General features: G+C 28.2%; 283 protein-coding genes, 7 tRNA genes and 2 pseudogenes. 241 read left to right on the top strand and 51 right to left on the bottom strand.

Features of this window, described 5'->3' with window-relative positions; genetic code table 11:
* Positions 1-1,109: 1,109 nt before the first annotated feature.
* The 8 genes from ACZJV1_RS18800 to ACZJV1_RS18835 all read right to left on the bottom strand — a co-directional run bounded on the left by ACZJV1_RS18800 (position 1,110) and on the right by ACZJV1_RS18835 (position 8,062).
* Positions 1,110-1,433, bottom strand: a complete 324-nt coding sequence (locus ACZJV1_RS18800) for a hypothetical protein (protein ID WP_463652291.1) — start codon at positions 1,431-1,433, stop codon at positions 1,110-1,112.
* Between the two features lie 34 nt (positions 1,434-1,467).
* A complete protein-coding gene (locus tag ACZJV1_RS18805) occupies positions 1,468-1,806 on the bottom strand; it encodes a hypothetical protein (RefSeq protein WP_463652292.1) in 339 nt (112 codons plus the stop codon).
* A gap of 205 nt (positions 1,807-2,011) precedes the next feature.
* Positions 2,012-2,749: a hypothetical protein gene (locus tag ACZJV1_RS18810; RefSeq protein ID WP_463652293.1), complete on the bottom strand. Its 738-nt coding sequence runs from the start codon at positions 2,747-2,749 to the stop codon at positions 2,012-2,014.
* The gene (locus ACZJV1_RS18815) at positions 2,737-5,463 is read right to left on the bottom strand and encodes an RNA dependent RNA polymerase (RefSeq protein WP_463652294.1); all 2,727 of its coding nucleotides are present in this window, start codon (positions 5,461-5,463) and stop codon (positions 2,737-2,739) included. The genes ACZJV1_RS18810 and ACZJV1_RS18815 overlap by 13 nt, the downstream gene beginning before the upstream one ends.
* Before the next feature lie 65 nt (positions 5,464-5,528).
* On the bottom strand, positions 5,529-5,720 hold the full coding sequence (locus ACZJV1_RS18820) for a hypothetical protein (protein ID WP_463652295.1): 192 nt from the start codon (positions 5,718-5,720) through the stop codon (positions 5,529-5,531).
* Between the two features lie 64 nt (positions 5,721-5,784).
* Positions 5,785-5,979: a hypothetical protein gene (locus ACZJV1_RS18825; RefSeq protein ID WP_463652296.1), complete on the bottom strand. Its 195-nt coding sequence runs from the start codon at positions 5,977-5,979 to the stop codon at positions 5,785-5,787.
* 247 nt (positions 5,980-6,226) lie between these two features.
* A complete protein-coding gene (locus tag ACZJV1_RS18830; RefSeq protein ID WP_463652297.1) occupies positions 6,227-6,964 on the bottom strand; it encodes a hypothetical protein in 738 nt (245 codons plus the stop codon).
* A 420-nt stretch (positions 6,965-7,384) separates the two neighbouring features.
* Positions 7,385-8,062 (bottom strand): MerR family transcriptional regulator, encoded by a 678-nt coding sequence (locus ACZJV1_RS18835; protein WP_463652298.1) that lies wholly within the window; start codon positions 8,060-8,062, stop codon positions 7,385-7,387.
* A 302-nt stretch (positions 8,063-8,364) separates the two neighbouring features.
* On the opposite strand from ACZJV1_RS18835, the gene ACZJV1_RS18840 reads away from it, so the two are divergent.
* On the top strand, positions 8,365-8,667 hold the full coding sequence (locus ACZJV1_RS18840) for a hypothetical protein (protein ID WP_463652299.1): 303 nt from the start codon (positions 8,365-8,367) through the stop codon (positions 8,665-8,667).
* A 4-nt stretch (positions 8,668-8,671) separates the two neighbouring features.
* Positions 8,672-9,748 carry a tubulin-like doman-containing protein gene (locus ACZJV1_RS18845; protein WP_463652300.1) on the top strand — a complete coding sequence of 359 codons (1,077 nt, stop codon included), beginning with the start codon at positions 8,672-8,674 and terminating at the stop codon, positions 9,746-9,748.
* 53 nt (positions 9,749-9,801) lie between these two features.
* On the opposite strand, the gene ACZJV1_RS18850 is transcribed toward ACZJV1_RS18845, so the two are convergent.
* Positions 9,802-10,410 (bottom strand): restriction endonuclease, encoded by a 609-nt coding sequence (locus tag ACZJV1_RS18850; RefSeq protein ID WP_463652301.1) that lies wholly within the window; start codon positions 10,408-10,410, stop codon positions 9,802-9,804.
* Positions 10,411-10,530: 120 nt separating this feature from the next.
* Here ACZJV1_RS18850 and ACZJV1_RS18855 point away from each other — a divergent pair, with 120 nt between their 5' ends.
* The 238 genes and pseudogenes from ACZJV1_RS18855 (at position 10,531) to ACZJV1_RS20040 (ending at position 124,419) form a co-directional block, all read left to right on the top strand.
* A complete protein-coding gene (locus tag ACZJV1_RS18855) occupies positions 10,531-10,755 on the top strand; it encodes a hypothetical protein (RefSeq protein ID WP_463652302.1) in 225 nt (74 codons plus the stop codon).
* On the top strand, positions 10,752-12,254 hold the full coding sequence (locus ACZJV1_RS18860; RefSeq protein ID WP_463652303.1) for an FtsK/SpoIIIE domain-containing protein: 1,503 nt from the start codon (positions 10,752-10,754) through the stop codon (positions 12,252-12,254). Before ACZJV1_RS18855 ends, ACZJV1_RS18860 begins: the two co-directional genes overlap by 4 nt.
* 7 nt (positions 12,255-12,261) lie before the next feature.
* The gene (locus ACZJV1_RS18865; RefSeq protein ID WP_463652304.1) at positions 12,262-12,921 is read left to right on the top strand and encodes a hypothetical protein; all 660 of its coding nucleotides are present in this window, start codon (positions 12,262-12,264) and stop codon (positions 12,919-12,921) included.
* A gap of 535 nt (positions 12,922-13,456) precedes the next feature.
* Complete coding sequence (locus ACZJV1_RS18870) at positions 13,457-13,714, top strand: hypothetical protein (protein ID WP_463652305.1); 258 nt, start codon at positions 13,457-13,459, stop codon at positions 13,712-13,714.
* An 86-nt stretch (positions 13,715-13,800) separates the two neighbouring features.
* Positions 13,801-13,992 (top strand): hypothetical protein, encoded by a 192-nt coding sequence (locus ACZJV1_RS18875; protein WP_323731963.1) that lies wholly within the window; start codon positions 13,801-13,803, stop codon positions 13,990-13,992.
* 6 nt (positions 13,993-13,998) lie between these two features.
* Positions 13,999-14,304 carry a hypothetical protein gene (locus ACZJV1_RS18880; RefSeq protein ID WP_463652306.1) on the top strand — a complete coding sequence of 102 codons (306 nt, stop codon included), beginning with the start codon at positions 13,999-14,001 and terminating at the stop codon, positions 14,302-14,304.
* Positions 14,305-14,316: 12 nt separating this feature from the next.
* Positions 14,317-14,547, top strand: a complete 231-nt coding sequence (locus ACZJV1_RS18885) for a hypothetical protein (RefSeq protein ID WP_463652307.1) — start codon at positions 14,317-14,319, stop codon at positions 14,545-14,547.
* Between the two features lie 1,586 nt (positions 14,548-16,133).
* A complete protein-coding gene (locus tag ACZJV1_RS18890) occupies positions 16,134-16,514 on the top strand; it encodes a hypothetical protein (RefSeq protein ID WP_463652308.1) in 381 nt (126 codons plus the stop codon).
* 20 nt (positions 16,515-16,534) lie between these two features.
* Positions 16,535-16,978 (top strand): hypothetical protein, encoded by a 444-nt coding sequence (locus ACZJV1_RS18895; RefSeq protein WP_463652309.1) that lies wholly within the window; start codon positions 16,535-16,537, stop codon positions 16,976-16,978.
* Between the two features lie 228 nt (positions 16,979-17,206).
* Entirely contained in the window at positions 17,207-17,368 is a 162-nt protein-coding gene (locus tag ACZJV1_RS18900) for a hypothetical protein (RefSeq protein ID WP_463652310.1), read from the top strand.
* 222 nt (positions 17,369-17,590) lie between these two features.
* Positions 17,591-17,827, top strand: a complete 237-nt coding sequence (locus tag ACZJV1_RS18905; protein ID WP_463652311.1) for a hypothetical protein — start codon at positions 17,591-17,593, stop codon at positions 17,825-17,827.
* 14 nt (positions 17,828-17,841) lie between these two features.
* On the top strand, positions 17,842-18,120 hold the full coding sequence (locus ACZJV1_RS18910) for a hypothetical protein (RefSeq protein WP_463652312.1): 279 nt from the start codon (positions 17,842-17,844) through the stop codon (positions 18,118-18,120).
* Positions 18,120-18,290: a hypothetical protein gene (locus ACZJV1_RS18915; RefSeq protein ID WP_463652313.1), complete on the top strand. Its 171-nt coding sequence runs from the start codon at positions 18,120-18,122 to the stop codon at positions 18,288-18,290. Before ACZJV1_RS18910 ends, ACZJV1_RS18915 begins: the two co-directional genes overlap by 1 nt.
* Before the next feature lie 422 nt (positions 18,291-18,712).
* Positions 18,713-18,925, top strand: coding sequence for a hypothetical protein (locus tag ACZJV1_RS18920; RefSeq protein WP_463652314.1), 213 nt, complete (start codon positions 18,713-18,715; stop codon positions 18,923-18,925).
* Between the two features lie 21 nt (positions 18,926-18,946).
* A complete protein-coding gene (locus ACZJV1_RS18925) occupies positions 18,947-19,309 on the top strand; it encodes a hypothetical protein (protein ID WP_463652315.1) in 363 nt (120 codons plus the stop codon).
* 138 nt (positions 19,310-19,447) lie between these two features.
* A complete protein-coding gene (locus ACZJV1_RS18930) occupies positions 19,448-20,140 on the top strand; it encodes a hypothetical protein (RefSeq protein ID WP_463652316.1) in 693 nt (230 codons plus the stop codon).
* Positions 20,141-20,235: 95 nt separating this feature from the next.
* A complete protein-coding gene (locus tag ACZJV1_RS18935; RefSeq protein WP_463652317.1) occupies positions 20,236-20,574 on the top strand; it encodes a hypothetical protein in 339 nt (112 codons plus the stop codon).
* A 35-nt stretch (positions 20,575-20,609) separates the two neighbouring features.
* Positions 20,610-21,173 carry a hypothetical protein gene (locus tag ACZJV1_RS18940; RefSeq protein WP_463652318.1) on the top strand — a complete coding sequence of 188 codons (564 nt, stop codon included), beginning with the start codon at positions 20,610-20,612 and terminating at the stop codon, positions 21,171-21,173.
* Positions 21,174-21,961: 788 nt separating this feature from the next.
* On the top strand, positions 21,962-22,207 hold the full coding sequence (locus tag ACZJV1_RS18945) for a hypothetical protein (protein WP_463652319.1): 246 nt from the start codon (positions 21,962-21,964) through the stop codon (positions 22,205-22,207).
* Between the two features lie 41 nt (positions 22,208-22,248).
* Positions 22,249-22,761, top strand: coding sequence for a hypothetical protein (locus ACZJV1_RS18950; RefSeq protein WP_463652320.1), 513 nt, complete (start codon positions 22,249-22,251; stop codon positions 22,759-22,761).
* 59 nt (positions 22,762-22,820) lie between these two features.
* The gene (locus tag ACZJV1_RS18955; RefSeq protein WP_463652321.1) at positions 22,821-23,063 is read left to right on the top strand and encodes a hypothetical protein; all 243 of its coding nucleotides are present in this window, start codon (positions 22,821-22,823) and stop codon (positions 23,061-23,063) included.
* Positions 23,064-23,361: 298 nt separating this feature from the next.
* Positions 23,362-23,694: a hypothetical protein gene (locus ACZJV1_RS18960; RefSeq protein WP_463652322.1), complete on the top strand. Its 333-nt coding sequence runs from the start codon at positions 23,362-23,364 to the stop codon at positions 23,692-23,694.
* Between the two features lie 32 nt (positions 23,695-23,726).
* Positions 23,727-24,071 carry a hypothetical protein gene (locus tag ACZJV1_RS18965; RefSeq protein WP_463652323.1) on the top strand — a complete coding sequence of 115 codons (345 nt, stop codon included), beginning with the start codon at positions 23,727-23,729 and terminating at the stop codon, positions 24,069-24,071.
* Between the two features lie 40 nt (positions 24,072-24,111).
* Positions 24,112-24,468 (top strand): hypothetical protein, encoded by a 357-nt coding sequence (locus ACZJV1_RS18970; protein WP_463652324.1) that lies wholly within the window; start codon positions 24,112-24,114, stop codon positions 24,466-24,468.
* A 98-nt stretch (positions 24,469-24,566) separates the two neighbouring features.
* Positions 24,567-24,692 (top strand): hypothetical protein, encoded by a 126-nt coding sequence (locus ACZJV1_RS18975; protein ID WP_463652325.1) that lies wholly within the window; start codon positions 24,567-24,569, stop codon positions 24,690-24,692.
* 22 nt (positions 24,693-24,714) lie between these two features.
* Positions 24,715-25,128, top strand: a complete 414-nt coding sequence (locus ACZJV1_RS18980) for a hypothetical protein (protein WP_463652326.1) — start codon at positions 24,715-24,717, stop codon at positions 25,126-25,128.
* A gap of 152 nt (positions 25,129-25,280) precedes the next feature.
* Positions 25,281-25,637 (top strand): hypothetical protein, encoded by a 357-nt coding sequence (locus ACZJV1_RS18985; protein WP_463652327.1) that lies wholly within the window; start codon positions 25,281-25,283, stop codon positions 25,635-25,637.
* 2 nt (positions 25,638-25,639) lie between these two features.
* A complete protein-coding gene (locus tag ACZJV1_RS18990) occupies positions 25,640-26,329 on the top strand; it encodes a hypothetical protein (RefSeq protein WP_463652328.1) in 690 nt (229 codons plus the stop codon).
* Between the two features lie 34 nt (positions 26,330-26,363).
* The gene (locus ACZJV1_RS18995; RefSeq protein ID WP_463652329.1) at positions 26,364-27,116 is read left to right on the top strand and encodes a hypothetical protein; all 753 of its coding nucleotides are present in this window, start codon (positions 26,364-26,366) and stop codon (positions 27,114-27,116) included.
* Between the two features lie 38 nt (positions 27,117-27,154).
* Complete coding sequence (locus ACZJV1_RS19000) at positions 27,155-27,322, top strand: SEC-C metal-binding domain-containing protein (protein WP_463652330.1); 168 nt, start codon at positions 27,155-27,157, stop codon at positions 27,320-27,322.
* 107 nt (positions 27,323-27,429) lie between these two features.
* Positions 27,430-27,747, top strand: a complete 318-nt coding sequence (locus ACZJV1_RS19005; protein ID WP_463652331.1) for a hypothetical protein — start codon at positions 27,430-27,432, stop codon at positions 27,745-27,747.
* A 118-nt stretch (positions 27,748-27,865) separates the two neighbouring features.
* Entirely contained in the window at positions 27,866-28,114 is a 249-nt protein-coding gene (locus ACZJV1_RS19010; RefSeq protein WP_463652332.1) for a hypothetical protein, read from the top strand.
* 81 nt (positions 28,115-28,195) lie between these two features.
* Positions 28,196-28,471 (top strand): hypothetical protein, encoded by a 276-nt coding sequence (locus tag ACZJV1_RS19015; protein WP_463652333.1) that lies wholly within the window; start codon positions 28,196-28,198, stop codon positions 28,469-28,471.
* A 34-nt stretch (positions 28,472-28,505) separates the two neighbouring features.
* The gene (locus tag ACZJV1_RS19020; protein WP_463652334.1) at positions 28,506-28,676 is read left to right on the top strand and encodes a hypothetical protein; all 171 of its coding nucleotides are present in this window, start codon (positions 28,506-28,508) and stop codon (positions 28,674-28,676) included.
* 62 nt (positions 28,677-28,738) lie between these two features.
* Entirely contained in the window at positions 28,739-29,077 is a 339-nt protein-coding gene (locus ACZJV1_RS19025; protein ID WP_463652335.1) for a hypothetical protein, read from the top strand.
* A gap of 69 nt (positions 29,078-29,146) precedes the next feature.
* Positions 29,147-29,302 carry a hypothetical protein gene (locus ACZJV1_RS19030; RefSeq protein WP_463652336.1) on the top strand — a complete coding sequence of 52 codons (156 nt, stop codon included), beginning with the start codon at positions 29,147-29,149 and terminating at the stop codon, positions 29,300-29,302.
* Positions 29,303-29,314: 12 nt separating this feature from the next.
* Positions 29,315-29,467: a hypothetical protein gene (locus ACZJV1_RS19035; RefSeq protein ID WP_463652337.1), complete on the top strand. Its 153-nt coding sequence runs from the start codon at positions 29,315-29,317 to the stop codon at positions 29,465-29,467.
* A 16-nt stretch (positions 29,468-29,483) separates the two neighbouring features.
* Entirely contained in the window at positions 29,484-29,681 is a 198-nt protein-coding gene (locus ACZJV1_RS19040; RefSeq protein WP_463652338.1) for a hypothetical protein, read from the top strand.
* A 32-nt stretch (positions 29,682-29,713) separates the two neighbouring features.
* Positions 29,714-29,893 carry a hypothetical protein gene (locus tag ACZJV1_RS19045; protein WP_463652339.1) on the top strand — a complete coding sequence of 60 codons (180 nt, stop codon included), beginning with the start codon at positions 29,714-29,716 and terminating at the stop codon, positions 29,891-29,893.
* Positions 29,894-29,978: 85 nt separating this feature from the next.
* On the top strand, positions 29,979-30,128 hold the full coding sequence (locus ACZJV1_RS19050; RefSeq protein ID WP_463652340.1) for a hypothetical protein: 150 nt from the start codon (positions 29,979-29,981) through the stop codon (positions 30,126-30,128).
* Between the two features lie 48 nt (positions 30,129-30,176).
* Complete coding sequence (locus ACZJV1_RS19055) at positions 30,177-30,482, top strand: hypothetical protein (RefSeq protein WP_463652341.1); 306 nt, start codon at positions 30,177-30,179, stop codon at positions 30,480-30,482.
* 16 nt (positions 30,483-30,498) lie between these two features.
* The gene (locus ACZJV1_RS19060) at positions 30,499-30,660 is read left to right on the top strand and encodes a hypothetical protein (protein ID WP_463652342.1); all 162 of its coding nucleotides are present in this window, start codon (positions 30,499-30,501) and stop codon (positions 30,658-30,660) included.
* A 43-nt stretch (positions 30,661-30,703) separates the two neighbouring features.
* On the top strand, positions 30,704-30,919 hold the full coding sequence (locus ACZJV1_RS19065) for a hypothetical protein (protein ID WP_463652343.1): 216 nt from the start codon (positions 30,704-30,706) through the stop codon (positions 30,917-30,919).
* 45 nt (positions 30,920-30,964) lie between these two features.
* Positions 30,965-31,207 carry a hypothetical protein gene (locus ACZJV1_RS19070; RefSeq protein WP_463652344.1) on the top strand — a complete coding sequence of 81 codons (243 nt, stop codon included), beginning with the start codon at positions 30,965-30,967 and terminating at the stop codon, positions 31,205-31,207.
* A gap of 36 nt (positions 31,208-31,243) precedes the next feature.
* Positions 31,244-31,492: a hypothetical protein gene (locus ACZJV1_RS19075; protein WP_463652345.1), complete on the top strand. Its 249-nt coding sequence runs from the start codon at positions 31,244-31,246 to the stop codon at positions 31,490-31,492.
* 120 nt (positions 31,493-31,612) lie between these two features.
* Positions 31,613-32,557 carry a hypothetical protein gene (locus ACZJV1_RS19080; protein WP_463652346.1) on the top strand — a complete coding sequence of 315 codons (945 nt, stop codon included), beginning with the start codon at positions 31,613-31,615 and terminating at the stop codon, positions 32,555-32,557.
* Between the two features lie 115 nt (positions 32,558-32,672).
* Positions 32,673-32,876, top strand: coding sequence for a hypothetical protein (locus tag ACZJV1_RS19085; protein ID WP_463652347.1), 204 nt, complete (start codon positions 32,673-32,675; stop codon positions 32,874-32,876).
* A 136-nt stretch (positions 32,877-33,012) separates the two neighbouring features.
* Entirely contained in the window at positions 33,013-33,210 is a 198-nt protein-coding gene (locus tag ACZJV1_RS19090) for a hypothetical protein (RefSeq protein WP_463652348.1), read from the top strand.
* 25 nt (positions 33,211-33,235) lie between these two features.
* Positions 33,236-33,547, top strand: a complete 312-nt coding sequence (locus ACZJV1_RS19095) for a hypothetical protein (RefSeq protein WP_463652349.1) — start codon at positions 33,236-33,238, stop codon at positions 33,545-33,547.
* A gap of 29 nt (positions 33,548-33,576) precedes the next feature.
* Positions 33,577-33,879 (top strand): hypothetical protein, encoded by a 303-nt coding sequence (locus ACZJV1_RS19100; RefSeq protein ID WP_463652350.1) that lies wholly within the window; start codon positions 33,577-33,579, stop codon positions 33,877-33,879.
* A gap of 39 nt (positions 33,880-33,918) precedes the next feature.
* On the top strand, positions 33,919-34,113 hold the full coding sequence (locus tag ACZJV1_RS19105; RefSeq protein WP_463652351.1) for a hypothetical protein: 195 nt from the start codon (positions 33,919-33,921) through the stop codon (positions 34,111-34,113).
* A gap of 27 nt (positions 34,114-34,140) precedes the next feature.
* On the top strand, positions 34,141-34,419 hold the full coding sequence (locus ACZJV1_RS19110; RefSeq protein ID WP_463652352.1) for a hypothetical protein: 279 nt from the start codon (positions 34,141-34,143) through the stop codon (positions 34,417-34,419).
* 11 nt (positions 34,420-34,430) lie between these two features.
* Positions 34,431-34,703, top strand: coding sequence for a hypothetical protein (locus ACZJV1_RS19115; protein WP_463652353.1), 273 nt, complete (start codon positions 34,431-34,433; stop codon positions 34,701-34,703).
* Positions 34,697-34,825 carry a hypothetical protein gene (locus ACZJV1_RS19120; RefSeq protein ID WP_463652354.1) on the top strand — a complete coding sequence of 43 codons (129 nt, stop codon included), beginning with the start codon at positions 34,697-34,699 and terminating at the stop codon, positions 34,823-34,825. The genes ACZJV1_RS19115 and ACZJV1_RS19120 overlap by 7 nt, the downstream gene beginning before the upstream one ends.
* A gap of 50 nt (positions 34,826-34,875) precedes the next feature.
* Positions 34,876-35,067 carry a hypothetical protein gene (locus ACZJV1_RS19125; protein ID WP_463652355.1) on the top strand — a complete coding sequence of 64 codons (192 nt, stop codon included), beginning with the start codon at positions 34,876-34,878 and terminating at the stop codon, positions 35,065-35,067.
* The gene (locus ACZJV1_RS19130) at positions 35,060-35,185 is read left to right on the top strand and encodes a hypothetical protein (RefSeq protein WP_463652356.1); all 126 of its coding nucleotides are present in this window, start codon (positions 35,060-35,062) and stop codon (positions 35,183-35,185) included. Before ACZJV1_RS19125 ends, ACZJV1_RS19130 begins: the two co-directional genes overlap by 8 nt.
* Before the next feature lie 117 nt (positions 35,186-35,302).
* Positions 35,303-36,202, top strand: a complete 900-nt coding sequence (locus ACZJV1_RS19135; RefSeq protein ID WP_463652357.1) for a tyrosine-type recombinase/integrase — start codon at positions 35,303-35,305, stop codon at positions 36,200-36,202.
* 148 nt (positions 36,203-36,350) lie between these two features.
* Positions 36,351-36,719 (top strand): annotated as a pseudogene (locus tag ACZJV1_RS19140) (type II toxin-antitoxin system PemK/MazF family toxin); the annotation flags it as partial.
* Between the two features lie 270 nt (positions 36,720-36,989).
* Entirely contained in the window at positions 36,990-37,613 is a 624-nt protein-coding gene (locus ACZJV1_RS19145; protein ID WP_463652358.1) for a hypothetical protein, read from the top strand.
* Positions 37,614-37,711: 98 nt separating this feature from the next.
* A complete protein-coding gene (locus ACZJV1_RS19150) occupies positions 37,712-37,837 on the top strand; it encodes a hypothetical protein (protein WP_463652359.1) in 126 nt (41 codons plus the stop codon).
* A 232-nt stretch (positions 37,838-38,069) separates the two neighbouring features.
* A complete protein-coding gene (locus tag ACZJV1_RS19155) occupies positions 38,070-39,422 on the top strand; it encodes a ParB N-terminal domain-containing protein (RefSeq protein WP_463652360.1) in 1,353 nt (450 codons plus the stop codon).
* Positions 39,406-40,389, top strand: a complete 984-nt coding sequence (locus tag ACZJV1_RS19160; RefSeq protein WP_463652361.1) for a phage lytic cycle repressor MrpR family protein — start codon at positions 39,406-39,408, stop codon at positions 40,387-40,389. The genes ACZJV1_RS19155 and ACZJV1_RS19160 overlap by 17 nt, the downstream gene beginning before the upstream one ends.
* A gap of 153 nt (positions 40,390-40,542) precedes the next feature.
* Entirely contained in the window at positions 40,543-40,836 is a 294-nt protein-coding gene (locus tag ACZJV1_RS19165; RefSeq protein ID WP_463652362.1) for a hypothetical protein, read from the top strand.
* Positions 40,837-41,027: 191 nt separating this feature from the next.
* Positions 41,028-41,204, top strand: a complete 177-nt coding sequence (locus tag ACZJV1_RS19170; RefSeq protein ID WP_463652363.1) for a hypothetical protein — start codon at positions 41,028-41,030, stop codon at positions 41,202-41,204.
* Positions 41,205-41,264: 60 nt separating this feature from the next.
* Positions 41,265-41,510, top strand: a complete 246-nt coding sequence (locus ACZJV1_RS19175; RefSeq protein ID WP_463652364.1) for a hypothetical protein — start codon at positions 41,265-41,267, stop codon at positions 41,508-41,510.
* 20 nt (positions 41,511-41,530) lie between these two features.
* The gene (locus tag ACZJV1_RS19180; RefSeq protein ID WP_463652365.1) at positions 41,531-42,037 is read left to right on the top strand and encodes a hypothetical protein; all 507 of its coding nucleotides are present in this window, start codon (positions 41,531-41,533) and stop codon (positions 42,035-42,037) included.
* The gene (locus ACZJV1_RS19185) at positions 42,038-42,532 is read left to right on the top strand and encodes a hypothetical protein (protein WP_463652367.1); all 495 of its coding nucleotides are present in this window, start codon (positions 42,038-42,040) and stop codon (positions 42,530-42,532) included.
* Between the two features lies 1 nt (position 42,533).
* The gene (locus ACZJV1_RS19190; protein WP_463652368.1) at positions 42,534-42,728 is read left to right on the top strand and encodes a hypothetical protein; all 195 of its coding nucleotides are present in this window, start codon (positions 42,534-42,536) and stop codon (positions 42,726-42,728) included.
* Between the two features lie 6 nt (positions 42,729-42,734).
* Positions 42,735-42,905: a hypothetical protein gene (locus ACZJV1_RS19195; RefSeq protein ID WP_463652369.1), complete on the top strand. Its 171-nt coding sequence runs from the start codon at positions 42,735-42,737 to the stop codon at positions 42,903-42,905.
* Positions 42,906-43,043: 138 nt separating this feature from the next.
* Positions 43,044-43,214: a hypothetical protein gene (locus tag ACZJV1_RS19200; RefSeq protein ID WP_463652370.1), complete on the top strand. Its 171-nt coding sequence runs from the start codon at positions 43,044-43,046 to the stop codon at positions 43,212-43,214.
* 2 nt (positions 43,215-43,216) lie between these two features.
* A complete protein-coding gene (locus ACZJV1_RS19205) occupies positions 43,217-43,510 on the top strand; it encodes a hypothetical protein (protein WP_463652371.1) in 294 nt (97 codons plus the stop codon).
* A gap of 27 nt (positions 43,511-43,537) precedes the next feature.
* Positions 43,538-43,957: a hypothetical protein gene (locus ACZJV1_RS19210; protein ID WP_463652372.1), complete on the top strand. Its 420-nt coding sequence runs from the start codon at positions 43,538-43,540 to the stop codon at positions 43,955-43,957.
* Between the two features lie 5 nt (positions 43,958-43,962).
* Positions 43,963-44,163 carry a hypothetical protein gene (locus ACZJV1_RS19215; protein ID WP_463652373.1) on the top strand — a complete coding sequence of 67 codons (201 nt, stop codon included), beginning with the start codon at positions 43,963-43,965 and terminating at the stop codon, positions 44,161-44,163.
* 64 nt (positions 44,164-44,227) lie between these two features.
* The gene (locus tag ACZJV1_RS19220) at positions 44,228-44,509 is read left to right on the top strand and encodes a hypothetical protein (RefSeq protein ID WP_463652374.1); all 282 of its coding nucleotides are present in this window, start codon (positions 44,228-44,230) and stop codon (positions 44,507-44,509) included.
* 10 nt (positions 44,510-44,519) lie between these two features.
* Positions 44,520-44,705: a hypothetical protein gene (locus ACZJV1_RS19225; RefSeq protein ID WP_463652375.1), complete on the top strand. Its 186-nt coding sequence runs from the start codon at positions 44,520-44,522 to the stop codon at positions 44,703-44,705.
* 11 nt (positions 44,706-44,716) lie between these two features.
* Positions 44,717-44,890, top strand: a complete 174-nt coding sequence (locus ACZJV1_RS19230) for a hypothetical protein (RefSeq protein ID WP_463652376.1) — start codon at positions 44,717-44,719, stop codon at positions 44,888-44,890.
* Positions 44,891-44,894: 4 nt separating this feature from the next.
* Complete coding sequence (locus tag ACZJV1_RS19235) at positions 44,895-45,173, top strand: hypothetical protein (protein ID WP_463652377.1); 279 nt, start codon at positions 44,895-44,897, stop codon at positions 45,171-45,173.
* A gap of 16 nt (positions 45,174-45,189) precedes the next feature.
* Positions 45,190-45,399, top strand: a complete 210-nt coding sequence (locus ACZJV1_RS19240) for a hypothetical protein (protein ID WP_463652378.1) — start codon at positions 45,190-45,192, stop codon at positions 45,397-45,399.
* Between the two features lie 63 nt (positions 45,400-45,462).
* Entirely contained in the window at positions 45,463-45,690 is a 228-nt protein-coding gene (locus ACZJV1_RS19245; RefSeq protein ID WP_463652379.1) for a hypothetical protein, read from the top strand.
* Between the two features lie 11 nt (positions 45,691-45,701).
* The gene (locus ACZJV1_RS19250; RefSeq protein ID WP_463652380.1) at positions 45,702-46,448 is read left to right on the top strand and encodes a GIY-YIG nuclease family protein; all 747 of its coding nucleotides are present in this window, start codon (positions 45,702-45,704) and stop codon (positions 46,446-46,448) included.
* 21 nt (positions 46,449-46,469) lie between these two features.
* Complete coding sequence (locus ACZJV1_RS19255; protein ID WP_463652381.1) at positions 46,470-46,880, top strand: hypothetical protein; 411 nt, start codon at positions 46,470-46,472, stop codon at positions 46,878-46,880.
* A gap of 2 nt (positions 46,881-46,882) precedes the next feature.
* Positions 46,883-47,059 (top strand): hypothetical protein, encoded by a 177-nt coding sequence (locus ACZJV1_RS19260; RefSeq protein WP_463652382.1) that lies wholly within the window; start codon positions 46,883-46,885, stop codon positions 47,057-47,059.
* A 4-nt stretch (positions 47,060-47,063) separates the two neighbouring features.
* Positions 47,064-47,366: a hypothetical protein gene (locus ACZJV1_RS19265; RefSeq protein WP_463652383.1), complete on the top strand. Its 303-nt coding sequence runs from the start codon at positions 47,064-47,066 to the stop codon at positions 47,364-47,366.
* Between the two features lie 53 nt (positions 47,367-47,419).
* The gene (locus ACZJV1_RS19270; RefSeq protein ID WP_463652384.1) at positions 47,420-48,124 is read left to right on the top strand and encodes a hypothetical protein; all 705 of its coding nucleotides are present in this window, start codon (positions 47,420-47,422) and stop codon (positions 48,122-48,124) included.
* A 92-nt stretch (positions 48,125-48,216) separates the two neighbouring features.
* The gene (locus ACZJV1_RS19275; RefSeq protein ID WP_463652385.1) at positions 48,217-48,351 is read left to right on the top strand and encodes a hypothetical protein; all 135 of its coding nucleotides are present in this window, start codon (positions 48,217-48,219) and stop codon (positions 48,349-48,351) included.
* A 45-nt stretch (positions 48,352-48,396) separates the two neighbouring features.
* Positions 48,397-48,621: a helix-turn-helix domain-containing protein gene (locus ACZJV1_RS19280; RefSeq protein ID WP_463652386.1), complete on the top strand. Its 225-nt coding sequence runs from the start codon at positions 48,397-48,399 to the stop codon at positions 48,619-48,621.
* Positions 48,622-48,653: 32 nt separating this feature from the next.
* Positions 48,654-48,833 (top strand): hypothetical protein, encoded by a 180-nt coding sequence (locus ACZJV1_RS19285; protein ID WP_463652387.1) that lies wholly within the window; start codon positions 48,654-48,656, stop codon positions 48,831-48,833.
* Positions 48,834-48,844: 11 nt separating this feature from the next.
* Complete coding sequence (locus tag ACZJV1_RS19290; RefSeq protein WP_463652388.1) at positions 48,845-49,087, top strand: hypothetical protein; 243 nt, start codon at positions 48,845-48,847, stop codon at positions 49,085-49,087.
* Positions 49,088-49,124: 37 nt separating this feature from the next.
* Positions 49,125-49,778: a deoxynucleoside kinase gene (locus tag ACZJV1_RS19295; RefSeq protein ID WP_463652389.1), complete on the top strand. Its 654-nt coding sequence runs from the start codon at positions 49,125-49,127 to the stop codon at positions 49,776-49,778.
* A gap of 310 nt (positions 49,779-50,088) precedes the next feature.
* Positions 50,089-50,343 carry a hypothetical protein gene (locus tag ACZJV1_RS19300; RefSeq protein ID WP_463652390.1) on the top strand — a complete coding sequence of 85 codons (255 nt, stop codon included), beginning with the start codon at positions 50,089-50,091 and terminating at the stop codon, positions 50,341-50,343.
* A 465-nt stretch (positions 50,344-50,808) separates the two neighbouring features.
* A complete protein-coding gene (locus tag ACZJV1_RS19305) occupies positions 50,809-52,476 on the top strand; it encodes a hypothetical protein (RefSeq protein ID WP_463652391.1) in 1,668 nt (555 codons plus the stop codon).
* 195 nt (positions 52,477-52,671) lie between these two features.
* The gene (locus tag ACZJV1_RS19310) at positions 52,672-53,256 is read left to right on the top strand and encodes a class I SAM-dependent methyltransferase (RefSeq protein ID WP_463652392.1); all 585 of its coding nucleotides are present in this window, start codon (positions 52,672-52,674) and stop codon (positions 53,254-53,256) included.
* Positions 53,257-53,290: 34 nt separating this feature from the next.
* Complete coding sequence (locus tag ACZJV1_RS19315; protein ID WP_463652393.1) at positions 53,291-53,521, top strand: hypothetical protein; 231 nt, start codon at positions 53,291-53,293, stop codon at positions 53,519-53,521.
* Positions 53,522-53,534: 13 nt separating this feature from the next.
* Positions 53,535-53,756 (top strand): hypothetical protein, encoded by a 222-nt coding sequence (locus tag ACZJV1_RS19320; protein WP_463652394.1) that lies wholly within the window; start codon positions 53,535-53,537, stop codon positions 53,754-53,756.
* A 35-nt stretch (positions 53,757-53,791) separates the two neighbouring features.
* The gene (locus ACZJV1_RS19325) at positions 53,792-53,962 is read left to right on the top strand and encodes a hypothetical protein (protein WP_463652395.1); all 171 of its coding nucleotides are present in this window, start codon (positions 53,792-53,794) and stop codon (positions 53,960-53,962) included.
* A 34-nt stretch (positions 53,963-53,996) separates the two neighbouring features.
* On the top strand, positions 53,997-54,161 hold the full coding sequence (locus tag ACZJV1_RS19330; protein WP_463652396.1) for a hypothetical protein: 165 nt from the start codon (positions 53,997-53,999) through the stop codon (positions 54,159-54,161).
* A 33-nt stretch (positions 54,162-54,194) separates the two neighbouring features.
* Complete coding sequence (locus ACZJV1_RS19335) at positions 54,195-54,356, top strand: hypothetical protein (RefSeq protein WP_463652397.1); 162 nt, start codon at positions 54,195-54,197, stop codon at positions 54,354-54,356.
* Complete coding sequence (locus ACZJV1_RS19340; protein WP_463652398.1) at positions 54,353-54,550, top strand: hypothetical protein; 198 nt, start codon at positions 54,353-54,355, stop codon at positions 54,548-54,550. The genes ACZJV1_RS19335 and ACZJV1_RS19340 overlap by 4 nt, the downstream gene beginning before the upstream one ends.
* A gap of 39 nt (positions 54,551-54,589) precedes the next feature.
* Positions 54,590-54,829 carry a hypothetical protein gene (locus ACZJV1_RS19345; protein WP_463652399.1) on the top strand — a complete coding sequence of 80 codons (240 nt, stop codon included), beginning with the start codon at positions 54,590-54,592 and terminating at the stop codon, positions 54,827-54,829.
* A gap of 57 nt (positions 54,830-54,886) precedes the next feature.
* Positions 54,887-55,042, top strand: coding sequence for a hypothetical protein (locus ACZJV1_RS19350; RefSeq protein ID WP_463652400.1), 156 nt, complete (start codon positions 54,887-54,889; stop codon positions 55,040-55,042).
* A gap of 40 nt (positions 55,043-55,082) precedes the next feature.
* The gene (locus tag ACZJV1_RS19355) at positions 55,083-55,379 is read left to right on the top strand and encodes a hypothetical protein (RefSeq protein WP_463652401.1); all 297 of its coding nucleotides are present in this window, start codon (positions 55,083-55,085) and stop codon (positions 55,377-55,379) included.
* A gap of 44 nt (positions 55,380-55,423) precedes the next feature.
* Positions 55,424-55,627 carry a hypothetical protein gene (locus ACZJV1_RS19360; protein WP_463652402.1) on the top strand — a complete coding sequence of 68 codons (204 nt, stop codon included), beginning with the start codon at positions 55,424-55,426 and terminating at the stop codon, positions 55,625-55,627.
* 17 nt (positions 55,628-55,644) lie between these two features.
* Complete coding sequence (locus ACZJV1_RS19365) at positions 55,645-56,118, top strand: hypothetical protein (protein WP_463652403.1); 474 nt, start codon at positions 55,645-55,647, stop codon at positions 56,116-56,118.
* A gap of 77 nt (positions 56,119-56,195) precedes the next feature.
* Positions 56,196-56,327, top strand: a complete 132-nt coding sequence (locus ACZJV1_RS19370; RefSeq protein ID WP_463652404.1) for a hypothetical protein — start codon at positions 56,196-56,198, stop codon at positions 56,325-56,327.
* The gene (locus ACZJV1_RS19375) at positions 56,317-57,675 is read left to right on the top strand and encodes a CCA tRNA nucleotidyltransferase (protein ID WP_463652405.1); all 1,359 of its coding nucleotides are present in this window, start codon (positions 56,317-56,319) and stop codon (positions 57,673-57,675) included. Before ACZJV1_RS19370 ends, ACZJV1_RS19375 begins: the two co-directional genes overlap by 11 nt.
* 67 nt (positions 57,676-57,742) lie before the next feature.
* A complete protein-coding gene (locus ACZJV1_RS19380) occupies positions 57,743-58,081 on the top strand; it encodes a hypothetical protein (protein WP_463652406.1) in 339 nt (112 codons plus the stop codon).
* Positions 58,082-58,094: 13 nt separating this feature from the next.
* A complete protein-coding gene (locus tag ACZJV1_RS19385) occupies positions 58,095-58,271 on the top strand; it encodes a hypothetical protein (protein WP_463652407.1) in 177 nt (58 codons plus the stop codon).
* 43 nt (positions 58,272-58,314) lie between these two features.
* Positions 58,315-58,440, top strand: coding sequence for a hypothetical protein (locus tag ACZJV1_RS19390; RefSeq protein WP_463652408.1), 126 nt, complete (start codon positions 58,315-58,317; stop codon positions 58,438-58,440).
* A gap of 47 nt (positions 58,441-58,487) precedes the next feature.
* A complete protein-coding gene (locus ACZJV1_RS19395; RefSeq protein WP_463652409.1) occupies positions 58,488-58,658 on the top strand; it encodes a hypothetical protein in 171 nt (56 codons plus the stop codon).
* A gap of 11 nt (positions 58,659-58,669) precedes the next feature.
* Positions 58,670-59,278: a DUF5052 family protein gene (locus ACZJV1_RS19400; RefSeq protein ID WP_463652410.1), complete on the top strand. Its 609-nt coding sequence runs from the start codon at positions 58,670-58,672 to the stop codon at positions 59,276-59,278.
* 106 nt (positions 59,279-59,384) lie between these two features.
* Positions 59,385-59,636 carry a hypothetical protein gene (locus ACZJV1_RS19405; protein ID WP_463652411.1) on the top strand — a complete coding sequence of 84 codons (252 nt, stop codon included), beginning with the start codon at positions 59,385-59,387 and terminating at the stop codon, positions 59,634-59,636.
* 2 nt (positions 59,637-59,638) lie between these two features.
* Positions 59,639-59,881, top strand: a complete 243-nt coding sequence (locus ACZJV1_RS19410) for a hypothetical protein (RefSeq protein WP_463652412.1) — start codon at positions 59,639-59,641, stop codon at positions 59,879-59,881.
* 67 nt (positions 59,882-59,948) lie between these two features.
* Complete coding sequence (locus ACZJV1_RS19415; protein ID WP_463652413.1) at positions 59,949-60,128, top strand: hypothetical protein; 180 nt, start codon at positions 59,949-59,951, stop codon at positions 60,126-60,128.
* A gap of 14 nt (positions 60,129-60,142) precedes the next feature.
* On the top strand, positions 60,143-60,442 hold the full coding sequence (locus tag ACZJV1_RS19420; RefSeq protein ID WP_463652414.1) for a hypothetical protein: 300 nt from the start codon (positions 60,143-60,145) through the stop codon (positions 60,440-60,442).
* A complete protein-coding gene (locus tag ACZJV1_RS19425; protein ID WP_463652415.1) occupies positions 60,399-60,803 on the top strand; it encodes a hypothetical protein in 405 nt (134 codons plus the stop codon). Before ACZJV1_RS19420 ends, ACZJV1_RS19425 begins: the two co-directional genes overlap by 44 nt.
* Position 60,804: 1 nt before the next feature.
* The gene (locus tag ACZJV1_RS19430) at positions 60,805-61,227 is read left to right on the top strand and encodes a hypothetical protein (protein ID WP_463652416.1); all 423 of its coding nucleotides are present in this window, start codon (positions 60,805-60,807) and stop codon (positions 61,225-61,227) included.
* A gap of 9 nt (positions 61,228-61,236) precedes the next feature.
* The gene (locus ACZJV1_RS19435; protein ID WP_463652417.1) at positions 61,237-61,431 is read left to right on the top strand and encodes a hypothetical protein; all 195 of its coding nucleotides are present in this window, start codon (positions 61,237-61,239) and stop codon (positions 61,429-61,431) included.
* Positions 61,398-61,670: a hypothetical protein gene (locus tag ACZJV1_RS19440; RefSeq protein WP_463652418.1), complete on the top strand. Its 273-nt coding sequence runs from the start codon at positions 61,398-61,400 to the stop codon at positions 61,668-61,670. The genes ACZJV1_RS19435 and ACZJV1_RS19440 overlap by 34 nt, the downstream gene beginning before the upstream one ends.
* A gap of 2 nt (positions 61,671-61,672) precedes the next feature.
* Positions 61,673-62,377, top strand: a complete 705-nt coding sequence (locus ACZJV1_RS19445; protein ID WP_463652419.1) for a hypothetical protein — start codon at positions 61,673-61,675, stop codon at positions 62,375-62,377.
* Positions 62,378-62,725, top strand: coding sequence for a hypothetical protein (locus ACZJV1_RS19450; protein ID WP_463652420.1), 348 nt, complete (start codon positions 62,378-62,380; stop codon positions 62,723-62,725).
* A 16-nt stretch (positions 62,726-62,741) separates the two neighbouring features.
* Positions 62,742-62,996 carry a hypothetical protein gene (locus ACZJV1_RS19455; protein ID WP_463652421.1) on the top strand — a complete coding sequence of 85 codons (255 nt, stop codon included), beginning with the start codon at positions 62,742-62,744 and terminating at the stop codon, positions 62,994-62,996.
* Between the two features lie 12 nt (positions 62,997-63,008).
* Entirely contained in the window at positions 63,009-63,272 is a 264-nt protein-coding gene (locus ACZJV1_RS19460; RefSeq protein ID WP_463652422.1) for a hypothetical protein, read from the top strand.
* Between the two features lies 1 nt (position 63,273).
* Complete coding sequence (locus ACZJV1_RS19465) at positions 63,274-63,453, top strand: hypothetical protein (protein ID WP_463652423.1); 180 nt, start codon at positions 63,274-63,276, stop codon at positions 63,451-63,453.
* Complete coding sequence (locus ACZJV1_RS19470; protein WP_463652424.1) at positions 63,443-63,733, top strand: hypothetical protein; 291 nt, start codon at positions 63,443-63,445, stop codon at positions 63,731-63,733. Before ACZJV1_RS19465 ends, ACZJV1_RS19470 begins: the two co-directional genes overlap by 11 nt.
* The gene (locus ACZJV1_RS19475) at positions 63,733-63,987 is read left to right on the top strand and encodes a hypothetical protein (protein ID WP_463652425.1); all 255 of its coding nucleotides are present in this window, start codon (positions 63,733-63,735) and stop codon (positions 63,985-63,987) included. Before ACZJV1_RS19470 ends, ACZJV1_RS19475 begins: the two co-directional genes overlap by 1 nt.
* 14 nt (positions 63,988-64,001) lie before the next feature.
* The gene (locus ACZJV1_RS19480) at positions 64,002-64,352 is read left to right on the top strand and encodes a hypothetical protein (RefSeq protein ID WP_463652426.1); all 351 of its coding nucleotides are present in this window, start codon (positions 64,002-64,004) and stop codon (positions 64,350-64,352) included.
* Positions 64,353-64,369: 17 nt separating this feature from the next.
* A complete protein-coding gene (locus tag ACZJV1_RS19485) occupies positions 64,370-64,729 on the top strand; it encodes a hypothetical protein (protein WP_463652427.1) in 360 nt (119 codons plus the stop codon).
* 24 nt (positions 64,730-64,753) lie between these two features.
* Positions 64,754-65,257 carry a hypothetical protein gene (locus tag ACZJV1_RS19490; protein WP_463652428.1) on the top strand — a complete coding sequence of 168 codons (504 nt, stop codon included), beginning with the start codon at positions 64,754-64,756 and terminating at the stop codon, positions 65,255-65,257.
* A gap of 108 nt (positions 65,258-65,365) precedes the next feature.
* Positions 65,366-65,596, top strand: a complete 231-nt coding sequence (locus ACZJV1_RS19495; RefSeq protein ID WP_463652429.1) for a hypothetical protein — start codon at positions 65,366-65,368, stop codon at positions 65,594-65,596.
* Complete coding sequence (locus ACZJV1_RS19500; RefSeq protein ID WP_463652430.1) at positions 65,593-65,889, top strand: hypothetical protein; 297 nt, start codon at positions 65,593-65,595, stop codon at positions 65,887-65,889. Before ACZJV1_RS19495 ends, ACZJV1_RS19500 begins: the two co-directional genes overlap by 4 nt.
* A gap of 3 nt (positions 65,890-65,892) precedes the next feature.
* Complete coding sequence (locus ACZJV1_RS19505) at positions 65,893-66,204, top strand: hypothetical protein (RefSeq protein WP_463652431.1); 312 nt, start codon at positions 65,893-65,895, stop codon at positions 66,202-66,204.
* Between the two features lies 1 nt (position 66,205).
* The gene (locus ACZJV1_RS19510; protein WP_463652432.1) at positions 66,206-66,418 is read left to right on the top strand and encodes a hypothetical protein; all 213 of its coding nucleotides are present in this window, start codon (positions 66,206-66,208) and stop codon (positions 66,416-66,418) included.
* 45 nt (positions 66,419-66,463) lie between these two features.
* Complete coding sequence (locus tag ACZJV1_RS19515) at positions 66,464-66,817, top strand: hypothetical protein (protein WP_463652433.1); 354 nt, start codon at positions 66,464-66,466, stop codon at positions 66,815-66,817.
* Positions 66,818-66,846: 29 nt separating this feature from the next.
* On the top strand, positions 66,847-67,161 hold the full coding sequence (locus ACZJV1_RS19520; RefSeq protein WP_463652434.1) for a hypothetical protein: 315 nt from the start codon (positions 66,847-66,849) through the stop codon (positions 67,159-67,161).
* A gap of 73 nt (positions 67,162-67,234) precedes the next feature.
* Positions 67,235-67,534, top strand: coding sequence for a hypothetical protein (locus tag ACZJV1_RS19525; protein WP_463652435.1), 300 nt, complete (start codon positions 67,235-67,237; stop codon positions 67,532-67,534).
* A complete protein-coding gene (locus tag ACZJV1_RS19530; protein ID WP_463652436.1) occupies positions 67,522-68,343 on the top strand; it encodes a ribose-phosphate pyrophosphokinase-like domain-containing protein in 822 nt (273 codons plus the stop codon). Before ACZJV1_RS19525 ends, ACZJV1_RS19530 begins: the two co-directional genes overlap by 13 nt.
* A gap of 15 nt (positions 68,344-68,358) precedes the next feature.
* Positions 68,359-68,901 (top strand): annotated as a pseudogene (locus ACZJV1_RS19535) (cysteine hydrolase family protein); the annotation flags it as partial.
* Positions 68,902-69,124: 223 nt separating this feature from the next.
* Positions 69,125-70,597: a nicotinate phosphoribosyltransferase gene (locus tag ACZJV1_RS19540; protein ID WP_463652437.1), complete on the top strand. Its 1,473-nt coding sequence runs from the start codon at positions 69,125-69,127 to the stop codon at positions 70,595-70,597.
* Positions 70,598-70,999: a hypothetical protein gene (locus ACZJV1_RS19545; protein WP_463652438.1), complete on the top strand. Its 402-nt coding sequence runs from the start codon at positions 70,598-70,600 to the stop codon at positions 70,997-70,999.
* The gene (gene nadE / locus ACZJV1_RS19550; protein WP_463652439.1) at positions 71,000-71,809 is read left to right on the top strand and encodes an NAD(+) synthase; all 810 of its coding nucleotides are present in this window, start codon (positions 71,000-71,002) and stop codon (positions 71,807-71,809) included.
* 12 nt (positions 71,810-71,821) lie between these two features.
* Positions 71,822-72,052 (top strand): hypothetical protein, encoded by a 231-nt coding sequence (locus ACZJV1_RS19555; RefSeq protein WP_463652440.1) that lies wholly within the window; start codon positions 71,822-71,824, stop codon positions 72,050-72,052.
* A 1-nt stretch (position 72,053) separates the two neighbouring features.
* Positions 72,054-72,422: a tetratricopeptide repeat protein gene (locus ACZJV1_RS19560; RefSeq protein ID WP_463652441.1), complete on the top strand. Its 369-nt coding sequence runs from the start codon at positions 72,054-72,056 to the stop codon at positions 72,420-72,422.
* Entirely contained in the window at positions 72,423-72,842 is a 420-nt protein-coding gene (locus ACZJV1_RS19565; RefSeq protein ID WP_463652442.1) for a macro domain-containing protein, read from the top strand.
* Position 72,843: 1 nt separating this feature from the next.
* The gene (locus tag ACZJV1_RS19570; protein WP_463652443.1) at positions 72,844-73,143 is read left to right on the top strand and encodes a hypothetical protein; all 300 of its coding nucleotides are present in this window, start codon (positions 72,844-72,846) and stop codon (positions 73,141-73,143) included.
* Positions 73,144-73,149: 6 nt separating this feature from the next.
* Positions 73,150-73,686, top strand: coding sequence for a hypothetical protein (locus ACZJV1_RS19575; RefSeq protein WP_463652444.1), 537 nt, complete (start codon positions 73,150-73,152; stop codon positions 73,684-73,686).
* Positions 73,687-73,695: 9 nt separating this feature from the next.
* The gene (locus ACZJV1_RS19580; RefSeq protein WP_463652445.1) at positions 73,696-74,055 is read left to right on the top strand and encodes a hypothetical protein; all 360 of its coding nucleotides are present in this window, start codon (positions 73,696-73,698) and stop codon (positions 74,053-74,055) included.
* Positions 74,056-74,128: 73 nt separating this feature from the next.
* Positions 74,129-74,443, top strand: coding sequence for a hypothetical protein (locus tag ACZJV1_RS19585; RefSeq protein WP_463652446.1), 315 nt, complete (start codon positions 74,129-74,131; stop codon positions 74,441-74,443).
* Positions 74,444-74,734, top strand: a complete 291-nt coding sequence (locus tag ACZJV1_RS19590) for a hypothetical protein (protein ID WP_463652447.1) — start codon at positions 74,444-74,446, stop codon at positions 74,732-74,734.
* Between the two features lie 17 nt (positions 74,735-74,751).
* Complete coding sequence (locus ACZJV1_RS19595) at positions 74,752-75,318, top strand: hypothetical protein (protein WP_463652448.1); 567 nt, start codon at positions 74,752-74,754, stop codon at positions 75,316-75,318.
* A 1-nt stretch (position 75,319) separates the two neighbouring features.
* Positions 75,320-75,598 (top strand): hypothetical protein, encoded by a 279-nt coding sequence (locus tag ACZJV1_RS19600; RefSeq protein WP_463652449.1) that lies wholly within the window; start codon positions 75,320-75,322, stop codon positions 75,596-75,598.
* A 6-nt stretch (positions 75,599-75,604) separates the two neighbouring features.
* Positions 75,605-75,760 carry a hypothetical protein gene (locus tag ACZJV1_RS19605; RefSeq protein ID WP_463652450.1) on the top strand — a complete coding sequence of 52 codons (156 nt, stop codon included), beginning with the start codon at positions 75,605-75,607 and terminating at the stop codon, positions 75,758-75,760.
* Positions 75,761-75,768: 8 nt separating this feature from the next.
* Positions 75,769-76,287, top strand: coding sequence for a hypothetical protein (locus ACZJV1_RS19610; RefSeq protein WP_463652451.1), 519 nt, complete (start codon positions 75,769-75,771; stop codon positions 76,285-76,287).
* A gap of 2 nt (positions 76,288-76,289) precedes the next feature.
* Complete coding sequence (locus ACZJV1_RS19615) at positions 76,290-76,472, top strand: hypothetical protein (RefSeq protein ID WP_463652452.1); 183 nt, start codon at positions 76,290-76,292, stop codon at positions 76,470-76,472.
* A 37-nt stretch (positions 76,473-76,509) separates the two neighbouring features.
* Positions 76,510-76,680: a hypothetical protein gene (locus ACZJV1_RS19620; RefSeq protein WP_463652453.1), complete on the top strand. Its 171-nt coding sequence runs from the start codon at positions 76,510-76,512 to the stop codon at positions 76,678-76,680.
* Between the two features lie 23 nt (positions 76,681-76,703).
* Positions 76,704-76,871, top strand: a complete 168-nt coding sequence (locus ACZJV1_RS19625) for a hypothetical protein (RefSeq protein WP_463652454.1) — start codon at positions 76,704-76,706, stop codon at positions 76,869-76,871.
* A 33-nt stretch (positions 76,872-76,904) separates the two neighbouring features.
* Positions 76,905-77,150, top strand: a complete 246-nt coding sequence (locus ACZJV1_RS19630; RefSeq protein WP_463652455.1) for a hypothetical protein — start codon at positions 76,905-76,907, stop codon at positions 77,148-77,150.
* A gap of 2 nt (positions 77,151-77,152) precedes the next feature.
* On the top strand, positions 77,153-77,524 hold the full coding sequence (locus ACZJV1_RS19635; protein WP_463652456.1) for a hypothetical protein: 372 nt from the start codon (positions 77,153-77,155) through the stop codon (positions 77,522-77,524).
* A complete protein-coding gene (locus tag ACZJV1_RS19640; protein WP_463652457.1) occupies positions 77,517-77,912 on the top strand; it encodes a hypothetical protein in 396 nt (131 codons plus the stop codon). The genes ACZJV1_RS19635 and ACZJV1_RS19640 overlap by 8 nt, the downstream gene beginning before the upstream one ends.
* A gap of 18 nt (positions 77,913-77,930) precedes the next feature.
* A complete protein-coding gene (locus ACZJV1_RS19645) occupies positions 77,931-78,155 on the top strand; it encodes a hypothetical protein (RefSeq protein ID WP_463652458.1) in 225 nt (74 codons plus the stop codon).
* A 280-nt stretch (positions 78,156-78,435) separates the two neighbouring features.
* On the top strand, positions 78,436-78,666 hold the full coding sequence (locus ACZJV1_RS19650; RefSeq protein ID WP_463652459.1) for a hypothetical protein: 231 nt from the start codon (positions 78,436-78,438) through the stop codon (positions 78,664-78,666).
* 58 nt (positions 78,667-78,724) lie between these two features.
* Positions 78,725-79,993: a hypothetical protein gene (locus ACZJV1_RS19655; RefSeq protein ID WP_463652460.1), complete on the top strand. Its 1,269-nt coding sequence runs from the start codon at positions 78,725-78,727 to the stop codon at positions 79,991-79,993.
* 90 nt (positions 79,994-80,083) lie between these two features.
* Positions 80,084-81,163 (top strand): AAA family ATPase, encoded by a 1,080-nt coding sequence (locus tag ACZJV1_RS19660; RefSeq protein ID WP_463652461.1) that lies wholly within the window; start codon positions 80,084-80,086, stop codon positions 81,161-81,163.
* A gap of 102 nt (positions 81,164-81,265) precedes the next feature.
* Positions 81,266-81,901 carry a hypothetical protein gene (locus tag ACZJV1_RS19665; protein WP_463652462.1) on the top strand — a complete coding sequence of 212 codons (636 nt, stop codon included), beginning with the start codon at positions 81,266-81,268 and terminating at the stop codon, positions 81,899-81,901.
* 25 nt (positions 81,902-81,926) lie between these two features.
* On the top strand, positions 81,927-83,492 hold the full coding sequence (locus ACZJV1_RS19670) for a DnaB-like helicase N-terminal domain-containing protein (protein WP_463652463.1): 1,566 nt from the start codon (positions 81,927-81,929) through the stop codon (positions 83,490-83,492).
* Between the two features lie 19 nt (positions 83,493-83,511).
* On the top strand, positions 83,512-83,709 hold the full coding sequence (locus tag ACZJV1_RS19675) for a hypothetical protein (protein ID WP_463652464.1): 198 nt from the start codon (positions 83,512-83,514) through the stop codon (positions 83,707-83,709).
* Positions 83,710-83,723: 14 nt separating this feature from the next.
* Entirely contained in the window at positions 83,724-84,767 is a 1,044-nt protein-coding gene (locus tag ACZJV1_RS19680) for a DNA primase (protein WP_463652465.1), read from the top strand.
* A gap of 14 nt (positions 84,768-84,781) precedes the next feature.
* Entirely contained in the window at positions 84,782-85,951 is a 1,170-nt protein-coding gene (locus ACZJV1_RS19685) for a PD-(D/E)XK nuclease family protein (RefSeq protein WP_463652182.1), read from the top strand.
* A 113-nt stretch (positions 85,952-86,064) separates the two neighbouring features.
* Positions 86,065-87,006, top strand: a complete 942-nt coding sequence (locus ACZJV1_RS19690) for a GIY-YIG nuclease family protein (RefSeq protein WP_463652183.1) — start codon at positions 86,065-86,067, stop codon at positions 87,004-87,006.
* Positions 86,999-90,520 carry a DNA polymerase III subunit alpha gene (gene dnaE, locus ACZJV1_RS19695; RefSeq protein ID WP_463652184.1) on the top strand — a complete coding sequence of 1,174 codons (3,522 nt, stop codon included), beginning with the start codon at positions 86,999-87,001 and terminating at the stop codon, positions 90,518-90,520. Before ACZJV1_RS19690 ends, dnaE begins: the two co-directional genes overlap by 8 nt.
* A gap of 34 nt (positions 90,521-90,554) precedes the next feature.
* Entirely contained in the window at positions 90,555-92,768 is a 2,214-nt protein-coding gene (locus ACZJV1_RS19700) for an AAA family ATPase (RefSeq protein ID WP_463652185.1), read from the top strand.
* On the top strand, positions 92,765-92,968 hold the full coding sequence (locus ACZJV1_RS19705; protein ID WP_463652186.1) for a hypothetical protein: 204 nt from the start codon (positions 92,765-92,767) through the stop codon (positions 92,966-92,968). Before ACZJV1_RS19700 ends, ACZJV1_RS19705 begins: the two co-directional genes overlap by 4 nt.
* A 114-nt stretch (positions 92,969-93,082) precedes the next feature.
* Complete coding sequence (locus tag ACZJV1_RS19710) at positions 93,083-93,526, top strand: hypothetical protein (protein ID WP_463652187.1); 444 nt, start codon at positions 93,083-93,085, stop codon at positions 93,524-93,526.
* A gap of 73 nt (positions 93,527-93,599) precedes the next feature.
* Positions 93,600-93,890 (top strand): hypothetical protein, encoded by a 291-nt coding sequence (locus tag ACZJV1_RS19715; protein ID WP_463652188.1) that lies wholly within the window; start codon positions 93,600-93,602, stop codon positions 93,888-93,890.
* 71 nt (positions 93,891-93,961) lie between these two features.
* The gene (locus ACZJV1_RS19720) at positions 93,962-94,327 is read left to right on the top strand and encodes a hypothetical protein (protein WP_463652189.1); all 366 of its coding nucleotides are present in this window, start codon (positions 93,962-93,964) and stop codon (positions 94,325-94,327) included.
* Positions 94,328-94,360: 33 nt separating this feature from the next.
* Positions 94,361-94,525 carry a hypothetical protein gene (locus tag ACZJV1_RS19725; protein WP_463652190.1) on the top strand — a complete coding sequence of 55 codons (165 nt, stop codon included), beginning with the start codon at positions 94,361-94,363 and terminating at the stop codon, positions 94,523-94,525.
* A gap of 81 nt (positions 94,526-94,606) precedes the next feature.
* Complete coding sequence (locus ACZJV1_RS19730) at positions 94,607-94,840, top strand: hypothetical protein (protein ID WP_463652191.1); 234 nt, start codon at positions 94,607-94,609, stop codon at positions 94,838-94,840.
* Positions 94,841-94,858: 18 nt separating this feature from the next.
* The gene (locus ACZJV1_RS19735) at positions 94,859-95,086 is read left to right on the top strand and encodes a hypothetical protein (protein WP_463652192.1); all 228 of its coding nucleotides are present in this window, start codon (positions 94,859-94,861) and stop codon (positions 95,084-95,086) included.
* Positions 95,087-95,116: 30 nt separating this feature from the next.
* Positions 95,117-95,800, top strand: coding sequence for a glucosaminidase domain-containing protein (locus ACZJV1_RS19740; RefSeq protein ID WP_463652193.1), 684 nt, complete (start codon positions 95,117-95,119; stop codon positions 95,798-95,800).
* A gap of 42 nt (positions 95,801-95,842) precedes the next feature.
* Positions 95,843-96,067 (top strand): hypothetical protein, encoded by a 225-nt coding sequence (locus tag ACZJV1_RS19745; protein WP_463652194.1) that lies wholly within the window; start codon positions 95,843-95,845, stop codon positions 96,065-96,067.
* A 12-nt stretch (positions 96,068-96,079) separates the two neighbouring features.
* Positions 96,080-96,376 carry a hypothetical protein gene (locus ACZJV1_RS19750; RefSeq protein ID WP_463652195.1) on the top strand — a complete coding sequence of 99 codons (297 nt, stop codon included), beginning with the start codon at positions 96,080-96,082 and terminating at the stop codon, positions 96,374-96,376.
* A gap of 21 nt (positions 96,377-96,397) precedes the next feature.
* Complete coding sequence (locus ACZJV1_RS19755; RefSeq protein ID WP_463652196.1) at positions 96,398-96,742, top strand: hypothetical protein; 345 nt, start codon at positions 96,398-96,400, stop codon at positions 96,740-96,742.
* Between the two features lies 1 nt (position 96,743).
* Complete coding sequence (locus ACZJV1_RS19760) at positions 96,744-97,127, top strand: hypothetical protein (protein ID WP_463652197.1); 384 nt, start codon at positions 96,744-96,746, stop codon at positions 97,125-97,127.
* A gap of 35 nt (positions 97,128-97,162) precedes the next feature.
* Positions 97,163-97,441 (top strand): hypothetical protein, encoded by a 279-nt coding sequence (locus tag ACZJV1_RS19765; protein ID WP_463652198.1) that lies wholly within the window; start codon positions 97,163-97,165, stop codon positions 97,439-97,441.
* 21 nt (positions 97,442-97,462) lie between these two features.
* Positions 97,463-97,654 (top strand): hypothetical protein, encoded by a 192-nt coding sequence (locus tag ACZJV1_RS19770; protein ID WP_463652199.1) that lies wholly within the window; start codon positions 97,463-97,465, stop codon positions 97,652-97,654.
* Positions 97,647-98,237 (top strand): DUF5662 family protein, encoded by a 591-nt coding sequence (locus ACZJV1_RS19775; protein ID WP_463652200.1) that lies wholly within the window; start codon positions 97,647-97,649, stop codon positions 98,235-98,237. Before ACZJV1_RS19770 ends, ACZJV1_RS19775 begins: the two co-directional genes overlap by 8 nt.
* A gap of 20 nt (positions 98,238-98,257) precedes the next feature.
* Positions 98,258-98,413 carry a hypothetical protein gene (locus tag ACZJV1_RS19780; protein ID WP_463652201.1) on the top strand — a complete coding sequence of 52 codons (156 nt, stop codon included), beginning with the start codon at positions 98,258-98,260 and terminating at the stop codon, positions 98,411-98,413.
* A 57-nt stretch (positions 98,414-98,470) separates the two neighbouring features.
* Positions 98,471-98,935 carry a hypothetical protein gene (locus ACZJV1_RS19785; RefSeq protein WP_463652202.1) on the top strand — a complete coding sequence of 155 codons (465 nt, stop codon included), beginning with the start codon at positions 98,471-98,473 and terminating at the stop codon, positions 98,933-98,935.
* Between the two features lie 13 nt (positions 98,936-98,948).
* Positions 98,949-99,134 carry a hypothetical protein gene (locus ACZJV1_RS19790; RefSeq protein WP_463652203.1) on the top strand — a complete coding sequence of 62 codons (186 nt, stop codon included), beginning with the start codon at positions 98,949-98,951 and terminating at the stop codon, positions 99,132-99,134.
* 12 nt (positions 99,135-99,146) lie between these two features.
* Positions 99,147-99,413, top strand: coding sequence for a hypothetical protein (locus ACZJV1_RS19795; protein ID WP_463652204.1), 267 nt, complete (start codon positions 99,147-99,149; stop codon positions 99,411-99,413).
* Positions 99,414-99,437: 24 nt separating this feature from the next.
* Positions 99,438-99,623, top strand: a complete 186-nt coding sequence (locus ACZJV1_RS19800) for a hypothetical protein (protein ID WP_463652205.1) — start codon at positions 99,438-99,440, stop codon at positions 99,621-99,623.
* Between the two features lie 4 nt (positions 99,624-99,627).
* Positions 99,628-99,924 (top strand): hypothetical protein, encoded by a 297-nt coding sequence (locus tag ACZJV1_RS19805; protein ID WP_463652206.1) that lies wholly within the window; start codon positions 99,628-99,630, stop codon positions 99,922-99,924.
* Complete coding sequence (locus ACZJV1_RS19810; RefSeq protein WP_463652207.1) at positions 99,908-101,059, top strand: hypothetical protein; 1,152 nt, start codon at positions 99,908-99,910, stop codon at positions 101,057-101,059. The genes ACZJV1_RS19805 and ACZJV1_RS19810 overlap by 17 nt, the downstream gene beginning before the upstream one ends.
* 99 nt (positions 101,060-101,158) lie before the next feature.
* The gene (locus ACZJV1_RS19815) at positions 101,159-101,368 is read left to right on the top strand and encodes a hypothetical protein (RefSeq protein ID WP_463652208.1); all 210 of its coding nucleotides are present in this window, start codon (positions 101,159-101,161) and stop codon (positions 101,366-101,368) included.
* A 21-nt stretch (positions 101,369-101,389) separates the two neighbouring features.
* Complete coding sequence (locus ACZJV1_RS19820) at positions 101,390-101,614, top strand: hypothetical protein (RefSeq protein WP_463652209.1); 225 nt, start codon at positions 101,390-101,392, stop codon at positions 101,612-101,614.
* Between the two features lies 1 nt (position 101,615).
* Positions 101,616-101,867: a hypothetical protein gene (locus ACZJV1_RS19825; protein ID WP_463652210.1), complete on the top strand. Its 252-nt coding sequence runs from the start codon at positions 101,616-101,618 to the stop codon at positions 101,865-101,867.
* Entirely contained in the window at positions 101,857-103,155 is a 1,299-nt protein-coding gene (locus ACZJV1_RS19830) for a hypothetical protein (RefSeq protein ID WP_463652211.1), read from the top strand. Before ACZJV1_RS19825 ends, ACZJV1_RS19830 begins: the two co-directional genes overlap by 11 nt.
* 2 nt (positions 103,156-103,157) lie before the next feature.
* Entirely contained in the window at positions 103,158-103,424 is a 267-nt protein-coding gene (locus ACZJV1_RS19835) for a hypothetical protein (protein WP_463652212.1), read from the top strand.
* Positions 103,408-103,737, top strand: coding sequence for a hypothetical protein (locus ACZJV1_RS19840; RefSeq protein ID WP_463652213.1), 330 nt, complete (start codon positions 103,408-103,410; stop codon positions 103,735-103,737). The genes ACZJV1_RS19835 and ACZJV1_RS19840 overlap by 17 nt, the downstream gene beginning before the upstream one ends.
* 10 nt (positions 103,738-103,747) lie before the next feature.
* Positions 103,748-104,149, top strand: coding sequence for a DUF488 domain-containing protein (locus ACZJV1_RS19845; RefSeq protein ID WP_463652214.1), 402 nt, complete (start codon positions 103,748-103,750; stop codon positions 104,147-104,149).
* Positions 104,139-104,453, top strand: coding sequence for a hypothetical protein (locus tag ACZJV1_RS19850; protein WP_463652215.1), 315 nt, complete (start codon positions 104,139-104,141; stop codon positions 104,451-104,453). Before ACZJV1_RS19845 ends, ACZJV1_RS19850 begins: the two co-directional genes overlap by 11 nt.
* Before the next feature lie 11 nt (positions 104,454-104,464).
* Complete coding sequence (locus ACZJV1_RS19855) at positions 104,465-105,058, top strand: hypothetical protein (RefSeq protein WP_463652216.1); 594 nt, start codon at positions 104,465-104,467, stop codon at positions 105,056-105,058.
* A gap of 11 nt (positions 105,059-105,069) precedes the next feature.
* The gene (locus ACZJV1_RS19860) at positions 105,070-105,435 is read left to right on the top strand and encodes a hypothetical protein (protein ID WP_463652217.1); all 366 of its coding nucleotides are present in this window, start codon (positions 105,070-105,072) and stop codon (positions 105,433-105,435) included.
* Complete coding sequence (locus ACZJV1_RS19865; protein WP_463652218.1) at positions 105,428-105,667, top strand: hypothetical protein; 240 nt, start codon at positions 105,428-105,430, stop codon at positions 105,665-105,667. Before ACZJV1_RS19860 ends, ACZJV1_RS19865 begins: the two co-directional genes overlap by 8 nt.
* Before the next feature lie 11 nt (positions 105,668-105,678).
* Positions 105,679-105,894: a hypothetical protein gene (locus tag ACZJV1_RS19870; RefSeq protein WP_463652219.1), complete on the top strand. Its 216-nt coding sequence runs from the start codon at positions 105,679-105,681 to the stop codon at positions 105,892-105,894.
* A 79-nt stretch (positions 105,895-105,973) separates the two neighbouring features.
* Positions 105,974-106,351 (top strand): hypothetical protein, encoded by a 378-nt coding sequence (locus ACZJV1_RS19875; protein WP_463652220.1) that lies wholly within the window; start codon positions 105,974-105,976, stop codon positions 106,349-106,351.
* Positions 106,352-106,363: 12 nt separating this feature from the next.
* Positions 106,364-106,735: a hypothetical protein gene (locus ACZJV1_RS19880; protein WP_463652221.1), complete on the top strand. Its 372-nt coding sequence runs from the start codon at positions 106,364-106,366 to the stop codon at positions 106,733-106,735.
* A gap of 27 nt (positions 106,736-106,762) precedes the next feature.
* Positions 106,763-107,251, top strand: coding sequence for a hypothetical protein (locus ACZJV1_RS19885; protein ID WP_463652222.1), 489 nt, complete (start codon positions 106,763-106,765; stop codon positions 107,249-107,251).
* Between the two features lie 21 nt (positions 107,252-107,272).
* Complete coding sequence (locus ACZJV1_RS19890) at positions 107,273-107,782, top strand: nucleoside 2-deoxyribosyltransferase (protein WP_463652223.1); 510 nt, start codon at positions 107,273-107,275, stop codon at positions 107,780-107,782.
* Between the two features lie 47 nt (positions 107,783-107,829).
* Positions 107,830-108,150, top strand: coding sequence for a hypothetical protein (locus ACZJV1_RS19895; protein ID WP_463652224.1), 321 nt, complete (start codon positions 107,830-107,832; stop codon positions 108,148-108,150).
* A 42-nt stretch (positions 108,151-108,192) separates the two neighbouring features.
* On the top strand, positions 108,193-108,477 hold the full coding sequence (locus ACZJV1_RS19900; RefSeq protein WP_463652225.1) for a hypothetical protein: 285 nt from the start codon (positions 108,193-108,195) through the stop codon (positions 108,475-108,477).
* Positions 108,478-108,487: 10 nt separating this feature from the next.
* Positions 108,488-109,186 carry a 5' nucleotidase, NT5C type gene (locus tag ACZJV1_RS19905; RefSeq protein WP_463652226.1) on the top strand — a complete coding sequence of 233 codons (699 nt, stop codon included), beginning with the start codon at positions 108,488-108,490 and terminating at the stop codon, positions 109,184-109,186.
* Positions 109,179-109,787, top strand: a complete 609-nt coding sequence (locus ACZJV1_RS19910; RefSeq protein ID WP_463652227.1) for a thymidine kinase — start codon at positions 109,179-109,181, stop codon at positions 109,785-109,787. The genes ACZJV1_RS19905 and ACZJV1_RS19910 overlap by 8 nt, the downstream gene beginning before the upstream one ends.
* 32 nt (positions 109,788-109,819) lie before the next feature.
* Positions 109,820-110,068 (top strand): hypothetical protein, encoded by a 249-nt coding sequence (locus tag ACZJV1_RS19915; protein ID WP_463652228.1) that lies wholly within the window; start codon positions 109,820-109,822, stop codon positions 110,066-110,068.
* A gap of 4 nt (positions 110,069-110,072) precedes the next feature.
* Positions 110,073-110,306 (top strand): hypothetical protein, encoded by a 234-nt coding sequence (locus ACZJV1_RS19920; protein WP_463652229.1) that lies wholly within the window; start codon positions 110,073-110,075, stop codon positions 110,304-110,306.
* Between the two features lie 18 nt (positions 110,307-110,324).
* A complete protein-coding gene (gene nrdD / locus ACZJV1_RS19925; RefSeq protein ID WP_463652230.1) occupies positions 110,325-112,445 on the top strand; it encodes an anaerobic ribonucleoside-triphosphate reductase in 2,121 nt (706 codons plus the stop codon).
* Positions 112,446-112,460: 15 nt separating this feature from the next.
* Positions 112,461-113,153, top strand: a complete 693-nt coding sequence (locus ACZJV1_RS19930) for an NUMOD1 domain-containing DNA-binding protein (protein WP_463652231.1) — start codon at positions 112,461-112,463, stop codon at positions 113,151-113,153.
* 22 nt (positions 113,154-113,175) lie between these two features.
* On the top strand, positions 113,176-113,682 hold the full coding sequence (gene nrdG, locus ACZJV1_RS19935; protein ID WP_463652232.1) for an anaerobic ribonucleoside-triphosphate reductase activating protein: 507 nt from the start codon (positions 113,176-113,178) through the stop codon (positions 113,680-113,682).
* Between the two features lie 82 nt (positions 113,683-113,764).
* Positions 113,765-113,992: a hypothetical protein gene (locus ACZJV1_RS19940; RefSeq protein ID WP_463652233.1), complete on the top strand. Its 228-nt coding sequence runs from the start codon at positions 113,765-113,767 to the stop codon at positions 113,990-113,992.
* On the top strand, positions 113,992-114,456 hold the full coding sequence (locus ACZJV1_RS19945; RefSeq protein WP_463652234.1) for a hypothetical protein: 465 nt from the start codon (positions 113,992-113,994) through the stop codon (positions 114,454-114,456). Before ACZJV1_RS19940 ends, ACZJV1_RS19945 begins: the two co-directional genes overlap by 1 nt.
* Positions 114,457-114,458: 2 nt before the next feature.
* Positions 114,459-114,755 carry a hypothetical protein gene (locus ACZJV1_RS19950; RefSeq protein ID WP_463652235.1) on the top strand — a complete coding sequence of 99 codons (297 nt, stop codon included), beginning with the start codon at positions 114,459-114,461 and terminating at the stop codon, positions 114,753-114,755.
* Complete coding sequence (locus ACZJV1_RS19955) at positions 114,748-114,957, top strand: hypothetical protein (RefSeq protein ID WP_463652236.1); 210 nt, start codon at positions 114,748-114,750, stop codon at positions 114,955-114,957. Before ACZJV1_RS19950 ends, ACZJV1_RS19955 begins: the two co-directional genes overlap by 8 nt.
* A gap of 56 nt (positions 114,958-115,013) precedes the next feature.
* On the top strand, positions 115,014-115,214 hold the full coding sequence (locus ACZJV1_RS19960; RefSeq protein WP_463652237.1) for a hypothetical protein: 201 nt from the start codon (positions 115,014-115,016) through the stop codon (positions 115,212-115,214).
* Between the two features lie 64 nt (positions 115,215-115,278).
* A complete protein-coding gene (locus ACZJV1_RS19965) occupies positions 115,279-115,866 on the top strand; it encodes a dUTP diphosphatase (RefSeq protein WP_463652238.1) in 588 nt (195 codons plus the stop codon).
* Positions 115,867-115,976: 110 nt separating this feature from the next.
* Complete coding sequence (locus ACZJV1_RS19970; RefSeq protein ID WP_463652239.1) at positions 115,977-116,132, top strand: hypothetical protein; 156 nt, start codon at positions 115,977-115,979, stop codon at positions 116,130-116,132.
* A gap of 3 nt (positions 116,133-116,135) precedes the next feature.
* The gene (locus ACZJV1_RS19975; protein ID WP_463652240.1) at positions 116,136-116,342 is read left to right on the top strand and encodes a hypothetical protein; all 207 of its coding nucleotides are present in this window, start codon (positions 116,136-116,138) and stop codon (positions 116,340-116,342) included.
* A complete protein-coding gene (locus ACZJV1_RS19980) occupies positions 116,332-116,820 on the top strand; it encodes a WDGH domain-containing protein (protein ID WP_463652241.1) in 489 nt (162 codons plus the stop codon). The genes ACZJV1_RS19975 and ACZJV1_RS19980 overlap by 11 nt, the downstream gene beginning before the upstream one ends.
* 36 nt (positions 116,821-116,856) lie before the next feature.
* The gene (locus tag ACZJV1_RS19985; protein WP_463652242.1) at positions 116,857-117,123 is read left to right on the top strand and encodes a hypothetical protein; all 267 of its coding nucleotides are present in this window, start codon (positions 116,857-116,859) and stop codon (positions 117,121-117,123) included.
* Positions 117,123-117,305: a hypothetical protein gene (locus tag ACZJV1_RS19990; protein ID WP_463652243.1), complete on the top strand. Its 183-nt coding sequence runs from the start codon at positions 117,123-117,125 to the stop codon at positions 117,303-117,305. Before ACZJV1_RS19985 ends, ACZJV1_RS19990 begins: the two co-directional genes overlap by 1 nt.
* Positions 117,302-117,793 (top strand): hypothetical protein, encoded by a 492-nt coding sequence (locus ACZJV1_RS19995; protein ID WP_463652244.1) that lies wholly within the window; start codon positions 117,302-117,304, stop codon positions 117,791-117,793. The genes ACZJV1_RS19990 and ACZJV1_RS19995 overlap by 4 nt, the downstream gene beginning before the upstream one ends.
* Before the next feature lies 1 nt (position 117,794).
* Entirely contained in the window at positions 117,795-118,121 is a 327-nt protein-coding gene (locus ACZJV1_RS20000; protein WP_463652245.1) for a hypothetical protein, read from the top strand.
* 20 nt (positions 118,122-118,141) lie between these two features.
* Positions 118,142-118,423, top strand: coding sequence for a hypothetical protein (locus ACZJV1_RS20005; protein ID WP_463652246.1), 282 nt, complete (start codon positions 118,142-118,144; stop codon positions 118,421-118,423).
* Between the two features lie 13 nt (positions 118,424-118,436).
* Entirely contained in the window at positions 118,437-118,766 is a 330-nt protein-coding gene (locus ACZJV1_RS20010; RefSeq protein WP_463652247.1) for a hypothetical protein, read from the top strand.
* The gene (locus ACZJV1_RS20015) at positions 118,753-118,986 is read left to right on the top strand and encodes a hypothetical protein (protein WP_463652248.1); all 234 of its coding nucleotides are present in this window, start codon (positions 118,753-118,755) and stop codon (positions 118,984-118,986) included. The genes ACZJV1_RS20010 and ACZJV1_RS20015 overlap by 14 nt, the downstream gene beginning before the upstream one ends.
* Positions 118,987-119,115: 129 nt before the next feature.
* The gene (locus tag ACZJV1_RS20020) at positions 119,116-119,364 is read left to right on the top strand and encodes a hypothetical protein (protein WP_463652249.1); all 249 of its coding nucleotides are present in this window, start codon (positions 119,116-119,118) and stop codon (positions 119,362-119,364) included.
* Between the two features lie 3 nt (positions 119,365-119,367).
* Positions 119,368-119,802: a hypothetical protein gene (locus tag ACZJV1_RS20025; protein ID WP_463652250.1), complete on the top strand. Its 435-nt coding sequence runs from the start codon at positions 119,368-119,370 to the stop codon at positions 119,800-119,802.
* A gap of 36 nt (positions 119,803-119,838) precedes the next feature.
* Positions 119,839-121,830, top strand: a complete 1,992-nt coding sequence (locus tag ACZJV1_RS20030) for a toprim domain-containing protein (protein ID WP_463652251.1) — start codon at positions 119,839-119,841, stop codon at positions 121,828-121,830.
* A gap of 3 nt (positions 121,831-121,833) precedes the next feature.
* Positions 121,834-124,002 (top strand): DNA gyrase subunit A, encoded by a 2,169-nt coding sequence (locus ACZJV1_RS20035; RefSeq protein WP_463652252.1) that lies wholly within the window; start codon positions 121,834-121,836, stop codon positions 124,000-124,002.
* A 15-nt stretch (positions 124,003-124,017) separates the two neighbouring features.
* The gene (locus tag ACZJV1_RS20040; protein WP_463652253.1) at positions 124,018-124,419 is read left to right on the top strand and encodes a hypothetical protein; all 402 of its coding nucleotides are present in this window, start codon (positions 124,018-124,020) and stop codon (positions 124,417-124,419) included.
* Positions 124,420-124,658: 239 nt separating this feature from the next.
* On the opposite strand, the gene ACZJV1_RS20045 is transcribed toward ACZJV1_RS20040, so the two are convergent.
* The 4 genes from ACZJV1_RS20045 to ACZJV1_RS20060 all read right to left on the bottom strand — a co-directional run bounded on the left by ACZJV1_RS20045 (position 124,659) and on the right by ACZJV1_RS20060 (position 128,096).
* Positions 124,659-125,993: a hypothetical protein gene (locus tag ACZJV1_RS20045; RefSeq protein ID WP_463652254.1), complete on the bottom strand. Its 1,335-nt coding sequence runs from the start codon at positions 125,991-125,993 to the stop codon at positions 124,659-124,661.
* A gap of 93 nt (positions 125,994-126,086) precedes the next feature.
* On the bottom strand, positions 126,087-126,524 hold the full coding sequence (locus ACZJV1_RS20050) for a hypothetical protein (protein WP_463652255.1): 438 nt from the start codon (positions 126,522-126,524) through the stop codon (positions 126,087-126,089).
* A gap of 173 nt (positions 126,525-126,697) precedes the next feature.
* Positions 126,698-126,982, bottom strand: a complete 285-nt coding sequence (locus ACZJV1_RS20055) for a hypothetical protein (protein WP_463652256.1) — start codon at positions 126,980-126,982, stop codon at positions 126,698-126,700.
* Positions 126,983-127,106: 124 nt separating this feature from the next.
* Positions 127,107-128,096, bottom strand: a complete 990-nt coding sequence (locus tag ACZJV1_RS20060) for a tyrosine-type recombinase/integrase (protein WP_463652257.1) — start codon at positions 128,094-128,096, stop codon at positions 127,107-127,109.
* Positions 128,097-128,231: 135 nt separating this feature from the next.
* Here ACZJV1_RS20060 and ACZJV1_RS20065 point away from each other — a divergent pair, with 135 nt between their 5' ends.
* Positions 128,232-128,462, top strand: coding sequence for a hypothetical protein (locus ACZJV1_RS20065; protein WP_463652258.1), 231 nt, complete (start codon positions 128,232-128,234; stop codon positions 128,460-128,462).
* Positions 128,463-128,600: 138 nt separating this feature from the next.
* Here the strand turns inward: ACZJV1_RS20065 and ACZJV1_RS20070 are convergent, their stop codons facing one another.
* The 38 genes from ACZJV1_RS20070 to ACZJV1_RS20255 form a co-directional block, all read right to left on the bottom strand.
* Positions 128,601-133,235 carry a hypothetical protein gene (locus ACZJV1_RS20070; RefSeq protein WP_463652259.1) on the bottom strand — a complete coding sequence of 1,545 codons (4,635 nt, stop codon included), beginning with the start codon at positions 133,233-133,235 and terminating at the stop codon, positions 128,601-128,603.
* 32 nt (positions 133,236-133,267) lie between these two features.
* Entirely contained in the window at positions 133,268-133,546 is a 279-nt protein-coding gene (locus ACZJV1_RS20075; protein WP_463652260.1) for a hypothetical protein, read from the bottom strand.
* Positions 133,547-133,577: 31 nt separating this feature from the next.
* The gene (locus tag ACZJV1_RS20080; protein WP_463652261.1) at positions 133,578-134,114 is read right to left on the bottom strand and encodes a RusA family crossover junction endodeoxyribonuclease; all 537 of its coding nucleotides are present in this window, start codon (positions 134,112-134,114) and stop codon (positions 133,578-133,580) included.
* Positions 134,115-134,183: 69 nt separating this feature from the next.
* Positions 134,184-135,284: an N-acetylmuramoyl-L-alanine amidase gene (locus tag ACZJV1_RS20085; RefSeq protein ID WP_463652262.1), complete on the bottom strand. Its 1,101-nt coding sequence runs from the start codon at positions 135,282-135,284 to the stop codon at positions 134,184-134,186.
* A gap of 81 nt (positions 135,285-135,365) precedes the next feature.
* Positions 135,366-136,088: a hypothetical protein gene (locus tag ACZJV1_RS20090; protein ID WP_463652263.1), complete on the bottom strand. Its 723-nt coding sequence runs from the start codon at positions 136,086-136,088 to the stop codon at positions 135,366-135,368.
* Positions 136,089-136,091: 3 nt separating this feature from the next.
* Positions 136,092-136,583 carry a hypothetical protein gene (locus ACZJV1_RS20095; protein WP_463652264.1) on the bottom strand — a complete coding sequence of 164 codons (492 nt, stop codon included), beginning with the start codon at positions 136,581-136,583 and terminating at the stop codon, positions 136,092-136,094.
* Between the two features lies 1 nt (position 136,584).
* Entirely contained in the window at positions 136,585-140,448 is a 3,864-nt protein-coding gene (locus ACZJV1_RS20100; protein ID WP_463652265.1) for a hypothetical protein, read from the bottom strand.
* Between the two features lie 42 nt (positions 140,449-140,490).
* On the bottom strand, positions 140,491-140,721 hold the full coding sequence (locus ACZJV1_RS20105; RefSeq protein ID WP_463652266.1) for a hypothetical protein: 231 nt from the start codon (positions 140,719-140,721) through the stop codon (positions 140,491-140,493).
* Positions 140,722-140,813: 92 nt separating this feature from the next.
* Positions 140,814-141,317: a hypothetical protein gene (locus ACZJV1_RS20110; RefSeq protein ID WP_463652268.1), complete on the bottom strand. Its 504-nt coding sequence runs from the start codon at positions 141,315-141,317 to the stop codon at positions 140,814-140,816.
* 83 nt (positions 141,318-141,400) lie between these two features.
* Complete coding sequence (locus tag ACZJV1_RS20115; RefSeq protein WP_463652269.1) at positions 141,401-144,190, bottom strand: hypothetical protein; 2,790 nt, start codon at positions 144,188-144,190, stop codon at positions 141,401-141,403.
* Positions 144,191-144,208: 18 nt separating this feature from the next.
* On the bottom strand, positions 144,209-145,060 hold the full coding sequence (locus ACZJV1_RS20120; RefSeq protein WP_463652270.1) for a hypothetical protein: 852 nt from the start codon (positions 145,058-145,060) through the stop codon (positions 144,209-144,211).
* 164 nt (positions 145,061-145,224) lie between these two features.
* Positions 145,225-148,317 (bottom strand): hypothetical protein, encoded by a 3,093-nt coding sequence (locus ACZJV1_RS20125; RefSeq protein WP_463652271.1) that lies wholly within the window; start codon positions 148,315-148,317, stop codon positions 145,225-145,227.
* A 171-nt stretch (positions 148,318-148,488) separates the two neighbouring features.
* Complete coding sequence (locus tag ACZJV1_RS20130) at positions 148,489-149,469, bottom strand: NUMOD1 domain-containing DNA-binding protein (RefSeq protein ID WP_463652272.1); 981 nt, start codon at positions 149,467-149,469, stop codon at positions 148,489-148,491.
* A gap of 172 nt (positions 149,470-149,641) precedes the next feature.
* The gene (locus ACZJV1_RS20135) at positions 149,642-151,477 is read right to left on the bottom strand and encodes a phage tail tape measure protein (protein ID WP_463652273.1); all 1,836 of its coding nucleotides are present in this window, start codon (positions 151,475-151,477) and stop codon (positions 149,642-149,644) included.
* A 53-nt stretch (positions 151,478-151,530) separates the two neighbouring features.
* Positions 151,531-151,968, bottom strand: a complete 438-nt coding sequence (locus ACZJV1_RS20140; RefSeq protein ID WP_463652274.1) for a hypothetical protein — start codon at positions 151,966-151,968, stop codon at positions 151,531-151,533.
* Between the two features lie 3 nt (positions 151,969-151,971).
* Entirely contained in the window at positions 151,972-152,433 is a 462-nt protein-coding gene (locus ACZJV1_RS20145) for a hypothetical protein (RefSeq protein ID WP_463652275.1), read from the bottom strand.
* Positions 152,434-152,531: 98 nt separating this feature from the next.
* A complete protein-coding gene (locus tag ACZJV1_RS20150; RefSeq protein ID WP_463652276.1) occupies positions 152,532-153,311 on the bottom strand; it encodes a hypothetical protein in 780 nt (259 codons plus the stop codon).
* A gap of 46 nt (positions 153,312-153,357) precedes the next feature.
* Positions 153,358-154,302, bottom strand: coding sequence for a hypothetical protein (locus tag ACZJV1_RS20155; RefSeq protein WP_463652277.1), 945 nt, complete (start codon positions 154,300-154,302; stop codon positions 153,358-153,360).
* An 8-nt stretch (positions 154,303-154,310) separates the two neighbouring features.
* Entirely contained in the window at positions 154,311-154,874 is a 564-nt protein-coding gene (locus ACZJV1_RS20160; RefSeq protein ID WP_463652278.1) for a hypothetical protein, read from the bottom strand.
* Between the two features lie 14 nt (positions 154,875-154,888).
* Entirely contained in the window at positions 154,889-156,202 is a 1,314-nt protein-coding gene (locus ACZJV1_RS20165; protein WP_463652279.1) for a hypothetical protein, read from the bottom strand.
* A complete protein-coding gene (locus ACZJV1_RS20170) occupies positions 156,183-156,515 on the bottom strand; it encodes a hypothetical protein (RefSeq protein WP_463652280.1) in 333 nt (110 codons plus the stop codon). The genes ACZJV1_RS20165 and ACZJV1_RS20170 overlap by 20 nt, the downstream gene beginning before the upstream one ends.
* Positions 156,515-156,967: a hypothetical protein gene (locus ACZJV1_RS20175; RefSeq protein ID WP_463652281.1), complete on the bottom strand. Its 453-nt coding sequence runs from the start codon at positions 156,965-156,967 to the stop codon at positions 156,515-156,517. The genes ACZJV1_RS20170 and ACZJV1_RS20175 overlap by 1 nt, the downstream gene beginning before the upstream one ends.
* Before the next feature lie 32 nt (positions 156,968-156,999).
* Positions 157,000-157,704: a hypothetical protein gene (locus ACZJV1_RS20180; RefSeq protein ID WP_463652282.1), complete on the bottom strand. Its 705-nt coding sequence runs from the start codon at positions 157,702-157,704 to the stop codon at positions 157,000-157,002.
* Positions 157,705-157,803: 99 nt separating this feature from the next.
* Positions 157,804-158,904, bottom strand: a complete 1,101-nt coding sequence (locus ACZJV1_RS20185) for a hypothetical protein (RefSeq protein WP_463652283.1) — start codon at positions 158,902-158,904, stop codon at positions 157,804-157,806.
* A gap of 115 nt (positions 158,905-159,019) precedes the next feature.
* Entirely contained in the window at positions 159,020-159,547 is a 528-nt protein-coding gene (locus ACZJV1_RS20190) for a hypothetical protein (protein WP_463652284.1), read from the bottom strand.
* 55 nt (positions 159,548-159,602) lie between these two features.
* Positions 159,603-161,291 carry a zinc ribbon domain-containing protein gene (locus ACZJV1_RS20195; protein WP_463652285.1) on the bottom strand — a complete coding sequence of 563 codons (1,689 nt, stop codon included), beginning with the start codon at positions 161,289-161,291 and terminating at the stop codon, positions 159,603-159,605.
* A gap of 14 nt (positions 161,292-161,305) precedes the next feature.
* Complete coding sequence (locus tag ACZJV1_RS20200) at positions 161,306-161,494, bottom strand: hypothetical protein (protein WP_463652286.1); 189 nt, start codon at positions 161,492-161,494, stop codon at positions 161,306-161,308.
* A gap of 11 nt (positions 161,495-161,505) precedes the next feature.
* Positions 161,506-163,134, bottom strand: a complete 1,629-nt coding sequence (locus ACZJV1_RS20205) for a hypothetical protein (protein WP_463652287.1) — start codon at positions 163,132-163,134, stop codon at positions 161,506-161,508.
* 29 nt (positions 163,135-163,163) lie between these two features.
* Positions 163,164-164,795, bottom strand: coding sequence for a hypothetical protein (locus tag ACZJV1_RS20210; RefSeq protein ID WP_463652288.1), 1,632 nt, complete (start codon positions 164,793-164,795; stop codon positions 163,164-163,166).
* 388 nt (positions 164,796-165,183) lie between these two features.
* A complete protein-coding gene (locus ACZJV1_RS20215; protein WP_463652289.1) occupies positions 165,184-166,320 on the bottom strand; it encodes a hypothetical protein in 1,137 nt (378 codons plus the stop codon).
* Positions 166,321-166,400: 80 nt separating this feature from the next.
* On the bottom strand, positions 166,401-167,606 hold the full coding sequence (locus ACZJV1_RS20220; protein WP_463652290.1) for a hypothetical protein: 1,206 nt from the start codon (positions 167,604-167,606) through the stop codon (positions 166,401-166,403).
* Positions 167,607-167,885: 279 nt separating this feature from the next.
* Positions 167,886-167,960: transfer RNA gene (locus tag ACZJV1_RS20225), tRNA-Pro, on the bottom strand.
* Positions 167,961-168,069: 109 nt separating this feature from the next.
* Positions 168,070-168,146 (bottom strand) — tRNA-Met (locus ACZJV1_RS20230).
* A gap of 5 nt (positions 168,147-168,151) precedes the next feature.
* Positions 168,152-168,238 (bottom strand) — tRNA-Tyr (locus ACZJV1_RS20235).
* Positions 168,239-168,245: 7 nt separating this feature from the next.
* A tRNA-Ser gene (locus ACZJV1_RS20240) sits at positions 168,246-168,334 on the bottom strand.
* A gap of 7 nt (positions 168,335-168,341) precedes the next feature.
* A tRNA-Ser gene (locus ACZJV1_RS20245) sits at positions 168,342-168,429 on the bottom strand.
* A gap of 7 nt (positions 168,430-168,436) precedes the next feature.
* Positions 168,437-168,511: transfer RNA gene (locus ACZJV1_RS20250), tRNA-Trp, on the bottom strand.
* Between the two features lie 7 nt (positions 168,512-168,518).
* Positions 168,519-168,593 (bottom strand) — tRNA-Gly (locus ACZJV1_RS20255).
* Positions 168,594-168,665: the final 72 nt, after the last annotated feature.

The raw sequence follows: 168,665 nt of genomic DNA on the forward strand, positions 1-168,665 counted from the left end.
GTTTCGCATATCTTACAATGAAAGTGTAAGACCTAGGCTTAGAAGGTTCTGGTATAATATGTTGTTGATAGAACCTAGTTTTTAAATCCACTCTAGGTCGTGGTAGATAGTAGTATTTTTATTCAGCCCTACTCGGCTCTGTTATTCTACCTTTTTCACATTCTTGTTATAGTGTTGATGCACTTTTTTAAGTGTGGCTCTACCACGTTGTTTTACACCGCTCTTTTGAACGAAATTTATTCAGAGTTTGCCGACCCTAAACTTCTATATTGTTATCACTACCCCACTCGTGAATAGTATATTTGTCTCGTTTAAGCTGATTTTTCTGTTGTCTGCCAACAGCGTACAATTATGTTACGCAAATCTTTTAGGTTTTATATTGCCTACCAATGCCATGCACATTCGTCATGTAATAATATCAGATTTTTAAGATGTCAGCACATCATATGAATTATAATATGCTCAACCTCGCTAAAAGTTAGTGTTTATTTTCATTAACCCCTAATGACAAGTTAGGAATTATTGCTATCGTCCCCTTTTAAAAATGGCGGTTCTTATTCCATGAGCCATTTTGTCACATGGTCTTTTGAACTGTAGATAGCTTACTCTTTGATACTCCACGCCCACCTAACAAGTATCTGTCGCCCTCCAAAATTGTAGCGAGTTCCCACATCAAAATTCAAACTGGCAATTAAGCCACCTCTAATATCCACGACTTGGTGGACAAATTCAAATTCTCTTACATTCAGAAGGTAACGACACTTCCTATCTACCCTTTTCTTCCGATGGCGGTAGATACCTATTTCAACATTTCAAAAAGTTGTTATCTTTTCTATCTATACTTTCTTCCCAGTGGTGATAGAAACCAATTTTAAATCAGTGTGTTTAGATAATTTAATTAATTAATTTCATCAAATACAAGTTCCATCTTTATTTGATTATTTTCTTTAGTTTAGTTTCTGCAATTATTACTTTAATTTACTTAGTTCAATAACAATTAATTAAAAAGTCAATTTTGCTTTTTCGAGTAAAGACCAGTTTTGCCGAACCAATCTTTACTATACATATACTATAACACATAAGTGTTTTTATGTCAATATTTTATTTGATTATTTTTCTTCTGTTATTTCAAATTTTTCTCCACAATCTTTGCAGATTATATTTAATTCTACACCCTTAATAGGTTTTATCTTTGTTCCACATCCACAAATATAGAATAGTTTAGGCTTTGATTCTTTTTCCTTTTTTGGCTTGTGTAACTTCATTGAAATATCAATAGGCACACCTTTTTCTAAGAATTTCTCTAATTCTTTAGTTAATTCTCCTTCACCTTTAAGTTCTTCACCTTCTAAACCTTCTAATCTATAAAATCCATCTTCTTTTATTAATCTTACGTTCTTTTCTAATATTTTAGGATTTTTCTTTCTTCCCATAATCATTATCTCCTTTTCTCTCACTTAAATTTATTTATTCTATTACATTACAACGAACATAGAATCTGCAAACGTCTTTTTCGTGCCCAATACATTCTGTTACACTATCAATTGCAACCTTAAATGATTCAACATCTTTTGTTGAAGACCCATCAGCATTGAATACTCTTGTTTTTTCAATTTCTACTGTAAAACCTTTTTTCCAAAAAGCAAGTAATGATTTATTTATAACTTCTAACTCAAAAACTGCTGAAATTGGGTCAAAGTTATTGTCTCTGTCAATTATTACCTCATTTGCTCCTTCTAGTAATCCATCTATCTTTTGTCCATTTTTATCTTTTGCAATAATTTTGTTTAAAAATTCTCCGTACATAAAAATCTCTCCTTTTCTCTTTAAAATATTTTTAGGGAGCAGTCTCCTACTCCCTTTAAGGGGTAATGGACAATAACAAAAACGATATATTACTATCCATATTAGTACAACTGAACTTTGTGTTTTTCAAAGAAAAATAAGTCTCGAAACCGTTGGTGTCACTGGCTTACAAGGTTCTGACTTTCAAGTTTCTATTTCAAACATTTCACACTTTTCTATTATTTACTGTCTTTTCTATATTGGCTTTGTTAGCACATTTCTTACAATATTTCATACTATTAGAATTCTGTAGAAGTCTTTTGTTGCAATCCTTACAAGCAAAATACTTCTTCCCAGTAGAGTGTTCGTTATAATAACTTATCACATTTACAAAATTGTCTATAATAAACTTAACTTCTCCATTGTTTTCACAATACCCTATGTTTAATGATGTAGAATTACATGATTTTCCTTGAGATATGTAATTATAGTTAACTAACTTGTTTAATAGAAGTTTGTTTTCATCTACCATTCTTATTCCAGATTCAGTAAATATATCAGTTAAATTATTATAAACCCTATTTTCACTATCTGGATGTTTTACTTTATTTAACTTGCAATATACTAATAATATAAAAGCTAATTTTTCAAGTTGTTTGTCATTTAATACTTTTATACTATTCCACTCATTGTGAGTTATTGATATTGCATTTATATCTACCATACCAAAGCTGTTAATTGATTTAACTAAACTATTCAACAAGCTTTTCCACTTAGAAGGTTTATACCCCTCATAGTTATCTTGCATATATATGTCTAATTTTAATTCTGTTTCTTCCTTACTCAATCCTTGTCCAAGATAATGTTTCGCCAATACTCTCAATGTAGTCATTGGCTTTTTATCTATATTTCCTTTTAAACCTTCTCTTAATATTTCACTTTCTCTTAAAACTACTCCTCGCATACTTGAACCTCCCTCATTGAAAATCTGTAGCCCTTCCATTCGATATTCCCATTTTCATCCATGATAGGATACGTATATTTATTGTTGTTTTTGTTGAGAAGATTTTTTATAATAATATCTCCACATATATCCCATGCAAATTGTCTTGAAGAATTAGACTTATAAGCTATATCCAAAATAACATTACATAAATCTTCTTCATTAGGGCATATTATAGTAGCCTTTTGTTTAAAACTCTCTACAAACACCTTTCTTCTTTCCTCTTTACTTTCCTTGGAAGTATGTACTATCCTAGTTTGTCCATATTGACGTTGTTGTTTCTTATATTCTTTAAACAATTCCTCTATTTCTTTTCTCACCTTTGGCATATACTTCTTTTCAGTTTTGTATATTGAGTAATCAAAATTACTTGAATCTTTAACTTTTGTCTTTACATCTTTGAATTCGTCCTCTAATCTCCAACAAATTCTATTCATTATACTATTATTCATAAAAACTGGATTCTTGTAATCAACACTTTTTATGAATATCTCTTCATCTTCTGTTTTATTATCTTCTTCTCTCAATTCTTTTAATGTTTTTCCAAATCTTATTATAGAATTGTTATTAACATCTTTTATAAACTTATTATATTGAGAATACAAATGTGGATAGTTGTATATAAAGAAATAAGGTTTTTTATTAACCATTAATTTGTAAAGACCTTCTTTTTCTTCATCTGTTAATGATTCATCTTTCTTTATATCTTTATAGCTAAACCAAGTTTTAGGCATTTCCTTTGCTTTTATTCCTTTAATTCTATCTATGCTTTCTTGCTGATAAGCTTGTCCACATATTATTCTATCCATCAATTCATTGTATTCATTACTACCTTTTCCAAGAGAAGCTAATACATCAAACATAGTTGTAACTCTATTAGTAATTGTACCTATATCCTCTCCAAAACCATTTTTATTTGATTTTTTTAATAGACTTTCTGTTACTTTAACCTTTGGAACACTTCTTTGCTCACATACTATTGCTAATTTTTCCATAGTATTCCTTAAAATAACTGGATTATCAGTGGTTATTATAGCATCGCTATCAAAATCGCAACCGTTCATAGCATCTGTAGTAGTATCCCAAGCATTGAAAATTATTACAGTTTTCATGAACCTAAACCATTTTCTAACCTTTTCATCATCTATAAATCTCATTTTCTTTATGTTATTATGACTTGTCATTGGGCTTCTAAAAGCTACAACCTCATAAACTCCTTTATTTGTCCAGTGATAAGAATAAAACTCTCCAAACCCTAATAACCCTTTTATTTCCATTCCAAACATACTTTCACATAAAGCATATAGGTCTCCGAATATTATAGAATAATTCCCATTTACTGAAATTACACCTTTTTTTGCATCTTTTATCTTCTTTTCTATCATTCCTAAGACTTTTTGCTTTACAAAAGGGTCTTGAGATACCTCTTTGTCTATTAATAAAGCCTTTAAATAGTCATAATCATCTGTATTTATGTTCTTATCGTTTAAGTGAATCCCCTTTAAAAACAGTATTTGCTTAATATAATCATCACCTAAAGCCCCATTTATATCCCCTACTGTCTCTGAAACTAACTCTTCTATGTCATTATCTGACATATTTTCGTAACTTTGTAGATATTGGTAGTTCATATTTCTCTTATTTTCTAATTCTTTAGGACAAACTTTAGTTACACAAAAATCCCATTCGTATTTTATGCAGTTTTCCATATAATCCTCTAAAGATTCATATGCTCCCCATAATTTAAGCATATTTGTAGTTAAAACTACATCAACCTCTCTAATATCTCTCTCATGACCCCAAGCATCCTTCACAAAATAAGTTTCAGCTACGTCTTCTGCAAATTCCAATAGTGGGAAAGTACCAACCATTCCCTTATTAAATGCAAATCTTGTGTTAAAACCACTTGGTAAATAATCTAAGCCTAAATCATCAGCCCATTTTTGTGCCATTTCTGGCGTAATTATACCAGCACCGTCAGTGAAATCCTTGTCAGCTTCATAGTCTACTCCATGTTCTACTATAAATTTGTCATCTCCACTAACTCTAATCACCTTATCTTTAATTTTTACTGTTCCATCTTTGATAACTAATAACCTTGGCATAGTAACTGGTGTTGAAACAGAAGCAGATAATGACTTGTAAGCTTCAAATTTAGCTGGAATTATTAGAAAATCTAGGTTTCTTCCATTATTCAGTCTTATATTTAAATCTTCGTGTATCTCTTCACTGCAAAACATTACAGTGTCATTTTTTACACCACCAGTAGTTCCTAGCAATCTTTTAAACTGTATTCCATTGATTTTAAATCCCTTTTTCCCAGTTGCTCGGTCAAAATCAGCTTTATTATCGAATACAATCCCAATATAATGCTTCATATACAACATTTTATCCAAATTATTGTACTGTTTTGCTATTTCTTCCTTTACTTTTTTTAGATTATTTTCTTTTCTTAACACTTTAATGTTCTTTTTTACTTCTGATATCTCTTGCTCAGAGTAATTTAAGCCACTCAATCTTCTTATAAATCTTAGTAGTTGACTATCACCTAACATTATAAGTTCTTCATTATCTCTAGCTTCTTGTAGAGATAGCTTTAAATCCCAGTTGCTATTTCGTAGCCTTGAAGAATTTATTTTTAGTACATACCTACTACTACATAATTGTTTGCTCATTCCTTCTACCCCTCCATGTTTGTCTATTTGATTTATTTTGCTTGATTATTTTCTAGTTTGTATTTTTAAACATTAACTTTTTCAAACTCTTTTCTATTCTGTATATCTGTCAATACATCTCTTAGACGTTGATTGTCTTCAAAGCAAAAGACAGTTAATTTTGGATTTTTTCTATTTGGTTCTGGATATATGTATCTACAATCCCTTTCAATACATTCCAATGCTCTTTCTCTTGAGAATACTTTCTTTATTTTCATAATTCCACCCCTAAATTTCTTATTATTTATCTTTTCGCATCTATTTTATTTGATTATTTTATGTTTATTTATATTCATTCACATATTCTTGCCATTCAGCGTATGTAAAATCATTCATTCCTTCTCTTCTTTTTAGAGTTGGTCTTCTATATGTTCTTTTTTTATTATTTACAGCCCACTTATCTCTTATCTCTTGTTTCTTTAATTCCTCTTCTAAGTGAAATTCCCACATTTCTTTTGTTATAATATTTTTTGTCATTTTAAAAACCTCTTTTCCTTTCTTTTTACCATTTTTATTTTAATATATGTATAAAACTCGCCACAAGACTCTGTATTTAATTTTAAAGTTGTTCTATTGCTTATACCTATTCAACATTACAACAGCTTGTAATCTATTCTGATTGATTCTAAACTTACTTGATGCTTGTCCATATAAACCACCCCCTCCTTACAACTTGTTTTTATATAAAATTATTAACTATATCACATATCATATCATTATTTGATTATTTTGTCAATGCTTTTTCAGTTCTTTTTTCATCTCTTTTGCTTTTTTGATACTTTAACACATCATATCCTCCATATGACTCTAAATGCTTCTTTAATGACTCCAAATCTGAATATCTAGAGAATACATTGTAGTTTTCTTTTTTGTTTTTCTTATCATAACCACCAGAACAGTATGCTATTAACTTCTCATCTTCTAATATCTTTATATATTTTATTAGGGTTCTTTTGTCTACCCCTATATCTTCTAATTCTTTTGAACTAATTCTTCTAACTCCTTGACTATTATTGCATAAACATAATATTTTCACATATAAAGCATATAATTTAAATTTACCTTTTACTTTCATATTTAGAATTTTTTTTATGTCATCTATATAAACCATTATAAAATTATTATCTCTATTTGTTGTATACTCCATATCATACATATATGATAATTGATTCTTTTTAATCTCCTTGATTTGTTTATCAATAAAATAAACCTTAATAAATTCATTTTTAACCATATTATCAAATGATTCTTTTACTTTTAGCACTTGATTTCTATTACTTCTTGATGTAAGCCCTAATTGTTCATATATGGTGGGGAGGTTTATTGAGCATAATTCCATATTAGTGTATCTCTGCGAAGCTATTGTATAAAAAGCTAATCCATATTCCCCATACTTATTATAAAAACCATCTTCCCTAAACCAATCTTTTTCTATTTTGATAAAGTAACTATTGCTAATCATTTCTACCTCCCCTCTTAAAACCTAAATACATTTCAACCGCATATGAACGTGTGAAATGCTCATATTTTACACTTTTGAATACATTTCAACCGCATATGAACGTGTGAAATGATACTATAATATAATAAAGATTATTATATTACATATAAAAGAGATTACATTTCTAAACGAAATGATTGTCATGTTTTTTTTGTTGCTTTCTTTTTCATTTATCTCTTTTGTTAATTAATATATCATATTCCTTTTCATTTGTCAATATTTTGTTTGTTTATTTTATTATCTGTTTTAAGGGAATCTGTATTTATTGTTTTATCCCCTTAAATATTATAGTTTAATTTGCTAAAAACCCCATTTTTATTTTTCATCTTGTCAATTTCTTCTTTAATCATATAACTTGTTTCAAATGTATCTTTCAATTGATTATCGTTTAAATATTTTTGAAAAGAAACCTTTGTTGTTTTCTTCTTCTAGCTTTTTTATAGCTTCTTCTTTAGCTTCTAGCTTTCTTCTAAGTTCATCTGTTTGTTTTGAATACATTCTTTCTAACTCATTTTTGAACATATCATTTTGTTCTTTTAAAGCAATGACTTCACTAAGCATTTCATTTTTGGTTTGCTGTATCGCTTTTAGAGAAGACCCAGCTATTTTAGAAGCTTGTTGTTCAAATTCACTTACTATATTTTGTGAAAACTCATTTTTTATGGAGTCAATTAATTTATTTATATTTTTTTCAACTTCTATCGTTAAAGCTTTTGATAAAACTTGTGAATCAAGTTTAGTTAAGTCGGTTTTCACTATTGTATTATCATCTCTATTAATCAATGCGTTTGCTTCATCTGTAAAATGATTAATTATCTCTTCAAAATTATACCCATCATCCAACAATGACTGAGCAAGTTTAATTTTATCTAAATCATCCTCTGTTAATTTGCTTGAATTGTTAAAGAAGTTATCTTTAGCTTTGCTAAGCTTAAAAATCCAATGATTTATTTTAGTTGTAGATATATCAAGTTTATTTGAGGCTTCTGATATTGTGTAAAACTCAGGCTTTTCAACCTCATTATACAATGTATCTATTACTTTATCTCTTTTGGACATTTAAACACCTCCAATTATCATAATATTGGTAATTATAACATAAATTTAATCATAAATAAAGATAATATTAATTTATTATATTTTTTATATTATAGTATTAACACTTTTATATCATTTTAATATAATATAAATATAAAGTTAATATTACTTTAATATCAAGTTAATATCAATATAATATTAAAATGATATAAAACAAATATAAAGTTAATGTTATATTCATAGTATATTTATATTAATTAAATATTGTCTTGATTATATTAATATAAAATGGTAATATTAAACTAATGAAGGGAGTGAAATTGGTGGATTTTACTAGAAATGAATATAGAATAATAGGGTTGCTGTACCAAAATACTTGTTTTTCAAAATTGTGTTCGTTTAAAATTCAGAGAATAGCAAGTGAAACAAGTCTATCAATACCTAAAATAAGACAATCGATGAGGATGTTTATAAGTTTAGGTCTTGTAGAAAAAGGTGCAAAGGATGAAAGAGCAGATACATTTTTTTTAACACAAGAAGGAATTAAAGTAGTTGAAGAAAACATGAAAATAGATGAGAAGTTATTAGAGAAAATAAAAAGAATAAAAGAGCAAAAAGGAGAATAAATATATGTTAAAAGATGATTTTTGTATAGTTGGTATAGGTCAAGGTGGGTGTAAATTAGCAAAAGAATTCCATGATAACAAATATAGAAGCTTTTTTATAAATACCAGTTATGATGATTTATCTCAATTAGGTGTTAAAGATGATTTGATTTATCATGTACCATCAGCTAAGGGTTGTGCTAAACAAAGGAATGTTGCTATAGAATACGGAAAGAATTATTATGGTGAAATGACTGGCAAGTTAATAGATGCCCATCCAACAACAAAGATATTTGTAGTTCATTATACATTAGGTGGTGGAACTGGCGGAGGTTTATCTAATTTCTTTATGGCAACACTTAAAACAAAATTAAAAGAAAAAGGTAAGGAAAATGCAACAATAATAGCCGTTGTTGCTAAGCCGAGAGAGTTTGAATCTTATCAACTTCAAGCAAATGCAAAAAAGAGTTTAGAAGAATTAAATGGTTTAGTTGAAGCAGATATTGTAAATCAATACTATATAATCGATAATGATTCAAGAGATGAATTTGATGATATAAATATGGAACATTATATGCTATTTGATAGATGGATAGAAGGTGAAGGAGCAAATAACGATAGTAATGTCGAGGAATCAGAAAGAATAGATTTATTCAAAAATAAAGGTCAAGCAATGATGTTTACTTTTGATGCTATCGACCTAGAAAACTTTAAAGAAAGATGCCAAGAAGCATATAGTGAATCAATATATTGTCATACTATAAAGAAACCTCAATCAGTAGGATATGCAATACACGAAAAGATTAAAGAAAAAGACGTTATTGGAATAATATCAGAAGTTGTAGGACATTTCCCTAATAGCCACATGACACCAACAAAGGTAAGCAATATTATAATGGTTACTGGTTGTAAAGAAAATAAAAGCATTAGCAATAATATAGCTGAATTAGCAAATGAAAAAGTGAAACTTATAAACCAAGAAGTTAAAGAAGAAGATGTTGAGGAGGTTAAAATAGAGTCAATAAAAACAAGTCACGAAGCAAAACCAGAAAAGAAAAAAGCTATGGCTAGTATGGACGATATATTTAAATTTTTTAGTTAGTTTTATAGGCTAGGATTAATCCTAGCCATTTTTAATACCCTAAACATCTTTGTTCAAACACAACTATTTAATTTAAAAGCTATTTTCTTTAAATGTTCTGGTTGTAATTTACTTAAACAATCCAATATATCTTCATAATCTAATAGTATTAATCTATCTTTACCAACCATTCTCTGAACTTCATAAGCATTTTTGTGAAAATGACTTGTTGTAATAATAATTCCTTTTTTAACTCCAAACATATCCATAGAACCAAGAAGCTTTTGACAAATCTCACGACCTATTAGTTCATTTCTATAGTGTTTACATTCTACAAAAATATCTCCTTCTTTATTTTTTAATATTATATCTCTACCATAATCACAAACTGATTGAGTTACAGTAGCATTATATCCTTGCAATCTAAATAATTCAGCTACAAAAAATTCAAAATCTCTATGAGATATTTTTTCTACTTTGCCCATCAAGGAGAGAGTGGTAAAACCAAGTAATTTTAATTCTCTGTTAGTTTTTATTATATTAGAACTTGCTTTCACACCCCAAATAAGCCCTTTAGAAATAGAGCTTATTATTAATATAATAGTTTTAAACAATAAAGTTAGAACATAAATGATGCTTTTTTCTTGTTTATCTAATCTTAGTATAGAATTAACTTTGCTCAATACCATCACCTCAAACTTTATTATATTCAAAAATTTTAAAAATTATTCTAAAAACATAGTAACCTTTTATAGTTAATCTAATAGTATGCTAGTATAGGAAATCAAAAAAGGGGAGTAGTAGTGAAGGATTTTAACTATTATTTAAAATCTCTATTAAACAATCCAACATATACTTTAATTGGAACATGGCTAATAGTATTTCCTTTATATATATTATATAAATATAAGATTGGAAATATCAATGAGTACAAATCAGCAAGTGTTTCTAAGCACATTAGGAGTTTTGAAAAATATAAAGAATCAACTAAACCTAAGACTAACAAAGGAGGGAAGGTTGGATTGTGATAAATATATTTAAAAAAAATAAGCCCAAGCTAACAAAAGAAGAAAAAAGGGCAATTGCTAAGAAAAAGACTGAGGATAGGGTTAAAGTTAGTAAGCTAAATGAGAGTTGGATAAAAACTATGGCTTATATGGGGTTATATAACCAACTTGAAAAGACATTTCCTTTATCCAATATAAAGGTGAAAGATTTCGGATTTGAGTGCAATATCCTTAATACTGATGGATTAACCTTTAGAGATATTGAAAATGAGAGAAATATAGCTATTATAGAAGACAATTTGGGTTGCAAATTCGTAACAACAAGAGTTCCAAAGTCTAAACATTGTAAAGCCTTGTTTATAACTAATGATATACCAGATGTGGATTTTAAACCAATAAAATTAAAGCCTTGGGAGTTATATATGTCTACTGGCTTAGATGGAAAACCAATGGTTGCTAATATGCTAAAGTACCCCCACGTTTTAATTCAAGGCTCTACTAACATGGGAAAGACTAAGTTTATAGATTTGATGCTGGTGAATTTACTTGCAACAACCTCTGAAAATGATGTTCAAATTTTTATAGCACAAGCTGATAAGACTGACCAGACCATATATAAACGCTGTAAACACTGTGGATATTATGCAAAAAATTTAATGGACATATATTCTTTGACAAGATATCTGCTTGATATAGTTGATAAAAGACAAGAGATATTAGAACCAATCCAAGAGCGAGGTAATGGAGATAATATTTATGATTATAACTTATCTATTGAAAAAGGAAAGATAAAAGGCAGTAAGTGGAAATATATGTACTTTGTAATAGATGAATACGCCAGTCTAATGCCAGAAGGAGAGAATGGGAAACAAAACAAGATAATTAAACAAGCTATACAATCCAATATGGAACGCTTAATTGCAATAGGTAGAGCGTGTGGATTATATATTGTAATGGGAACTCAAAGAGCAACAGTTGATAAACTACCAAGTTTCCTTAAAGCTATGAGTAATGTAATGGTTACATTTAAAGTTAATAATAGAAAATCCTCTGAAATAGCTATAGATAGCGATGAAGCTGTATCTCTAAGACAAAGAGATTTTATAACTAAAACTGATGAAAAATACTATGGCAGAACAGTTAATTTGTATTCAAAAATGATAGATAACTATCTTGAACCTTTGAGATGGAGTAGATATGTGCCTATAGATTTGAAAATGTATGATAATTCTAAAGAATTAATAGAATCTAAAGCACCTAACTCAAATAACTCTAAGAAAAAAACAAAACAAGAAAGAAAAGAAGAAAAAAATAAATCATCAAAAACTATTGAGAAAACTGAAATATCATCACAAATCAATGATAAATTGGAAAAAACACTCAATAAAAATAAGGATATTAAAAAGGTGAGTGAACATTTTATAGATAATTGGCAAAATCCACTAGATTTGAATAATGTAAATATTATTGATGGAACTAAGATAGATTTTAGCAAAACAGAAAAACCGAGAAGGAAGTGATATTTAATTGTTGACTAAGAGAGATAGAGAGATTGTAAGGTACATTGAGGATAATGGTTTTATAACAATATCCCAATGTTGTAATATATGGTTTGCGGATAGGAAGTATGGATATGATTTGGCTAGAAAGAGACTTGCAGAGATAGAAAGATTACAGTATTGTAGAAGTTTTATAAACCATAAGATATATGCACCAGAAAAGATTTTTTATATAGAAAATCAATATAAAACACCTTCTAAACATACCATTTTAACCATGAACGCTTATTCTGAAATATTTAAATTAGGAGCGACTATATTGTATTTTAAGAGAGAGCAATCATGGCTAGAAGGTAAATATAGAAGTGATGGATTTATAGTTTTTAAAATGGATAAATATATTTATTCTATTTGTATTGAGACTATAGTAGCCACTGGACTATTACCTTTCCCAGACCAAAATAAAAAGGCTAATGAAAAATATAACGAGATAATAAATCAAAATAACGAGGTTCAAATTTTAACTAATGAGATTTTTAGAAAATATGGAGTTATGGAGAGAGTAGAGTCTAATGAAGCAGTTCTTTTTATAGATGACATAGACCATAAAACTCCTTGGAGAATGGATGATATTAGAAGCTATCAAGTTCATCACGACCTAAAGGGAATCGGTAAAGTTCTTCTTTAATTTTTTTATTTTTTTCTTCTTAGAGTATATTAAGAAAGTATATTCACATAGTAATACCACTAAAAAGTATATTAGTAAGACTTGTAATCAAGCAATAACTTCATTCTTGAAAACCAATTAATGGGGAACGAATGTGAGCCATTATAAGGCGGTGTCGGAAGACAAGCCTTGCACCTTAAACCCATCATTTTACATTGATGGGAATACATAACTAAGATATAATTCCTAGTTATAACAAAAGAATTATACATTACCAAAAGATTGATACATTGACTATTTTTATAAATACAATATAAATATTTTCATATTTTATATTTTCTTTTATATTTAACTTTAATTAGTTTATGTTTGTAAAATGGTTGTTTTATCCTTCCTTTAAGTGAGAATTACAATTTGTATTATTAATTCAATAGATTAAATAGGCACTAAAAAGGCTGTTTATAAATGTAGATTAATTAATGATTAGATGTAGAATGAAAGTGTAAAAGTCAAGGAAATATCTTAATGTTGTGATATATACAAAGGAGTGAATATCATGAATCTATTAGGATTTGCATTATTAAGAAAACGTAATATTAAAAAAACAACTAAAACTTTTGGGAAAAATGCTGTTTTAGTTGGAGTAGCAACAAGAGAACTTGTTAAATTTATATATTTGCTTGTTAGAGAAGCTTATAAATTAATCAAATGTGTAATTAATAAAATTAAAAGCTTTTACAGAAAGGAGTCTGTTATTAAAAAATCAAGTAATGTTATAGATATTAATGAGTATAAGCAGAAAAAGGCACAATAGCTATTTTAGAGGGTATATAATTTAATACTTTATATCCCCCCATACTTAATAATTTTTAATAATAAATAGAAGGGAAGTTAATTAGTATGAGTTTAGGTTTAATTATTACAATGGCAAGTGTTGGAGTTGGTAGTGCCATAGCAGAAAAGATATTATCAGATTTAGGAAAGTCTCAAGAAGCTCAGTATTGCAAAATTGCTTCTAACTCTATGCTAGTAACTACAGCCATAGGATGTGTGCTTGAAGCTTTAGGACAACTTAGAAGATTAGGAGATTAAATCATTATGAGTTACATTATATTAATAACATTGTTAGCAACTCATATGGCAAATTATAAGGAACATTTTATAGATATAGGAGTTAATTTTGCTATTACATTTGCATTAAAGAGATTACTTAAAAGTTTTGGAGAAGATACAAAATCTGAATTTGTTGGTCTAGGCGGTTATTCATTAACTTGTAAGGAATTTTTTAAATATCTAGGAGCGGTAAAAGATTCTGGAACAGCATCTCCAAGCGGTGAGGAAATTAAAGGTTTATTTCCTTGGTTATTTGAAGCAGTTAAAGAAGGAATTGCTAATAAGCAATAGGGGTGTGATATTTTGATTAAATTCTTAAAGAAAAGAAATATTAAAACTTATAAATTTGATAAGTTTGGATACGCTCAAATGATTTATGATATTCGAAAGGAGAAACAAGAAAATATTAATAGTGTAGTATCTGGATTTATATTATTAGGATTTTTGGGATTAGGATTAATGAGCAAAGAATTTTTAATGATTTATCTATGTGGAAAAGGGATAAATATTGTTACAGATTTTATGATTAAATAGGCTTTTATGTAATAAGAGTAATTAACAGTTACTCTTATTTTTTTGTTATTTTTAGTGAATATCGTGATTATTGGCTTGTTATGTGGTGTTAAGCATTGATATTACTGGGTTTGAATAGGTTTTAATATGAGTGTTTTTAGACTGGTTAGGGTTAAAATATCGTTGTAAGTCGCATGGTTAGTGGGTTTGTAGAGAGTTTAAGTGTTTGTTTAGTGTAATTAATAATGTTTTGTAGTGGTTTTAGAATTGAACAATGGCTTGGTTGTGCGGTTTAATCGTGATGGGATGGTTTATCGTACGATTATTTTCCAGTGATTTTGATGATTTTGGCTTAAATTTTGATTCGATTTCTCTGTGTACCTACTTAGCAACTCCGATGCCAAAAATGAGCCTTTTTAAAATACAATATACCCCCCACTATGGGAACAAACATTCTTATTTTAGTAAAAAATCAAAAATAATTCGTATAATACCATATTATACGACCTTTTTTTAAAAATATGAGAATCTTTAGACTTTTAGAAATGTTAATCTTTTTTTTGAAAATTAGCTAAAAATTTCTTCAAAAAGTTCGTGAAAATTGTTTTCAACTTTATTTTCTCAATGAAAGACATTACCACAAAACAAAATAATCGCAACTCATATTATACCCATATTCAACCTTATTATTCCCAAAAAACAAACCATAAAAACACAATTTTCCAACCATATCCAAACAAACTCAACACACATAAACAATAATAATAATACCTAATCTATCCAATATCAACCATAAAAACACTTAAAAACATTTCATTATTAACACTTAATACATACTCATATAACACCTAACCATTACATTACACATACTATATATAACTATAATACATATATAATCAAACCTATATTAACATATTGTTTATACATATATTACACATACTTATATTAATATCATACTAATATATAACTAATATTATATTATTATATAACTATTATCATATTAAACTTATACAACTTTTACCCATACATTAACACATAACAAATATAAATCATTCGTATTAATAATATATTACCATTACAATATATCACTATAAACATATCATTAAATAGTATCAATAACTATATGTAATATAATTAAACTACATATAATAATGTAAATATACAAATTTTAAACACTAACATATAAATAATAAACCTAAACATCATTACATCTAGTTTTAATAACTACATAAACATATGAATTATACATACGAATCTTATCATTAACATTAATATTATAATTCGTGTTTTTACCACCTAATTTACTATACATATATTTACAACAGTAAAACACACCAAATTATAAAATAATCAAACATTATATAACTTTAAAACTCGCCACAAGCCTTTTTAAGCGTTTTTATTTTAATACTTACAATACCATTACTATATGACATAAAACCTTATTTGTAAAGTTTCGTGGTTTTTTACTCATTTAAAGCAGTATATAGGATATTATAGAACATTTTAAAATAATCAAATAATTTATAATAAACTATGTACAATTAAATTTATATATGATATAATTAGTTATAGATTAAAATAACAAGTATAAAGGGGTTTTAATTATGAAAATATTAAGTTCTAAAATGTATAATAGAGAAACTAAAGATTGTGAGTTAAACATACAATTTACAGATAAAGAAATGAAAGAATACGTAAAAGAAAGTGGGTTTATACAAGAAGACTATATATGTATGACTAGCTTTAATATAGAGTATTTAGGTTATAGAACTGGAATAATATATACTGGTATGGAACACAATAAAAATTATCAACTAGGTTTTACATTAGAACATAGATGGAATATAAAAGAAGACAAAAGGTATTATAAGATAGATTTACAAGAACATGAGAAAACTTATATATATGAAGATGATATAACATTACCGACATTACAAAAAAGATTTATATTAGATTTAATTAAAGATGAATATTTAAAATATTAATAAAGGGGATAGCGATTATTATGAATAATGAGCAACAATACTATTATTGTTTAACTGGAACTACTAAGAAAAGCCATTACATTCTAGTAGAAGAAATAAAGGGCAACAAGGCTATATGTTTAGAAACTCTTACAACTGGAACAATAACGGCAATAACAAAAGACAAGATACTAGATTATCCAAACGGTAATTATCCTTTTTCAATAGTTAATAATAGAATTAAGTTTTTATGGGAAGGTGAACATTGTAGACTAACAGAGAAGGAAATAAAGGAAATAATTAAATTTTTAAAATTAGATGGAATTATAACAACAGAAGAAACTTTAAAAGATAGAGAAGAAAGACAAAACAAACTAAATGAGCTAATAGAATTGTCTAAAACAGATATTGAAAATATAAGTATTTTAGATAGAAAAAAGTTAAATTGGAGGATAAAAGATTTAAAAGAATATTTACTAAAATAAATAAAAAAAAGTATTTAAGAAGGTTTGAACCTTCTTTTTTATTTACTTTAAAATAATCAAATAAATTTAAAAGTTTTTCTTTACAAACATTTCTATATATGGTACAATTAAAGAGTAGAAAACATAATGTTTTCTAATAATTAAGGAGTGTTTTATATACCTCCTCGGGTTAAGTATGAGAAAGCTTATAGAATATATAAGCAATAACCATGAGGGGAGGGCGTGTCTATGAGTGATATGGTACAAGTATTTACTATATTTTGCACTACAATAGTTATTATAATTGCTATGCTAAAAGATTACAATATAACAAAAAAGGTAAGCAATAAAGATAATAATAGTAAAATAGATGAAATAAGCATCACAAAAAACGACAAAAAAAATAACTAGTCCTACCACAAACTAGTTATTTAAAGAAAACATATAAAACAATGTAAGGTTATCTCATACTTAACCTTTTCCTTAATATAAATTATAGCATATAATTTACGCTTTTCAAGTGGATATTTAAATATAAGATAATAGAGATAAAGATACAAGGAAATAACGTAAAAAAAGAAACTTTAAAATAAATAATCAAACAAAAAATAATTTAAGCGAGGTAGTGAGGAAATGAGAATAAGAATCTATAATGAAGATATGCAACACATGAGGAATATTTTAGGAGATGAAAAAGCAAGAGAGAAAACAAGAAAAATAGAAAACATAATATTAAATTTAATCATACAAGGGAAATTATTATATAATGATGGAATAGATATAGAAGGTAATTTAGTTAAATATGAATCAGAAAAAATTGACTATATAAACAACGAATTTACAATTACTATAACTGATTTTTATTTATAAGGAGAGTATAAAAAATGATTAATAAAGCATTAGAAATGCAAATAAGTAAAGCAATAGAGGACATTATAAAAAGAGGTTTGGCAAGGCTAACAATTGAAGAATTGATAAAATACAATGAAGAATTGGACAACTTTATAAAAGAAAAAGAAATTGTAAAAGATGTAACTAATTTAGTAGTTGAATATAGCACAAAGGATAATATTACATTTAGCTACACAAAAAAGGATAATTTTATATATTTAATATACTACAAAATAAAAGCGTGTAATAAGCTTGTAGGGGATTGTATCTAATGAATAAGTATGATAGAAAAATAAAATCACTTACTAAAGAAAATTTAAGAGTGGAAATAGAACTATTTAAAAAGCCTATAAAAAGCTATAGAAGGGCGAGAATAAAAACAAGAGAGATATATAAAAAACTGTTAGATTTAAAGATTGAAAATCCTATAAAACGTATTTGAAGCACTATTGTAGTGCTTTTTTATTTTACTCTAAAATCAATTCTATTGCATAAAATAGGCTCAATATAACACTTTTAATATATAAGTGGATATATTACACTATAAGTAATTAAAACGCTTAAAATTGATTTTAGAGTGTTTTAAATACGTCTACATAAACACGAATAATATTATTAAAATATTTTTATAATTCGTATAAAATAATCAAAGTTTTTATTGACTTATTCAATCGGTTTGATATAATAGACTTAACAAATCAATGCAGAACACATCAACACAACGAAAGAACTTGACTACCTACTTAGTCAAAAAGATTTTAAATAAAATAATCAAATAAATTATATACAAATATAAAATAGTATGATACAATAAGTATAACGCTTAAGGGTTAAACCTTAACAGAATAAGGAGGAATAAAGAAGATGATAGTAATTAGAAGGGTTGGAAATTTAGTAAATGCAAAATGTAGTTGTTGCCATACACAATTTAATGGACTTGGTTGGACGCTTGAAATTGGAATACAATTAAATCTATTATGTGACACTTGCAAAGAAGGTTTAAAAAATGTAATGGATATATCTAGTCAAGATAATAAACAACATTTTTACTTAACAGATACAAACAGAGCAATTTAAAAAAGCGAGGTAACGAAAAAAATGAAAAAAGACAAGAGAACAATTTTAACAATATTAATAATAACTACTATGATATTAACTATAGTCACTCAAAACGTTAAAATTAGTCAATTAGAGAAGGAAGTAAAAGAAGTTAATACTAATACATCTAATAGCCTTAAAATAGCTTATACGACCGATAAAAGCACAGATAAAGTGTATATTGAGGAGGGGGAAATATACACCGAATTGTCAAACGGCACTTGGTGGATAGAAGGAGAAAAAACAAACACATATATATTTCAATCTATAGAGTTGGGTGACTGGGATATGACATTAAATAGTAAGGAGCAATTAAACAAGGTAATTAATACCTATTTAGATTATCACAATAACAATAAATAATATTTTTAAAAATAATCAAATAATATTTAAAAAGTTATTGACATTATATAATAATAAGCTTACAATAGTATTAACAAATTAAATAAATCCAATAACAAAATAATCAAATAATTAATATTTAAAGGGAGTGTTAAAATTATGAAAAAAGTTTTATATTTTGAAGGTGCTGGAATGGAAGACACATACACAGGAGAAATATGTAATTGTAGGATTAGAACAGCTTTTACAAACAATGAGGGCAAAAAGATTTACCTCGAAATTTTAGGAAATGAAAAGACTAAAGAAGATGCTAAGAAATATCATAGATATGAGAATTACAATATAGGTGATGCAATAGGGTTTGTTGATTCTTGTCACTATATAACAAATGATTCTGAAATTGATGATTGTAATAACTCACGTTTACCTTTTGAAAGAAATGGTAATATATCATATTCATACGAAGGGATTTTAAGATTTGTTAATTGTAGTTTAAATTGCTCATTTGATAGTATAGAAATTTTAGGGGGTTTATCTGGTTATAGAGTGTTTAAAGATACAACAAAAGAAACTTATAACACTTATAAAGCTTATAATTATGGTGATGAATTCCAATATAATAACACATTGGAAAATACGAGAAAAGAAATTAAAAAACATTTTTATGACTTAGAAAAATCAGAAGGAAAAAAATATCCAAACTTTTCTTTATGGGTAGATGATAAAGACTCTAATTTATTACATTTACTAAGACATTTTAATGGATATAATAAACATTGGTCAATAAGAACAGATATAGAAAATTGGAAAAACAGTATACAAGAAACTATTCTAGGGAAATATGGTTGTTAATTTAATTGTAGACTTAAGGGAATATATAAGAAAAATATTCCCTTATGTAAATAATTAAAAGAAATTAAATAATTAAAAAGTAAGGAGTTATTAACATGGAGTTAAAAATTTTATTAAATACAGTATGCAAAATAAATTACAATGACAATTGTCATAATTGCCCTTTAAGAATAGATGGAAGATGTAAAACAATAACAAAGGAAAATAAATATAATGCCGATTTAGAACAAATAGCAAAGGATTATTTAAAAAATAAATCTTGTTATGTTTATCAATCAAAAGAAGACTTAAACGCTTATTATGTAACAAATGGAAGAACTAACTCAAAGGGTAATTATTTACTTGCTAGGCTAGGAAAGAAAGATAGTTTTAATCTATTGATTGATGAATTAACTTTAATAAATAATTATAAAGAAATATCAATAAAGAATTAATTGAGTAAAAATTTTATAAATTAAGGAGTATTAAAATGAAAAAATTAAATTTAACAATAGGGCAAAAGATAACAGTATTAAAACCAAATGAATTAGTACCATTAATATTATATGGAACATTAGAAGGATATCATTTTAATAAATATGCACAATATGAGAACACACTAATTATATACATAAGAAGACCACGAAGAAAATTTTTAGATAAAATTGTTATAATGCCAACTGAAACAGTATTTATATTTGATGGACAATTTAAAAATATGCATCGTAAAGAAAAAATTAGCGATAATGAAACATTGCTCCATAGATGGACTTATGAAACGCTTAAGGATAATAATCAATTAATATACTGTCACAATTATAATAAAAAATTTGAAGTATCAGAAGAATATGAGAGATTTATAGACTTAACTGCCAACTATATGAATGATAATAATATAAGTCCACATAAAGCCATAGATAGTGATTTATACATTAATTATATAAAAGATATTATTAGTCATTATAATGTTAATAAATTAAAAGAGTACATTAATAACGAAGGTTATAACCTATTAATAAAGTGTATAGAAAAATCTTTAAAATTTGAATGGTAAAATTTAAAAAGCAATCTTGTAATAAAGGTTGCTTTTTTATTATGTCTTTAAAACTCTTTAAAATCAATTTTAAAGAGTTCTTGTTTTTATATGATAAATTCTATTAACAAATCTTTTAATACGCTTACAATCGATTTTAAGAAGGTTTTATACATTTCTAGCATTATAATACATTTTAAATTAGATGCTCTTAAAATTGATTATAAGGTCAAATAAAGACATATATAATTTTAATAAAATAATCAAACAAATTAAAAAATAATTATTGACTTCTCTATTCAAGATGGTATAATAGAATTAACAAATCAATTAAATATCAAATCAAAAAACACACGAAAACAAAAGAATTGACTACCCACTTTAGTCAAGAAAGATTGAAAAAAATAAATTATAAAATAATCAAATAAAATTAAAATAATTGTTGACAGAGTAAAAAAGACTATGATACAATAAATACAAGATAACAAATACATAAAAGATAAAACGGGCTAGACGTTAATAACATAAATCTAGTTAGTTATTTACACAACTACAAGGTGTATCGGCTATTTGAAAAATGAATATAGAGACATCAAAAAAGGCTATCTTTAAGCCTAGTAAATTTAAAAATAATAAATAAATTATTAATCAAAATGTTTTTAAATTAAGCTTATAAATTCTCATCTTTGACTTAATTCCGAACTGCATAGCATAGTAGGTTAACAGTATGTTATAATTTTAAGTATAAATCAAATTTTATAAGCTTAGATATAAAAATATAAAATAATAAATTAAAAGGGGTTGTTAAAATGTTGAGTGAAAAATGGTTGCCTACATCAATAAAGGTATTAAAGAAAAATAATAATGAAAAAGAAAGAACTTTAAATCATTGGCACAAGGCTTTAGAATTAACAAAAGAATTAAGAGAAAAATATAATTGCGGTATTGCTGATATGCCAACTAATAAAATAACAGAAAAAGAAAGACAAATATTAATTAAGGCTTATATTCTTTTAGGATATAAAAAAGAGTTGGCAATAGCATTTAGTAAATAAAAGTATTATTTTATAAAATAATTAATTAAAGGAGTGTTAAAATGTTAGATATTAATTTAATAGAAAAGTTTAAAAAAGAAAATGCAAGTAAAGAGGAAGTAAAAGAATTTTTAATTAAAGCTATTGAAGAAATGGGGTTTACTGGTGCATTACATGAAATAAAAGGAAATAGAAATAGTTTAAAAAATGCTGTATATGCTATAAATACATTTTGCAATAATAAACTTGCTAAAAGATATGATGTTGATACTAAGGAATTAACTTGGCAACCCTCAGAGGAAAGAATAAAAGATGTAGAAAAATTTAGATTTATAATGATAGATTTAGCTAATTATGCTTTAAAATTCAACACAGATAAAGAAGCAGAATATTTAAAATTAAAAAACGAATATTCAAATACAATGTTTGAAATAGCACAGTTCTATAAAGTGCTTGACAGTATAGAAGATAGAGAGAAATATTTAGAAGAAAGTAAAAAAGTAGATGAAATACAAAAAAGACTTGACGAGATAGAGAATAAATTAGATTTATATGTTATGGAAAACTTTAAGTAAATAAAAATATATATGTATAACAAAATAATCAAACAATAAAAATAAAACGAGGTGTAAAAATGAAAAAATTTGAATTAACAATATCAATAAATAGTAAAAATTTTAAGGTTTATCCTATCAAGGCTAAAAACAATGATGATGCTTTTAATAGTGCTATGGATATAATAGGAAGGGTTAAGGGTATAAAAGCACTAAAAACGATATATGACTATTTTGGAAATGATTTAGAGGAAAGTATTCAAGACATGAAAAAAATACCTATGCTATTAAACGAAAAAATAATGCTAAAGGCGGTAGCGTAAAAATGGGTGAAAAGTTAAACATAGTATTTCAATTTATAGTAAAAATGCTTAGTATGTGGGGGATAAATTTTATATTTACAATGCTATTATTGTTTGCTATACTATATATAATAACAAAATTATCAAATAATAAAAGTTGGTTAAAAGACACTTTAATAAAAATAACCTCAATGTAAATATTATATAAGAATAAAAATAAATAATTAATTATTGTTAAAGGTTATAAGAGAAAAATAATCTTTATAACCTTTATAGAGTAATTAATAAAATAAATTAAAATAGTTGGAGGTAATGAAAAATGAATAAAGAAAGAGAATATGCAATTGCGAGGGAATTTAATATAGTTGAGAATTTACAGAAGTTAGAAAGTGAATTATTACAAGTAAAAGGAGTTTCAGAAGTTAAATTTGATTTGTGTGGATTTTATGATAATTTGAATCAAGTTATTTTCTTAACAAAATACGATATTACAACAGATAGTGAGGATTATTTTACTCAACGTAAAGAATTAATTAATAACGTTTTAGAAGTAGCAAATAACAACGGACTAAAAAGAACAGAGGATTCTATAGAAGATTATGGAGAGCATTTCTATTTTGTTATGAAATGTAGTGAAGATTGGAATAAATAAAAATAATTTTAAATATTATGGAGGTTTTAAAAATGGAAACTATAACAAGTGGAAAACATACATTTGAATTGGTTGATAGTATTCCTTTAGGTTATCAAGTATGGAATATAGGGAAAAATATGATTGATGGGTATTTACCATTAGTTAAAGTTGGTGGGTATGATGGTTGTCAAGTAATAGGAGTAAAGAAAGCAATAAAAGTGGAAGGTTCACAAATAATACTCGAAGCTATTGGAGGTGGACAGAATACAATTGAATCAATGGAAGAATATATTAAAAAGTATAAAAACGCCGAACCTAATACATGGAAATATAAGCAAGTAGAAAGAATGAAAAAGGCGTTACCGGTTATGTATTCTATAAAAGGAATGAAGTAATAATTAATTAAAAATAATAATTGTAAGGAGTTAGTTATATATGAAAAAATATATAATAATAGGAATTGATAATTTAACTTTTGATAAAAGAGAAGACGCCGACCAATATGCAGAGGAAAAATTAAACTTAAAAGAATACTCAATACAAGATATAAAAACTTTGCAAGTTTGGGAATATGAAATCACAAAAAATAATTATAAATATAGATTAACCACAACAGGAAATAATTCTTTGAAATATGGTAAATGTGAGTTATGCAATGCTCATTCTTCAGAAACTTATATGCAAAATGAAAGCAGATATTATTATATTGATGAAGAAAATAAGGGTTATACAACACATAAATGTAATAATTATTTTGGTTGCAAAGAGTGTTTAATAAAAGCTAGAAGATAAATAGAAGAATATAAAGAAAAAATTTAATTGTTAATATTTACATGATATAATTAAAGTAAATGAAATTAATATTTTAAATATAAAGGAGTATTATAAAAATGGATAATAACATTAAAAAACGACCAGTTATAGTAATTCAAAATAATATATCTAATAAACATTCAAAGAGCAATGGATATAAAATTATATATAACGAAGAAATAAAACAAGATAATGACAAATAAAAATAAAGGAGTATATGAGAATATGGGAAGTCAAGAATTAAAATTATTTGTTGGTGGATATTTAGACGATAGGATTTTTAAAGGCGAATGTTTTGAAGGTAAAACGCCTTTTAGTAAAGATATTGATACTTACACATTATCAGAAGCTTTAAAATTAGGTTTTGTTGAACCAGTTCAAGAATGGTATGAACAAGAGTACAAGAAAGAATGGGACAAAGCAACAAAAAAAGAAAAAATAGATGCTATTTTGAAATATACTTATTCTGATGAAATAGCAAAGTTATTATATTTCGATACAGAAGAAGAAGCATTAAAATATAAAAATGATGTTATAAAAGAAATTGAAGAAGTTGAAAGAATTTCGATTTGCGAAGGTAAAGAGCAAGATAGAGAAGGTTATTTTAGAGAGGTTTATACATTAAAAGATGTGGATTAAGTAGTAAACTACTTTCCAACTGTTTTATACTTTTCAGTATCAAAAAAGTAGTTAATACATATAAGAAAAAATTAAACATAATTAATTAAATGATTATTTCTTAAATAATCAAACAATAAAAATAGATATAAAAATGAAAAGAGGTTGTAAAAATGAATTTGGTAAATAATTTAAAAACTGCAAATTGTGGAATAGTAGGAAAGATTGAAGGGGTAGAGGTTGAAATTATAGGGCATACATTTCACAACCCAACTTATGACATAATAGCAACCTATATAAAAGATGAAAATAAAAAGGTAGAAATAACCTATGCAAAAGATTTAAATACTAGCTTAGAATGTTCTGAAATATATTTCTTTAATAATGATGATACACACCATTATTATAGTAGAGTATACGACATTGACAAAGTGCCGAATAAATATAAGAATCTAGTAAAAATATTAAAAGATGTGCATAGTAAAATAGACTTTGACAAATTAGAAAATTGTGAAAAGGTGGTAATGTAAAAATGTTAATCAATAAAAATTTTAGCTATGTAAGTAATAATGAAAAAGAATTAATCAAAAGGGGTTATGGTGAACTGTCTATAAATTCAATTAACTTTAACAGATATTATTCAGAGGAAGAAAAAGAAAATAATAGAAAAATCTCTGAAACAATGAATAATGTTGAGTGGAGCAAACATTGTGAAGAAATTCAAGAAAAATTTGGTATTATTTTCAATGAAATAGTAGAAAAATTTATCAATAGCAAATACGATATACATCAATTAACAGAAAATACAAGCGGAATGAAACACTATAAAAGTGATTGGGATTTATATTATTATTGTAATAGAGGTTGGAACAATTCAAACTATATGGACTTCTTTAGATTAAGTTTTAATAATAATAGAAGTGTAGAAGAAAATTTAAACTTATTAAATGAATTAATAGATTTTGTAAAAAAATTAGATTATAAAAATATATCATGTACTATTCAATATACATTTGTTCCTAATGAAGAAAAAATAAATGATAGATATACAGAACTATGTGAAAAACTACAAAACAAATTTATAGAGTTTTCTGGAATGGTTGGCAAAATTAAAATAGTTGACGAAACGGAAAATTACAAAGAATATGGATTTTTTAAAAAGGGTAGTAGAAAAAAATATTATTCAATATCACGAGAAAATTTAATATTATTAGATTTATAATTAATAAAAATGAAATGAAAAGGAGAGTTTAAAAATGAAAACAAGTAAAGAGCAATTAATAAAAATGATAGGTTTTGAAGTGAAAAATATGTACTTTGTAATGACTGAATTAATAGACTGGATTAATATGTATGAATATGATTATGAAGTGATTGACAATATTTTAGTAAGGGAAGATTTACAAGATTATGATAAATTTGAAAACTTTACAATAGAGGAATTTATATCTGATTGGCTATACACTTTAAAACCTAAGAAAGAAAGTTATTTCAAAGCTATGGATAAAGAAAATAAAGAAGAATTAAAACTAGTAAAAGATTTCAATATATTAATGACTGGATTAAAAGAGATAGATAATTATTTATATGCAAAAAAAATCGTAACATATTTAAATGAATCCAACAGAGGAAAATTCACACAAGAAGAACAAGAGGAATTTATAAAAGAATATAAATACATGATAGAAAATCAAGAAGTTACTGACATTATAAAAATACTTGAAGATGATTATAAAAACAGTAAAGACGAAAATGTTTTAAACTTAATAAAAGGATTGAAAAGGAAAATGGAAGATATAAAAGTTATAGAATTAAAAGTATTGAATTGTGATGAAAAGGTAATCGAAAGAAAATTTAAATCAGCAGAAGAATTTATAAATGCTATGGATAGCGACAATCCAAACGAATGTTTTATGCTAGATGATGAAATAGTGGAATTAAAAATCAATGGCAAAGAAATTAAAAGATATTGTTTAGTAGATGATTTATACAATGAAATTGAAGATTAATCAATTAATAAAAATGAAAAATGGAGGAACTTTTAAAAATGAATGAAGAAACAAATAAATACTTTAAAAACACTTATGAAAATGAATATAAAAATATTCAAACAACGTATAAAAGAGATGGAGAAAAGCGAAAAAGAAACGACCCTTGCTATTGTGGAAGTGGTAAAAAATATAAAAAATGTTGTATGAATTGGTTTAATAAATAAATTTAATTGTTTTGAGAGCCTACACAAAGTTTGTAGGTTCAATTAAATAATTAGTAAAAACAAAAAGGTAATTAATAAAAATGAATTGATAAAGGGGAATAGTAAAAATGGAAAAGAAATATATAGTTTGTGGAGGAGTAAAAAGGGAAAATAAAATATATTCAAGAGTTATAGAAGATACAGTTAAAACCATTTTAGAAGTATCAAATAATAAAGAGTTAGAGATTGAAATTTATGATGGAAATTTATCAAACAATTATATAATAAATGATGCAGAAGAAATTATGATTAATGGAGAAAGTAGAAAATTTATAATTATAGCAGAAGAATATGAAAATGGATACTCTAGCAATTCAAAATTTATTCTTACAGATGATAAAAATCTTGTTGAAGAATATAAAGCTTTGTTTGAACAGAACAATTAAATAAAAATAATCATAAAATAATCAAACAAAGTATTGATAAATATAAAAATATAGCGTATAATTTAATTAGAAAGTGATTAATAGTAAAAGTAAAAATGAGTTTATGGAGGTTGTAGAAATGAATACTACAATGGAATATTTCAAAATGAGCAAAGAAGAATTAACGAAGGTTGTTAATGATTATGGGTACACTAGAGAAGAAGCAAAACTTTTTGATAGTGGAGTAAGAGTTAATTTTTATACTACCAAAGAAGGATATAAAAATAATGTTAATGATGATATTAAGTGGTATAAAGATGCAATGGGTTTTAAATTAACAGCTACTTTATTGATGACAAATGGAACTATAGCAACTATATATAATTAACCAATAAAAGAATAATTTCATTAAAAATATGGAGAATTTAAAAATGTTTTAGAAAGTGAAAAATGTAGAAGGAGATAAAAAATGAATATAAATAACATAATAACAGAAATTAAAAATGATAAAATGTTTAGTAAGTATATTGAGAAAAATACGTGGACTTCTGGCTCAAGCACAGTTGTTTATCCTATTACAGTATCAGAAGTATCAAAACAAATCATATTTCAATTAAATACTGACAAAAAAATATTTGATAAATTTATTAAAAGAATATGCGAAAAACATAGCGAATTAAAATTTGGACTTTTTTGGAAAAGTGATGGCAGTTGCCCTAGCACTATAACTTTTTATTATAAATAAAAAAAATAATTTTAAACAATATGGAGGAATAAAAATGTTAAATTTTAAATGTGTAAAAAATTATGTAAGTGATGGGAATAAATTTGAAAAAGGTAAAATATACAAAGCTGAAAAGTGTGGAAATAACAATTACTATTTATTTTTAGATAATAATAAAATATGGTTAGATTTTGATGAAGAAGATATCAAAAGATGTTTTAAATAGAAAGTAAATAAAAGTAACATTTTACAAACAAATAAATTAAAAAGAAAAAAGGAGTGTTTTATATGAGTAAAATTACAAAAACTAACTTAAATACTGGCGTATTAGGATTATCAACAAATACAACCAAAGAGGAGGTTGAGAATTTTCTTAAAACAATGACAGATGATGATTTTAATGGTAACAATGGAGACGAGTATTATACAGAAGTTAATGGTGTAAAAATGTCAAGATTAAAAGCATATATGCTTAATTTTGAAGTAGGGTGTGATGATTGGGAATTAGTTAATTTTATTAAAGAAGTTTTAGAAAACAACCATTCAGACGAATATTATGTGGATTCTAAAACAAATGTTTTTCAAGTTGAAAACAGTATCGTTGCTTGTGTTTCTTATATATCATAAAATATTTAATTTAAAAACTTTAGTTCGCAATTCAAAATAAAATAATAAAAATGAAATGAGGATATAAAAATGAAAAATATCGAATTATTAATAAGAGAATTGAAAAAGGCAAGAGAGGAATTAAAGGTAGATTGTGAAACAGTTTTAGAAGAAGAGACAATATATAATATTAATGAAACTCTTAGAAGTTTGAGAGAATTAAAAAGAGTACAAGGATATAATTAGGAGGATATAAAAATGAATTTTTTAGATAATTTTTTTGGAATAACTACAGAGGAAAAAAGAGTTCAATACAATATGGACAATGTTATTAAAAAGGGTAAGAAAGGGAAGGAAAGAAAGAACTGGGAAAATAATAGTTCAATATGGCAAGGAAGAAAAAGAAAATAAATTAGAGGGTGTTAAATTGAATGAGAAAACTTATCCAATAAAATTCTATTTAATAGATGCAACAATGATTTTTTTAAAAAATAATTATGATTGTAAAATAAATGCAATTATTAAAAAAGTAAATAATCAAAAAGGATTAAACCCAAAATTAAGTTATAAAGAAATTTTGGAATTGAAAAAATATGTATCAGATAATATAAAAGAACTGGGATAAATGAAATAGTTTTAAAAGATTAAGAAATAAAAATGATTGGAGAGTGTAAAAATGAAAAAAATTATGCAATATTTAATGATGAAGATGATATAAATTTAGAAATGATAATAGATAACTTTAGAACTAGAAAAGAAGCAGAAGAATATGCAGAAAGAAACGGTTTAGTTGGGGAATATTATTTTGTTGGCAGATGTGACGATATAGAGGATTAGTTTAAACGGTTTGAAGAGCCTACATAAATTGTAGGTTGGTCAAAACATTTAAATAAAAATAAATTAAAAGAAAGAAGGAATTAAAATGTTAATTAAAAAAATAATTGAAAAACCTTTTCGTAAAAATACAGTTAAAAACCTTCCAAAAGATGCAGAGGAAAGAGGATATAGTATTAATAATGATAAAATCTATTATAGTAAATCAAAACAATCTTATTATGTTGTAATTGAATAAAATAAGTATTTTATTAGTAAAAGTAAAAATGATTGGAGAAAAATATATATGGATAACAAATGGTTTACTGAAAAAGGGAATTTAAAAATAAGTTCAGAAGAACTTTATTGTAAAGTAATTTATCCTTGGGATAATGACATATGGGATTATGAAATTAAAAAGGAAATAATAGATTTTATAGAAAAAAATTATTATAAATATGGAGTTAATTCTGATATAGTTGCAATACATTACTCAATGTATTTTGCTAAAGAAACAAAAGATAATTATTCTACTTGTACCTTACTTTGTAGAAGTGGAATTACAAATAATGCTGATTGGGATAAGTTAGAAGTAAGAAGTAAGAATTATTGATTAAGGAGTGAATAAAATGGAATATAAAATTTGTAAGGTATGCGGAGAATGTCACCCAACTGTATCATGTTTAACTAATGAAATGTGTTATAGTTGCTACACACAAATGCAAGTAGAGAACAGAAAAGCTGACATTGAAGCAGAACATGATTATTATGATGGTTATGGAATATGGTAATAAACACATAAAGAAAAATAAATATGTGGAGGAGTGTAATAATATGTTTAAATATGATGATGATTCTATAAAGTGCTTAGGAGTAAAAGAAAATTATAGAATTTATTACAATGGAAGATATAAAGAATATTTTATACTAACTCCTAATTTTAAAGTTACTAGAAATTTAGGTCATTGTAATAATAGTGATGTTGCAAAGTGGGGAGAAAAAATTATTAAAAAGCATATTGAATTAATGAATAGTAAAAATAATATATAAAACAAGTGTTTCATTTGAAGAGTAAAAATAAGTGAGGTGTAAAAAATGAGTAGAAGAGCAAAGGTATATTATGCTTGTGATTATTGTGACACAGAGATAAATGATTTTAATAGACATAATGCTTATACTGATAATGGATTTCCTTCAATTAAAACCTATGATATGTGTTGCAAGGAATGTTTGAAAAAACATTTAAATTGTGTTCAAGAACTTATTGAAAATGGAGAATTAGAAGAAGAAACTTTAGAAGAATATGAAAACAATAATATAGAGAAGTATTGGAGATAGTTATGGATATAAAAATGAAAAGAGGTGATAGTAAAAATGATGAATTTTAGCGTAATAAATGGACAAAGAGAAAAATTATTGGAAGAGTTAATAAGATTAGAAGAAAAAACTTACAAACTACAAGACCATTATCAATATAAAAATGATATGGATAGAAAGAATTTTATAATGGGAAAGTTAGGGCTTTATGATGAAGTGATAATACATCTCAAAGAGGAAGAAAAGAGAAGAGATGAAGAATACAAAGAAATGGAAGAATTTTATTATAGACATGGTAGACTTTAATAAAAGTATAATCTATACAAAAGCCGAAACTACTCAATTAATAGAGTAGTCAACACAAAGATAACAACTTATGTTCTGATGATGGCAAGTTGATGTGTAAAAATGAAATGAGGTATAAAAATGAATTTTAAGGGTGAAGTATTAAAGAGAAAAGATATTCTAATTAATTGCAGAGGTTCAATAAATGATGAATATTATGGATTGGGAGTTATTTTAGGAAAACATTATGGAGAATATAAAATAATATTAGATTGTGAATATCCACGACATGATAGCTATATGAATAAGTCAGCTTTTGATTCTATACAATATCATATTAGTGAAAACTTAATTAAAGAATTTAAGAGCAATGAATACGAACAAGCTGAAAAGTTTTTTAATAAAGTTGTAAATCTTATAAATAGAAAAGTAAAACCAATTAAGCTAAGTGGATTAAAGAAGCTAGTAAATATTGAAAATGTTTATTATATCTATGGATTTAGAACACAAGAAAATTATAATAGTTGGGGAGAATTCGAAAAACCAAACGAAGTATATAATAAAGTATTAATTAATTTTGACTATAACAATAGACTGTTAGCAAGATTTTTCAGAAAGAAAAATGTTATTGTTATCAATAGAAAAATAGAGATTGTATTTGAAAATGAGGAAGAATCTATAAAAGGATTTAACATATTAAAAAACCATTTCAACGATATGGAAACTATAAATATTGAATCTTTAGATTTTCCAAAAGAAAAATGTCATAGGTATTTACATTCAATAATTAAAGGAGAAACAAAAATACCTTTTGGATTTTTAAGAAAATGTAATTATAATTGTGATGAATATGGAAGATTTACAGATTTTAATATAAGCTTAAAAAATGATATAGGTCAAATTATAAACGCTGATTTAAGATTGCCAACAAGAAATGGAGTATATTGGAATGATGAATGTAAAGGAGATGTATATTGCCACAATATGTATAAGAATTCATTTTGTGGGGTTAGAAGTTTTCAAGAAAATAAATTAAATAGATTTGCAGAATCATTAGAAGAAAATATAGATTTATTTCTAAAATAGTTAGTATAAACTATTAATAAATATTCAATCATAGCGTATTGAAGAGTATAAAATATCAGATGAATTAATCAAATAAAATCAACCTTTCATTGGGTAAAATTAGGAGGATTTAAATATGCACAGTTATCATGGAAAATCAATAAATATACACTTCAATGGTGATTTAAGTGGAGAGATTGTGTTTCAAGACAAGGAAATAGCAGATAAGAATATTAGAGTTGATGTTAAAGACATAATCAATTTGCTTAGAAATAATGGTTATATAGTATTGTCAGAGAAAAGATTACTTGGCTTTGCAAAAGTTTGTATGGAAGACTGATTAAAAGAAAGGAAATAAAATGAGAGAAATCACAATCAAATAAAACTAGGATTTCATATATTAAGAAAAAATTTTAAGTATTTCAAAAAGATGATATAATTAACATTATAATAAATAAGAGCGAGGGTTGAGAAGTATGAAAAAATATTTAACAAAAAAAGAATTTATAAATGAAATTACTGTAAGTTTGTGTGATGTAACAGATAGAAAAGATTGTGAAGATTGGTGGGGTTCTCATATAGAAGCTTACATAGAAGATAAAATAATTCCTCAATCAGCTTGTAGATGGACTAATCCATTTCTAAAAGATTTTGATGAAGATAATGGAGAGTAAATATTAAATAAAAGGGAGAAAATTTATGTTTAAATTAGCATTAAAAAAAGAAAATTTCAAGAGATATGAAAATGAAAATGGCTATAAGATTCTACAAAGATATTTTAGTAATGGAGAATATAGTATATCTATTACTAAAAAGTTTGAAGAGCAATATGAATACCTACCACTTATTTATACAGAAGTAGATGATGAAGAAAAGATAATTGATTTTACTATAGAAACAGCTAGTTATGGTTCTCTAAAGAGTGAAGATATAGAAAAAATTATTGATGGGTTTAAAATAGCTTTAGAAGTTGTTAAGGAATTAAAAGAGATGTTTATAAATAATAAATAAAATATTAAAGACAAAGGAGATATAAGGTTATGGGAAATATAAAATTTAAATTAGTAAATGAAAATGAAAAATATAGAGCATATGAAAATGATTATTACGAAATAGGTGTAGAAAAGGATACAAACAATATAATAGCAATTAAACCACAAGTAAAAAATATGCCCGAAATTTATATCAAATATGATATTTTTACTTCTAAATTTAAAAGTATAGAAATACAAACAAAATCATATGGAGCTTTAAATAAAGAAGAAACAAGAAAGATGATTGATAATTACAATATAGCTTTATTAGTAGTTGAAGAACTAGAAGAAAATTTTTTAAATAGTTAATGAAATATTAGTTTGATTGATTTATGAGGGGGAAAGTTTATGGAGAAGATAAATGAATTTTTAAAAAGACTTGATTATTGTATAGAAGAAACTGAAAAAGAATTAGAAAAATTTCAAGGCAAAACAAATTCTTATGATATGTTAGGAATTCAAAATGTTATTGAATATAATAAAGTTTTGGCTAAACTTAACACTTATAAGGAAATTAAATCTACTGTAAAGTATAATCTTTAAGAAAAAAAATAAGCGAGGTATATAGTTATGAATAATAAAAAATTAAGAGTTAGTCATTTTCCACAAATACCATGTAAACCATTCGTAGTTGAGGTTAAAGATTTAAATGAAGCAAAACTTATTTTTGATACATTAGCAAATTATGACTTATTTCAATTTGAGAATAGGATTAAACCAGATTATTGCAACTCTACTGTTCTTGAGGAATGGAATGAAGAAGAAAATGAGTGGTTAGATTGGTGTGATGAAGAAACTGGAATAGATGATTTAGACGAATATTTAGAGTTTATAAATAACAATAAATAAAGGGGTTAAAAATGAAACATGAGGATTTAAAAGAAGATGATATTGTTATTTTCAAAAGGAATTGTGATATTTTAAATAGGGAAGATTATCAAGACGGTAATGTTATAAATGTTTATCCAGAACGTAAAGAAGTTGTTATTTGTTGGTTAGAAGGTTATCAATCAAGATGTGATTCAGTTAAATATGATAAAGTAATTTCCAAGTATGATAAGGATGGAGAATATATGACTTTTGGAAGTTATAGAGGTAATTCAGTATTGCTGGGTAAGGAGGAGTTATGCTAGAGTTAGAAAAAATTTGTTTTCATTGTTCAAATGCTCATGTAGATGATGAGGATAAATTACATTGTATAATAAAAGATGGAATTGTTGTTAAAGATGATGATAGTTGTGAAGAGTATAATTAATAAAATGGATATGTGATATTTTAAAAAGAGAAGAATAGGAGGTTTTTATAATGGGTATAGATGAATTTGAAGTTGTATTGACTAATGGAGAAGTTAATCATATGTATAGAGTTCATACTAATGGAGAAAGAAAGGCTATTATACTTGCACAAGCACAAGCAATTCAAGAAGGTAGGGGTTTTGATTTGGTTAGTGCAAGAGAAATAGAACAAACTACAAAGTGGGAGGTTTATAGTGAATAAAAAAGGGATTATAGAGGGTATGAACACAGTAATAAAATGTGCAAATATAGAAAACTTAGAAGATTTTCAAAACCAATTAAAAAGTATTACCCAACAACTAACTTATATAGAATATTAATAGACTATCTAATATAATAGTCTATTTTTTTTGTTAAAAATTTGTTCGTATAACATTGACAAAATAAATAAACAATGATATAATCTTATTATAAATTAAATAAAAGAGGTTTTGAATATGAATGAATTATTAAAAGGGTATGAAAGATTTTTAAAGATTAAGGAATCTAGTGAGCAAACACTAAAAACCTATAACACTAATTTAACAATGTTTTTTGAGTTTTTAGGAAAAGAAGATTTCACATTGAAAGATGTATTATCTTTACAAAAAAAAGATTTTGAAAATTATTTAATTAATTTAGAGGAAAGAAATTTATCAGCTAATTCAAAAAAGATAAAATTTGCAAGTATATCATCATTTTTGAATTATGTAGATGAAAATTATGAAAATACAAAAAGCATATTTAATAATTGCAAGTTAATATCTCAAAAGATAAAAGAAGATAAAGATAAAGAACAAGAATATTTGACAGTTAAAGAAAGTAAATTACTACTTGAAACAATATCCGAAGAAAAAAATAAAAATAAGAGTAGAAATTTATTAATGTTTAATATACTTTTAAACTTTGGGTTACGTCTATCGGAGTTGAGAAATTTAAAACACAAGGATTTTAATATAAGAGATAGAATTTTAACAGTAATTGGAAAGGGAAACAAAATAAGACTTCTACCATTTAGCGATAATATCTTGCATTTGTATTACAATTATATAGGAACTAATGTAGGATTAGACCAAGAACAATTTGTATTTTTATCAACTCGTAAAACTCAAATTAGTGAAAGACAAATACAAAAAGAGTTAAAAAAATACTTAGAACTTAGTGGAATAACTAAAGATATCCACGTTCACTCGTTGAGAAGGACATTTGCAACTCTAATGTATAATAGTGATAAAGTTGATTTATACACATTACAAACTCTTATGGGGCATACGAGTAGCAATACAACAAAGATATATACAAGTATATCAAATGAAAAATTGGGAATTGCATTGAATAACCATCCATTATTTAAATAGAAACTATTGACTTTTTTAACATTGTATGGTAATATATAGGAGTAGTAAGAAATTGCTACTCAAGAAATTAATATTTCAAAATAATCAAACAAATATTTTCAAAGTATGATTCTATATTTAATAATAGATATTGTGAAGGAGTGAAAAAATGAAGACCGATAATAAATTTGTTGAATATTTAAGGGGTGGTATATATTGGGCTAACTTGCCTAACTACGAAGAACAAGGAAGTGTTCAAGGAGGATTACGACCAGTTGTAATAATCCAAAATAATATAGGAAATAAATATAGTCCTGTATTAATAGTAGCACCATTAACAAGTCAAATAGGAAAGAAGCAATTACCTCAGCATATATTTATTAGTAGCAGTAATTATAACAAGTTAAAAGTTGATGGGATTATTTTAGCAGAGCAAATAATTACAATATCTAAAAACAGAATGAAAGGATATATAGAATCTTTAACTGAAATTGATGTTTTAAGACTTAATAAAGCTTTAGCAACAAGTATAGAACTAAAAGTATCTGAAAAATTAGATACAGAGATACAAAAAGCTTTAGATGAGATTACCGAAGTAGATTGCTTTATAAATAGATGGATGAAAAGAGGTGATTCTTTAGAAAATATCAAACAAGAAATATGGGAAAGACAAGAATTGATAGCCAACTTTAAAAGCCTATGTCAAAAATTTAAGTTGAGATATTATCATTTGTATGATTCTGGTAAGATAGATAAATTAATATTTGAATTTACAAAAAATAATCAAATCTTAATAGGTGGTTGATTTATGAATAAAGTGATAAGTTTAGAAGAAAGAAAACAAATAAAAGAAAATATTGGGTTACTTAATGAATTGGGAGAATTTGATAAATCTATAAAAATAGCTTTTAAAATTATAAATGGAGAAAATTTTAATAAATTATCAAAAGGTGATAGAGGAATAATATATTATAAACTAGCTAAATCGTATAGGGGTAAGGGGAATATAGAACAATGTTTAAAATTTTTAAATAAATCTTTAGAACTGTTAAAATTAGATGAAGATTATTATAATAGAGCCTTATGGTTAAAAACAAATATAGAAATTGAAAGAAATTTAAATACAAGAAAAAATATAGTGCATCAATTATCCAGTATAAAAAGCCATTATTATAAAAATCGTAATTATATGATGTCATATATGTTGGGTTTAAATATTGGTAAGTATAACAAATGTCCAGAAGATATGTTTTATTACCTAAAAAAGATGATAAAACATAATTCCTTGGATATGAAGGTAGAAATTGTTTATAACTTAGACAGCATTGTTGAAGAAGCATTAAAAGACATAAGGGAAATCGATAAAAATGCTTTTGATAAATCTTTTGATTATATTAAAAGTGAAAAAACATTAAAATTAAATAATTTTTAAACCCCTTGATATGAGGTTAAAAATGCCTTTAAACAGTAAAAACGTTTTAACTTGGTAAAAGTATTTTTAACCTCATAAAGAAAGGAGGTGAGAAACTTATGAAAAAAATGCTAACAGTATTTTTAGTTGTAGCTACTTTATTTACTGGTGTTGTTGCGGTTGCAAATACATCAAACGTTCAAAATGGAGTAGAAGTAGCTATTGACCCACCAAACGCTGCTTAATTAGCTTTGATTGGAGTCATAAAAGAATTGGAGATACGCCAATATCTCCAATTCTAAAAATACTTTAGTAAAAATACTTTCTTTTTAAAAAATAACATATTAAAATTATACATACAATAATTAATAAAAATATTTTTAATTATATTAAACTTTATTTAATTGTTTTATTGATAAAATAATTAAAGTTGTATATAATAATAGTGTAGTTGTTATATTTGAAAGGAGAATGAAAATGAAAAAAGTAACTAGAGAGGATTTTAAGCTACTTTTAATTCAGACAGTTAAAGAAAATAACTATAATAAAGGTTTTAGAAATAATTTTAAAGATGAATTAAAGAATAGAATTAAAATTTCTAAAATTTTATCAATATTGACAGACAATGAGCATATAGAATTAAAAGATATAGAAGCCTATTGGATAAAAAAGACTTTAGATAAATTGGGAATTAAATTAGATTTCGACTTAGATGATAAAGATAATTTTACAAGAAAAGAAATAGAAGAATTTAATATGGTTTTCTTAGACACTAATAGTAAATCTAATATTGATACAGTTATTATAGAGAATTGTTATGAAGTTGAAGATAGAAGAGAATATATGTGTGTTAAGTTAAAATTGGCAGAAATAAAAGAATTATATGACAGTGGGATTTTAACTTATAATTACAATAGTCAAAGAAATGCAATTTATAAAAATATAGGAGTCAATAGTATTATATCTCCTAGAGTATATCAAAAGAACGTAGATGAAATAAAAAATTGTTTATTGAATGGAACTTTTATACCCAATACAATAACTCTTAATATTCTAAGAACTGGGAAAGAAAGATATGATTTTGATAAACGTAAAAATGAATTGATTTTTACAAAAGATGATGACTCCATGCTAAATATCATTGATGGATATCATAGAATAACCGCAATAATAGAAGCATTGAATGAAGACCCTTCTTTACAAGGTCATTTAAGCGTAAAAATATGGAATGTTGATATAGAAACAGCTCTATCATTTGTGGCTCAAGAACAAAAATCAAGTCCTATAAGCATTGAAAGAAAAGAAGAATATAGTGATAATGATATAATGAGAATGTTGAGATTGATTAATAGAAGTGGAAATAAAAATACAAATGAATTATTCAACAAAATTGGTAGTAAAGATGCAGTAAAATCTGGAATGTGTTACACCACATTTGAATTAATGAAAACCAGTATAGAAGACTTGTTTTCAGATGTTTTAAACAATGCAAATGATTTAGTTGAGTTACAAGAATTTTTAGTTATATTCTATAATTTAATAATATCATTTAATTCCGAAGAGTTTAAAAACAACCTTATTAAAAATAGGCAAATAAATCCAGCTTTGAACAACAATTCATTCTTACTATACAATGCTATAGCAAGAAAGGTTTATAATAGAGAAGATTGGAGAATAAAAACAAAAGAACTATTTAATAGGCTTGACCTATCTAATAAAAATAATATCTGGGATGACTTATCAATTTATAAATTAAATGGGAGAGATGATGCTAAGTTTAGAAAAAAATATTATGAGTTAGTAGGTGATTTAGATGAACAAGAAATTTAAGTTTGAGGGTGCAATTGATGACTTTGGTGGAGATGTAGATTACAAAGTTGAATTTTTAAATAAAATGACTGATAGTGGATATAGCACAAGTTCAGCGATGCAAACAATGTACTTATTTAAAAATGCCAAGAGTTTAGAAGATGATTTTGGAAAAGATTTATATAACTTCACACAACAAGAATTAGAATTATTTTTCAAATCATTAATGATTCCGAAAATAAATAGTTTACAAAGTGCAAAAAGTAGCGTTGATAAATATTTATTAAACAGTATTGCAGAGAAAAAAAGTATTTATAGCTTTAGTCCTACACTAAATATAAAAAGAGAAAAATTAGAAGAATTGATTTTCAAAGATGCAAATCACAAAAGATTTTGCACAAAAAAAGAATTATATGAATCAATTTCATTGTTGGAAAATTTCACAGATATGTTTTTAATCATGTGTATATGGAAGGGTTTATATAACTCAAATTACACAAATATCAGAAATATTAAAACAAGTGATTTTAATATAGATACAAATGTATTAAGTGTTTTAGATTATGATACTGGTGAAATTAAAGAGTTACAATTAGACTCTCAAGAATCAATGATATGTAAACAAGCAATAGCAGAACAACTTTATGTAAAAGGTAGTAATGAATATCAGTATTTAGATTCTGATTATATATTGAAGTCAATTGATAATATTAGGAAAAAAAATCAATCAAATGAACCAATTAAAGCCCAAGCATTGAGAGATAAAATACGACAATTTCAAGAAGAAAGTGGATTGATGTTTGTAACTGGAATAACAATTAATTTAAGTGGTTGGATATACAAATTGTTCGAAGAACAAGGTTATGATAAAGAGTATGACTATAAAGATGTAAGGAACTTCATTTCATATAACAGATTGAAATTTAATTATGTCAATTTTTATGATTCATTATTATTACTACAAAAAAAATACAATTTAGAAAAATAGCCTTTTGGGGGAGGTATTTATCTCTTCCAAAGGTCTGATAAAATAATTAAACATTTAAATTTATTTTAACTCTTGCAAATCAGTTTTATTTATAATAAAATAGTACACAAGGGGGAACTTATGTTCTCATAAAATATAAGGGGTGTGAGTCTAGTGTTAAAACTATACAACTGTGAAAACTATAAAGAAAAAATATTCAATATGGTCAATGACCCAAATTTTATTAAAAACCTTAAAACTCTGTTAGAAAAATATATACTAGATGATGATTTTAACAATTTTAAAAAATTGTGTGAAGATATATGGTGTCAACATATAACAGATGGAAAAATAATCATACTTATAAAAAATATTAAAAATGGAGATATTGAAAACAATATTGAAAACTGGTTGTTATATTGGGAGAATTATTCTAATCTAGGATTTTCACCAAATATTATCAATTAATAATCAGTTATAATGGGGTAGGTTGGTTTGCTTACCCCATAAAAATTATTTACATAATAAAAGCATTGACTGTTTGGTAGTTCTGTGATATTATTAAATTATAAAATAATCAAATAATATTAATAACCAATTAACATAATTAATAAAAGAGATATTTTATCAGAAAATTAAAAGAAAAGGGAGATATCAATATGTCATATTTAAACAATTTATCAGAAGAAGATTATAGAAGTTTAACAAGTGAACAAAAAGACAGAATACTAATGGAAGAAAGTTGGGGAAGGTCAGCTTACCCAAATAATAGCGAAGCACAAAGAAGGAATATGGAACGTGTTATAAGAGATTTATGTAATGAAAAAGATTGGTAATAATTAAAATCCAATATTAAAATAATCAAACAAATAATCATAAAGGGAGATTGAGGAAAAATGATAAATACAAAGGCAATGGCAAGTGTAATAGTTGAAAATAAGAGAGAGGATTTCTTTATCAAAGGAAAAAACTTTAATACTGAGAAAGATAGAATTAAATTAGTTAATCAAATAAAGAATCAGTATGACAGAATTATGAATGTAGGAGCAGATATATGCGGTTTTAAAAGAATAGATAATCAAATATATGAGCCAACTCCATCAAGGCTAATAAGAGAAATGAGACTAGCTAACGCTTGTTAATAAGAAAGGATGATGAAGTTATGAAATTTGTATCATTAAAAGATTTTAAAGAACAATCTAAAGAGGTTCAAGATTTTCTTAACAATAGAAATATCATCAATTATGAGTTAGTTCAAGCTGAATGGAGATTTGATGCAGAATATTTTGAGAACATAGAATTAGATTGTAGTTCAATTAGAGGAAAGAGAATAGACACATATTACAACGTCTCGAAGCTTGAAAGAGAGTTTAGATATATTGGAGGATTATTAGAATTCAATATAACCAAGCTATGGACAGAAGGTGATTTAGTAGAATTAATCCAAGACCTAACTGGTTGTGAGAATATAGAGTTAGATGGGGATGTAAATACTGGTGAATATAATTTAGAGTGTTACACAACAATCAAAAGCTTAATGTCATTTAGAAGTTTTGAAAGACTTGGAAACGATAGGTTAATGGCTTATTGGAAGGTTGTTTGTGAACTAATAGAGATAGAAACTAAATCAAAAAAGGAAACTTTTGAATTTGAGAGAGAGGGATTTTAAATGGTAAATTTAGTAGTAGCACCAAGCGGTAGTGGAAAAGATTATTCAGTTGATTTTCTACATAATCATTATGGATTTAAGAAGGTAATATCAAGAACCACAAGAAAACCAAGGTATAAAGGGGAAGATACTCATATATTCGTAACTCATAAACAAGCTAGAGGAGAGTTTGATAGAGAGGACGTTATTGCAAAAACAAATTATAATGGAGAAAAGTATTACACACTTCCAGAGGATTTAGAGGGAGCAGATTTTTATATCATAGATGTACAAGGTGTAAAGAGTATGAATAAAAATAATTACGATAAGGTTATTTTTATAAAACCTTCAATGATTAGAAGATTCTTAAACATGAGAAAAAGAGGAGATAAAATAGTAAAAATACTTGAAAGATTGAGAGTTGATAGAAAAGAGTTTAAAGGATTCAAAGGTGATATAAACTTTAAACATAGCGATGAATTTATAGATTACATGATAGATAAAATAGGAGAGTAAAATGTTCAGTAAAGAAGAGTTAGAGGAAATGACATATTGTATAAATACAACTATTGCAAGTAGACAAGTTTATGCAACACAAGAGACAATTAAAGCTAGACTAGAAGATAATAAGAAGTTTTTAGAAATGGATTATAAATTGTTAAATAAAGTTATAAAAATGATTGAGAGTAAAAATAAAAAAGAAGAGGAGTAAAAATAAATGAATTATTTAGAAATTTTATATAGTGATTTGTACGACAATTGTTCTTCACATTCAGATTGTGATGATTGTAATTTTAAAGAAACTTGCAACCTTTTTAATGAAGAGTATTCGTTTTGTCATACAACATTTGAAGAGTTTAGAGAAATTATGTTAAAGGAGATAAAGTAAAAATGGAACTGTTTTTAAATTTATCAATTATACCATTGTTAGTAATATGTTTAGCATCGTTATGATACATTCTGAACACAATATTTAGACTTTATAAAAATGAAATATAAAAATGATTGTTAAGGAGAGTAAAAATAAATGAGTAATTTGGAAAAATTATTTGAAGAAATTCTTGATAATTGTGACAAAGGTTATTGTAAAGGCTGTAATTTTAAAGATACTTGTGATAGGTTAGCTGGAAGTAATAAAACTATGTTTACCGTTTCATTTGAAGCATTTCAAGAATTTATATTAAGAGAGGAAGAGTAAAAATGATTAATATTGATAATGAAACAATTGAAGAGTTAGTAAGAAGTGAAATTGCAAAACAAATTCAACAGAGAATAGACCAACTTTTTGATTCAAGAGAACTTTTTGTAAAAATAACAAACAATATTGATTCAAGAATGAATGATTGGTGGGATATCAACAAAATAGGAGATTATGTAAAAGAAGCTATGCAAAAAGAACAGTATGCAAAAAACATATCTGATATTGTTGGAAGTAAAATTATTGAAGGACTTAGAGATGCTTTGGGTAGAGATTGTGACAATTGTTACAGATAGTAAAAATGACTTTAGAGGAGAATAAAAGTGTTTGAGAAATTGAAAGAAAAATTAAGAGTCAAAATGATAATATTTTTGGGAATAGATAAAGTAGAAAAGGCATTGGATAGACATATTTATTTAACAGAAGTGAATGTAGAGATTTTAAAATCACAAGATGTTAAACAGCAAAATCAAATAAATTCATTACATAGAACATTAGAAGAAGTTGTTAAAGTTGGAATAGATGTTAATGGAAGAGGGGAATTAAATCATAATAGTTGGGCAGTTGTATGTTTTAATCATGGAAATACTCCAATCGTAAAATTTATAAATTTAAGTGGATATAATCCACGAGAGATGATAGATTTTCTTAGAAGATTTGATAGTGGAAGATATACTATAGATACCCCAATGAATATGATATTTAAAGACGAATTGTTTTATCATTGGGAAAGAAGGGAGTAGTAAAAATGAAAAAGATTATGAAGAAATTATCAATTATTTTAGGAGTGGGATTAGTAATTAGTGCAATAGTATGGTTTATATTTTTAAAATTTACAAGCATAGATATGACAGAAACAAGGTTTATGATAACTTATTGGAAAGAGTTTATATTACAACTTGTGATGATGTTTTTTGGAGCATTTTTTATCAGTATAGGAAATTGGTAAAATATAATCAAATAAAATAGTTATTTTATTTGTTGGTAAAAATTAAAAAGGAAGGATTGTAAAAATGAATAAAGAAAAGAGAGATGAAATTATGGAAAAGGTTAAAATATTTGATAGTCTAAATACCATGATAACTGAACTTGATGAAGTTATCAGTATGCCACGAATAGTTTCTGAAAAATATTATGGTACTGAGAGATGTAGACTTGAATTAAAAATGACATATGGAAATGGTTCAAACTTTAGATTGGTTGCTATACAAGAAGGTACTCCATTATTTGAAGTAGTAACATCTCAATTAGAAAAAGCCAGGAATATGGCTGAAAGAGATATTGAAGATTTATAGGAGGTAGGCTATGACAAGAGGATTAACATCCAAAATAGGTTGGGAATTAGATGATATAGAAAAAGAAATGAAAAACTTAGAAGATACAGAAGTAAAAGAAGAAGTTTTAAAATTAGTTGATAATATTAGAGACTATGTAAGTGATATAGAATCACAAGTTTCAGATATAGAAAAAATATTAGGTGATTTAGTGTAGGGGTGATTGATATGATTAATGGAAAAGATATTTTAGAAGCTTTATTACAATTTGATAATCCAAATGAAGTAAAGATAGAAGTTAGATATACTGGTAGTGATATAGAACTAGAGCATAATGATAGGTTTAAAATTGAATCATTAGAATTTGATAAAAATACATTGGTTTTAGAGACTTGGGGGTAGTAGCATGGAAATAAGACTTATAAAATTAAATGAAAATACATTAGACATTAGTATAGAAAAAATAATTGACAATAGCAATGAATATAAAGATAAAGAAATATTATATGATACTGACAGTATATCTATTGTTTGTAGAGATGCAAATATTCCAATAATGGTACAATATAGGAAAATATTATTAAAAACAGTATTAAATGAGACTACAAAAGAACTTACAGATGCTTATAAAGAAGTATGTGATTTAAATAGAAAATATATAGGAGTAGTAAATAAATTAATTTAAAGGAGAGATTTATATCATGAAGTGTGTATGTGGATATGAGAAAATACCAAGTTATCAATTGGAAGATAGGTTGGAAAAAGAACCCAATTTTATAAATGGAAATAAAGAATTTATTTGTTTAGACATTACTGCAACTTATGAAGGTGAAGGAAATTATTATAAAATTACGAAAAAAGCTGATATATATGCTTGTCCTAAGTGCGGAACATTAAAATTAGATTTATAGGGGGTGGAGAAATATTTTTAAGTAACATATTTTTTTGAATAATATTAATAAGGGGTGACTTTTATGGCAGAATATAATTATGTAACATATAGTAGAAGTGGTCAAGCAAGATATGGCTTTATAGATGACAAAAATGGAATTGATATCTATATCAATGATAAAAGATGGGGTTCTCCACAAGGAGCAAGGTTTATAAAAGCATTACTAGATGATATTAAATCATTAGAGAGAAGATTACAAATAGAAAAAGAAGATAGAAATAGGGATGACCTATGGCAGTTTGATGTATAGAAGGTGATATATTGAATTATTTTTGGATAAGAATATTTGATTATAATTATGAGAGAGATTCTTATGACAAAGGAATAATGTTGGATGAGTTTTATTTAAAAGGTGAAAATTTAAGTAGAGAGTTATCAAAAGAAGAGATTTCAAGCAAATACAAATATATAAAATTTGCTAAACCAAGAAAAAAAGATGGTTTATATGCAATAGTAATGGATAGTAATGAATATTGGTATAATTATAAATATCAAACAATAGATACTATTTGTTTTCAATGTCACAAACCAATCAAAGGATTTTCAAGAGAATTTCAATATACAGTTGTAGAAGACGAAAAATATTATTTCTGTAGTCACGATTGTAAGCACAAATACAATGACAATCTTAGATATGAAGGAGAATTTCAAGAAAGAGAACAAATTGATAATAGAATAGTTGGATATATCTATCATATGTATAATAGGATTGAAGACAAGCATTATATTGGACAAACTAAATATCTTCCATTTTTCAGATGGCAAGACCATATCAAAGATGGTGAGAAGGGAGATATTACTGATATAACATTTGATGTGATAACAGAAGTAAAAAGAAAACTTAATGAAGATGGGCAAGAATTGCTGAATAATATTGAAGCTTGGTGGATTCATAAATACATTGAAGAAGGTTATGATGTTTATAATGTAACTATACCAAAACTATCTATGAAAGACTATCAAGATAGATTTAATAAAATGATATTTAAAAATAATCAAATAAAATAATTAAATGAGGTGTAATTTTAAGTGATAGACAATGTTAAAGTGGATAATACTGTTATAGAAATTATATACTTAGAACGTGAAATAGATAAAAGAACAATAGAATTGGATAAAATTAAAAACTTTAAATTCCTAGCAAATAGAGGGTTGGATATATACAGAAATGGAAATGTTATAAATGTGAGAATGATAGGTAGAAAAGAAGTCATGGATGCACTAGTAAGAATAAATGCTTTAAAAAACTCAGCTAAAGAATTAGGGTTTTTAGATGCCTATAAACTTAGTGGTTGTAGTCTTGATGCTTGGATTCATGATTTAAAAGGCAGATTGGCTATAATTGATTATGATAATAATAAAAAAGAGTTAGATAGAATGATAGCTTATGTCGAGAAATTAAAGGCTAGTAGAATGTTATCTTTAGGGGTGGAGGAATAGATATGTATTTAAAATTAGAAGGTGATATGAAATGTTCTTGTTGTAAACAAAATCAATTTAATATAATTCGCAAAAATACTGACTTCACATTAAGAGTTGGTAATGAAGAAGAAGTTGACTGGAAATGTAATCAATGTGGTATGTATAACTTTGTGAAAATAGAAGTTTTGGAGGATTGATATAATGAAATTTTATTATAGTAACAATTGCGGTGATTATGGATTCTTTCGAGAAAAAGATTTGGTAAAAGCTATATATACTGCTTGGAATATAGAAGCAGATTTATATTTATGTGATGGAAATAAGAAAACATCAATTTTTCAACCTTTTCAAAGCAATGAATATAATAGCACATTGTTAGAAAAGTTTGGTTATAAAATCATTGATGGGAAGAATTATAGAGAAGTAGTTGAGATTAAAACTGGGAAAGTTATCGGATATAAATGGGAAGATGTGGTTGATTTAAATTGGTTAAATATAAAATAACATATGAAACAGAAGTTTTATTATAAATATTGAAAAGGGGTTTGAAAATATATATGAAAAAATGTAAAAAAATAATAACGCTTTTAACTATTACAATGTTTCTATTTGCAGAGGTGTCAGCAGTCACAGTATCAGCAAAGAGTATGTCTAGTGGAGCAAGAAGTAGTGGTGCTAGAAGTAGTTCTGGTTCAAGAAGTAGCGGAGCAAAAAGCACACCTAAGAGCAGTACGTCAAAAAGTTCAAGTAAGAGTTCTTCTACAACTAAGAGCAATTCAAAATCGTCTACAAAAAGTAGTACAACCACTCCAAAAACTGATTCAAAATCTAGTAGTAATTCGAGTGGATTTAAGAGTGGTTCATTCAAGTCTACAGATAATTCTAAATCAACAAAAACAGATTCAAAAGCCAAAACCGACAGCTCTAAATCTTCAACAAAATCAAGCAGTAACAAATCAACAACAAATAATACAACTAAGAAGACTGTAAACAATAAACAAAGCAGAACATATATAAACAATCATAATACAACTTATGTTAATAGTTATGGTACAAGTTATAGAACAAGTTTTTGGGATAACTACTGGCTATATAGAATGGCAACACACCATAATGACCATGTAGTTGTTTCAGCAGACGGAGTAGCAAGTACCGTAAGTTATGGTTATTCAAATATTTGGGTTGATATAGTTACTGGAATTGTAATTATAGTGTTAATAACTGGTGTTGTAATTGTTATAAAAAGAAGAAATAGATTTTAAGAAATAGTAAGGGAGATTAAACATGAAGGGTTATATAGTTTGGTTTAAATCGTACGTTACCAGTAAAGGATATATTCATTGTATAGCTGAAAATGAGGACAAGGCTAAAGAGTATATGTCAAAAACCGTTTTTAGGAGAAGTTTTAAATGTTGATGAAGTAAATCTGAACGATATATCAATAAGTGATTTATCAGCGGGTGATTTAGTTAGATTATTAAAGAATTAATAAAATGAAATGTTTAAATAATGATTGATAAAAGGAGAGAGATATATGAAAAAAAAGAAAGTAACAATGAAAGACAGAATTTTAAATTATATGATTGAAAATGGAGATATTACTAGTTGGGATGCAATAAAAGAATTTGGTGCAACTAGATTAAGTGCAATAATATTCAATCTTAAAAAAGAAGGTTATAACATTAAAGATGAATGGTTGCAAAGCACTAACAGATATGGCGATTCTGTTGAGTATAAAAGATATTTTTTAGAACAATAATGATTAATTGAATAAAAAGGAATGGTTTTAATATGAATTTAACTTGGAGAGATATTTTTGATACAGATAAATTAAGAGATTTAAGACATTTTGATGATTGCAAAGCATTTGTTAGAAAAACTGGATACATATATATGGCTTTTAATGGATTTATATTCGCTGTCTTTGACGAAGGTATGAAACCATTAGATAATATAGGGTGTTTGAAATAGGAGGTCTTAGAGTGGATTTTGATGTAGTTAAGAAGCTATGTGAAGAACATAAGGAATTATTATTAAAAGAAGAAATGCTAGAAGAATCAGATAAAAAAAGAACTTGGTTAAAAGTTGTTAATCATATAGGTGATGAATTTTGTCTTTCAGATACAGAGTTGGATATATTATTAGATTTGATAAAAAGGAGAATTTCAGAAATAGAAGATTCTATAAATGAAGCTTTGGGAATTATTGAAGATGATGAAGAGTAAAAAAATAAACGAATAAAACAGAAAGAAGGAGATGGTTATGGTGATTTGTATAGGTGGCTTTATTGGTGGTGGAAAAACTTCCGTTGCTCAAATATTAGGTAAAGCGTTAGATTCAGAAGTTTTTTATGAAAGTGTTGAGGATAATAAAATATTGCCATTATTTTATTCATCAACAGAGGAAGAAATTCAAAAAAATAGATATCCATTTTTATTACAACTTCATTTTTTAGACACAAGGTTTAAAAGTATAAAGAGGGCTTTATACAATGATAATAATATATTAGATAGGTCAATCTATGAAGACTGTTATTTTGCTAAGAAAAATATGGAACTTGGTAGAATCAGTGAGTTGGAGTTTGAACTCTATGAAGGATTACTTGATAATATGATGGAAGAACTTTCCGAACTTCCAAAAAAATCACCAGATTTAATGATATATCTTAAAGGTTCTTTTGATACATTTTTAAATCGTATTAAGAAAAGAGGAAGAGAATACGAATTAGATAAGGAACTTATTGAGTATTATCATTTCTTATGGAAAGATTATGATAATTGGGTACATAGTTACTATACAGCATCCGATATTTTGATTTTTGATATAGATAAATTTGATTTTGTAAACAATGAAAAACATAAAGAAATTTTAATCAGAAAGGTTAAAGAAAAACTTGCAAAAAGGGATAAAAGGTAAATAAAAAGTTTATTTTATTTAGTGTTTGAATTTAAGAATAACACAAATAACCCATCTAAATTGTACCCTTTAGATGGGTATAGAAATCTGTTTCTAGAAAAAAGAAATCCATAAAATGTGGTGCATCACATTTATATTCGTTTATGTTTAACGAGTTTATTGCAATAAATTCAAACATATTCTAATTATAACCAAGATACTTAAAAAATATTCATACAAGCATACAAATTAATAAATTTAGAATTTGATGCAATTATTTTAAACCTTATACATATAATATTATATAATAACGTGTGGAGGTCTTAGAATAATGATGGCAAAAATTGGAGATATTATAACATATGACAATGGAAAAGAGATATTTAAAAATAAAACAGTGACTAATGGAACAGTGGGATTTTTAATATTAAAAGGATACTTAGATTATAAGATAGGAAAGAGTTCTACATTTGTTAAAGAGTTTGAATTTGGGGAAACAGATTTTCAAACAGATGAGGAATATATAAAATGTACAAATAGAATTAAAGATTTGATAAAAGAAGCAAAATTAAAAAATATATGGTAACTAAAATAAATAAATAATTTAAGACCTTAAATATATGTTAAATATAAATATATATTTAAGGTCTATTTTTCATAGAGAGATAGTTTTGAAATTAATTAAATAATAGACAGTGTTAGACTTAATATAAAGTTCTTTTATTATTCTTCTATAAATATCTATAATATAACAATTTCTAAAGAGATTGTTGTTGTTTTAACACTTTTTGAACACATTGATATGACTATATTTGACAAGGATTTACTCTACATAACTTACGTTAATCGTTGTTTTTACTTACGAATTTACTTGTAAATACTTATGTTAAGCAGTTTGTATTTACTTACTATATAATTTGTAATTACTTACGAATATAATTTTAAAGCAAAAAACTTTAAAAAACTTACTAGGATATTATAAAAATTTATCGTAAGTAATATTTACTTTGCTGAACATAATGTATATAATTTTAATGTGAGGTGAGAGAAATTGCAAGAGGTAATTGTTGATAAGGACATTGTAGTAAGTAAAACACAAAATAAATGTATAACTGAAAAAAGTTTTGTGGCAGATATAAATAGTTTAAAACTACCATTATTTATTTATGGTAATTTTAAACCAGAACTAGATGGGGATGGCAAAGTTAAACAAATTGAAGAAAGAAGATATAGTTGGATAGATGGTAAAAAACAAAGTAGAGAGTTGTATATGTATTGCAAAGGTAAGCTTCCCAGACAATTTGAAAGCGATACTTGGCATGGATTGTTAGGATTATTTGTAAAGAAAAATGCACCATTTCCTTACAATTCTGAGTTACAACAATACGAAATTAACGTAAGTAAATTAGAATTCAGTTGGTATGAGTTATGTATGTTTATGAAAATCCCATCAACGGGTTATTACATAGATAAATTGAAAGAAGCAATTCGTATCTTAAAACAAACTCAATACTTTAGTTATGAGAATGGTGCTTGGTATGATAAAGAAAATAGTAGATACATTAAAAGTGGAGAGAATGGCATGAGTCTTATAGCTAATTACACTTTTAAAACATCTAAAAAAGAAGCCCCAAATGATGAGTATTCTGTTGAGATAGATAAGAACGTAGTTTACTTTAATGAATTAATTATAAATAACTTACGATACGAATATTTAAAATATTTAGACTCAGAGATGTTTTTTAATCTTATTCCTAGTGGAGTAGAACGTGGGATATACTCATATCTTGAAGCTAATAGATATGATAGAAATAATAAAAGTTTAAAATATATTAAAAGAAATTATAGTACTCTTAGAGTTTCTGTACCAATTGATTTTAGTTTTCCATCTGAGTTAAAAAGAAAGGTTAAGAAACCATTAAACCATCTCAAAGAAATTGGATATTTGTCAGATTGGGGCTTTGGTGATGAAGTTAAGATAAATGGCACTAAGGAATCATGTATCTATTTTTGTTTTGGTGCAACTATAAAAGAAGTAAAGGAAATTATAGAAAGAAAATTCATAAAAGGTGAGCAATCTCAATTTGATTTTACTTACGATAATAACAATGATGATGGCAAAAATAACGTAAGTAAAGTAGAATATTTAAAACTACCATCTAAATCATTGCTTGAAGAATTGGTAGATAGAAAATTAGATAGAACTTTCGCTAATAGTGTTACAAAGAAAAAAGATAAATGGGAAATAATTAAGTATATTTTATGGGTAGATAAACAGTCATTACTGAATAGAGCCATAGATACTGGGGCATTACTTGGTTTTGCACTTAGAAGAGAAGAAGGACTTCCGTTAGGAAAGGAATATGATGATATAAATAACTTTATTGAAAAGGAAAAAGAAAAAGAAAATAACGAAAGTAAAAACAAATTTGATGATTTAAAAAAATTATATGATGAATATATAATAAATGAAATGGAGTTATTTAAAACTACACCAGAATACGAAAGTATTAAACAATTAATATTAAACATACCAGAAAGCCGAATAAATAATTTAATTAAGATAGGTATTGAAAATGATGTTGACGTAAGTAAATACAAAGAATTTAAAGAGAACGGTGAAAAATCTGAATACTTTAATGAAATACTAATCAAAGAAGTTAAAATAATGAAGAACTTAATGAGTTATGAGGATTTTATCGTAAGTAAATACAACTAGGGATTAATTAAAAGAGTAGTAATAAGTTATTTACTACTCTTTTAATATTAGAAAAAATAGAATCTAAAACTATTGACAAAATAAACAAATAAATATATAATTAAAATATAAATTAACAACTTAGAAATATTAAGTAAATCATTGAAAAATAGTTGGATTAAGATGTTATAATAAATAAAGAAGGAGATAAGTATTATGTTTGAATCAATGGCAAAAATATTAAATGATAAAGAAACGGATAGATTTAAATTAGAAAAATTTGAAATTGAAAAATATTCTTTTTATATTGGAATACCTAAGGGAGAATACGTAAGATTAATAGATAAAACGAAGACGTTTGATGGATGTGTGATGTCAGACACCCCTATGGAGCATAGAACCAATAATGAAATAATAAAAAGGGCAAATGGAGATATTTTAATAGGTGGTTTAGGTATAGGTATGATATTAATCCCATTAATGAATAAGCCAGAAATTAAAAGTATTACTATAATAGAAAAATATCAAGATATAATTGATATTATCGGAACTCAATTACCATTGAATGATAAAGTGAAAATTATCCAAGGAGATATATTTGAAAATAATTTTCCAAGAGGAACTAAATTCGATACAATATATTTTGATATATGGAATGTTATAAATTCAGATATATATGAAGAGATGAAAGAATTAAAAAAGAAATATAAAAGATGCTTAAAAGATAAGAGAGATAACCCTAATTCATGGATTGGATGTTGGGCTGAATATGAAGCTAGGAATGATAGAAGATTAGTTTAAATATATGAAATATGTATTTTAATGAGGTGACAATATGAAATATGGATATATAATATTTGAAAGTAAAAGTTTTGATGATGGAGATTGTGTTGTAGCTATATCTACTAGAAGAGATAAAATTTTAAAAGAATTTAATAGATATAAAGATGAATTACTAAAAGATGATGATATTAAAAGTTCGGCTATAGAGCGTGAGTATTTAAATATAGAATATATTAATGGTGATTTTATAGATATTAAAATTCAAAAATTTGAATTATTATAAAGAGGTGGATATCATGAGAAATGAATTAGAGTTAATATATAAGGGATTTGAGGTGAATAAATACAATTCTCAGTATACAACGTTTAAATTTATTGATATGGATAATAAAGAATATATTTGGAATGTTACAGGTTCTCCAAAAGCACTGTTGGATTTTGATACTTTAGAAAATGAAAAGGTATTTGTTTCTGCTGAGACTGATGGTAAAGAGTTAAAAAGAGTTAAAATAATATAAAATGATGTTTTTATAAAGTTTAAGGAGGATTTAATATGCAAGTATATGGATTTACGTGGAAAGTATCACAAAGGGATAAAATGGATAGAATAGCAGAATTCGAAGCTGTAAATGAAGAAAATGCAATTAAAAACTATATAGAGTGGATTAAAAAAAATGAACTGGTTGAAGGTGAAGCTTTAGGTGAGTTGATTCAAGATTCCTAAAAATAATTATTAATTTAGAAAGAAGGTTGTTGGAATGGGAAATAAAGAAATATTATGCACTTATAAATATGATAACAATTATACTTTTGCTTGGCTAGATGAAAATGAAGCTGAGGATTGGATAGAAGAAAATAAAGACAAATATGAGGACATAGAAGTTATTAGAATTAAAGTAACTGATATACTTTATCAAAGTTAAATAATATTTTTATAAAATATTGGAGGAAGTAAAATGTTTTATATAGCAATAAAAAAATACGATGATGATTCAATAGTAGAAAAAATACCTTGTGCAAGTTCTGAAAGTGGAGCAGAAAGAGTTGAGAGAGGTGTTAATATTAATTTAAATCATGATGAATATTATACAGAAATAATTGAGGAGGACTTAATATGAAGACAGAAGGTTTATCAATAGTAGAGCAAGTTGAAATAGTTATGAATGATATGAAACAACTTTTAGAAGATTTAGAAGGCACTGATTTAGAAAATATTGATTTTGACCAGTTGAAAAAGTTATCTAATTACAGCAAGGGGTATGCTAATGATATAAGAAAATTTATATTAAGTAGAGCATTGGATAATATGTAATAGATAAATAAAGTGTTATAAAGTTAGGAGAATTAAATTATGAAAGAGTATTATGGAGCTGTAAGCATAACAGCTAGATTAAGTTTTAGAGTTGAAGCAAATAGTGAAGAAGAAGCAAGAGAAAAGATATTTTCAGCTTGTTGTCCAATAAATTTAGAAGATGAAGATGGAAATAAAATAGAGATTACCGACCAAGAGTGGGGAATGATTGAAGGAACTCGCAGAGGAAATGTAAGAGAAAGCTATGTAGATGATTTTGAAATTTACGAAGAAGAATAAATAAATGATACATTTTATATAAAAAAATAGAAGTGAAATAATGAGGAGGATTTAATAATGAATAAATGGGAAGGTTTAAAAAACCAATTAGAAAAAATAGGTAGGGGAGAAAAGGTTTATGCTGGTCATATATTAATGATTATGGATGAACTAGAAAACAATCCAAATTGGGAACTAGAAAAAGATGAATGGAGTAACGAAGAGGATAATTAAAACAATGATATATTTTATAAATTATAGGTGAGGTATTACTGTGTATTTAGCAGATATATTAACGAATGATGATTCTTTATTGCAAAACTGTAAGATTTTCAGTGGGGAAGTAAAGAGAGGTAATTTGATAAATGATAAAGATGTTCTTTATAATAAATTAGTTTCAAACGATGGATGTGAATTGTTTTTTGAATGTGGTGGCATTTTAGGAAAGATAAATATTGATTCGGTAAGAGATTTCAAGATATTTCAAAATGAAGATAATTTAAATAAATATTGGATTAAGGGATGGTTTGAGTTGCTGTCTTGGGAAAAATGCTACCAATTAAATAGTTAAAACAATGATTTAAAAGATGAATTAGATAATTAAGAGGTGAATTTATGAACAAAAAAATAATATGTGATGTTTGTGGAAAGGTTATAAAGAAAAATGAACAAGTTGCGATGTTTGCGGATGATATATCACCTAAATACACTCATGTATTGAGTAATAGCAATGAGTATGATTGTGATTATGTATATATGACTGAGCAATTAAATCCTTCATTTTATGCTAGTCCGAATGATGTTGAAGATGAAGATTAATGTGAAAGAGGTCTGTTATGAAAAGAACTTGTAAAGGTTGTAGAGCAATGCAAGAAGTAGGTGTGGTTGCATATGAATGTCAGTTTGGATATAAAACAGATTCTTTTGGGAAACCATTGGAAAATTGTCCTAAGCCAAAAACGTATGAGGAATACGTTAAATTATTAGAAAATAAGAACTTTATAAAACATCATTGCAATAACGAGAAGGTTAAAATTCTTACAAAAGATTTAATAAGATTAAATGAATTATTGTGGAACGCTTGTTGTTTGGCAGAAGAAATATTTGGAGGAAGTAATAGCTTTTATAATGAATATGTTAAAAACATTGATGAAAGCAAAAAAGAAGTTGTCATGAGGGCAATAGCATATAATTTTAAGAATATAGATAAAAATGACGAAAGGTTTGTAAGGGATTCTGTTGGAAACTTATATTTAGATGAGTTTAATGAAGTAGGATATGTATTAAATGAAATACTAGAAAAAGAATAAACTCTTCATAATAGGGGAGAAATCCCCTAAATAATATATGAAAGAGTTGTTTTATTGGAAATATGAGGGAGGGTGTTATGGTAGATAAGTTAGATAAAAGATTTAAATATGCTTCAGAAAATACAAATTTATCAAAGAAACCAAATTATGATGAAGTTGAAAAATTGATAATGGAAATAAATAAAGGTGTGATTTTAAGTGATGTATAAAGATTATAAAATAGACATTCCTAAAGATGTAAATTTCATATTGCAAACATTAAATTGTAATAATTATGAATCGTATATCGTTGGTGGGTGTGTTCGAGATAGTTTGTTAAATAAAACTCCTAATGATTGGGATATAACAACAAATGCTTTGCCAAATCAAGTTTCTGAAATATTTCGCTCTTTGAATTTTAATGTGATAGAAACTGGATTAAAACATGGTACAGTTACTATTATGATGAATAAAATAGGATATGAAATAACTACTTTCAGAATTGATGGAGAGTATGAAGACAATAGACATCCTAATAGTGTAGTCTTTACTAGATGTTTAAAAGATGATTTATCTAGAAGAGATTTCACTATTAATGCTATGGCGTATAATGAAGATATTGGATTGGTAGATTATTATGAGGGAATTAAAGATTTAAAAGAAGGAAGAATAAGTTGTGTAGGAAAAGCAATAGATAGATTTTCAGAAGATTCGCTAAGAATATTAAGAGCGTTTAGATTTAGTTCTCAATTAGATTTTTGTTTAGATGAGGATATTTTAAATAGTGCTATATTACTAAAAGAACAAATTAGAAATATATCCAAAGAAAGAATATCATCTGAAATAAATAAAATATTATTATCTAATTTTAGTGGAAAGATATCTGAATTATTTGAATTAGATTTGTTAAAGGATATTATTCCAGAGATGAGTGAGTGTATTGGTTTAAATCAAAATAATATATATCATAATTTAGATGTATTTAATCATATTATCAAATCTGTAGAAAGTATTGATTCTAAAATTTATTTAAAATTAGCTATGTTGTTTCATGATATTTGTAAGCCACAATTTAAGACAATAGATGATAATGGAGTAGGTCATTTTTATGGTCATGCCGAAGCATCTGCTGAAAAATCAAAAGAGATATTAAAGAGATTGAAGTATGATAATAATACTATTAATAAGGTTTATACACTAATTCTTTATCATGATAGACAAATAGGAAATAAAAAGTCAATAAGAAAACTATTAAACTTAATTGGCGAAGATTTATTTTTAGATTTAATATTGGTGAAAAGAGCAGATATAAAAGCACAAAATCCAATGTATCATGATAAAAGAAGTAAAGAATTAGATAAAATAGTAAATCTATTTTCAGAAGTCATTACAAATAAAGAATGTGTTTCAATCAGTAATTTAGCGGTAAACGGTAAGGATTTAATTGATATTGGATTCAAACAAGGAAAAATGATAGGAGACATTTTAAATAGCTTAATGAAATTGGTTATAGAAAATCCCAATATAAACAGTAAAGAACACTTAATAGATTATGTAATAAAGAATTATAAAGGGTAACAATTTAAAAGTACCCTTTATGTATTTATATTATTCAATAAAATAATTAAATAATAAGAGGTTAAAAATGAATAGAGTGAAGATATTTTATATAACAGATGATAATAATGACATAAAAGATATTTTAATAGGCAATGATATGGAACAACAAGCTAAAACAGTTGTTGATTATTTAAACAAAAAGAACGATGAAAAGTGGATAGATTATAAAATAATTTGTCATAGAACCGATGGAATTATTCATAAGGGAGAATTAAATGCGATTACTACAATTACAGTGAACAATAGACCTATAAGAACTATTGTAAATGATTTTTTCAACATTACAAGCGTTATTAAGGAATATATGGAACACGAAAATGAGTACAGACATTATGATTATAGAACAAGATATATTCAATTATAGAAGGAGATTTGATATGAAAATTACAAAGAGGGAAAAAGAAGAATTGATTGAACTTATAGATGATAAGATTTGGGATAGAGAATGTGATTATAGTTTGTGCGAAGGATTAGAATCTAAATCATATACAGATAAAATATTAGAAGAAATAGATTTTTTAAAAAATTTATCAAACAAAATTAATGAGTTGTAATTATATGAGGTGTTAGTATGGAGAAAAGAAAGGTTTTGAAGATTTGAAGAGAAGGATTGTAGAGGGAAGTGTTAAATTCCCAGAAAATAATGTATTACAAAAAGAATTTAAAGGATTTAAAAAAGGTGAATTGGTTATACATAAATTTGGAAGAAAGGTTGGGTTTTAATATAAAAAAATATGGTGTAAGAGTTTCGAAAATGGAGTTGAGAAATAATGTTTGAGATTAAATGTCCTTGGTGCAACAATACTCACGATGCTTTAGATTATATTGAACCTAATGATATGGAGGGTACTTTTATAATGGATTGCGAAGGTTGTGAAAAACCATTTTCAGTAGATTTTGAAGTATTTATGTTATTTAAAACGGAGAAAAATGAAGATTAGGAGGAATTATAATGAAAAAGAAATTTTTAGTTTTAACAAGTTTAATATTAACAATATTTATTTTTAGTGGGTGTGCATTACTTGATAATGCTATAGGAGAGATGAAATCATCTTTAAAGGGTAGAACTGCTATTGTACAAACATATGATGAAGAGAGTAATATAATTGATAGAATAGAGGGTAAGTCAATAGATATTAGTGCCGAAGACAAATTCGCTCAAAAGGATTTAGAAGGTAAAAAGGTTAAAAATTCTTCTGTATTAAATATATCAGTAGGTGGACAATCAATGACACACGTTGGAAGTAGTCTAATCCTTTATGAAAAAGGATTGGTAGATGAATTTGATAACTTTACAAAGACTGTTGATATAGAGAATTTTGATAGGTCTACACCAATCATAAATAAAATGGTTAGTAATTTTAAAAATATTACAACTGGAAAAGACAAAGTAGTTCTTGTAAGGTCTCAAAGTGGAAAACCATTAGCAACTTTTGTAGGACAAGATGTTAGTTATTTTGCTACAGACATAGATAAATCTACTGGGATATTAATAGATGGACAATATCTATTTCTTTACAGATGCGATTATACAATATATGATATGAATTTATTGTTGTAAGAGATAGAGTTTTATATTCTATCTCTTTTTCTCATTTAAAATCATTGACAAAATAATCAAACAATGATATGATTATATCAAGATAGAGATAAGGAGGAATTGTAATATGTTTTGGGAATGGATGAATGATTTTCCACTAGAAGTAAAAGAGGTCGTGAAGCCTAGTAGTAATATGATAATTAGAGATATTGATACAAAAAGACTTTATGATGTTATATATCATGAATTTACAAATAAATATCAATTATGGTATGAGGATAAAATATATATAACATATCATCCAAGTGAGTTCAGAGAATATTTATATGGAACTCAGCAACAATATATTGTAGAAAGAGATATAGTGGAGGAAGATTGATTATGAAAAAATGGAGACAACCATTAGAAATAGGATTATTAATTTTTATAAGTTTAATATGTATGTTTATAGCTATTAAAGAAGTTTCTTATTTATTTGGATTTTTTGCCATAGTTTTTGCTTGGCAAGTAGGTTGGGGTATGAATTTAGACAATGAAATCAAAGAACTTGAACCAATTATTAATTTTGAAGTCAATGAAGAAAGTCTTAAATCTTTGGAAAAAGAGTTAAAAGAAACATTATAGCATTTATTTTGGTAAAAAAGCAGATAAAAGATAAATTTTATTTGATATTTAAAAAGGAGAGGTAAAAATGAGAAAAAGATTTTTAATATGTTTCCAATATATACATAGTGGAGTTTTAGGTAGAACTACACTTAGAATTTCTAAACCAATTAGAACTGGTAGTCAGATAGAAATGATTGAGAAAGATTTGAGTTCTAAATTAGGATGTAAGATATTTATAACAAATTGTGTTGAAATGAAAAAGTAGGAGGTTTAAATAGAGTGGAAAAATTTGAATCAGATAATATAAGAAGTAAAAGAAGTCAAATAATAAATTATATTCCAAAGTCCATTACCCCAACAATCTATAGAGGAATGTTTATAATGGATTTAAACTACTCAGTTAATGACAAAGTATTTTACTACAGTGCAATAACATTTGGTGGAGATAGTGTTGTTTGTAGGTTATCAAAAAAGGCTCATGAGCAGATACAAGAACGAAAAAGAGAGATTTGCAATGTAAAGGAGGGAAATATAGATGAAACAATCAACTATAGACTTAGCAAGAGAAGAGTTAATTAAGGAAAGAGATTCTTACAGAAGGTTTCCAAGATTCGATAAGTATAGCTATGAAATAGAAAGTATTCCAATTTTGGTTGCAAGAGATAAGGATACTGGAATATTACGTGAAGCAATTTACCCTAGCAGTAATTTGTTATTTAAAAGTGAAAACATAGAGGAAGAATTTGAAAAAAATAATGAGATTAAAAAATCAAACAAATTGACATTGGAAAGTTATATGTCTCAATTTGTCACTATACATGACGGATTTGAAAATGAAATAGTGTGTATTGAATCAGATGAAATAAAGATATTGGAAGATGGACTTGAAAAACTATTAAATCATTTAAACATAGATTTTGAATTTAAGGGGAGAGGTTAGTATGGATGCAATATTTAATTATAATGGAAAAACAATAAAGAATGAAAAAATAGAAAACATATCATTATTAATAAAACTGGGGGAAGAATTCGAAGATGAAGATTTTGATTACAATGAAGATATTGTGGTAGATAAGTTATATGAAAAATCTAATTTCTTTGATTTGTGTGAATTTGAAATTGAATGTCCATATGGAGATTTAGTTTATTTATCTCCAATCTTATTTACTGGGAAAGGAGAAGAAGGTTTATACCCAGAAAAAAAAGAAGAGTTGGAAATATTAGTCAAAGCATATGATGAAGCAGTTAGAGCATTTGGAGAAGATAAGGTTAGAGTTTCAGTTCATAGTAATTATTTGTTTGATGATTGCAATGAAGAAGATTTTTTACTAGATGAATTTTTAGAAAGCTTTAAATTAGTATAGGCTTTAATTATGAAAGTGAAATGTATTAAACCAGTCAGTGGATTTACAGTAGGAAAAACTTATAAGGTATTTGGTTGTGCTGGTGAATATCTAGCCATAAAAGACGATGATGGTGTACTTTATCATGTATTTGAAGGATATTTTGATATATCTGAAAGGAGAGGTTTAAAATGTTTACTATTGAAGATATTCAAAAAGCGGTAGAAAAATTACAAAAATTAAAACCAATAGCAATGGAGATAGAAGTTTATCCAGAGGGTTATAATGCACTTGCAAACAATATAATAAGGACAGACTATTTGTCTACCTTAAATAGTTTGTATGGTGTAAGCGTAACAGTTAAAGATTTTATAGAAGGTGCAAAAAGAAATGAATGTAAAGTTAAATATTTAGATGGGAGTTATAAAATAATCAAAGTATTTTATGCAAGAAAGGAGATTTGATGATGGCAGAAAAACCAATTTTATTTAATACAGATATGGTCAGAGCAATATTAGATGGCAAAAAGACAGTTACAAGAAGAATCTTAAAGGCAAAATATAAAGATGACGAATATGGATTTCAAATAGTCACAAATATTGATGGCGAATTTATAAGAGTTGAAAAAACAGATGCAAATGAATGTGGTTTATTTCAAGATGGAGCAGAAAGACATATTCACCCACCATATCAAGTTGGAGATGTTTTATATGTAAGAGAAACATGGGGTATAACTAATCCTTTAGGAGATATTTTAAAGGGAGAAGCTACAGCAGAGTATGTATATAAAGCTGGGTATTCAAAAGTTAAAAGAATCCCAATCACAAAAGATGATGCAAAGAATCTAGGGAAATGGAGACCTTCAATACATATGCCTAAAGATGCTTCAAGGATATTCTTAAAGGTTACAAATGTAAAAGTAGAAAAATTACAAGATATGACAGAAGAAGAAGCATTGAGAGAAGGAATTACAGAATATACAAAAGATGATGTTGTTATAAAATATGCAGTTAATGAAAATCAATACACATGGCGAAATATGCCTAGAAATGCAATAGAACCATTTAAAAAGTTATGGGATAGCAAGTTTGATTGGTACAAGTATGGATTCGATGCAAATCCTTGGGTTTGGGTTATTGAATTTGAAAGAGTTAATAAGGAGGATATATAGATGAAAATAAGTAACACAACAAAAGTTGTCAATTATAGAGATTATGATATCGAATATATTTATGATGAAGACACAGAAGAATTCTATAGTTGTATAGATACTATGGAAGACTATTATAAAATCAAAGGATTAAAGATGCCTAGTTATGCTTATGGGTGCTATTTTGAATCAATTAGCCTAGATATAGATGATATGTTGGAGTATGCTTGTCAAGACCATTATGAAGATATAACGGATGATATAGAGGGATATAAAGAACTTAAAATAGCTATTGATGAATTTAATAAAATGAATAAATCAAACGGAAGTTATTTTGTAGACTATGGTCTTGTAGTGGAGTTATTTTAGAAAGGAGGAATTACATATGAGATGTTTAGGAAGTTTTTATAATGACAGAATTTGCGACATATGCAAAAAAATAGATTTAAATATTTATAATGAGTGTATTAAAGTTCATAGTGAAAACATTGATATTACAAGAAAATTAACTTTAATAGGAAATAGATGTCCTTATAGAAAAAGTGCAATAGAAGATTATCAACCATACTGGGAATGTAGTATAGATGGTGGAGATTGCGATGTTGAATTAAGTTGTGAAAAATATATTGGATTAAAATAGGAGGTATTTAATATGACTAAGGATGATGTTTTATGTAAAATGCTTAATTTGATAGGTTTGGAGAAAGATATTTATATTGTATTTGATATTATAAAAAATAGAACTAAAAATGATTATTTTACATTCACAGAAATAGAATATATAAAATATAACCCAAGACAAAGACATTTATTAAAGTATGATGACGAATATTTGATTTTTGTATATGACATGGGAATATCTAAAATAAAGTTTAATGACATATCAAAGATATACACTAAAAGAGAAGGAGATTAAAATGATTATAGATTATGAGGATAAATTAGAAATTCTAAATTTAAAAGCACTTTTCGAAACATTAACAGAAAGAGAAAAGAAGATGCAAAAAAAACTTAAACAGTGGAAATTCTCAACAATGCCCAATAATGGATGGATTATTAGTGGTTGTAGCAATAGGGAGGAAGAGAATGATGAATAAAAGAGATGAGATAAAGTTTTATGAATTTAAGAATTTCACATACTACGCTTTGATAGGTGCTGTTAATGAAGAAGAAGCAGTAGAACACTATATAAAGTTTGTTGCAGACATAGAACCAGAAGATGGAAAACCATTGATTATATCTGAAACAGAAGCTTTGCAAACTTTTTTATGCACTTGTAATTCTCGTAAAAAAATAGGGAAATATTACAGAGTATTTGAAGAGTGTTTAAGTGATAACGAACCATTTTTACTGTTAGCAGATGGAGGTTTGTTATAATGATTGAAAGGGGTTTGAGCGTTATGGATGTTTTAAATAGACGAAAATTAATGGTGCAACTTAGTGAAAATGAGAATGATTATTGTAGAGTGATTGCAAAAACAAATATCATAGACCAGTTTGATAAAGTTAGAATTGAAAAGGGCAAGTCATACAAACTATTTGATAAAGATGATGAAAAAATCTATGTTTTAGATGAAGCTTTTGAAATAATTGGATTTGATAAAGAGTGTTTTATAATAGATGAAAAATAAAAGGTTGTGATAGTATGAAATACATATGTAAATTTAAATTTAAATATCAAGAAACTATTTGTGGAGCAGAATACAATTTTGTATTAAAGTACAAAAAAAGCAATGAATTGTTTTACAAAAAAATATCTATAGATTCTGAAACAAATATTTCTTGTGCTTATCAAGAAAAAGATTTTGATACAACTATCAATGATTGTATCAGCTATATTTTAAACACATCGGAGGAAGAACTTGTTATGTTAGCAAGAGAGAAAATTATTGAAAAGGAAAATATAGATATCCAAAAAGCCAAGAATGAAGAAGATTTTTACAACAGCTTAAAACAAATAAACAAAAAGTTGGGTAAATTTACTATAGAGATATAAAGAAAGGAAGATAGTTCATGAAAAAAGAAATTGAAATTCAACAAGAAAATGCGAATACGTTAATAGGGCTTATGAAAGAAAATCCAACATTGGAGGTAGTGCCTATGGTAGATACAGAAGTAGTTGGCGGTGATGATTATAGTTGTTGGCTCGGTAAGTTTGGAAAAGCTGAAATAGACGAATGTTGGTCTAATGATGAAAGAATATATTTTAAGTCTTGTGATGATGAAGAATTAATCGAAGATGCTATAGAGGATTTTAGTTTTAATCCTAAATTAGATAATTTATCTGATGAAGAATTTCTTAAAATGGCAGAAGAAAGAGTTAAAAATCTTAATTGGGAAAAGGTTATTGTATTAAGAATCACTACTCCTTAACAAATTGAAAGGAGAGGTTTTAATATGTTTTACGCTGGGATAGGTTCAAGAGAAACCCCTACAGAGGTATTAATACTTATGAAAAAGATAGCTGAACATCTAGCCATACATGGTTATACTTTGAGAAGTGGTGGAGCAAATGGTGCTGATAAAGCTTTTGAAGTTGGTTGTAACAAAGTTAATGGTTCAAAAGAAATTTATTTACCTTGGTATGGATTCAATGGTTCTGATTCACAATTAATAGTTAATAACCCAGAAGCTTTTGAGATAGCAAAGAAATATCATCCATACTGGAATAAGTTAAATAGTGGAGGACAGAAACTTCAAGCGAGAAATTCACATCAAATATTAGGGGAAGACTTAAGTAGTCCAAGCCATTTTGTATTATGTTATACAAAAGGTGGTAAGATGATTGGAGGAACAGCACAAGCTTTAAGAATAGCAAAAGATTACAATATTCCAATATTCAATTTTGGAGATTATAACAATATTGAGGAATGTTTAAATGCTTTAAAAGACTTTATTTGATAATGACAAGATGATTATTTTCTTGTCATTATTTTTTTTGTATAGAAAGCATTGACAAAATAAACAAACAATGATAATATAAGTACATAAAGTGTGGAGGTGATAAATGTGAGAAAAGCAAAAGTAGGAAATAAGGTTGAAATATTTGTTAAGGTTGTTGAGGTGAATATACAAGACACTTTTGGTCAAGACCAAGTTATGAAGTATATTAAAGATGTTAAAAAGAAGAAGGGTAATTTTATAATAACAAACATATATAATGAGAAAAGTGAAAAAGCAAATAGATATGAGATTAACAATGCAATAGTGTTGATGAAGGGAGAGTTTAAGTTAATATGAAAAAAATAGATTTAAATGATGATAATATAATAAGGGATATATATGAGTGTGCTATGACAGTTTTTAGTCATGGAATAGCAATACCATCTGACAAGCATCCTTGTGGTTGGGATTGGTTAGATTTTGATTATGTAGATGGAGATATTTTAGAATATAAGTTTGGATTAGGTGAAATATCGGATGGAATATATGATGAACATAATTACTCTACTAAAACATTAAGAGAGATATTGGAATTGACAGATGGTAGATTTTTATTTGAAATAAATACAAATATGGATTGGGGTGAATAAGTTATGATACCTATGATTGATGAAAAAAAGGTCGTTAAAGATTTTATAGAATATTTTTGCAAATATGTTTGTAGTCAGTACAATGTAAAAGGTTATGAAACATTTGTTTATGATTTAAATGATGATAAGTTATCATATTTGCTAAATGATAAAGGTATTGAAGAAAGAATAAGAAGAAAATTAGTTAGAATATTAGGGGTTAAAGTAAGGGTTGAGCATAAAAAAAATACTCCTACAAAAGAAGATGGAATATATGTGAGAATATATGGGGATAAACAAATACAATGGCAAAGAAAATATAGGAGGGAGAGTTAAGATGGAAAGTTCTCAACAATTTTATTATAAGTTTGTAGATGATAAGATTATTATGTATATGATTGACACTTGCGAAGGACACATTGTAAGAATCCCAGATATTTTTGAAGATTTTTACAAGCATATAAAAAGTTGTCAGTTAGATTCTTTCGTTACACTAGATGATGTTATTGCTAGATATAATTTAAAATGGTTAGATTTTGAGAATTTATAAATCAAATAAAATAGTATTTTTATTGGAAATTTAAGGAGGATTTTGATGGATTTTAACAATAGTCACTTAAAAGATTTAGTAGAATTTTGTGGTGGAGATTCCACATTAGTTGAAGATTGGGCTTTAGACATTAGAAACAAACAAATCAATACTCTTGAAGAGTTAAGTAAATACCCCATGAAAGTTCATTATTCATCTATGATTTTAAAAGAAGATGCACCGATATTTAGAAAATTATTTGTTGATGATTACTATTGGGATAAATACAGTACATTAACATTAGAGGAAGTTATAGATGATGTATATGAACGTCCAGATAGATATATAGATATAGATAAAGACAAGTTTATAAAAGAATTAATAGATTTAAAATTTGGAAGTATGGAATATGACTGGTAATACATATGTATGTAAGGAGGTTTATGTTTTTGGGAAGATTTAAAAGAGAAAGTGAAATTCAAAATAATCCAATAGTTGATTGGTTATTAGAACAAGGGTTTGAAAAAAGAGATGGTGCTAGAGAGGAAAAGGGTTATACTAAAGGGTATTATACGTGTGAAGAGTTATATTATGTTTGGGTAACAATTAATTTAGACCATCAAAAGATTTACATTTATAAGGAATATGAGTGTGGTGGATTTATAGGTGATGACACTATAAACATAAATTCAGAATGGTTAGAGGATTTAGATGTTTTTATAGAAAAAGTAGATGAAGAATTGGAATATTGGATAGGAGATTAAATATATGTCTAAAACTATTGACAAAATAATCAAATAATTATATACTTTGTATATAGTAAAGGGGGTTGGTTATATGTCAAAAAGAAAACAAAAATCAATTATTGATTTTTTAAATAATCTTGATTTTGAATGGGATAATGGAATGTATGAAAGAACATTTGAGATAAATGGTGATTATAATACTTTATACATCAGTGTAGATTTTTACAAAAGAAATGTACATTTTAAAATTTATAAAGGTATTGAAGTTATGAGAATAAACAATTTCAATATATCAGATGAAATGATGATTGAACCAAAGTTATTTATAACACTTATAGCAAATATATTAAAATCTTATATTAAAAGGGAGGAATTAAAATGTTATTTTTAAATGATAACAAGGTAAATTTTACACAATTTCCAAATGGAGAAAGCTTTTTAGACAGCGAAGAATTTAAATCTTTGAAGATAGAACAACACAACATTATAAAAGTTATATATGAAGATGATAGAGACTTGATGAATCTTATGTATTTAAAAAGTTTTTTAGATGAAATAAAGACATCAAGCACTCTTATAATACCATATTTACCATATAGTAGAATGGATAGAACAGAAGGGAAAACATTATTTACATTAAAGTATGTTTGTAAAATGATAAATGGTATGAATTTTGAAAGTGTAGTTGTTCATGAACCTCATTCAGATGTATCAGTTGCACTACTGGATAGGGTTGAAGTATCTAATACAAGCATGGATTTAGTTTACAAGATGTTTGATGAAGATTTATATTCTAACGAAATAATATATTTGGTATTTCCAGATGGAGGTGCTGAGAAAAGATATAGAAAACAAACAAGATACGATAAAATATTAACTTGTAACAAAGAAAGAGATTTTGATACTGGGGATATTTTAAACTTAACAATAAACGTCAACAAGGAAGATTTACCACAAGGATTTAAAGCAATAATTGTTGATGACTTATGCTCAAAGGGTGGAACTTTTATGTTGACTGCTGAAAAGCTTAAAGAGTTAGGGGCAGATGAAATAGTCTTGGTAGTAACTCATTGTGAAAAATCAATTTTGAAGGGTTCAATACCTAGAACTGACTTAATAAACAAGATTGTAACAACAAACTCAATTATCCAAAAAGAAGACGCTTGGTTTTGTGAAAAAATTAAAATATATGAAATATAAAGGAGAGATTTAAAAATGAGTAAATTATTTGTAGTGGTAGATTATCAAAATGATTTCGTAGTGGGGTCTTTAGGATTTCCTAAAGCAGTTGAGTTAGAACAAGGTATATATGACAAGTGTGTACAAAACTTTGAAGAGGGTAATCAAGTGTTATTTACACTTGACACACATTATGGTAATTATTTGGAAACAAGAGAAGGTCAAAACCTTCCAGTAGAGCATTGTATATCTGGAACAGAAGGTCATAATCTATATGGTAAAGTGGATGATTTTGCAATGAAGAATCTGAATGATTCTAAAGTAGTCGTATTATTCAAGGAAGATTTTGGATGCAAATTCGACAGTAATTTTGCAGACCTTTTGGGAGGAAGTGAAATTACTGAAATAGAAATAGTTGGAGTTGCTACTAACATATGTGTAATAAGTAATGCAGTAATATTTCAAACAGCTTTCCCACAAGCTAAAATAATAGTAGATGCTAGTTTGTGTGCAAGTTTTGATGATGAACTTCATGAGAAAACATTAGATGTTATGGAAGGATTACAAGTCAAAGTAATTAATAGAGAACCAAGTAGGGAAGAAAATTTTGTAAAAGATGGAGAGGTTCATTTTAATTGTTATGAATGTTTTGAAAGAAACAAATCTAGTTTGAAAGTAGCAGAATATGAATTGATTGTCTGTGAACATTGTGGGACATGGAATGATGTTGTTGTGGACAACTTTGGACAAATAATCATAACAAAATATTAAAAGTATTAAGTGATTTAAAGGGGGAGAAAATATGAATCCATTATTTTTAACAGATTTTTATAAGACAATACACCATAAGTGCTATGCACCAAACATGACAAAGCTAGTTAGTTACTGGACACCTAGAATGAGTAGAATTGAAGGTGTTGATGAAGTAGTAATGTTTGGACTTCAAGGAATAATTCAAAAATATTTTATAGATGCTTTTAACAAGGATTTCTTTAGTAGAGATAGAAATGTAATGTTAGCAGAATATCGCCAAATAATATCAGCAACAATGGGCGAATCAAATGCAGATTTTAAACACGTAGCTGAATTATATGATTTAGGGTACTTACCACTAGAAATTAAAGCAGTAAAAGAAGGTACGGTAGTTCCAATCAAAGTTCCTATGTTAGAAATATCAAATACACATCCAGATTTTGCTTGGTTGGTAAATTATGTAGAAACTTTGTTATCTTCAAATTTATGGTTTCCTATTACAAGTGCAACAACTGGTCATGAATTTAGAAAAATAATAAATTATTACTATGAAAAGACTGTTGACAATGATGTTGATAGAACAAAAGCTTGTGGAAACTTTGATTTAAGAGGTATGACTTCTACAGAAAGTGGACTTATAAATGGAGCAAGTCATTTATTATCATTTAGTTCGACAGCTACAATAGGTTCAATATTATATCTTAGAGACCATTATAATGCAAGTATTATGAGAATTGGTGGAGGAACACCTTCAACAGAGCATAGTATAATGTGTTCTTATGGGAAATACAATGAATTAGAGAGTTATAGACACTTAATTGAAGATGTTTATCCAAATGGAGTGTTAAGCATTGTATCTGATACTTGGGATTATTGGAATGTATTAACTGGAATACTTCCAGAACTAAAAGATTCTATTCTTAGAAGAGATGGGAAGATAGTAATAAGACCAGATAGTGGAGACCCTTGCGATATAGTTTGTGGAAACCCAAATGCAGATAAAAACTCTCCAGAATACAAAGGAACAGTTGAATTATTAGGAGATATATTTGGATATACAATCAATGAAAAAAAATATAAAGTATTAAACCCAGCTATAGGAGTAGTTTATGGAGATGGAATAACACTTCAAAGATGTGAAGAAATTTGTAGAAGATTAGAAGAAAAGGGTTGGGCTTCAAATAATGTAGTGTTTGGTGTAGGTTCTTATTCATATCAATATGTTACTAGAGATACTTTTGGATTTGCTTTAAAGGCTACTTATGCAGTAATAAATGGAGAAGAAAAATTTATATTTAAAGACCCTATAACAGATAAAGATAACTTTAAAAAATCTCAAAAAGGATTATGTGTTGTTCATAAAGAAGGTGATAGTATAGGTTTCTTTGATGGACGTACACAAGAAGCATATGATTCTTACAAGAATATTAATTTACTAGAGCCAGTATTCAAGGATGGAGAACTTGTTAGAAAACAAAGTTTAAAAGAAATAAGAATGTTATTAAACCAAGGAGATTTTTAAATGGATTTCTATTTAAACAGCAATAATGTAAAAGACAGATTGATAAAAGAATATAAGCAATATGGGAAGTTAATCATTGCGGTAGATTTTGATGATACATTGTACGATTTTCATAGTGAAGGTAGGACTTACCGCAATGTCATAAATCTTTTAAAGAGATGGAGAGATTATTCACATATAATAATCTTCTCTACTTCTCCCAAATGGAGAAATTCAAGAATTAAGAAGTATTTAAAAGAGAATGATATACCATTCGACAAAATTAATGAAAATATAAATGATTCAGTTCACCAAGGAAGGAAGTTGTATTACAATATATTGCTTGATGATAGGTCTGGATTAAAAGAAGCGTACAAAACTTTGAGAGAAATTATAGATTTAATTGAAAGAGGGTTAATATAAATGAGAAAAGGATTTGAAGTTGAAAAAGAAACACAACATATAATAGATTGGATTAGAGATTATTTTAGAATGAGTGGAGGAAAAGTAGCAGTTCCAGGAATCTCTGGTGGTAAAGATAGTACAATTGCTACAAGACTAACAAAAAAAGCTTTAGGAGTAGAAAATGTATTTGGTGTGCTAATGCCTAATGGAGTGCAAACAGATATAGATGATAGTTTTAAAGTTGTTAAAGAGTTAGGTATTGCACATTCTGTAATAAATATTTCAGAATCATATAACGGTATTGTTAATAAAATGTTGTCAAACGGATTAAACATAAACAGTGTAACAACAACAAATATTCCTCCGAGATTAAGAACCGCTACATTATATGCTATAGCTTCAACTTTTGAGGGTGGAAGAGTAGTTTGTACTGGAAATGCTTCTGAGGAGTTTGTAGGTTATAGTACAAAGTGGGGAGATAATGTAGGTGATTTTGCACCATTGCTAAACTATACAGTATCAGAAGTTTTAGCTATAGGAGATTATTTAGGAATTGATAAAGAATTGGTTCATAAAGCACCAGCAGATGGTTTGACTGGATTAACAGATGAAGACAATCTTGGATTTACTTATGACCAAGTAGAGAAATTTATGGAAAATGGAAGTTGTGGCAATTATGAAATTGATAAATTAATTGATAGAAAGAATAAATTAAATCAACACAAATTAGATTCTGCTAAAATTCCAAGTCCAACTCCATTATTTTTAAGACACACTCATAAAATATCAGATATATTTAAATATCAACCATGTACTGAGTTACTATAAGGAGTGATATTAATGAATCCGAGAATAAAGGAAATGTACGATAAAATAAACGAAGAAACAACAAAGTTAGAACATATAGAAGAAATAGTGAATTGTCTTGATAGTTTATATTCTATAAAACAACAAGATGAAATTCAAAGACTTCCTAAAGACTTGGTAAAATATCATAATTTTATAGGGATAGCATATAGCGAAGCTTTATTATTGAGAGAGAAATTATTAAAAGAAGAAGAGGGTAAATAGTATGAGTTTTACATTAGGAAATAGCTATTATAACGAAGGAGAATATGAGAAAGCAATAAGAGAATATAAATTATGTATTGCAGATGGATACTCAGAAGAAAGTAGTTATTATAATATTGGAGTTACCTATACTAAATTAAAAGAGTATGAATTAGCTATAACATATTTTAATAAGGCATTGAAATATAATGATGAAGCTAGATATTTCTTTAATCTAGGATTTTGCTATGGAGCGTTAAATGATTATGGAACAGCTTTATATAATTTCATATTAGCTTCTGCATTAGATGAAGAGGATAAAGATACTAAAAGAGCAATCAAATTTTCCATGAAAAAGATACAAGAATTAAGACTTGGTGGTGAAGAATAGGTGGTTTTAAATGAGAAAAGAGGAAATCTGTTTCAATTAAACAATAATAAATATTGGTTTGCACATTGCATAAGTGCTGATTATGAATTGGGGGCTGGAATAGCAGTAGAATTTCAAAAAAGATTTAATCTTAAACAAAGATTGAAAAGTTGTGGTTTGGGTCAATATCCAGAATTAGTGGTAATTGATAATGTGTTTAATTTAGTAACCAAAAACAAATACTGGAATAAACCTACTTATCAATCTATAACAAAATGTATTCAATACATGAGAGATATGTGTGAAAGTTGTGATATAAAATATCTAGCTATTCCTCGCCTTGGATGTGGTTTAGATAGACTTCAATGGGGTAAGATTAGAGAAATCATTGAAGAAGAATTTGGAGATTTGGATATAGAAATAGAAGTGAGGTATTTATAGTATGGTGATAAGCAAGACTAGAGGTAATGAAATATATTTTGATGAATCTGGTATATGGAGATATGTTGATGATAATTCCATATGTTATAATAATTGGAGAGATAAACCTTGTGGACACTGTAAGAAAGGTTATTCAGAAGAAGGTCATGATGCTTGTTTAGGAGAATTGATTGGGGTTATGAACGCTTGTTGTGGTCATGGTGATGTAGAAGAGTGTTATGTACAATTCTTAGATGGAAATGTTATTAGAGGTGAAGATGCTAAAACAATATTAAATATATTGAAGAAGCATAGAAGGTAGGTTTTTATGGATATAATTAGATGGATAATAATATTATTACCAATGATAGTTTTTGTAGTAATACCAATCTTGAGCAATATTCTTAGTAAAAAGGAAAATAGAATATTTGAGATTAAAGAAATTTGTGAAATGATTCCAATATTTTTAGTATTAACACTTGGCTATAATTTATTGCTTTTTATATTTTTTATTAGAATAGATGAAGCATATGAAAAGACAACTACAAAACATAAGATAGTTTCAAGTAAATTTGATAATAATGTCAGTGGTAGTTTTAGATTAGGAACTGGAACTATTGACAGTAAAGAGTATTTATATTATAACATACTAGAAGATGGAGAATTGAAAAGGAATAAAACAACAAAATACAGAATACTAGTGATAAATGAAGAGCCTTGTATAGAAATTACAAAAACAAAGGAAATAACAACAGCTAAAAATTGGATTTATAATAAGAATGATGTGAAAGAAAAATATCAAGAAGAAGAAGTGGTTTTATATGTTCCAGAAGATTGTATAATTCCAAGTATAAATGTTAATTAGGGGGATTTTATGGGATTAAAGTTTAGAGTTAAAAATCTTCTACACAAGATAAGATGCTATTATCATATTCACATATCAAAAAACAAAATAATCAAAGTTAATGGAATACATAGAGGTATAGGCAAATCATATTTTATGATAAACTATGCAAAGAAACATGGTTATACAGTTGTATATAAATTCAAACACTTAGTAGTACATCATAAACTTCAAAGTGGATATGACAACATAATTACGTTGCATGAATTGTTAGATAGACAGTATGGGTTTAAACCAACTGGGATAATGCTCGATGAACCTATTAGAGAAGAAGATATAGAACTTATTAATAAAATGGGATTGAATATAGTTTTAGGATATAGAAAATAAAAACTAAAAAGTATTGACAAAATAAACAAACAATAATATAATGTATTCATAAGATTAAGAGAGGAAAAAGTAAATGAACAATAATAGAATATTTGAAATATTAATTCCAAAAGAAATAAAGTGGAGTATTGGAGATTACTTTATAAGAGAAAGCGGTAGTAGAAAAGAGTATTATATTTTAACTAGAACAGATGTTAAAACTGAACTTAATATAGAAAAAGAATTGTATGGTTTGGTTTGCTTAACAAATGGATATAGAATTGTTGATTTTCAAGAAGAAAAAGAATTTACAAGTTATTTAAAAACACTTTTTGAATTAGCATCAGAAAAATGGACTTATTTAGGAAAAGTTAAAAATGTAAAATTAGATTTTAAAGGAGAGAATTAAATGGATAAATTTATATACTTATGTAGTAACACTGGGAGATGTAGTAACTCTTACAGATGTTTAAGAGCAAGAGGAAATCAAGGAGAATTAAGAAGAGACCATCCAGAAATACCTTTTAGATGCTTTGATGAAGGAGAACTTGATTTCTTTGTTCAAACAAAAGAGGAAGAAGCAGTTGTAGAAAATATTGAAGATGATGTTAATCCTTTTAACGAAGAAGAGGTTGCAGATGAAGTCGAAGATGGAAATATAAATGACGTTTTAGTAGAAGATGAAGCAGAAGAGGAATAGAAAGGAAGGTGTCATTTATGGAATACAATATAAGAATACTAAGTAAAGACATGGTTCAAGATGAATGTTTTCTTAAAAAGGTTTTAGATGGAGAAGATTGTATCGTAATATCTATAAATGACACTGGACATGATACGAATATTCCCAATTTACCAAACATAAAAGATACTTTAAAACTTTGGTTCGATGATATAGAATTTAGAGCAAAAAAAGAATCTGATTTAAATTTGATGGTGACATATGATGCGGTCAAAATTAGAGATTTCATAGATAAAAACATAATTGGATTGAAAAACATAATAATTCATTGTAATGCTGGTGTTAGTAGAAGTGGGGCAGTAGGTTGTATTTTAGCTAAATATCTAAATGGAACAGATGAATATTTGTTAAAGTCTGGAAGATATATACCGAACAAGCACGTATATGAAACTATGTGTAGAGTTTTTGATATATATTGTGATGACAAGATAATAGACAAAGCAAGAAGAATTAGTCATAGTGCAAGTATGAAAAATTTGAAGGGATATGGTCTTTACGGACTTGATTTAGATGATATGTTTTGTGGTGTATTTAAGGAGGATTAACATGGAAAAAGAGTGGGCTGTTGATTTCACTTTGAAAAATGGTGACAAAATATCAGATTGTTATGTTTATAAAAAAGGTGATATATATCCACTAGAAGGATATGAAGATATTGCAAATCATGTATTAGGTATTTGGATGGGTAAAATTAATGAAGTATTTATAAAAATTCAAAATCCCTATCTAAGTATAGATTTATGTAAAACATTCATTGAAGGGATTAATATTCGAAAAGTAAGCGATGAAATGAATATTGAATTTGGGAAATTTAAAAAGGAGTAAAACATAATGAAGTGGGAAGATTTGTATTGTAAAATTGGAGATTTATATGTCTCAGAAGCTAGGACACAAGATGTTAAATTGGTAGAAGGTCATTTAGTTAGCAATTTAGAGGTTGTTGTAATTGATGGGAAAATGTATTTAAAAAAGGTAGATGTAAAGTAGGTGATGATATGCTTGAAAAGATGGAAAAATGTTTGAAAGAGTATATTCTAAAACATAGAGACTATCCAGAAAAAATAAGAATTAGTGAATTTGATTTGGATAAGATTTCACTTGAGAATTGTCAGCGTTTTGGATGTAAAATACCATTTGAAGAACTCAAGAAAGAAGGTCATATTTCAACTATTTTTGGAATAGAAGTAGATGATAGTCAGAATGTATTAAATAACCGTTTTTACTTCATTGGTAAAAGGGGAGAGTATGTTCCTCATAGTTTTGGTGAGCCAAGAATGAAAACAGAACAAGAAGTTAGAGATGAGATTCAAAGATTGTATGAGTGTATTAATCTTAGAAAAGTTTGGACAAAGAGATTCTCAACAGACTTTGAAAGCAAGACAATGTATAAAAAAGAGATAGAAGAGTGCTTATTAGAGATTAAAAGACTAGAATGGGTTTTGGGATTGGAGGATTCTCAAGATGAAGAAATTAAAGAAATTCTTAATAGGATTGGTTTTGATATTACCAAATAGGATTGATTAGTTGTGACAGTAGGGAAGAGTACAATGTTAATATGAGAATACAAAAATATATCAATACTTCTGAAACTGTTCAAGTGGATGGTTATAACGGATACAAGCTAATTGAATCAAGTCAAAAAGACAATGAAGATGGTAGTGTAACTATTGTTTTAAAGTTTAACAAACCAATCAAATAAAAGAAGAAGTTCAAAAACGTGTTTAAGGGGTGAGAGTATGAAATTATTAAAATTTATAATTAAATTTATATCTATCTTTACAATAGTTGTTATTGGAAGACATTATTATAATGAACTTAGCTTAGGATTTAATTATGCTTTTATACTAGGAATGATTTCTATAACAATAGGATTTATAATAGATATCATATTTGATGATAAGAAATAAATTACTATATAAGGAGTGAGATTGTGAATATATTCCAAAAGAAAATAAATAAGATGGCTAGAGAACACGTTAATGAGTGGCAACACTTTTTTGAATGTAATGGTTCAAACTATAGTTTTCGAAGAGTTAGAATGAGTATGAGAAAAACTGCTAAAGAAATTATAGCTAAGAAGATAAAAGGTGAATTTTAAAATATTAAAAATTAAATTTTAGGAGGAATTGAGATGGAAAAGGAAATCATAAGGATAATAGAAAAAGATAAAGATTTATATACATTTGTTGATGGTGATGATATAACAATAAAAGATGTGCTAGAAGCGTTAGTATTTGCAGTAGCCGAAACTAGTGATATGATATTGTGTGACATGGCGGATATAGAAGCACAAGACACTGTTGAAATAATTAAAAAAATGTTTAACAGGGCAGTTGATGAAAGCTACTCATACTTTAAAGAGCTAAGGGGGGAATAATAATGAGTGTACAAATAAAGAAAACAACAATAGTTACTTTTGAAAAAGGTCGTTTATATAAGAACAAATATGGAAGTATATATATGTTTTGTGTTCTTGATGACAAGAAGTCTTTAATATGTATTTCTAGTGGATATTCTAGCGGAGATTCTCGTGGGAATTATTGGGATATTCCAAAAAGAGGGGAAGAACTTGTAACTATGTTGCAAAGATGTGTTGATATACATGGATTTGAAGAGTTTAATGGAACACTTGATTTAAGAACCAATGATGATTGTAAAACAGAAAATGGGAATAACTATCATTGTGAAAAACAAAATACTATAAAACAAGCTGTTGGGAAAGCTGTTGGAGGGTGTGATTTGTTTGAATAAACTGACTAACAAAGATGGAGTACCTTGGACTAAAGATGTAGTTTATAAAGTATATTGTAACGATGATTTAGACACACTTCCAGTAGCTATATTAGAAGATATGAAAAGTTTTATTCAAGAACATATCGACAAAAAGGGAAAAGAAGAGTACAACAAATTCTTATATAGTAAAGAAGAATATACTTTGCAAGAAATACTGAGAAGAGAGTTTGTTGAACAAAGATTTAAAGAGGTTGGAAGTGATAGAATTTGGATAGTTAAAGATAACTTTCCAATATTAGTAAATAAACACAACTGTTTTTCATTGGCAGATGAAGTCGATTGTGATATAGAAGAAGAGTTTTATTTATCTCATGTTGTCAATTCGAAGTTTGTAAGGTGTGATTAACGTAAAGGAGGTGATAAAATGTTAATGAAAGCAGATGAAGCCAGAGATAAGATGTATGAACTAAATAAGGATAAATATGATGAAGAACTTATCAAAGTAGAAAATGCTATTTCTGATAATGTTGGAGTTGGTAAGGTGGTTCTTGAATTTACAATTTCTGATTATGTTAGAATAAAACTTATGAAAATGGGATATAGAGTTGATGCTTACCCAAAACAAACTTCTATTAGATGGAGTTATTAGATGGAGTTATTATATTAAAAGTTCTAATGTAAAAGAGGTGATAAAATGCTAGACCACTATATTTTATTATCCATAGTATTTATGCTTATGATACTAATGTCTTATATGAAAATAAAAGATATAAAGTATAATTACAAAAGAAAAAATGAGCAAAAGAAGAAGTAATTAATATTTGAATCAATGCCATAATCAAAATTAAATCAAAAAAATAATCAAACAAAAGTATTGACAAATATTCAAGCCTATAATAAAGTAGTTCAAGCAGTTAGGAGGTGAGAATATGGGGATAGGAAGAACAACAACAGAAAGATTTGAGAATAATGGACTTCATACACATGACTTTCCAACACAAGATGTTGATATGAAAGAAGTTCAAAAAATTGTTGAAGAATTAATGAAAAATGGACTTGATGCACTTCAACAAAAGGTTGGGCAATTAGAAAAAGAAGTTAGTCAATTGAAAGATGAAGCTTCTAAAAAGGAAAAGAAGTCTACTAAGAAATCAGAATAATGATTTCAAACAAAATACTTAAATAAAAAATACAGAAAGAAAAGGATGGGAATTGTTTATGGCATTAAAAATTTTAAATCAATCATTTAGTTTAGTAGGAAATGTAATTATACCAAGGGATGCAGATAAGTATTGCAAAACATCAGCAGTAGGAAAAAATGGATGGATGAGAAAGAATATAAGCTTTGGTATTAAAGTTACTGACCAAAATAAAATATTCGTTAATCAAGAAGTTGGGTTCTGGTCAGATGAAATAGTAGAAAAAACTAAGAATGAGACTGGAAAAGATGCAAGTGGAAAAGCTAAGAAGAAGGAAAACTTTGTTTATCATGGAAATATGGAAGAGCAAGAAGATGGAACTAAGAAATATGTAGCTGACAACATTCCATTCGCTGATAGATTCTTAGAAGAAAATATTAATAAAGTTGATTATTCTAAGAGAATTAGAGTTGCAATAGAGCCTAAGAAAATAAATACAAATGATAATGAAGGAAACATAGTTCAACAAATTGAAAAAGATACAGATGGAAACATAGTTTACGACCAAAAAGAATTTATATATGTTGGTGATGCTATAGATTACATAAAGAAACATCTAAAACATGATGATAGAGTTTATGTTTACGTTAAAGATGAAATAAATCAATACGTAAACAAACATGGACAACTTGTAACTAACGTTAATAGAAGAATTCAACAAATAAGAATGGCAAGAGCAGATGAAGTAAATGGTGCTTTTGGAGTAGCCAATTTCTTATTCACAAAGGATAGTTTTGATAAGTCAGACTTTAAGAAGACTAAGAAATACTATATAAATGGACATAAGACATTTAAGAATAATGAAGGTGTTGTTGTTCCAGTTCAAGAAAACTTCATACTTGACCTATCTAAGATAGATGAGAACAATGAAGCACACGTAGCTAAAGCAGAATACTTAACAGAAGTGTTTACAGAAGCTAAGAAGGATAAAGTTTACCAAACTCAATGGAGAGTTAGCCTATTCGAAGGAAACGATGAAAAAGAAATTACTTTAAAAGACTTATCAAAAGACCTACAAAAGAGAGTTAAGCTTGAGTTTATAACAGAAGAAGAAGCTATAAAACAAGCTAGAGGAAACTCTGTAGGAGATAAAATCAAAGAAATCAGATTAGTAATGCCTTTAGGTGAAGAATCAAGAATAGAAACAGAAATTGAAGAAACTGAATTAGTTCCACCTTCAATTGATGATAAACTAAATGAAATCAAAGAGAAGAATGAAGCAGATAAAGAAGCAGAGGATGAAAAGGTAGAAGACATAGCAAAACAATTCGATAATATGTTTGCATAATCCTTAACTAAGAGGGGTTATGTATAATAATTATATAATCCCTCACTTACAAAATAAACAAACAAAATAAATTTAAAGTGAGGTATTATAATGGGAAAATTAAGTAAAATAAAAGCGAATCAAGTTCAAGTGAGATTAGAAGCATATAACCATCTTATATTAGGAGAGCCGAAAACTGGTAAGACTACAATGTTTAGAGATTTGGTTAATGAACACTATAAAGGTGATATGGAAAAAGGATTGCTTATAGCTTTTGAAAGAGGTTATAAAGCATTAGATGGTTTGTATGCTGTTGATATTGAGGATTGGGAAGATTGGGAAGACTTATTAGAAGAAATTGTTGAAGAAAGAGATTCTATTCCTTACAAATTTATAGCAATAGATACGATAGATGAAATGGTTGCTATGGCTATGAATAAAACATTAAAAGATTCTAAGAAAAAGGATGGTAAGATAGTTAAAACTCTTAATGAAGCTTTCGGAGGATTTCAAAGGGGTAGAGATTATTGTCTTGCACTTATAAATGATTCTTTAAATAAATTAGAAAGTGCTAATTTAGGAATATTCCTAATTGGACATACTAAGTTAAAAAAGAAAAATGTGGGTGTTTCTCTAGGAGCAGATGGAAGTGAATATATGCAATTATCATCTAATCTACAAGAAGAATATGAAAAAGTATTTACCAAGAGAGCAGATATGATGACATATTTAGTTGTGGAAAGAATGGTTGATACTTCTATCGAAGAAGTTAAAAAGAGAACCTCAACATCTAAGGTTAATATGGTATTCAGAAGCAATGGTGAAACAGCAAGTGGTGGTAGATTTAACGAACTTCCAGAGATGTTAGAGTATAGTGTTGAAAACTACTTAAAAGCATTTGAACAAGGTGTTAAATCTTCTATGCTGAAACAAAAAACAGATGAAGAAATGAAAGAAATGGCTAGACAGCAAGAGATTGAAGCACAAATAAGAGCAGAAGAATCAAGAAAGAAAGAAATTCTAACAGTAGCACAAATGGTTGAAGCAATAAAGGCTAATGGTGGTAAGTTAGGTGATGGAGCAAAGGTTGCATTGGGAGAAATAATGCAAAGGTCTGGAAAGCCAAATCTAAGTTCATTAGGAGAGGAAGATATTGAATATGTAAAGGAAATGTATGAACTTGTAAAGTAGTTGAATATGAATTAAGGGGTTTTATACCCCTTATACCCATATTAAAGCTTTTTTATATTTAAGAAAATTGTAATATAGGTATAAGAAAAGGAGGGAGTGTTTATGCCAATTAAACCAAAGTGTAAATATTGTAATGATATTATAGAACCAGAAGATAAGTTTGTGAAGATAGAAAAAACTGCTAATGGAAAATCTAAAAGAGTTAATCTTCATAATAAATGCGTTAAAGAATATGAAGAGTTAATGGAGTTCAAAGCAAATGAATTGCATTGGTTCGATGAAGTTTATCAGCAATTGATGGACTTTTTAGGTTATACTTCTGAACAAAAACTTCCTAAAGGATTGGTCACTAGAATACAAGACCTTAGAAATGGTACGGTCATGAAGAGAGGTGTAGGAAGAGTTTGTCAATCTAAAGAAGGGTATAAGTATGAAATAATTTTTGATACAATGTTAGCTTGTTCTGATTCTATTAGATGGAGTATGAGCAATAAAACATTTCAAAAAGAAGCACAAAAGATTAATTACCTAATGGCTATTATTGAATCAAATATTAATGATAGTTATGAGAGATACGAAGCAAGAGAAAGAATGAAGAACAATGCAGTAGCAAATGACATAATTAAAGAAGAAGCTAAAATAGCAGAGCAAATTCAAAATAATCAAATAAAAGTGGTTAAATCAGTTAAGAAGGATAGAGGGGGAATCGCAAGATTTCTTGATGATGATGATATGTAAAATTTAGCATAAAGGGGATGGACATATGGCAGATTTTTTAGAATTAAAAGCACAATATGATGAAGCTTATAAACAATATAAGAAAGAGTTTTTAAATGAAAGAGGAATAGTTATACTAGATAATTTAGCTGAACTACTACCTTTGGAATTATTGGAGAATAGAGCAGTTATAGAAGGAAATGTGTTAGGCTGTTTATATGCAAATAATGAGTTATTTCATGATAATAAAGATACAATACAAGAGAAATCTTTCATAACTATGGAAGGTAGAATACTCTATAGAATGGGTCAAGAAATAACAAAACAAGGAATTAAGGAAATAGATGAAATCAGTATAAAGACATATTTAGCTGACAAGGAAACGCTATCAGAAGTGTTTGAGGATTATGGGGGCTACTCTACTATAAGAGACTTAAAGAAGCTTAATGAGGAAAACTTTGAAGCCTATGCTGATAATTTACAGAAGTTTAATATAATGAATAAACTTCACTTTAAAGGATTCAATGTATTAGACAACTTTAAGAAGTTTAAGGAAATGACTTCTAACGAAGTATATGATTGGTATGATTACATGGTTAATAATACCTTTTTACAAGTTAATGATGGATTAAAACCTATAGACTTAACACAAGGCAACAAAGAGTTTTTAAAGAAAGCTAATGAAGGATTGGATAAGGGATTAGATATTAAATTCCCAATCATGAATTATCGACTGGCTGGAATACATAGAGGAAATATATTGCTTCATACCGCTCATTCTGGAGTGGGGAAAACTTCCAGTATTATACCGATGTATATACTCCCCATCATCGAGCAAGGACATAAGGTTGTATTACTTATCAATGAACAAAGTGGTGATGCTTGGAGGTCAATGCTATTACCGAGTATTGTAAATTCTGGATATATAGGAAAAGAACACGCTTGGGTTCAGAGAAATAAATTTACCATTGGTGGATTTTCAGATGAAGAATTAAGAGATTTAGAAAAGGCTAGTGAATGGTTAGAAAAGTACGAAGAAAATCTTATATTATATCCATTGGAAGATTATTCAGTTAGAACTGTTAAGAAAATAGTTAAGAAGATGATGCGAATAGACGAAGAAACAACTTTTATCCTAGATACATGGAAACCAAGTGATGAAAGTGAATCAAATTCTCATGCTATATTTACAGAAGAATCAAAAGAAATGTTTAAATTTATAAAGCCTAAAGATATGGGAGGATTGAATGTAAGATTTATTGCATCTGCTCAGTTGGCTGGGTCATCAGTAAACCAAAGATATCTTAATATAAATGCACTTGCAAAAGCAAAAGCTATAAAAGAAGTTTGTGGTCAAATATTAATGATGAGAAGTGTTTGGCAAGATGAATTAGACCCAAATAGCAAAAATTACATACATCCATATAAGTTTAATAAAGATACTGGTGCAAAGGAAAACTTAACATTAAATCCAGATAATAGATATATTATAATGTTTTGGGATAAAAACAGATATGGCAAATCAGACTTTCAAACAATATTTCAAGTAAACTTGGATTTTAACACTTGGTATGAAATAGGATATTGCCAAGTTAGACAAGATGGTTATTAGAAGAAGGGGTGATTAAATCATGATAGAGATAAGAGAAATATGCAATATAGACTATAAAATAGAGAAATTACAATCTTATTGTATGAAAACAAGTTGTGGAGATTGTCAATTTCCACTTAAAGAATGTGGATATATCAACACAAGAATCTTAGATAAAGAATACATAGAAGATTATATAAAAATTATAGAAGAATGTTATGAACTTATACAAGACTAGAATAGGGTGATTTTATGATAGATATCCTTGATTTGAAAGAGAAGATATTAGAAGATGATAACAATGTAAGACTAATCCTAGAAAGCATTGGTTGTGATAGAATAAGTGGAAATATGAAAGAGTATAGATGTGCCAAGGATGAAAAAGACCCAAATGCAACAAGAGTTTGTGTAAAATTGAATGAAAGTTTATCAGCTAAGATATATGATGCAGTTCCAGTAAAGGGTGATATATTTACAATAATTATGTCACTCAAAGGGGTTGAATTAGTTCAATCAATAGCTATTTGTTGTAAAGCACTAGGAATAGAATACAACTTATCTGATAAATACGTTTCTAAGAAAAAGACTAGAAAAGCTTTTGGAGGATTCTATTCTAAAGTGCAAAAAGAGTATGATGTTGATTATGATTATTATGATGAAGCACTACTAAATTCTTTTCTCAATAAAGGAAATACAATGTTTGCTAGAGATGGGATAGCTTACGATATTCAAACAATTTTCAATGTAATGTTTGACATAGAAACCAATAGAGCTGTTTTACCGTGGAGAGATTCTATTGGGAGAATTATAGGAATTATGGGTAGGTATATGGCAAGTGCTGAATACTGTAATGAACATAATATAAGCAAATGGCTACCATTAAAAGGATTAAACTTTCCTAAGAGTAATTTCTTGTATGGATTTTATGAAAATTATCATCACATACAAGAAAGTGGAGTAGTTTATGTTGGAGAAAGTGAGAAATTTCCATTACAAAATGCTAGTTATGGTGTCAGATGTACTACTGCAATAGGTTCACATGACGTATCAGATATTCAAAGAAGGTTATTAATGTCATTAGGAGTAGATATTGTACTAGCCTTTGACCATGATGTAAGTGATGAATTTAAAGAAGAACAATGTTTAAGATTTAAATCAAGCAGTAGTATGTTAAGAAGAAGGGTTGGATATATAAGCACAGAAGGTATATTAAAAGAAAAAGAATCACCAAGCGATAATGGTTTTGAGGTTTGGGAACAATGTACAAACAATATTGTTTGGGTTATAGAAGATTAAAGGGGGAGAAGAACATGGGAACTAGAGAACAACATCCAAAATTAAAAGAATTATTTATGAGAGGTATTCCAGTTTATTCATATAGTAAATTAGATACTTTTCATCAATGTCAATATGGTTATTATAGAGGATATGTCCTAAAGGAAAGGTCAGCAGATAATATATATAATTTAATTGGAACAGTAATTCATGATGGGTTAGAAGCATTGTACAATGAAGATAAACCAATGGAAAAAACATCGGAAGAATTCCATAAGTGTATATTAGATGCAAGTGACAAAGGAATTAAATTTCCAGAAAACCCACCAACAACAAAAGTTAATTACTTAAAGAATATGGAACACTTCTTTAAGAATTATAATAAATTAGATACTAAAATGATGACAGAGCATTTTGTACTACTCCAAATACCAAGAGTTGAAAATCCAGAAGATGACTGGGATTACATTTGGATTCAGATGTACATAGATTCAATTATTCCTTGCAAGGAAGAAATAGATGGTAAGGAAGTTAGAACATTGATAGTTAATGACTGGAAAACATCTTCAAAATTCAACAAAGAAAAACTTCCCAAGGCTGGTAGACAGTTGTTAATGTATAAGCTTGGTCTTGAACAAAGCTTATCTTATGAAGTATCTAAATTGGGTTGGACTATGCTAAAATACGTGTATTGTTGCACTCATAAGAAAGATGGTAGTGTTAAAAGGTCAGCATTAGTAGAGAGAAAAGATTCAGTTAAATACTTTACAAAACCTTTAGTTAAAGACTTAATAAAATCTGGAATGGATACTATGGATGCAGAACTTTTAGTAGGAAAATGTGTAGCACAAAATTCAATGGAGTATCTTCCAGAAGAAATTAGTTCTAAATACTGGATAGAAGATTGTTTCTTAGAATATGGCTTCAATGATGAGATTATGGAAGAAATGGTGCAATGGATTAAAGATACAGTTTTTGAAATAGAAAGTAGAAAAAAGGACGAAAAGAACTTTAAACCTTGTGACATAGAAAAGGAAAGTTATTTCTGTAACGTGTTATGTGGACGTTCGAATTGTCCACATTTGCTAAAGTTTAAAGAAGATAATAAAGAAGCGTACCAAAAGAAAAAGGCAGAAGAAGAAATAGCTGATAACCTAAACCAACAACAAGCACCTTCATTTGACTTTGATAGTATGTTTAGCTAATTAAGATATTCAAGATGGTTTTGCAACAAAATACTCAAACAAAAGTATTTACAAAACCATCTTTTTAGTATATAATGGTCACATATGAAACAAAAGGGAGGGAGATATTCTTTGTGAATAATAATTTTTATGTTTATGAACACGTAAGATTAGATGATATGACTACATTTTATATTGGAAAAGGATGCAATGATAGAGCATATACAATAGGAAGGAATCAGTATCATGATAGAATTGCAGATAAACATGGTTATATTGTAAGCATAATCAAAGAAAATTTAACAGAGGTTGAAGCACATGAATTGGAAAGAGATTTAATAGATGATTATGTTTTTAACTTAGGTTATAGCATAGCTATAAATGGATATAGAACAAAATCACCAGTTGGTAATTTGACAAACCAAACATGGGGTGGAGATGGAAGTGTTGGTTACAGACATTCAGACGAATCAAAAGAAATTATGCGAAAATTAGCAATTGGAAGAATTTTTTCAGAAGAGACTAGAGAAAAATTAAGCATGGCTAGAAAAGGGAGAGTTATTTCAAAAGAAACTAGAGAAAAGTTAAGAATATCTTCTAGCAGAGAAAATTTATCTGCTCATAAAAGAAGACTTCTTAGCGAAAGACAATTAGGTTCAAAAAACCATTCTGCAAAAAAAGTAATTTGTTTAACTACTGGAATTGTTTATGACACTGTGAAAGAAGCTTCTGACAAGAACAATTGTGATAATAGTGGTATAGTAAAATGTTGTAAGGGGTTAAATTCTACTTGTGGTAAATCTGAATCAACAAATGAAGGCTTACGATGGGCTTATTTATCAGATTATGAAAACAACACTATTAAAAAACACAAATCAAAAAGCAAGAAGGTTATATGTAAAACGACCGATAAAATATTTAAATCATATGCAGAAGCCAGTAGGTTTTATAATTGTAGCAATCATATAAAAGAATGTTGTGAGAAAAGAAGAAATTTTTGTGGTACAAACCCTTTAACTGGTGAAAAATTGCAATGGAAATACTATGAAAATAAGGAGGTAGATATTGATGGTTAAACCAACGTTGCCAAGAGCAACGAAACATTCGGAGAATCACTTACATAGTTGTTATAGCATATTAGATGGTCATGGCACTCCTAAAGAAATATTAGATAGATGCAGAGAAGTTGGAGTACCATCATTATGTGTAACCGAACACGGAAACCAGTTTAGCTGGTTTTACTTTGCAAAATTACAAAAAGATTACCCAGATGTTCAGATAAAGTATGGAGTTGAGTTTTATGAAGCTTTAGACCATACAGTAAAAGACCCACAAAACAAATATTATCATTTAATATTAGTGGCAAAAAATCAAGATGGATTAAAAGCAATAAATGAACTTATATCAAAATCAGAAGATGGCAAGTATTATAAACCTAGAATAGATTTAGAGCAGATAAAACCTTATGGGAAAGACTTGATATGCTCAACAGCTTGTTTAGCTTCTAAGTTATCAAGAACAAAAGATGTTATTAAATGTATTGGATACATAAATGACTATAAAGAAGTTTTTGGAGATGGATTTTTTTTAGAAATACAATGTCATGATGATGAACATCAATCAGAATATAATAGAAAAATCATTGATTTGGCTAAAATGACAGATACTCCATATATGATAACTTCTGACGTTCATTATACCGACCCAAGTATGAGAGAAGCACATTCTTATTTTATCAATATAAATAGAGATAATGCTGATATAGAGAATACTGGGGAAGTTTATGATGGTTGTTATATACATGAGACAGATGAAATATATAACGTGATGCTAAAAAATGGTTTTACAGAAGATGAAGTAACAATAGGTTTAAATAACTCTATAAAATTCGCAAATATGTCTACTGCAAAAGTTGAGTTTGGAAAGCCAGAGTTACCAAAAGCAAAAATTCCAAAAGCATTTAAGAGTGAGGAAGAATACTTTCAATTCTTAATCATGAAGGGTTGGAAAGAAAAGATATTAAACAATGTTAAAGATGGAATATATTATGATGAATACTATAAACCACATCCATTAACAGATTACTTAGCAAGGCTTAAAGAAGAATTTGATACAATGAAGGATATGGGTTTTATAGGATATCACTTAATTGTTCAAGAGTATATGAATTGGGCTAAAGATAATGGTATCCCTACTGGATTTGGAAGGGGGAGTGGGGCTGGTAGTTTAATCAATTATCTGTTAAATATTACAAATATAGAACCAGTTGCAAATGGATTGTTATTTTCAAGATATCTTAATAAGGAGAGAGTTACAAATCCAGATATAGATTCAGATTTCTCTTCAAGAGGTAGAGGATTAGTATTCGAACACTTAAAAGAAGTTTATGGAGAAGAATATGTTGCACAGATTATAAACTTCTCATTTATAACTCCTAAAGTAGCCATTAAGGATGCTGGTCGTTGTTTAAACAAAAAAACAAAGGATATGGATGCTTTAGCAGAGTTTATGACTTTAGACACTGTGTTAGAATCAATTCAAGCAAATAGTGGAAATGAAAAACTTTCAGAATTAATACTTCAACATCAAGATGTTATAGATTTAGCTAGTAAATTTGAAGGAAGACCAAGAAATTTATCAACTAACGCTTGTGGTTCAGTTATTAGTTCTAAGAAGATTTCAAACTTCTGTGGAACTTTAAGAGGTGAAGAAGGAGAACAATTACTACAAGTTGATAAAACAATATGTGAAGAACTTGGAATGGTTAAAATGGACTTGCTAGGACTTAATACACTAGATATTATAGAAGATACTATGATAAAGCTAGGGAAGACTTATTATGATATTAAGGATATTCCACTGAACGACAAAGCAACTTATGAATTTTTGGCAAAAGGTAAATTAAGAGGTGTTTTTCAGTTAGAGGGAAATAATATGACAAAGTTCTTTATGAAGCTTAAACCTCAAAATCTGGAAGATATCTGTGCTGGAATTTCACTTTATAGACCAGGGGCAATGCAATTTATTGACAATTATCTTGATTGGAAAGAAGACCCTTCAAAAATAACATATTTAACTCCATTGCAAGAAAATGCACTCAAAGCAACTTATGGTTGTATGGTTTATCAAGAAAATGTGCAACAAATACTTGGAGACTTAGCTGGATTCAGTTATGCACAAGGGGATGTTGTTCGTAGAGGAATGTGTAAAAAGATAGAAAAATATGTTTTAGAACAAAGAGATAATTTTGTTTATGGCAATGAAAAACTGAATATCAAAGGGTGTATTCATAATGGGATTAGTGAAGAAGTTGCAATCGAAATCTTTGAAGAAATGACAGCTTTCTCAAACTATGGATTTAACAAGTCACATGGATTTAGCTATGGAAAGAAAACATATTTTACAGCTTATTTATTAACACATCATCCATTAGAATATATGTCAAGTTTACTTTCTCACACTGGTGATAATACTAAAGTTTCTCAGTATTTAACACAATGTCAAGACTTAGATTTAAAGATTCTTCCGCCAGATATTAACAAATCTAAATTAGATTTCTCTTTACAAGACAATGCTATTCTGTATGGAATAGGAAGTTTGAGTAATGTTGGAAAACCTAGTGTTGCACAAATTGTTAAAAATAGACCATACACAAGTTTTGAAGATTTTATAGAAAAGAACGCTTCTGATAGCAAAGAAGAAGGTTATGTAAAATTAGATAAGTCATGTTTATTAAGCTTGGTAAATGGTGGTTGCTTTGATAATATTCCAATGAAGGAAAATGGAGAGTTGGTTGCGAGAGATAGGTTAATAGCAGAAGTTTTATTCAGAGTAGTCAAGATGATAAAGAAAGCAACAACTGTTAATTGTGAAGAAATCTTTGTCAATAAATTATTAGATGTTAAAGAGTTTACTAAAGAAAAGAGAATATACGACTTGCACAAAACACTATTGACAAAAAAGATGAATTTAAATCTAATAAAAGATGATGGTTTGGTTGTACAAGTTAAAAACAACTACTCAACAGAATGTTATGAGATTACTGAAAAATCTTTAAAGATAGATAAAAAGAAATATGAAAAAGAATATGATAAACACTTAACAAAATTAAAAGATGCTATCAAATCAAATGGAGAAAAATTCGCAAAACAAATAAACAAATTTAGATTGATGAAAGAATTTACAGAATATAAGAATGGAAGAAATGCTAGTGATTTAGAGTTTGAGAGTACAAGTTTTTATTTCTCTGATTCATGGTTAAAAACTGCAAAAGAAGATTATGATATAAATGAATTTAATGAAATTCCAGATTTAGATATGGATGAAGTAGGCTACTATAGTAAGAAAGAATTATACTATATAGCTGGTGTTCTGATAGGGAAGAATAAGAAGCATAATGAAATAATCGTAATGACTAATAGTGGATGTATAATTGTCAAATTAGGACAACTTCTATATAATACTGTAGCATCTGATTTAAAGAGGTGTGACAAACTATTCCTAGAAGGATATCGTGGAAATGGATTCTTCCGTTGCGAACATTATGAGTTTGGAAAGTCAAATAAGTTAAAAGCATTAAAGGTGATATAATAAAATAATCAAATAAACATGGGGGAGGTATTACATGACAGAAGAAATAATTTTTAGAGTTATAATAGATAAATGTATAGGTGTATATTCTGATAATTTCAGAATATATGCTTGTACTCCAACTGAACAGAGAGATGATTTAGAATACAACAAATATGGAAATGTGTCTATAAGTGGTAAGGTGTGCGAACTTACACTTGGACAAGAGTATGAGATTGAAGGAAGAAAGAATAAGTATGGTTATGAAATAGTTAAGTTTCATAGAGACAAACCTACTGACCTAGAACAAAACAAGAAGTTTTTAATGGAAATAATATCTCAAAGAGATGCTGAATCATTACTTAGTGTTTATCCAAACATTGTTCAAATGATTATAGATGACCTAGTAAAAGATATAGATTTATCTAATGTAAAAGGTGTTAAAGAAGCAAAATTTGAAAAGATAAAGACAAAAGTTATGGAGAATTTTGTATTAATAGACTTTATAAGCGAATTTTCAAAATACGACATAACTGTTAATATGGCACAAAAGATGTATGATACTTTTACATCTATAGAAACAATGAGAGAACAAATGAGAAAAGACCCTTATTCAACATTGTGTTCAATTGGGGGTGTAGGATTTAAAAAAGCTGACAGTATGATATTGAACGTAGAAGATAATCAAAAAATGAGGAGGTCATTACAAAGAGCAAAGGCTTGTGTAAAGTTTGTATTAACTGAAAATGAAGGTAATGGAAATACTTGGATTAGCTTAGATAATATTATAAGAAGATGTAACGAATTAATTCCAGAAAGCGTTGATTTCTTATTAGAAGCTTTACAAAGTCCAGAGATTCATATTAACAAGGCTAAGAAACAAATTTCATTTAAGAAAACTTATAATACAGAGAAATATATTGCTAAAAAACTATTGCAAATACTTAATGTAAAGTCACCATTGTTTACAGATGTTTCAAAATATTATAGAATTGGTGGATTTGAATTAGGAGATGACCAAAAGAAAATCTTATCAGAGTTTTGCAAGAATAACATAAATCTTTTAGTTGGGTCGGCGGGTTCGGGAAAATCAGCCAGTGTTAAATCAATCATAACATTATGTGATGATTTACATCTATCTTATGCACTAATGACACCGACTGGAAAATCTTCAATAGTTTTAAAGAACTTTACAAAAAGAGATGCGGGTACTATCCATAGAAAACTAGGCTTTAATCCAAGAGAAGGTTGGGGTTATAATGAAGACAATAAAATCCCAGTGGACGTAGTTATAGTTGATGAAAATGGTATGACAGATATATGGTTAATGAAACACTTACTTGAAGCAATAGATGTATCAAAAACTAGATTGCTATTTGTTCAAGACGATGCTCAACTCCCTTCCGTTGGGGCTGGGAACTGTGCTTATGACTTTATAAATAGTGGGATAATTCCTACTACAAGATTGAATAAAATATTTAGATATGGAGAAGGTGGACTTTTACAAGTAGCTACAAAAATTAGATTAGGTGAAAAATATTTGGATGAATATTCAAAAGATGTTCAAATATTTGGAACTAATAAAGACTATATGTTCATACCTTCCGAAGACCAATATATAAAACAATATGTAGTTAATATTTATAGAAGATTATTAAATCAAGGTGTAGACCCAAGTGAGATAATGGTTTTAAGTGGGAAAAACATAGGTGACAATGGAACTATAGATTTAAATGGAGATTTACAAAAAAACTTTAATCCAGAAAAAGATGATAAGCCTTTTGTTAAATATGGAGAAACAGTATTCAGAAAAGGCGATATGGTTATGCAAGTGGTTAATAACTATTCTGCTTTAAATGATGAAGGTGATGAAGTAACAATAACTAATGGAGAAATTGGAAAGATTGTAGAGATTAGATGGGGTACTGTTTATGTTAAATTTGATAGAGATACTATTGTATATGAAAAGGGTGATTTAGGAGAATTACTACTTGCTTATTCAATATCAACTCACAAAAGTCAAGGGTCAAGTATAGATAATGTTATCCTTGTCACTCCAAAAAGTCACACATGGACTTCAAACAAGAATATTTTATATGTTGGAGTTACAAGGGCGAGAAAGAAAGTTTTCCATATTTCATTACCAAGTACAGTTAATCAAGTAATTAAAAAAAGTGCTGAATTACAAAGAAATACTTCAATGATAGATTTAATTCAAGAAGAGTATGAGGAAATGAATAAAACATTAAAAGGAGAGAGAGTATTATGAAAAATTTAGAGATGTATTTTGAGGTAGGTGGAATTACTTCAAAAGAATTAATGTATATAGTAGAGGAAGATGAGATAAATATTTATTTATGTTCTGACGAAGATTCAGAAGATACAGTTTGGGTATTCGAAAAATCAACTGGTATATGTATAAATGATAACACAATGTTTGGGGCTAGAAGATTTATAGAAATATTATAATTATACGGAAAGGGTATCAAATGATGTATAAATAATCAGTTTATACATCATTTATACACGAAATAACAGATAAAATGAACATTTTATTTGGTGTTTTAAATAGGAGGGGTAAGGATGAAAAGAGTTATTGAGGATTTATCAAACGTTGGCATAACAAAGGCTATAGGTTATCTGCCAATTAAAACCTTACACAATGAAGGATATACAGTAGATGTTATTAAAGACTTTGCAAAGGCTAGAAATTTAAACTTCTTAGAATTTAAAGATGGTGAGTGTCATGTCTTCTCTGGTGCTGTTGTTCTTTATCATAAAAATATGATTAAAGAGATATTGATTGAAAGATACGACATACTCAAAACAAATAATTGGCATATGTTAAGACCTAGTATCCTTGTAAACAGAATAATGATGGAATATATATTGAGATGGCAACAGCCAGAATTATATAAGGTTATCGCAGAGATGTTTAATGACCCAAGATTTGATTATAATATAGATAGTAATAGCGATGAATGGATTGATGATGTTTATAAATGTATTGACAAATTAATCAAATAAATAATAGCCTAAAAGTATTGACAATAATTAGCTTTTAGGCTATACTTATATCAAGATGAAGGGAGGATATAGAATGAAAAAAACAAATCTTACAGAAGAGGATTTTGAGTATCTTTTAGATATGTTTAGGTACATAATAAATGTTTCATTTATGAACAATAATGAATTATATGAAAACATATCTAAACAATTCAATGTAGAAGGTATTGAAGAAATGGCAATAAGAGATAATGTTTGTCCAAGCTGTTTTAATGAAGGATTGGATTCACAAAACATATATAATGAAGAAGATGATTACAACAATCCAGATGGAATAGTTTATGAATGTTCTGAATGTGGTTGGAATAGTGAACACTTATTATAAAATAATCAAACAAATATTATACAAAAGAGGTATTTTATGAAATATATAATTTACAGAGAGGAGAAAATAAAATGTATAAATGTATAAAAGGATTTTTAATAGAAGTTTGTGATGGGGATGGATTTACAATCGAAAATGAGTATATGAACATTGAAAAGGGTACTATGTGGAATATTCCAGAAGATGAAGATTATAGACTTATAGGTGGAGAGGTAAGACTTGAAAATGAAGAATGTGGATGGATTGAAACAACCAGAGAGCATTTAGCAGAACATTTTGAAATTATTTGTGAAAGTGAAGAAGATAAACTAAATAAAGAAATAGATAGATTATACTCAAAAATTGAAGATGGAACTATGGAACAAAACAGTATAGAGTTATTTACTTATATGTGGTTAGCTGAATTAAGGGATAGAAGATTAGAGGAAAATATATAATTTGAAATTAATGCGAAATAGTGAGGTGTATTAATGAAAGTTAAATGTATTGATGATAATATCACAGAACCATATGGAGATTTTACACTTGGTAAAGAATATATGGTTATTGAAGAATTAGAAGATATGTATTGTGTAATAGATGATGTTAAAGATAGAAATTATGTGGCTAAAAGCAGTTTTAAAATAATTCAATAATTAAGCGGTATAATTCGCAATTCAAACATAATACTAAATAAAATCATAGATTTGAAAATAATCAAAGAAAGAGGTGAATGTATGGAAAGAGAATTCACTGCGAAAGAGTTTATAGTAGCTTTTTATGATGGAGTTAGCCATCTATGCTTTGATGAAACTAGATATTCTTTTGAAGATTTTGATAAGGCATATGAGTATTATATAAAATATAATGAGTATGCACAATTAGACGAATTTGGTGATGCGGATTATGTAAAATTATATGCTGTAGTTGATAAGGACAATATGGGATTAATTTTAATAGGAGACCGTTGAAAGGAGGTTTTAATATATATGAACATATCAGAAATCTTAGAAACACTAAAAAAACAAGGTATTGAAGCTTTGGAAGTCGAAAGAGAAGGTAATAAAATAATGATAGGATATTTTGATGAAATTTCTTCAATTATTTTTATAACAGTGCAAGATGGAATTGTTATAGACATATCATTCCCAAGGCAAGATAAATTAGAGTGGTTGTGGGATTTATACGACCTACAAATAGAGATATTCGATTGTTAAACAAATCAAAGATAGAAAGGAGATGTATATATGCAGAAAAATAAAATTACTTGCTTTGCTCTAAGTTTGGCATTAAGTTTTACAACATTTCAAAGCTTGGAGGTAAAAGCAAATAATTTATTTCAAGCAGAGCAGTCAACTGAAAATGTTAAGTTTGAAAAAGATTATGATTTAAAACAAATAGAAAAATTAGGAAGAGAAACAAAGCAAAAGAGAGATGAAGAAGAGAGAAAACAAAGAGAATTGGAGCAACAGAGATTAAATGATATGACCAGAACTCCACACTTTAATCCATATAATGTTAAAGAGTTGAGTAATCTAAGTAGAGGTCAAATATATAAAATGCTTGATGGAACTGCATTAGTAACTTTAACAGATGCTTTTTATTGGTATGAGCAAGAGTTTCAAGTTAATGCAATATTCTTAGCTTCAATAGTAGCACTAGAATCTTCATGGGGTAGAAGTGATGTTGCAATAGGGTATAACAACCTTACTGGATATATGATAAAAGGTGACTATAGATATTTTACAGATTGGGGTGAATCCCTTCAAGAAACATTTAGATTGATTGGAGAAGAATATGTAACAGAAGGTGGTTTATTTTATAATGGAGTTTCTATATCAGAGATAAACATATTATATTGTGAGTTAAGTAATTGGGCAGATAAAATCACAAACATTGGTCGTGAATTTATTGATAAAATAAACAAATAATTTTATGATAATATTATAAAATATAAAGGAGTGTGTTTTAAAATGGAAATGATGAATGATATTGAAAGAGAAAAAAGGTTGGCTAATAGTAAGAAGTTAAGTGATTTCACAACAAACTTGTTTAAATTACAACAAGAGAAAGATAGTAAGATGGACAAACAACTACTTGACGAAATTCAACTTTTGCTTATTAGAAAGACACAGCCATCAAATGAAAAAATGGAAACTATCCAAGAAGTCTTTGACTTTATTAAAAAATATATTTAGAGGTGTTTTATAATGATGAAATATGAAAACTTAGGTGCAACTGTTACAGTTACAGATACAGAGATGAATGTAATGATACCTATAAAAAATTTAGTTAATGGATTTAACCTTAATCCAGTGAATTATGGTGGCGATAAGGTTAAAGAAGGAAAAGAGATTGCCTTTGCTGAACACGTAGGAAGAGCATTAATAGAAGCATCTCTATCCGAAACTGGTGATAGTTATTTTATGAAAGCTTGTGATAGGGTTTTTGATGATATTATAGATGGTTATGAGGATTTTATAGTGTATAGAATAGATGAAAAATAAATAAAAGAGGAGTGTATTGATATGAGTAATACTGGATATGAATCTTGTAGGAAATGTGGAAGTTTAAATGTATTTTTCAAAGAAGATAGTAATGGAGAAGAGACTAATGGACTGTATTGTAGAGAAGGTTGTGGATTTATTAAATGGGTAGGTAAAAAGCAATTACCTTATATAGAGCAACAAATAAAAGAACAGAAGGATTTAGCAAAAAAGGTGAATACAGACCCATTGCAACACTTAGGAATATATACTTTGAAAGATTGTATCAAACAAAAAGAAGCAGAAGTAAGTCTTGTAAATAATTCTTATAACAGAGGTGTATTAGATGGATTAAAATTAGCATTAGCAATTATGGGAGGTAAGTAATATGGAAAATATGTTAAATGGATTTGGAGATATAATTCAAGTAATAGCAGATACTTTGAATGTGTCTGTAGACTTTGTACAACAAAATGGAATGGAGTATTTATTAGAGTTTGGGAAGTATAGTTATATATCATCAATACCTTCAAGATTATTTGGAGGTCTGCTATTATCTGTACTTATACTCATAGCAATTTCAGTAATTTTATTTGGATTATTTGAGTTTAAACCAAAAACTAAAAAGATAAAAATTTTTGTAGCTACAATGTTTACACTTGTTTTCTTAACATCATCGCTATTCCCTTTTGGAATGGAAACACTGAAATTTAAAATGTCTCCACAAGTATATTCGATAGAAAAAGCCTATGACAAATTGAAAGGTAGGTAAGTGATTATGACTATAGAGCAAAGGGAGAGATTGATATGATTTTTACCAAGTTTTTTATAAATCTAGAAATAAAAAGACAAGAAAAAAGATTTCAAAAAGACATGGACAGATTTAAAAAGTTAGAATTAAAAAATATAAAAAAGAAGATAAAAGGCTGTCTATCAAGTGGTGGTATTCTTACTTACATAACATATGAAGAAAATGTAGAAAAACTTAGAAAAATGGGATTTAAATTAGAAGCTTATTGTGACAACTCAAAAGTTCTTATTTACAATTATAAAATATCATGGAAACATATGTTAAAGGGGGATTAAAACCAATAGAGAGGAGATGGTATGGTGAGAATTGAAACATTCGTTGAAGAAATGAAGAAAAAGAATCTAACAACTTGGGAAATAATATGTTTAGATGCTTATGCTTGTAAAGAGTATTTAACAACAGTTGGAAGTTTGAAAGATAGAAAAACTTTCTATGACAGAACTATAGAATTTAAAAAGTTTATGGAAGGATATAAGGAACATGAATAAATATATAGAGTATTTTAAGTATGTAATAGAACATAAGAAAAATGTGTTTATAGAATGTTGGAAAGAAGGTTTGTATATTCATGCTTTCGCACATGACTTAAGCAAGTTTTTACCTTCCGAATTTATTCCATATGCTATTAATTTTTATGGAGAAAAGGACTGTAAAAGATGCAAGGATTATATGAATTGTAATTATAATCAGATGGGATTGGGAAGTGGCAAGTGGGCTAAAGAATGTATTGATTATAATTATAAAGAGTTTGATAAAGCTTGGAAACATCATTATCAATACAATAAACATCATTGGGAATATTGGATAGGGTTAAGGATGCCAGAAAAATATATAAAACAAATGATATGTGACTGGAAAGCTATGAGTAGAAAGTTTGGAGATACAGCACAAGAGTTTTACTGTAAGAATTACGACAAGATTCAATTAGAACATAATTCAAGAGTAAACTTAGAATTTGAATTAGGATTATTAGGTGAGGCAGTAATATTTAATATGACATGGAAACAGCTATGTGAAAGACAAGGGAAGACAATAGAGGAAGATTTAAAAGAGTTAGAATATATAAAATAATAAAGAGGTGATAATTTGATATGAAATTTAATAGTAAGGCGTTCTATGCAATGGAAAATATAAGGGCAGAAATAGAAGATAAATTAAAAAGTGTTAAAGGCAATAAACCTATGGAAGATATTTATAAAAACCAATTAAAAATAGTCAATAGATGTATTAATACATTATACATATAACATTATAAAAGAGGTATTTTATAAAGATTAATTAAAAAAGGAAGGGATGATTAAATTATGGGAATAGCAAGAACTATTTCAGAAAAATCTATTGCACAAGGAGATTTAATATTATTAATACACAATGAAAGACCAACTAAAAGTGGTTGGTGGAGAAAAGTGAGGAATCAAGAAAGCAATGAGGAATCTAAAATATATTATGTTTTAGAAAAACCTATGCACAAAGATTTTGATGCAGAGGATAAAGAAATATCTGTGACACATAGAGAAAATGATTTATATGTTATGTTGGCAAACACTCTTAGCTATGGACAAAAATACACAGACAAGTATAATGTATTGCTAGATGTAAGAGGTGTTGATGCAGTTCAACTAGTTCTTAATGACTATGATTTAAACAGTATAAATTTACGTTCTCATAATGTTAAATTTACAAATGATTATGAGAAATTCTCACACTATTATTCTAAAAGATATACAAAGACTAATTCTTTAGAAAAGATTGCAAACAATTTTATATAAGGAGGAATTATAAATGATAATAACATTAACAATATTATTAATATTTTTTGGATTTTTTACACTAATGCTAACCAATAAACTTTTAAGTAGTTCTTTAAATAAACTTGAAATTTTCTTTTATTTATTATCAATAGTTGTCACTGCTATAGTAGCTGGGATGTTATTCGGTGGATTAACTATTTGTGGGATAGGTTTATAGGAGGTTTTAGATATGTCAAGAATAAAAGAGATTAAAAAACAAATAGATAATTTGCAAAGAGAACTAGCAAATTTAAAATTATATGGTGAAAAATACTTAAAAGCAATTGAAGGTGGTGCTAAATTCGGTATCCCAGATGCTCAAGATATGTTTGGTGCTTACTTCCCTTGTGAATTATTAGAAGTTGTTGATAGGGATAATTTTGTAATAAAGATTTTTGAACCAAGCATTAATGCAACTCATGTTGAAGATGTTTTTGGATTAACTATAATTAAATAACAGATTAAAAGGGAGATGTATTAAATGAATAGATACAAAACCAAGATAGAATATAGGGAGAAAATAGGAAAGTATATCTTGTTGGTTTTGAAAAATGGTCATTGGGTCAAACATGGAATATGTCAAAATACAATTACACTTTGGGAATATAAAGAAGATATTTTAGAATTTATTGAACAAAGTGGGAATTATGAACTAATAGGAGAATAGTTAAATGGATAGATGGAAGGAATATTATAAACAAGAAATATTTTTATTAAACCTAAAAACATTTAAGGAAAAAGAAATATTGATTTCTTTCATAGATTGTTCTTGTAATGAAGCGTTTGGACTAGAATTGCAAGAATTGACAAGAAGAAGAGATTATTTGGAGTATTTGTTTTGGATAAGTAAATCGACACTTCTTGAAGAAGGAAAACATCTATATTTTGCATTAGGAAATATGGCGTTAAATTATCAATCTGTAATATCAGAAAAGTTAAAAGAGTTAGAGGGTGAGAGCAATAAGTAAGTTTGAATTAAGTCTATCAAAGAACTATGTTTCTAATTGGACAGTTCAAGATGGATTAAGAGAGTTTTTGCAAAATGCAATAGACCAAGAGAATACAGTTGAAAACAATGAAATGTCAGTTGAATATAACAAAGAAGAAAAGCAATTAAAAATATCAAATAAAAAGAGTATTTTATTTACCAACTCATTATTACTAGGGGCATCTACAAAGACTTATGATGATAATACAATAGGCTGTTTTGGAGAAGGTTATAAGATAGCATTATTAGTATTAACAAGATTAGGAAAACCAGTTACAATATATAATTATGGAGCAAAAGAAGTATGGACTTCAAGATTTGTTAATTCCAGAAGATATGGTGATGAAGTATTAACTATATTTGTTGATAAGAAATTTGTTTGGCAATCAGTTCCAGATGAAGACTTAACTATAATAATAGATAATATAACAGAGGAAGAATATGAAGGATTAGTGGAAAGAACTTTATTTTTACAAGGTGGTATGGAAGTTCGTCAAGGAAAAAGGGGAAAGGTTTTAATAGATTCTAAGTACAAAGGCAAGATATTTGTAAATGGATTATTTGTATCAACTCAGCCAGATTTAGAATTTGGGTATGATATTCAACCTAAATATTTAGATATAGGAAGAGATAGAAACCTTGTCAATTCTTTTGATATTCAAAAGCAAACATCTTATATATGGAGAGAAAACAATTCTGATATGCTTATGGATTTAGTTAAAAGAAATTGTCCAGATGTATCATATTTAAATTATTGGGGATATGGAGCAGATTTTTATGAAGAGAAAGAAAAGGTTCAAGAAATATCAGATGATTTGTATGAAGAATATTCTTCAACAATGAATAATGAAAACATAGCATTTGTATCAGATTTGCAAGAATTTGAAAGTGTAAAAAATGAATATGAAGATGTTACACCTATATTAGTTGGTAGTAATGTTAAGACAATGATAGAAGACAATTCTTGTAAATACAAAGAAAAACAACAAAAATTTAAAAAGAGAGTTCTAACAACACCTCAAAAATGGGAAATTTGGAAGAGAAAGAATAGGTATCAGCTAACCACAGATGCTTGGAGAGAATTAGATGCAATAATAGAAGAGTTCAAAAGATAAAGAGCCACAAAATTAAGTGGTTCTTTTTTATATCCAAAAGTATTGACAAAATAATCAAATAATGATATTATAAGTTCGTAAGATGAAGGGGGAGAGAAAATGGATAATAAAAAGATGTTGCAGTTTCTAAATAATCAAATAAAAGAAATAGATAGAAAAATAAATCAATTAAAAGATGATTATATTGAATACGAAACATTTGACGAAATAAAAAATTCTATAAGGTATTTTGGAGAATCGCAAAAGTTAAAAGGCAGTAAATCAGCATTAGAAACGATTAAAAAAATTATTGAAAATGAGGTGGAATAAATAAAAATTTCAATAATTGAATTGATTAACAAAACACACAGATGCAATGAGAGTATAGAAAATGGAGTTGTTATTCAGTTTCGTAAAAAATTTGATAAACGAAATATTGAAACTGATTATGAAACATGGAGATTATTTACTATAGAAATGGATTCTTGTTCTGGGAAACCATATTTCAAACATATAACTAGATTTTCATATTGTCCATGCTGTGGTATAAAATTAAAAGAAGTAGGAGGAAATTAAAGTGGATTTATTAGAAATAGGATTAAAATTAGGAAAACTAGAAGGATTAATTTCACAATTAGATTGTGGAGATTGGGAAAGTTATAAAGATACTAAAAATGTAGAAATCAAAAGGTCAGCTTTGGAGTTAATTAAGGGAATAGGAGAAGAACTTAAGCAAGAAGAAAATAATAATGATTGGGTGAAAAACGATGATTGGGTTAATATGGATGATATTATAAGGGAATTAAGGGGGGAGCAAAATGAAAAATAATCACGATTATATATTCTCAATTAGAGAAAAATATATGGATTTAAGTTTAGTTAATAATACAAAAGAAACACATGATTGGAATGAGAAAGAAAAATATTCACACTATAGAATACTAGAAAAGGTTTTAAATTATCTTTCAGAAATTAGAGGTTTTTATGTGGGAGATGATGAAAGAATAATGAGAGAATATCCAAGTTTAGGTAAAGACCATTGGCAAGGCAAAAAGAAAGATTTAGAATTTAAAGCTGAAAGATATCCTAGAGGTTTTGAAATAACATTTTACCAAAATGTAAATTATGAAAATTATAATGGTGGGTATTATGATTTTGATAGATTTGAGTTAGCACCATACTTGATTAGATTAATGTGGATAAAAGAAATGAAGTTACTAAAAGAGTATGTCAAAACATTAGAAGAAGATATAGAAATTGAAGAAGATAAAGTGTATAAACTAGCAGAAGACAGAATTAAACAAAATTTCCAAAGACACTTCGACAATACTATAACTATGGATTCAAAACTTTCAGATTTAGATGGTTTAGAAGGTTGTGAATCATATAGAAAAAATGGATATAAACATAATAGTTTTGATAGAGATGGAAAGCTTATTATAAACGGTCAAATAAAATATTTTAGAGACTACAAGGGAAGATTGCAAAGAGGTAAAGTTTATCATAACATTAATAATATGTGGTGGGTTATACTGAATGATACAAATTATACTAACAGAGGTACTTTTGACTTATTTGACTTAACAAAAAAAGATTTGTTACAAAGAAGAGTTCAACGAACTAGAAAAGAAGCTAAAGAAAGAAGTAGAATATATGCAAAAAAGTGTTTTAATAATAAACTAACATATAATGACGTAACAAGAAAAGATATTGAACTACTTCATCAAATGGTTTCAGAAGAATTGCAGATATGTAATGAAGAAAAAATCTCAATGAAAATGACTATAAACCCAGTTATAAAGACTAAGTGTAACAAGAAAAGAAGAATTGAACACGCTTTCTTATATGTAGATGCTCATTATTTTGAAAGAAGAGAATGTATAAGCTTTAATAGAGATGGGTTTATAGGGTTTGCTGGTTGGGCTGATAGTGGAAATATTGTTCCTATAATTAGGGCTTTTGAAAAATGGTGCAAAGTATTGATAAAAAATAAAGAGGATTCTATAATTAAGAAAACAAAACAATCAAACAAATTTAAAAAATCTTTACAAAATATGAATAAAGAAGATTTGGATGAAGTTAGAAAATTGTTAAACGAAATGGAAAAGGAGGGTTAGTTTTGAGAGCAATATTAACAATTAAATATAGAGAAAAAGATAAATCTTCTAGTTGGGAATATACAAATGAATTAATTGAATATGAAAATGATGAAGATGTTCATAACTTTTGCAAAATACAAGAATTTGAGTTTGAAAAAGCTGGATATGAATCTCAATTTTCATGGATTAGATTTTATGAAAAAGACATTATAAATTTAAGAGGAAAAAGTGAGTTGTTAAAAACAAAGATTAAGGGGATAGAAGATTTTTATGCAAACAATTTATAAGATTAAAAATAAAGATGGTCAATTTTCTTCTGGTGGAGAATGTCCTCAATGGACAAGCAAAGGCAAGGTTTGGAAAGCAATTGGTGGATTGAAAAATCATCTAAGATTAATTCGTCAGAAAGATATCTATAATGGTTGTGACATAATTGAATATGAAACAATACAAAAGTCAATTATACCAGTTGAGCAAATAATTTTTGAGCAAACTCAAAAAGATAATGAGGAAAAGATAAAGCTTCATAATGAAATAGCACAAAGAAAGAGAGAAGAAGAACTCAAAATGTTGGCTCAATTAAAGGCGAAATATGAATAGAGGTGATTTGATGAAAGGAACTTTATATACAAGTTATTTTGCAAAATTAAAAGATGGTAAAGGACTTAAAATATCTGTTGCAAGATATAACCCAAAGTGGCTTACAGATAGTGATTATGATATATGGCTTAGAGAGTTAGCACCACCAAAAGAATTATTTAATAAATATAATCTTGTATTTATTAGCTGGGAGCAGTTTAAAATTCAATATTGTGAGTGGTTAGCTATGGCGTATCTTACTAACAAAGATGTAAATAGGGCAATAACAACAATGGAAAAACTTTTAAATGATGGACAAGATATAACTATATACTGTTATGAAAAACCAACAGACCCTTGTCATAGACATTTGTTAGGAGATTTCTTTAGAAAGATGGGATTTGAGGTGAAAGAAATAGATTATGAAAATTGATAGTTGTTGTACAAGATATATAAGAACAAATTATACAAAAAAAATATATAATGCAGATAAAGTTATTATTAAATACAATAACAAGGCATTTACTTGTTATATATATGACATAGGTGTTAAATATTTAAGAGTTAGAAATGGTTTTTATAAATATGAAAAGCACAGTAACAGACATGGAATATCAGAAGAATGGCTTAACTTTCAAGAATTAGAAATAAGTAAAATACAAGCTATCTACAAGTATCCAAGTTGTTCTCAAAAAGAACCAGTTCAATTAAGTTTGAAAAATTGGAAGTATGAATAGGAGGGATACAAATGACTTGTATAGTAGGAATGTTAGATAAGAAAAATAAAACAGTGTATTTAGGAGGGGATAGTTTAGGGTCAAACTCATATAGAAAAACTGTTTACAAACAAAGAAAAGTGTTTCATTCAAAAGATACAGATGAATTAATTATAGGATTGTGTGGAAGGTTTAACTTTCAAGCTTTAGAATACGAAAAACTATTAGATGAAGTAGCACTGTTAAAAGATGGAGTAGATAGAGAATATTTAATAACAAAATTCATACCGAACCTAAGAAGAATAGTTGCATCTTATAATTGTAATGAAATATCCAGTGGGCTGAGTAGTATGGAAGGTGCATTAATGTTTGGTTACAGAGATAGATTATTCATGATTCAATCAGATTATTCATTAGTAGAATCTAAAGACGATTATTTAGCAATGGGTTCTGGTGGAGAGTGTGCTTTAGGAAGTTTAGCAACAACAAACGGTAATGATGATATGGAAATTGTAGACAAACTACATATGGCATTACAATCAGCAACCAAACACGCTATTGGTGTTGAGCCACCATTTTATATAATTAATACATCGGATAAGGAAGTCATAGAACTTCTTGAATAGGGGGAGTGTTAATGAGTAGAATTTATGATATAACCAAAGTTTTTCAGTTTAAGATAGGAACAAAGTTTAAAACATCGGATGGAGACATTTTCCAAATAAAATATTCATGTGAATCACAAAAAATAAAAGGATTATACTGTGATTGGATTTGTGAATTTGCAATGTTGGCAAATACATGGGTTAATAAAAAGTATGAGTTATATATTGACGATTCTGATTTTAAAGTTGAAAAAGTAAAAGATATGTATGGAATATTTATAGATGGAGAACTTGATAATTCATTTATGTTTAAAGTTAAGGAAAATGCTGAAAAGGTTAGAGATATTTTAATCAATGATTATATAGAAAGTTTAAAGGAGGATGGTTTTAATGATTAATGTTTTTATCTATGAATATGATATTGAATTCGTTCCATTTGAAAATGCTTTTACCACTGATAATAGTATTAAAAAAATAGAACATCAGATTAAAACATACACTAATGCTAAAGATTTTATTGAAGCTGTAAGCAAACATCAAAACAACAATGATATATCAAATGAAAAATGTTATATTACAAAAACAATAGAAGAAATCTCAATAGAAAAAGTTTTAAATCCATTTGGATAGGAGAATTTACAATGAAATACACTAGAGCAGATAAATTTATAATAGAGCTTCGTAGAAGACTTGAAATGGAGAGTTGTTTTCGAGACCATATTGAAGAGATAAATTGTCCAATATGCGGAAAGCAAACAGAAAGAAGTTATGTGAAGATTAATGATAATGGGGGATATGATTTCCTTCTTGGAGAACTTTATGAATGTAGTTGTGGTTATGAACACGTAAAGTGTTAGTATAAAATTTATTTAAAATAATCAAATAAAACATACTTTTTATTTGGTGTTTTAATAATGAAGAAGGGAGGATATGTTAATGAAAAAATTAACTTTTAAAGAGGTTATTGCAGAAATTAAGGATGTAGAAGTTTGGGAAGGTAAAAACTTCTACATTGAAAAAAGAGGTGCTAAAATAAATATAATGAACAATGGAAATGAAAAACTTGTTGGAATTGGAATTTGTTTTTGGAATGAGGATACATTTACTCTAAGAAGAAAAAAACATTATACAATTAGGGCAATTGATAGTCTTGATGATGGTAATATAATAGAAAGTTGTGTGTCTGGAAACAAGTATAAAAAGGAAGATGATTGTATTTTAAGAAATAGTAGCACTACTCATAATATTTGGGTTAGTTGTCTTGGACTAAGCTTTGAAGAACTAAAAGGACAATGGTTTATAGAGAAGAATTAAGGAGGAAAATAAATGAAAAAGTTAAATTTTACAGAAGTTATTACTCAAATTAAAGAAGGTGAAACTTGGATAGGTAATTATTTTACTGTTACAAAAACCAATGAAGATATAAGAATATCTCATAATGAAGGGGATATGGTAGGCTGTTCAGCAATTTATTTTGAACATGATGATGAATTTATTCTTAAAAGAGAAAAGGTAGATTTCTCAAAGGCTTTTGCAGAATATCTAAAAGGTGAGGAAATAGAGAGTGTTGTTACTGGTTGTAGATATAAAATGATAGATGATATTTCTCATGTGTATGATGATGATAATGAAGAATGGTGTGGATATGATGAATTTGAGGTAAGGGAAATTTGTGGAGAATGGTATATTAACAACTAATAAATAAAAAAGAGGAGAGATTAAATTATGTTTAAATTATTAGTTATTATGTGGTTTATAAAATGTTTTTGCAATTTATTTTCCGATAATTTAATGCAAAAAGGGTATTACAAAGAGGTTGTAGATTATTATGAAAAAAATCAAATAATATCTAAATCTATACTTGAATTGCCAAAACATAAAGATAAAAAATCTGAATTTGATGGTTATATGATGGGTATTGTTTTTATATATCTTGTTGGTTTTATATTCCAACTTACATTATCATTGTTCATGATTAAACATGACCCAACTATTGCAACAAAAGCATTTATAGGTTTAATATTTTTAGACAAAGTTGTCAATTATATTATTGGTAGTTTTAGAGCAAGAAAGCAAAATAAAATTGACAATCCTTTAGAAATACAAAGAAGAACTCTTTATAGATTGGAAAGTTTTTCATTGAGAAGTCTTATCTATAGAGTTGCTAATTTTGCTTATTGGGGTTATGCAATATATTTATTGTTCTTTATATAAAATAGAAAAGGAGAGATTTAAATGAATAAACAAGACAAAATATATATAGCTGGTTCATTATTCAATGAAGCAGAAATTAATCAAAGAAAATTAGAGGAAAATAAACTTAGAGATTTAGGATTTGAAAATATCTTCAATCCTATAAATGCTCCTTGTAACGATAAATCAAAACTTCCAACAGCATATGATATTTTTCTTGGGGATACAAAAGAAATCCTTGGTTCAAACAAAATGATAGTAGATTTATCAAATCAAATTGATGCTGGTGTTTTTTGTGAACTAGGTATTGCATGGATGTGTAATTATCTTCATACACTATCTGAACTTGGTGTTACTATTGACACAATATTAAAGGATATTCCTAAAAAAGAAGTTATTGCACATTTATCAGATATAAGAAAAGGTACAGCACATAACTATCAAGGAAACTATATTCCACTAGGGTTTAATCAATACATGATAGGAATGGTTGAAGATATGGGAGTTATAAAAGATAATTTCCAAGAAGTGTTAGATGAAATGGAGAAATAATAGAATTTGAAATTATGGCGAACCAAAAATAAGGAGTGTAAAAATTAATGAATATATTTGATGAATATTTTAAGTTGCAACAAGAAATTTATGATTACTTTGGTTTTAAAAAGGATTGGGTTATTATTCCTTTTGATGACAGAAGAGAGTATGATTGGGAAATTATAAGTGATGAAGAAGTTCTATATGGCAAAAAAGATGACATAATAAATGATACTGGCGAGTATTATTCAGATGAAATATATAAACAAAGATTTTATAAAAAATGGGTGTATCGTGGAGAAAACTACACAATGATTATGGTTGATACACATACTGATGGAAATAGATTTTTGGCAATATTCGATAACTCTAAAGAGATTAAATAATTCGCAATTCAAAAAAATAAATAATAAAAAGGAGGAATGATTATGGAATTAGGAACATTAATGAGTACATTACAATTAATAGGTGGGGGAGTATTATTTATATCATACTTACCACTTATAAAATTATTACATAAAACAAAATCAGCAGAAAATCAAAGTTTAGGATTTTGGATTATATTAGACATAGGAATGATGCTATTTGAATTAAATGCTTTGTATTTAGCTATAACATTAGGTCAATACTCATATGCTATAAGTCAAAGTTTAAATCTTTTATGTGGATTAATAGTTTTAACTCAGTTATTAATATATAGAAAGAATGACTAGGAGGGATAATATGAAACCAATTATATTTGTAGATATGGATGAAGTGTTAGTAAATTTAAGTGAATCGGTAAGACAAACTGTAAACGAAGAGTTTGATACCTTTTTCCCAAAAGGATATAACAAAGAATATTGGTGGGGTAGCTACAATATACCGCAAGTATATTTTGAAAGATTGTTAAATAGAAAAGGATTTTTTGCAGATTTAAAGCCTAGAGCTAATTCTGTCGAAATAATAAAAAGATTATATGATGATGGTTATGATATACACATACTAACACTTCCTCAACACAATGATTATTGTTATGTAGAAAAGGTTAGATGGATTAAAAGCTACCTTCCATTTATAGATATTGAAACAAATTTTCATACAAGTGGTAATAAAGGTTTGTTTGCTAAAAAAGGATGGATTCTTATTGATGATAATATAAATCATTTAAATCTATGGAAAGAAAATGGCGGAATAGCAATAGCATTTACACATCCTTGGAATAAAGATTTTAAAGGTAAGAGTTTTTGGGATTGGTTCGATATTTATGAATGTATTACAAATGACATAATAACAGAAGATAATATAGATGAAGCTTTTGATGAGATTTGTCAAGGGTTAAAAAAATCTATGCACGATGAAAACCTTAAAACATATTTCAACAATGAAGTGATAAACCATAAACAATACAGAAAATATATGGAGGGTTCTCATAATGAGTAGTAAACTTTATTTTAGATATGGTGCAATGAATAGTTCAAAATCATTAAATCTTTTAGCAACAGCACATAATTATGAATCACAAGGAAAAAATGTTTTGTTAATAAAACCAAATTTAGATATCAGAAGTGCTACTGGGAAAATAGAAAGTAGGGCTGGATTATCAAAAGATTGTGTTGATGTGTCACAAACAGATAATTTGATGAAATTAATATCTAGCCAAAATCTTATGTATGGTAATAACTTGCATTGTATATTAATAGATGAAGCACAATTTTTAACAAAACAACAAGTAAAACAATTAACAAAAGTTGTTGATGTATTTAACATTCCAGTTATATGTTATGGGTTAAAGAATTCTTATATAGATGGAGAATTATTTGAAGGAAGTCAAGCATTATTATATTATGCAGACAAACCAGAAGAAATTAAGAATATCTGTGCTTGTCCAGACTGTAATAGAAAAGCTACAATGAATTTAAGAGTTTTAAATAGAGAACCAATTTATAATGGAGATATGATAAATTGTGGAGATACAGAAGAATCAGAAGATTACTATATTCCAGTTTGCAGAAATCATTATTATAGACCAAAATTAAAATAATCAAATAATATTGAATGAAAGGATTTAATGCAATGGTTCAATTATGGTTTTTAATATCATGTGCTACTTGTATAGCATACTTGATGATTGAAAGAAAATGTGAAAAACTTATGGGAAGATATTTGAATACATCTTTAAAAGAAAGATTTGTAACATTTGCAATTTGTTTTGTTCCAGTTCTAAATGCTATGACGTTAATTTTGTTATTAATAACATTGTTTGGGATAAAAGATGAAGAATTCAAAAGAGATGTTGCAGAGAAGATGTCTATAGGGAGGTAGCAAAATGAATATTGAAACAATAGTAAATTTCGCTAACAATATTTCGAGAGATATTTCAACAGACATTTTAAACACAAGAGATTTTTATGGACAAATTAATTTTTATGTGTTTAGATATACAGTTATTAAAAATTATTTAAGACATAAGGAATATTTAACAGCAGAAGAAGAACAATTATTAGGATTTTTAGATACTGGTGATTTTAATAATTTAAAGGGTGAATTAAAACAAAGATAGTTAAATGGAGGTCGTAAAATGAAAGTAATAAAAAGAGATGGACTAACAGTAGATTTTGATAGAAAAAAGATAGAGATAGCTATATTAAAGGCTATGAAAAATGGTAGTGGAATTCTAAAGGAAGAAATAGCTAAGAAAATAGCTGATGAAATAGAGGGATTGTCAATTGGGGAATCTACTTCTGTAACTCAAATAGAGGAGTTAGTTTATAATTTATTAATTAAATATAAACAAAAAGAAACTGCTAGAGCATATGAAGGATATAGAGCAGTACAAGAATTTAAAAGAAATACAAATACAACAGATGAAAGTGTTTTAAGCCTTTTAAATAGAAAAAATGAAGAAGTAATGAAAGAGAATTCAAACAAAAATTCAACAATAATATCTACCCAAAGAGATTTAATAGCTGGTGAAGCTTCTAAGGACATTGCTAGGAGAAAATTAATTCCTACTCACATTGTTCAAGCACATGATGAAGGAATAATTCATTGGCATGATATGGATTATACTATTTCACCTATGTTCAATTGCTGTTTAATTAATTTAGAAGATATGTTTGCTAATGGAACAGTTATAAACGAAAAGCTTGTAGAAACACCAAAATCTTTTAGTACAGCTTGTACAGTTGCTACACAAGTAACAGCCCAAGTAGCAAGTAATCAATATGGTGGACAAAGCTTTACTATAGCCCATTTAGCACCATATTTAAGAAAAACTAAGGAAAAAGCACTAGAGCATTATTATAGTGAAATGGAATTAGGTAAAGAATTAGCTATAGAATTAGCAAAAGATTATCAAAGAAAAGAACTTAAAGATGGGGTTCAAACCATAAGATATCAATTATCAACTTTACAGACAACTAATGGTCAAGCCCCTTTTGTGACTATTTACCTTGAAATAAATGAAGGTGGAGAGTTTGAAGAAGAAGAAGCTATGATTTGTGAAGAAATGATAAGGCAAAGATTAGAAGGAATGAAGAATTACAAAGGTCAAGAAATAGGAGAAGCTTTCCCAAAACTTGTATATCTTTTAGATGAACATAATTGCCTAGAAGGTGGTAAGTATGACTATATAACTAAATTATCTGCTAAGTGTACTGCAAAAAGATTAGTTCCAGATTACCAATCAGCTAAAATTATGAGAATGAATTATGAAGGAAATACTTTTCCGCCAATGGGATGTAGGTCACACGTTGGTTGTGGTTGGAAGGATGAAAATGGAGACTATAAGTTCTATGGAAGATTTAATCAAGGTGTAATATCATTAAACTTACCACAAATAGCTATATTATCTAAGGGAGATATGAATGAGTTTATTGATATATTAGACCAAAGATTAGAACTTTGCAAAGAAGCACTTTTGGTTAGACATAATTTATTATTGGGAACTACTTCTGACGTTTCACCTATTCATTGGCAACATGGGGCTTTAGCAAGATTGGAGAAAGGTGAGAAAATTGATAAGCTTCTTAAAGACGGATATTCAACATTATCATTAGGTTATGTAGGAATACATGAAATGGTTCAAGCTATGATTGGAGAAAGTCATACATCTGAAAGAGGAGAAAAACTTGCTTTAATGGTTTTAAGTTACATGAATGAACAATGTAAGAAGTGGAAAGAGGAAACTGGATTGGGATTCAGTTTATACGGTACACCAGCCGAGAGTTTAGTGTATAGATTCTGTAGATTAGATAAACAAAGATTTGGGGAAATCCCAAATGTAACAGATAAGTTATATTATACTAATTCTTATCATGTTCATGTTACAGAGAAAATAGATGCTTTCAGTAAATTGAAATTTGAATCTCAATTCCATGATATAAGCTTAGGTGGATGTATTTCTTATATTGAAGTACCAGATATGAGTAAAAACTTGGATGCAGTAGAGCAAGTTATAAACTTTATATATCATAATATTCAATATGCAGAAATAAACACTAAACCAGATATATGTTATAAGTGTGGATTCACTGGTGAAATAAAGAATGATGAAAATTTAGAGTGGTATTGTCCTAATTGTGGAAACAGAGATGAATCTGAAATGCAAGTAATGAGAAGAACTTGTGGATACATAGGTACGAATTACTGGAATAAAGGTAGAACTGCTGAGATAAGGGAGAGAACTATACACCTTTAAAATGGAGAATACGACATGAATATTAGAAAGTTTTTTATAGGAGAGAAACATAAGAATAACAAAAATTTAGAATATACTATAATTGAATATGTTCAAACCCCTAATGGGATTAATAGAAAAATAAAGTTTTTAAATAGTGGGTATGAAACAGAAATAACAACACAACAAATCAACAATGGAGAGATAAGAGACTTTTTATCTCCGACCATTGTTGGCATTGGTATAAATGATGTTAAAGATGGAACTAATCACATATTATATAATAGATGGTCAAATATGATTCAAAGATGTTATTCAAAAAAATGCAAACATTATAAGCAATATGGGGCAAAGGGTGTATATGTTGAGGAAAGTTGGCATAAATTTAGTAATTATATAAATGATGTTAGTGCGAAAGAGAATTATGATAAATTATTGAATGATAGTGTCAATTGGCACTTAGATAAAGATTTATTATCACTAGAAGAAAAAGTTTATTCAAACAAAACAACTGTTATAATTAAGAAAATAGAAAATACCAATGAAGTAAATAGTAGATGTAATAAGAAAAAGGTTCTTCAATATGACAAGGATGGAAATCTTATAAATACATTTAATTCTCTACAAGAAGCAAGTGATTATATTGGAGTTGCAAAACAAAACTTGTCAAAGGTTTGTTGTGAAAGAAGAAAAAGTACCAAGGGATTTAGTTGGAAATATGAAAACTAATTTCTTTAGAAGGGAGAATATTATGAATTATGCAGAAATAAAACCTTTTGATATAGCAAATGCACCAAATGTATGTTGTACAATCTTTTTTAGTGGATGTAGATTTAATTGTAAAGGATGCTTTAATAAAGAAGTTCAAAACTTTAATTATGGTAAAAAATTTACAAGAGAAGTGATGGATGACTTTATTGAAAAAGCTTCTAATCCACAAGTTAAGAATATTTGCTTATTAGGTGGAGACCCCTTTCAACAAGACTTTACTGAAATGCTTAGATTTTTACAAAGACTTAGTTGTCGTGTGAAAAAACCTATTTGGGTATGGACTGGTTATACATTTGAAGAAATAGAGAATGATATATTTAAATCTGCTTTGCTCAAATATATTGATGTTCTTGTTGATGGAAAGTTTGTACAAGAATTAAAAGATTTAAATCTTAAATATCGTGGGTCATCAAATCAAAGAATTATCAATGTCAAGAAAAGTCTTGGAAAAAATAAAATCATTCTATACAATAATGGGAATTACTAAAAAAATAATCAAACAAAAATATTGACACAACCCCCTTTGTATGCTATTATATGAATATAGTAAAGCAAAGGGGGTCTTAATATTGTATTTTGGTATAGTAACTAAAACAAATCCTAAACAATGGTTTTGTAAAAAGTGTCAAAAAGCAAATGACATTTTGTATAGAAATTCAGAAAATAAAATGTTTCGTGCTTGTGAAAATTGTGTAACAGAAGAAATCAAAAAAGAAGCACAATATTTTACAGATATAAAACAATATTTGCAAAAAGGATATAATGAGGATTGGGAAAGAGAAAGTGGGGTGTTATAATGAATAAAGATTATTGCTTAAAATTAAATAATATAAAACAAGGTATTTCAATATTAATGAACAATCCAGAGATGATAATTTTAGTAGAAAACAAGAAGGATTACAATGGATATTCTGAAATAAAAATTCATTTGAATCAATTGATAGAAGAGGTCTTTGAATACGATATGTATGAATATGTTTTAAAAAGATATCCAGTAACAATTGATGATAGGGAGTGTTATATACCAGTATATGAAAAGGAGAACTTTATATATGTTATGAATAAGTGGTTTAAAGACCCACTTGGTTGTTTTGAAATAGTAGAATATAATGATATTTATAATTTAATTTTCGAGAATGATGAAAAAGCAATAGAAATTTGCAAATTCGTCTATTATGATTTTCTTAGAGATGTTATAGAAAAAGATACAACATTAAGTAAAAGTCTTAGAGAATCACTTTGTGATATACTGGAGGATTAATTGTGAGAAGATTAAAAGACCCAAAATCAAAAGAAATTCTTCCAAGATTTGAAGTTCAAGTAGAACCATGTTTTACTAAATTCTTTTGGAATGATTGTCATTGGTGTGATTGTGAATTTAGAAAAGAACATGGGTATAGAATTACTTTTGAAGAAAATTATACCATCTCTAGTAAGCATGAAGAATATTATATTTGTGAAGAATGTTCTCAGTTAATAAATAAAAAAGATATTGAAGAAATCTTCAAACACAGTAAAGAGTTTAAATGGTTTCAGAAAAAATGTGGATTTGATGAATAAAACAAACAAAATAGAAGAGGAGAATAAAATGCACTTTTCCAAGGTTTATTTAGAAGAGGTAATAAGTGAAAAAGAATTGGAAAATGGAAGAATTGAAGTTGTAGCGAAGTATTTGTTTTACGGAAGATTAAGAGATTTTAAAGAAGAGTATTCAAAAGAATATTGGAAAGAATTAAAAGAAAAAGGATATTATATAGGATAATTAAAAATTAATTATAGTGATTGCAAAACAATAAAATAAAAGGGAGGAGATATGTTATGAAATTTGATGATTTAAGATGCGAGGATAAAGACTTAATAAAAAATAGTATGCTAAACCAATCAGTAAGTTTAACTGCCGAAGCATTACAATGTATTGATGTTATGCCAAAAGAAACTTATGAAAGAGATTTAAGAGATGCAGATAGATTAATTTATTTAATTAATGTATTAAATGACAAAGTTAATTATGACGAATAGCTTTTAATTCAAACATAGATTTAAAATAATCAAATAAAATAAATTAAAAAAGGAGATTATTATTATGAAATTAAGAATTAAATATTTTGAAGGTGCTACTAAATTAGAAAAGATTGCAAAAGGTAATTGGATAGATGTATATGCAAGTGAAGATGTTTTTATTCCAGAAGGTGAAAATGGAATGATTCCATTAGGATTTGCACTAGAACTACCTAAAAATTGGGAAGGATATTTATTACCACGCTCAAGTACATTTAAGTCATGGGGGTTAATTCAAACAAATAGTAAAGGTGTTGTTGATGATACTTATATTGGAGATAATGATATGTGGAGGATGCCAGTTTATTGTTTAAAGGGAATGAATAGGAAGTTTAGGTCGCTTGAAGAAGATGACGAAATAAAAAGACTTATTCAAAATTTTGAAGACCACATAGAAGAATATGGGGATTCAATAGGGGCATCAAGTGATAGAAGGGATAATTTAATATTAGGTCTTCACGAAATGAATAAAAGAGGTACGTGGGTTAGAAAAGGTGATAAGGTAGGTCAATTCAGAATAACAGAATCAATGCCAGAACTAGAGTTAGAAGAAGTTGATACTTTCGGAAATGATGATAGAGGTGGTTTTGGAACTACTGGACAAAGAAAGTAGAAACACACTATATATAGTGGTTGACTGGTTGATTAACCACTATATATAGTGTTAAATAACAGATAAAATAAGAATTTTATTGGTTATTTTAATATTAAAGGAGGATTAAATTGTTTAAAATTGGTGATAAAATTAGATATAGTTTAATATCAAATATAGAGATAATAGGAGAAGATGAATTACATTTTATTCTCAAAGATAAGAGTGGAAATAGAAAAAAAGTTTATAAAAATTTAGTCGAAAAATATGGAAAGTTGGAGAGATAAATAATGAGAGGTCAATGGACAAATTATAACAGTTTTAATTTGATAGAACTTATAGATGAACTTAAGACAAGGATAAACTACCCATTTAACGTTGATGATACAATTCATGGAATGTTAATAGCTGGGAAAGACTATTATGGTCTTTGTGAAATATTAAGAAGATTTCTTGAAGAAGATGGTAAAAAGGGTGGGAATTGGTGTGAGATGTAAACATGAAAATTTAGAAACAATTACAAATATATATGGTGATGCAATAAATCATTTTAATGCAAGAAGTTTAAAAGGTTGTAGAGATTGTGGGAAAGAGATTTTTTGTTATGAGTTAGACCCAAACTGTAAAAGAAGTAATCAATTCAAATTAAACCATTATCATCTTAGAGCAGAATCTATTGAAGATGTTAGTGATGGATATCATACATTCAAGGAACTATATCACCATAGAATGATTATGTTTTCGATAATCTGCAATGATAATAGTAGTGTTGCATGGAAATCTTGGAAACATTATGATGGCACTATGTATGATGATTATTTTATAGTTGGAGTAGATACCCCAGAAGGAGCATATTCTTATCATTATCACAAAGATAATTGGGATAGATTTTGGGTTAAAGAACTAGAAAATGCACCAGAATGGGATGGTCATACCCCAGATGATATTGAAAGGTTATTAAGCTTGTACTGGTAATTCAATACTTAATATAAAAAGGAGATATGTAGTAATATGGACGTAGGACATGGACAAATAATAAATGATAAATGGATTCCAGATGGAGTTCCCACTGGTCTTTTAGATATAAATGGAAATGAAATATGTACAAGAGATAGAGTTTCTTTAAATGGTTGTGGCTCTCGCTATGCTATTGTTGGTAGAAATAGTGAAAATAAATTTATGTTATTTTTTGGAACAAAAGATGCTTCTGTTGGTTGGTGGTTAGATGAAGAAACTGTAAGAAAACGCAATGTAAGAGTTGTAACGGAGGTTGAGTAATGATTTCAGAAAAAGATGTTTTTATGAGTTGGAAATTCTTTCCGATTGATTGGAGTGTAGCTTTAAATGTTGCTAGAGTGAAGAGTTTTAAATACATTAATTTCAATGGCTTTGTATTCAAAACAGATATTGAAGAGTTGGATTACAAAAAGGCTATATGCAAAAGGGAGGAATTAATATGAAAATAATCAAACAAACAAAAAACAAATTAAATTATTTATTAAACAAAGATATAATAGATAATTTATATATAAGTATATTTGAAAGTTCATATGGATTAGGAGGTGGAGACTTATCGGTTTGGGCTAAAAAAACTAATAATGAGTATTTTCCCCATGAATACCATCTATCTACAGAGGGATTTCTTTTCTATAAAACTTTTGAAGATGGTGTAGAGTATTACAATCAAATGTTATCAGAATTTGAAAACTTCATAGTGCAAAATATAGATATAACAGATGAATATATAGAAGATACAGAATATAAGTCATTGAGTAAGGTTGTGAGATTTTATGATACCGAAATAGAAGAAACTGAAAATGGATGGGCTATTAACATAACACCACCAACCTTTTATAGTTTAAATGATACTTATGAATGGTTTAAAGGATTAGTGAATCAGTTAAATGGTTGTGTAAAATCATACAATAAAACAAAGGAAGGAAAATAATATGAAAATAGGACAAGAAATTATAATAAAAGAAGAAAGACTTTTACAATCAATTGTCGGTGGTAAATCAACAACTGTTAAAAAGGGTGATAAGGCTTTAATAATGAAAGATGGGATTCAATATCTTTCTGGAGAAGCTATGGGTAAAATTGTATTTGACGAAGAAAATAGAACAGAATATGATGTAGAAAATATTGCAAAAAGAATATCCAAAATTATACTTCATGGATTAGATGGTTCAGACTTTGAGGATTATCTTGAAGATATAGGGTTATCTTTTGAAGACGTAGAAGATTTAATTATAGAAGAATTAGAAAATTTCATTTGATGTGAAAGGAGGTGAATAATATGGAAATATTAACAATGAGTGATTTAGAAAAATGTTTTGAAGAAGCAAAAAGAGAAGATGTTACTTGGATAGCAATTGCAGTTAAGGCTAAAGGCTGTGAAAGTAGTGAATTGATTTTAAATCCTAATGTAAACTTTGATACAAAGCTAGAATATTACAAGAAAGCATATAATGATGATTTAACATTAAAAGCTTGTAGTGATATTAAAATAGTTGGGTTTGCAGTTGGAGATACTTTAGCAGAAATAGAAGAATATTTATTTGAAGATTGTGAAGAATAGAGGAGGAATTAATATGACTTGTCATACTTGTGATGTAGAATTAACAGAAAAGAAGAATACCCTATATAAAACAATACCAATGGGTAGAAATAGAGAATTGGTGGTAATAATAGAAAACGTTCCAATGTTGATATGTGAACAATGTGGTTGTATGGTAATATTACCAGAAACAGATGAAAGAATATTAGAAATAATGACTGAACTTCAAGCTACAATGGGGGCTGGGGAGGTTACTGTTGACCTTGAAACATTCGGTAAAGAAGAACCAACAGACCCAGAAACAGAAGAACCTATAGATGTTGAATTTACAGATGTTGAGGAATTAACTAATGAAAACAACTAATGAAGTAGAAAAGAAACTACTTCAACCAAGTTCTTTAAATAAACAATACATTATCGTAACAAGAAAACAACATCTAGGTATATGCAAATTGTTAGAAGTGAAAAAGGAAAACAAATTAAATACATTCTTATTTGAAAATCACGAATATGATAGTATAATGATAGATTCTAATGATTTCAAAAATAAAGGATTGAATTTAAAAATTAGATATTTTGGGTAAAAAAAAATAACTCGTATTATTAAGAAAATAATCAAATAAAAGTATTGACGTATGAAAAAATTGTGATATACTATGATTATAAACTTAGTAATGCGAGTTATTTTTTAGGCGGAAAAAGGGGGAAGAAGAATGAGCAATACAGAGAGAACAATAGAGTTTTTAAAAACAGAAATTACAAGATTGGAAAGACATAAAAAACTTTGTTATGTAATTGATAAAGTAATGAATAGAGATGATGTTGTCAAACTTCATTGTTATAAAGAGATTTTAGTGATGTTGTCATTTAAACCATTAACAGATGAAGATAGATTTGAAATTTATAAATCATTAATTCCTAGTATAAAATATCATAATGAGTTTGCGAAAGGGAGGAATTAATGTATGATAGACAAAGTTATCAAACTACTTGATTCAGAAATAGAAAGATTAGGAGGGTATAAACAACGTCCTTTTGTAAAGAAGCTACCTTCTCATGATGATTTAATAAGACTTTCATGTTATGAGAAGTTTAAATGTATGTTGGAGAATGAAAAACATAGGGAAGATAGTATAGAAGAAGAAAAAGAAATCTTTCATTCAGATAAAATGAGACAAGAATATAAAAAAGAAGAAGAAGATAGATTGGAAACTATGTATTTAGATATCAAGCAAAATTTAAATCATTGGAGAATGAATGGCAATCTTTCTTATTTTAGCAATTTAAAACACACATATAACAAATATAAAGAAGAAGGGGGAAAAAGAAGAATTCCAGATTTAGAGGAAAATGAATTTTTTACTTTTGACCCTTATAAATTTGACCCTTGTAAAATTTAAACAAAATAATCAAACAAATAGATGGGAGGAATTTTAATGACAAAAGAACAAGATATAGAAAGAGTAGAGGTCTTTTCAGAAAGACAAAGAGCAAGAGAAAAAATAAACCTATTTCATGGTTCATCAAACAACTGGATGAATATGGTGAAAGAACTTATAGGAAATAGTTTAGATATATTTAAGAAAAGGCAATCAGTGAATAATGAGATAATTATAAAAATTCACAATTCAAATAAGATAGAATATATGGATAATGCTACTGGAATTCCAGTTGAAGGAACTGCTAGTAATGGTATGCCAAACTATGAAGCTTTATTTGAAACGTCTTTTGCTGGAACTAATTACAAATCAGAATTTGAAACTGTTGGTCAAAATGGTATATTTTTATGGAGTTTAACAATGACTTCTGAAAATATTGAGTACAATATTGCAAGACCAAATGGGAACATATATAATATAGCATATCATAAGGGTCATGTTAGCAAAGAATTTAATGTATCTGGAAAGAGTGACAAAACATACACTCACATGATTTTTGAACTTGATAGAGATGTTTGGACAAAACCAAACTTTACTTATTCAAAGATAGTCCAAATAGCTGACGTTCAAGCTTCTGTAGGAAATGTTACTATTAAAGTTTTTGATTTAGAACACAATCAAGAAGTAGAGTTTTGTTATGAGGGTAGAAAGTCATATTTTGATAATTTAATTTCTAATAAAAAGATTGTTTCTGATATGGTTTATATAAACTCAAACAAAGAATATGAAGTAGAAATTAAAGGTAAGAATGTTATGGATAGATTTTCTACTGATATTTATTTCTGCTATTCAAGTGATAGTGATGAAGATGTAAAAAAAGAGTTATTAAATACCGCAGACTTAGTTGAGTATGGAACAATTCAAGAAGGTATGATACTAGGTATGAAAAACTCTATTCATAAATATCTAAAAGATTCTGGTAAATACCAAAAAAATGAGAAAAATATTTCAATAGATGACGTTGCACTAGGATTGAATTATATATCTGATAGTTACAGTTTATATTGTGAATATGAAAATCAAACAAAGGTGAAAACTTCGACTGAAAGATATAGAGATATAATGAAAAGCATTATAGAAGATTATCTTGATATATTTGCAATAGAAAATAAAAAACAAATGGACAAGATATGTGAGACAGTTCTTGACAATAAAAGAATAAGAGAATCATCGGAAGTAAAAAGAACAAAGCTTAAAAAGGAATTTGAGGAAAAAGTTAAAAATGCAACTAACAGACCCAACAAGTTTACAGATTGTAGAAGTAAAGACCCAAGCATTAGAGAGTTATATTTAATAGAGGGAGAATCAGCTAAGAATACAATAGAAACAAGTAGAGATTCTATCTTTATGTGTTTATACTCCTTAAAGGGTAAACCTCTAAATGTATTGAAATGTAAATCAATAGATGAAGCATTAAATAATCAAGAGATAAAAGATATATTTAAGATTTTAGGTTGTGGAGTATCCTATAAAGGGAAATCAATAAAAGGTATGCCTAAATTTGATATTAAAAACCTAACTGTTGACAAGATAATTATAACTACTGATATGGACGTAGATGGGTATCACATCCAATCACTATTATTAGGATTGTTCTATACACTAGCACCAGAATTAATCAAACAAGGAAGGGTATATTTATTGCATACACCATTATATGTAATAAATATAAAAGGAAAAGAAATATATGCTTATACAGAAGAAGAAAGAAATGATATTGTTAAACAATTAAACGAACAAAATATTAAATTCAAAGAAACTAGATTTAAAGGATTAGGTGGATTATCACCTCAAATAATGTCCAAAACTGCTATGGATATGGATAATAGAAGACTTGAAGTAATTACTTGGAATGATATCCAACAAGGAGAAGAAATGATGGAAATGTTCCTTAGTGATGATAAAAAAAGAAGCACAGAAAGAGCAGACTATATTGACATTCATGGATATAAATTCTTTGATTTTTCTTTGCTAGAAGAGGGGGTATAATATATGAGAGAAATAGAACTAAGAGATAAAATGGAAAATGCCTATATGACATATTCAATGGCTACAATAATAGATAGGGCTTTGCCAGATGTAAGAGATGGACTATTCCCAATTCATAGAAGAATATTATATGCTATGAAACACGCTAAAATAACACATAACAAAGACGTTGCAAAATCTACTCAACCAGTTTCAGAAACTATGAAAATACATCATCATGGAGATAGTTCTATATATGGTTCACTAGCACTTCTAACAGAAGAAAATGAATCAATGCTATATCCTTATATAAATGGTAACGGTGGCTCTTTTGGGAAGGTTTATTCTAATAGTTCACCAGCCCATGCAAGATATACATTCTGTAAACTGAATGAATTTACAGAAGAAATGTTTATGGATTTTGATAAAGATGTTGTTAAAATGGTTGGAGGAGATGAAGAAGAACATCCTCAACCTACAACATTAAATCCTTCATTTCCTTCAATATTAGTTAAGCCAAACAATGGTATTGCAGTTGGTAAAAGCTGTAGCTTTGGTAGTTTTCCATTAAACGAGGTTTGTGAATTAACAAAAGCTTATATTAATAATAAAGATGTAGAGATTGTTGATTACTTAACCCCAGACTTTTCAACTGGAGCATATTTATTATATGATAAAGAAGAACTTAAAGAGATATACAAAACTGGAAAAGGGTCTATCACATTAAGGTCTAAATATAGATTTGATGAAAAAGATAATATTATAGAAGTTTATGAAATACCTTATAAGAAAACTGGACAAAAAATATGTAGTGAAATAACTGACAAAATGAAAGACTTTAAAGATATTTTAGATGTTAGGTACGAATCTGGATTTAATAAGAAAATAAGCAAGGAAGAACTACTTATAGCAATAGAAGTAAAGAAAAATACAAACATAGATGGATTAATGGAGAAATTATTTAAATGTACTTCACTACAAGCTAATTTCTCTTATAATATGAACTGTCTTGTTAATTATACTCCAAAATTACTTGGGGTAAAAGAAATTCTTGATAATTGGTTAGAGTTTAAAGAAAGTGTTGTTAATAAAGCATTAAAACATACTCTTCAAACTAAATCAGATGAATTGGAAATATTAAATGGGTTGGAAAAAGTATTGTTAGATGTTGATAAAGCAGTTGAAATAGTTCGTTTCTCAGAAGATGGAGGTATAATCGTAAACCTATGTAACCACTTTAATATAACAGAAGTCCAAGCTGAACACATCAACAATTTAAGATTAAGAAAAATAAACAAAAATTATATAATTGAGCAATTAAAAGACATAGAAAGCTTAAGAGAAGAAGTTTCATTTATCAAAACTCAAATAGATAATAAAGAAGAGATTATAAAAATTATTATAAATGACTTAGATAGAGTTTCTAAGAAATATTCTAAACCTAGAAAAACTGAAATACTTCATGCAGAAAAAGTTCTTAAAAACGCTGTTTCAGAAGAAGATATGATAGAAGACTTTAACCATTATATATCAATATCAAAACATGGATATCTTTATAAATACCTAAGAGCAACAAATTCATTTAAACTAAAAGATGATGATGAAATAATATCAACAACATCAACATCAAATAAGGCAACAGTATTGGTATTTACTAATTTAGGAAATTGTCATAAGATATTCTCTCACACAATAGAAACTAAATTACCTTCTCAATTAGGTCATTATATACCAAACCTAATCAATCTACAAGATGGAGAAGAAATATTATCAGTTCAAGTTATTAGAAGATATGAAGGATTTTTGTTAAATGTATATGAAAATAATAGAATGTCAAAGATTAACTTGTCAGCATTTAAAACAGAGCAAAAAAGAATGTTATTAAAGAATTCTATATCAACAGAATCTAAATTAATCAAACAATTTATATTAACAGAAGACAAGGATATATTAACTCAATCATCAATAGATAAGGTATTGGTATGTAATACATCCGACTTTAATGCAAAAAATACAAAAAATGCAAGTGGTGATGGATTAATAAAATCTAAAAATAATAGCGTTGTTAAGTTTGTAGAATTACTGGATAATTTAAATTTGGATAATTTTGAATGTGTTGATTATTATAAAGGAAAGAGAAATGCTGTAGGAACTTTCCTAAAGAAAAATGATAAGATAGAAATAAAGGAATAAAAGGAGTGCATTTAAATGAGATATAGAATGGGAGAAATTAATACTGGATTAGGTAATCCAAGCAAATGTTTACTACCTAATACTTACAGTGAAAATGAAAAATTTAATAATGTTGTTGATAAAATGTTAAATGATGCTTTAGATTTAAAGAAAATTGCAGAGTATGGTGGGTTAGATTTTAGAGCAGATGTAAAAGACGATAAGTTTAAAGTATCATTTGGATATGAACCAGCTTATCAATATGAAGACTTATTAGTATTTCAAATAGTTAATAATAGAAAAGAATGTAAGATAATGAAGGGTAAGTCTTTAGGGGTATATGGTTCAAATATAGATATAGAATTTATTGGTTCTGATAATGAATTCGAAACATTCTTAAACAAATGGCATGATAAATTATTAGAATCTTTGAAATAAAAATATCAAAATAGGACAAAAAAAATAAGAGTAATATTCAAATCAATGAATATTACTCTTATTTAATATACTCGTAAATGATAATAAAAACAATAAATAAACCAGTATCAATTTCTTTATAAACCATATGATGTACTATGATAAGTTTTTAGAGGGGATTTTAATAAATGACAAATGGATATATTTTAAGGTAAAAAAAAGGGAGTATATAGAAATTAATCTATATACTCCCTAAATTATTAATTTGTCGGAATTTGACCTATACTAGCTAGTATAGAACCAACGTTTATATCTCCATTTGTAATATTAGTAAATCTAAATCCAATTCGTGAACCAGATTGATAAACACATTCCATAACTATTCCAAAAGGTAAGTAAGACCTTAGTGTAGCGACTACAGCAGAATTTTCTGGTATTGTAATTAATGAATAAGCTTCTGTTCTTATGTCAGATTGTGCTTTTACTAATCCAACATGAATAGTAACCTCTGAAGCTGGTTTTGTAGTCATCATTTGCCAATTACCCCAAGTAGTATTGTTATTATAATGTCTTATATACATACTTTCATCCCACATTGTTTTATACATTTGATAACTATGATTATCTGAATTAAACCCTCTATAAGTTATTAAAGTACCAGCTTTTTTCTCTGGGAAATCACTGATATTTGGATGACTTGATGTTATCTCTGTTATATGGGTTTGACCTTTTACAAATTTACTATCATAGACTGGTGTAGTTGTAGAAATATCATTAACCTTTATAACTCCCATTAATCCATTAGTCTTGGTTTTCAATAAATTATCTGCAAATCCTAAACTTGATTGAATAGTTGACCATATTTGGTAATGACCAGAATCAAGAGGATAATTTCCAACTCCACCAGATTGCAATAAATACTGTGGAGGAACACTGCTGTTTATAGAATATTCTATCATTTTACAGTAATGAGATATAAAAGTATATCCTTCTGTAAAACACAACTCTGCAAGAACTCTATCCTCCTCTTTCATTCCAAAAGCATAAGCACCTACTAAATTTCCGTCATCATCGTAATCGGTAAATGATGGTGGGGAAGACATAACTATAACTTTTTTATATTTTGTCATTGCATAATCTATTATAGATTTCATAACCCTTCTATACTCAATTGTAGCATTTGCTAATTCATTTCTATCATTTAGTCCATACATTATAAAAGCAATATCTCCACCAGTAAATAAATTGGTTTTATTATTATTAGCCCAATTGGCAGATTTTCCATTTATACCCCTATTCACTACTGCTATACTTGGGTAATTTTCTTTAATACATTCTCTAAATAGATTAGCCCAAGTTCTATCATCATGTTTAGCTTCATAAAATTTAATCCCACCACCATCAAATATGACTGGTTGGGTATTTGGTGGTGGGGTTACATGACCAGTAGCACCCATACCTTCTGTAGTTCCATCTCCAAAAAGATGTATAGTTTTAACTGTTCCACCTTGTAGTAACCTTACAAATTCACTTCCTTTAGAACCTCCCATACCACCTTTATAGAAAAACTCTTCATAATCATTAAACGATAACATTTATTATATCAACTCCTTTAAATTCCGAATAAAATGCCGATTTCATTGCTTATTTTAAAAAAATAGGGTGGGATAAAATACCCACCCCAAAGATTATTGTTCTATTTGACCTTTGATTCTTGCTAATTCTTCTTCTATTTTAGCTTCTAAATATTGATGAATATCTCCAATACCACCATTTAAAACTTCCAAAGTACCATCAGCTAATTGGTTTAAAACATTTTTCTGAACAGCAACAGAAATAGTTTTTAATTCTTCTCTAGTAATCTTTCCATCCTTAGAAGCTTCTATCAACTCTTTCTTCATAGTGTTTTCCATAGCTATAATATTTGTCACTACCAATCTTTCAACACCATTAATAGCATTATCAATAGCATATTTGGCATTTACATCCTTAACACCTTCTGTTTGAGCCTTTGCTTTACTCATTAAATTCTTAAAATACCCTATAATAAAAATCCCAGCCACCGACAATAATCCTTCAATAATAAGAGACAATAAATCACTTAAACCATTCTGTAACATTTCCATAATAAATACCTCCATATAATATCTCATGTACTTGCTTGTACACTGATTAATTTTATTTATTTGACATATCATATTTTCATGATATATAATGATAATGACCTTCATTGGTCACATATTTAAGAAGGAACTTCACCTTCTTATATCTCACAAAGCAGTAGGTTTATTAACATTTCCTACTGCATTTTTGATTTTATTGATTCGATATCCGTTTTTATACTACTCATTTCTGTTTTTATATAATTAATATCTCCACCAGTTGTTTGAAATTCTGTTACTGATTTTTGAAACGTATCTACAGCATCTTTGAACATTTTTTTATCTTCTTTATTTTCATTCTTTAAATCTGCCATATCTTGTCTAACAGCTTTATCATTTTCTTGCATTTTTCTCCATAATAAAAAAGTTATTACCCCTAACGCTCCATAGCCACTTAACAATTGTAAAATTGATTGTTCCATCTAAATACCTCCCTACTATGTGTCACCAATCTTTGCAAGGCGGTATACAAGTTTTTTATTACACGAAAAAGAAATAAAATAATAAGAATCTTTTATCGTACTCACCTCCAAATTTGGCTTTTTATTAAATTATTTTTATTCTAAATGTATCTTCTAAAACGTTGTTAGAATTGTCTTTAAGATATGAAGAAGTTGTTGCAGTATTTTCATGATGTGCATAAACTTTCAATTGTTCAAGTTCCAACTTTTCAACACCTAACTCCTTCAATAAATAATGTGTTCCATTAGATAGATTTTCTAAAGCACTATGTCTTAATGAGTGAGCATTAAAAGGAATATCTTCCCCAGTTAAATCATGTAATAAATCTGCCATATAAACAAACCAATCATATAATGTTTGATAACTGATTTCTTTCTTTATTTTGACACCACTTACCCATAGACTTTCAAATTCATCTTCTCCACGTTCATTTAAATATAATTCTAAACTTTCTTTTGTTCTTGAAAAATATAGTAAAGGAAATGGTTTTCCCCTTTTGCCTATTACTATATTTGTATTGTTTCTTTCTAATAATCCTTCTTTTTTAACTTGGTACAATTCATTTCTTCTTCCAGCAGAATCATAAGCTAAATCTAGCAATAGCATTTTAGCATAATCTTTCTTTTTTCTAAGTTCTTCTCTTAGCAAAACAATATGTTTGTCTTTTAAGAAATGTATCTCTCTAACTTCTTCTTTCTTTAATCCTTTAACCTTTTTTGCAACATTTTGCTCATAATCATAGTCATCATCTTCTTCACAAAAAGTCATCATACTTCTTACCGCGGACATAAGTCTATTAACTCTTGATGTTGACATTCCATTATCTTGCAACCATAAGTTAAATTTTCTAAAATCTTTTTTTGTTAATTCTAATAAACTTTTGTTTTTCAGCTTCTTCAACACATATATAAGAACGATTCTTATGTCGTTCTTATATTGGTTAATCGTTGATTCTTTTTTTCTTTGTTGTCTATATTCTTCTAAGAAATCTTCCATTATTTCTTTATTTTCTTCATTTACCAAAGCCCAATCTTCATCATTGTAAACTCTGTTATAAACTGTTCCTCTTTGCATAAAAACTCCTCCTTTTATCTCAAATTTTATCTATACGTATATCTATACGTATTCGCGAAGCGTAAATTTAGCGTATACGTATACCTTTACGTATTGTTATTTATGTAGTATAATATCACTAAGAGGTGATAAATAGTGGCTTTCAAGATAAATAATATAATAGTAAAGGACAAGCTTGACTACCTTGAAAAAGGTAAGCGAAAACGAATTAATTCCACAATGCGAAATGATTTAGCTAATGATTTCTCCGATTTAATGAAACAGTTAAATAAACCACAAAGCATAGGGTATGATGTTTTGGTGGAAATGTTAAAAGATGATGAAGAATTGCTACATGATTTTGTAAATCGTGTTATAAAATATTGATATTGCAATACGTAGTTTTAAAAACATATGAGATTTCAAATTTCAAAATAAATTTACTGTACAATTGTAAGTAGAGTAGGGTAGTTCAAATTTTATTTTTTACATTATTTCTTTCAATATGTAACTACCCTTTTTATCTTAACTACCACTCATTATTCCAGTTTTTCTCAATTTAGATAATAAATCATTAAAGATAATGATAATATCTTGAATTGGTGTTGCTGGGTCAATATCTGGAATAAATGGTATTTGCTTAACCAGACCCACATCTGTTGTTGTCGCTGGTGCCTGAATGTCCTCTGGTGCTGGTGTCCATCCAATAGTATTACTACCATATGTCATAATAACGCTATTTTTTTCAACCTCCAACCACTGACCCTTAGGATAAAGACTTGAAGCTATAACAAGCTTAGTGGCTGGTAATCCACTTGTATTTTTGTACTCAAACGTAAATGTTACAGTGGTAAATGTAATGTTATTTATTGGTATTGCCGATGCTATCTTGCTATAAAGCACTTCACTTACTCCTGTTGCTGTTTTAAAATATAGTGCAAGGTCTTCACAAAGACCCCTTACCCTAAGGGATATTGTTAAGATATCTCCTTTAACTGGAGTTACAGCAAGAGGTGTCATCATAGCATTTTGACCAGTATCCCTAGTTGCTTCAAACTTCATCCCAACATCTGTTTTGACAACATCTCCTCTTGAAGGACTGTTAGTTTCCCAAACATTTTTCATCCCAGTATCTAAAACCAAGTTTCTTGTGTTAATCTTAGTGTTTTGAAGTTCTTCAACTGCTGGTGTCCAGTCTGAACAAATATCTCCGAATTCAAGTTTAATATTATCAAAATATACAATTGCTGAACCTAGTGCAGTTAGTGCAATTTGTATTGTGTCAACACCTTTTGGAACTATTCCTTTGTACTCACTCTTTACATACGTAGAGGTTGTTACCTTAAACTTTGGAACATCTGTTACACTACTAATCAGAGTAGTTCCTTTATAAAAATTAACACCAATTTTTATATCCGAATTAGCATTTCCAGCCACAATTTTTAAGAAACCACTAACAGCAAATTTAGTATCTTCCTTGACTTTAACATTTTGTTTTGCTATAGTGTTGTAAAGTTGTAATGCTCTTTCACCATTATATACATCACTTGTAATAAGGAAATCTCCACTTAAATTATCATCTCTAAACCAATTTTGTAAGAAATATTCAAATCCACTATTCAACAAATAATTTCTTCCTCCGACAAGCTTCGGAATTCCCAAAGTTGTTGTTTGAACTTCATTAATAGCTTCTACTAAAGAATTTTTATTTGTAGTAGTTAAACTTGTCAAATCTCCTTGGTTGATTGCTAATGTAGCTACATCTTCTGGTGCTATACTCCAATCTAGTTTCTTATTGTTAAATGTCATCATAACACTATTCTTTTCAATTTCTAAGAATTGAGTTTTTGTATTAAAGTTTCCACCTAAGAACAAACTTGCAATAGTGCTATTATTTACATTTTTAAATTGATATGTGAAAGTAAAATCAGTGAAGGTTGTTGGGTTCATTAAAGTTGAATCTGTAGTTTTATAATATATATTTTCAGTTAGCCCATTTGTACCTTTTAAATGTATATAAAATGTAGTCAAGTCACCCCTTAGCCTAAAAGATAATGTCAAAATATCTCCAGCTTTAGGTGCTTTTGACAATTTTGTAAGCATACCGTTCTCACCAGTTTCTTTGTCACAAACAAGTTTCATACCATTGGCAGTTTTTGCAGCAAGACCTTTAGTTGGGGTATTTACACTCCATACACTAGCCATCTGAGAATCTAAAACTATATTATTTATTCCAGACCTAAAATCAGAATCTTCTAAAGCTGAAAGCCAATCAGTAGCAACATCTCCAAACTCTAATTTGATATCATCAAACAATGCTTCTGCTCCATTAACAGACATCACTACTTCTATTTGTGTTGCATCACTAGGGGTAACCCCTCTAAATTCTGTTTTAGAATAGCTTGTAGACACACTATTAAATGTAGGAACATCTATAAGTTGACTTATGAAACTTCCATTCTCTCTATAAAAAGCACAAGTTATTTTTCCATTAGTTTTTGGATTTGAAGGTGATATATAAATAGGTCTTACAAACCCACTAATAGCAAATCTAACTCCTCCTCCAACTTTCACTCTTTGTCTAAGAGTTGCTGTTTTAGAAGCATCTTCTTCTCTTAGTCTAAACGCTCTTTTCCCCTCATACACTCTTGTAATATCAGTTTCTATAGAAAGCACTCCATTTGATTCTGGCTTAGTCCAGTTGTTTAATAAGTATTCTGCTCCACTATTAATTAAATAGTTTCTACCACCAATCTTTAAATCTCCTAATTGGTCTTCTATATCTTCTGGAGACATAATCCAATCCATCTCTGAATTAGAGTTATACATAGCCCATTCTTTAATTTCGACATCTCCACCAGTATTATTATTGTTTTTACTAAAAGCGTAAATAACAACTTCTGGTTTGTCAACTAAAGCTATTGTTGAAACTTTAGCTAGTATAAATTGTCCATTAGTAGGGTCAACAGTTACACTTCCAATGTTAATACTATTACTTCCAGTTTTCGGAACAATCTTTACATCAACTTTTGTTGTAGTTTTTATTCTTAATAAGAATGTTAAATAATCATTTTTATTAATATCAGCTTTATAAGCAATACCACCATTCCACATACATTCAGTAGGTGTGTCTCCTATTGTATATTTCATATGATATTTAGAAAGTTCTGTTTTTGTCGTAGAACCTAATGAACTTATTCCCCATTGATTTCCTATTAACAAGTTTCTTGGAGAAGCTTGTATATTTGGATTTCCAGCACTATTCCATTTAGCTATTTGTGCATCAGTTACGAAACGATTGTCCTTATCTTGAGTAATTATAGTTGGAGGATGTTGTTCTGGGTGAACGTAATTATTGGCATTATCTGCTATTCCAGAAAGTTTTGTTCTTTCAGCATCTTTCATGAACTTCTTATCTACTTCTTCAACTATCATACTAGCTTGATGACTAGCTGGGTGAACATATTTATTAGCACCAGCTTCAATACCATCTAACTTTGTTCTATCAGCTTGAGAGAATCCACCAGTTCCACTAGCTAAATTCCATTTAGCTTTTTCTTCATCGCTAACAAATCTATTATTACTATCTTGTGCTATAATTGTAGGCGGATGTTGAGTAGGGTGGACATAATTATTTGCACCAGTTGCTATTCCAGCAAGTTTGTCCTTCTCTTGTTGAGTGTATTCTACACCACTTCCACCACCAGTTCCAGAGTTCCACTTTGCTTTTTCAACATCAGTTACAAATCTATGAGTTGAATCCTCAGTAATCATTGTAGCTGGGTGGTTTGTTGGGTGAGTGTAGTTATTAGCGTTTGGAGCAATTCCAGATAGTTTATCCTTTTCAACTTGAGTATATTCTAATCCTCCAGTTCCTCCACCACTATTACTATCCCATTTAGCTATTTGAATGTCGCTAACAAATCTCTTGTCAGCAGTTTCAGTAATTATATCTGCTGGGTGCTTATCTGGGTGTACATAATTGTTAGCATTATCTTCTATTCCAGCCAATTTTTGCTTTTCAGCAGTTGTAAATTCTTCACCAGTACCCTTATTACTATTCCATTGAGAAATTTGTAAATCAGTAACAAGCCTATTACTAGAATCTTGTTCTATAATTGAAGCTGGGTGTTTGTCTGGATGTACATAATTATTTGCATTAAAATCAACTCCATCTAACTTTGTTTTATCTTCTTTACTAAGAAGACCATTTTTTATTGGAGTTGCAATTGTTCCATCAGCTTTACTATTCCAATTAGACTTCTCTGTGTCAGTAACAAATCTGTTATTTGAATCTTGAGATATTATGCTTGGAGGGTGGTTTACTGGATGTATATAGTTATTCGCATTAATAGCTATTCCGTCTAGTTTTTCTCTATCTTTTTCACTAAACACAGTATTTACATCCCAAGGTGAAGAAGACCAATCACTAACCTTGTTTCCCTTTTCTAATTTCATTCCGCAAATATCTATCATTCCAGTCGAACCAGTTTTAAGACCTAATATTACATTTATATCTCCTACTTCATCTACTTTAAATGTGTAAACGTGTCTATACCATTCTTCATTGGAAATATTTTTAACTTCTTTTACAAAAGCTTTATTTACACTACTACATTCAATTATAAAATCAGTATTTCCATATGATTGGAATTTTGTATAGAAGCTTAATGTATATGTAGCATTTAGTTCTGTTGGAATTTGATTTTGAGATATTGTAATATCAGAAGCAGAAACCGAATAATTAGCAATTCTCCAACCCCTTGAAGTATCTGGACTAGGAGGTCTAAACATATCTTGGATTGATATTTTATTAGTATCAGAAGCTTTCCAATTTCCATCTTTCCATAATCCAGTATTACTTACAGCACTTAAAGTTGTAGCGGTTTTTCTCAATATGTTTGTTGTTCCTAATATTAAGTCATCAGAATTCCCACCACCCCTTGACTTAATTTCAACTTTGTTATCTATATCATTTACTATTAATTCTATATTATTACCAGCTACGAATTCCAATGTATCAGTAGAATTATCAGCACTTACAAATTCAGTACCAACTTTTATTTTTCCAAAAGCACTTTTATTCTTTTCTGCTCCGAACTCAACACTATCTAATTTCTTTTGTTGTTCTGGTGTCAAAAGATTTTCAAAGAATCCCATTAATATCACCTCTTTCTTCAATATGTTTAATTTTAATATCCAAACACTCCATAAACTCTAACTCCATCAGCTAAGGCTTCTATTGTTTTAATTTCTGCATCCGTATTGTCCGTAGAAAACCCATGCTCTGACTTTATTAACATTTCATCTTGTCCATTGATTAAAATCTTTAAATCTTTGTCAACTACTAATTGTAATTTTTTAATCCTTAAAGTTGTATAATCTGGATTTATTTCTTTTAATCTTTTCTTTAAAAATTCTTCATTAGTAACTGTTGTAATATCCAAGTAAGCATATCGAGTAAATTTCATAATATCCCTTCCTTTGTTTTATTTATCTATTTTATTTCTTCTTCATAGAAGCTTCTCTCTTTGCTTTTTTATCAAGTTCTTTTTTCATTTCTCTCTTCATAGCTTCTTTATCGTATTTACAATTTTTAAATGTAAATATCATCTTTGTTACATCTTTTTCATATCTTGCTGTAGTTTTCAAACTTTTTATATGGTAATAAGAATCATCAACAATTAATCCAGAATCAGTAAAGCCATCAGCAATTTCTTTAATGCAAAAATTATCTAAATCACGTCTAGTCCTTGTAGGGAAAACTAATTCAACTTCTAAATCTGTTTCATTAATTCCTAAAAAATCAAATCCATGTTCCTCTATTATAAATTCTGCATAATCTTTATAAGCTTGTTTATATTCATTTTGTTGCATCCTATTTTTAATTACTAAAACTTCGTTTAAAGACCTAACCATAGGTCTTTCAATGTAACGCTTTTTCTTTCTAGGATTTTTATTAAAATAATCTTTTAAGTATCTGTCTAATCCTTCTTGGTCAAATACAATTTGTATTTCATCCTTTTCTCTAATATCCATTGTCTTCTCCTTTTAATCAATAATAGGTTGACTAAATCAATAGTCAACCTATATATTTATTTGATTATTTTAAATTATAGTTCCCCATAATTCTCCTAGTACACCATTATTGTTTTCACGTACTGGCATATATCTTCTAACTTTGGCAGAATCAGAAACCCAGCTAATCCATACATATTTATTAGTAATAATAACTTTGTTGTAGTTCACAGATTCTCCATAAATATATTTATCAATTATAGGATTATCTGAGCCAACGTATGGTCTGTTTCTAAAGTAAATAGTGTCGTTAGCTGTAAATGTTCCTCTTTCATCTTTTTCGCTAATTATATATTCTCCACTTGGTTGTGGTTTTGGTGCTTCTGGCTTTGGTTGAGGTGCTGGTGCTGACCCCTTGCTATAGAATTCAGAATCTTCATCTCTAGGAACATAAATATTAACTCTTCCAAAGTCTCTTGTTGATATTGTGTAAACATCTTTTTGCGGATTTCCTAATATCTCATATTCAATTCCGCCAAATAAGCTTGGATTAAGCTTTCCACACTCATTTCCATATACTGGTGCAACGTTTGTAGGGTATATATTCCACTTAGTTACATGACCCTTTAAGAATAAGTAGTTTTTAACTCCACCAGATGGTTGTGTTGGAGGTGGTGTTGGCTTTGAAGGTTCTACTGGTATTTCAACACTTTCTCCATTTAACTCTGCTTGTACCATATTTAAAAATCTTTGCCAACCCATATCTAAAGTTCTGTGAGGGCAATATTTTCCGCTGAAATCTTGATGCTTTTTAACTTGACCAATACCCCATCCAAATTGTTTTAATAATTGAGCAACTTCCTTAGATGCTCTTTTTTCAGCATTTATAAATCTATCTCCGCCAGATTTAGAGTAGCAGATTTCAACATGAATATAGTTTCTATTTCCTTCTCCACTACCTCCATCACCAGAAGCCCAAGCATTTCTATTAAAGTCAATAGCTTGAATAGCTTGAACATCATCTATAGCAATATGATAAGACACTTCATTATTATTAGAAGTCATATAAGCAACTTCATTTTCAGCACTTGCATCATTTGCTGTATTATGAATACATATTCCCTTTGGTGTCATAGAATATGGACATTTCACCCCATATTTATATTCTGGCATTAATTTTTGAACTAACATTTAACATCTCTCCCTTTTATCCATTATTTTTTATTTAAGGGTACTCGTTAGAATACCCTATAAAATATTTATTTTATTTGTTTATTTTTTATAGGCTATTGCCTTAATTCCTTTAGGAGTTCCTATACGAATTGGTGAAGCATATTCATCACTAGGATTGACTAATGAAAATGCTCCTACTCCTTTTGGAGTACCAATTCTTAATGCTGGATATGATATTTGAGCTGGGTCAAAGAATGGTATTTCAAACACTCCTTTAGGAGTTTTCATTTTAGTTTTTCCCAATGGAGGGTTCGCTACAACTTCATGAGAGTAAGTTATATCCACATATATAAAAGCTATTTTACCACCATTACCACCATTTGTAGTTATATTAAGTTTCACTGGTTCATTAAAATCAGATATCTTCCAATTGGTTTTGGTATCTGGATTGATTTCATGATTCTTTGACCATGTTCTCCATATACCTTCATACTCAGTTTCAGAATATACTAAATCATTTTTCCCTATTGAGGATAATGATACATAGGTGGTATAAAAAGCTGGTGTATCCCATGTACTTGAGTGCATATAAAAAGTACATGAATCTATTACTGAATTACTTCCTATTTCCCTTAAAATTTCAGCACTATCAAACTTAACAAAAGCATTTCCAGAAGCGTAGGTCATACTAGAACCTCTGTCAACATATAGGTAATTATTAATTGAAAGGTCTTTTAAAATATCTACATACGAAGATGTAACTGGATATCTAGGCATATCTCCATCAACAGTGGAACTAACATAAAATCTTTTTACTGACATTGCCTACACCTCCTCGCTATATATTGTACTTCTGCCCTTTTCATTTTTTAAAGATTTTAATCTTACGATATACTTCATCACTGTATTTTTAAAACTACCATCTAAAACAAATTCACTTGTTTTTATCTTTATAGCTGATACTGTATATTTTAAAGTTTTATTTAATTCATTTATTTCATCATCTAAATCTCTCTCAGAAAAGACTATAAATTCATCAGAGTACATAACCATAGAATCTTTGTATGTGATTAAATTATTTATCTTAAACACTGCTTCATGGTCTATAAGGAAGCTAGTTATCCAGTCTGGTTGACTTCCCCATTTATCCCCATCTATAAAATAGATATAGTATTCTGGAAATTTTTCATTCCAAGAATTTACTATATCATTTCCATACGAAGATAAACTTCTTACATATGAGGTAATAGTATTTAAGTTTAAATCATAGAAATTTTTTGTTATATCATTATCTACTATTCTCTTATAATCATTCATATTACAAATCCGTCCTTAACCACATATATCCATTAGCTGGTGTTGTTGGGTCACTTGTCCTACTGTCTATTGTACTCTGAGTTAATCCGTTTAATTTAGTTTTATCTGAACTAGCCATCAATCCATTGGCACTTGTTGTAGCAACAGCAGTTCCAGCCTTTCCGTTCCAACTAGCTTTCTCTGCATCTGTAACGAATCTGTTACTCGCATCTTGTGTTATAATTGATGGTGGATGATTAGCTGGATGAGCGTAGTTATTTGCATTACTAGCTATTCCATCTAGCTTGGACTTGTCCGCACTAGCCATTAGACCATTAGCGGAAGTAGTTGCAACTGCTGTACTTGCTTTTCCATTCCAAGTTGATTTTTCCGTATCAGTTACGAACCTATTACTAGCATCTTGAGTAATTACACTAGCTGGATGGTTTGCTGGGTGAACATAATTGTTTGCATTTGTTGCTATCCCATCTAGTTTAGTTTTTAAAGCATTGGTAAAAGCGACTTCCATAGCGTTTAAAATAGTTAAATTACTATGGCTATGTCTTTTAGTTATAGAATCATTGACTTCTGTTGATAAATTGTCATTGTCAATTATTGAACTACTGCTATTGATTGAACTTACTATAGATACTCCATCCATACTTCCACTAGATGCTATCTCACTTAAAGCTGGTGTCCAATCGGTAGCATAATCACCCTTTTCAAATTTTAAACTGTGAATATAATAATCACCAGCCCCATAGTTCCATATTTCAAAAGAACCAACTTTATCATTCTGGTCAGAAGGAGCAGTAATATGATATATAAATTTTGTATATCCATTTCTAGTAGCTTGTTTTGTATCTAATAACGTATAAAATTTAGCCCTATTATTATAGTAAAACCCTATCCATAACCTACTAATCTCTGTATTTTTAATATAGAAGCTTAAAGTATATTTCTCATTTGAAATAAATTCCACGTTTTGAGATATGCTTCTAGCTGTTGGTGCAACTGTAAAAGCTTTTGAATGTAAGGCATTTATTGTTTCGTTTTCATAAACTGTTTCGAAATCAGAAGGAATATTCATCGTCCAACCATTCAAGGTTTTAAATGAGGTGTTTGAAGCTATATTTACCGTTCCTATTTGTATATCCTCAACTTTGTCTATAACATCTTCTGGTGCTGGTGTCCATCCACTAGGAATTGTTGAAAATTCCATCATAGGCTTAGATAGTTTTATATATCCATTTTTGTCCAATGAGAATGTAAATGCGATTTGTTTTGCCATATTATAGTCAGTAGTAGCCGTTGCTTTAAAGTATACCCACTGATTTACTTTAGTAGCATCAATTATTACTAAAGCAATATCTTTATAAGAGGATGTGTTTTTATCATATACTCTAGCACATATATTATTATTTATAGGAGTGTCAGCATTTAGTGGTATTGAACCATCTATAAAATAATAGCCCGATATAGTCACATTTGTTCCTTGAGGTATGTCACCGTACATTGGATAAATAACTTGCTTTCTAGAATTTCCAGATACCCAATTATCCCTTTTAACACTTATTGACGATACGTCATTAGTAACACCTAATCCAATTGAATTGGTATCATTCGATGTAACCCAGTTCTTCTCAAAATTTCTTGAATATCTTAATAGATTTACCCCACTTATTTGCAAATTGTCAATTCTACTCTCTACATCCTCTGGAGATGGTGTCCAATCAGTTTGTTTATTTCCCTTTTCTAGTTTTATACTATCTTTTTTTACCTCTAACCACTGACCATTTGCCGAAGACTGACCTCCTATAAACAGTTTATCTGAAACATTATCAGAATTAAATACAAACTCAAAGCTAACTTTGTTGTACCCAGCAGTATTAAGAGACCCAGAAGTATTAAGTAGTATTCTTTGGTGAGGAGAAGGTATTGTTAGTATATAAGCTTCTACTGTTCCTAGATTACCTCTTGCTTCAAAAGATAGAATATATTTCTCTCCCTTAACCAAAGGAGTAGTTAGAGGACTAGTAATAGCAGATTGTACTGAGGTAGTGTTAATAGTTATTTTTTGACCAGTAGTGGTAAGAGCAATAGTAGCATCATCGGATGTTCTAAACTTACCCCATACATTTTTAAATGATGTGTCTAAAACTAGGTTTCTTCCACCTATTTTCATATTGTCCAAATCACCTTTAGTCACTAATCCACCACTAGATATTAAAGCATTATTATCATCTACAACCTTTTGACCTTTTGCTGTCTTATCAACTAAATCTGCAACTAAAGCAGTGGCTTTCACATTCTCTGCTTTCAGATTTGTAATATTAGGGGTTGCCTTATCATTCTCAGCCTTTAGATTAGCAATATTTGCAGTGGCTTTTGTATTTTCTGAGCCTAAATTAGTTATATTAGGAGTAGCCTTGTCATTTTCAGCCTTTAAATTATTTTTGTTTGTAATGGAAGTTGCACTCTCTGCTTTCAAACTGTTTATGTTTGTAGTAGCAGTAGTGTTTTCAGTTTTCAATGATGAAATATTAGTTTCAGCCCTTCCATTTTCAGTTGCCAGACTTCCAAAGTTGTAAACTGCTTTTCCATTTTCTGCATTTAAGTTTGTAATATTAGCAGTAGCATTTGTATTTTCATTTTTCAAATTTGTTATATTAGTTGGGGCTTTATCATTCTCAGCTTTTAAGTTGTTTTTATTTGTAATTGAAGTTGCATTTTCAGTCTTTAAGTTGTTTAAATTAGTTATAGAAGTTGCACTTTCAGCTTTTAAATTGTTAATATTGGTAGTTGCTTTTCCATTCTCTGTTTGTAAGTTGGTTAATGCGGTTTTTGAATTTGCAATTTCTATCTTTAATTGTTCAGAAAGTTCTCCCATACCATACCTAGCACTAATAACGAGTGTTATTTCATCTCTAGTTCTACTTCTCAACATTATATTATTATTATCAACTATCTTTCCATTTGGTGCTACAAAATCAGAATCCTTATTTAAAACAGTAACAACTAAATTTTTTGAAGTTAAGTCATGTTTCCAAGTATAAGTCAAATTAGGCTCTGTACCAACCCAGTCAGTAGTTTTTATAGTTATTGATTTATTATCAGTTTCTTTGATTATGTTTTCAATCTCTCCCGCTCTGTCAATAAGGTCACTCAAATCCTTTGCAACAATTTTTCCCTCTGCATTTAAAGCGGTTAATTGTACAACAAGAACTTTTCCATCTTTAACATTTTGGTCAAGTTGGTTAAACCACTTATTAACTTCCGCTATATTAGCTTCTAATTTTATATTAAGAGCATTTCCATCGGCAATAGTTTTAAGTAATTTTGTATAAAGAGCATTTCCATCAGCAATGGTTTTAAGTAATTTTGCATCTAAGTCTTCACCTTTCTTAATAGTGGCTTTTAATTGTTCAACTATCTCTGATGCCCCACCTAGATATTCAATAGCTTCAAGTTCCTTTTGGATTTTATCCCAAAGTCCACCCATAGTTATTACATTTCCATCTTGGTCAATATTGTAAATTATTCTATATGGTAAAATATATATTTGGCCGATTCCACCATATTTCTTAGCTTTAAGATTTTCTGTATCTTTACGAGTAGGGTGAAACCATACCATACCAGTATCATAAGAAACTTTAAAGTTATTCACTCCAATTGGTTCTGCATCAAATACTTCTATTAAAGCATTTCCTTTATCATCAGCAATCTCAACCCTTTGTTTTTCATATGGTATTTGTGCTAACATTGCAATTGATGCAGATGAATAAACTTTTAATGGTTCATTTACAATTTGCTCTACCCTAATATTTCCGTTACTATCCCTATTGTAGTTTAAGTAAAGATTGCTAGTGAAGTTTTCAAAACCCATTAATATCTCCCCTTTCAAATTTAATTATTGTTTGATTATTTTCTATTTTAAGATATCCCAACCACTCATTTGTGCTTCTTCTTGAACCTCTGCTACAAATGAAAGATATTCTTCTTTAAATTCTTCTCCATAATTATGAATTTCTTCTTTATTAAGAACTTGAATGTTTATTGATATTAGTTCAACACCTCTTGAAACTTGTCCGTTAAACATTGCCAAAACTTTATTATCTCTTATAAAATGTCTTTCTTTTGTTATTCTTGTATTTGTCATAATATATAACATCTCCTTTTAATCCAAATTTATTTTTTAACATAAAAAAGAAGTGATTCATAAATCCAAAATCACCTCTATAAACCCTCTATTTAGTTTACCCTTGTTATTTCAAAGTAGTCAAAATCTCCGATTGCAATCTTTGCTACTTCATGAATTGTTCCTTGACTCGCATTTGGTGTTACTGGTTGGTCATACATCTTTTCAAAACTATGCACAACAGTATCTCCTTTTATAAAGTCAAACCTCAAAGTGTGGCTTGGAATATCTTTGTCAGTTTTATTTTTAAGAGACCCTATAAGCCTTACAGAAGTATCACTTACAGCAGTAACATCACAAGATATATCATATCCATCTCTCTTAACTGTGTACATTGTTCTTTGAGTGACTTTTCCACCAGTAACTTCTTTAAAAGTTTCGTTTTTAACCTCTTCCTCTTTTACGACTGGTGTTTCCTCTTTCTTTGATTCTACTTGCTTAGTTTCTGTTTTTACAGATTCTTCTTTCTTAGCAGTTGGTTCATTTGATGCTGTACATCCAGTGAATATTAAAGATGTAATTAATAATGTCGATATTATTAATGATTTGATTTTCATGCTTAACACTCCTTCACTTAATTTATGAGTTAAACATAGCATGATTTTCCAATTTTGTCAATACTTTATTTGATTTATTTGTTTTACCAAGTTCTAAAACATTCTATTGATATATTTGCTTCTATCCACCCCCTAGAATTTGAGTATATATCTATTTTATTCTTGCCTACCTTTAATATATTTGTAGGAATAGATATGATTGCTCCATCATTGACATTACTAGCAACTCTAGTTCCATTAACATCAATATATGCTCTACTTGGGTAACTAGAATCATCAAAACATCCTAGTTTCTCTGGATGTGTATGACCAGCAAAACTGACATATACACTGTGAGTATGGTCTGGAGACCAGTGATTATGACCATTGACCCAAATTGATACATCGTGATAATGTTCAAATTGAAATCTTGGAATAACGTGATAATGACTTGATTGACTTACATCTGTCATATCTGTAGCAAATTCTGCTTGAAAGTTTACCAATGTTTCAGTAGTACTTGAACTTCCAGTACTATATCCACCAGCAGTAGAACTTGTAACACCTCCACCACTTGGAGTTGTGAATGTATTGCTGACTTGTCCAGCACTTTCCATTCCCTTAGAATAAACTCTAAATGGATAAAAGTCTATGTATAATAAAGCACTTTTTATACTAGATACATTATCTTTTATTACTGGTGACAATCTTAACGGATAATACACGTCAACATTATTAGCACCTTGGAATTGTATCTCTGATAATATACCATTTTCATCTAAAACAACTCCATTACCTCTAGCTGAAACAATTCTTAGCTTTGCACGTCTAACACCATCAGTATCAGTCTCTAATCCTAGAAATATCCGCTCAACAGCATTTTGATATATACTTAAACCAAATCCATTTCTGGTAGAATTTCTTGTTTTACCTATAACAAAATCATTATCTGGACTTGTTATTATCAACTCTTCACCTAGCAATATTTTACCTATTAAATGGTCTGCGATAACTCCATCTGAGGTTATTGCAGTTTTAACTGTCTTCAAACCATCGTTTGAAAAAGCTATAACTCCATTACTAAAGAATAAGCACTTTTTCTCAGTCTTAGCATCCATTATAAGAACACCAGCACTATCAATATATATTTTGGTTGAGTTCTGATATCTTCCAGCCACCCAGTTTTCAGCTATATTTATTCCTTGCTCCATAGCTGTCTTAGCCCAGTTTGAACCTAATTGGAATGAATCCCACTTCTTAGTTCCATCAAAAACAGCATTTTTAGTTCCTAATTGTTTATTTAATGAAGAGTTACTTCTTTTATCAACATAAACATATGGTTTGTTTGAAAATTTTAATGTTAATTTTGGAGGTCTTTCAGCTTTATTAGAAGTTGGAGTATAATTCATCTCAACTAATCTAACATCTAAATCTTCATTTTGCAATTTTAATGATACTAATTTCCCCATCGACAAAACCTTATTCCAAGGTCTTCCATCTCTTCTTTTAACAGCAGATATAAATGAAGATATATCATTTATATCAAATTCTCTAACAACTTCTTGTAATTCTTTTAACTTATTCAATCCATTTACATAAAGCATTTGGTCTGTTAAAGCAGTTGAATCTTGATGTAACCCACATTGAGTAAACATGAATAATTCAGAAAGAAGTTTTTGATTAAATATTAATCCTTGACTATCGCTCGAAGTATTTTTATCAAGTAGCTTTGCAATATTTCCCATAGAACCTTCAACTTGTTTTTTTCTAGTATTTAAGTTATTTACTTCTGTTAAATTGTTAGCCATATTTTGTTCAACAACCGCTATCTGATTTGCAATAGAAGCTATTTCATTTTTAAATCCATCTGGGTTTTGGAAATATTCTGTTCTCTTTGCATTTAAAGATTTATATTGCTCATTGTATTGAGTTTGTTTTTCTGAACATAAATCTAACTTTTTATTTATATCATGCAATTCATTTTTTAAATTAGTAAAAGCTAAATCTTGTGATGATAATACAACGTCATATCTAGCTAAAGCACTTTTAAGTTCATCTGACATTCTTGACCTAGTTCTATCATCATAATATTCAATATATTCTCCGCCTAATGGATTTACTGTATTTATTGAAATACCTTGGTCATTTGACGTAACTCTAAGCTTTGTTACATATTTATCCTTAGAATCACTTATATTAACTTTTCTAATATAGTTACCATTTTCTAAGAATAGTTCTGGAATTTCATTTAAATCTTCTTCTGTGCAAACAGTTACTTTTTTATTAAAACTATCAATTAAGAATAAAGAACTGAAAGCATTTGATAAATCATCTGTAAACATTTGTAACCAATTTGATTGAGAACCCAACCATCTGTACTTATTTACATCTCCGATTCTTGGGTCATCTTTTACAGCATTTTCTGTAGCACTCCAAGTCCAAAATCCCATTGTTTGGTTTGTAAACTCATCCATAATACCATCAGAAGCATTTACAGCATCTTTTCTTATTTGCCAGTTATTATCATCTAAAAAACAATCAACTTTTTGCAATAAGAAACCTAAATCCATAGTTTTGATTTTTTTATAAGAACCTCTTTCTACATCTTCTTCTTCTGTTACATTTTTTATTATAAATGTATATTCATCATTTAAATTTATCAACATTTCATCTTCAAAAGAATCATAATGTTTATATTCAACAATATTTCCACTTATTTTTTCAGTATAGTATTTTGGTATAGTTAAATCCAAAGAACTAACCTCATTGAATTTTAAATTTAAATTATCTATAAAATCCTTTGGAATAGTTGTTATATAATCTCCATCCATTCTTGTTAATTCTAAATCTAATTTATAAGCATCTTCTACAAAATTAATGTTATGAAAATTCATTCTTTTCTCTCCCTTCTACTATTGTAAAATCTCATAAGGAGTTTCAATAGTAATTTTACATTTTCCTTTAATCTTGATTTGATTTATTGTGTTATTCATAAGTCTAAACCATTTTCTATTAAAGTTATTTTTATCACCATATTTATAAGTAGAGTTATTTATAACAATTTCTTTTGTGTCATTATACATTTCAATAATTGCATTATCTGGTAGATTTTTAAACTCTACTACTTCATTCGTACTAATATTGTTTATAGTTATAGTTCTAGCGTTTTCCAATGTTTGTATTTTTAATATTGGATATGTATAACCATCTACATTAGAAACATTATCCACTTCAATAGTTTTTTCAGCATTGTAATTTGTAAAATTATTCGCAACACTTCTAGTAAAGGGGTGAGGATACCCAAACTTAACATTTAATGTTATATATCCAGTATTATCTGGTTGTATTATATTTCTTTCACTACCTTTTGAGAATTTTGCAACATAGACTAAATCCATCTCTGCATCAAATGATAGAATTCCATACTTACCATTAAATAAATATCTTGAAATCTTTTCTCTATAATTTCTAGCTATTGGTATTGGTTCAAAATAATAAGGTTCTGTTTCTAAATAGTTGTGAAAATATTCTCTGCATAGAACTATTTTAAACTGATATTCTAGTGCATTTAATTTATTTCCATAATTTAAGAAAATTCCATTAAGACTTCCTTGTTCGTCCATAGATTCATAAGAACCACCAAAACTAGGTGCTTTCAGTTCACTTTCTTCCGTTTCAATTATTCTTAAAGATATTCCCTTTTCACCAGTAAAATCTTTAGATGATTTCCCATTGTATTCAAAATAAATTGAATTACATATCAATCTATTCAACCCCTTTCTTTATATTTTATAATTCATTTATTATTAACTATTATATTTAGCTACTCATTTCACGTAATAAGCACCATTAATATAATAGGGTGAGTGAATTAACACCCACCAAACTACATTAAAATAACAGATAAAATTACACTTTTATTTGATTATTATAATTCATATCTCATATTTCTTTGGAACATTTTTTCTTCCATAGCATCAGTAGCTATATTTGCAATATCTGTAGCCATAGCTTTAAATTTAGCTACAAAACTATCATCAACTTTCCCATCTATTTGAAATTGGAAATTCATCTGGATAGGCGATGATTTTTTGATTTTTCCATCTGATTGTACATAATCTTTTATAGCATTGAAAGCATTAGTTCCAACAACTTTTCTTGGTACATCTATTGCTTTTGGATTAGCTAAATCTGCTACTGTTTTTATTCCAAATTGTGATAGTATTTTTATTATCTCTTCGATTTCATTCTTACCATCAATAAGTTTTTGAACAAATTCTTGTTGTAAAGTATCACCTAACATTTTAGTAGCATTATCCAATAGCTTTATTTGAGCATCTGCATTATTCTCAATCTCACGCTTTTCATCTTCATATTTCTTGTTTTCATCTTGTCTTGCTTTATCTCTATATTTTTCTTCCAACAATTCTTCTTGTGCCTTGATTTGGTTTTCTAAATCTTTCAATCTAGCTTTCCCTAGTGCGGATTGGTCTTTTAAAGCATTTGCTCTTAAAGTTTGCAATTCTTGAAGTTTTTTACGTTCTTTTGCTATTTCTCTCTCATAATCTTCTTCATCGTTCTGCTCATTGTATTTTCTTTGTGCTTCATCTAGTGCTTTAATTCTTGCATTTTTAACTTCTTCAATTGCTTTCTTTTGTCTATCTATTTCTTCTTGGATTCGTTTCTTATTCTCTTCGAACTCCTTCTTTTTGATTTCTTCAATTTTCTTTTGAGCATCAATTATTTCATTGGTAATATTTTTAATTTCTTTTTCTGTAGATTTTATATTATTGTGTTTTAAATCTGACCACTTTTTATATAAAGCTTCTAATTCTTTATATTCTGCTTGTCTAGCCTTTTTAGTATCTGCATCATCTACAGCATTAGCCCAATTAACCCAGTCATGGAATCCTTGATTATTAGTTGTTCCATCAGAATTTATAAGATTTTTAGACCGTAAAGTATTTGCCATACTTTGTTCTTGTCTAATTTGTTCATCTTGTAAAGCCCTTAATTGACGTTCTTTTTGTTTTAAAAGTTCGATTTGTTGTTGTGCATATTTTATTTTATCTTCGCTATTAGCGTTCTTTTCAGCAACTTCTAATAATTCGATTTGGTGTTTTGTTTCAGCAATAGCATTTTTAAGATTTACATAAACATCAGTTTCAGCTTTGATATCTTCTTGCTTTGCCTTTGAAGCTTTAGAACCACTAGAAGGTCTATCAGCGGATGTATATCCAGCACCACCACCACCAACAGAACCAGCACCGATAGAGCCGAGATTTGCAAGGTCTTTCTCCATCTCCATCATTTGTCTATTCCAGTTAGCTATGGCTTCATATTCCTCTCTCTCAGAACCACTCATATAACCGCCACGACCACTAAAGTTTTGACCGTTTAAAGCTTTTTCTTTATTTCTCGCATCGATTCTCGCTCTGATTTGTGCTATAGTTTGCCTAGTACCATTTACTTCAACTTGAACCATTTGCTCCATAGCTAATCTATGTGCTTCTGCAACATTAACTATAGTTTTTCCTTCTGCATCCATAGCTGATATAGTATTTTCAATCAATCCTATATTTGTAATATGAGAATTTCCATTATTATCTATTGTAGTAGTTAATCCAGAATAGTAACCCTTTAAAGCATTTATAACTTGTGAAAGTCTTTCTTTTTCTTGAGCAGATTGATTCTCGATTTGAGATAATCTAATATACTCATTATAAAGATTTCTAATCTCATCAGCATTATTAACTATTGCTTGGGTTTCCTTCATAATAATATCTGTAGCATTTGACATAGCCAAAGAATTTTTAGCTTCTGTCAAGGCATATATTTCACCAGTAACTTCATTAAACGCTATTCCACTAGCCCTTAATTCTTCTCCAGTTTTACCAACTTCTTGTGATAACTCTCCAAGTTTGTTGGTTAATTCCATAACTTTTGCAGAAGTTTCGTCCATTCCTCTAGGGTCTATTCCTTGGAAATTGTTTGTTTGTTCTTTTAAACTCTCAAGTTCTTCTTTTACAGATTTTATTTCTGCAATTTTTACTTGCAAACCATCTTGTTTTTCTTGAAGTCCACTTGTATCTATTGCAGAACTTAATTGACCAGAATCCATTGAAGATATAGCATCATCTAAAGTTTTTATTGATTCTACATTTTTACTAACTGCTTCATCAAATGCTTGTTGCTCTTGTCTATGTTTGAAGAAAGCATATGTTAATCCACCAAGAACAACAGTTAAAGCAGTAAGAGCCATTCCTAAAGGAGTTGCCATAAATGTTAATGCAGAAGCAGTAGCACCTTTTATAGCAGTAGCTAATCCAGCAAAACCAGTAGATAAGAAAGCTAGTCCACCAGCACCAGCTGTAGCAGATGCTTGAACAGCAATCATTTGTTTAATCATTGAAGCAAGTAAACCAGTTACCTTTTCTCCAGCCATAACCGCATTGAATGTTTTAAATGCTTTAGTCATTGCCACAAATGTAGTTACAAACGCTAGACCAGTTTTAACAGTTCTACTATCAAGATTCATTAAAGTATTTAAAAGATTGTTAAATCCTCCGATAATATTTCCAAGAGTTTCAGAACTCAGCATTTTTTCATAAAGAGTTTCAAACGATTGCTTTAATCTATTTGCTTGTGCTTCTAAAGATTTTTCATATTTATCAAAAGCTTCGGAAGATGAACCAGCAGATTCAGCAACTTTTAATTCAGCTTGTTCAATTTCACCTAAATTTTCAACCATTGCTCTACCGATATTAATTTGCCTAGTACCGAATAATTCTCCAAAGATTTTACTTTGGTCAACTTGTGACATAGTGTCTATTTTAGCACCAAGGTCTTTCATAACATCGTTATAATCTCTAAAAGTTCCTATATTACTTCTTAATTGGATATCTTGCTCTTTAAGAACTGCTTCAAGGTTTGAGATATCGTATCCTTCTTGGTCTTCTTTTAGACCTTGTTTAACTGCTGAAAATCTTGTATAGGCAGTTTTCCGCTCTGTTACTTTCATCTATTAAATAGATTACTGACTAGATGTTTATCTAGCGGTTAAGGTTCTTCTTGAAAGTGTCTTTACACTTGACCTTAACTCTCACGTTTCCTTTCTAGATTATAGCGTGAGACCAGACTATCACATCCACTTAATTAAAAGTGGTTCTCTTATTTAGTCGTTCAGCGTAATTTATGTTTGTGATTGTTTATGTTCGTAGATATAGTTGTTAATTGGTATAGATTTTTCGATTGCTCTTACCAACTTGTTTTTACTACAGTTGGCAAAATTACACGCTTCTTTGTAACTGTTGAAAGAAATGATTTCATTTGTATCAATGTTTTTAGATATTACTGATACAGAACCACCATGTCTATTAGTTTTCAAAGAATAGTCTTTTAAAGGATTATAGTTTTTAGAAAATATCCAAACACAATTATTTGTACTTTTTCTATTTCCATTACAAACAGCAGATATTGACCTTAGTTTTGAATTTGTTTCAATACTCGCTTGTGTTAATGAATCATATTCCTTAATCAACTCTCCATTTTTGTTGAATTGCATAACCTTTTTGCTCGAATCTTCTCTTTCTAATTCTTTTATTTCATTACGCTTTTCATAAGACCATAAAAATCCACCTACAGATTTTCTACCATATTCTCCAGAGCATAAAGAACTTATGTGTGTATCATTTAGACCTAACTCTTTAGCAACTAGTTTTACATATGACCATTCTTTGATAAAATTACCATCTAAATCATACTGATAAACCTTTTTGCTATTAGGATTATTTTCACCTTTAAATCCTTCATATCCAGAATTCCCATCTCCACCAAGATTTCTATTGTAGCCTTTTTTAAAACTGTTATATAATTGAATGTATAATTGTTCTTTTACATTCAACTCATTTTTCGAAAAAGCTACATCAAATACTTCATTAACAATAAAATTATTAAACCCATATTTTTCTATAGAACTAAGAAGATGTTTATTATGTTGAAATCCGTTCGTATATAAATCTTTGTGATATTTATATACTCTTTCTATACCATTTCCCCTTCTAGAATATCTTTCATCAAACCCTTGTACAGTTTGACCTATATAAATTTTTCCATTTATTCTATTTTCAATTTTATATATTATTCCATATATATCTATATTCCCTATTTTCATTTTAATCACCTTCAAATAATTATATCATTGTTCGTTTATTTTGTCAATTCTTAACCATTTGGGTTATAACTAATATCTTATAATCTAATCACAAATATAAATCTTCGCCCTTGTTGTCCATCTCTGGATTTCCAAGTCAATTAAAGAGAATTTTTTCATGGTGGTTTATTTGTTATGCCACCATGCCCCTATTTTCGAAAAGGGCATTACCTATACTCTCTGCTGAAAGCCTAGTCTTGGAAGAAATTACTGTAGCAGTCGAAGCTAATTCTTCAAACTCAACACCAACTGCCTTAGCACTGAATGATGAATATTGAAGAATTTTTGCTATTTCAGCAAAACTTGTTGAATAATTGTTATCCAGTGTCATAAGAACATCATTAACGTGTTCTATACTCTCAGCTTGTAAGTCATATCCATTTTTTATTGCTATAAGCTGTTCAGATGTAGTCTTAGAATCTTGACCACTTATCTTACTAGCTACAATATTTTGTTTAACCATTTCTTTTGTAGTGGCATTATCATAACCAGCCCTAAGCATTTCCTCAGCACCAGCCATAACTTCTAAATTGGTAGAACTCATTTCCTTAGCAAGTTGTTTAAAATCATTTGTAATATTTTTAAGTTCATCACCAGTTTTGCCAGTAACCATTGAAACGTTAGTCATAGCCTTATCCATTTGCATTGTATAATCAACAGCATTTCTCATTTGTTTAGAAAATTCGTTCATAACACCAGCAACGCCAACAAAAGCCATAGCTTTTTGAGCAGAGTTTTTAAGTGCTGTTCCTAAACCATTGGCATCTTTAGTTGTTTCTTTTAAAGCATTGTTTTTAGCAATGTTCGTCATTTCAGCATTTAGTTTTTTAGCTTCACTGCTTAAAGAACCAAGCCCAGCTTTATTAAGTTGAGAAGTTCCATTTTTCAATTCTTCTACTTCTTTTTGCATTTTATTCATTAAAGAAACAAATTGCTCAGATTCTGCCTTTGGAACTAATTTACCATACTTTGTTTTTAAGTTGTCAAATTGTTGTTGGTACTTTATAATTTCATTTTCCATCTTTTGTACAGCAAGTTCTGCCTTAGACATTTCGCTAACAAACTTCTGTACATCTGTTGCATTGTTAGGATTTATAGAACTTAATTTAGATTGTCCTTTTGCAAGATAATCTTTTGACAAAATCCCATTGTTTTTTATTTGACCAAAAGTACCTTCTAAAGTGTTCTTGGTTGCGAGAAATTGTTTATTCATATCTTGTTGCTGTTTTATATTATCCGAATATGCTAAGTTTACAGTTGAAAAAGTTTTTACCAAAACATTATTTGTTTCATCTAATTCAGATTTCCACTTCATAGTTTCAGTTACAACTTTATTCATTGTTTGGTCAATATATGTTATAGTAGCTGATTTTATTCCACCTTCTGAATCAGTATTAAGCTTAACTTTCGCAAGGGCATCGGCTTCGGCTCTGATTTTCGCAACTCTTTTCTCTAGGGCATTTATTCCTTCCCAACTCATTTGAGATTTATCTGTTTTATAGATAGTCTCTCTTTCTTGTCTTTTGATTTGTTCCATCAATTCTTTTTCTTGTTGGGCTATCTTTTGCTTTTCAAAAAGCTGTTTCCTCATTATCTCAACTGATTGGTCTTTGGCAGTAAGGCTTTTTAGATTAAAAGTGCCATCAGTCATCGTGTATTTCATTTCATGCAATACATTATTAACATCAAGAAGTTTCATTTTTAAAGTATCTAACTCGCCAGTATTAGGATTAAATACTTGCTCTGTAATCTTTAAATCTCCTAATTGCTTATACTTGACTATAAGTCCATCCATGTCAATAGTTGCTTTTTCTATATGACCTTTAAGGGCTGTGTCATCTATTTTTATATCAACACCCTTTTTGGCTTTTGCATCAAATTCTTTCAATAAGTTGTCAAACTCTTGTTTACTTTGAGCAATACTTGCTTTATCTAAAAAGATTTTCAAGCCTTGATTAATTTCAGACATTTATTTTATCACTCCTTTCTATAAAAGAAGCAATAAAATACTTCTTTTATCTGTTATACTTCACTTGGTCTATTGTTAATAATTTCTATACGAACTCCAATCCCCATTCTTTCTCTTATGAGTTCTTCTGCTCTTTCTAAGTAATGTCTACCTTCATAATCATGAAATTGGTCGCTTGTATTTTCCCAAAGTGTTTCTGTATGTCCTTCTTGAACCCAATAAGGAACTGCTTCACTAACATTTCTGCTATAATCATATACAGATTTGTAGTTTAGTTTTGAACTATCTATGTAAACATAAATGTTTCCATTAGCATCAATCTTGCTACTAACACTTTTCACCAAATCATCTGTTCTATCATATATTTCTGGGGAATAAGATTCGTATACTGTTTCTAATATTGCATCTCTTAAACATTCTTTTGCGACAAGTTCTACTTGTCTTGCAATTTGTCTTAATTGATTTCTTATCGCACTATCAACTGAACTCATAGATTATTCCTCTATCAACTCTTCTTTTTCTTGGTTTTCATTCTCCAATATTTTCTCTAATTGCTCTATCTTTTCTATATCTATAAATTCTTTGTGTTTTTCTTGAACCTTTAACATATTTTCATGAACTTCGCTCATTGATTTAACTCTTGTAAAATAGTCATCTAACGAAGATGTTACAAGGTTTAAAACGTGTTCAAATCCATTTCTAGGTGTTCCTATTAACCCACAAAATTCTTCATATTCAATATTCATGTCTACAGAAACTATTAAAGGAAATATCTTAAATAAAACCTCATTATCACTTATCTTTCCTTCTCCAATTTCTGCAACAATTTCTTTAGCTTTTTCAGTATTTATTTCATATGGAATTATTTCACCTTCTACTTTAGGTTCAATATATTCAACTCCATTATTTGTAAAAATTAACTTTCTACATTGTAAAAAATCTGACATTTTAATCATTTAATATTACACTCCTTTTCATTCATATAGAGAAAAAATAGGGAGGACACTTAAAAAAGACAAAGCATCCTTTTAAATATATCCTCCCTATTTTTTTATTAGTTGATTATATCAACCATTACAAACTTAACTCCATCTTTAGTCATTATACGTTCTGCTAGAACGTCAAACTCCATATCGAAAGCTGTAACATTTTCAGCACTTGCTTCTATTCTAAAGCTAGTAGCTGGTGTAACACTTCCAAATCTGTAAGTTTCAACTTCAACAATACCTTCTTGGTCTGTCTTGTAAACTTTTAACCAAGCTTCAAACATAATTGGTTTAGTATTACCATAGTAAGACATTTTTTGTTTATCTTCTGCTTTAACATAACCATCCAACCAGAAAATTGTCGCTTTTGTAACACCACCAAGTTTGATTGTTTTAGTAGCATTATCAAAAGCATACTCACCAGTAGAAGGTGTTTCACCAGATGCTTTCTTGTATTCAGTCTTTCTATCTTCTGAATAAACTTTCATGTCTCTTACTGGAATATCTGCATCGTCAATAGCTGGTGAAACACCACTATCATCAGTTTTTAATTCAAGAGTATTTAACAGTTCTATTCCATTTCCAGCACCTTTTTCAACTACTCCTAAATCATAAACTTCTTTTCTAATATAATCAGAAGTAGTTTCTGCTTTAACATTTAATTTTCCAGTAGCTGGTTTTAGGAAAGAAACCGCTGGAATACCTTGTATTCTTGCTTGAAACAGTTCTTTAGTAATATCACTTTCAGCACTGTTTATATGACTAAAGTCTATAACTTTACCATTGTCTTTTCTTTTAAGTATAAGTTGTGGAACTGAACCCACTGCATACAAAGTTTGATATGCCATATTTATCACTCCTTATTTAATTTGTTTGTTTATTTTAAGAAGTCTATTAAAGACCTTCTTTTCGCAATTTATCACTCCAATGTATTAAATCTAATTCTTTGAAGCCCTTTTCTGTAACATGAGGTATTTGACTTACATTTTGCTCGTATGTTTGTTTGTAATATAATGCTTTATATCTTTGATGTAATTGAAATACAGTATAATCAAGAATTTGTTCGTAATTACCATCACAACCATTTGAATGAACAACAAAAGCAAATATTGTTTCAAATTCAGAATAATATTTCTCTTCACTCTTTCGTTTTAATGCTTCAATTTTTTCTCTCTCAGCCAGAATTTTCTCCATTTGTCTTTTAACTTCTTCATTTGGATAAACTCTAGGTTTTGCATTTTCAAGTTCGTAATAGCTTGTACAAGAAGTATATCTAACGACATTACAGATTTCATCAAATATAACGCTATCTATTATAAAATCTTTTCCATCTTTTTTAAAAGATAAAGTAAAATCGTCCTCATTCACAACTATTTCATCTTTTATATTTAAAAAGAATTTTAATGATTCTATTGCCTTTTCCAATATATGATTTTTTTCCATCATATATTGTTCGCATATGTAGTGCCTTATAAAAACCTCCAACATACTCATATTGTCAAGTTGTGTTTGTGTAGTTGTAAGATGTGTTCTTAGCATCGTTTGAGTTTTTAATTCGTACAAAAATTCTATGTTTTCACTACCTAAACCACCTAACACTTCATCATTTAAACCTTTTTCAAAGTCTAAATAAGCTTTGTGGTTAGCATTTATTTCTCCCATAGCAATATCATCAACGATATTAAAAGCAAAGAATGTCTTTGGATATCTGGCAAATGCTATAAGTTCTTTATGCCAATCTTCACCAATATCCATTATTTCCTCAATTTGAATTTGTCTTATATTTAATCCACAATCAAGTTTGAATGGGGTTTTCAAATATTTTTGAAGTTTATTCATCAAGCCACCTAAATATCAAATTTATTTGAGTTATTATAATTATTGTATTTATAATGGAATGATGTAACTGTTTCATAAATCAAGTTCATTCCATCCCATTCTTTTTGAGTGGATAGAGTTTTTGTTCCTTTTGGAATCATAGTAAAACCTTCATTCAACCAAGGATTTCCATTTATTCTTTTATCAATAATACTACAAATAGTATTAAATCTATTTCCATAATCAGTATATATACAAGAATTGTGAATAAGAATTGTAAAAACTAGACTCATTTTTTGTGTATTTAACCTACCAAATATTGGTGAATTGATTAATCTTACAAGTATAATTATTTCTGATTCATTTTCAACGTTTAACATTCTATTTGAAAAGTATATTTTAGGAATAATTGGTTTATTGTCTTGACCCAGCACTGGGGTTTCTTTTTCAAACAATATATATGGATTTGGTATACTAGGTTGGTCTAAATAATTTGGTTGAGGATAGTAAATAGCCTTTTGTAAATCTTCATTTTCAACAAACATAAATTTAATCTTGTCCATAATTACTTGTTTTTTATCAAAAAAATTCATATAACCCAACCTCCTTACTTAGTCAACTTAATTGTTTCTTTTATAGTTGTATTTGTTTTCGACTCAAAAAAGCTTATTACAAGAGAACCTAAATTTCCACCATTATTTTTAATTGTTATTTGATTTTCAATTGAGGTATCTATAGCTATCTTTGTAACATCTGTTACATTAGAAGTGTCAACTGCTATATTATATGCTGTTCCAACATTTTGATTATTAACATACTTCTTACATACATATGTCTTAGCGACAAATCTTTTTATAGTATAGTCATCATTCATCAAATCTTTATTGTCTATATAGTATTGAATATCAGTAGATGAAGCTTCATCTAAACAGATGATAGTGAATGTAGCTATATCTGTAAAATTATCTTCTTCATACGTTACTTTCAGTACGTTTTTACCATATTTAGTGATTTTAAATTTATCACCATTTCTCTCCAAAGTAGGACACTCTCTCATATCATATTCAACATTTTTAACAGTGTAAGGTAATCCATCTTTGGTTATTTGTATGGGTAGAGTAAATTCTTCACTAATGTTATAAGTAAGAACTTTTTCATAAGAAAGTTTGATGTTTGGTCTTTTAAAATATTTGTATCTATCTGCCATAAGAATATCATCAGCATTAAAATCTCTATAGTTTTCTTGCATAACGATTCTTAGAGTTCCTTCTTTAACTCCATAACCACTATAAAGACTGTTTTCTCCATCTATTTTAACAACCTTAAAATGTCTTCTATCCAAGAATAATCTTTGGTCTTGGGCTATGCTTAAAGTATTATCATTTACTTGAACTAGAATATTACCCATACTTGAACTAGCAGTAAAATCTTCTAATTTACTCTGACCAATTCCATACTGAGTAGAATCTCTAAATACACAATATTGTGTGATTATATTTCTATCAACATCTAAGAAGTAAACCTTATCTTTACATTTTTGAACAATCATAGATGAAACATTTGTTTTTGTATTATGAGTTTCAATACAAATCCATACGAATTCATGTTCAGAATCTCCGAATTTAAAATACTGACCAACTCTAGCCCTATAACTTATGTTTTGAAATGATATTCTTTTAAAATCATCACTATTGTATAAGTTAGTCATTAAGTTTGACTTTGAAATACCTTTATTAATTCTTACTGAAACATCTTCATATTCATCAGTCAACCCTATTTGTGCCTTTATATTGAAAGCATTTCCAGAGACAGTAAAATCTCTATCAGAGACTTTTTGTGTTAAATCTTTATAATATTCTGTATGAGTTTGTGGAAGGACTGACATATAACTTATTTTTGCATTATAAGCCAACTTTATCACCTTCCCCTTCCTCTCTTATCAAAAGATTTCTTGATTTCTCAACCAAGTCCAAACATTGAAATGTCTTTCTTTTTATACTTTTAAAACTTCCCATAGATAATATGCTTTGTAAATTAAACACCAATTCTAAATTAATTGGAACTTGTAACATTTTATCCATAGCTATTAATTCTTCTATAAGTGATTCTATATATTTAGATAGGTTAGGGTCATAATTTTCTCTTAGTGGAATTATTTTAAATATTTTCCCTTTCAACTTATCTAAATAATTTGCTAAATCTTCATTCCTTATCGCTTTTTCATATATAGTCATCATGGCTTGTCGATATAGGTAATGTACCAACTATATTCATTTATAAGGCTTTTCGTTTCCTTTTCCAAGCCTTTTCTTCTTCTTTCTAAAGCATCAAGCATATTAGCTTCACTTATTCTTTTAAAATCTACATCTGTAACAGATGGTCTAAGATTCAATAAACTATTAACTTCTCTTTCAAGCCATATTAAAACCATTAAACTTGCTAATATATTCATAACATCTTCATCTATTAATTCAGTAAATTCCATTAAAATATCGTCAGAAACTTGGCTCAATGTTTTATTCGATTTTCCAACTTTACACTGTCTAAATCTAGTTCTTGCAAATTTTAAATACATAACTACATTTTCTTCATAATCAGTAATACTTTTGTTAAATAAAGCATCTAATTCATAGTCTTTAATTAGCGTGTCAAATCTTTCAAAAATATCTGAATATTTTGTACCCATATCTCCACCTCCCTTCAAGAAAATATCTTATATTATTTCCACTCTAATATACTTGCCATCTCTTTTATATTAACTCCTAAAATTTCAGAAACAAAATCCAATTTTCCTCTGTTTAGAGCGTATCTAGTATCATTTGAATTTATTCCATTGATAAATAGATATTTAATAGATTCTTTTTGTTCCTTTGTAGCATTTTTAAGTGTTTTAGTAATTTCAGCTTCACTTTTTTCTATAAGTTTTGTCATTTCGTCATGTGTCATTAAATGTTTATATTCTTCTTCAAGACCTAACATTTTCATTGCCTTTTTATCATGAACATAGAATAATCCTTCTCTAGCCCACTCAGCATATTCAGTAACAACATGGATTACATTTTCATATGACATAACTCTAGTAACTCCGAATGAAGGGAATTTAAAAGCTGTGTTATGCACTCCGAAAAGTGTTAAACCACCATCAAATAAATTTGTAACCTTTATCATTTTATTCATCGGAATCTCTATAAAATCTTCCTCATTATCTTCTTCAACATTATTTTCCATTGTATATTCAACAGCAGTTTGTTGAACAGTTTGTTTTTGCATAGCTTGAAATTGTTGCATGAACATACTCATTTGTGCTTTCATATCTTCCAATTCCTTTTTAAGTTCTTCCTTTTCTTTATCTACTTTTGGGGTATTCTTCTTTGGTTCTACCACCTTTTCATTTTTGACTTCTTCATTTTTCTTATTTGCCATTCCTTTTCTCTCCTTTTCAATCACAATAATAAATAAAACAGACAGAAGAAAATTCCTCTGTCTGCAATATTTTTATTAAATACTATTTTAATTTTAATATTAAGCTAACTTCATTATTCCATGTCTAAAGCTTGATACAGCCTTTAAGTCATACTTCTTGTTGAAAGAGTATTGGAATAAAGTAGAAGCAGAATTCATTGGATTAGTTTCAAATACAAGTGCTTCTCCTTCAAAACCGATAGTTATTAACTTATCTGCTCCTTGTGATGCTATGATAACCATGTTGTCATCTAATAGTAATTCACCTTCTGTGTTTGGTTTAACAACTTGTGGTAAAGCTACCAAAGAAGTTCCCATGTATTCACCTAAGTATCCCTTAGCGTTGTATTCAGCACCTAAGCCGAACTTTAAGTATTGGTCATCTGGTAATAATTTGCTTAATGCAACTTGAGTACCGAAAGCAACAGCTTTAGCGTTTCCGTTCATAGCTGTAACTTTTTGAGCAAGTTTAACGAATCCATCTTTAGAGAAGTTTGCTTCTTTTAAAGTTGTTGGTAAAGTAGCGTAAGTACCAGTTAAAACATTATAAATGTCAGTGTACATTTTAGTTTCAAATGATAAAGCAACTCTTACTAACCAGTTTCCTAAATTAACCTTTCCAGCAAGAACTCTGTAAAAATCTTCTTCTATAGTGATGTTCTTGTTAGTTGGAGTTAGTGGAACTTGATTGTTGTAGATTCTTTGTGGCTTACCAAACGCTATTCCATCTGCTAATTCAGATACAACGAATAAGTCATTGTTAGGAACTCCAATTAATAGAGAATCTCCCCAAGCAGCGTTCTTAACATTAACGAATTTTCCCATAGAATCAGCTATAGTAGCTGGAAGAACAACATCTAATATTTCAGAAACGATAGCGAAAGCTTCTGTTCTAATGAATGGTTTCTTGAAAGCTTCTCCTTCTGCAAAGTGGTCTACATTTAAACCTAATCTCTTAACAGCTTCTTTTTCAAGTCTATCCATGAATTTCTTTTCTTTATCTTCATAACTACCTATTGCAAACTCTGCATATTCTTTCTTATCAGCGTGAAGGTAAGCATAGTGCTTAAATAACTCAACTCCACCTTGAACTAAGTCCTTTGATTCTTGTGAGAATCCTAAAAATCTTGTACTATGATTTGTTATAGCCTTTATTGCCATATTGATACACCTCTTCTTTTTAAATTATTTTTTTTATTTTAACGTTCTAGTTATTTCCAATATAAAAAAGAGAGATAAAACCCCTCTTTTATTTGTTTATTTTATTAATTGTCTATTAAGCTTTTATAACTCTAACAACATATCCTTCGATAGTCTTTAAATTAGAACCATTACCAACTCTTACAACTCTCTTATCATTTTCAATTACACAAGCTAATGGAGAAGTAGCTAAATCAGTCTTTAAACCAGCTTTAAATTTAAGTTGTCCTACTTCTGGAATTAAATACTCATTAACCGCTGGTGTTCCACTTACACCATCTTTAGATATGAAGAAAGTATCTCCTTTAACTGGTTTGAATATTCTACAAGGTCTTCCCTTTAAAACTTGGAATAATGTTGGGTCTTCTACTCCTTGAAGTCTTCCAAACCCTTCTAATTCAATTATAATTGGTGCATTTACCATATAAATTGAATCTACTTCTAGGTCTGCAATTTTACCAACTTTATAAGTTGATTCACTAACACCTCTTTCTCTAAGAGCAACTAGCATTCCATTTTCTAAAACTTCTTCACAAACCCCAGATGTTAATAGTGATGGGTCTGTATCCGCCATTAATAATTCTTTTACAAATAATTGTGCCATAATTCAATACACTCCTTTTAAAATTAAATTTATTTTTTTATTTATTGATTAACGTTTATTTATCTTCATCATCCCATTTTTCGAATATTGAAGTATATACTTTCTTTTCTGTTTTTTCAGTTTTTGGGTCTTCTGTCTTAGGAATAGTTATCCTTCCAAGACCAGATGGTTCAGTAGTTGACATACTTGAAAATCTCTTGAAAGCAAGGTCTTTTATTTTATTTTCAAATGCAGAATAATCTTCTTTAGATTTTAAGTTTTCAATTAAGTCATTTAATTCACCAACTTCTTCTTGTGAGAATTTCTTTTCAACTGTTACAAGGCTTTCTTTAGCTTTAGAAACTAATGCTTCTACTTCTTGTTTTTCAGCTAAAGCTTTAAATTCAGCAAGTTTTGATTCAAGAGTTTCAACTTTAGATTCGACAGTTTCTTTTTCTGCTTTTATTGCTTCAAATTTTTCTCCTAAAGTTATTGTAGAATCTTTTGCTTCTTCTAAAGATTTGTTTAACTCTCCAACTTGTCTATTCAATTCAAGATTTTCTTTGATTATTTTATCCGTTGAATATTTTTCTGCTGAAAACTCTTCTTCCTCATCGTCATCAGAATCTTCATCATCTTCATCATCGGAATCTTTGCCCTCTATTGGTTCTTCGCCCTCATCTTCTTCATTTTTAACCACTTCACTCTCGGACTCTTCATCTTCAAATTCAGTTGTTTCTACTATTGGAGAATAAGTAACTTTTGCCTTTTTTGCACTTTCAAAGTCTATATTAGGAACATCTCCACTCATAGTATAAGATAGCATAACTATAGTACCAGATTGATTATCATAAGCATATACATATTGCTCATCAAAATCTCTAAACCAGAATCTTACACAATCGTAAACATAACTTCCATCTCTCATTTCAAACTTATATTCCCTACAAACCCTATCAAAAGCATCAGCTAATTGCATTGCTGTAAGACTGAAATTTTTTGCTATTTCACTTTTCTTCAACTTCTTTTCACCTTCCTTTTCTTTAAAACTATTTTTATTTATATCTGTATCAACTCCAATATCTTCAATCGGTTCTTCAACTGGATTTTCGGTTGGTTCTTCAATACTAGAATTTCCAGAAAATGCTCTTTCAATAGAATCATTTAACTCTTTAAGTCTATCAATAGATTTTTCAGAGAATGATAATTCTATTTGTGAACCCTTCATACCTTCTGGTATATCAGATGATAACAAAGTTACACATAGTAATTTCCAAGATTTAATTTGATAAACACCTCTTTTTTCATCAGCATCTCCATCTAAAACCTCTAATTCAACACTACAAGCCCTTTTGTTATCATTTGCATTTTCTAATATATCTACTGCTCCATTGGAATAATATCTGTAAATATATCCATCTACTTCTACAAATGTTTTATCATATTTTTTGTCATATACAAACTTTGCATTGCAATGACGTGGTTCTACAATCCCAAGAATTTGCTCATCTTCATCGTGACCAGAAAAGTCTTTTTCACCCCTTCTATTTCTAGAAAATCCAGCAACAATAGGGATTCCAGCTATAGAATTTGTAACATATTTCTTAAAATCTCTCTTCAAATCTTTTAAAAGAATTTCTGAGTTATTTGCATTAATACCATCGTGCATTAATTTGAGGTGAACTTTTGCCAATCTATCATCTTCTTCAAATGCTTTTATTTCAAACTCTTCGATTGGAATAGACAAATGTTTGTTTTTACTCATCTAATTCACCTCCTTTAAAAGCAAAGTTTATTTCCATAACTAATCTTAGATAAATCAACTTCATCAAAACAAAGTTTTTCATTATTTTGAAATATGTAAACAATATTATTGTTTTTATTAAACTTACCTACACAAGTCATGGATTTTTTTAATTTTTCATATATATCAGAATCAGATGTATATATGAATTTTTTCTTGTCCACTATATCACCACCTACATCTTTCTATCTCCGTTGTTTATACTATCATCTGTTTTATCAGTAATTTGACTTCTACTGTCTTTTTTATTTAACATATCATTAGTGTTTGTGGTGTAACTACTCATCAATGGAATTAACTTGCTCTTAGTATCAAGTATTCTTTCCATTTCTAAACAACCTTCAAATTCTGCTTGTGTCATTCCAGCACTAGCAACAAGTTTTGTTATTGGGAATCCATTTGTAGCTAAATCTTTATACATATTCACAATATCTTTTTCTGTAAATTTAGTTGTATTAACAAAGTTTGCTCTCCATCTGTAGCTTTTAATTTCTTTTCTTAATATATAATTTAAGAATGATATTAATTGAGGAACTAATGTAGCTTCTAATTTTGTAGCATCTGCATAATGCGACAACATAACCGCTACCGCACCACCATCAACTCCACCGCCCATAACATTCTGATTTATACCAACACTATCAAAGAAGTTGCTTTGACCAGTGCCAACAATATTATCTTTTGTTTGAGCATTTTTACTAAAATCAACTACTTTGGTGTCATCGAATACTGATACCGCACTCGTAACTCCTTTAGGAACACTTGATTGAATTGAACTATTAAATATATTAGCCATATCAGCGGTTATATTTAATTCGTTATGACCACTAGCATCTTTTTGAAATCCTACTTTATTCAATAGCAATTTCCAGTTTCCAATTACCGCACTATCAAAATACATCTGCTTATAGTTTTCTATAGCAAGAGCATCATTGAATAACCCAGCTAATGGAGGTTTTGAAACTGCTGTATCTAGGTCATATTTAAAAACCCAACCAAATCCTACTGGAAGTTCTTTCCAATAAGCATAATACCCATCATGATTTTTCATTGTTTCAACATCAAGTGGTTCTGGAATTATTCCTTTTTGACAACATTCCATTTCTGTAAGTGCATCTTCCCACCATTCGCCATATTGACGTACGTCAACACCAACCTTTTTAAACCATAACATATTAAAACTTAATAAATACATATTAAGTTCTTTACTCCATGCTGTAATTTTACAATACTCTCTAGGAAGTGGTACAAGTCTATATCCATAGTCATCATCACATTTTGCTAGATAATAGAATTTTGAATCTTCCATAATGATACCTTCACCAAGTTTGTGACCCAGTGCATTAAGTTCCATAGCATCTATCAAATTTATAGCTTTATAATAGGACTTTTTAAAATCTTCTTCTTTTTTATCAAATTCATCAATCCCTACTGGATATGTGTAACAATTATATTTATTTATATTTGCATAATGCTCTACTGCATTTTGATACTGCAATATTACATTTTTAATATAATATGATAAAGATACTAAACTATCTTCATTATTTTGAGGTGCTTGTAACATTGTATTAACTTCTTCTCTAGTATATTTCTTAGGTAAAGAAGTCAATGTTTTTAACACTTCATTAGCTATGTAAGGATTCATAGTCATTAAATTCATTCCAGTCATAGCTTGAAACATTGAGAACATTTCCAATTCGCTTTTAGGTCTATTCATATTTATAGCATCAAGTGGATTAAAATCCTTTTTAACCTTAGCATTTGCATAGGATTTTCTGGACTTTCTATTACCATTTGCCATTCATCTTCCTCCTTTCTGATATATTGTAATTAATATTGAGTAGGTCTACTTCCCCACCCAATCATATACTCTGATAAATCACTCTTCTTAGGAGTTTTCTTTCTTAACATATCTTGTCTCCTAAGTTCATATAATTTGTGAGCCAACATTATTAAAACGTCCGCTCGGTCATCTTTCGCATTAACTTTTGGATTCGCATATTTTACAATAGTTCCAGTTGTAGTATCTTTAATCCCTTGGAACTGTAATATCTCTGATTTCATTGCATCTATATTGATTAATGCTAATCTTTCATCAAGTGATAGTTGTCTATTAACCAGTTCATATACTGGCTTACCATCTTCTCCAACTTCTCCCTCAACTTTTTTCTCAACTATTATATGGTCTTTTCCATCAAATTCTTTTGGGAATTTAATTAAGTCCATTGACATTAACTCTACTAACTCTGAACACATTTGAAATTTATTTGCAGTAGTAGCTTTTACAAGCTTAAACCTTCTACTAGCATTAGGATATTTAGGGGCTTCTTCTTTATAAGTATCATGCTTGTCATCAATAAAGCCTTTATGAGTTTCACCAGTCAAATCTTGCCAATCCTCTAATAATAAATCGGCAAGAGACATACCTTGTCCACCAGCACCTCCATCCATTAACATCTCTTCAATGTTTTCATAGTCTGGAACACCTTCGCCATTGTAATCTAATACATAACGTTGGATTTTCTTTAATTGTTCTGGAATCTTTATGGACATTTTCTTAGATTTACTTCCATCTAAGAAGTTTACACAATTGACTATCTCTCCGTATAAGCCAATCTTATCATCTCTTCTAACTCTCATAACTCCTAATATATTGTTATCCCCAGAACGTGCTGGGTCATTTGCAATTATAAATTTCTCTGTACTGTCAGTATTACTAAGCACTGGCAATTGGAAAGTTGAATTTTTAATTATACTAGCATTTTTAACCATTTGGTCTTCTGATTCAGCATAAGGAAAATTGTAATACTCTCTTTGAGCCTTTTGCGGATTAACTTTCATTTCATCATCTATTTGTGACTGCTTTAATAGCGGTGTAAATGGTTTTCCATCTAACAATGGTGCTAAAGGAATCCTACAATCCATAGAAGTTACAAAATATCTTCTATCACCAGCAAACATTTTTAAAGCGTAATCTTGGAATTTTTTATAGAATAAACACTCCGTATCATTCATTGATGATGCAAAGAGAAGTTGTGTAGGGCATTTTGACTTTTCTGTCCTTGGGTCATATCCATCATCCGTACTTGTTTGGAAATCTGTATTTTGTGTTGCAAAGGCGATAGCAGAAACTAAAAGTTCTTCTGAGGTAAATGCACTTTCATCAAAGAAAACTAGAGTGCTTCTCTTACTTCTTACGTTATCTGGGTCACTATTTAGTGTGTAAATAGCACTGTCATTATAAGCCTTAACAACGTGACTTGATTTGTCATGCACAAAACCAGTTTTACAAGCTGGGCTTTTTACTGTTTCATTTGCAACTATGTCCTTTAAACCCTTGATAGATTGTATTCTCTGTAAAACAATGTCTTCAAGCTTCTTGAAGCACTCAATACTTTGAGAACCAACTGAACCAATTATATAAATTTGTTGCCCTTCAAACAATAACCATTTTAATATCATAAATATTGATGCTAAGAAAGACTTTCCAAAGTTACGTGAACATGCTAAAACACTGTATTCGGCTATCCAAGCATTTTGTAGAATAACTTTTTGTGCATCAAGTCAAAGTAGCTTAATTCCTAACAAGTCCTCACACGCTATATTTGGATTCCTCCTATAAAAAGCAATTATTTCAGCATTACTTTCGTACAGTTCTCGCTTTCTCGCAGATAGCATATCTTTTGAACGTTTACCATTAAGCTTCATCTTTGTATCACTCCTTTTCGATACATAGATTTTAACCACCCATATACCTATGTTTTAGCGTGTGGTCAAGTATCTACTCAACTATTTAAAGTTGATTTGTATATAAACTGTATTATTTACGCTATTTTATTCGTTTATTTTATTATCCTTGTGTATTTTCAGAAATAATCTCTTTTAAATCTCTAACTTCACAAGCTAACTTTCTATTATCCTCTTTTAAATCTAGTATTTGTTCTTGGTATTGTTGCATCATATTTCTTTGATGAACAAAAACTTCGTTTTGTTTATTTTCATCAAACTTTATAATTTCTAATATAGATTGATTACTAATATCCAAGGATTGTCTCATACCATATGCTTTATTCATATCGTAATAATCTTGCTCTGCTCTATCAAAACCAGTTTCCCTAAGTTTTTTCATCGTAGCAGTTAAGTTGTTATTTTGATTTTTAGCACCACTTCTATGTTTAGAAGCAATCTGGTTTTCTTTAGATAATTTATCATTAACACCATTTAATTCTTTTTTTGTATTAGTTAAATCCTTGATGGTGTTGGAATTATCTATAAAGTCTTGTATTGTCTTTGACAATGACGTTATTCCCATATCACATTTTCTTATTTGTAAGTTGTTTGAAACTATTTGTATAACAACAGAAACCTTGAATTGGTCTTCTTGTGTATCTTCATCTAAATAACCAGATAATTCTGGATACAAGAATTTTTGGTCTTCAATATTATTAGTTTCAAATGGGTCATAACCCAAAACATTTAAACAGTGGTCTTTCGCCTTTTGCTGTTCATCAGTCATTTCATTAGGGTCAATCTCAACTGTTTCAACAGTTCCATCTTCTTTTTCTTTTTCCACTATTTTAATAGCAACTTCCTCTACATTATCATCATGAAGTGGGTCACTATCATCAAAAGAATCACATTTAATATCCATTTTTTTTATAATAGCAGAATTCAACTTTGTGACATATGCTCCGAAGTAGTTACTAGCTTTTCCTTTTGTAGCTTGTGAGATAACTCCTTTGTAAGCTGATTCTATAAAGGCATAATCTAATTTTCTGCAAGTATAATATATTGCAAGTCTTTCATCTTCATATTTATTGTAATAATCATCATAAATACCCCACATACAAGTTTTGCATACAGAGTGTCTTCCATCATTATGTAAAGAAGATTTACTCATGTAAAACTTATTAGGATTCATTGTTTCTCCGCATTTAGAACAAGTTTTATCTAAAACTTGTTCTTCAACTGCTTTAGCTTTAGCCACGAGCCAAACCTCCTTTTCAATTCTTTATTGTTTTCTTTCTCTTTTCTGTTATATTCATTTACGAGGATATTGTATAAGAGTTATTGTAATTGAACATCTTTTATAAGTTCAACTTTTCCATCTGCAAGTATAGCTATTGTTTGAGTAGCCATTGTACCGCAACCAAACTTGACAGAATAGTCATTGTAACCACTTAGACAACCAGAAGTAATAATGTATCTTCCATTGTTTTCTGATTCCATTCTAAAGTTGTGCCAATGTCCTCTGAACAATATATCTATAAAATCTTCATTAATAGATATATCTGCTTGTAATAATTCTTTAGGGTCTTTTATTCTCTCATCACCATGAATGAATTTACATTTAACCCCAGCTATTTCTTTGTATAATTCTAAAGATAATAAACCATCTTGATTTATCTTCAATCTTTCTTTTAATATAGGGTTATCACAATAATCCATTATATCTTGAAGATTTCTTAATAACACAGTATTTGCATTATCATTCTTCATAGACACGTTTTTATCACCCATACTTCTGTCATGATTTCCAGAAATACCATCAAATTCTACATAGCAAACCTTTGAAAGATTTACTAACATATTCATAATTAATCTTTGAGTTTCTGATATTTGTACAGATTGATTGAATTCAATGTTTTGATGCTGATTAGGTCTCATGTAACAATGTTCAATTAAGTCACCAGTTGAAACTACATATACCTTTTCAATATCATACATTTCTATGTATTTATAAGCTTCTTGCATAAGCTTGTCTATTCTTTGTTTGGCAATTTCTAAATTGTAACTATTCTTTTTGCAATTATCAATAATCAGTCCTATATGCCAATCCGACAACTGTATAACCATAGCTTTGTTATTTGTGAATTCTATTGGCTTAAAGTCATAATTTTCAACAAGCATTGTAAAATCATTTTCTTTCCAATAATCTTTTATATCATTAGCTACTTGAATACTTCTGATAAATTCATCTTTTATCTTCTTCAATTGCCTATTTTCAGTTCTAATTTCAGCTTTCTTTATGTCCATCTCTCCGATTATGTCTTTTACTTCGTTTAATTTTGAAGTAGGTAATTTCGCCATTTCTTCTTCATCCATAAGTTCAATAAGTCTTTTCATACCATACATTCTCTTACGAACTTCACTTGAATTGAAACAGTTACCTTCTCCAAATAGTGTTTCACTTAATTCTTCGTAGTCTGTATCTATTGTCTTATTTACTAATTTTCCTAAAACTATATTTTTAACCTTCTTAAATTCGCTCATCTTAGCACACTCCTTTTTATCCCATCTTTTTGAAATACAAAAAAGAGTAGCAAGGGGGGGAGTGCTACTCTTCATATCTATATATTAAATTGTGATAATTTCTTATGTTATAATATTTAGTTTTTATATAAAGATACTAATACCAATACTAATATCTTTATATAAAAACTAATAAAATGTTGTTTTTATTAGTTTTTACATCTATTTAAATCAAGTAACCAGTTTGACCTAAATGAGAAATTAATTTTTATCAATGATAGAATTAATTATTATTATAAATGGTCTGAGCGGAGGGATTTGAACCCTCGACCTCGTAGCCCCAAACTACGCCTTCTACCGCTGAACTACACCCAGATATTGATAGCACCACATTTTATAATCCCTTGCATGGATTGGGTATGCACCACTGTTATAAGAGCGTGGACTCTAGCCTAGCTATCTTTTTGTTCTTTCGGCTTTTTATTGGTAGTGGAGAAGAGATTTGAACTCTTGACTTTCGGCTTATGAAACCGACTATCTAACCAACTGATATACTCCACTATAAATGGTGGAAGTGGTAGGAATTGAACCTACGGTGTATCTTACGTAACAGATTTACAGTCTGCTGTCCTCGCCACTAGACATACACTTCCATATAATTGGCGGAAAGTGAGGGACTTGAACCCCCATCGGCTATTAACCTACATTAGTTTTCAAGACTAATCTCTTACCAATTAGAGTAACTTTCCTTATTATTGGCGGAGAGTGAGTGATTCGAACACTCGGAGGTTTTACCCTCACTTGTTTAGCAAACAAGCACCATAAACCACTCGGACAACTCTCCATATTATTGGCATGGGTGGAAGGATTTGAACCTTCGATACATAGTTTTGGAGACTATTGCCTTACCACTTGGCTACACCCATATATTATTGGAGCAAGTAGTGGGGATTGAACCCACATCATCTGATTGGAAGTCAGATATAATAACCATTATATTATACTTGCATATTATACAGTATCCACTTTATTGACCATACTGCGGTGAATCTTGTACTTCGATTCTTTATAGTGGTTCAT

It is taken from the genome of Clostridium sp. LS3 (assembly GCF_055330225.1).

Coding starts and splice junctions, on each gene's coding strand:
- ACZJV1_RS20145 (WP_463652275.1), bottom strand. CDS start 152,433: ATGATTAAAATGTCAGATTTTTTACAATGTAGAAAGTTAATTTTTACA.
- ACZJV1_RS18980 (WP_463652326.1), top strand. CDS start 24,715: ATGGGAAGTCAAGAATTAAAATTATTTGTTGGTGGATATTTAGACGAT.
- ACZJV1_RS19245 (WP_463652379.1), top strand. CDS start 45,463: ATGGCAGAATATAATTATGTAACATATAGTAGAAGTGGTCAAGCAAGA.
- ACZJV1_RS19150 (WP_463652359.1), top strand. CDS start 37,712: ATGAAAAAAATGCTAACAGTATTTTTAGTTGTAGCTACTTTATTTACT.
- ACZJV1_RS19700 (WP_463652185.1), top strand. CDS start 90,555: ATGACAGAAGAAATAATTTTTAGAGTTATAATAGATAAATGTATAGGT.
- ACZJV1_RS20005 (WP_463652246.1), top strand. CDS start 118,142: ATGGAAATATTAACAATGAGTGATTTAGAAAAATGTTTTGAAGAAGCA.
- ACZJV1_RS18910 (WP_463652312.1), top strand. CDS start 17,842: ATGATTAATAAAGCATTAGAAATGCAAATAAGTAAAGCAATAGAGGAC.
- ACZJV1_RS19525 (WP_463652435.1), top strand. CDS start 67,235: ATGTCAAAAAGAAAACAAAAATCAATTATTGATTTTTTAAATAATCTT.
- ACZJV1_RS19265 (WP_463652383.1), top strand. CDS start 47,064: ATGAAATTTTATTATAGTAACAATTGCGGTGATTATGGATTCTTTCGA.
- ACZJV1_RS19885 (WP_463652222.1), top strand. CDS start 106,763: ATGTTTAAATTATTAGTTATTATGTGGTTTATAAAATGTTTTTGCAAT.
- ACZJV1_RS19405 (WP_463652411.1), top strand. CDS start 59,385: ATGTTTTGGGAATGGATGAATGATTTTCCACTAGAAGTAAAAGAGGTC.
- ACZJV1_RS19380 (WP_463652406.1), top strand. CDS start 57,743: ATGAATAGAGTGAAGATATTTTATATAACAGATGATAATAATGACATA.
- ACZJV1_RS19995 (WP_463652244.1), top strand. CDS start 117,302: ATGAAAATAATCAAACAAACAAAAAACAAATTAAATTATTTATTAAAC.
- ACZJV1_RS19085 (WP_463652347.1), top strand. CDS start 32,673: ATGCACAGTTATCATGGAAAATCAATAAATATACACTTCAATGGTGAT.
- ACZJV1_RS19880 (WP_463652221.1), top strand. CDS start 106,364: ATGAAAAAGTTAAATTTTACAGAAGTTATTACTCAAATTAAAGAAGGT.
- ACZJV1_RS19435 (WP_463652417.1), top strand. CDS start 61,237: ATGAAAGTGAAATGTATTAAACCAGTCAGTGGATTTACAGTAGGAAAA.
- ACZJV1_RS19350 (WP_463652400.1), top strand. CDS start 54,887: ATGAATAAATGGGAAGGTTTAAAAAACCAATTAGAAAAAATAGGTAGG.
- ACZJV1_RS19990 (WP_463652243.1), top strand. CDS start 117,123: ATGATTTCAGAAAAAGATGTTTTTATGAGTTGGAAATTCTTTCCGATT.
- ACZJV1_RS18820 (WP_463652295.1), bottom strand. CDS start 5,720: ATGAAAATAAAGAAAGTATTCTCAAGAGAAAGAGCATTGGAATGTATT.
- ACZJV1_RS20205 (WP_463652287.1), bottom strand. CDS start 163,134: ATGGCAAATGGTAATAGAAAGTCCAGAAAATCCTATGCAAATGCTAAG.
- ACZJV1_RS19440 (WP_463652418.1), top strand. CDS start 61,398: ATGTTTACTATTGAAGATATTCAAAAAGCGGTAGAAAAATTACAAAAA.
- ACZJV1_RS19145 (WP_463652358.1), top strand. CDS start 36,990: ATGAATAAAGTGATAAGTTTAGAAGAAAGAAAACAAATAAAAGAAAAT.
- ACZJV1_RS19325 (WP_463652395.1), top strand. CDS start 53,792: ATGCAAGTATATGGATTTACGTGGAAAGTATCACAAAGGGATAAAATG.
- ACZJV1_RS19530 (WP_463652436.1), top strand. CDS start 67,522: ATGTTATTTTTAAATGATAACAAGGTAAATTTTACACAATTTCCAAAT.
- ACZJV1_RS20150 (WP_463652276.1), bottom strand. CDS start 153,311: ATGGCATATCAAACTTTGTATGCAGTGGGTTCAGTTCCACAACTTATA.
- ACZJV1_RS20075 (WP_463652260.1), bottom strand. CDS start 133,546: ATGAAATTTACTCGATATGCTTACTTGGATATTACAACAGTTACTAAT.
- ACZJV1_RS20130 (WP_463652272.1), bottom strand. CDS start 149,469: ATGAAAATAGGGAATATAGATATATATGGAATAATATATAAAATTGAA.
- ACZJV1_RS19675 (WP_463652464.1), top strand. CDS start 83,512: ATGATAGAGATAAGAGAAATATGCAATATAGACTATAAAATAGAGAAA.
- ACZJV1_RS19065 (WP_463652343.1), top strand. CDS start 30,704: ATGTTTAAATATGATGATGATTCTATAAAGTGCTTAGGAGTAAAAGAA.
- ACZJV1_RS19430 (WP_463652416.1), top strand. CDS start 60,805: ATGGATGCAATATTTAATTATAATGGAAAAACAATAAAGAATGAAAAA.
- ACZJV1_RS19180 (WP_463652365.1), top strand. CDS start 41,531: ATGAAATTTGTATCATTAAAAGATTTTAAAGAACAATCTAAAGAGGTT.
- ACZJV1_RS18935 (WP_463652317.1), top strand. CDS start 20,236: ATGGAGTTAAAAATTTTATTAAATACAGTATGCAAAATAAATTACAAT.
- ACZJV1_RS19035 (WP_463652337.1), top strand. CDS start 29,315: ATGAATTTTTTAGATAATTTTTTTGGAATAACTACAGAGGAAAAAAGA.
- ACZJV1_RS20110 (WP_463652268.1), bottom strand. CDS start 141,317: ATGAAAATCAAATCATTAATAATATCGACATTATTAATTACATCTTTA.
- ACZJV1_RS18985 (WP_463652327.1), top strand. CDS start 25,281: ATGAATTTGGTAAATAATTTAAAAACTGCAAATTGTGGAATAGTAGGA.
- ACZJV1_RS20080 (WP_463652261.1), bottom strand. CDS start 134,114: ATGGATATTAGAGAAAAGGATGAAATACAAATTGTATTTGACCAAGAA.
- ACZJV1_RS19545 (WP_463652438.1), top strand. CDS start 70,598: ATGGATTTCTATTTAAACAGCAATAATGTAAAAGACAGATTGATAAAA.
- ACZJV1_RS19560 (WP_463652441.1), top strand. CDS start 72,054: ATGAGTTTTACATTAGGAAATAGCTATTATAACGAAGGAGAATATGAG.
- ACZJV1_RS19960 (WP_463652237.1), top strand. CDS start 115,014: ATGAAATTTGATGATTTAAGATGCGAGGATAAAGACTTAATAAAAAAT.
- ACZJV1_RS19475 (WP_463652425.1), top strand. CDS start 63,733: ATGATTGAAAGGGGTTTGAGCGTTATGGATGTTTTAAATAGACGAAAA.
- ACZJV1_RS18835 (WP_463652298.1), bottom strand. CDS start 8,062: ATGTCCAAAAGAGATAAAGTAATAGATACATTGTATAATGAGGTTGAA.
- ACZJV1_RS19710 (WP_463652187.1), top strand. CDS start 93,083: ATGAAAAGAGTTATTGAGGATTTATCAAACGTTGGCATAACAAAGGCT.
- ACZJV1_RS19930 (WP_463652231.1), top strand. CDS start 112,461: ATGAATATTAGAAAGTTTTTTATAGGAGAGAAACATAAGAATAACAAA.
- nadE (WP_463652439.1), top strand. CDS start 71,000: ATGAGAAAAGGATTTGAAGTTGAAAAAGAAACACAACATATAATAGAT.
- ACZJV1_RS20045 (WP_463652254.1), bottom strand. CDS start 125,993: ATGTTATCGTTTAATGATTATGAAGAGTTTTTCTATAAAGGTGGTATG.
- ACZJV1_RS19890 (WP_463652223.1), top strand. CDS start 107,273: ATGAATAAACAAGACAAAATATATATAGCTGGTTCATTATTCAATGAA.
- ACZJV1_RS19285 (WP_463652387.1), top strand. CDS start 48,654: ATGAATTTAACTTGGAGAGATATTTTTGATACAGATAAATTAAGAGAT.
- ACZJV1_RS19590 (WP_463652447.1), top strand. CDS start 74,444: ATGGATAAATTTATATACTTATGTAGTAACACTGGGAGATGTAGTAAC.
- ACZJV1_RS19120 (WP_463652354.1), top strand. CDS start 34,697: ATGCTAGAGTTAGAAAAAATTTGTTTTCATTGTTCAAATGCTCATGTA.
- ACZJV1_RS19910 (WP_463652227.1), top strand. CDS start 109,179: ATGAGTAGTAAACTTTATTTTAGATATGGTGCAATGAATAGTTCAAAA.
- ACZJV1_RS19505 (WP_463652431.1), top strand. CDS start 65,893: ATGATACCTATGATTGATGAAAAAAAGGTCGTTAAAGATTTTATAGAA.
- ACZJV1_RS20040 (WP_463652253.1), top strand. CDS start 124,018: ATGAGATATAGAATGGGAGAAATTAATACTGGATTAGGTAATCCAAGC.
- ACZJV1_RS19735 (WP_463652192.1), top strand. CDS start 94,859: ATGAACATATCAGAAATCTTAGAAACACTAAAAAAACAAGGTATTGAA.
- ACZJV1_RS19370 (WP_463652404.1), top strand. CDS start 56,196: ATGGTAGATAAGTTAGATAAAAGATTTAAATATGCTTCAGAAAATACA.
- ACZJV1_RS19670 (WP_463652463.1), top strand. CDS start 81,927: ATGGCAGATTTTTTAGAATTAAAAGCACAATATGATGAAGCTTATAAA.
- ACZJV1_RS19030 (WP_463652336.1), top strand. CDS start 29,147: ATGAAAAATATCGAATTATTAATAAGAGAATTGAAAAAGGCAAGAGAG.
- ACZJV1_RS20175 (WP_463652281.1), bottom strand. CDS start 156,967: ATGGGTACAAAATATTCAGATATTTTTGAAAGATTTGACACGCTAATT.
- ACZJV1_RS20070 (WP_463652259.1), bottom strand. CDS start 133,235: ATGGGATTCTTTGAAAATCTTTTGACACCAGAACAACAAAAGAAATTA.
- ACZJV1_RS19650 (WP_463652459.1), top strand. CDS start 78,436: ATGGGGATAGGAAGAACAACAACAGAAAGATTTGAGAATAATGGACTT.
- ACZJV1_RS19295 (WP_463652389.1), top strand. CDS start 49,125: ATGGTGATTTGTATAGGTGGCTTTATTGGTGGTGGAAAAACTTCCGTT.
- ACZJV1_RS19395 (WP_463652409.1), top strand. CDS start 58,488: ATGTTTGAGATTAAATGTCCTTGGTGCAACAATACTCACGATGCTTTA.
- ACZJV1_RS19020 (WP_463652334.1), top strand. CDS start 28,506: ATGTTAAATTTTAAATGTGTAAAAAATTATGTAAGTGATGGGAATAAA.
- ACZJV1_RS19445 (WP_463652419.1), top strand. CDS start 61,673: ATGGCAGAAAAACCAATTTTATTTAATACAGATATGGTCAGAGCAATA.
- ACZJV1_RS19955 (WP_463652236.1), top strand. CDS start 114,748: ATGAATAAAACAAACAAAATAGAAGAGGAGAATAAAATGCACTTTTCC.
- ACZJV1_RS19125 (WP_463652355.1), top strand. CDS start 34,876: ATGGGTATAGATGAATTTGAAGTTGTATTGACTAATGGAGAAGTTAAT.
- ACZJV1_RS19705 (WP_463652186.1), top strand. CDS start 92,765: ATGAAAAATTTAGAGATGTATTTTGAGGTAGGTGGAATTACTTCAAAA.
- ACZJV1_RS19915 (WP_463652228.1), top strand. CDS start 109,820: ATGGTTCAATTATGGTTTTTAATATCATGTGCTACTTGTATAGCATAC.
- ACZJV1_RS19115 (WP_463652353.1), top strand. CDS start 34,431: ATGAAACATGAGGATTTAAAAGAAGATGATATTGTTATTTTCAAAAGG.
- ACZJV1_RS19280 (WP_463652386.1), top strand. CDS start 48,397: ATGAAAAAAAAGAAAGTAACAATGAAAGACAGAATTTTAAATTATATG.
- ACZJV1_RS19230 (WP_463652376.1), top strand. CDS start 44,717: ATGATTAATGGAAAAGATATTTTAGAAGCTTTATTACAATTTGATAAT.
- ACZJV1_RS19575 (WP_463652444.1), top strand. CDS start 73,150: ATGGATATAATTAGATGGATAATAATATTATTACCAATGATAGTTTTT.
- ACZJV1_RS20055 (WP_463652256.1), bottom strand. CDS start 126,982: ATGGAACAATCAATTTTACAATTGTTAAGTGGCTATGGAGCGTTAGGG.
- ACZJV1_RS19175 (WP_463652364.1), top strand. CDS start 41,265: ATGATAAATACAAAGGCAATGGCAAGTGTAATAGTTGAAAATAAGAGA.
- dnaE (WP_463652184.1), top strand. CDS start 86,999: ATGGTTAAACCAACGTTGCCAAGAGCAACGAAACATTCGGAGAATCAC.
- ACZJV1_RS19080 (WP_463652346.1), top strand. CDS start 31,613: ATGAATTTTAAGGGTGAAGTATTAAAGAGAAAAGATATTCTAATTAAT.
- ACZJV1_RS19500 (WP_463652430.1), top strand. CDS start 65,593: ATGAAAAAAATAGATTTAAATGATGATAATATAATAAGGGATATATAT.
- ACZJV1_RS19845 (WP_463652214.1), top strand. CDS start 103,748: ATGAAAGGAACTTTATATACAAGTTATTTTGCAAAATTAAAAGATGGT.
- ACZJV1_RS19195 (WP_463652369.1), top strand. CDS start 42,735: ATGAATTATTTAGAAATTTTATATAGTGATTTGTACGACAATTGTTCT.
- ACZJV1_RS18955 (WP_463652321.1), top strand. CDS start 22,821: ATGAAAAAATTTGAATTAACAATATCAATAAATAGTAAAAATTTTAAG.
- ACZJV1_RS18845 (WP_463652300.1), top strand. CDS start 8,672: ATGTTAAAAGATGATTTTTGTATAGTTGGTATAGGTCAAGGTGGGTGT.
- ACZJV1_RS19685 (WP_463652182.1), top strand. CDS start 84,782: ATGGGAACTAGAGAACAACATCCAAAATTAAAAGAATTATTTATGAGA.
- ACZJV1_RS20015 (WP_463652248.1), top strand. CDS start 118,753: ATGAAAACAACTAATGAAGTAGAAAAGAAACTACTTCAACCAAGTTCT.
- ACZJV1_RS19315 (WP_463652393.1), top strand. CDS start 53,291: ATGAAATATGGATATATAATATTTGAAAGTAAAAGTTTTGATGATGGA.
- ACZJV1_RS19775 (WP_463652200.1), top strand. CDS start 97,647: ATGAATAAATATATAGAGTATTTTAAGTATGTAATAGAACATAAGAAA.
- ACZJV1_RS20060 (WP_463652257.1), bottom strand. CDS start 128,096: ATGCAAAGAGGAACAGTTTATAACAGAGTTTACAATGATGAAGATTGG.
- ACZJV1_RS19715 (WP_463652188.1), top strand. CDS start 93,600: ATGAAAAAAACAAATCTTACAGAAGAGGATTTTGAGTATCTTTTAGAT.
- ACZJV1_RS19855 (WP_463652216.1), top strand. CDS start 104,465: ATGACTTGTATAGTAGGAATGTTAGATAAGAAAAATAAAACAGTGTAT.
- ACZJV1_RS20135 (WP_463652273.1), bottom strand. CDS start 151,477: ATGTCTGAAATTAATCAAGGCTTGAAAATCTTTTTAGATAAAGCAAGT.
- ACZJV1_RS19300 (WP_463652390.1), top strand. CDS start 50,089: ATGATGGCAAAAATTGGAGATATTATAACATATGACAATGGAAAAGAG.
- ACZJV1_RS20030 (WP_463652251.1), top strand. CDS start 119,839: ATGACAAAAGAACAAGATATAGAAAGAGTAGAGGTCTTTTCAGAAAGA.
- ACZJV1_RS19965 (WP_463652238.1), top strand. CDS start 115,279: ATGAAATTAAGAATTAAATATTTTGAAGGTGCTACTAAATTAGAAAAG.
- ACZJV1_RS20160 (WP_463652278.1), bottom strand. CDS start 154,874: ATGAATTTTTTTGATAAAAAACAAGTAATTATGGACAAGATTAAATTT.
- ACZJV1_RS19190 (WP_463652368.1), top strand. CDS start 42,534: ATGTTCAGTAAAGAAGAGTTAGAGGAAATGACATATTGTATAAATACA.
- ACZJV1_RS18960 (WP_463652322.1), top strand. CDS start 23,362: ATGAATAAAGAAAGAGAATATGCAATTGCGAGGGAATTTAATATAGTT.
- ACZJV1_RS19320 (WP_463652394.1), top strand. CDS start 53,535: ATGAGAAATGAATTAGAGTTAATATATAAGGGATTTGAGGTGAATAAA.
- ACZJV1_RS19235 (WP_463652377.1), top strand. CDS start 44,895: ATGGAAATAAGACTTATAAAATTAAATGAAAATACATTAGACATTAGT.
- ACZJV1_RS18965 (WP_463652323.1), top strand. CDS start 23,727: ATGGAAACTATAACAAGTGGAAAACATACATTTGAATTGGTTGATAGT.
- ACZJV1_RS19400 (WP_463652410.1), top strand. CDS start 58,670: ATGAAAAAGAAATTTTTAGTTTTAACAAGTTTAATATTAACAATATTT.
- ACZJV1_RS19260 (WP_463652382.1), top strand. CDS start 46,883: ATGTATTTAAAATTAGAAGGTGATATGAAATGTTCTTGTTGTAAACAA.
- ACZJV1_RS19485 (WP_463652427.1), top strand. CDS start 64,370: ATGAAAAAAGAAATTGAAATTCAACAAGAAAATGCGAATACGTTAATA.
- ACZJV1_RS19605 (WP_463652450.1), top strand. CDS start 75,605: ATGAAGTGGGAAGATTTGTATTGTAAAATTGGAGATTTATATGTCTCA.
- ACZJV1_RS19070 (WP_463652344.1), top strand. CDS start 30,965: ATGAGTAGAAGAGCAAAGGTATATTATGCTTGTGATTATTGTGACACA.
- nrdD (WP_463652230.1), top strand. CDS start 110,325: ATGAAAGTAATAAAAAGAGATGGACTAACAGTAGATTTTGATAGAAAA.
- ACZJV1_RS19595 (WP_463652448.1), top strand. CDS start 74,752: ATGGAATACAATATAAGAATACTAAGTAAAGACATGGTTCAAGATGAA.
- ACZJV1_RS19330 (WP_463652396.1), top strand. CDS start 53,997: ATGGGAAATAAAGAAATATTATGCACTTATAAATATGATAACAATTAT.
- ACZJV1_RS19470 (WP_463652424.1), top strand. CDS start 63,443: ATGATGAATAAAAGAGATGAGATAAAGTTTTATGAATTTAAGAATTTC.
- ACZJV1_RS19270 (WP_463652384.1), top strand. CDS start 47,420: ATGAAAAAATGTAAAAAAATAATAACGCTTTTAACTATTACAATGTTT.
- ACZJV1_RS19895 (WP_463652224.1), top strand. CDS start 107,830: ATGAATATATTTGATGAATATTTTAAGTTGCAACAAGAAATTTATGAT.
- ACZJV1_RS19585 (WP_463652446.1), top strand. CDS start 74,129: ATGAACAATAATAGAATATTTGAAATATTAATTCCAAAAGAAATAAAG.
- ACZJV1_RS19215 (WP_463652373.1), top strand. CDS start 43,963: ATGAAAAAGATTATGAAGAAATTATCAATTATTTTAGGAGTGGGATTA.
- nrdG (WP_463652232.1), top strand. CDS start 113,176: ATGAATTATGCAGAAATAAAACCTTTTGATATAGCAAATGCACCAAAT.
- ACZJV1_RS19410 (WP_463652412.1), top strand. CDS start 59,639: ATGAAAAAATGGAGACAACCATTAGAAATAGGATTATTAATTTTTATA.
- ACZJV1_RS20000 (WP_463652245.1), top strand. CDS start 117,795: ATGAAAATAGGACAAGAAATTATAATAAAAGAAGAAAGACTTTTACAA.
- ACZJV1_RS19905 (WP_463652226.1), top strand. CDS start 108,488: ATGAAACCAATTATATTTGTAGATATGGATGAAGTGTTAGTAAATTTA.
- ACZJV1_RS19050 (WP_463652340.1), top strand. CDS start 29,979: ATGTTAATTAAAAAAATAATTGAAAAACCTTTTCGTAAAAATACAGTT.
- ACZJV1_RS19205 (WP_463652371.1), top strand. CDS start 43,217: ATGATTAATATTGATAATGAAACAATTGAAGAGTTAGTAAGAAGTGAA.
- ACZJV1_RS18810 (WP_463652293.1), bottom strand. CDS start 2,749: ATGCGAGGAGTAGTTTTAAGAGAAAGTGAAATATTAAGAGAAGGTTTA.
- ACZJV1_RS20190 (WP_463652284.1), bottom strand. CDS start 159,547: ATGGCACAATTATTTGTAAAAGAATTATTAATGGCGGATACAGACCCA.
- ACZJV1_RS19875 (WP_463652220.1), top strand. CDS start 105,974: ATGAAAAAATTAACTTTTAAAGAGGTTATTGCAGAAATTAAGGATGTA.
- ACZJV1_RS19975 (WP_463652240.1), top strand. CDS start 116,136: ATGAGAGGTCAATGGACAAATTATAACAGTTTTAATTTGATAGAACTT.
- ACZJV1_RS18870 (WP_463652305.1), top strand. CDS start 13,457: ATGAATCTATTAGGATTTGCATTATTAAGAAAACGTAATATTAAAAAA.
- ACZJV1_RS18895 (WP_463652309.1), top strand. CDS start 16,535: ATGAATAATGAGCAACAATACTATTATTGTTTAACTGGAACTACTAAG.
- ACZJV1_RS19865 (WP_463652218.1), top strand. CDS start 105,428: ATGATTAATGTTTTTATCTATGAATATGATATTGAATTCGTTCCATTT.
- ACZJV1_RS19240 (WP_463652378.1), top strand. CDS start 45,190: ATGAAGTGTGTATGTGGATATGAGAAAATACCAAGTTATCAATTGGAA.
- ACZJV1_RS19800 (WP_463652205.1), top strand. CDS start 99,438: ATGAATAGATACAAAACCAAGATAGAATATAGGGAGAAAATAGGAAAG.
- ACZJV1_RS20010 (WP_463652247.1), top strand. CDS start 118,437: ATGACTTGTCATACTTGTGATGTAGAATTAACAGAAAAGAAGAATACC.
- ACZJV1_RS20220 (WP_463652290.1), bottom strand. CDS start 167,606: ATGAGCGAATTTAAGAAGGTTAAAAATATAGTTTTAGGAAAATTAGTA.
- ACZJV1_RS19765 (WP_463652198.1), top strand. CDS start 97,163: ATGATTTTTACCAAGTTTTTTATAAATCTAGAAATAAAAAGACAAGAA.
- ACZJV1_RS18825 (WP_463652296.1), bottom strand. CDS start 5,979: ATGACAAAAAATATTATAACAAAAGAAATGTGGGAATTTCACTTAGAA.
- ACZJV1_RS19725 (WP_463652190.1), top strand. CDS start 94,361: ATGAAAGTTAAATGTATTGATGATAATATCACAGAACCATATGGAGAT.
- ACZJV1_RS18990 (WP_463652328.1), top strand. CDS start 25,640: ATGTTAATCAATAAAAATTTTAGCTATGTAAGTAATAATGAAAAAGAA.
- ACZJV1_RS19010 (WP_463652332.1), top strand. CDS start 27,866: ATGAATACTACAATGGAATATTTCAAAATGAGCAAAGAAGAATTAACG.
- ACZJV1_RS19785 (WP_463652202.1), top strand. CDS start 98,471: ATGGGAATAGCAAGAACTATTTCAGAAAAATCTATTGCACAAGGAGAT.
- ACZJV1_RS19465 (WP_463652423.1), top strand. CDS start 63,274: ATGATTATAGATTATGAGGATAAATTAGAAATTCTAAATTTAAAAGCA.
- ACZJV1_RS19345 (WP_463652399.1), top strand. CDS start 54,590: ATGAAAGAGTATTATGGAGCTGTAAGCATAACAGCTAGATTAAGTTTT.
- ACZJV1_RS18875 (WP_323731963.1), top strand. CDS start 13,801: ATGAGTTTAGGTTTAATTATTACAATGGCAAGTGTTGGAGTTGGTAGT.
- ACZJV1_RS19745 (WP_463652194.1), top strand. CDS start 95,843: ATGGAAATGATGAATGATATTGAAAGAGAAAAAAGGTTGGCTAATAGT.
- ACZJV1_RS20195 (WP_463652285.1), bottom strand. CDS start 161,291: ATGAGTAAAAACAAACATTTGTCTATTCCAATCGAAGAGTTTGAAATA.
- ACZJV1_RS19610 (WP_463652451.1), top strand. CDS start 75,769: ATGCTTGAAAAGATGGAAAAATGTTTGAAAGAGTATATTCTAAAACAT.
- ACZJV1_RS20170 (WP_463652280.1), bottom strand. CDS start 156,515: ATGACTATATATGAAAAAGCGATAAGGAATGAAGATTTAGCAAATTAT.
- ACZJV1_RS18815 (WP_463652294.1), bottom strand. CDS start 5,463: ATGAGCAAACAATTATGTAGTAGTAGGTATGTACTAAAAATAAATTCT.
- ACZJV1_RS19360 (WP_463652402.1), top strand. CDS start 55,424: ATGAACAAAAAAATAATATGTGATGTTTGTGGAAAGGTTATAAAGAAA.
- ACZJV1_RS19870 (WP_463652219.1), top strand. CDS start 105,679: ATGAAATACACTAGAGCAGATAAATTTATAATAGAGCTTCGTAGAAGA.
- ACZJV1_RS19055 (WP_463652341.1), top strand. CDS start 30,177: ATGGATAACAAATGGTTTACTGAAAAAGGGAATTTAAAAATAAGTTCA.
- ACZJV1_RS19795 (WP_463652204.1), top strand. CDS start 99,147: ATGTCAAGAATAAAAGAGATTAAAAAACAAATAGATAATTTGCAAAGA.
- ACZJV1_RS19200 (WP_463652370.1), top strand. CDS start 43,044: ATGAGTAATTTGGAAAAATTATTTGAAGAAATTCTTGATAATTGTGAC.
- ACZJV1_RS19945 (WP_463652234.1), top strand. CDS start 113,992: ATGAATAAAGATTATTGCTTAAAATTAAATAATATAAAACAAGGTATT.
- ACZJV1_RS19510 (WP_463652432.1), top strand. CDS start 66,206: ATGGAAAGTTCTCAACAATTTTATTATAAGTTTGTAGATGATAAGATT.
- ACZJV1_RS20050 (WP_463652255.1), bottom strand. CDS start 126,524: ATGGAAATGTTACAGAATGGTTTAAGTGATTTATTGTCTCTTATTATT.
- ACZJV1_RS19570 (WP_463652443.1), top strand. CDS start 72,844: ATGGTGATAAGCAAGACTAGAGGTAATGAAATATATTTTGATGAATCT.
- ACZJV1_RS19630 (WP_463652455.1), top strand. CDS start 76,905: ATGGAAAAGGAAATCATAAGGATAATAGAAAAAGATAAAGATTTATAT.
- ACZJV1_RS19790 (WP_463652203.1), top strand. CDS start 98,949: ATGATAATAACATTAACAATATTATTAATATTTTTTGGATTTTTTACA.
- ACZJV1_RS19645 (WP_463652458.1), top strand. CDS start 77,931: ATGTTAATGAAAGCAGATGAAGCCAGAGATAAGATGTATGAACTAAAT.
- ACZJV1_RS18915 (WP_463652313.1), top strand. CDS start 18,120: ATGAATAAGTATGATAGAAAAATAAAATCACTTACTAAAGAAAATTTA.
- ACZJV1_RS19755 (WP_463652196.1), top strand. CDS start 96,398: ATGAGTAATACTGGATATGAATCTTGTAGGAAATGTGGAAGTTTAAAT.
- ACZJV1_RS20140 (WP_463652274.1), bottom strand. CDS start 151,968: ATGAGTTCAGTTGATAGTGCGATAAGAAATCAATTAAGACAAATTGCA.
- ACZJV1_RS19830 (WP_463652211.1), top strand. CDS start 101,857: ATGAAAAATAATCACGATTATATATTCTCAATTAGAGAAAAATATATG.
- ACZJV1_RS19385 (WP_463652407.1), top strand. CDS start 58,095: ATGAAAATTACAAAGAGGGAAAAAGAAGAATTGATTGAACTTATAGAT.
- ACZJV1_RS19000 (WP_463652330.1), top strand. CDS start 27,155: ATGAATGAAGAAACAAATAAATACTTTAAAAACACTTATGAAAATGAA.
- ACZJV1_RS20155 (WP_463652277.1), bottom strand. CDS start 154,302: ATGAATAAACTTCAAAAATATTTGAAAACCCCATTCAAACTTGATTGT.
- ACZJV1_RS19415 (WP_463652413.1), top strand. CDS start 59,949: ATGAGAAAAAGATTTTTAATATGTTTCCAATATATACATAGTGGAGTT.
- ACZJV1_RS18920 (WP_463652314.1), top strand. CDS start 18,713: ATGATAGTAATTAGAAGGGTTGGAAATTTAGTAAATGCAAAATGTAGT.
- ACZJV1_RS20210 (WP_463652288.1), bottom strand. CDS start 164,795: ATGATATTAAAATGGTTATTGTTTGAAGGGCAACAAATTTATATAATT.
- ACZJV1_RS19680 (WP_463652465.1), top strand. CDS start 83,724: ATGATAGATATCCTTGATTTGAAAGAGAAGATATTAGAAGATGATAAC.
- ACZJV1_RS19025 (WP_463652335.1), top strand. CDS start 28,739: ATGAGTAAAATTACAAAAACTAACTTAAATACTGGCGTATTAGGATTA.
- ACZJV1_RS19110 (WP_463652352.1), top strand. CDS start 34,141: ATGAATAATAAAAAATTAAGAGTTAGTCATTTTCCACAAATACCATGT.
- ACZJV1_RS18830 (WP_463652297.1), bottom strand. CDS start 6,964: ATGATTAGCAATAGTTACTTTATCAAAATAGAAAAAGATTGGTTTAGG.
- ACZJV1_RS18930 (WP_463652316.1), top strand. CDS start 19,448: ATGAAAAAAGTTTTATATTTTGAAGGTGCTGGAATGGAAGACACATAC.
- ACZJV1_RS18970 (WP_463652324.1), top strand. CDS start 24,112: ATGAAAAAATATATAATAATAGGAATTGATAATTTAACTTTTGATAAA.
- ACZJV1_RS19045 (WP_463652339.1), top strand. CDS start 29,714: ATGATTGGAGAGTGTAAAAATGAAAAAAATTATGCAATATTTAATGAT.
- ACZJV1_RS19760 (WP_463652197.1), top strand. CDS start 96,744: ATGGAAAATATGTTAAATGGATTTGGAGATATAATTCAAGTAATAGCA.
- ACZJV1_RS19540 (WP_463652437.1), top strand. CDS start 69,125: ATGAATCCATTATTTTTAACAGATTTTTATAAGACAATACACCATAAG.
- ACZJV1_RS19135 (WP_463652357.1), top strand. CDS start 35,303: ATGAATGAATTATTAAAAGGGTATGAAAGATTTTTAAAGATTAAGGAA.
- ACZJV1_RS19365 (WP_463652403.1), top strand. CDS start 55,645: ATGAAAAGAACTTGTAAAGGTTGTAGAGCAATGCAAGAAGTAGGTGTG.
- ACZJV1_RS20115 (WP_463652269.1), bottom strand. CDS start 144,190: ATGAATTTTCATAACATTAATTTTGTAGAAGATGCTTATAAATTAGAT.
- ACZJV1_RS19335 (WP_463652397.1), top strand. CDS start 54,195: ATGTTTTATATAGCAATAAAAAAATACGATGATGATTCAATAGTAGAA.
- ACZJV1_RS19600 (WP_463652449.1), top strand. CDS start 75,320: ATGGAAAAAGAGTGGGCTGTTGATTTCACTTTGAAAAATGGTGACAAA.
- ACZJV1_RS19580 (WP_463652445.1), top strand. CDS start 73,696: ATGGGATTAAAGTTTAGAGTTAAAAATCTTCTACACAAGATAAGATGC.
- ACZJV1_RS20085 (WP_463652262.1), bottom strand. CDS start 135,284: ATGTTAGTTCAAAAATTAATGCCAGAATATAAATATGGGGTGAAATGT.
- ACZJV1_RS19455 (WP_463652421.1), top strand. CDS start 62,742: ATGAGATGTTTAGGAAGTTTTTATAATGACAGAATTTGCGACATATGC.
- ACZJV1_RS19005 (WP_463652331.1), top strand. CDS start 27,430: ATGGAAAAGAAATATATAGTTTGTGGAGGAGTAAAAAGGGAAAATAAA.
- ACZJV1_RS20035 (WP_463652252.1), top strand. CDS start 121,834: ATGAGAGAAATAGAACTAAGAGATAAAATGGAAAATGCCTATATGACA.
- ACZJV1_RS20095 (WP_463652264.1), bottom strand. CDS start 136,583: ATGAATGATTATAAGAGAATAGTAGATAATGATATAACAAAAAATTTC.
- ACZJV1_RS20125 (WP_463652271.1), bottom strand. CDS start 148,317: ATGAAAGTAACAGAGCGGAAAACTGCCTATACAAGATTTTCAGCAGTT.
- ACZJV1_RS19340 (WP_463652398.1), top strand. CDS start 54,353: ATGAAGACAGAAGGTTTATCAATAGTAGAGCAAGTTGAAATAGTTATG.
- ACZJV1_RS19490 (WP_463652428.1), top strand. CDS start 64,754: ATGTTTTACGCTGGGATAGGTTCAAGAGAAACCCCTACAGAGGTATTA.
- ACZJV1_RS19460 (WP_463652422.1), top strand. CDS start 63,009: ATGACTAAGGATGATGTTTTATGTAAAATGCTTAATTTGATAGGTTTG.
- ACZJV1_RS19170 (WP_463652363.1), top strand. CDS start 41,028: ATGTCATATTTAAACAATTTATCAGAAGAAGATTATAGAAGTTTAACA.
- ACZJV1_RS19155 (WP_463652360.1), top strand. CDS start 38,070: ATGAAAAAAGTAACTAGAGAGGATTTTAAGCTACTTTTAATTCAGACA.
- ACZJV1_RS20020 (WP_463652249.1), top strand. CDS start 119,116: ATGAGCAATACAGAGAGAACAATAGAGTTTTTAAAAACAGAAATTACA.
- ACZJV1_RS19655 (WP_463652460.1), top strand. CDS start 78,725: ATGGCATTAAAAATTTTAAATCAATCATTTAGTTTAGTAGGAAATGTA.
- ACZJV1_RS19840 (WP_463652213.1), top strand. CDS start 103,408: ATGCAAACAATTTATAAGATTAAAAATAAAGATGGTCAATTTTCTTCT.
- ACZJV1_RS19740 (WP_463652193.1), top strand. CDS start 95,117: ATGCAGAAAAATAAAATTACTTGCTTTGCTCTAAGTTTGGCATTAAGT.
- ACZJV1_RS19985 (WP_463652242.1), top strand. CDS start 116,857: ATGGACGTAGGACATGGACAAATAATAAATGATAAATGGATTCCAGAT.
- ACZJV1_RS18945 (WP_463652319.1), top strand. CDS start 21,962: ATGTTGAGTGAAAAATGGTTGCCTACATCAATAAAGGTATTAAAGAAA.
- ACZJV1_RS18975 (WP_463652325.1), top strand. CDS start 24,567: ATGGATAATAACATTAAAAAACGACCAGTTATAGTAATTCAAAATAAT.
- ACZJV1_RS20025 (WP_463652250.1), top strand. CDS start 119,368: ATGATAGACAAAGTTATCAAACTACTTGATTCAGAAATAGAAAGATTA.
- ACZJV1_RS19900 (WP_463652225.1), top strand. CDS start 108,193: ATGGAATTAGGAACATTAATGAGTACATTACAATTAATAGGTGGGGGA.
- ACZJV1_RS19665 (WP_463652462.1), top strand. CDS start 81,266: ATGCCAATTAAACCAAAGTGTAAATATTGTAATGATATTATAGAACCA.
- ACZJV1_RS19515 (WP_463652433.1), top strand. CDS start 66,464: ATGGATTTTAACAATAGTCACTTAAAAGATTTAGTAGAATTTTGTGGT.
- ACZJV1_RS19275 (WP_463652385.1), top strand. CDS start 48,217: ATGAGGACAAGGCTAAAGAGTATATGTCAAAAACCGTTTTTAGGAGAA.
- ACZJV1_RS19160 (WP_463652361.1), top strand. CDS start 39,406: ATGAACAAGAAATTTAAGTTTGAGGGTGCAATTGATGACTTTGGTGGA.
- ACZJV1_RS20100 (WP_463652265.1), bottom strand. CDS start 140,448: ATGGGTTTTGAAAACTTCACTAGCAATCTTTACTTAAACTACAATAGG.
- ACZJV1_RS18800 (WP_463652291.1), bottom strand. CDS start 1,433: ATGGGAAGAAAGAAAAATCCTAAAATATTAGAAAAGAACGTAAGATTA.
- ACZJV1_RS19555 (WP_463652440.1), top strand. CDS start 71,822: ATGAATCCGAGAATAAAGGAAATGTACGATAAAATAAACGAAGAAACA.
- ACZJV1_RS18925 (WP_463652315.1), top strand. CDS start 18,947: ATGAAAAAAGACAAGAGAACAATTTTAACAATATTAATAATAACTACT.
- ACZJV1_RS19480 (WP_463652426.1), top strand. CDS start 64,002: ATGAAATACATATGTAAATTTAAATTTAAATATCAAGAAACTATTTGT.
- ACZJV1_RS18805 (WP_463652292.1), bottom strand. CDS start 1,806: ATGTACGGAGAATTTTTAAACAAAATTATTGCAAAAGATAAAAATGGA.
- ACZJV1_RS19730 (WP_463652191.1), top strand. CDS start 94,607: ATGGAAAGAGAATTCACTGCGAAAGAGTTTATAGTAGCTTTTTATGAT.
- ACZJV1_RS18950 (WP_463652320.1), top strand. CDS start 22,249: ATGTTAGATATTAATTTAATAGAAAAGTTTAAAAAAGAAAATGCAAGT.
- ACZJV1_RS19860 (WP_463652217.1), top strand. CDS start 105,070: ATGAGTAGAATTTATGATATAACCAAAGTTTTTCAGTTTAAGATAGGA.
- ACZJV1_RS19090 (WP_463652348.1), top strand. CDS start 33,013: ATGAAAAAATATTTAACAAAAAAAGAATTTATAAATGAAATTACTGTA.
- ACZJV1_RS19105 (WP_463652351.1), top strand. CDS start 33,919: ATGGAGAAGATAAATGAATTTTTAAAAAGACTTGATTATTGTATAGAA.
- ACZJV1_RS18940 (WP_463652318.1), top strand. CDS start 20,610: ATGAAAAAATTAAATTTAACAATAGGGCAAAAGATAACAGTATTAAAA.
- ACZJV1_RS19635 (WP_463652456.1), top strand. CDS start 77,153: ATGAGTGTACAAATAAAGAAAACAACAATAGTTACTTTTGAAAAAGGT.
- ACZJV1_RS19425 (WP_463652415.1), top strand. CDS start 60,399: ATGAAACAATCAACTATAGACTTAGCAAGAGAAGAGTTAATTAAGGAA.
- ACZJV1_RS19310 (WP_463652392.1), top strand. CDS start 52,672: ATGTTTGAATCAATGGCAAAAATATTAAATGATAAAGAAACGGATAGA.
- ACZJV1_RS19620 (WP_463652453.1), top strand. CDS start 76,510: ATGAAATTATTAAAATTTATAATTAAATTTATATCTATCTTTACAATA.
- ACZJV1_RS19095 (WP_463652349.1), top strand. CDS start 33,236: ATGTTTAAATTAGCATTAAAAAAAGAAAATTTCAAGAGATATGAAAAT.
- ACZJV1_RS20185 (WP_463652283.1), bottom strand. CDS start 158,904: ATGGCAATAAAGGCTATAACAAATCATAGTACAAGATTTTTAGGATTC.
- ACZJV1_RS19850 (WP_463652215.1), top strand. CDS start 104,139: ATGAAAATTGATAGTTGTTGTACAAGATATATAAGAACAAATTATACA.
- ACZJV1_RS19770 (WP_463652199.1), top strand. CDS start 97,463: ATGGTGAGAATTGAAACATTCGTTGAAGAAATGAAGAAAAAGAATCTA.
- ACZJV1_RS19805 (WP_463652206.1), top strand. CDS start 99,628: ATGGATAGATGGAAGGAATATTATAAACAAGAAATATTTTTATTAAAC.
- ACZJV1_RS19450 (WP_463652420.1), top strand. CDS start 62,378: ATGAAAATAAGTAACACAACAAAAGTTGTCAATTATAGAGATTATGAT.
- ACZJV1_RS19220 (WP_463652374.1), top strand. CDS start 44,228: ATGAATAAAGAAAAGAGAGATGAAATTATGGAAAAGGTTAAAATATTT.
- ACZJV1_RS19075 (WP_463652345.1), top strand. CDS start 31,244: ATGATGAATTTTAGCGTAATAAATGGACAAAGAGAAAAATTATTGGAA.
- ACZJV1_RS19660 (WP_463652461.1), top strand. CDS start 80,084: ATGGGAAAATTAAGTAAAATAAAAGCGAATCAAGTTCAAGTGAGATTA.
- ACZJV1_RS19060 (WP_463652342.1), top strand. CDS start 30,499: ATGGAATATAAAATTTGTAAGGTATGCGGAGAATGTCACCCAACTGTA.
- ACZJV1_RS19780 (WP_463652201.1), top strand. CDS start 98,258: ATGAAATTTAATAGTAAGGCGTTCTATGCAATGGAAAATATAAGGGCA.
- ACZJV1_RS18995 (WP_463652329.1), top strand. CDS start 26,364: ATGAAAACAAGTAAAGAGCAATTAATAAAAATGATAGGTTTTGAAGTG.
- ACZJV1_RS19100 (WP_463652350.1), top strand. CDS start 33,577: ATGGGAAATATAAAATTTAAATTAGTAAATGAAAATGAAAAATATAGA.
- ACZJV1_RS19720 (WP_463652189.1), top strand. CDS start 93,962: ATGTATAAATGTATAAAAGGATTTTTAATAGAAGTTTGTGATGGGGAT.
- ACZJV1_RS18905 (WP_463652311.1), top strand. CDS start 17,591: ATGAGAATAAGAATCTATAATGAAGATATGCAACACATGAGGAATATT.
- ACZJV1_RS18890 (WP_463652308.1), top strand. CDS start 16,134: ATGAAAATATTAAGTTCTAAAATGTATAATAGAGAAACTAAAGATTGT.
- ACZJV1_RS19750 (WP_463652195.1), top strand. CDS start 96,080: ATGATGAAATATGAAAACTTAGGTGCAACTGTTACAGTTACAGATACA.
- ACZJV1_RS18880 (WP_463652306.1), top strand. CDS start 13,999: ATGAGTTACATTATATTAATAACATTGTTAGCAACTCATATGGCAAAT.
- ACZJV1_RS18900 (WP_463652310.1), top strand. CDS start 17,207: ATGAGTGATATGGTACAAGTATTTACTATATTTTGCACTACAATAGTT.
- ACZJV1_RS19225 (WP_463652375.1), top strand. CDS start 44,520: ATGACAAGAGGATTAACATCCAAAATAGGTTGGGAATTAGATGATATA.
- ACZJV1_RS20180 (WP_463652282.1), bottom strand. CDS start 157,704: ATGGCAAATAAGAAAAATGAAGAAGTCAAAAATGAAAAGGTGGTAGAA.
- ACZJV1_RS19015 (WP_463652333.1), top strand. CDS start 28,196: ATGAATATAAATAACATAATAACAGAAATTAAAAATGATAAAATGTTT.
- ACZJV1_RS20090 (WP_463652263.1), bottom strand. CDS start 136,088: ATGTCAGTAAAAAGATTTTATGTTAGTTCCACTGTTGATGGAGATATG.
- ACZJV1_RS19185 (WP_463652367.1), top strand. CDS start 42,038: ATGGTAAATTTAGTAGTAGCACCAAGCGGTAGTGGAAAAGATTATTCA.
- ACZJV1_RS19920 (WP_463652229.1), top strand. CDS start 110,073: ATGAATATTGAAACAATAGTAAATTTCGCTAACAATATTTCGAGAGAT.
- ACZJV1_RS19815 (WP_463652208.1), top strand. CDS start 101,159: ATGGATAATAAAAAGATGTTGCAGTTTCTAAATAATCAAATAAAAGAA.
- ACZJV1_RS20105 (WP_463652266.1), bottom strand. CDS start 140,721: ATGACAAATACAAGAATAACAAAAGAAAGACATTTTATAAGAGATAAT.